Source organism: Pseudomonas sp. FP198 (assembly GCF_030687895.1).
Taxonomy (GTDB): domain Bacteria; phylum Pseudomonadota; class Gammaproteobacteria; order Pseudomonadales; family Pseudomonadaceae; genus Aquipseudomonas.
The window spans coordinates 2,697,963-2,928,648 of the sequence record NZ_CP117452.1 but is presented as its reverse complement, the minus strand read 5'-3'; the positions used below and the strand labels follow the sequence as shown (position 1 = coordinate 2,928,648).

The 230,686-nt window shown below is 62.1% G+C and carries 194 protein-coding genes and 4 pseudogenes (1 of these 198 running past the window's edge); 96 read left to right on the top strand and 102 right to left on the bottom strand.

Features of this window, described 5'->3' with window-relative positions; all coding sequences use genetic code 11:
- The 3 genes from PSH78_RS13415 to PSH78_RS13405 all read right to left on the bottom strand — a co-directional run.
- Window positions 1-99, bottom strand: the beginning of a protein-coding gene (locus PSH78_RS13415; RefSeq protein ID WP_305501154.1) for a cupin domain-containing protein. It extends 609 nt beyond the left edge of the window; the window shows 99 of its 708 coding nt (coding positions 1-99); its start codon is at window positions 97-99; its stop codon lies beyond the left edge, outside the window.
- 49 nt (window positions 100-148) lie between these two features.
- Window positions 149-1,006 carry a GNAT family N-acetyltransferase gene (locus tag PSH78_RS13410; protein WP_305501153.1) on the bottom strand — a complete coding sequence of 286 codons (858 nt, stop codon included), beginning with the start codon at window positions 1,004-1,006 and terminating at the stop codon, window positions 149-151.
- Window positions 1,007-1,231: 225 nt separating this feature from the next.
- A complete protein-coding gene (locus tag PSH78_RS13405) occupies window positions 1,232-2,158 on the bottom strand; it encodes a glyoxylate/hydroxypyruvate reductase A (RefSeq protein ID WP_305501151.1) in 927 nt (308 codons plus the stop codon).
- Between the two features lie 286 nt (window positions 2,159-2,444).
- Here PSH78_RS13405 and gabT point away from each other — a divergent pair, with 286 nt between their 5' ends.
- From gabT to PSH78_RS13390, 3 genes are all read left to right on the top strand, one after another.
- Window positions 2,445-3,737, top strand: coding sequence for a 4-aminobutyrate--2-oxoglutarate transaminase (gene gabT, locus PSH78_RS13400; protein WP_305501149.1), 1,293 nt, complete (start codon window positions 2,445-2,447; stop codon window positions 3,735-3,737).
- Between the two features lie 87 nt (window positions 3,738-3,824).
- Window positions 3,825-4,481, top strand: a complete 657-nt coding sequence (locus PSH78_RS13395) for a 2-haloalkanoic acid dehalogenase (RefSeq protein ID WP_305501148.1) — start codon at window positions 3,825-3,827, stop codon at window positions 4,479-4,481.
- 46 nt (window positions 4,482-4,527) lie between these two features.
- A complete protein-coding gene (locus PSH78_RS13390; RefSeq protein WP_008146530.1) occupies window positions 4,528-5,016 on the top strand; it encodes an Lrp/AsnC family transcriptional regulator in 489 nt (162 codons plus the stop codon).
- Window positions 5,017-5,053: 37 nt separating this feature from the next.
- Here PSH78_RS13390 and PSH78_RS13385 read toward each other — a convergent pair whose 3' ends face one another.
- Complete coding sequence (locus PSH78_RS13385; RefSeq protein ID WP_305501147.1) at window positions 5,054-5,809, bottom strand: SDR family NAD(P)-dependent oxidoreductase; 756 nt, start codon at window positions 5,807-5,809, stop codon at window positions 5,054-5,056.
- Window positions 5,810-6,011: 202 nt separating this feature from the next.
- Between PSH78_RS13385 and PSH78_RS13380 the strand changes: the two genes are divergently transcribed.
- Both PSH78_RS13380 and PSH78_RS13375 read left to right on the top strand, forming a co-directional pair.
- Window positions 6,012-6,926: a LysR family transcriptional regulator gene (locus PSH78_RS13380; protein ID WP_305501146.1), complete on the top strand. Its 915-nt coding sequence runs from the start codon at window positions 6,012-6,014 to the stop codon at window positions 6,924-6,926.
- 48 nt (window positions 6,927-6,974) lie between these two features.
- The gene (locus PSH78_RS13375; RefSeq protein WP_305501145.1) at window positions 6,975-7,406 is read left to right on the top strand and encodes a DUF1810 domain-containing protein; all 432 of its coding nucleotides are present in this window, start codon (window positions 6,975-6,977) and stop codon (window positions 7,404-7,406) included.
- A 38-nt stretch (window positions 7,407-7,444) separates the two neighbouring features.
- Here the strand turns inward: PSH78_RS13375 and PSH78_RS13370 are convergent, their stop codons facing one another.
- From PSH78_RS13370 to PSH78_RS13340, 7 genes are all read right to left on the bottom strand, one after another.
- The gene (locus PSH78_RS13370) at window positions 7,445-8,668 is read right to left on the bottom strand and encodes an MFS transporter (protein WP_305501144.1); all 1,224 of its coding nucleotides are present in this window, start codon (window positions 8,666-8,668) and stop codon (window positions 7,445-7,447) included.
- A gap of 48 nt (window positions 8,669-8,716) precedes the next feature.
- Window positions 8,717-9,103, bottom strand: coding sequence for an ectoine synthase (locus tag PSH78_RS13365; protein ID WP_305501143.1), 387 nt, complete (start codon window positions 9,101-9,103; stop codon window positions 8,717-8,719).
- Window positions 9,104-9,137: 34 nt separating this feature from the next.
- Window positions 9,138-10,319, bottom strand: coding sequence for a hypothetical protein (locus tag PSH78_RS13360; protein ID WP_305501253.1), 1,182 nt, complete (start codon window positions 10,317-10,319; stop codon window positions 9,138-9,140).
- Window positions 10,312-11,340, bottom strand: coding sequence for a class I SAM-dependent methyltransferase (locus PSH78_RS13355; RefSeq protein WP_305501141.1), 1,029 nt, complete (start codon window positions 11,338-11,340; stop codon window positions 10,312-10,314). Before PSH78_RS13355 ends, PSH78_RS13360 begins: the two co-directional genes overlap by 8 nt.
- An 18-nt stretch (window positions 11,341-11,358) precedes the next feature.
- On the bottom strand, window positions 11,359-12,900 hold the full coding sequence (locus PSH78_RS13350; RefSeq protein WP_305501140.1) for a class I adenylate-forming enzyme family protein: 1,542 nt from the start codon (window positions 12,898-12,900) through the stop codon (window positions 11,359-11,361).
- Window positions 12,901-12,935: 35 nt separating this feature from the next.
- Entirely contained in the window at window positions 12,936-13,616 is a 681-nt protein-coding gene (locus PSH78_RS13345) for a bifunctional 2-polyprenyl-6-hydroxyphenol methylase/3-demethylubiquinol 3-O-methyltransferase UbiG (protein WP_305501139.1), read from the bottom strand.
- A 335-nt stretch (window positions 13,617-13,951) separates the two neighbouring features.
- Window positions 13,952-14,566 carry a TetR/AcrR family transcriptional regulator gene (locus PSH78_RS13340; RefSeq protein WP_305501138.1) on the bottom strand — a complete coding sequence of 205 codons (615 nt, stop codon included), beginning with the start codon at window positions 14,564-14,566 and terminating at the stop codon, window positions 13,952-13,954.
- Window positions 14,567-14,677: 111 nt separating this feature from the next.
- Between PSH78_RS13340 and PSH78_RS13335 the strand changes: the two genes are divergently transcribed.
- The gene (locus PSH78_RS13335; protein ID WP_305501137.1) at window positions 14,678-15,685 is read left to right on the top strand and encodes an NAD(P)-dependent oxidoreductase; all 1,008 of its coding nucleotides are present in this window, start codon (window positions 14,678-14,680) and stop codon (window positions 15,683-15,685) included.
- 137 nt (window positions 15,686-15,822) lie between these two features.
- On the opposite strand, the gene PSH78_RS13330 is transcribed toward PSH78_RS13335, so the two are convergent.
- The 9 genes from PSH78_RS13330 to PSH78_RS13290 form a co-directional block, all read right to left on the bottom strand.
- Window positions 15,823-17,070, bottom strand: a complete 1,248-nt coding sequence (locus tag PSH78_RS13330; protein ID WP_305501251.1) for a TIGR02270 family protein — start codon at window positions 17,068-17,070, stop codon at window positions 15,823-15,825.
- Window positions 17,071-17,103: 33 nt separating this feature from the next.
- Window positions 17,104-18,027: a hypothetical protein gene (locus PSH78_RS13325; protein WP_305501136.1), complete on the bottom strand. Its 924-nt coding sequence runs from the start codon at window positions 18,025-18,027 to the stop codon at window positions 17,104-17,106.
- Window positions 18,028-18,049: 22 nt separating this feature from the next.
- The gene (locus PSH78_RS13320) at window positions 18,050-19,240 is read right to left on the bottom strand and encodes a PAAR-like domain-containing protein (RefSeq protein WP_305501134.1); all 1,191 of its coding nucleotides are present in this window, start codon (window positions 19,238-19,240) and stop codon (window positions 18,050-18,052) included.
- Window positions 19,240-20,277, bottom strand: a complete 1,038-nt coding sequence (locus PSH78_RS13315; RefSeq protein WP_370871103.1) for a hypothetical protein — start codon at window positions 20,275-20,277, stop codon at window positions 19,240-19,242. Before PSH78_RS13315 ends, PSH78_RS13320 begins: the two co-directional genes overlap by 1 nt.
- On the bottom strand, window positions 20,277-21,389 hold the full coding sequence (locus PSH78_RS13310; protein ID WP_305501130.1) for a DUF2169 domain-containing protein: 1,113 nt from the start codon (window positions 21,387-21,389) through the stop codon (window positions 20,277-20,279). The genes PSH78_RS13315 and PSH78_RS13310 overlap by 1 nt, the downstream gene beginning before the upstream one ends.
- A 15-nt stretch (window positions 21,390-21,404) precedes the next feature.
- Complete coding sequence (locus tag PSH78_RS13305; protein ID WP_305501128.1) at window positions 21,405-21,863, bottom strand: DUF6484 domain-containing protein; 459 nt, start codon at window positions 21,861-21,863, stop codon at window positions 21,405-21,407.
- A 17-nt stretch (window positions 21,864-21,880) separates the two neighbouring features.
- Window positions 21,881-24,058, bottom strand: coding sequence for a type VI secretion system Vgr family protein (locus tag PSH78_RS13300; RefSeq protein ID WP_305501127.1), 2,178 nt, complete (start codon window positions 24,056-24,058; stop codon window positions 21,881-21,883).
- Between the two features lie 311 nt (window positions 24,059-24,369).
- Window positions 24,370-25,929: a hypothetical protein gene (locus PSH78_RS13295; protein ID WP_305501126.1), complete on the bottom strand. Its 1,560-nt coding sequence runs from the start codon at window positions 25,927-25,929 to the stop codon at window positions 24,370-24,372.
- A gap of 163 nt (window positions 25,930-26,092) precedes the next feature.
- Entirely contained in the window at window positions 26,093-26,434 is a 342-nt protein-coding gene (locus PSH78_RS13290; protein WP_370871102.1) for a hypothetical protein, read from the bottom strand.
- Window positions 26,435-26,638: 204 nt separating this feature from the next.
- Here PSH78_RS13290 and PSH78_RS13285 point away from each other — a divergent pair, with 204 nt between their 5' ends.
- From PSH78_RS13285 to PSH78_RS13275, 3 genes are read left to right on the top strand one after another with little or no spacing between them, the layout of a single operon-like run.
- Window positions 26,639-27,271 carry a TonB C-terminal domain-containing protein gene (locus tag PSH78_RS13285; protein ID WP_305501125.1) on the top strand — a complete coding sequence of 211 codons (633 nt, stop codon included), beginning with the start codon at window positions 26,639-26,641 and terminating at the stop codon, window positions 27,269-27,271.
- Window positions 27,268-27,813, top strand: coding sequence for a sigma-70 family RNA polymerase sigma factor (locus PSH78_RS13280; protein ID WP_305501123.1), 546 nt, complete (start codon window positions 27,268-27,270; stop codon window positions 27,811-27,813). Before PSH78_RS13285 ends, PSH78_RS13280 begins: the two co-directional genes overlap by 4 nt.
- A 37-nt stretch (window positions 27,814-27,850) precedes the next feature.
- A complete protein-coding gene (locus PSH78_RS13275; RefSeq protein WP_305501247.1) occupies window positions 27,851-28,792 on the top strand; it encodes a FecR domain-containing protein in 942 nt (313 codons plus the stop codon).
- 82 nt (window positions 28,793-28,874) lie between these two features.
- Here PSH78_RS13275 and PSH78_RS13270 read toward each other — a convergent pair whose 3' ends face one another.
- The 3 genes from PSH78_RS13270 to gspH form a co-directional block, all read right to left on the bottom strand.
- Window positions 28,875-29,024: a hypothetical protein gene (locus PSH78_RS13270; protein WP_305501121.1), complete on the bottom strand. Its 150-nt coding sequence runs from the start codon at window positions 29,022-29,024 to the stop codon at window positions 28,875-28,877.
- 298 nt (window positions 29,025-29,322) lie between these two features.
- Window positions 29,323-29,934, bottom strand: coding sequence for a prepilin-type N-terminal cleavage/methylation domain-containing protein (locus PSH78_RS13265; RefSeq protein ID WP_305501119.1), 612 nt, complete (start codon window positions 29,932-29,934; stop codon window positions 29,323-29,325).
- Complete coding sequence (gene gspH, locus PSH78_RS13260) at window positions 29,931-30,380, bottom strand: type II secretion system minor pseudopilin GspH (protein ID WP_305501245.1); 450 nt, start codon at window positions 30,378-30,380, stop codon at window positions 29,931-29,933. Before gspH ends, PSH78_RS13265 begins: the two co-directional genes overlap by 4 nt.
- Before the next feature lie 120 nt (window positions 30,381-30,500).
- Here gspH and PSH78_RS13255 point away from each other — a divergent pair, with 120 nt between their 5' ends.
- Window positions 30,501-30,929: a type II secretion system protein N gene (locus tag PSH78_RS13255; RefSeq protein WP_305501117.1), complete on the top strand. Its 429-nt coding sequence runs from the start codon at window positions 30,501-30,503 to the stop codon at window positions 30,927-30,929.
- Window positions 30,930-31,074: 145 nt separating this feature from the next.
- Here the strand turns inward: PSH78_RS13255 and gspI are convergent, their stop codons facing one another.
- Entirely contained in the window at window positions 31,075-31,449 is a 375-nt protein-coding gene (gene gspI, locus PSH78_RS13250; protein ID WP_305501116.1) for a type II secretion system minor pseudopilin GspI, read from the bottom strand.
- A 148-nt stretch (window positions 31,450-31,597) separates the two neighbouring features.
- Between gspI and gspG the strand changes: the two genes are divergently transcribed.
- From gspG to PSH78_RS13150, 20 genes and pseudogenes are all read left to right on the top strand, one after another.
- Window positions 31,598-32,047: a type II secretion system major pseudopilin GspG gene (gene gspG / locus PSH78_RS13245; protein ID WP_305501115.1), complete on the top strand. Its 450-nt coding sequence runs from the start codon at window positions 31,598-31,600 to the stop codon at window positions 32,045-32,047.
- Window positions 32,048-32,055: 8 nt separating this feature from the next.
- Window positions 32,056-33,039, top strand: a complete 984-nt coding sequence (gene gspK, locus PSH78_RS13240) for a type II secretion system minor pseudopilin GspK (RefSeq protein WP_305501113.1) — start codon at window positions 32,056-32,058, stop codon at window positions 33,037-33,039.
- The gene (gspL, locus tag PSH78_RS13235; protein ID WP_305501111.1) at window positions 33,036-34,217 is read left to right on the top strand and encodes a type II secretion system protein GspL; all 1,182 of its coding nucleotides are present in this window, start codon (window positions 33,036-33,038) and stop codon (window positions 34,215-34,217) included. Before gspK ends, gspL begins: the two co-directional genes overlap by 4 nt.
- A complete protein-coding gene (gene gspM / locus PSH78_RS13230) occupies window positions 34,210-34,755 on the top strand; it encodes a type II secretion system protein GspM (RefSeq protein WP_305501109.1) in 546 nt (181 codons plus the stop codon). The genes gspL and gspM overlap by 8 nt, the downstream gene beginning before the upstream one ends.
- Window positions 34,752-37,106, top strand: coding sequence for a type II secretion system secretin GspD (gene gspD / locus PSH78_RS13225; RefSeq protein ID WP_305501107.1), 2,355 nt, complete (start codon window positions 34,752-34,754; stop codon window positions 37,104-37,106). The genes gspM and gspD overlap by 4 nt, the downstream gene beginning before the upstream one ends.
- 187 nt (window positions 37,107-37,293) lie before the next feature.
- On the top strand, window positions 37,294-38,712 hold the full coding sequence (gene gspE / locus PSH78_RS13220) for a type II secretion system ATPase GspE (RefSeq protein WP_305501105.1): 1,419 nt from the start codon (window positions 37,294-37,296) through the stop codon (window positions 38,710-38,712).
- The gene (gene gspF, locus PSH78_RS13215; RefSeq protein WP_305501103.1) at window positions 38,712-39,923 is read left to right on the top strand and encodes a type II secretion system inner membrane protein GspF; all 1,212 of its coding nucleotides are present in this window, start codon (window positions 38,712-38,714) and stop codon (window positions 39,921-39,923) included. The genes gspE and gspF overlap by 1 nt, the downstream gene beginning before the upstream one ends.
- Before the next feature lie 407 nt (window positions 39,924-40,330).
- Window positions 40,331-41,509 (top strand): substrate-binding domain-containing protein, encoded by a 1,179-nt coding sequence (locus PSH78_RS13210; RefSeq protein WP_305501101.1) that lies wholly within the window; start codon window positions 40,331-40,333, stop codon window positions 41,507-41,509.
- Between the two features lie 153 nt (window positions 41,510-41,662).
- The gene (locus PSH78_RS13205; protein WP_305501099.1) at window positions 41,663-42,832 is read left to right on the top strand and encodes a substrate-binding domain-containing protein; all 1,170 of its coding nucleotides are present in this window, start codon (window positions 41,663-41,665) and stop codon (window positions 42,830-42,832) included.
- Between the two features lie 211 nt (window positions 42,833-43,043).
- Complete coding sequence (locus PSH78_RS13200; protein WP_305501097.1) at window positions 43,044-55,625, top strand: filamentous hemagglutinin family protein; 12,582 nt, start codon at window positions 43,044-43,046, stop codon at window positions 55,623-55,625.
- Window positions 55,626-55,978: 353 nt separating this feature from the next.
- The gene (locus tag PSH78_RS26635) at window positions 55,979-56,581 is read left to right on the top strand and encodes a transposase (protein ID WP_370871120.1); all 603 of its coding nucleotides are present in this window, start codon (window positions 55,979-55,981) and stop codon (window positions 56,579-56,581) included.
- A 26-nt stretch (window positions 56,582-56,607) separates the two neighbouring features.
- Complete coding sequence (locus tag PSH78_RS13190; protein WP_305501095.1) at window positions 56,608-58,212, top strand: ShlB/FhaC/HecB family hemolysin secretion/activation protein; 1,605 nt, start codon at window positions 56,608-56,610, stop codon at window positions 58,210-58,212.
- Between the two features lie 17 nt (window positions 58,213-58,229).
- Window positions 58,230-60,029: a DUF2341 domain-containing protein gene (locus PSH78_RS13185; RefSeq protein ID WP_305501093.1), complete on the top strand. Its 1,800-nt coding sequence runs from the start codon at window positions 58,230-58,232 to the stop codon at window positions 60,027-60,029.
- Between the two features lie 11 nt (window positions 60,030-60,040).
- A pseudogene (locus tag PSH78_RS13180) lies at window positions 60,041-60,470 on the top strand (ExbD/TolR family protein).
- A 2-nt stretch (window positions 60,471-60,472) separates the two neighbouring features.
- Window positions 60,473-61,177, top strand: coding sequence for an energy transducer TonB (locus PSH78_RS13175; protein WP_305501091.1), 705 nt, complete (start codon window positions 60,473-60,475; stop codon window positions 61,175-61,177).
- 40 nt (window positions 61,178-61,217) lie between these two features.
- Entirely contained in the window at window positions 61,218-62,909 is a 1,692-nt protein-coding gene (locus PSH78_RS13170) for a putative porin (protein ID WP_305501089.1), read from the top strand.
- Between the two features lie 15 nt (window positions 62,910-62,924).
- Complete coding sequence (locus PSH78_RS13165) at window positions 62,925-63,581, top strand: DNA repair protein (protein WP_305501087.1); 657 nt, start codon at window positions 62,925-62,927, stop codon at window positions 63,579-63,581.
- Between the two features lie 20 nt (window positions 63,582-63,601).
- Window positions 63,602-64,081 (top strand): YbjN domain-containing protein, encoded by a 480-nt coding sequence (locus PSH78_RS13160; protein WP_305501085.1) that lies wholly within the window; start codon window positions 63,602-63,604, stop codon window positions 64,079-64,081.
- Window positions 64,078-65,022: a peptidylprolyl isomerase gene (locus PSH78_RS13155; protein WP_305501083.1), complete on the top strand. Its 945-nt coding sequence runs from the start codon at window positions 64,078-64,080 to the stop codon at window positions 65,020-65,022. The genes PSH78_RS13160 and PSH78_RS13155 overlap by 4 nt, the downstream gene beginning before the upstream one ends.
- A gap of 86 nt (window positions 65,023-65,108) precedes the next feature.
- Window positions 65,109-66,089 (top strand): LysR family transcriptional regulator, encoded by a 981-nt coding sequence (locus PSH78_RS13150; RefSeq protein ID WP_305501081.1) that lies wholly within the window; start codon window positions 65,109-65,111, stop codon window positions 66,087-66,089.
- A gap of 27 nt (window positions 66,090-66,116) precedes the next feature.
- Here PSH78_RS13150 and PSH78_RS13145 read toward each other — a convergent pair whose 3' ends face one another.
- Window positions 66,117-67,808: a thiamine pyrophosphate-binding protein gene (locus tag PSH78_RS13145; RefSeq protein WP_305501079.1), complete on the bottom strand. Its 1,692-nt coding sequence runs from the start codon at window positions 67,806-67,808 to the stop codon at window positions 66,117-66,119.
- 190 nt (window positions 67,809-67,998) lie between these two features.
- Between PSH78_RS13145 and PSH78_RS13140 the strand changes: the two genes are divergently transcribed.
- On the top strand, window positions 67,999-69,699 hold the full coding sequence (locus PSH78_RS13140; RefSeq protein ID WP_305501076.1) for a diguanylate cyclase: 1,701 nt from the start codon (window positions 67,999-68,001) through the stop codon (window positions 69,697-69,699).
- A gap of 28 nt (window positions 69,700-69,727) precedes the next feature.
- Here the strand turns inward: PSH78_RS13140 and PSH78_RS13135 are convergent, their stop codons facing one another.
- A complete protein-coding gene (locus PSH78_RS13135; RefSeq protein ID WP_305501074.1) occupies window positions 69,728-71,287 on the bottom strand; it encodes a GMC family oxidoreductase in 1,560 nt (519 codons plus the stop codon).
- A gap of 57 nt (window positions 71,288-71,344) precedes the next feature.
- Window positions 71,345-72,106 carry an alpha/beta hydrolase gene (locus PSH78_RS13130; protein WP_305501072.1) on the bottom strand — a complete coding sequence of 254 codons (762 nt, stop codon included), beginning with the start codon at window positions 72,104-72,106 and terminating at the stop codon, window positions 71,345-71,347.
- Window positions 72,107-72,217: 111 nt separating this feature from the next.
- Here PSH78_RS13130 and PSH78_RS13125 point away from each other — a divergent pair, with 111 nt between their 5' ends.
- Complete coding sequence (locus PSH78_RS13125) at window positions 72,218-73,651, top strand: HD domain-containing phosphohydrolase (RefSeq protein ID WP_305501071.1); 1,434 nt, start codon at window positions 72,218-72,220, stop codon at window positions 73,649-73,651.
- A gap of 13 nt (window positions 73,652-73,664) precedes the next feature.
- Here the strand turns inward: PSH78_RS13125 and PSH78_RS13120 are convergent, their stop codons facing one another.
- A complete protein-coding gene (locus tag PSH78_RS13120) occupies window positions 73,665-74,423 on the bottom strand; it encodes a molybdopterin-dependent oxidoreductase (protein ID WP_305501070.1) in 759 nt (252 codons plus the stop codon).
- Between the two features lie 308 nt (window positions 74,424-74,731).
- On the bottom strand, window positions 74,732-75,649 hold the full coding sequence (ppk2, locus tag PSH78_RS13115) for a polyphosphate kinase 2 (RefSeq protein WP_305501069.1): 918 nt from the start codon (window positions 75,647-75,649) through the stop codon (window positions 74,732-74,734).
- A gap of 188 nt (window positions 75,650-75,837) precedes the next feature.
- Between ppk2 and pstS the strand changes: the two genes are divergently transcribed.
- From pstS to PSH78_RS13085, 6 genes are all read left to right on the top strand, one after another.
- Entirely contained in the window at window positions 75,838-76,869 is a 1,032-nt protein-coding gene (gene pstS, locus PSH78_RS13110) for a phosphate ABC transporter substrate-binding protein PstS (RefSeq protein ID WP_305501067.1), read from the top strand.
- Window positions 76,870-76,943: 74 nt separating this feature from the next.
- Window positions 76,944-77,909, top strand: a complete 966-nt coding sequence (gene pstC / locus PSH78_RS13105; RefSeq protein ID WP_305501066.1) for a phosphate ABC transporter permease subunit PstC — start codon at window positions 76,944-76,946, stop codon at window positions 77,907-77,909.
- The gene (gene pstA / locus PSH78_RS13100; protein ID WP_305501065.1) at window positions 77,909-78,820 is read left to right on the top strand and encodes a phosphate ABC transporter permease PstA; all 912 of its coding nucleotides are present in this window, start codon (window positions 77,909-77,911) and stop codon (window positions 78,818-78,820) included. Before pstC ends, pstA begins: the two co-directional genes overlap by 1 nt.
- 75 nt (window positions 78,821-78,895) lie before the next feature.
- Window positions 78,896-79,657, top strand: a complete 762-nt coding sequence (gene pstB / locus PSH78_RS13095; protein WP_025214260.1) for a phosphate ABC transporter ATP-binding protein PstB — start codon at window positions 78,896-78,898, stop codon at window positions 79,655-79,657.
- Between the two features lie 95 nt (window positions 79,658-79,752).
- On the top strand, window positions 79,753-80,451 hold the full coding sequence (locus tag PSH78_RS13090; protein ID WP_305501063.1) for a hypothetical protein: 699 nt from the start codon (window positions 79,753-79,755) through the stop codon (window positions 80,449-80,451).
- Window positions 80,451-81,071 (top strand): hypothetical protein, encoded by a 621-nt coding sequence (locus tag PSH78_RS13085; protein WP_305501061.1) that lies wholly within the window; start codon window positions 80,451-80,453, stop codon window positions 81,069-81,071. The genes PSH78_RS13090 and PSH78_RS13085 overlap by 1 nt, the downstream gene beginning before the upstream one ends.
- A gap of 51 nt (window positions 81,072-81,122) precedes the next feature.
- Here the strand turns inward: PSH78_RS13085 and PSH78_RS13080 are convergent, their stop codons facing one another.
- A complete protein-coding gene (locus PSH78_RS13080) occupies window positions 81,123-82,133 on the bottom strand; it encodes an NAD(P)-dependent alcohol dehydrogenase (protein ID WP_305501059.1) in 1,011 nt (336 codons plus the stop codon).
- 151 nt (window positions 82,134-82,284) lie between these two features.
- Here PSH78_RS13080 and PSH78_RS13075 point away from each other — a divergent pair, with 151 nt between their 5' ends.
- Window positions 82,285-83,199, top strand: coding sequence for a LysR family transcriptional regulator (locus PSH78_RS13075; protein ID WP_305501057.1), 915 nt, complete (start codon window positions 82,285-82,287; stop codon window positions 83,197-83,199).
- A gap of 43 nt (window positions 83,200-83,242) precedes the next feature.
- Here PSH78_RS13075 and PSH78_RS13070 read toward each other — a convergent pair whose 3' ends face one another.
- Window positions 83,243-83,977, bottom strand: a complete 735-nt coding sequence (locus tag PSH78_RS13070) for an NADPH-dependent F420 reductase (RefSeq protein WP_305501055.1) — start codon at window positions 83,975-83,977, stop codon at window positions 83,243-83,245.
- A gap of 37 nt (window positions 83,978-84,014) precedes the next feature.
- A complete protein-coding gene (locus PSH78_RS13065) occupies window positions 84,015-84,773 on the bottom strand; it encodes an SDR family oxidoreductase (protein ID WP_305501053.1) in 759 nt (252 codons plus the stop codon).
- A 100-nt stretch (window positions 84,774-84,873) separates the two neighbouring features.
- Between PSH78_RS13065 and PSH78_RS13060 the strand changes: the two genes are divergently transcribed.
- A complete protein-coding gene (locus PSH78_RS13060) occupies window positions 84,874-85,464 on the top strand; it encodes a TetR/AcrR family transcriptional regulator (protein WP_305501051.1) in 591 nt (196 codons plus the stop codon).
- Window positions 85,465-85,600: 136 nt separating this feature from the next.
- Here the strand turns inward: PSH78_RS13060 and PSH78_RS13055 are convergent, their stop codons facing one another.
- The 4 genes from PSH78_RS13055 to PSH78_RS13040 all read right to left on the bottom strand — a co-directional run bounded on the left by PSH78_RS13055 (window position 85,601) and on the right by PSH78_RS13040 (window position 89,121).
- A complete protein-coding gene (locus PSH78_RS13055; RefSeq protein ID WP_305501049.1) occupies window positions 85,601-86,761 on the bottom strand; it encodes an alkene reductase in 1,161 nt (386 codons plus the stop codon).
- 74 nt (window positions 86,762-86,835) lie between these two features.
- Window positions 86,836-87,519, bottom strand: a complete 684-nt coding sequence (locus PSH78_RS13050) for a type 1 glutamine amidotransferase domain-containing protein (protein WP_305501047.1) — start codon at window positions 87,517-87,519, stop codon at window positions 86,836-86,838.
- Between the two features lie 312 nt (window positions 87,520-87,831).
- The gene (locus tag PSH78_RS13045; RefSeq protein WP_305501046.1) at window positions 87,832-88,434 is read right to left on the bottom strand and encodes a TetR/AcrR family transcriptional regulator; all 603 of its coding nucleotides are present in this window, start codon (window positions 88,432-88,434) and stop codon (window positions 87,832-87,834) included.
- Window positions 88,435-88,470: 36 nt separating this feature from the next.
- Window positions 88,471-89,121, bottom strand: coding sequence for a TetR/AcrR family transcriptional regulator (locus PSH78_RS13040; RefSeq protein WP_305501044.1), 651 nt, complete (start codon window positions 89,119-89,121; stop codon window positions 88,471-88,473).
- Window positions 89,122-89,234: 113 nt separating this feature from the next.
- Between PSH78_RS13040 and PSH78_RS13035 the strand changes: the two genes are divergently transcribed.
- Window positions 89,235-90,440 carry an MFS transporter gene (locus tag PSH78_RS13035; RefSeq protein ID WP_305501042.1) on the top strand — a complete coding sequence of 402 codons (1,206 nt, stop codon included), beginning with the start codon at window positions 89,235-89,237 and terminating at the stop codon, window positions 90,438-90,440.
- Window positions 90,441-90,454: 14 nt separating this feature from the next.
- On the opposite strand, the gene PSH78_RS13030 is transcribed toward PSH78_RS13035, so the two are convergent.
- Window positions 90,455-91,627 (bottom strand): zinc-dependent alcohol dehydrogenase, encoded by a 1,173-nt coding sequence (locus PSH78_RS13030; RefSeq protein WP_305501041.1) that lies wholly within the window; start codon window positions 91,625-91,627, stop codon window positions 90,455-90,457.
- A 306-nt stretch (window positions 91,628-91,933) separates the two neighbouring features.
- On the opposite strand from PSH78_RS13030, the gene PSH78_RS13025 reads away from it, so the two are divergent.
- Both PSH78_RS13025 and PSH78_RS13020 read left to right on the top strand, forming a co-directional pair.
- Window positions 91,934-93,940, top strand: coding sequence for a M10 family metallopeptidase C-terminal domain-containing protein (locus PSH78_RS13025; protein ID WP_305501039.1), 2,007 nt, complete (start codon window positions 91,934-91,936; stop codon window positions 93,938-93,940).
- Window positions 93,941-94,188: 248 nt separating this feature from the next.
- Window positions 94,189-96,042, top strand: coding sequence for an ABC transporter ATP-binding protein (locus PSH78_RS13020; protein ID WP_305501037.1), 1,854 nt, complete (start codon window positions 94,189-94,191; stop codon window positions 96,040-96,042).
- Between the two features lie 51 nt (window positions 96,043-96,093).
- Here the strand turns inward: PSH78_RS13020 and PSH78_RS13015 are convergent, their stop codons facing one another.
- Window positions 96,094-97,344 carry an MFS transporter gene (locus PSH78_RS13015; RefSeq protein ID WP_305501035.1) on the bottom strand — a complete coding sequence of 417 codons (1,251 nt, stop codon included), beginning with the start codon at window positions 97,342-97,344 and terminating at the stop codon, window positions 96,094-96,096.
- A 377-nt stretch (window positions 97,345-97,721) separates the two neighbouring features.
- Between PSH78_RS13015 and PSH78_RS13010 the strand changes: the two are divergent.
- From PSH78_RS13010 to arsH, 5 genes and pseudogenes are all read left to right on the top strand, one after another.
- A pseudogene (locus tag PSH78_RS13010) lies at window positions 97,722-97,826 on the top strand (arsenate reductase ArsC); the annotation flags it as partial.
- On the top strand, window positions 97,823-98,179 hold the full coding sequence (locus PSH78_RS13005) for a metalloregulator ArsR/SmtB family transcription factor (protein ID WP_305501033.1): 357 nt from the start codon (window positions 97,823-97,825) through the stop codon (window positions 98,177-98,179). The pseudogene PSH78_RS13010 and the gene PSH78_RS13005, both read left to right, overlap by 4 nt.
- Window positions 98,180-98,204: 25 nt before the next feature.
- On the top strand, window positions 98,205-99,488 hold the full coding sequence (locus PSH78_RS13000) for an arsenic transporter (protein ID WP_305501031.1): 1,284 nt from the start codon (window positions 98,205-98,207) through the stop codon (window positions 99,486-99,488).
- A 16-nt stretch (window positions 99,489-99,504) separates the two neighbouring features.
- Entirely contained in the window at window positions 99,505-99,975 is a 471-nt protein-coding gene (locus tag PSH78_RS12995; protein WP_305501029.1) for an arsenate reductase ArsC, read from the top strand.
- 47 nt (window positions 99,976-100,022) lie between these two features.
- The gene (arsH, locus tag PSH78_RS12990) at window positions 100,023-100,736 is read left to right on the top strand and encodes an arsenical resistance protein ArsH (RefSeq protein WP_305501028.1); all 714 of its coding nucleotides are present in this window, start codon (window positions 100,023-100,025) and stop codon (window positions 100,734-100,736) included.
- A gap of 177 nt (window positions 100,737-100,913) precedes the next feature.
- On the opposite strand, the gene PSH78_RS12985 is transcribed toward arsH, so the two are convergent.
- Window positions 100,914-101,417, bottom strand: a complete 504-nt coding sequence (locus PSH78_RS12985; protein ID WP_305501026.1) for a MarR family winged helix-turn-helix transcriptional regulator — start codon at window positions 101,415-101,417, stop codon at window positions 100,914-100,916.
- A gap of 386 nt (window positions 101,418-101,803) precedes the next feature.
- On the opposite strand from PSH78_RS12985, the gene arsQ reads away from it, so the two are divergent.
- The 4 genes and pseudogenes from arsQ to PSH78_RS12965 all read left to right on the top strand — a co-directional run bounded on the left by arsQ (window position 101,804) and on the right by PSH78_RS12965 (window position 106,090).
- Complete coding sequence (gene arsQ, locus PSH78_RS12980) at window positions 101,804-103,027, top strand: arsinothricin export permease ArsQ (RefSeq protein WP_305501024.1); 1,224 nt, start codon at window positions 101,804-101,806, stop codon at window positions 103,025-103,027.
- 117 nt (window positions 103,028-103,144) lie between these two features.
- Window positions 103,145-103,552 (top strand): annotated as a pseudogene (locus PSH78_RS12975) (radical SAM protein); the annotation flags it as partial.
- Window positions 103,539-105,275 carry an arsenate reductase (azurin) large subunit gene (locus tag PSH78_RS12970; RefSeq protein ID WP_305501244.1) on the top strand — a complete coding sequence of 579 codons (1,737 nt, stop codon included), beginning with the start codon at window positions 103,539-103,541 and terminating at the stop codon, window positions 105,273-105,275. The pseudogene PSH78_RS12975 and the gene PSH78_RS12970, both read left to right, overlap by 14 nt.
- Before the next feature lie 170 nt (window positions 105,276-105,445).
- Complete coding sequence (locus PSH78_RS12965) at window positions 105,446-106,090, top strand: DUF3223 domain-containing protein (RefSeq protein WP_305501022.1); 645 nt, start codon at window positions 105,446-105,448, stop codon at window positions 106,088-106,090.
- Between the two features lie 276 nt (window positions 106,091-106,366).
- On the opposite strand, the gene PSH78_RS12960 is transcribed toward PSH78_RS12965, so the two are convergent.
- Entirely contained in the window at window positions 106,367-106,963 is a 597-nt protein-coding gene (locus tag PSH78_RS12960; RefSeq protein ID WP_305501020.1) for a TetR/AcrR family transcriptional regulator, read from the bottom strand.
- A 444-nt stretch (window positions 106,964-107,407) separates the two neighbouring features.
- On the opposite strand from PSH78_RS12960, the gene PSH78_RS12955 reads away from it, so the two are divergent.
- The 8 genes from PSH78_RS12955 to PSH78_RS12920 all read left to right on the top strand — a co-directional run bounded on the left by PSH78_RS12955 (window position 107,408) and on the right by PSH78_RS12920 (window position 118,113).
- Window positions 107,408-108,424, top strand: a complete 1,017-nt coding sequence (locus tag PSH78_RS12955) for an SDR family oxidoreductase (RefSeq protein ID WP_305501018.1) — start codon at window positions 107,408-107,410, stop codon at window positions 108,422-108,424.
- A 67-nt stretch (window positions 108,425-108,491) separates the two neighbouring features.
- Entirely contained in the window at window positions 108,492-109,997 is a 1,506-nt protein-coding gene (locus tag PSH78_RS12950; protein WP_305501016.1) for a class I adenylate-forming enzyme family protein, read from the top strand.
- A complete protein-coding gene (locus PSH78_RS12945; RefSeq protein ID WP_305501014.1) occupies window positions 109,987-110,598 on the top strand; it encodes an HAD-IB family hydrolase in 612 nt (203 codons plus the stop codon). Before PSH78_RS12950 ends, PSH78_RS12945 begins: the two co-directional genes overlap by 11 nt.
- Window positions 110,599-110,601: 3 nt before the next feature.
- Window positions 110,602-112,383, top strand: a complete 1,782-nt coding sequence (locus tag PSH78_RS12940; RefSeq protein ID WP_305501012.1) for an FAD-dependent monooxygenase — start codon at window positions 110,602-110,604, stop codon at window positions 112,381-112,383.
- Between the two features lie 86 nt (window positions 112,384-112,469).
- The gene (locus tag PSH78_RS12935; RefSeq protein ID WP_305501011.1) at window positions 112,470-113,303 is read left to right on the top strand and encodes an acyl carrier protein; all 834 of its coding nucleotides are present in this window, start codon (window positions 112,470-112,472) and stop codon (window positions 113,301-113,303) included.
- An 88-nt stretch (window positions 113,304-113,391) separates the two neighbouring features.
- Window positions 113,392-116,805 carry a beta-ketoacyl synthase N-terminal-like domain-containing protein gene (locus PSH78_RS12930; protein WP_305501009.1) on the top strand — a complete coding sequence of 1,138 codons (3,414 nt, stop codon included), beginning with the start codon at window positions 113,392-113,394 and terminating at the stop codon, window positions 116,803-116,805.
- Between the two features lie 59 nt (window positions 116,806-116,864).
- Window positions 116,865-117,341: an SRPBCC family protein gene (locus tag PSH78_RS12925; protein ID WP_305501007.1), complete on the top strand. Its 477-nt coding sequence runs from the start codon at window positions 116,865-116,867 to the stop codon at window positions 117,339-117,341.
- A gap of 73 nt (window positions 117,342-117,414) precedes the next feature.
- On the top strand, window positions 117,415-118,113 hold the full coding sequence (locus PSH78_RS12920) for an outer membrane protein (RefSeq protein ID WP_305501005.1): 699 nt from the start codon (window positions 117,415-117,417) through the stop codon (window positions 118,111-118,113).
- 52 nt (window positions 118,114-118,165) lie between these two features.
- Here PSH78_RS12920 and PSH78_RS12915 read toward each other — a convergent pair whose 3' ends face one another.
- The 6 genes from PSH78_RS12915 to PSH78_RS12890 form a co-directional block, all read right to left on the bottom strand.
- Window positions 118,166-119,323 (bottom strand): TIGR03364 family FAD-dependent oxidoreductase, encoded by a 1,158-nt coding sequence (locus PSH78_RS12915; RefSeq protein ID WP_305501003.1) that lies wholly within the window; start codon window positions 119,321-119,323, stop codon window positions 118,166-118,168.
- A gap of 76 nt (window positions 119,324-119,399) precedes the next feature.
- Window positions 119,400-120,419: a putative 2-aminoethylphosphonate ABC transporter substrate-binding protein gene (locus PSH78_RS12910; RefSeq protein ID WP_305501001.1), complete on the bottom strand. Its 1,020-nt coding sequence runs from the start codon at window positions 120,417-120,419 to the stop codon at window positions 119,400-119,402.
- A 31-nt stretch (window positions 120,420-120,450) separates the two neighbouring features.
- The gene (gene phnX / locus PSH78_RS12905) at window positions 120,451-121,278 is read right to left on the bottom strand and encodes a phosphonoacetaldehyde hydrolase (RefSeq protein ID WP_305500999.1); all 828 of its coding nucleotides are present in this window, start codon (window positions 121,276-121,278) and stop codon (window positions 120,451-120,453) included.
- Between the two features lie 21 nt (window positions 121,279-121,299).
- Window positions 121,300-123,003 (bottom strand): putative 2-aminoethylphosphonate ABC transporter permease subunit, encoded by a 1,704-nt coding sequence (locus PSH78_RS12900; protein ID WP_305501243.1) that lies wholly within the window; start codon window positions 123,001-123,003, stop codon window positions 121,300-121,302.
- A 13-nt stretch (window positions 123,004-123,016) separates the two neighbouring features.
- On the bottom strand, window positions 123,017-124,069 hold the full coding sequence (locus PSH78_RS12895; RefSeq protein WP_305500998.1) for a putative 2-aminoethylphosphonate ABC transporter ATP-binding protein: 1,053 nt from the start codon (window positions 124,067-124,069) through the stop codon (window positions 123,017-123,019).
- Window positions 124,070-124,188: 119 nt separating this feature from the next.
- Complete coding sequence (locus tag PSH78_RS12890; protein WP_305500997.1) at window positions 124,189-125,052, bottom strand: LysR substrate-binding domain-containing protein; 864 nt, start codon at window positions 125,050-125,052, stop codon at window positions 124,189-124,191.
- 403 nt (window positions 125,053-125,455) lie between these two features.
- Between PSH78_RS12890 and PSH78_RS12885 the strand changes: the two genes are divergently transcribed.
- The 4 genes from PSH78_RS12885 to phnE are packed head-to-tail and all read left to right on the top strand — an operon-like array spanning window position 125,456 to window position 128,686.
- The gene (locus PSH78_RS12885; RefSeq protein ID WP_305500996.1) at window positions 125,456-126,307 is read left to right on the top strand and encodes a putative selenate ABC transporter substrate-binding protein; all 852 of its coding nucleotides are present in this window, start codon (window positions 125,456-125,458) and stop codon (window positions 126,305-126,307) included.
- The gene (locus PSH78_RS12880; RefSeq protein WP_305500995.1) at window positions 126,304-127,101 is read left to right on the top strand and encodes a phosphonate ABC transporter ATP-binding protein; all 798 of its coding nucleotides are present in this window, start codon (window positions 126,304-126,306) and stop codon (window positions 127,099-127,101) included. Before PSH78_RS12885 ends, PSH78_RS12880 begins: the two co-directional genes overlap by 4 nt.
- Entirely contained in the window at window positions 127,095-127,922 is an 828-nt protein-coding gene (locus PSH78_RS12875) for an ABC transporter permease (protein WP_305500994.1), read from the top strand. Before PSH78_RS12880 ends, PSH78_RS12875 begins: the two co-directional genes overlap by 7 nt.
- The gene (gene phnE / locus PSH78_RS12870) at window positions 127,919-128,686 is read left to right on the top strand and encodes a phosphonate ABC transporter, permease protein PhnE (RefSeq protein WP_305500992.1); all 768 of its coding nucleotides are present in this window, start codon (window positions 127,919-127,921) and stop codon (window positions 128,684-128,686) included. The genes PSH78_RS12875 and phnE overlap by 4 nt, the downstream gene beginning before the upstream one ends.
- A gap of 18 nt (window positions 128,687-128,704) precedes the next feature.
- Here the strand turns inward: phnE and PSH78_RS12865 are convergent, their stop codons facing one another.
- Entirely contained in the window at window positions 128,705-129,946 is a 1,242-nt protein-coding gene (locus PSH78_RS12865; protein WP_305500990.1) for an OprD family porin, read from the bottom strand.
- A 380-nt stretch (window positions 129,947-130,326) separates the two neighbouring features.
- Between PSH78_RS12865 and PSH78_RS12860 the strand changes: the two genes are divergently transcribed.
- The 7 genes from PSH78_RS12860 to PSH78_RS12830 all read left to right on the top strand — a co-directional run bounded on the left by PSH78_RS12860 (window position 130,327) and on the right by PSH78_RS12830 (window position 137,444).
- Window positions 130,327-131,130, top strand: a complete 804-nt coding sequence (locus PSH78_RS12860; protein WP_305500987.1) for a putative hydro-lyase — start codon at window positions 130,327-130,329, stop codon at window positions 131,128-131,130.
- A 24-nt stretch (window positions 131,131-131,154) separates the two neighbouring features.
- Window positions 131,155-131,703 carry a nuclear transport factor 2 family protein gene (locus PSH78_RS12855; protein WP_305500985.1) on the top strand — a complete coding sequence of 183 codons (549 nt, stop codon included), beginning with the start codon at window positions 131,155-131,157 and terminating at the stop codon, window positions 131,701-131,703.
- Between the two features lie 60 nt (window positions 131,704-131,763).
- Window positions 131,764-132,705: a LysR family transcriptional regulator gene (locus PSH78_RS12850; protein WP_305500983.1), complete on the top strand. Its 942-nt coding sequence runs from the start codon at window positions 131,764-131,766 to the stop codon at window positions 132,703-132,705.
- Window positions 132,706-132,792: 87 nt separating this feature from the next.
- Window positions 132,793-134,169, top strand: a complete 1,377-nt coding sequence (locus tag PSH78_RS12845; protein WP_305500982.1) for a UDP-glucose/GDP-mannose dehydrogenase family protein — start codon at window positions 132,793-132,795, stop codon at window positions 134,167-134,169.
- A 172-nt stretch (window positions 134,170-134,341) separates the two neighbouring features.
- Window positions 134,342-135,049, top strand: a complete 708-nt coding sequence (locus PSH78_RS12840; RefSeq protein WP_305500980.1) for an HPP family protein — start codon at window positions 134,342-134,344, stop codon at window positions 135,047-135,049.
- 134 nt (window positions 135,050-135,183) lie between these two features.
- A complete protein-coding gene (locus PSH78_RS12835; RefSeq protein WP_305500978.1) occupies window positions 135,184-136,290 on the top strand; it encodes an enoyl-CoA hydratase/isomerase family protein in 1,107 nt (368 codons plus the stop codon).
- Window positions 136,291-136,292: 2 nt separating this feature from the next.
- Window positions 136,293-137,444 carry an acyl-CoA dehydrogenase family protein gene (locus PSH78_RS12830; protein ID WP_305500977.1) on the top strand — a complete coding sequence of 384 codons (1,152 nt, stop codon included), beginning with the start codon at window positions 136,293-136,295 and terminating at the stop codon, window positions 137,442-137,444.
- A gap of 294 nt (window positions 137,445-137,738) precedes the next feature.
- Here the strand turns inward: PSH78_RS12830 and PSH78_RS12825 are convergent, their stop codons facing one another.
- The 7 genes from PSH78_RS12825 to pssA all read right to left on the bottom strand — a co-directional run bounded on the left by PSH78_RS12825 (window position 137,739) and on the right by pssA (window position 145,935).
- Entirely contained in the window at window positions 137,739-138,512 is a 774-nt protein-coding gene (locus tag PSH78_RS12825) for an enoyl-CoA hydratase (protein WP_305500975.1), read from the bottom strand.
- A gap of 13 nt (window positions 138,513-138,525) precedes the next feature.
- Window positions 138,526-139,653: an acyl-CoA dehydrogenase gene (locus PSH78_RS12820; RefSeq protein WP_305500973.1), complete on the bottom strand. Its 1,128-nt coding sequence runs from the start codon at window positions 139,651-139,653 to the stop codon at window positions 138,526-138,528.
- Between the two features lie 9 nt (window positions 139,654-139,662).
- On the bottom strand, window positions 139,663-140,850 hold the full coding sequence (locus tag PSH78_RS12815) for an acetyl-CoA C-acyltransferase (RefSeq protein ID WP_305500971.1): 1,188 nt from the start codon (window positions 140,848-140,850) through the stop codon (window positions 139,663-139,665).
- 11 nt (window positions 140,851-140,861) lie between these two features.
- Complete coding sequence (locus PSH78_RS12810; RefSeq protein WP_305500969.1) at window positions 140,862-141,623, bottom strand: SDR family NAD(P)-dependent oxidoreductase; 762 nt, start codon at window positions 141,621-141,623, stop codon at window positions 140,862-140,864.
- Between the two features lie 16 nt (window positions 141,624-141,639).
- Complete coding sequence (locus PSH78_RS12805; RefSeq protein ID WP_305500967.1) at window positions 141,640-143,304, bottom strand: AMP-binding protein; 1,665 nt, start codon at window positions 143,302-143,304, stop codon at window positions 141,640-141,642.
- Between the two features lie 259 nt (window positions 143,305-143,563).
- On the bottom strand, window positions 143,564-144,580 hold the full coding sequence (locus PSH78_RS12800) for an AraC family transcriptional regulator (RefSeq protein WP_305500965.1): 1,017 nt from the start codon (window positions 144,578-144,580) through the stop codon (window positions 143,564-143,566).
- A gap of 11 nt (window positions 144,581-144,591) precedes the next feature.
- Complete coding sequence (gene pssA / locus PSH78_RS12795) at window positions 144,592-145,935, bottom strand: CDP-diacylglycerol--serine O-phosphatidyltransferase (RefSeq protein WP_305500963.1); 1,344 nt, start codon at window positions 145,933-145,935, stop codon at window positions 144,592-144,594.
- Window positions 145,936-146,059: 124 nt separating this feature from the next.
- On the opposite strand from pssA, the gene PSH78_RS12790 reads away from it, so the two are divergent.
- Window positions 146,060-146,626 carry a TetR/AcrR family transcriptional regulator gene (locus PSH78_RS12790; RefSeq protein ID WP_305500961.1) on the top strand — a complete coding sequence of 189 codons (567 nt, stop codon included), beginning with the start codon at window positions 146,060-146,062 and terminating at the stop codon, window positions 146,624-146,626.
- 92 nt (window positions 146,627-146,718) lie between these two features.
- On the top strand, window positions 146,719-147,198 hold the full coding sequence (locus tag PSH78_RS12785) for a nuclear transport factor 2 family protein (protein ID WP_305500959.1): 480 nt from the start codon (window positions 146,719-146,721) through the stop codon (window positions 147,196-147,198).
- 114 nt (window positions 147,199-147,312) lie between these two features.
- Here PSH78_RS12785 and PSH78_RS12780 read toward each other — a convergent pair whose 3' ends face one another.
- Window positions 147,313-148,383 (bottom strand): M28 family peptidase, encoded by a 1,071-nt coding sequence (locus PSH78_RS12780; protein WP_305500958.1) that lies wholly within the window; start codon window positions 148,381-148,383, stop codon window positions 147,313-147,315.
- Window positions 148,384-148,632: 249 nt separating this feature from the next.
- Here PSH78_RS12780 and PSH78_RS12775 point away from each other — a divergent pair, with 249 nt between their 5' ends.
- The gene (locus PSH78_RS12775; protein WP_305500956.1) at window positions 148,633-149,034 is read left to right on the top strand and encodes a hypothetical protein; all 402 of its coding nucleotides are present in this window, start codon (window positions 148,633-148,635) and stop codon (window positions 149,032-149,034) included.
- Between the two features lie 100 nt (window positions 149,035-149,134).
- On the opposite strand, the gene PSH78_RS12770 is transcribed toward PSH78_RS12775, so the two are convergent.
- The 4 genes from PSH78_RS12770 to PSH78_RS12755 form a co-directional block, all read right to left on the bottom strand.
- Window positions 149,135-151,558 carry a TonB-dependent receptor gene (locus PSH78_RS12770; protein WP_305500954.1) on the bottom strand — a complete coding sequence of 808 codons (2,424 nt, stop codon included), beginning with the start codon at window positions 151,556-151,558 and terminating at the stop codon, window positions 149,135-149,137.
- 67 nt (window positions 151,559-151,625) lie between these two features.
- Window positions 151,626-152,567, bottom strand: coding sequence for a FecR domain-containing protein (locus PSH78_RS12765; RefSeq protein WP_305500953.1), 942 nt, complete (start codon window positions 152,565-152,567; stop codon window positions 151,626-151,628).
- The gene (locus PSH78_RS12760) at window positions 152,567-153,076 is read right to left on the bottom strand and encodes a sigma-70 family RNA polymerase sigma factor (RefSeq protein WP_305500951.1); all 510 of its coding nucleotides are present in this window, start codon (window positions 153,074-153,076) and stop codon (window positions 152,567-152,569) included. The genes PSH78_RS12765 and PSH78_RS12760 overlap by 1 nt, the downstream gene beginning before the upstream one ends.
- A 150-nt stretch (window positions 153,077-153,226) precedes the next feature.
- Window positions 153,227-153,748 (bottom strand): SgcJ/EcaC family oxidoreductase, encoded by a 522-nt coding sequence (locus PSH78_RS12755; RefSeq protein ID WP_305500949.1) that lies wholly within the window; start codon window positions 153,746-153,748, stop codon window positions 153,227-153,229.
- A 175-nt stretch (window positions 153,749-153,923) separates the two neighbouring features.
- Here PSH78_RS12755 and PSH78_RS12750 point away from each other — a divergent pair, with 175 nt between their 5' ends.
- From PSH78_RS12750 to PSH78_RS12735, 4 genes are read left to right on the top strand one after another with little or no spacing between them, the layout of a single operon-like run.
- Window positions 153,924-155,108 carry a sensor histidine kinase gene (locus tag PSH78_RS12750; RefSeq protein ID WP_305500947.1) on the top strand — a complete coding sequence of 395 codons (1,185 nt, stop codon included), beginning with the start codon at window positions 153,924-153,926 and terminating at the stop codon, window positions 155,106-155,108.
- Window positions 155,105-155,773: a response regulator transcription factor gene (locus PSH78_RS12745; RefSeq protein WP_305500945.1), complete on the top strand. Its 669-nt coding sequence runs from the start codon at window positions 155,105-155,107 to the stop codon at window positions 155,771-155,773. Before PSH78_RS12750 ends, PSH78_RS12745 begins: the two co-directional genes overlap by 4 nt.
- On the top strand, window positions 155,770-158,082 hold the full coding sequence (locus tag PSH78_RS12740) for an ATP-binding protein (protein WP_305500944.1): 2,313 nt from the start codon (window positions 155,770-155,772) through the stop codon (window positions 158,080-158,082). The genes PSH78_RS12745 and PSH78_RS12740 overlap by 4 nt, the downstream gene beginning before the upstream one ends.
- Window positions 158,079-158,561, top strand: a complete 483-nt coding sequence (locus tag PSH78_RS12735; RefSeq protein ID WP_305500942.1) for a response regulator — start codon at window positions 158,079-158,081, stop codon at window positions 158,559-158,561. Before PSH78_RS12740 ends, PSH78_RS12735 begins: the two co-directional genes overlap by 4 nt.
- A gap of 112 nt (window positions 158,562-158,673) precedes the next feature.
- Here PSH78_RS12735 and nirD read toward each other — a convergent pair whose 3' ends face one another.
- Both nirD and nirB read right to left on the bottom strand, forming a co-directional pair.
- Complete coding sequence (gene nirD / locus PSH78_RS12730) at window positions 158,674-159,045, bottom strand: nitrite reductase small subunit NirD (protein ID WP_305500940.1); 372 nt, start codon at window positions 159,043-159,045, stop codon at window positions 158,674-158,676.
- Complete coding sequence (gene nirB, locus PSH78_RS12725; protein ID WP_305500939.1) at window positions 159,045-161,606, bottom strand: nitrite reductase large subunit NirB; 2,562 nt, start codon at window positions 161,604-161,606, stop codon at window positions 159,045-159,047. The genes nirD and nirB overlap by 1 nt, the downstream gene beginning before the upstream one ends.
- 565 nt (window positions 161,607-162,171) lie before the next feature.
- Here nirB and PSH78_RS12720 point away from each other — a divergent pair.
- Window positions 162,172-163,155, top strand: a complete 984-nt coding sequence (locus PSH78_RS12720; protein ID WP_305500938.1) for an SDR family oxidoreductase — start codon at window positions 162,172-162,174, stop codon at window positions 163,153-163,155.
- Here PSH78_RS12720 and PSH78_RS12715 read toward each other — a convergent pair.
- The 3 genes from PSH78_RS12715 to PSH78_RS12705 form a co-directional block, all read right to left on the bottom strand.
- A complete protein-coding gene (locus tag PSH78_RS12715; protein WP_305500936.1) occupies window positions 163,144-164,751 on the bottom strand; it encodes an alpha-amylase family protein in 1,608 nt (535 codons plus the stop codon). The genes PSH78_RS12720 and PSH78_RS12715 overlap by 12 nt on opposite strands.
- A gap of 23 nt (window positions 164,752-164,774) precedes the next feature.
- Window positions 164,775-166,301, bottom strand: a complete 1,527-nt coding sequence (locus PSH78_RS12710; RefSeq protein ID WP_305500935.1) for an alpha-amylase family glycosyl hydrolase — start codon at window positions 166,299-166,301, stop codon at window positions 164,775-164,777.
- 480 nt (window positions 166,302-166,781) lie between these two features.
- Window positions 166,782-167,411 carry a TetR/AcrR family transcriptional regulator gene (locus PSH78_RS12705; RefSeq protein WP_305500934.1) on the bottom strand — a complete coding sequence of 210 codons (630 nt, stop codon included), beginning with the start codon at window positions 167,409-167,411 and terminating at the stop codon, window positions 166,782-166,784.
- Between the two features lie 86 nt (window positions 167,412-167,497).
- Between PSH78_RS12705 and PSH78_RS12700 the strand changes: the two genes are divergently transcribed.
- The gene (locus tag PSH78_RS12700; protein ID WP_305500932.1) at window positions 167,498-168,130 is read left to right on the top strand and encodes an NAD(P)H-dependent oxidoreductase; all 633 of its coding nucleotides are present in this window, start codon (window positions 167,498-167,500) and stop codon (window positions 168,128-168,130) included.
- Here the strand turns inward: PSH78_RS12700 and PSH78_RS12695 are convergent, their stop codons facing one another.
- Window positions 168,131-169,693 (bottom strand): murein L,D-transpeptidase, encoded by a 1,563-nt coding sequence (locus PSH78_RS12695; RefSeq protein WP_305500931.1) that lies wholly within the window; start codon window positions 169,691-169,693, stop codon window positions 168,131-168,133.
- Between the two features lie 176 nt (window positions 169,694-169,869).
- On the opposite strand from PSH78_RS12695, the gene PSH78_RS12690 reads away from it, so the two are divergent.
- Window positions 169,870-170,550, top strand: coding sequence for a murein L,D-transpeptidase catalytic domain family protein (locus PSH78_RS12690; RefSeq protein WP_305501241.1), 681 nt, complete (start codon window positions 169,870-169,872; stop codon window positions 170,548-170,550).
- Between the two features lie 134 nt (window positions 170,551-170,684).
- Complete coding sequence (locus PSH78_RS12685) at window positions 170,685-171,644, top strand: class I SAM-dependent methyltransferase (RefSeq protein ID WP_305500929.1); 960 nt, start codon at window positions 170,685-170,687, stop codon at window positions 171,642-171,644.
- 6 nt (window positions 171,645-171,650) lie between these two features.
- Here PSH78_RS12685 and PSH78_RS12680 read toward each other — a convergent pair whose 3' ends face one another.
- The 8 genes from PSH78_RS12680 to PSH78_RS12645 all read right to left on the bottom strand — a co-directional run bounded on the left by PSH78_RS12680 (window position 171,651) and on the right by PSH78_RS12645 (window position 177,901).
- Window positions 171,651-172,253: a LysE family translocator gene (locus PSH78_RS12680; RefSeq protein WP_305500927.1), complete on the bottom strand. Its 603-nt coding sequence runs from the start codon at window positions 172,251-172,253 to the stop codon at window positions 171,651-171,653.
- A gap of 54 nt (window positions 172,254-172,307) precedes the next feature.
- Window positions 172,308-173,144 (bottom strand): AraC family transcriptional regulator, encoded by an 837-nt coding sequence (locus PSH78_RS12675; RefSeq protein ID WP_305500925.1) that lies wholly within the window; start codon window positions 173,142-173,144, stop codon window positions 172,308-172,310.
- 183 nt (window positions 173,145-173,327) lie between these two features.
- Complete coding sequence (locus PSH78_RS12670) at window positions 173,328-173,753, bottom strand: heme-binding protein (RefSeq protein WP_305500923.1); 426 nt, start codon at window positions 173,751-173,753, stop codon at window positions 173,328-173,330.
- Window positions 173,754-173,820: 67 nt separating this feature from the next.
- Window positions 173,821-174,603, bottom strand: coding sequence for an ABC transporter substrate-binding protein (locus PSH78_RS12665; RefSeq protein WP_305500921.1), 783 nt, complete (start codon window positions 174,601-174,603; stop codon window positions 173,821-173,823).
- Between the two features lie 141 nt (window positions 174,604-174,744).
- Window positions 174,745-175,095, bottom strand: a complete 351-nt coding sequence (locus PSH78_RS12660) for a RidA family protein (RefSeq protein WP_305500920.1) — start codon at window positions 175,093-175,095, stop codon at window positions 174,745-174,747.
- Window positions 175,092-176,465, bottom strand: coding sequence for an FAD/NAD(P)-binding oxidoreductase (locus PSH78_RS12655; RefSeq protein WP_305500918.1), 1,374 nt, complete (start codon window positions 176,463-176,465; stop codon window positions 175,092-175,094). Before PSH78_RS12655 ends, PSH78_RS12660 begins: the two co-directional genes overlap by 4 nt.
- Window positions 176,458-176,787, bottom strand: coding sequence for a (2Fe-2S)-binding protein (locus tag PSH78_RS12650; RefSeq protein WP_305500916.1), 330 nt, complete (start codon window positions 176,785-176,787; stop codon window positions 176,458-176,460). Before PSH78_RS12650 ends, PSH78_RS12655 begins: the two co-directional genes overlap by 8 nt.
- A complete protein-coding gene (locus tag PSH78_RS12645; RefSeq protein WP_305500914.1) occupies window positions 176,777-177,901 on the bottom strand; it encodes an FAD-binding oxidoreductase in 1,125 nt (374 codons plus the stop codon). Before PSH78_RS12645 ends, PSH78_RS12650 begins: the two co-directional genes overlap by 11 nt.
- Window positions 177,902-178,058: 157 nt before the next feature.
- Between PSH78_RS12645 and PSH78_RS12640 the strand changes: the two genes are divergently transcribed.
- The 3 genes from PSH78_RS12640 (at window position 178,059) to PSH78_RS12630 (ending at window position 181,124) form a co-directional block, all read left to right on the top strand.
- Complete coding sequence (locus PSH78_RS12640) at window positions 178,059-178,964, top strand: LysR substrate-binding domain-containing protein (protein WP_305500912.1); 906 nt, start codon at window positions 178,059-178,061, stop codon at window positions 178,962-178,964.
- Between the two features lie 127 nt (window positions 178,965-179,091).
- A complete protein-coding gene (locus PSH78_RS12635) occupies window positions 179,092-180,177 on the top strand; it encodes an aromatic ring-hydroxylating dioxygenase subunit alpha (protein ID WP_305500910.1) in 1,086 nt (361 codons plus the stop codon).
- Complete coding sequence (locus PSH78_RS12630) at window positions 180,174-181,124, top strand: PDR/VanB family oxidoreductase (protein ID WP_305500909.1); 951 nt, start codon at window positions 180,174-180,176, stop codon at window positions 181,122-181,124. Before PSH78_RS12635 ends, PSH78_RS12630 begins: the two co-directional genes overlap by 4 nt.
- 51 nt (window positions 181,125-181,175) lie before the next feature.
- Here PSH78_RS12630 and PSH78_RS12625 read toward each other — a convergent pair whose 3' ends face one another.
- The 4 genes from PSH78_RS12625 to PSH78_RS12610 form a co-directional block, all read right to left on the bottom strand.
- Complete coding sequence (locus tag PSH78_RS12625; RefSeq protein WP_305500907.1) at window positions 181,176-181,889, bottom strand: GntR family transcriptional regulator; 714 nt, start codon at window positions 181,887-181,889, stop codon at window positions 181,176-181,178.
- An 87-nt stretch (window positions 181,890-181,976) separates the two neighbouring features.
- Window positions 181,977-183,854, bottom strand: a complete 1,878-nt coding sequence (locus tag PSH78_RS12620; RefSeq protein WP_305500905.1) for a feruloyl-CoA synthase — start codon at window positions 183,852-183,854, stop codon at window positions 181,977-181,979.
- 144 nt (window positions 183,855-183,998) lie between these two features.
- Window positions 183,999-185,447, bottom strand: coding sequence for an aldehyde dehydrogenase (locus PSH78_RS12615; protein WP_305500904.1), 1,449 nt, complete (start codon window positions 185,445-185,447; stop codon window positions 183,999-184,001).
- Window positions 185,448-185,552: 105 nt separating this feature from the next.
- Entirely contained in the window at window positions 185,553-186,383 is an 831-nt protein-coding gene (locus PSH78_RS12610; RefSeq protein ID WP_305500902.1) for a p-hydroxycinnamoyl CoA hydratase/lyase, read from the bottom strand.
- A 214-nt stretch (window positions 186,384-186,597) separates the two neighbouring features.
- Between PSH78_RS12610 and PSH78_RS12605 the strand changes: the two genes are divergently transcribed.
- Window positions 186,598-187,086: a MarR family winged helix-turn-helix transcriptional regulator gene (locus PSH78_RS12605; RefSeq protein ID WP_305500900.1), complete on the top strand. Its 489-nt coding sequence runs from the start codon at window positions 186,598-186,600 to the stop codon at window positions 187,084-187,086.
- 179 nt (window positions 187,087-187,265) lie between these two features.
- On the opposite strand, the gene PSH78_RS12600 is transcribed toward PSH78_RS12605, so the two are convergent.
- The gene (locus tag PSH78_RS12600) at window positions 187,266-188,573 is read right to left on the bottom strand and encodes an OprD family porin (RefSeq protein WP_305500898.1); all 1,308 of its coding nucleotides are present in this window, start codon (window positions 188,571-188,573) and stop codon (window positions 187,266-187,268) included.
- A 311-nt stretch (window positions 188,574-188,884) separates the two neighbouring features.
- Here PSH78_RS12600 and mhpT point away from each other — a divergent pair, with 311 nt between their 5' ends.
- Window positions 188,885-190,111 carry a 3-(3-hydroxy-phenyl)propionate transporter MhpT gene (mhpT, locus tag PSH78_RS12595; protein WP_305500897.1) on the top strand — a complete coding sequence of 409 codons (1,227 nt, stop codon included), beginning with the start codon at window positions 188,885-188,887 and terminating at the stop codon, window positions 190,109-190,111.
- Window positions 190,112-190,275: 164 nt separating this feature from the next.
- Here the strand turns inward: mhpT and PSH78_RS12590 are convergent, their stop codons facing one another.
- The 6 genes from PSH78_RS12590 to PSH78_RS12565 form a co-directional block, all read right to left on the bottom strand.
- The gene (locus PSH78_RS12590) at window positions 190,276-192,696 is read right to left on the bottom strand and encodes an RND family transporter (RefSeq protein WP_305500895.1); all 2,421 of its coding nucleotides are present in this window, start codon (window positions 192,694-192,696) and stop codon (window positions 190,276-190,278) included.
- Window positions 192,697-192,748: 52 nt separating this feature from the next.
- On the bottom strand, window positions 192,749-193,852 hold the full coding sequence (locus PSH78_RS12585) for a YCF48-related protein (protein WP_305500894.1): 1,104 nt from the start codon (window positions 193,850-193,852) through the stop codon (window positions 192,749-192,751).
- 66 nt (window positions 193,853-193,918) lie between these two features.
- Window positions 193,919-195,280 (bottom strand): DUF1329 domain-containing protein, encoded by a 1,362-nt coding sequence (locus tag PSH78_RS12580; protein ID WP_305500892.1) that lies wholly within the window; start codon window positions 195,278-195,280, stop codon window positions 193,919-193,921.
- Window positions 195,281-195,295: 15 nt separating this feature from the next.
- Window positions 195,296-196,945 carry a DUF1302 domain-containing protein gene (locus PSH78_RS12575; protein WP_305500890.1) on the bottom strand — a complete coding sequence of 550 codons (1,650 nt, stop codon included), beginning with the start codon at window positions 196,943-196,945 and terminating at the stop codon, window positions 195,296-195,298.
- Between the two features lie 70 nt (window positions 196,946-197,015).
- Window positions 197,016-197,783: a coniferyl-alcohol dehydrogenase gene (locus PSH78_RS12570; RefSeq protein WP_305500888.1), complete on the bottom strand. Its 768-nt coding sequence runs from the start codon at window positions 197,781-197,783 to the stop codon at window positions 197,016-197,018.
- Window positions 197,784-197,829: 46 nt separating this feature from the next.
- Entirely contained in the window at window positions 197,830-199,302 is a 1,473-nt protein-coding gene (locus PSH78_RS12565; protein WP_305500886.1) for a benzaldehyde dehydrogenase, read from the bottom strand.
- A 283-nt stretch (window positions 199,303-199,585) separates the two neighbouring features.
- Between PSH78_RS12565 and PSH78_RS12560 the strand changes: the two genes are divergently transcribed.
- Window positions 199,586-201,358, top strand: coding sequence for a sigma-54-dependent Fis family transcriptional regulator (locus PSH78_RS12560; protein ID WP_305500884.1), 1,773 nt, complete (start codon window positions 199,586-199,588; stop codon window positions 201,356-201,358).
- A 214-nt stretch (window positions 201,359-201,572) separates the two neighbouring features.
- On the opposite strand, the gene PSH78_RS12555 is transcribed toward PSH78_RS12560, so the two are convergent.
- The 3 genes from PSH78_RS12555 to PSH78_RS12545 all read right to left on the bottom strand — a co-directional run bounded on the left by PSH78_RS12555 (window position 201,573) and on the right by PSH78_RS12545 (window position 204,462).
- The gene (locus tag PSH78_RS12555; RefSeq protein WP_305500882.1) at window positions 201,573-202,208 is read right to left on the bottom strand and encodes a hypothetical protein; all 636 of its coding nucleotides are present in this window, start codon (window positions 202,206-202,208) and stop codon (window positions 201,573-201,575) included.
- 10 nt (window positions 202,209-202,218) lie between these two features.
- Window positions 202,219-203,445 carry an RtcB family protein gene (locus tag PSH78_RS12550; RefSeq protein WP_305500881.1) on the bottom strand — a complete coding sequence of 409 codons (1,227 nt, stop codon included), beginning with the start codon at window positions 203,443-203,445 and terminating at the stop codon, window positions 202,219-202,221.
- Window positions 203,446-203,520: 75 nt separating this feature from the next.
- Complete coding sequence (locus PSH78_RS12545; protein ID WP_305500879.1) at window positions 203,521-204,462, bottom strand: AraC family transcriptional regulator; 942 nt, start codon at window positions 204,460-204,462, stop codon at window positions 203,521-203,523.
- Window positions 204,463-204,871: 409 nt separating this feature from the next.
- Here PSH78_RS12545 and PSH78_RS12540 point away from each other — a divergent pair, with 409 nt between their 5' ends.
- Window positions 204,872-205,645, top strand: coding sequence for an L-iditol 2-dehydrogenase (locus PSH78_RS12540; protein WP_305500877.1), 774 nt, complete (start codon window positions 204,872-204,874; stop codon window positions 205,643-205,645).
- Window positions 205,646-205,839: 194 nt separating this feature from the next.
- Window positions 205,840-206,691 (top strand): CAP domain-containing protein, encoded by an 852-nt coding sequence (locus tag PSH78_RS12535; RefSeq protein WP_305500875.1) that lies wholly within the window; start codon window positions 205,840-205,842, stop codon window positions 206,689-206,691.
- 131 nt (window positions 206,692-206,822) lie between these two features.
- Here the strand turns inward: PSH78_RS12535 and PSH78_RS12530 are convergent, their stop codons facing one another.
- Window positions 206,823-207,713 carry a LysR family transcriptional regulator gene (locus PSH78_RS12530; protein WP_305500874.1) on the bottom strand — a complete coding sequence of 297 codons (891 nt, stop codon included), beginning with the start codon at window positions 207,711-207,713 and terminating at the stop codon, window positions 206,823-206,825.
- A gap of 101 nt (window positions 207,714-207,814) precedes the next feature.
- Between PSH78_RS12530 and PSH78_RS12525 the strand changes: the two genes are divergently transcribed.
- The 3 genes from PSH78_RS12525 to PSH78_RS12515 are packed head-to-tail and all read left to right on the top strand — an operon-like array spanning window position 207,815 to window position 210,848.
- Window positions 207,815-209,164 (top strand): acyclic terpene utilization AtuA family protein, encoded by a 1,350-nt coding sequence (locus PSH78_RS12525; protein WP_305500872.1) that lies wholly within the window; start codon window positions 207,815-207,817, stop codon window positions 209,162-209,164.
- Window positions 209,164-209,487 carry a hypothetical protein gene (locus PSH78_RS12520; protein WP_305500870.1) on the top strand — a complete coding sequence of 108 codons (324 nt, stop codon included), beginning with the start codon at window positions 209,164-209,166 and terminating at the stop codon, window positions 209,485-209,487. Before PSH78_RS12525 ends, PSH78_RS12520 begins: the two co-directional genes overlap by 1 nt.
- Before the next feature lie 53 nt (window positions 209,488-209,540).
- Window positions 209,541-210,848, top strand: a complete 1,308-nt coding sequence (locus PSH78_RS12515; RefSeq protein ID WP_305500869.1) for a CitMHS family transporter — start codon at window positions 209,541-209,543, stop codon at window positions 210,846-210,848.
- Window positions 210,849-210,851: 3 nt separating this feature from the next.
- Here the strand turns inward: PSH78_RS12515 and PSH78_RS12510 are convergent, their stop codons facing one another.
- Complete coding sequence (locus PSH78_RS12510; protein ID WP_305500867.1) at window positions 210,852-211,751, bottom strand: NAD(P)/FAD-dependent oxidoreductase; 900 nt, start codon at window positions 211,749-211,751, stop codon at window positions 210,852-210,854.
- Between the two features lie 144 nt (window positions 211,752-211,895).
- On the opposite strand from PSH78_RS12510, the gene PSH78_RS12505 reads away from it, so the two are divergent.
- Complete coding sequence (locus tag PSH78_RS12505; RefSeq protein ID WP_305500866.1) at window positions 211,896-212,345, top strand: Rrf2 family transcriptional regulator; 450 nt, start codon at window positions 211,896-211,898, stop codon at window positions 212,343-212,345.
- Between the two features lie 77 nt (window positions 212,346-212,422).
- Here the strand turns inward: PSH78_RS12505 and mqo are convergent, their stop codons facing one another.
- From mqo to pedF, 11 genes and pseudogenes are all read right to left on the bottom strand, one after another.
- A complete protein-coding gene (gene mqo / locus PSH78_RS12500) occupies window positions 212,423-214,066 on the bottom strand; it encodes a malate dehydrogenase (quinone) (RefSeq protein ID WP_305500865.1) in 1,644 nt (547 codons plus the stop codon).
- 378 nt (window positions 214,067-214,444) lie between these two features.
- Window positions 214,445-215,650: a DUF1624 domain-containing protein gene (locus tag PSH78_RS12495; RefSeq protein ID WP_370871100.1), complete on the bottom strand. Its 1,206-nt coding sequence runs from the start codon at window positions 215,648-215,650 to the stop codon at window positions 214,445-214,447.
- Between the two features lie 213 nt (window positions 215,651-215,863).
- The gene (locus tag PSH78_RS12490; protein ID WP_305500863.1) at window positions 215,864-217,234 is read right to left on the bottom strand and encodes a hybrid sensor histidine kinase/response regulator; all 1,371 of its coding nucleotides are present in this window, start codon (window positions 217,232-217,234) and stop codon (window positions 215,864-215,866) included.
- The gene (gene ercA, locus PSH78_RS12485; RefSeq protein WP_305501237.1) at window positions 217,218-218,375 is read right to left on the bottom strand and encodes an alcohol dehydrogenase-like regulatory protein ErcA; all 1,158 of its coding nucleotides are present in this window, start codon (window positions 218,373-218,375) and stop codon (window positions 217,218-217,220) included. The genes PSH78_RS12490 and ercA overlap by 17 nt, the downstream gene beginning before the upstream one ends.
- Window positions 218,376-218,504: 129 nt before the next feature.
- Window positions 218,505-218,576 carry a pyrroloquinoline quinone precursor peptide PqqA gene (pqqA, locus tag PSH78_RS12480; protein WP_003243383.1) on the bottom strand — a complete coding sequence of 24 codons (72 nt, stop codon included), beginning with the start codon at window positions 218,574-218,576 and terminating at the stop codon, window positions 218,505-218,507.
- A 279-nt stretch (window positions 218,577-218,855) separates the two neighbouring features.
- Window positions 218,856-220,376, bottom strand: a complete 1,521-nt coding sequence (locus PSH78_RS12475) for an aldehyde dehydrogenase family protein (protein WP_305500861.1) — start codon at window positions 220,374-220,376, stop codon at window positions 218,856-218,858.
- 280 nt (window positions 220,377-220,656) lie between these two features.
- Window positions 220,657-222,433: pseudogene (locus PSH78_RS12470) on the bottom strand (PQQ-dependent methanol/ethanol family dehydrogenase).
- Window positions 222,434-222,707: 274 nt separating this feature from the next.
- Window positions 222,708-223,643 carry a quinoprotein relay system zinc metallohydrolase 1 gene (locus tag PSH78_RS12465; RefSeq protein WP_305500860.1) on the bottom strand — a complete coding sequence of 312 codons (936 nt, stop codon included), beginning with the start codon at window positions 223,641-223,643 and terminating at the stop codon, window positions 222,708-222,710.
- A 16-nt stretch (window positions 223,644-223,659) separates the two neighbouring features.
- The gene (locus PSH78_RS12460; RefSeq protein WP_305500859.1) at window positions 223,660-224,415 is read right to left on the bottom strand and encodes a quinoprotein dehydrogenase-associated SoxYZ-like carrier; all 756 of its coding nucleotides are present in this window, start codon (window positions 224,413-224,415) and stop codon (window positions 223,660-223,662) included.
- Window positions 224,416-224,425: 10 nt separating this feature from the next.
- Window positions 224,426-225,301, bottom strand: a complete 876-nt coding sequence (locus PSH78_RS12455) for an ABC transporter substrate-binding protein (protein WP_305500857.1) — start codon at window positions 225,299-225,301, stop codon at window positions 224,426-224,428.
- 5 nt (window positions 225,302-225,306) lie between these two features.
- Window positions 225,307-225,768, bottom strand: coding sequence for a cytochrome c-550 PedF (gene pedF, locus PSH78_RS12450; protein ID WP_305500856.1), 462 nt, complete (start codon window positions 225,766-225,768; stop codon window positions 225,307-225,309).
- A 251-nt stretch (window positions 225,769-226,019) separates the two neighbouring features.
- Between pedF and exaA the strand changes: the two genes are divergently transcribed.
- Together exaA and PSH78_RS12440 are read left to right on the top strand one after the other, a co-directional pair.
- Window positions 226,020-227,876: a quinoprotein ethanol dehydrogenase gene (gene exaA / locus PSH78_RS12445; RefSeq protein ID WP_305500855.1), complete on the top strand. Its 1,857-nt coding sequence runs from the start codon at window positions 226,020-226,022 to the stop codon at window positions 227,874-227,876.
- Between the two features lie 146 nt (window positions 227,877-228,022).
- Complete coding sequence (locus PSH78_RS12440) at window positions 228,023-228,661, top strand: pentapeptide repeat-containing protein (RefSeq protein WP_305500854.1); 639 nt, start codon at window positions 228,023-228,025, stop codon at window positions 228,659-228,661.
- Window positions 228,662-228,677: 16 nt separating this feature from the next.
- Here PSH78_RS12440 and PSH78_RS12435 read toward each other — a convergent pair whose 3' ends face one another.
- Complete coding sequence (locus PSH78_RS12435) at window positions 228,678-229,316, bottom strand: response regulator transcription factor (RefSeq protein ID WP_305500853.1); 639 nt, start codon at window positions 229,314-229,316, stop codon at window positions 228,678-228,680.
- On the bottom strand, window positions 229,313-230,569 hold the full coding sequence (locus PSH78_RS12430) for a sensor histidine kinase (protein WP_305500852.1): 1,257 nt from the start codon (window positions 230,567-230,569) through the stop codon (window positions 229,313-229,315). The genes PSH78_RS12435 and PSH78_RS12430 overlap by 4 nt, the downstream gene beginning before the upstream one ends.
- Between the last annotated feature and the right edge of the window lie 117 nt (window positions 230,570-230,686).

Sequence of the window (230,686 nt, the reverse complement as noted above, 5' to 3'; positions counted from 1 at the left end):
GTCGAACGGATCGTTGGCGCCCAATGAGCTGCAGGTGAATGCGGTTGACGCGGGAGTGCCGTTGGCGTGGGCCAACAGTACGGCAGTGGGCTCTGGCATGAGGGTGTTTCTCCGGGAAAGTAGAGGATGTAGCGGTGATGCAGGGGCGTCAGCCGATGGCCTGGGTCACCAGCGCAAACTGCTTTACGCCGCCGCTTGCCTGGGGCGGGGAGCCACGGACCATCTGGGCGACGGTGTCGACCTGCTTCAGCCCGGTTTCTTCCAGCCACGGACCCAGGCCGCTGTCGGACGGTACATCCATGCGTACGAAAGCATCCGGCACTTGAGCCAACAGCACCGCGATCAAGTGCTTGGCCTGTTGTGGATTTTCTGCAACGACCGGGCCGATGTAACGACCACGACCGAATGGACGCAGGATGGCGAACGCGCGCAGTTGACCATCGCGCTCAATGCCTACCGCCTCTTCGACACAATCGAACAAGTCACCAAGCACGGCGCGCCTGTCCAGGCCGCTGCCGGCATTGGCCAGTTCGATCTGGGCGGTTTGATCGGTCTTGGTCAGGTGGCGGCAATGCTCACCGGAGGGCAGGTCCTCGGGGACCGGGGGCAATACGTTCCCCTGATGTTGTTGGATATGACCAAAGTCAACGAATCCCTGGCTGGCATAAAGAGGCGCGCCGGCCAGCGTCGCGTTGAGCATGGCGGTTTGCGTTCCACACGCTTGGAGCGCCAGTTCCATCAGTTTGCGACCGATGCCCTGGCCCTGGTATTCGTCACTGACAATCACCAGGCCGATCGTGGCGTAAACACCCTGCGGGCAGGTGAACGCGGTGCCGATCAGGCGGCCGTGGTCCTCGGCGACAAAACCCTGCGAGACCCGCTGCAGCATGGCCCAGTCCTCCAGGCGATGGGGCCACTTCAACTGCACGGACAAGGCATGGGCCGCTGCCACATCGGCAGCGGTCATGGGGCGATAGGCATACGCCGGGCGTTGCGAACTGGGCATGAACATCTCCGTATTCAAGGGAGTGTGACCGGGCGGATTTCTCCGCCGAAAGGATTGATATCTCACCTGCGGCGAGACCTGACAAGAGGCGCAGCTTGATTCGGTAGATTGCATCAGTTGCGGCTTCACACACCGCAGTTATTGCTCAAATCGACAGCAGGCTCAGCAGCAAATATCAGCGGATTTTTCGCCGGTGCTTTTCGTAGCTGCGTGAGCAAGCACCACTCAATAACAGCGCTGGCGGTCAATCTGGCCGAGCATCGATTCACCGCGCTGATGCCGACGGATGTTGTCCAGCAACACGCCGAAGGCACTTTCGGGTTGGGTCATCGCCGCGATATGCGGCGTCAGCAGTATCTGCGGATGCTGCCAGAACGGGTGATCCGGCGCTGCCGGCTCCTGTTGCAGGACGTCGAGCACCGCCGCACTGAGTTGGCCGCTGGCCAGGGCCTCGAGCAGATCCTCTTCTATCAGGTGGCCACCGCGGCCCATGTTGACCAGGGCAGCACCCTTGGGCAGATGTCCGAATAACTGGCGGTTGAGAATCCCTTGGGTCTGCTCGGTCAATGGCAGGACGCAAATCACGATGTCGCATTGGCCGAGGAAGGCCGGGAGCTGTTCGTCACCGGCAAAGCAATTCACCCCGGCGATGTGATGCTCGCTGCGTGCCCAACCTGACAAGGCGAAGCCAAAAGCCTGCAAGGTCGCCAGAATCTGCCGGGCCTGCATGCCGAGCCCCATGACCCCGACCCGACGCTGGGCCGCCGGTTGCAGCAAGTGCGCCTGCCAGCATCGGGCAATCTGTTGCTGGCGATAACGGAGCATATCCCGGTGCAGGCTGAGCACGGCGAAGCTAGCGTACTCGCACATGCCCCGGGTGATGCCGGGATCGAGGAGACGGACCACCGGCAGGGAGGTGGGCAAGCGATCAAGATCAAGCTGATCGACCCCGGCCGACAAAGCGAACAGCACCTCCAGGTTCGGCAGCAGTGTGTCGAGATCCTCCGGTGCCTGCCAGGCGGCGAGGAAGCGAATGTCCTTCGGGTCGCCGATGTCCGGCCAGGCGCGCCATTCGATGTCCGGAGCGTGCTCGGCGAATAGACGCTTCCATTGTTCACCGCGTACCGGGTCGGCTTTATACAACAGGGCCATGGGTCACTTCTCGTACAAGATAGGGAACATCCAGCATGCCCGAGTGGCAAAGCAGGATGTATCGAAACAGCCTGCGTAATCGCCGGACACTGCTTTGTACAGGGCGTCTGCCGGCAGATTCCATGGGGCTGGAGTCGGCTGAAGGATTCTGCTGTTTGCCGGGGTGAAAACAGTCGATCCGAATTTCCCAGAGGCCAAGTTCGGCTTAGACAATTGTGTCGAACGCTTAACCTGTGGAACACATCGCAGCCGTTTCCCGGTTGCCTGGTTCACTGTGGGAGATGCCATGAACAGTAAAGTCGAAGAAACCCCGAGCCTGCTCCTTCAACGCGATCAATTCGTGCCACGAGGGTTGGTCACCGCGCATCCGCTGGTCATCGACCGGGCCCAGGGGGCAGAGGTGTGGGACGTGGATGGGGCGCGCTATCTGGACTTCGTCGGCGGCATCGGCGTGTTGAACATCGGTCATAATCACCCGAAGGTGATCGCGGCGGTGCAGGCTCAATTACAGAAGGTCAGCCACGCGTGTTTCCAAGTGGTGGCCTACAAACCGTATATCGATCTGGTCAAGCGCCTGTGTGCCTTGGTGGGTGGGCAGCAAGCCTGCAAGGCGGCGCTGTTCACTTCCGGCGCGGAAGCGGTGGAGAACGCGGTGAAGATCGCCCGCGCGCATACCAATCGTCCCGCAATCATTGCCTTCCGGGGCGGTTTTCATGGGCGTACTTTACTGGGTACGACGCTGACGGGCATGAGCCAGCCCTACAAGCAGAACTTCGGACCTCTGGCACCGGAGGTCTTCCATACGCCATACCCGAATGCCTACCGCGGTTTCAGCAGTGCGATGGCGTTGCAGGCACTCAACGAATTGCTGGCGACCCAAGTCTCTCCGGATCGGGTCGCGGCGATTATCATCGAACCGGTGCAGGGCGATGGAGGCTTCCTCAGCGCTCCACCAGAATTTCTCCAGGCGCTACGAGCCTTGACCGAGCAGCACGGCATCGTGCTCATCCTCGATGAAATCCAGACCGGCTTCGGGCGTACCGGCAAATGGTTCGGTTTTCAGCACGCCGGCATCCAGCCGGACCTGGTCACCGTCGCCAAGAGCCTGGCCGGTGGCCTGCCCATCTCGGGCGTGGTGGGGCGCGCGCACATCATGGACGCGCCACTGCCCGGTGGCCTTGGCGGCACCTACGGCGGTAACGCCTTGGCCTGTGCCGCGGCATTGGCGGTGATCGAGGCTTATGAGCAGGAGCATCTGCTCGAGCGTGGCCTGGTCCTGGGGGAGCGACTGCGCCAGGGCCTGCTGCGCTTGCAGGCCCGCCACGCGCGCATCGGTGATGTGCGCGGCACCGGTTTCATGCTGGCAATCGAATTGATCAAAGACGATGAGGCCCGCAGCCCGGATGCCGAACTCACCCAGCGACTGATCGATCAGGCAAGGATTGGCGGGCTGTTGGTGATCAAATGCGGGGTGTACCGAAATGTCCTGCGCTTCCTCGCTCCCCTGGTCACCGAAGAAAGTCAGGTCGACGAAGCACTGGCCATCCTGGATGCCGCATTGCTGCGGGTAATGGATTAGTCTCAGGTCTCGGTCGGCAAGTTGGCGATTTTGTCGACCGAGGCAGCCAGGCATAAGGATTGATAAACGCACCATGGGAGGCGACACATGCACCTGACTGATTATCGTGCGCTGCTGATCGATTGCGACGAAGTCCTGGTCGATCGGGATTCCGGTGTCTGGACGGCCCTGCAACCCTTGCTCGAAAACCGTCCGGGCATGCCGGGCAAGGAGCAGGTATTGGCGGAGTTCGACGAGGCGGTACGCGGGCTCTATCCACGTTTTTCCGATCTCGGCTTCAGCGGCTTGTTGTGTTTTGCCCATCGCCAGTTGGCGGAGCGCCTGGGGCTCAAGGTCAGCTGGGAAGAGGGCATGAGCTTTGCCCGTTCGGCCTGCAACTGGTCGCTGTTCGAGGACGCACCGGGTGCCATGTTGTATCTGCGCAAATTCTACCGGTTATTGGTGTATTGCGATCGTGATGCCGAGGATCGCGACCAGCTCTGCGAGCGCTTGGGAATTCCACCCGAAGACCTGCATTCGCGAGCCTGCAATCCACTGGAGGATGAGGCATGGTTGCGGCAGAACCAACTCGAGCCTGGAACGATCATGCAAGTGTCCAGACCGCCCGCACAACCGCCAAGATCGGTCGGCCTGTGCCTGATCCGCCGTGGCCATGAGGCTGAAAATCAAGAATATTTCGCCGATTTCTACATCACCAGCATGGCCGACCTCGTCGCTCAGCATCAGCTATCTTTGCGCCGTTGAATTTGCTAAAACCACTGTCAGCCTGAAGACAACCGAGGGGTACCCGATGGAAGGTTTAATAAAACTAGACCGAATTGATATCAGTATCCTTGTTGAACTTCAAAAAGACGGTCGGATGACCAATGTCAGCCTCGCCGATGCCGTGGGACTGTCCTCCAGCCCTTGTCTGCAGCGGGTCAAGCGCCTCGAATCAGCCGGTTATATCTCCGGGTACAGGGCGCATCTGAACCTCGCAAAGATCACCGACTCGGTCACGGTATTTACCGAAATCACCCTCAGCGACCATAAACGGGAAGACTTCGCCAAGTTCGAATCGAATATTCGTCTGGTCGACGAAGTCCTTGAGTGCCACTTGATCAGCGGCGGTTACGATTATCTGGTGCGCTTCATGACGTGCAGCATCCAGCATTATCAGGAAGTGATCGAAGGGTTGCTGGACAAGAACATCGGTATCTCCAAATACTTCAGTTACATCGTCATCAAGTCGCCGGTGCTCAAGGATGGAGTGCCGTTGCGCCGACTACTGCGCCATTAATCCCACCGCTGACTCCCACAGTGGACTATCTGCATAATCAGATAGTCTGCCCACCGGAAACTTCGATGCGCTGCCCGGTAACCCAGCGGTTGTCCTCCGCCAGCAGGCTTGCAACCATTGGCCCGATGTCGTCCGGGACGCCCACCCGGCCAAGGGCGGTCATGCCAGCAAATTGCGCATTCAGATCGGGCATGTCGCGCACGGCGCCGCCCAGGAAGTCCGTCGCAATGGCCCCAGGGGCCACCGTATTTACCGTGATCCCACGGCTGCCCAGCTCTCTGGCCATGTAGACCGTGAGGGTTTCAATCGCACCTTTAGCGGCTGAGTACGCCGAGAAACCGGGAAAGGAAACACGCGTCAGCCCGGATGAATAGTTGACGATGCGACCGCCGTCGATGATCAGTGGCAAGAGCGCCTGCGTCAGGAAAAAAACACCTTTGACGTGCACATTGAACAGCTCATCGAACTGCTCTTCGGTGGTCTCGGCAAACGCCGCCATCGCGCCGTGACCCGCGTTGTTGAGGAGGAAGTCGAAGTCGGCTCGACCCCAGCCTTGCTGGAGGGCGCCGGAAAGCGTAGCGACGAATGTGCCGAAGCTGGAAACGTCACTCACATCGAGTTTCAACGCAACGGCTTTGCGCCCGAGCCGTTCGATTTCGCCAACCACGTCACGGGCCTGGGCCTCGCCGTTACGATAAGTGAGAATCACGTCGTTGCCCTTTTCAGCGATGGCAATCGCGGCATTGCGGCCCAGGCCACGGTTGGCGCCGGTAATGAGTGCAATCTTGTTCATTGGAAAGACCTCTGGATGAGTGGAATAACCTGCGATTTCGCGAGTGGCTTTTTTGTCGATAGCCGATAAGCATGGCAAAGCGCGGCGATGAGCTTGGCTGGCGCTACCGGATTCTGTTATCTGTCGGGCAGACTGTAGGCAAACCGCAGATGGTTTAAAAAGACTTTGTCTGCTCGGAACCATGCCTTATAGGTATCGCTTGATGGAACTGCGTCACCTTCGTTACTTCGTTGCCGTTGCCGAAGAGGGCAACCTGACCTCTGCCGCAACCCGACGACTTCATACCGCGCAACCCTCCCTTAGCCGCCAGCTGCGCGATCTGGAGTTGGAGGTTGGCGCGCAGCTGTTTGTCCGCAAGGCCAGGGGCATCGAACTGACGCCGGCCGGAATAGCGTTCCTGGATCAGGCCAGGCTTGCGCTCAGTCATGCCGAAGAAGCGGTGGCGGCGGCTCGGCGAGCCGCAAGGCCGGCGAAGAAGGTGTTTTCGGTGGGTTTTCTGACAGGGCAGGAAGTGGACTGGCTGCCCAGCGTGACGCGCTTGCTTCGGCATGACCTGCCCAACATCGAATTCAAGGTCATCAGCTTGCAGTCGCCCTCGCTGGCCGATGCTATTCAACGCGGCGACGTCGACCTTGGCTTTCTGCGCGTGGAGCCGCGGCCGGATGTCAGTTATGAGGTTGTCGCGAAAGAGCCACTGCTGGTCATCATGCCGAACGACCATCGCTTGGCCTCGGTGGGCGATATCGATCCGGCCGAGTTGGCCAGTGAGACGTTCATCGGCTGTTCCGAGATTCCCCATGTACTACGCGATGTCATCGCGCAGTATTTCGCCAGTTGCAACGTGCAGGTCAACGCCTCCTACTGGCTGGACGACTACGGCACCGGGATCTCCCTGATCAGTTCCACGCGGGGTGTTGCCATCCTGCCAGCCTACGTGGAGCCGCTGCTGCCCTGGACGATCGTCAGCAGGCCGCTCAAGGGAACACGACCTACCATTGATCTGGCGGTGGGTTATCGGACCGACAATCCGTCACCTATTCTTAAAATGTTCCTTGAGAACATCGATCAGATAAAAGACGCAGGGCCGCTGGGCAATCGGCGCAGGACGGACAACTAGCGGCGAAGCCCGGAGCGCCCAGGTGCTTACGGTTGAAGAGAGGGGACCATGCAAGACATCTACCACCTGTCCCGCTTTGTCGAGGCGCAGAACGCGGTGTTCGATCGAGTCATGGACGAGTTACGCGCAGGCCGCAAGACCAGCCACTGGATGTGGTTCATCTTTCCCCAGTTGCAGGGCCTCGGGCGTTCCGAAATGGCCGCGCGCTTCGCCATCTCCGGCATTGCCGAGGCCCGCGCCTATCTCCAGCACGACGTGCTCGGCCGGCGACTGGAGGAATGTGTGGAAACAGTCCTGCGGCATCAGGGCATGAGTGCCGAGCGGATATTCGGCTCACCCGACGACCTCAAGTTTCGTTCCTGCCTGACATTGTTCAGGAGCGTCCAACCGGGATCTTCCCTGTTCCAACAGGCGCTTGACCGGTTTTATTCGGGCGAGCCGGATCGCAAGACACTGCTACTGCTTGAGCAACCGAGGTGACGTGGCGAGACGACCTGCCGCGGGTCGTCCAGCCATTTTCACTTGCCGATTTCCTGCTCCGCCAGAATCGAGGCGGTGAGGGGGCTTCGGGCCTTTGCAAACCACCACCACGCCGCGGCTCCCAGGAGCGTGGCTAGCACGGCCAAAATCAGGATCACCGGTTGCGTGCCCAAGGGCGCCGCCAGCACCGCTACCAACAAGCCGGCCAACGGCTGCGACAGGTTGTTGAGCAACGTGATCACGCCCACCGTCTTGCCGAAATCCTTGGGCGGAATCACCTGTTGCCGGATCGTGCGCATGTAGACGTTGAACATCTTGTCGAAGCCGACGATCAGCAGGAAGCCCACGACGTAGCCGACCAGGTTCGGGCTCAGGGCGCTGATGAAGCCTCCCGCGGCGATCATCGAATAGCCGACGCCTCCCGAGACGCGCAGAGGCAGGGCCACCCGGGCGAGAAAGAACAGGATCACGATCGTTGTCACCGCGCCAGCCGCCTGCAGGCCCGCATAGTCGTCCTTGCCGGCGCTGTACTCGCCAAGCACCATGGCCGCCGAGGTGGCCAAGGTGACACCCACGACCAGGTTGACGCCTACCGCCAGGGTGATGATTTTCTTCAGCTCCGCCAGGTTACGGATATGCCCGAAGGCAATCCGCAGCGGTTGCAACCAGATGTCCTGATGCTGCTCGAAAACCTCAAGGGTGATACGGCTGAGGCGTTGCCAAACCAGCATGCTCAGATCGGCCAGCAGGAACAACCCGGCGATCCACAGCACCACCCAATGCCAGGCCCACACTTCCAGCATCAGGGCCGCCACCAATGGCCCGAGGACCAGGCCGGTCTGGTCGGCGATCTGCGAGTAGGACAAGGTCTTGGTGTAGCTGTAGTGCTGGAAGATGTGCGGCATCAGCACTTCGCGCGCCATGATGCCTTGGGTGGTCAGCACCCCGCACACCGCTGACAGCACCACGACCCAGGCGATACCACCGAAGACCCCATGCAGCGCCATCGCCGCGACACACAGCAGCGCCCGGTAGATCTGGCTGATGTGCAGGATCCTGATGGGCGAATACTTGTCGCACAGGGCGCCACACAACGGAAACGCGAGGAACCGCGGCAGCGACTCGACGAAAAACGCCAGCCCGGCCCAGGCCGCGCTGTTGGTCGTCTGGAACACCACCAGCGGCACGATGAACAGCAGGATCTGATCCGCCAGCCGCGACAGAAACAACGAAATGAAAAAAGCGAGGTAATCCTTACGCATGGAAACCTCCTGCGGACAAGCGACGGGGCGTGGCAGCGCAGAAAATCATCAGTAGGCCGACCCCGAACTGTCGTTGAGATTGTGTCGTTCGTCACCGCGCAGTGGCGGATTGAAGACGCTGACCAGGATCAGGTCCTGGTCCTTACCACCGCGCAGGAAATGCCGGTCATGCTGATCGAGCACGTAGACATCGCCAGGCCGGATCGCAAAGACATTGCCGTGCATGTCTTCGACTTCACCTTCTCCGGCGATGCAATAACAGGCCTCCAGATGATTGCGGTACTGCAAAAGCGACTCTGTACCCGCACGCACGACGGTATGGCACAGCGTAAAGCCCATGGCGTCACGTTCAGTGAGCAAGCGATGACTCGTGCCGGCACCCCACTCGACGAAGTAAGGGGTTTTCTCGACCTCGGATATGTTGCGAATGAACATGGGGACCTCTTTGAAATAGTCGATTGGAAACAGATCAGTTCTTTGCAGTGCCGGCGGCGACGGGCCGCAGCAGCGCATCGCCGCTGGCCAGCATCGCCTCGTTCCAGGCAACGTCTCGATGCGCGGCCATGGCCTGGACGTCACGCCAATGGCGCTGGAGCGGGTTGCCGGCGACGAGGGACGACGCACCGAGCCTTTCCACCAGACGGCGCACGGCCTGCACGCACTGGCCCGCCAGATAGGCGCGGTCGCGCTTGAGTTGCATCAGTTGTCGCGTATCTGGCGGCCGGTCATTCATGCCGGCGTCATGCAGTCGGGTGATCAGCGAGTCATACAACAACCCGGCGCTGTATAGCTGTGCTGCCGAGTGGGCGGCCTGCTCGGCGATCCGCGGATCGCTCACCGCCACCGAACCGTTGAGCCCAGTGACAAACGCGCCAAGAGCACCCTCCGCGCACCCCAGCAGCGGACCGATGATCGATGTGGTGAGGTAAGGCACGAGGGGCATGCGATCGATGTAGTCGGACGCCGGCGCATGCGTGGCCTGCGCGAACACTTCATGCAGCGCGAATACGCGAGCATGCGGCACCAGCAATTGGCGGGTCAGTACGTCATGGGAGCCGGTCGCCGCCATACCACAGCTGTCCCAACTGTCGAGTCTTTCGACTTCGTGGGCGGCGACCAGCACCAGGAACCGTGGGGTGTGAGCCGCGTCCGGGTGGTTGGGGCAGGGGGCGTTGAGCATCAGCCAGGTCGCGTCCTCGATCCCTGAACCGAAGCGCCAGCGCCCGTCGATCCGTACCCCGGCGGATTCAAAGGTCAGCCGGCTATCGGCACTGACGGAGGCTGAGGCGAAGAGCTGTCGTGGGCCATCGGTGTAGAGCTGGTCCGTGCAGGCAGGCGGCAGTCGTCGGGCGATGGCGCCGTGGCCGCCCACCAGCGCGAGCATCCAGCCCGTGGAGGCGCACGCCCGCGCGGCGATCCGCGCGCTTTCCACCAGTGTCGGCCAGTGTCCGCTGCTCGTCGCCGGCGCGCGGGGCGTCAATAGGTCCAGCCAGCCGCCGGCAAACAATTCGTCGAAGGTGCTGTCGCTAAGGCGTCGATTCGCTTCAGCCGCGGCGGCCCGCTCGCGCCAGCCGGGCAAGTGCTCGACGGCCCGCTGACACAGCGAGGGTTGTGCGGCCGGATGGAACGCCTGCTCGGCAAGCTCAAGCATCGTCTGGCCCTCCGGCACCGCGCAGCGTTGCCACGGCGCCCAGGCGCGAGCCCTCGAAACAGAAATCCGCAGGTTGCACCACCGGGCCCAACAGCTGAACCAAGCGCTCGATTTGCTGTGGATCGTCGGAGGCGACGAACTCACAGAAATTGCTGCTGTTCCACAACAGATGGACGCACTTGAACCGGGCGCACAGGGCGCCTGCCAATTCTTCGAAGGTGACCTGGCCATTCTGCATTTGCTCAAGCATCTGCTGGCGTTTCCAGTGGATTTCTTCCTCGCTGAAATAGCGGGTCTTGAATTGCTCATCCTTGACCCGTTCCCTGCGCAGGTATTCCTCCGGGTCCGGGTGGTTGAGCTTTTCAAGGAAAAACACCAGGCCGCCAGGCTTGAGAAATTGCTGGATATGGGCAATCTGGCGGTCACGGTCGCGGCTGTAGAACTGGAACGCGGCCATCTCGTAAATGAAGTCGAAGCCCTGGCTGAAAAGCCTGTACTCGGGTTGCTCCAGCAGGTCCGGTGTCACCTTGAACACCGACTGCGGATAGAACCGCGACAGCGCCGGGTCGGCATACCGGTCGAAGGCAACCTGGTTGGCCCGATTCGGCGATGAGGTGAAACTGCGGATCAGCCCGTTGGAATGGCCAGCAACGGCGCGGCCGTTACTGCCATCAAAGGCGTCCACTTCGAACAGACTGAAGGTCTGGCCTGTTTCTCGGATATTGGCCTCGGCCAGGCGGGTCAGGGCTACGCCAATCCTGGACAATTCCTCGAGAATGTACGGCACGCTGGCGAGAAAGTGGGAGAACAACGGTCCTGCCCCTTCGATCAGGCGATCGTGGTAATCGAGAACCTTTGGATCCTGGATCTCGGCGCGCAAGTGGCTGCCAAGAGACTGCATGGGCACCTGGCTGGCGCCTGTCGCCAGACTGTGGAAATGCCCGGCGAGCTTGAGCATGGCGCTTTTTTGCAGGTCCCGGTCGAGGTCGGTGTCATCCATGGATTGCGGTAAAATTTTCATGACATGGCGCTCCTGCTGTCAGATCAATCCTTTGGTGGTGAACTTGCCCGAATCGGTTTTCGGCAAGGCCTCGAGGAATGTCCACTGGGCCGGGACCATGTGCCAGTCCAGGTGCGCCTTGCAGTGATCGAGCAATGCCTGTTCGCTGGTCTGGCCATGATCGGCATCAAGCACGATGCAAGCCTTGGGCACGTGCCCGGCCGACTCGTCGGCAACCGGCACCACGAGCACCTCGGCGACCGCTGGATGCGCGGCCAGGCACTGCTCGATTTCTCGCGGATTGACGTTCCAGATATTGCGCGCGAAGACGTCGTCCTTGCGGGCGACGTAGTAGAGGTAGCCTTCGGCGTCCTGCTTGAACAGGTCTCCGGTGCGATACAGCCGTGAATGGCCGAAGGCATCATGGACGAAGGCGCTGGCATTCGCTTCGGGCATGTTCCAGTACTCGAGCATCAGGTAGTCGCTGGTCACCAGCAACTCACCGACTTGGCCAGGCTGCTCGATACGCCGGCCCTGTTCGTCTACCAGGTACACGCTGACCCCCGGCAACGGCTTGCCCACCGAGGTCGGGCGTCGGTCGATTTCTTCGGGCGGCAGGTAGCTCACGCGCTTGCACTCGGTGAGCCCGTAGTTGGAAAAAATCCGCACCGCGGGCAGGGCTTCGCGGATCCGCTGGATATGACGACTGTAGAGGGCCTGCCCGCTGCTGGAGATGTAGCGCAAGCCAGGCACGCGCGCCTGCCAGTGCGGGCCCGTATTGGCCAGCAGGAAAAACACCGGGGGGAAGACATGCATCGCCGTGACCCTCTCGCGTTCGACCACCGCGAGCACCTCCTCGGCGCTGCCGGCAGGCCGGCTCTCGATGACACTGGTGGCCCCGACATACAGCGGCATCATCACGTTGTACACGCCGTAGTCGGATGCCAGCGTGGAATAACTGAGGACACGATCATCAGGGCTGTTTTGCAGATACGCAGTCACCCGGCTACAGGCCGCCAACATGATGCGGTGATTGACGAGCACGCCTTTCGGATTGAAGGATGACCCCGAGGTATAGAAGATCGAGGTGGGACGTTCAGGGTCAGCGGGCAACGGAGAGGAGGGCGCGGCGTTCCTTCCTCCGGGCGCAGCGATGGCATCGGCAAGCTGCATGACCTTGGGCACCGCAACCTGGGCTGGAACGGTAAGCAGGACCAGTTCCAGGCCAGCCTCGTCAATCAGGCCAGGCAGGTCATCGGTACAATCGGTGATCAGTACCCTGGCGCCCGAGTGCTTGAGCTGATGGATCAGCTTGGTACGACTCAAGGTGTGATGCGTCGCTGCGCTGATTACCCCAGCCTGCAACAGGCCCAGATAACCTGCAATCAAGTCAACGGAAATGGGCGCGTACAGGCCCACCCGGTCACCGGGCGCGATGCCGAGCAGGGGGAGCACCGAGGCGATGTCATCCGCGCGCTGCTGCAGTTGCTGATAGGAAGTCGCTTGCCCGTCGAGGATGAAGGCTGGCTTGGACGGGTATTTCCTGGCATTGCTGGCGATAACCTGATGGAAAAGTTGCATGGCTCAATATCCTTTTCAAGCTGAATGTCGCAAAGTCATTTACGTTTTCGCGCACACACCGAGACGTAGGTGCCTTGCCAGGTATAGGGCGCTATTGGCAAGTTTGCCGAATCGCTCAATGGCCAACTTTGCTCATCAAAGAAATGCCGGGACGCATAAATGTCGAAGTCACCCAGCCAGGCATCAAATAACCCTTCGCTGTCCTGGACAGACAAGCCCGCTTCCTTGTCCCAGATGAAGGGTTCGCCGGTCGCTTGAAAGTACCGCGACAGGTCCGATAACAGATCAAGGAAAATATATCCGCCAGGCTTTACCGCACCGACAATCTTGGCCATTACCGTTTGAAGTTCATCTTTATTGAAGAAATGCAGAACTTCGGAACAGACAAGTACGTCGTAACCTTCACGCAATGGCTCGTACCTCAGAATATCAACCTGCTGGAAGTTCAGGTCCTTTAGCCAGGGATTGAGCTTGCGACTCTGTACCGTGCTGTCGACCATGTCCACGCCGTGCAGGCTATAGCCCTTGCGCGCCAGGGCGGTAAGGTTGCGACCGTCTCCGCAGCCGAGCTCAAGGGCAGCGCCGGGACCGTCAGGCACGGTGGATAAAAACTGTTTGAACTCTTCGCGTAGTTCACCAAATAAAGCACCGTTATTACAGGCGCTGTATTCGCTGTCGTACCATTCCTTCAGAACCGAACTGTCTACTATTTTCATGGTTATCCCTGCCGACGACGATGGGCATTGCACAACAGTCTCTTCAGCGCCAAGGCGCCAAATAGAGCGATTAGTTGGGAAACAAGGAACTGCAGGAGGGCGACGGGATAACCGATGGAACTGTACTGAGGAAAACCATCATGAACTCCATTTGATTATTGTTATGGCATCCGCGCCAAATGATGATTGAAGCTGAACCGTAGCGGAGGGAAATATTTCATCGGCTCCATTAGCCTGTCAAGGCGATTCCAGGATTTGGATCCAAAAATTTTGTCACCGTCGGGTGACAGAGCTGCGTATCTGTAGGCAATTGCTTATTGCTGGAACCTGAATACTTATTCAGGCGGACTCAACACGCCGCGAATCAACGCGGCGAACGTTTCAATCACTTCATCCTGAGCATGTCGCCCCCGCACCAGGGCGCCGGCAAGTGCTTCCCCCGCACCGACCAAGCCGGTGCAGCAGCGCTCAAGTTCTGCGCTTGCCAACGTCGCGTGAGGCTCAAGTACGCTCACGAACATCCGTACGCAGTTGTCGAGCAGCTCCTGGAAAACCGCCGCCTTCTCTTCACTGCCCGCCAGGGCTGCGCCGACCGCATGGAATTCATCGGTGTTGTCCGCTGCGCACTGAATATAGGCGCTGGCCAGGACCTGAGCGGTTTCCTCCGGGCTCCGCGCAGTCCTGCTCATGGCCTCGCGAAAAGCGCGGACCCGCTCGGTATCAATCCATTTGTACAGCTCGATCAACAGCGCCGAGCGCGTGGCGAAATGATCGTATACCACCGGTTTGGACACGCCCGCGCGGACGGCCAGGCGGCCGAGGGTCAAGCTGTCGGCGTTTTCCTCGCGCACGATCAATAACGCAGTGTCCAACAGCTGCCGGCGCCGTTCGGCTTTCGAGAGTCGGCGGGAAGGGGAATTGCCTGTAGCGGTTTTAATGGGTTTCTGCACGGTGGCGCATCCAGATCAATAAAACCTACCAATGGTAGGTGACAAGGCGTAAGAGCGTGATAGTTTACCTACTAACAGTAGGTTTTAGTCCAGAAACGAGGAGAACTCACGATGTCACTTGATCCTATCTTGTTCATGGGTGGTTCCGGCGCCATTGGTCACCAGACTGCCCGAGCGCTGCGCGCCGCTCATCCCGACGTACCGCTGTTGATCGGCGGTCGTGACCTTGCCAAGGCTCGGCAGGCCGCTGAGGAAATTGGCGGGGCGCAGGGCGTGGTGATCGACTCCACTGCAGACGACCTGGGACTTGGCGCTCGCCCGGTCAGCGGGGTTGTGGTCTTTTATATGGACCACGCGATGGCCGGATTGCGCTATGCACAAAAGCGCGGGGTGCCGCACCTCAGCATTTCTTCCGGCATTTTCGAGATCGCACCGGAAATCGCCACGTACATGCACATGCCCGATGCTTCGCCCATAGTCCTGGGCTACGAATGGATGGCGGGCGCGACGACAGTGGCTACATTGAGCTGCGCCCAGGCGTTCATCCGGGTCCAGGAGATCAGCATCAGCGCGCTGGTCGATGAACAGGACACCGGCGGGCCGACCGTCGCCAGCGACTTTGAACACCTGAACAAAATGTTGCCAGCCGCGTTGACGCGACGCGACGGGGTGTTCGTCTGGCGCGAAGGCGAGGACTCCAAGGCCAGCTTCCACGCCGTGGATGGCACGCAGATCGAGGCCTCAGGCTTTTCGTCGATTGATGTCGTCGGCCTGGCCACCGCCACAGGTGCGTCAGATGTCCAATTCAACATTGGCATCGGGGTCAGCTCAACCCGACGCCAGGGCAGGCCGATGTCCACCGAGATCATCATCGAGCTCGCCGGCGAAGACCTCAACGGCAAACCGCTGCGCACCCGTCATGCCGTCGTCCACCCAACGGGTACCGCACCGCTGACCGGCCTCAGTGTGGCAATGCTCCTGGAGCGTCTGCTCGGTCTGGACGGCCATCCCTCGACGCCGCCAGGGCTTTATTTCCCTTATCAACTGCTGGACGCCACTGTGTATCTGCAGCGTCTGAGGCAGGAGGGTGGTGAGCTTCGCCAACTTCAGCTGCAATGATGCGGCTCGATCAACGCGCCTTTGGTGGCGAGGGAGCTTGCTCCCGCTCGGCCGACCTGGCGCTCCAGTGCGCAGCTGCCCGGAAATCTTGCGGTCGCTGCGCAACCGAGCGGGAGCAAGCTCCCTCGCCACGGGGATCACGGCGTAATCTTCAAGAGTCTTTGTTGCCGCTGGATCGGTGCGCTGGTGGGGAAAAGCGCTTCATCCGGTCGAAAGCGGGCGAGGCCGCAGGCGGCGGCCACGCGTTGGCGTTGCTGGCCCCGGACGAGTGCTTGCTCAAAGCTGCGTTCGCTGTGGGCCAGCCCCAGCATGTAACGAGTCCCCGCCTGGAATTGTCCGCCATTGGCCTGCCACCAGGCTTCGATTGCCGACGGGTCGGGCCAGGGCAGGTTTTCATCGGGGTCCATGGCGACATTCGAGTCCTCAGGGTCATCGTTCGGCCCTGCAGCGAAGTCCGGTGAGCTGCGCAACTCCAGGTCGAGCAGCGCCAGGTCGGCGCCGGTGATCAGGCTGAACGCTTCGCCAGCGACCCGAGCGTAAGGCACGTCGTCCATCTGCTGGATCAACCACGGGATGCTGACCGGATCGCCGAGCAATCCCAGGGCCTGGATGCCCAAGCGCCTGTCCCTGGGATCCTGCACGCACTGGCGTATCCAGGCGATGCTGGGTTCGCGGTCCTGCCAGGCCAGCAATACACAGAGCGCGCGATACTGAAACTCGCCCGGTTGCTCGGCGAATTGACGCAGAGGTTCAAGCGCCTGCTGGTCGCCCATCTGGGCGGTGGCCCAATTGGCCCAGAAGCGTGTGGCCGCATCCTCATGCAGGCGGTGGGCACGAATCTCCGACAGCAGATCACGACGCCGCAGCTCGCCAGCCGTGCGCGCGGCACGCGCCAGCAAGCTTGGGTCCGCCTCGCACAGCCCGGCAAGCAGGGCCGGGCCTGGATCGCGGCGATGCATGCCGCAGGCGGCCAGGCCGAGGCGACGGAACAGCGGCTCCGGAGCGGCGAGCATGCGCTCGATCCAGGGCGATAGCCGCTCCCAGTCCAGCCACCCCAGGGCCATCAGATAACCGCGCTCGGTTTCCATCGCACTGCGCAGATGCTCGCTGAGCCGCCACAGCACCTTCGCATTGGCGGCTTCGAAGGCCAGCACTACGCTGGCGAACATCTCGCCCACGGCGTGGGGGCCGAGCTGGGCCAGCAGAATCTCCAGGCCGGTTGGCCCGGCGATACGCAAGCCATCGAGGTGAGCGCCGATGCGCTCCTCCAGTTTGCCCAGGTCGTCGAGGTCATAGTGGGGGGCGCGTAATGCGTAATCGCGCAGGATGGCAAGGAAGGCGGCTTCCTCGACGTGCAGGTCAAGGACGACGGGCAATGTCTTCATCATGAAGTGCTGCCGATGCGTGGACGGGTCGGGTCAGTCAATTTGCAGGCACCGTTTCCAGCTGGAACCATCGAACTCCATGACGTCCTTGGGCCCGATGGACCACATGATCCCGTCGGCTGCACTCAGGTGATAACAGGTGCCGGGGGCGTCATCGCCGAAATCGACGGGGATGAGCTTGTCCTCTTCCAGGCGATAGACGAAATGGGTGGAGGACACGTACAACTGACCGTCGAAATACTCCATGCCCCAGAGGTCTTCCCGGGTGCTTTCGTGGTCGATCACTTCCCATTGGTCATTGCGCCCGCGCAGCAAGGTCCCGAGTTGGCCGCAGGCATAGGCAAACCCGTCCGGCGCGCAGCGAACCTTGTAGAGGGCCAGGTTGGTCGGGCTGTTCCGTTGGGTGAAAACGGAGCCGTCGTATTCCCAGATTTCGCCTTCCCAACCGACGGTATAGATTTCCTGTTCGCTGAACCCGTCGATGGATTCGAAGCTGGTGTCGGTGATGGGCGTGTCGCCGACCTGGGCGCTCTGGTCGATACAACGCCACTGGTCTTCGCCGTCGCGAACGTAGGCTTGGCGGCAAGTGCCTACGGCGTAGGCGCGGCCTTTGGCAATGCCACGGATTTCGCGCAGAGGGCCGCGCTTTCGCGGATCCACTCCGCAACTGGCAATGTCCTCCTCTGTTCTGATACCGCCGCCACTGGTTTCCACAGATCCATTGGTGCCCAACATCACGTGACGTTCGGCCGGCACATGGCAGACGGTTCCAGAGCATGCAAGCCAGGGCACCGCTCCAGCGTACAAGGTTCCCTGGTACAAAGTGAACAGGATCGAATCCGCGTAACCCTCGCTTACTGCCGCGTCATGAGTAGCGATCAAATAGCCGAGGTCCAGATGGCGCACGACACCAGTGCCGATGCTGAGTCCACTGAGTCGAGGGTCTCGAGGGTCCATTCGTGTCTCCAGGGATAATGAATTAAGGATTGGGGGTATCAGGGAACATGTCTCGAATAGCGTTGGCGCGCTGTTGAGGATCGCTGGTCATGGATACGCTGGCATTGATCGGTTTCTCTTCGCCAGAATCCTTTGCGTTATCGTGGTATTTGTTCAACTGCGCTTCCAGGCATTCCTGAGAACATTCGGAGTCCGGAAAAGTCCTCATGGCTGCCAAGGCCCCTGTTTTTGTGGCCTTCGCTCTTGACCATTCACCTTTGGAGTCTGCCTCGCGCAAAGCCACCACCCCACGGCGCAGGTGCATCTGCCCGTGGGTAGCGGTGGTCTGGTTGGGCCCCTCGACGCACATTACCGGGGCCTTGTCGGTCTTGTAGTTGCTCCAGCCATCTTTCGTCGGGTGCTGGTTTCTGGGCTGGTCAACGGAGTCCGGCCCGTTGGTAAAGGAGGCCGAATCGATAAGGTGGTCGCCGGTCTGTCCCGGACAACACCTGTTGGGCTTGTACGGGGCAAGGAAACAGCGCAACGCCTTTTGGCAATCGTTGGCATTGACCGCTGTCGCCAAGGACGAGTATTCGTTTTTGACTCCCTTGTGTGCCGCCAGATAGGCTGGGTCAGTTTTAAAACCGTCGCCTGCGGATTTTTTCGCATCGCTGCGGGCTTTGATGGCGTTTTTCAGCTTGTCCGTATCCGGGCAGCTCGTTTCCTTGTTGGTGCCCTTGCAAGCCTCGTTTGCTCGCGCTCTTTCGCTTTCGCATTGCCCCAGCTCCTCGGCCAATGCCATTCGGTCAGCATAAGGCCAAGGCACCGTATTCCCAGGCTGAGAAGCATGGTTATGAGTAGTCAGGTCCATGTGCCGAACAACATTCTTGCCTTCATACTTCACATCCATCGACCAGGACGTGAAATACACCTTGCCCTTGTTCCGGCTGGTGACGATGCCTTTTTTCGGCGCATTCCCGGCCTCGTCGCCATAGCTGGTCTTGAAGAAGCTCTTGTCCTTGAGCATCACTTCCTTGCCGCTGATCCTGACCGTTCGACTGCCCTTGGTCGTGTCCTTGGCCATGCCGGTGTTGGGATAGGGGATGGGCACGCCGAGCGGGGTGGGCGGGGCCTGCGGGGGGGTGAAGCAGACATCCGGAAAACAGGCGATCGACTTGCCGTCGGCCGCCTTGCAGGAAACTTCCATGTTGTTGGCAAAGACTTCGTTGGCCATCAGGCAGCCCTCACGATCCGGTAGCTGAGCAGTGCGGCCGCGCGCTCGCCAGCGTCGTTGCCCAGGTGACAGAAAATATTGGGCCCTTCGCCGTAGCCCTTGCGACTGGCAGCCAGGGCCACGGCGAGCATTGCCGGGCCGATGGCCGCACCGACTTCGCCGATGCAATCCGCCGGATGCCAGAGATGGAAGAACTCCTTGCGTACCCGCAGGCTGCGACTCAAGGCCAGGGAAGCCTCCTTGAAGTAGTACTGTTCGCCGGAAATATCCGTCAGGCGATAATCCATCTGCTCCAGGCCGCAGCCCGCTTCGTTCAGCGCTGCGCGTACAGCCTGGGTCAGGCCTTCGGCGCGCAGCGGCAGGTCTTCGGATTCCACCGTGGCCTGTTCCAGGCCGAAACCCAGGCCGATGCAGGTTAACTGCGGCGTTTCGCTGGCGACCGGGGCGGCCAACACCACGGCAGCGGCGCCTTCGCCGGGAATGAAACCGTTGGAGTTCTGGCTGGTGAGCAGGCGCTCGCGCGCTTCGAAGGCGGTCAACGTCGCTCCTGCCAGAAAGGAATCGACGCCGGCAACCAGTACGTGGCGACGACCGCCCTGGTAGATCAGCGTGCGCGCATCGAGCAGGGCCACGGCAGCACTGACCCGTCCTCGGGCAATGACGCTGGAGTCAGGATGAAAGCGCAGCCCCAGCTCCGTTTCGATGGCCTGCAACAGTCGCTTATCCAGGCCGTTCAGGCGTCCGGGACGTTCGGCTTCCGCCACGCACAGCAACAGCGGAGTCTTTTCCGGATCGACCCCTGGGGTGCTCTGCAATGCCTCGGCGATGGCGCGAGCGGCCATCTTGATCAGCTTGGTGTGGCCGCGCCAGGGCTGTTCCAAAGGTACGCTGGCGCCAATGATCCATTCGCCGCCGCGGTCGATGAAGCGGGTTTCCTGGAAGTTGTCGATGGCGCAGCGGATCGCCGCGCAGCTGGCCGGTGCGCTGAGGCCAACAGCGCTGACCATCCCCGAACCGATGACGCACAGAGCACTCATCAATCGGTTTCCTCGGGAGCACGCTTGGCTTTGACCAGGGCGCCCAGCGATGGGTAGTACTCCTTGCCCAATTCACGCGCACGCCACCAAGCCGTGGACATCGTCCCGACCAGCACCTGGGCAATCTCGAAAATGTTGCGCCGTAGCGGACGGGAAATCCGCCAGGTCAGTTGCACCTGGCGGGCGTCAGTGTCGATCAGCAAGGTGTCGATCACCGCCGAGACCGTTTCATGGCCGCCTTTTTTCATAAAAAAAGTCACCGGCACAGCCATTTCGGGAATGCGAAAGCCTGCCCGCTCCTGGGCCGTGAGGTTCAGCAACAACACCTCTTCGCCGCCGCGCAGGTAATCGGTTTGCTGGTCTTCAGGCGCGGCCTGGAAATAGCGGTTGTCGAAATCCCCAGGCAGAAACGGAAAGCAATCGGCCAGCCAGGCATCGTCGTAAGTACCGGCGAAGCGCGCGCGTTGCGGCCAACTGCGCCCAATTGGCCCGAGGGCCATGGGGCGGAAATCGCCAGAAGGGCTGTCGATCGGCTTGCCCGGCTCTTCGCTGTTCGGCATCGGCCGGCCGACGATGTCAGCGTCGTCGCAACTGTCTGGGTACCAGCCACAACCGCTCGGGTTGGGCTGGTAGCAATGACGCATGTCGGGGATGTTCTCCATGGGATGAGAGCCGCCGAAAGCCTGGGCATAGGAGATAGCCTGCGCGGTGAAAGGCTGCGCTGAGCCGGCATGGATACCTGACATTCCCAGCTGCCACTGCCGGGGACCGAACACCGAAAAAGCCTTGCTCACCCGACCGACACGAATACCCGCGGTCAACTGCGTCACCGGCCGACCACCCGGTGCATAAGCTTTGCCCGATACCAGCACGTCGCAGAATGGCTTGAAAGGCGCGAAGTCCATTTCCTCTCGTGGCGCGCTGAGGCCCGGTTCGCCGAAGAAGGTGTCAGCCATCAGCAGCGGTTGCTGGATTTCTGCGAGGGTCGCGGCACGCCCGTCCAGCGGTAGATCGAAGGTGCCCTTGGCCACGACGACCAGGGATTCGCGGCCGTCGCTCGCCATACCCAGCGTATAGGCAGCATGCAGTTTGCTGGCGTTGAGCAGTTCCATGGGGCGACTTACCTGTCAGTTGATTTGCACCGAGCCGCCCTTGATGCGGTTGACCCCGCTGGAGCGGCTGGAGAGGTAGGTGCCCCGGATGATCACCTTGCCCGCGCGGGTCAGGGTGATGCTGGCCTTGCCGCAACGCAGGACGATCTCCTGTTTCGCGCTGAACTCCAGCCGCTCGCCATCGAGGTGGGCGACCGTTGGCGTTGCGCTTGCCGGCAGGCGCTGGATGCGGCCGATCACCAACGGCCGGGCCGGGTCACCGGCCTCGAACATCAGCGCGACCTGGGCGCCGATGTCGTCACGACAGAGCGCGGTGGTGGTGCGCGCGGCGAGGCCGGTTTCGCCGGGGCAGCCGGGGAAGGCCACGACCGGAGCGTCCGGCGTGGGTACGTCAAGCAGTACTCCGATCACGACGCCATCCACGCGCGTCGGCGTGGCGGTGGAAGATACGGGAAGATGATATTCAACGGTCATGACGCCTGCTCCGTGGCTCAGTTCTGCAGAATTTTCTGGCCTTTGACGACCACATTCTTGTTGGCCTTGATGTTGATGGCGCCAGAGCCATCGATGGTGATGTTCTTGCCGCTGATGACGATGCTGCCGTCCTTCTTCATGGTGATGCTGGCGGCGCCGGTAGTCAGGCTGATCGAATCGCCGGCGTCGAGCATGAAATGCTTGCCCACATCCAGGCTGTCGTTCTGTTTGATGCCCGTGCTGCGGTTCTGGGCAACGTCGCGGGATTCGTTCTGGCCGATCCGGGTGCTCTGGTTGCCATTGATCTCGATCCCTTCGTTGCCCTGCACCGTTTCATTACGGTTGCCCGCGATGTCGATGGTCTCGTTGCCACCGACATCCTCGGTGCGGTTGCTGGCGATGCTGATTTTTTCGTTCGCGCCGACCTTTTCCGTGCGGTCCGCGCCGATGGTGATGGTTTCGTTGCTGCCCACCCGTTCGGTGCGATTGGCGCCGATCGTGATCTTTTCATTGCTGCCGACATCCTCTGTGCGGTCGACGCCGATGGAGATGGTTTCGTTATTGCCCACCGTTTCGGTACGGTCGTGTTTGACCTGCACGGTTTCATCGTTGTCGACGGTCTTGCTGCGATCATGGCCGACCCAATGGGTCTCGTCGTTCTCGACCTCGATGTCCTGGTTCTTCTCGGCGTGAATGAACAGCTGCTCCGCGCCTTTTTTGTCTTCCATGCGAATTTCATTGAAGTTGGCTTGCGTGCCGTCCTTGCTCGATCGGCTTTTCACGCCGCTCTGAGTGGCGTTGGCCGGCAGTTGGTAAGGCACGGTCTGTTCAGCGTTGTAGACGCGGCCAGTGATGATCGGCCGGTCCGGGTCGCCTTCGAGGAAGCTGACGATCACTTCCTGGCCGATTCGAGGGATCTGCACCGAGCCCCAGTTCTTGCCGGCCCAGGCCTGTGAGACGCGAATCCAGCAGGAGCTGTTTTCGTTGGACTGATCATGGCGATCCCAATGGAAATGCACCTTGACCCGACCATACTGGTCGGTCCATATCTCCTCGCCACTGGGGCCAACCACCACCGCGGTCTGTGGACCGCGGACAATCGGCATGGGCGTGACGGGGAGGGGGCGAAACGCCTGGCTGGCATCCATGCAGTCCAACTCACTGACGAACTGTTCAGCCTGTTCCTGTTGCCCGCTTTCGTAGGCTTCCTGGCGGATCTGGTAGCGTGCGACGACTATCAGGTATTCGCGGTTCTGGTCCACGCGGTCATAACCGGTCAGCGTGAACAAATGGCCGGAACCCAGCCCGCGAGCGCGGCCACGTAGCTGCACGCGCTCGAACTGGCTATGGATGGCTTCGATGCGGGTTCGCGCATAGTGATCGCCATCGTTGCTCTGGACGTACTCACCGGGGTAGTCGAAGAGCGGGTATTCGCCGTTGCTGTGGTTGCGCGGCACACTGGAGCGCACCTCAAGGCTGGCCCGCGGCCGCAGGAAGTCGTAGTCGTTCAGCGCCAGCGAGCCGGGTTGCACTTCACGGGCCATCTGCCAATCGTAGAAATGGTCGCGCTCGCGCATCTGCCGATCGGGCGGATAGAAGGGCACCGACGCGTAGTCCGCCGCCGTGGAGTGAGCGCCGTAGGCATCGGCCAGCACCAGCACATGGCGGGACTTCTCATGGCGGAAGTAGTAATAGATGCCTTCCTGCTCCATCAGCCGACTGACGAAATCGAAGCTGGTCTCGCGGTACTGCACGCAATATTCCCACTCGCGGTAGCTGCCGCTCAGGCTGTCTTCGAAGTCGGAGAAACCGAGGTCGCGAAATACCTGCTTGATGATGTCCGGCACGGTCTTGTTCTGGAAGATCCGGCAATCCGAGGTGCGGGTGAGTAGCCAGAACCAGGGCCGGAGGCTGACACGGTACCCGGCGAACTGCCCGTGCCCGGTCAGCTGTCGGCAGGTGCTGACAATGCCATGGAAATAACGTTTGCCTCCGTCGTAGAGTTCGAGGGTCAGGCCCATCGGCTTGCCCAGCAACTGGTCGAACTTGATCGCCCGATCTTCGGAGGTGAGGTCCAGCTCGTAATGGAACAACCGCCCCAGCTCTTCGCTGCCGTCCATGCTTTGCAGCAGCAGGACATCGCCGCCGAGGGGACTGTCGACCTGCACCAACCGGTTGTTTTGCGTGATTGCCATTACGGCGTCCCCTGGCTCATGGTCGGACGCCAGGTCGCGGTATATCCGCAGAGGTGATTTCCATATCGGTCTCGAAATCCCATCAGTCAAACGACCCAGCAATCAATCCGTTTTCGCGCATAGATCGTCTTCAGCCTTCACTCGGAAATGGGCGAGTGGGGCCATTTATCCGGTCTCGAAGGTTATAGCAGTCATTCCGGGAAAATGCATATAGGACAAATGCCTTAGGCAGATTGTGCCGTTGAGCGCACACAGCCCCCACGCAGTGAAGCAGCGACGCTGCGTGGCACACGCAGCGCCGTGCAACCCGATCAGGCCAGGTAATCGGTGTGCGGAGCCTGGCCTATCAGCGTCAGCTCCACCTGTCCAGGCGCGGAAAGATCGGCGGGGGGCGCATTGCTGTCGGCGCCGGAGCGGGCGGCGTCCGCGGTCGCGAACGTCAGGTTGCTGCCATCGAGTTGCCCGGCAAAGTTTCCGTCAAGCACCAGCTCGAAGCGTTGGCCGTCGGCATTGGCTTCGAAACTTTTCAAGAAGGTGCGGGTATCGTCCGCGTTGTTACCGATCAACAAGGTGCCGTCGTATCCGTTCCCGATACCGGTGAAACCCAGGGCACTGAGGTCGATATGATCCTCGACGGGATTGAAATCGAGGATGCGATCGCTGCCGCTGCTATCAGCCGTGCGAAAACTGTCTGTGACGCTGGCATAGCGAAACACGTCGTTTCCCGCACCGCCGGAGAGCAGGTCGCGACCGAGATTGCCTTGCAGCACGTCGTCGCCTGCCAGGCCACGCAGAATTTCATCGGTAGCCAGGCCTTTCAACACATCACTGCCGGACGAACCCACCAGGCGCGCGCTGCCGTCCGTGCTGCCGAAGGTGGTGTCCAGACTGCCATCGGCGTTTAGCCGAACCGCGGCAAAATCACTGCCGCCATTGGCGAAAGCGGTGCCTGCGAGCAGAATCCGGCCGTCGTCCTGCAGAGTGACGGCATTGGCTGCGGCGTAACCGCCAGGCAGGTCGATGCTGACCGAGCCTTGGTTGCCGAAACCGAGGTCGGGGCTGCCGTCGGCGTTGAAACGCAACAGGGTAAAGTCATCGTAAGAGGTGGTGTTGGCCAGCAGTATCTTGCCGTCGTCTTGCACCGTAACACCGCCGCCGAAGGCGCCGACATTGTTGACCGCCAAGACGCCATTGATGCTAAAGCCAGTGTCCGGTTCTCCGTCGGCCGTGTATTTGAGCAAGCTGTTATGAAATTCAGGCGCACCTTGGACAAGTATGCCGCCGTCCGCCAGGGAGGTGAGGCCCAGCACGAAGTGAAGCGTCCCGGGGGCTTGAAGCGTCAGGACTCCATTTGTGCCGAAGGACAGGTCTTGCGTACCATCGGCATGCAGCTGCGTCACTCTCAGCATACTGCCCTCGACGGCCCCCACCAGCACGCTGCCGTCGGCATTGGCTTCCACTATCGGTGCGGAGCCGAACCCGCTGGACAGGCTGGCCTGGGCATTGCTGTTGAACACCGCATCGGCTTTGCCGTCGGCGCCCCAACGCTGGATGATGGGGGTGTTGTCGTGGCCTTCGTGGACCGCCACCACCGCGCCGTCGGCCTGGACGCGAAGGGTGTAGGCCTTTTCGATGGGAATCTGCTTGTGGATCACCAGCCGCCCTGCGTTGCCGTAGCTGCTATCCACGCTGCCGTCGATGTTGAGACGAGCCAAGGAAAAGTCGTTGCCGTAGTCAAGGTCGAGCGCGTGATTGGTGAGGCCCGCGACCAAGACTGAGCCGTCGGGTTGTACAACCGTGTCGTAGCCATTATCGGCGTATCCGTTGACGTCGACGACCATGATCCCGGGGGCGCTGTAGGTAGTGGCCATGTAATCCGTCCTCTAAAACATCCAGAAGCGGTTCACTCTAGCCCATGACCGCTGGTGCGTCAGGCGCCCGGATAATCGGTCATGCTGGGGACGCTACGGCGTTATTCGCTTGCGACCTCGCTTGCAACCGAGGGCAAGAAAGCTCTCAGGCCCAACCAGGCGTCTACTTGGGTAACGGCGAATTAGGTACGGGCGCAGGCGGTCGCTGGGGCTTGACCGACGTGCCAAACGTGTTGCCCATGCGCACGCCGGTGGCTGCCGGCGTCGCGAGGCCGACACTGTTCGGTGCGCGTTTGTCGACCGGCACATCCAGCCGGTCCTGCGCGTGTTGCGCAGCGGCCGCGGCCTCGGGGTCGTTGCCCATCTGGCGGCTCAGGCAGTTGTAATCCGGGGTCTTGTAGCCGCCGACAGTCACCTCGATACAGGCCGGGGCCTCTTCGCCCTGGACCCCGGGCAAAGCCATCAGCAAGCCGAGACCGGCTGTCATGCTCATCCACTGTTTCATCGTTGACCTCCTGGCCCGCCACGCTGGTGGCTCATCGTTTCGACACCAGTCTAGTGCCGCGCGCGGGATTTGTGTCGGGTGTCATACGACATTCATAAACACCCATCAGGATGACGTTTTTCAACGGATACGTCAGTCGTGCAGCAGGGCATAACCGGGGGCGGACGCAGGCGTGGATTGGCCAGGGCGCCCTTGGGGTGGCTGATGGTGGCGTGGTGTCTGCTGGCCGGGCCGGCCCAGGCAGTCGGCATGGTGGACCTGGACATTGCGCCCCAGGAACTGGCCCCTGCACTGGAGCTATTCAGCCGGGCCACAGGCATGGCGGTGCTGGTGGACCACGCCTTGTCGAACCGGCGCCATACGATGGGCGTCCAGGGGCTGTTCACGCCTGCCCAAGGGCTGAGTGTGCTGCTCAGTGGTACCGGGCTGGCGGCGCAGTATGCCCGTGCGGATGCATTCACCTTGCAACCGGTACAGGTTCGCGAGGTGCCATTACCGCCGGGCGCCACTGCCGGATTGAGCGACAGCAACTATGCGGCAACGATCCAGGCGGTCATCCAGCGCAACCTGTGCCGTTCGCCATTGACCCGGCCGGGCAGTTTTCGCGCGTTGTTGCAAGTGTGGATCGGACGCGACGGCGTGGTGCAAAACAGCCGGCTGGTCAGTTCCACGGGTGATGTGTTGCGTGACAAAGCCTTGGTCAACAGTTTGCAGAACCTCAGGATCGACCGTCCGGCGCCCAGTTCGCTGCGCCAGCCGGTGACCCTGCTTTTGTTACCCGATTCATCAGGAAAAAGCATGGAATGCACAGCAGGGGAAGAGGTGTTCGGGCAATGAAAGACGCTGGCCGCAGCCCGATGGTCAAGCTGTTCCTCACCTCCTATGAGGATTTCAAGGTGCGCCTGCGCCGGCGCCTGGGGTCCGAGGAACTGGCCAACGATGTGCTGCATGAAACCTACCTGCGGGTCGACCGCATGGGCGACACGCCGGAGATCGTCCAGCCTAACGCCTACCTCTATCGCATGGCCCTGAACATTGCCGCCGATCGCCGGCAGTCCGATGCTCGCCTGCTCACCGGCAGCGAGATCGAAGAGCTGCTGCAAATCTCCGACGAAGCGCTGGATCCGGCTCGGGTGGTGGGTGGCCAAAAAGAGTTGCAGACCCTGCTGAAGGCCTTGTACGAGTTGCCGGCGCGGCGCCGCAGGATTTTCATTGCCGCGCGCCTGGAAGAGGCCCCGCACCTGGAGATCTCCCAGCGTTTCGGTATTTCCACGCGCATGGTGGAGAAGGAAATCAAGGCTGCGCTGGGGCATTGCGCCCTGCGCCTGGAAAGAAAAGTCATTCAGCGGTTCGGTCCCGGCGCGGGAAAACCGTCTTGAGAGTAGAGACCCGACCCCTTCATGAGTGTGTGTGCGCTTGAACATCTTCAGCATCGCGTCCCCTGACGATACGCCCGAGGCCCGACTGGCCGGCGAGGCCCGTGACTGGTTGATCCTGCTGACCTCGGGACGCGCCACCGTCGCCGATGCCCGCGCCTTGCGCCAATGGTGCGGGCAGAGCGCCGAACATGCGCAGGCGTTCGAGCAGGCCAAGGCGCTGTGGCATGGGCTGCGACCGGCCGCCGAAGCGGCGCAGGGACCTCGGCATTTTGGCCGTCGGGCCTTGCTTGGTGGCGCGCTGGCCGCCTCCGTGGGCTTCCTGCTGATCCGCGCCACGGTGCCGGGTGGGGTTTCCGGGCTCGCTGCGGACTACGTCACCGAAGTGGGCGAACAGCGCCGGGTCGAGCTGGGCGATGGCGTGAGCCTGGAACTCAATACCCAGACTCGCCTCAGCCGCCTGGCGCTGGCCGAGGGCGGGCAGGGCCTGGAATTGCTCGCCGGCGAAGTCGAAGTGTCCGGCAGCAGCACCACGACGATCAACGTCCAGGCCGGCGCCGGCTGGATCAGCGCCGCGCGGGCCCGGTTCAATCTTCGCTACATCGACCAGAGCGTCTGCGCAACTTGCCTGGAAGGCGTCGTGCAAGTCCAAGTGCAGGGCCGAGAGTTTCGCCTCGAGCCGGGCATGCAATTGACCTACGACACCCGCCAGGTCGGCAGCCCACAGGCCGCCGATATATCCGCCGCCGTTGCCTGGCGCGAACAGGTGCTGGTGTTCAACGATGCGACCCTGGCCAGCGTCATCGACGAGATCAACCGCTATCGGCCTGGCATGTTGCTGTTGCTCAATCGCGAACTGGGCTTGCGCAAGGTCCAGGCCCGTTTCCGCCTCGATCAACTGGCCGGCGTGGCGCTGCTGATTCGCGATGCCTATGGCGCCAAGTGCACCGAGCTGCCGGGTGGGGTGGTGGTGCTGAGTTAGTTCAGCGGCGCCTGGGCTGGCCTCTTCGCGAGCAGGCTCGCTCCCACAGTCAGATCGGGGTAAAGCTGAAGAGACAGGCCGCCTACCAGACCGCCTCGCTCTTGATCTTGATCTTGATCTTGATCTTGATCCTGATCTTGATCTGAGACGCCCCGTTAACCACGCTGGCCGAACGCAGGCATTGCGCAGTGGGCATCCCGGCATGGATGCCGGGATAGCCGCGCTGGGCCAAGGATGGCCCTTCGCGGCGGGCCCACGGAGCAATGCCGGAGTGAGGGCACACCGAGCCTAAGCGAGGTGCCGAGTGGTGGGGCAGAGCGTTTTTGGTTACTTTTGGCGCTCTTTCCAAAAGTGACCCGCCGTAAGGGCGGAACCCTAAGCAGCCGTTACCGCAATAACGGATATGTACCCAGTGTCAGCCAACTAAACCCTGGCCGACTCTCAGGCCGACTCTCAGGCCGCCATCGCGAGCAAGCTCGCTCCCACAGGGAAACGCGAGCAACCCCGCTCCCACATTCTCGAAGGGCGGGCTACTCCAACGGCCCCAGCACCTGCCGATACTTCTCCGGCCCTTGCGGCGTCTGCCGGGTCAGGCTGATCTCGATGCCCGGCGGATCCTCCTGCCGGTTGCCGCTGAGTTTGCGCCAGCCCTTTTCCCTGTCCCAGAACCGCAGCCCCGCATCGCTGACCTCACTCAACACAGCCACGCCCGCGCCCGGTGCCGGTAGAGGGTAGTGGCTGCGAGCCTGGCCTTGAGCGCGATAGAGTGTGTCGCCCTTGAGCCACCAGCGTACCCGTTGCAAGCCACCGCCCTGATCGGCGGCCTCACGGATAACGTCAAGGCGAAAACCCTGGCCTTCGGTGCTGCGCAGGGTGAGGGCGGGCGGGGCGGTCGAGGGCTCGTTGTCGATCCCTGGCTTGAGCGGTTCGCTCAACTCGACGCCAGCCCGCAGGGCCACATCGCGCTCCAGTTGGTTAAGCACCCGCAGCAAGGCTTCGGTCTGCTCGGTGCTGGCCTGCAAGTGGCTGTCGGCGCGGGTCACGCTATCCAGCCCGCGCCACGCGATCAGGCTGATCACCGCCATCAGCAGGATCGCCACCATGACTTCAAGCAAGGTGAAGCCTGTCTCCCGGCCGCTCATTGAACCAATACCCGACCGGCGGCGCTGCGTTGCACAGTGAAACTGTTCTGGCCGTCGGACAAGCGGATCTGTAGCGGCACGCCGATCCATTCGGCATTGAGCACCACGCGTTGCCGGGGTTCCACACGTACCTCCATGGACGGGCTTTGCCACCGTCGCGGGCGCAGCTGCGGGTCTTCCTTGAAACGATCGAGCCCCACGCCCTGGTCCGGGCGGCGGCTGAAGCCGAAGCCCTTGGCGTCCCAGCGCCAGGTGATCGGGCGCCCGTCGGCGCGGGCTTCCGTCTGGGCCAGTTGCAGCAGCTGGGCCAGCCGTTCGGCATCCTGGCGCAGCAGCTTCGCCGGGTCCGGCTTGATGCTCAGACTCACGGCCGCGCTGGCGATGCCGACGATCACCAGCACCACCATCAATTCGATCAGGGTAAAACCGCGTTGCTTGCCGTGCATCCGGGCGCGCTCCTTTGCGTTGGTGATCATCGTGCACGCTGAAGATGATAAGGATGTGAAATAAAACGGAGAGAATTGACGCGTACGCTGGACGCTGGAATCAAACAAGGAGATCAGGACATGACGTTCACGGAACGAGTCTCCCCGGCGCATATCGTCCAGGCGCTGGGACTGGTGGCAGCGTTGGCCGGAGTGGCGACCTGGTCTTCTCTGCTGCTGACATCCGCCGAGTCGCGCACCCCGGACGTGGCCCCGCAACGCCTGGCCGAGCGTTCCGACAGTCCGGCGTTGCAGTGGTTTTCCAACCAACCGGCGGCGGTGGATATCAAGGTCAGCGGGGTGATGGCCGGCGCCCGCGGCGCGGTGGCGATCCTGAGTCTCAACGACGGACCACCGCGCAGTTTCCTGGCCGGCGAGCGGGTAGCCCAAGGGGTAAGGCTGGTAGCGATCGAGGCACAGGCCGTGGTAATCGAACGCGGCGGCGAACAGACCCGTTTGGCACTGGCGCGGCTACCGGATTCGGTGAGTTTGCCGTCGCTGCTCCGCTGAACTCTGTGGCGAGGGGATTTATCCCTGCTGGGCTGCGCAGCAGCCCCAAAATTGAATATCCACTCGGTTGTCGGCCTGAAAAGGGGCTGCTACGCAGCCCGACGGGGATAAATCCCCTCGCCACAAAAAGATCGTGTGCATCCGGTTATTTTTCCCGACCGAGCAGGGTCTCCAGCCGAGCCAAGGGCGGCGCCTCGCGGCTGCGGTCGGATACGCTTAGCTCGACCCGCAGCATCCGCCCGTTTTCCGCCGGGCGCAGGTTTTGCTCGCAGCGCAGCAGCAAGCGCCCCTGATCGCATTGAAAAACTTTCATCCCCGGCGTCACGTGTCCCTCCAGGCGCAATTGCGCCAATTGGCTGCGAGCCGTCAGCAAGGCGATGGACTTGTCTCGCAGCAAGCCGTTGCTCTGGGTCATCACCGCCGCCACGCGCACCGCGGCCGACATGGCCACGGCAATGATCGCCAGGGCCACCAGCACTTCGATGAGGGTGAAACCGGCTTGTGGGGCTGGGCGTGGCATCGGTCGGCTCGAGGGGGCGAAAGCAATACCCAAGCCTGAGCAATGTTCTTTACAGATTGACGACGCAAGCTCCTGAGCAATTTCAATATCGCTGACATATTTTCTTGCAACACTGCGCCTCGAATCGAATCCAGGAAGGACCGTCGAGATGCACATCGCCCCTTGTTACGCCCGTTCCCGAGGCCCACGCGGGCAGCGGGGCTTCACCCTGATCGAGATCATGGTCGTGGTGGTCATCCTCGGCATTCTCGCGGCGATGGTAGTGCCCAAGGTTCTTGATCGACCTGACCAGGCCCGTGCCACGGCGGCGAAGCAGGACATCGGCGGGTTGATGCAGGCCTTGAAGCTTTATCGCCTCGATAACGGCAGCTACCCCAGCATGAACCAGGGCCTCAAGGTATTGGTGGAACGGCCGGCCGATGCCAAGAACAGCACCTGGCGTTCCTACCTGGACCGCTTGCCCAACGATCCGTGGGGCCGCCCCTACAACTACCTCAATCCTGGCGCGAACGGCGAGGTCGATATCTTTTCCCTCGGTGCCGACGGCCAGCCTGACGGCGACGGTGTGAACGCCGACATCGGCTCCTGGCAGTTATAAGGGCCGTGATGCGCACGAATTCGCCGACAGCGGCGAGGCAGCGCGGCATGGCGGTGATCAGTGCCTTGCTGATTGCTGCCGTGGTGGCCGTCATTGCCGGTGGCATGCTCACCCGCCAGACCCTGTTCACCCGCAGCCTGGAAGCCGAGCAACTGCGCATCCAGGGCGCGGCGCGGTTACAGGGCGGCCTGCAGGTGAGTCGCCAGTTGCTCTGGGAGGTTCGCCAGCGCGATCCCTTGACGCGCTTCGGCCAACCTTGGGCGAAACCTATCCTGATGCCGGGCTCCGGCCAGGTCGACACGCCATTCGAAGGGCAACTGGAGGATGAACAGGGCAAGTTCAACCTGCGCAATCTGGTGGTCGATGACCAGGTGGACCAGGAACAGCTGCGCGCCTTCGAGCGGCTGTGCGAGCAGTTGGGTGTCGCCGCCACGGTACGGGCGCGTATCGTCGAGCGGGTCATTGCTGGCTACCCGCGTCTGTTGAATCCGCCCCGGGCGGGCCAGGCGTCAACGAGCAGCACGTTCGTCAGCGGCCGCAGTACCTCGCCGGACGCCTCCGACACGCTGGCGCCGACCCGCCCGATGCTGCGCACCTTGCAGGACCTGCTCAGCGTCAAGGGCGTCACCCCGGCACTGCTGGAAACACTGGCCCCTTACGTCACGATCCTGCCGGCCAATACCTGGCTCAACGGCAACACCGCCAGCGCCGCGGTGCTCGCCGCCTACGTACCGGGATTGTCGTTGCAACGCGCCCAGGCGCTGATCAATGAACGCGACGGTGGCCACTGGTTCATCAATCGCGGGGATTTCGTCAACCGCCTGCGCATGCCCGAACTGGACGTCAGCACCGTCAAGGTCGGCATCGCCAGCGACTGGTTCCGCCTGCGGGGCCAGGTGCGCAGCGGCCAACGGCGGGTCGAGCTGGATGCCTTGCTCCAATGCAGCCAGGACCGCTTGCCTCAGGTGATCTGGTCGCGGGTGGGTGTATGAGCCGTTTGCGCATCGCCCTGGCGCCGCTGGATCGCCTTGGCCTGGACAGCCCGGTGGCATTTGCCTGGCTGGACCGCCAAGGGCAGGTGCGTGATGCTGGTCTCAGCACACTCCGGGCGCTTGGCGAGGGCACGAAGAAGCAGGCGGTCGAATGTTTCCTGCATCCGCGTGACAGCTTGCTGACGCGCCTGGAGCTGCCGCCATTGTCTGCGGCGAAGACCACCGCCGCCGTGACCTGCGCGGCCCAGGCGCTGATGCTCGGTGCCACTGAACAGATGCAAGTGGCCCACGGCCCGCGGGATGCGGACGGGCAGGTAGCGGTCGCCTGGCTGGACCGTGCGTCGCTGAACATGTTGGGTCAGATCCTGCTGCAGGCCGGCCTCAAGTTGCGCGGCCTGTATCCGGCCGCCTACGCCTTGCCGGTGTTGTCGGAGCCAGTGGCGTGTATCGAAGACGGGCACTTGCTGGTGCGCCATGGCTTGCAGCACGCGGTGGTCCAGCCGTTGCTGGAAGATGCGCTGGACGAGTGGCTTGTGGAAATGGGCAGCGGCCTGCATTGGGTGGGAGAGTCACCGCCGCAAGTGACGACTGACAGTTTGCCCGTCACCCAGCGCTGGAGCGGTGTCGCGCCGGGCTGGGGCCTGCATGCCGGGTTGACGCAGGGGCGTGCCGGGCGCGGCGGCTGGGGGCGGGCGGCGGGCATCTGCGCGCTGGCGGTGGCGGTGTGGGTGGTCGGGCTCAATCTTTATGCAAGCCGTGAAGCGGCCCAGGGGCAGCGGCTCAAGGCGCAGATGAGTCAACGGGTGAAGCAGGCGTTTCCTCAGTTGCCGGTGATTCTCAACCCCTTGCAGCAGGCCCGTCAGCAAATCGCCGCGCGCCAGAGCGGTTCGCTGGCGGAGCCTGGGCAGCGCTTCGCCAGCCTGGTAAGGCAGGCGGGCAGCGCCATGCCGTTCATGAGCGGCAATGTGCAGGAACTGGTGTTCGAAAACGCTGAGTTGCGCCTCAAGCTCGTCGCCGAAGCGCAGAAAGTCGCGGCCGGCGACGACTGGAAAATGCCCCTGGTCCAGGCCGGCATCGAGGTCGCGGCCATTGACCAGGGGTGGACGTTGCGCGTGGCTCCCGCCGGGCAGGAAGCGCAAGACAGCCCCGACGAAAACCAGGAAGCGAACGATGAATAAGCTGACCGCGGCACAGCTGAAGGCGCGTTGGCAAAACCTTCGCACGGCCTGGCAGGGCCTGGCCGCCCGCGAGCAACGTGCCGTGGCCCTGGCGGCGCTGGTGCTCGGTGGCGGCCTGGTCTGGCTGGCCTTGATCGAGCCGGCGTTGAAAACCATCGCTTATTGGCAGGCCGAAACCCCGAAGCTGCGCTCGCAGACCGAGGCCCTCGAAGTGCTGCTGCGCGACGTTGGCGGACCTGCCCGGGGTCAATCCCTTGAAGTCGCCCTGCGCCAGACCCTGGATGCCAGCGGCCTGGGCGAGCGCTACCAGTTACAACCGCTGGGTACCGCGGCGCCTGACGCGTGGCAACTCACGTTCACCGACGCGCCGGCGGACGGGGTGATCGATTGGCTGCTCGGGAGTCCACCACAATTTTCCCTGGAAGTGATCGAGGCCCGCTTGCAGCGCACGGCCCCGGCCAGTTCCGACCCAACCCCCGGCACTCTGTCCGGAACCGTTCGCATGAACCACGCGTCAAGCGCTAAGGAAGCTTCATGAAGGGGTCCAGATACCCGCGACATTGGCGCAAGGCCGCGCCGCTGCTGTTGCTTGCTTTGGGCGCGTGCACCAGCACGCCGCCGGCCTCGCAGCCACCGTTGCTGGTGGACAGCGAACTGGGCATGCCGCTGGGCAGCACCCAGCGCAGCGGTGACGCGTTGCTGGACCGGCAACGGGCCCAGGCATCCAGTGAGCGGAAACCACCGGTGCGCCATCAGGTCGACCTGACCGCCCGCGCTCGCGCACCGCGTAGCGATGCCCCTGCGAGCAATCCGTTGGGTGATCAACCGGTCACGCTGAATTTTGTCGAGGCCGATATCCAGGCGGTGGTGCGCGCCTTGTCGCGTTCCACCGGTCAACAGTTCCTGGTCGACCCGCGAGTCAAAGGCAACCTGACCCTGGTCTCCGAAGGCCAGGTGCCGGCCCGCCAGGCCTATGAGATGCTGCTCGCGGCCTTGCGCATGCAGGGCTTCAGCGTGGTCGATGTCGGCGGTGTCGCTCAAGTGGTGCCGGAAGCCGATGCCAAGTTGCTGGGTGGGCCGATCTACAATGCTGACAAACCCGCCGGCAACGGCATGCTGACGCGCACCTTTCGCCTGCAATACGAGAACGCGGTGAACCTGATCCCGGTGCTGCGCCCGATCGTCTCACCGAACAACCCGATCAACGCGTACCCCGGCAACAACACGATTGTGGTGACCGATTACGCCGAGAACCTCTCTCGCGTCGCGCAGCTGATCGAGGGCATCGACACCCCGAGCGCCATCGACACCGATGTGGTGCCGATCCAGAACGGCATCGCCGTGGACATCGCCCAGATGGTTTCCGATCTGCTGGAGACCCAGGGCGGCGACCAGACGCAGAAGATCAATGTGATCGGCGACCCGCGCTCCAACTCCATCATCATCCGCGCCGGCAGCCCGGAACGGACCGAGCTGGCGCGCAACCTGATCTACAAGCTCGACAACGCGCAGAACAACCCGAGCAACCTGCACGTGGTGTACCTGCGCAACGCCCAGGCCGCCAAACTCGCCCAGGCCCTGCGCGGTTTGCTCACCGGGGAGAGCGAAGGCGAGGGCAACGACAATTCGCGCTCGGTGCTCAGCAGCATGGGCGCCAGCACCAACGGCCAGAGCGGGCAGGGCAACGAAAGCGCAGCCAGCCCCGTGAGTAGCACCACCTCGGGCAGCGGCAGCGGCTATGGCCAAGGCAGCAGCGGGCAAACCTCCAGCACGACGCAGAGCGAGCAGAACACGGCCTTCAGCGCCGGTGGCGTGACCATCCAGGCCGATGCCACCACCAACACCTTGCTGATTTCCGCGCCGGACCCGCTGTATCGCAACCTGCGCGAGGTCATCGACCTGCTCGACCAGCGCCGCGCCCAAGTGGTGATCGAGAGCCTGATCGTCGAAGTCGGCGAGGACGATGCCAGCGAGTTCGGCGTGCAATGGCAGACCGGCAACCTCGGTGGCAGCGGCGTGATCGGCGGGGTCAACCTCGGCGGCACCGGGCTCAACCTCAACGGCAAGACCAGCATCGACGTGTTGCCCCAGGGCCTGAACCTGGGGCTGGTCAACGGCACCGTGGACATCCCCGGCATCGGCAAGATCCTCGACCTCAAGGTGTTGGCCCGGGCCTTGAAAAGCAAGGGCGGCACCAATGTGCTGTCGACGCCGAACCTGCTGACCCTGGACAACGAAGCGGCGAGCATCTTCGTCGGCCAGACCATTCCGTTTGTCAGCGGCAGCTACGTCACCGGTGGCGGCGGCACCAGCAACAACCCGTTCCAGACCGTGACCCGTGAGGAGGTCGGCCTGAAGCTCAACGTCCGGCCGCAGATTTCCGAGGGCGGTACGGTCAAGCTCGACATCTACCAAGAGGTCAGCAGTGTCGACAACCGCGCCTCCAGCACCACCGGGATCGTCACCAACAAGCGAGCGATCGACACCAGCATCCTGCTGGACGACGGGCAGATCATGGTCCTCGGCGGGCTGCTGCAGGACGGTTACAGCCAGAGCAATGATGCGGTGCCGTGGCTGTCGACCATCCCCGGCATTGGCGCGCTGTTTCGCAACGAGCGACGCCAGGTCACCAAGACCAACCTGATGGTTTTCCTGCGGCCCTACATCATCCGCGACACGGCGGCGGGTCGCGGCATCACCCTGAACCGCTACGACTTCATGCGCCGCGCGCAAGGCCTGCTGCAACCGGAGCGCAGCTGGGCGCTGCCGGACGTACAGGCGCCGCAACTGCCGGCCTCGGCCCGGGCGATTCCAGGCGCCACGCCCGCCGGGCTGCAAACGCCGAGGGCGGTGATCAAGGCGGTGCCGGTCGAAGGAGGCGCTCGCTGATGGCCACCAACTCAGAAAACACTGCACCTGTGGCGAGGGGATTTATCCCCGCTGGGCTGCGCAGCAGCCCCAAAAAATTCAACAACATCAACCTGACATACCTTGTTGTCAGGTTGGGGGCCGCTGCGCGCCCCAGCGGGGATAAATCCCCTCGCCACAAGTGTTGTATCGAGCGGAAGGTGTCGGCATGAACACCCTCCCATACGCCTGGGCCAAGGCCCAGCGCCTGGTATTGCGCCAGTCCGGGGACGAGGCGGTGCTGATGGTCTGCCCATCCACGCCGGGCTGGTCGATCAGTGAAGTGCGTCGCCAGTTCGGCGAGGTCCGGCTGGAGCGGGTGCGTGACGAGGAACTCGACGGCCTGCTCAATACCGCCTACGCCGACACCGGCAGCGCCGCCGCCGTGGTCGGCGCGGCGGAAAACGAGGTGGACCTCGACCGGTTGATGCAGGACATTCCCGAGATTACCGACCTGCTGGACACCCAGGACGGCGCGCCGGTGATCCGCATGATCAACGCCTTGCTGACCCAGGCCGCCCGAGACGAGGCCAGCGACATCCACATCGAACCCTACGAGAGCCATTCGGTGGTGCGCTACCGGGTCGACGGTACGCTGCGTGACGTGGTCTCGCCGCGCAAAGCCTTGCACGGTGCGCTGGTGTCGCGGATCAAGATCATGGCCCAGCTCGACATCGCCGAAAAACGTCTGCCCCAGGACGGCCGTATCGCCCTGCGGGTAGCAGGACGGCCGATCGACATCCGGGTTTCCACCGTGCCCACTGGCCATGGCGAACGGGTGGTGATGCGCCTGCTGGACAAACAGGCCGGACGCTTGCAACTGGAGACTTTGGGGATGGACCCAGACGTGCTCGGCAAGCTCGACCACCTGATCCGCCAACCCCACGGCATTGTGTTGGTCACCGGCCCTACGGGCAGCGGCAAGACCACCAGCCTGTATGCCGCCCTGGCGCGGCTGGACGCCAGCGTGCACAACATCCTTACCGTCGAAGACCCGGTGGAATACGACCTGCCGGGCATCAGCCAGATCCAGGTCAATGCGAAAATCGACATGACCTTCGCCCTGGCCCTGCGGGCGATCCTGCGCCAGGACCCGGACATCATCATGATCGGTGAAATCCGCGACCTGGAGACCGCGCAAATTGCCGTGCAGGCCTCGCTCACCGGCCACCTGGTGTTGGCCACGTTGCACACCAACGACGCGGTATCGGCGATCAACCGCCTGATCGACATGGGCGTCGAACCCTTCCTGCTGGCCTCGTCGATGCTCGGCGTGCTGGCCCAGCGGCTGGTGCGCAGGCTTTGTCCGCACTGCAAACAAGCCGATCCGGCCACGCCTGGCACCTGGCGCCCGGTGGGGTGCCCGAGTTGCAACCAGACCGGCTACAGCGGCCGCACCGGCATTCATGAACTGTTCTGCATCGACGACGACATCCGCACGCTGATCCATCAAGGGGCAGGGGAGCAGGCACTGCGCGCCGCCGCCCGCCAGGCCGGCATGTTCAGCATGCGCGAAGACGGCGAACGCTGGGTGCGCAGCGGTGCCACCGCGCCTGAAGAAATCCTCCGCGTAACACGGGACGCCTGATGAACCGCTACCGTTTCGAAGCCGCCGACGCCCAGGGCAAGATCGAATCCGGGCACTTGGACGCCGACAGCCAGGGCGCCGTTTTCAACCTGCTGCGCAGTCGCGGGCTGACGGCGTTGCAGGTGCACCTCGAACGCAACACCGCGCAGGCCAACGGCGGCGGTCTGTTCAGTGCCAAGCTCTCGGACAACGACCTGGCCTGGGCCACCCGGCAACTGGCGAGCCTGCTCGGGGCGAGCCTGCCGCTGGAGGCCGCGCTGAGTGCGACGGTGGAGCAGGCGGAGCGCAAGCACATCGCCCAGACCCTCAGCGCGGTGCGCGCCGATGTGCGCAGCGGCATGCGCCTGGCCGAAGCCTTGGCGGCGCGGCCACGGGACTTTCCGGAGATCTACCGGGCGCTGATTGCCGCCGGTGAAGAGTCCGGCGACCTGGCCCAGGTGATGGAGCGGTTGGCGGACTACATCGAGGAGCGCAACAACCTGCGGGGCAAGATCCTCACGGCATTCATCTATCCCGGCGTGGTGGGGCTGGTGTCGGTCGCCATCGTGATTTTCCTGCTCAGCTACGTGGTCCCCCAGGTGGTCAGCGCGTTCTCCCAGGCCCGCCAGGACTTGCCTGGGCTGACCTTGGCGATGCTCACCGCCAGCGATTTCATTCGGGCCTGGGGCTGGCTGTGTTTTTGCGTGCTGGCCGGGGGCTTCTGGAGTTGGCGCCTGTACCTGCGCCAGCCGGCGGCGCGGTTGAACTGGCATGCGCGGGTACTGCGCCTGCCGCTGATCGGGCGATTTGTGCTGGGCCTCAACACCGCGCGTTTCGCCTCGACCCTGGCGATCCTCGGTGGCGCCGGAGTGCCCTTGTTGCGAGCACTGGAGGCTGCGCGCCAGACCCTCTCCAACGACCGCCTGAGCCTGAGCGTCAGCGATGCCACCGCAAAGGTCCGCGAAGGCGTCAACCTGGCGGCGGCGCTGCGGGTGGAAAAGGTCTTTCCGCCGGTACTGATCCACCTGATCGCCAGCGGCGAAAAGACCGGCTGCCTGCCACCCATGCTCGAACGCGCCGCGCAAACCCTGTCCCGCGACATCGAACGCCGCGCCATGGGCATGACCGCGCTGCTGGAGCCACTGATGATCGTGGTCATGGGCGGGGTGGTGCTGGTGATCGTCATGGCCGTGCTGCTGCCGATCATCGAGATCAATCAGTTGGTGCAGTAGCAAGGCGCGCACTAACCCGTGGCGAGGGAGCTTGCTCCCTCGCCACAACAGCTGCGAATATTTTTGCACTGCCACAACACCTCCCGTGTCATGCCCGCGCCAAACTCGGGTTCCTCGTTCTGTCATGTTTACCCGCCGCACGACCGCCTGCCGCCGACTTCGCTGGCAACCCTTGCCGTATCCCCGCAAAACCAGCCCGGACCCTCAACCCAGAGCCCTCGAACACCCGAGGAAAAAACTCGAAAAACAGCCCTCAGCTCCCGAGGTTTTTTCCTTTATCTGTCACCGGAAGCTGCGAATTTCTAACCCATGGCCTCACCCCATCGCCATCGGCACAGGACCGAGCGCCATGACGGCAAGCACGCGTCACCCAACCTACGTACGAACACGATGAAAGGAGATTCTTCATGTTTAAGCGCAACGTTCTCGCGGTATCCCTGACCCTCGCCGGCCTCTGCGCCGCTCAGGCCGCCATGGCTGATGTCAACGGCGGTGGTGCTACCTTGCCTCAGCCTCTGTACCAGACTTCCGGCGTTCTGACCGCTGGTTTTGCCCCCTACATCGGCGTGGGCAGCGGCAACGGCAAACTGGCTTTCCTGAACAACGACTACACCAAGTTCGTGGCTGGCAACACCAGCAAAAACGTGCACTGGGCTGGCAGCGATTCGAAGCTCAGCACCACTGAGCTGAACAACTACGTCACTGCCCACGGCGCTGCCTGGGGCCCACTGATCCAGGTACCTTCGGTTGCCACCTCGGTAGCCATTCCGTTCAACAAGACTGGCACTGCCAACGTTAACCTCAGCGTCGCTCAGTTGTGCGGCGTGTTCGCCGGCACACTGACTGACTGGAGCCAGATCACCGGTTCGGGCCGTACTGGCACGATCACTGTGGCTTACCGTGCAGAGAGCAGCGGTACCACGGAACTGTTCACCCGTTTCCTGAACGCCAAGTGCGGTACAAGTGTCCCAGGCACTTTCTCCGTCACCACCAACTTCGCTTCCAGCTACAGCGGTGGCCTGCCAGCCGGCGCTGTAGCCGCCACTGGTAGCCAGGCTGTGATGAATGCGGTGAACGCTGCCCAAGGCCGCATCACTTACATGAGCCCAGACTACGCCGCTACCACCCTGGCCGGTCTGGATGACGCCACCAAGGTTGCTCGCGTTGCCGGTGTTTCCCCAGCACCTGCCAACGTGTCGGCCGCCATTGGCTCCGTAGCCGTTCCAGCTGCTGCCAACCGCGCCAACCCGAACGCCTGGGTACCAGTGTTCGCTGCAGCTGCCAACCCTAACGATCCAAGCGTCGTGCCTTACCCTACTACCGGCTACCCGATCCTGGGCTTCACCAACGTGATCTTCAGCCAGTGCTATGCCGATGCTGCACAAACCACGCAGGTTCGTGACTTCTTCACCCGTCACTACAATGCTACTGCGGCCAGTAGCAACGATGCTGCCATCACTGCAAACCGCTTCGTGCCGCTGCCAGCGGCCTGGAAGCAAGCCGTTCGTAGCAGCTTCCTCACCAGCACCAACGCTCTCAGCATTGGTAACACCAACGTTTGCAACGGCATTGGTCGTCCGCTGTAACACCACGCCTGAGCGACACGCAACACCGATCAGCAACGGCGAAAGCCGTTGCTGATTTCTTTGTAGTTAACGGTTGTTGTTTCACACCCTTCAGCTGCGCTTACGGTCGATGCACTCGGGTAAGGCGCCGCTTCTCAAGACAGGAGTCTTGTCATGTTCAATCGTTTATCCAAGGCTGTTGCATTACTGTGCAGCGGTATATGCGCGCCGTTGGCAATGGCGGATGTCAACGGTGGCGGCGCTACCTTGCCCCAGCCGCTTTACCAAACGCCTGGCGTGTTGACGGCCGGTTTCGCTCCCTACATCGGTGTGGGTAGCGGCAATGGCAAACGGGCTTTCCTGAGCAATGACTACACCAGATTCGTGGCAGGCGACACCAGCAAGAACGTTCACTGGGCCGCCAGCGATTCGAAGCTCACGTCGACTGAGTTGAGCTACTACAACTCTACTCACAGTGCCACTTGGGGGCCATTGATCCAGGTGCCCTCGGCAGCGACCTCAGTTGCCATTCCGTTCAATAAGGCCGGCACCGCCAATGTCGATCTGAGCGTTAACCAACTGTGCGGGATCTTCTCCGGGCGCCTGACTGACTGGAGCCAGATCAACGGCTCTGGCCGTACCGGTCCAATCACTGTGGTTTACCGCGCCGAGAGCAGCGGAACCACGGAATTGTTCACCCGCTTCCTGCGCGCAAAGTGCGCGGAAACAGGCAGCTTCTCTGTCACCACCCACTTCGCCTCCAGCTACAGCGGCGGGCCGCCGGCCCGTGCGCTAGCGGCCGTTCATAGTGAAGGCGCCATGTATGCAATGAATGCGACTCAAGGTGCTATCACTTATATGAGCCCGGCGTATGCAGCATCGACCTTGGCTGGCCTGGATGACGCCACCAAGGTGGCCCGGGTTGCCGGTGTGTCTCCTGCGCCAGCGAATATTTCGGCAGCTATAGCCGCAATCGCTGTCCCTGCCACCGGTAATCGCTCGAATCCAAACGCCTGGGTGCCGGTATTCGGCGCAACTACCGACACATTTGACCCAAGCGTGGTGCCTTTCCCAACCACCGGCTACCCCATTCTTGGCTTCACCAACGTGATCTTCAGTCAGTGCTATGCCGATATCGGCCAGAGCGCACAGGTGCGTACCTTCTTTGCCCGTCACTACAACGCTTCCTCTGCCGTCAATCACGACGCGGCTATCAGCGCCAATCGTCTGCTGCCGTTACCGGTTGCCTGGAAAACCGCAATCCGCAACAGCTTCCTGACGGCTGCCGACACCTTGAGCATCGGTAACCCTAACGTATGCAATGGCATAGGTCGTCCGCTGTAAAACCATGCCGGGACCAACCCAGGATATCGATCAGCACGGCGCAGTCGTTGCTGATCCTTGCCCAACACCCGTACCGACACAGCCACATGAAATTTTCATGACAACCGTTCGGTCCCGAGCGGCTGTAACCGCCTATCCCCTATAACCAACGCTGGCAGCTTGACAGCACTGCGTTGCGCCCCCTTAGAGCGAACCCGAAAGGATGAGTAGGATGCTGCGCTGCAAACCCCAGACGAACCTGAATGCCCCACGTCGCGATGGCGAGTTGTCGATGTTGCGACTCAAGCCGCTGGCCCAGGCCATTGCCCTGTTGATGGTGGCCGGCAATGCCCACGCAGCGACGGCGTTCAGTTCGGCCTGGTTTGCTGCCAAGGGCGCGCCTCAGGCCGGCGGTGCGGGGCGACCTGCAACGGCGCAGCCAGGCATGCCGCCACCCTTGGCGCAACAGCAACGGGCCAATGCGCAGTTGCAGCGTTCGCTGACCAACCTCAACAACACCGTGGCCGCCATCGCGGCTCAGCAGGCGGCCCAGGCCGCGGGGCGCCAAGCCGCGTTCGGCCAGGTACAGGTCGTGCCTGACGGCTTGGGCGAGGGCGGGCTCAAGGTCGATAACAGCCTGACCCAGGGCTGGCTCAACGCCAAGGGACCGCAGCAGACCCAGGACGGCGGCAAGACTACCGTGAAGATCGAGCAGACCGCCGACAAGGCGATTCTCAACTGGGAAACCTTTAACGTCGGGCGCAACACCACGGTGGATTTCCAGCAGCAATCGGACTGGGCCGTGCTCAACCGGGTCAATGACCCACAGGCGCGAGCGAGCCAGATCCAGGGCCAGATCAAGGGCAACGGCACGGTGATGCTGGTTAACCGCAACGGCATCATTTTCAGCGGCAGCAGCCAGGTCAACGTGCGCAACCTGGCGGCGGTGGCGGCCAACATCAGCGATGAGCAATTTAGCAAGCGCGGCTTGTACGTCGATGCCACCGGCAGCCAACCGACCTTCACTGACGCGGCGGGCAAGGTCGAAGTGCAGCAGGGCGCACTGATCGAAACCCACCGCGCCGCTACTTCCACTGCGGGGGGCGGCTATGCCTTGCTGCTGGGTAGCGAAGTGGAGAACGCCGGCTCCATCATCACCGCCAAGGGCCAAACCACCCTGGCGGCAGGCGACAGCTTCTACATCCGGCGCGGCCAGGGAACCAGCGGCAACCTGCGTTCCACAACCCGTGGCAATGAGGTTGCGACCTCGCTCAAGCCGGGGAGCAGCGCCGGCACAGTGATCAACAGTGGCCTGATCCAGGCCAGCACCGGCGACATCACCCTCACCGGGCACACTGTGCAGCAAAACGGCGTGGCGGTGGCCAGCAGTTCGGTGGACACCCGCGGCACCGTACATTTGCTCAACGCCATCAGCGACAGCAGCGGCAGTGTGACCCTGGGGCAGGGCAGCGCCACCGCCGTGCTGCTCGATGCCGCGGGCGGCAGCGCGCTGGATAGCCAACGCAACGCCGGGCCGGCCGGCCTGGACGGCACGCCGAACAACCTGATCAGCGGCCAGTTCAACAACCTCAGCAGCGTGGTCGACCGCACCGACCAGTCACGGGTCGAGATCGTCAGTGGCGGCAGCGTCGACTTCCAGAACGGCTCCATCACCCTGGCCACCGGCGGCCAGGTTGCGGTCAGCGCGGCCGGTCGCAGCCTGGTGCGCGATGGCGCGGTGATCGACGTGTCCGGCGCCATCGGCGTCAAGGTGGCGATGGAGTCCAATTCCATCAAGGTCAACGTCCAGGGCAACGAACAACGGGATGCGCCGATCAACCGCGAAGGCGGTAAGTTGACCAACAACGATGTGTGGGTGGACGTGCGCGACCTGGTCTACGTCCCGGCGGGCACCAACGGCTACGCCACTGACCGCTGGTACACGGCGGGAGGTCTGTTGGAGGTTGGCGGTTATCTCGGCACCCGTGGGCACAGCGTCGGGGAGTGGGCGGCCCAGGGCGGTACCCTGACGTTCACTGGCAACGACGTGGTGACCCAGCAGGCGGCTCAGTTGAACCTGTCCGGCGGTACCCTGGATGTACAGAGTGGGTACTTGCGCCAATCCTGGCTCAAGGGCGCCAATGGTCGTCTGTATGAGCTGTCCAAGGCCCCGGGCGACATCCTCTACACCGGCATCTACAAGGGTTACGAAGACCACAGCCAGCGCTGGGGCCAGACCGATTACTACTACAACCCGCTCATTGCCCCTCGCGAACGTTTTGAAGCCGGCTACACCGTCGGCCGCGATGCCGGCAAGCTGGTGGTGTCGACCCGCAACGCCGTGCTGGACGGCCAGATCGTCGGCGAGGTCTACCAGGGCGAACGCCAGACCCTGGCGCCCAACCTCAACCTCGACGGCTACCAGCAATCGCAAAACGCCGTGGCCCGTCGGGCGCAATTATGGGTGGGCAACTACACGCCGATCTATGACAAGGCCAGTGGCGTGATCAACAGCGGCCTGAACCCCACCTTCGATCAGGTCACCCTTGGCAAGGTGAGCGACAAGCTTGCTGCGGGGCTGGACCTGACCTCGGCGGTCGGCACTGACCGGCAAGGCAAGCTGGTGCTGGACAATGCGATGCTCAATGGCTTCCAGCTCGGCGCGGTCAAGGTAGCGGCGGCTGAAGGCATCAAGGTCGACGGTGCACTCAAGGTCGCCGACGGCGGCGATATCACGCTCTATGCCCCGCAGGTCGAGGTGAATGCCGACCTGACGGCCCGCAGCGGTCGCATTGCCTTGGGTAACGTGCTCAAACAGGTCAGGACGGATAATTTCCAGATGGCAGACGTCACACTTTCACCCGCCACGGGACAGCGGGCGACGGTCACCTTGGGCGAAGGCATCAAGCTGAACACCGCCGGGCGCTGGAGCAATCTGCTGCTCGACGGCAACGACCGCCAAGGCCTGCCGTTCATCAACGGCGGCAGCGTGTCCGTGCGCAGCAGTGGCGATATTGATGTGCAGCAGGGCAGCCTGATTGACGTCAGCTCCGGTGCTGCCGTGATGGCCGATGGCAAGACTCGCGGCGGCAAGGGCGGTGACCTGACCTTGACCGCGAGTACCGGTGCATCGTCCGGTAACGGTGACTTGAACCTCGAAGGTGAACTGCGCGGTACCGGCGTGAGCGGCGGCGGGACCTTGAAGTTGGCGGCCAGCAAAGTGCTGATCGGCAACAGCGGCACCCCCCTCGAACCTGGCACTCTGCAACTGGGCGGCGATTTCTTCGACAAGGGTTTCTCCGCCTATGACATCACCGGCAACGAAGGCCTCACTGTGGCCGACGGGACCCGGGTCGATGTGACGATGCCGGTGTACCGTTTTGGTGAGCAGGCGTTGAACACCGGCAGCGACGCGGAGCCGGCCGCTGCCTTGCAGCGCTGGACGCCGGAGCTGTATCAGGAAGATGCGGTCAAAGGTGTCCTGACCCAGCGTCGTGCTGCGAGCCTGAGCCTCACCGCTGGCACCGCGAATTCCAGCGCCGCCGACATGGCGCGCACGGTATTGAGCTTGGGCAAGGGCAGTGTGATTACCGTTGATCCAGGCCAGGGCATCGATGTCCGGAGCAGCGGGCAATTGACCGCCAACGGCACGCTTAACGCCTGGGGCGGGCGGGTCAGCCTTACCGAGTTGAGCGTCGATGATGCGGTTCGCGATCAGGTCAATGCCCAGGGCCACGGTCGTTCCATCTGGCTGGGCGAGCAGGCGCTTATCGATGTATCGAGCCGGGCGATGACCGCTCAGGATATGCGCGGCCAGACCTATGGCCTGGTGCGCGACGGCGGGCAGATTGTCATCGGTGGCCAGATTGATGCCGCGAAAGGATCGACGTCTGCCTCCGAGCTGTTTGTGGTGGTGCGTGACGGTGCCCGTCTGCAAGCGGATGGCAGCCAGGCCGTGCTGGATGTCGCTGGCCAGGGGCGCACGTCAGTGGCGAGCAACGGCGGCAGCATTTCCCTGGCGTCGGCCAATGGCTTGTATCTGGACGGCGCATTAAGCGCCCGTTCGGGAGGTGCCGGGGCGGCGGGGGGCAGCCTGTCGGTGGCGCTGGAAACTCCCTACTACCTGAAAAGCGCAGTCGATGGCCGGGTGTTGAACGTGCGTGAACTGGTGTTGGAACAGGTAGCTCAGGCACATCGGCTTGGCGACACGGCTGAAACATCGGCGGATTCGCTGGTCTACGGACACGGTCGGCTAGGCGTCGATCAAGTCCAGGCTGGTGGTTTCGACAATTTGTCCTTGTTGAGCAACGGACTGATGAGCGTCGATGGCAACCTGTCGATGTCCCTCGGACAAAGCCTGAGCCTGTACGCCCGCAGCTTTGGATTGAGTGCAACCGCGCCAGCCAATACCCGGGTCGAGTTCAATGCACCCCATGTGTTGCTGTCTACTGCGACAGGGCTGGCGACCACTCGACCGAGTTTTGAGCCTTACACCCGGCCAGTGGTCGATGGTGGCGGGGTGTCTCTATTGGCGAACAAGGCAGTGTTTTCAGTCAACGCTGATCTGCTGGATGTGCAAGGCAATGTGATGTTCAGCAGCAAAGGCACAGTGAGGCAGGCCGATGGCAGCACAGTGGGAGTTGAGCGCGCAGGTTTCGATCAGGTCCAACTGAGCAGCCGGGGTGATTTGCGATTCCTGGCCGGGTTCTCGAGCGCCGATATGCCTACGGGTTTTACCACTCAGTTGCTGACCCCTTCGGATATGCTGTTGCAAGCGGCCCAGTTGTATCCGGCGACCGGGGTTGGGGCTCGGGTATTGGCGGGGTATGGGTGGGGCACATCTAACGGCACCTCTCTTTACGATCCGACGCGCAGCCTGGTTATCGGGCGAACCACCAAGGCCATACCACAAGTGCCTTATTCGGCATTCGGTCACTTGCAACTGGGCAGTGCGCAGATCGAGCAGGGTGGGGTCGTTCGGGCGCCGTTGGGATTAATTGAAATCGGCACCAATGACATCACTGGCGTCACTGCCCGGGTGGATTTGCTGCCCAACAGTCTCACTTCAGTCAGTGGCCTCGGTCTGGTGCTGCCTTATGGCGGTACCGTCGATGGTCAGAGTTATGAGTACGCGGGCAAGAAGGTGGTGTTCCTGGGGCAAGGGGCTATGCCGTCTGCCAACGGTGATCTGAACATCGGCGTAATTCTGGGCGGAAAGTCTGTAATGGCCCAGGAAGGCTCGGTACTCGATCTTTCCGGTGGCGGTGATCTGCTCGGCGCCGGTTTCATCTCCGGCCGTGGTGGTTCCACCGATGCGCGCTTCAACCCGCTGGTGCAAATCGGTGCCAACGGCGGCTTTACGTTGCCTGGCCTGTCCAGCAACCCGGTCTATGCCATTGTGCCGGGTAATCAGAGTGCATACGCGCCAGTGGCGCCCGAGGGCGGCGCCGTCGACCCGAGGGTTGGCCAGCAAATCACCATCGGTGCCGGTGTGCCGGGGCTGGCCGCGGGTACCTATACCCTGATGCCGTCCACCTATGCCTTGTTGCCTGGGGCGTTCCGGGTGGAGGTCAACGGCCTCGCGGGCCAGGGTTCCACGACGGGTGCGTTGCAGATGCGCAACGGCTCCTGGACCACCGCCGGGGTGCTGTCGGTGGTCAATACCGAGCAGCGCAACAGTCTGTCCAGCCAGGTCATCCTGACTTCGGGCGATGTGCTGCGTCGCTATTCGCAGTACAACGAAACCAGCTACGCCCAGTTCGCTGTAGCCGACGCCGCACGCCTGGGCGTGCCTCGGGCCCTATTGCCGGTGGACGCCAAGACCTTGAAGTTGAAGCTGGCCCCAGGGGCGGGAGACCAAGCGTTCTCCTTCAAGGGCATTGGTAAGTTCGCGCCTCAGAAAGGTGGCTACGGCGGCACTGTCACGGTAGTGGGTAATGTGGGGGGCGCGCTGGAGGTAGTGGCTGATGGACGCGGGGCTACGGCTGGCTTCGAGGGTGTGACACTCAATGCCGAAAGCCTCAATGCGTTGAACGCATCGCGTCAGGTGATTGGCGGCCAGTTCTATACGCTCTATGGTCAGGGCGGAAATTACATCACGCCGACATTTGCAGCGTCGTCCAGGGTGATCTTGCGTGAAGGCGCGACGCTAGCGGCACCGGAAGTTTTCCTGCTGGCCAACGGCGAGTTGTCGATGGAACAAGGCGCGGCCATCAGCACCATCGGCCGTGGCGCGGCGGCCTACGATGCCCGTGACGGTTTTGTCTATGACCTCAATGTGAACGGCCAGAATTTGAGCTTGCTGGCCGCCTCCAACGGCTTGCTCAACGTGCTGGCACCCTCATCGGGCAGCAACGGCACGATCAACATCGGTGGATGCAGCCTGACGCCCTGCAGTGGCGTCACCCGGATTCATTCCGAAGGCAGCATCGCCGCCGCTACCGGGGGCAGCCTGGAACTGGATGATGGAGTGCGCTATGGCACCCGCCACCTGACGCTGGCCCTGAGTAATATCAACGTCGGTACCTCCCCGGCATTGAGTGACGCAGCGGCGCGTAATGTCTTGCCGGCCGGTCTGACCCTGAGCCAGACGGTACTCGATCGCCTGTTGCGCGGGGACACCGAATACGGTGCCCCGGCCCTGGAAACTCTTGAACTGTCGGCTCGTGAGGCGTTGAACTTCTACGGCACTGTCAGTCTCGACACCTATGACTCGGCGACGGGCAAGTCGCGGTTGGCCAACCTGATGCTCAGCACCCCGGCCATTTATGGCGCAGGCGGTGCCAGCGACGTAGCGACCATCCGCACTGCCAACCTGATCTGGAACGGTGCCGTCGGCGCGCCGGGTTCGGTCATCGCCGGCGGGGCCGGCACCGGCGCCGGTCGCCTGGATATCCAGGCCCAGCGCATCGAGTTTGGCTACGGTGAATTCGCCCAGCCGAGCTCGGTCACTTCCCTGGCCCGTCTGGCCCTGGGCTTTGCCAACGTCAACTTCAGCGCCAGCGCGCGTCTGACCGCCAATCACAAAGGCAGCCTGGCGGTCTATCAGACCCAGGGTGCATACGACCCGAAAACAGGTTTCGCCTACAGCGGCGGCAACCTGAATATCCTCACTCCGTTGTTGACCGGGGAAGCCGGTTCGATCAACCGCATCAGCGCGGGTGGGGCGATCAACGTGGCGGGCGCGGGCGCCAAGCCGGGCGCTGTCTCCGGGCTCGGCGGCGAGCTATCTCTCAAGGGCGCGAGCGTCAATCTGGCCAGTGCGGTGGTGTTGCCGAGCGGCAAGCTCACCCTGAGCGCGACCCGCGACCTGACCCTGGCCGATGAGGCGCTGATCGATGTGGCGGGTCGCACGGTGACCTTCAACGATGTGACGCGCTACAGCGCCGGTGGCGAGGTGATTCTGCAAAGCCAGGACGGCGACATCCGCCAGGCCGATGGCTCGACCATCGACTTCTCGGCCCGCAACAACCAGGCCGGCCGACTCAGCGCCGTGGCGCTGGACGGGGCGGCGGGCGTGGTGGACCTGCAAGGGCGGATTCTCGGCAGCAGCACGGGCGAATACGACGCCGGCGGCACCGCCATGCCGTACCTGGCCGGCAGTGTGGAGATCCAGGCCCAGCGCCTGGACGACAGCGGCAGCCTCAGCGAGCAGTTCGCGGCGCTGAACCAGCGGTTGAACGATGGGCAGGTGTTCGGCGCCCGTGGGTTCCAGCTCAAGCAGGGCGACCTGGTGATCGGCAACGGGCTCAAGGCTTCGTCGATCAATGTGTCGGTGGATAATGGCAGCCTGTTGGTCAACGGTAAGGTGGACGCCAGCGGTGAGCGTGTTGGCAGTATTTATCTGGCCGCCGGCAATGCCCTGACCCTGGGCAGCACGGCGGTGCTTGATGCCCATGGCCGACGCCTGCGGGTGGACAGCTACGGCAAGATCATCGACTCACCGAACCGCGCCATCGTGGACCTGACCGCGCGGCAAGGGCTGCTGACCCTGGGCAATGGTGCCCGTATCGACCTGCGCCATGGCACCGAGGTGGCGCTGGGCAGTAAGCCGGGCATGAATGACGGTCGCGCCCGCGGCACATTGCAACTCAACGCACCACGACTGGGCGGGGTTTCAGGCGGCGACGTGGCAATCGATGCCAGCGGCGCCGTGGATGTCCAAGGCGCCCGTTCGATCGCGCTGGTGGCCATGTGGCAATACGACGATGCACCGCTGGTCAACGTACCGGCAGCCAGCGGCAAGCCTTATCAGGTCATCAATCAAGCGTGGCTGGATGATGTGCATGACGACAACACCGCGTTCATCACTCAGGCCCACGACAACGACGATCTGTTGCAGCGCAAACTCGCCGGACTGAACAACAGCCGCTATCGCGATGTATTCCATCTGCGCCCTGGTGTGGAGGTGGTGAGCGCGACGGCCGATGGCGACCTGGTGGTCCAAGGCGACCTGGACCTGTCGCGCTATCGCTATGAGAGCCTCAATCCGCATAACCAACTGGACAATGTCTATGGCTCCGGCGAATCCGCGAGCCTGACGTTGCGCGCCGGGGGTGATCTGAATATCTATGGCAGCATCACCGACGGTTTCGCCCAGCCGCCGGCCAGCAACGACGACAAGGGCTGGGTGCTGTTGCCGGGTATTGATTTTGCGGCGGGCGATATCGTCGTGCCCGGTACCGGCGTGACCCTGGCGGAGGACACGGCGTTTCCGGCCGGCTCGGTGCTCAACTTCGACGTGCCGCTCAAGGGCGCCACTCTGGCGGCGGGGACGCGGCTGCCGGTAGCCGCGACGCTTGATCAACCTTTAGTACTGCCGGCGGGCACGGTGCTTGCCGCGGCGGTGCATGACGCCTTGGGTAATCTGTTGTTCGCCGCCGGCACTTTGTTGGCTTCGACTCAGACCCTTGATGCGGGCACAGTGCTGGGGGCTGGGAGCCTGCTGGGCAGCAGCGCAACCATTGGCAGCCTGATCTGGCCTAAAGGCGTTGCACTGCCAGGCATTGCGGACGCGACCCATGGCTTGACCAACGTCGTGCGTCTCAGCGGTCCCCTGGCATTGAATGTCGGTTCGAAAATTCCTTCAGGTACCGACATCAAGCTGCCGGCGGGTGTCGAGTCGGTGCAGTTGCGTCCGGAAGTGGCGGGCAGCAACTGGGCTATTGCGCCAATGCTGGCCGAGGGGTCGCAGTCCTGGTCGTTGCGCCTGGTGGCGGGTGCCGACACGCAGGCGGCGGACAGCCGGGTCGTGAAGCCTGTGACGGCTGGCGGGGATCTTCATTTGGCGGATAGTCATTACGGTATGTTTGGTGTGCCTAAGGTTGGCGAGATGTTGTGGACCGAAGCAGGGTCATTGGATTTTTTTGGCGACACCAGCATGGCAGGCCAACCGATTGACTTCGAGGCGATTGGTTACCCAGGGCTATGTACTGATTTACCGGATTTTTGTAAGGCCAGCAGTGGATATATCTGGACTGAAGTAGGGGCTATCGAATGGGGGGACCCGAGTCTCGCCGGCCAACCGATTGATTTTGGTGCCATCGGGTATCCGGAATTGTGTACCGACAATCCCTCTTATTGCCAAGCAGTCGGACAAGCCGATTACAAAGCTGGCAGTCAACGCTGGAGCGTGATTCGTACCGGAGCAGCAGACCTTGAGCTGTTCTCGGCAGGCGATCTGAAAATGGATTCGCTATACGGCGTCTATACCGCCGGTAGCTCGGCGAGCACGACTTTTGCCAATGATCCTTACAACCAGCCCAAGGCGCTGGGGGCAGCGGATAAGGTGCTTAACGATTCACTCGGTGAAAACGAGCAATTTGTCGATGGCGGTAGCAACAGTCTTTACCGCGCCTGGTACCCGGATTTTGGCGGCAACCTGACTCTGAATGTTGGCGGTAGCCTGACCGGCAATACAATGGACGTGGTGACTAGCAGCGGTAATACGCGACCCAATCCCGGCGATTTGGGTTATGACACTGCGAATGTCGGAAACTGGCTGTGGCGCCAAGGCAACGGTTCGGTTTATACCGGTACCCAGGCACAACCCACTGCCTGGTGGATCAATTTCGGGAGTTATACCGCAGCACAGGATGGCAAGGCTGACTTGATGGTTGGATTTACGGGGTTTGGTACCTTGGGCGGCGGTAACCTGAATGTCCAGGTCGCGGGCGATGCCGGGGTGATCGATCAGATGGCAGGGAGTCGTCTTGAGACTCGCGGCAACGGTCGCAGTCAAGGATTGGTGCTTGCCGTAGGCAGTACCGGGCGTGTGGGTGCCGATGGCAGTCTGCAATTGACCGGCGGCGGCGATCTCAATCTGCATGTGGGCGGTGCTTTGAATCCCGGGAGTTTGTTCGTGGACGGGCATCTCAACGGTGCGGTCATCAACCTGCGAGGTCACGCACAGATCGATAGCGGTGCCCTCGGTCGTATTGACCTTCAATACGGTAACGCTACCTCGGCGCAATCCCCAGGAGAAACGCGGGCCTACGATTCCTTCAAGTCCACACGAGGATTCGCTACCGGTGGCCTGACCCTCATGCCGGGCGATGCCACCTTCGATTTGACAACGTCGGGCGACCTTGTCGTGATGGATGTTGCCGACCCGGGCCGGGCGCCGATGATGAGCGCCTCTCGCTTCAAGGAGGGTGACAGTAACGGATCGGGATTGAGCTGGTTCACGCTATGGACGGCCAATACTGCGATCGACTTGTGGTCGTCCGGAGGTAACCTGACGCCGTTCACCTCCAGTACCGCAACGGATCTGGCGGTGGTCTACCCGTCTATCCTCAGAGCGGTGGCGGCCGGTGGCAGCCTTTATTATGGGAAGTCTTCAGCGGTATATGAAGCAGGCTACAGCGGAGATAATCGCCCAGCCCTGCTGCTTGCTCCCGGCATCAATAGCGAATTGCAATTCCTCGCCGGCGATTCCATTTACGGCGGCGACATGTCGGTCAGTCGTTCCGGTGCCGCATCGACCGCTTTGGCGACGCCATTGCGGCCAGCCTATGTCGCTTCTGTCGATAACGGCATCAGTATCAAAGTCAGCAATCTTTCGGCCGACGGTAATCCCGTGCGCCTTAGTTCGAACATGCTGCCGCTGCTTGCCTTCGACACCAGCAGCGCTTCCAGCGAATGGGCCCTCAATGCCGATCCTGCTCGCTTCTATGCACTTGAAGGCGATTTGCTGGCAGTCACTACCGGGCGGTCAATGACCTCGGTTTCCACGGCCAGATGGCCGGGGCGAATTGCCTATGAAGGCGCTGGAGCTGTCCGGATGATGGCTGGGCGAGATATCGTCAGCAGCGGGATACCGCTGACCGGATCGCGCAGTGATAACGCCGAAGCGGGGGACTACACCAGCGCCGGCAACCTCTTCATCCACAACAACCCCACCGACATCTCAATCGTTTCAGCCGGGCGCGACATCCTCTACAGCAGCTTCAACGTCGCCGGCCCCGGCTTGCTGGAGATCACTGCCGGGCGCAACATCCTGATGGACGACAAGGTCAGCATCACCAGCATTGGCGCGGTGGTGCCGGGTGATTCGCGCCCTGGCGCAAGCCTGGTGCTGCAAGCCGGCGCCGGCCTCGACGGTGCGGATTACCAGCGCTTCGTCAAGGCCTACCTGGACCCGGCGAACCAGGCCCTGGCCGGTGTGCCCCTGGCGGACCAGGATGGCAAGGTCGCCAAGACCTACGAAGCGGAGCTGGTGAAGTGGCTCAAGGAACGCTTCGGCTTCAGCGGCGATACCGAGCAGGCCCGCAACTTCTTCGCTGCATTGCCGGCCGAGCAGCAGCGGGTGTTTGCCCGCGACGTGTACTTCGCCGAGCTCAAGGCCGGTGGTCGTGAGTACAACGAAGTCGGCGGCGTGCGCCAGGGCAGCTACCTGCGCGGACGAGAGGCGATCGAGCTGTTGTTCCCGACCAAGGATGTGGCGGGCAATGCGATCACCTACAAGGGCGACATCACCATGTTTGGCGGGGCAGGGGTGCACACCGATTTTGGTGGCGGCATCCAGATGCTCACTCCCGGTGGCGGGCAGACGTTCGGCATCGAAGGCAACGCGCCGCCGTCCACCGCCGGGGTCATCACCCAGGGTGAGGGCGATATCCAGTTGTATGCGAAGAACAGCATCCTGCTGGGGCAGAGCCGGATCATGACCACTTTTGGTGGTTCGATCCTCAGTTGGTCGGCTCAGGGTGATATCAACGCCGGTCGTGGTTCGAAGACCACCGTGGTCTACACGCCGCCCAAGCGCCTGTACGACACCTGGGGCAACGTGACCCTGTCGCCGTCGGTGCCGAGCACCGGCGCCGGCATCGCCACTCTCAACCCGATTCCAGAGGTAGCGCCGGGGGATATCGACCTGATCGCGCCGTTGGGCACCATCGATGCGGGCGAGGCGGGGATCCGCGTGTCAGGTAACGTCAACATTGCCGCGTTGACGGTGGTCAACGCGGCCAACATCCAGACCCAGGGCAAATCCACCGGCGTGCCGTTGGCGGCTTCGGTGAACACCGGGGCGATCACCTCGGCCAGTTCGGCGGCGTCCTCGGCCACGCAAGCGGCGGAAGACGTAGCGCGCCAGCAGCAGAACGCAGCGCGGCAGAACCAGGCCTCGGTGTTTACCGTGCAGGTGGTGAGTTTCGGCTCCGAGCAACTGGCGCCTTCGCGTGATGGCGCCAGCCGTGAGGCGCCACGTACCTATGATCCGGCCAGTCCGGTGCAGGTGCTGGGTGCCGGGCCGTTGGACGAGCAGGCGCGGCAGCGGCTGACCGATGAGGAGCGGGGGCGGTTGAGCTTGTAGTGCCTGGCTTGGAACCGAGTTGCCGCCTTCGCGAGCAGGCTCGCTCCTACAGGGTAGTTGGACACTCAGCTACCCTTGTGGCGAGGGGATTTATCCCCGCTGGGCTGCGTAGCGGCCCCCAACCAGACAACTCGGTGTGCCAGTAAGATCAAGGTCCTTGCTTTGGGGCCGCTGCGCAGCCCAACGGGGATAAATCCCCTCGCCACAGCTGCGGCGCTCTCTCAAATGAAGCTTTCATGACAAAAGTTCGGTAGCACATCGCCATTCCCGTCATGCCTGTGTGACGTGTTCGAGGGGGCCTTTCAGGTCGTTTGGAGCCGGGGCGCGAAGCCGGGAGTGAGGCGATGGGGACTATGGAACGTTATTCGAAAGTGGGCATGCAGGAGCTGGACCAGCGGCTGTCGAAGATCGTCGAGGCGGCGCGCAAGCAGCCGGTCTCGGTGTATCGCTACGGTGCGCCGTGGGTCTGGATCGTTTCCCAGGATGACTGGCAGGGCGCGCTCAAGGAAGTGTCCAGCTACATCCCCCAGGGCCACTCCCTGGTGCTGTTACGGCCACAGATCGACGACTTGCTGGCCGAACACCGCGACGTGCTGCAGGGCCTCAACGCCGATGCCGGCATGCTCATCGCGCCGCAGACGGCCATGCACATCCTGCTGCTGCAACTGCTCTATTCGGTGCCCAGCGAGCAGCAACTCTACGAACAACTCAATTACAACCTGCTGTTCCGCTGGTTCGTCGGCCTGGACCTGAACCAGAAGGTCTGGAGCTTCAACGTGCTGAGCAAGGACCTCGCCACGCTGCTGGGCGATGCGCGGGCGGTGCGGCTTATCCAGAAAATCATCGGTGAAGTGTTCTGTGGCGCCTTGCTGCAAATGCCCGAGTTCTCCTTGAACTTTGCGCTGCTGCACACCTGGCTGGCCCGGCACGCCACGACATCGACCGCAAGCAATTGAGCCGTACTTTGAATTCAGGGGGTTGTGTGGAGCATTTTTTCAAATCGCGGCCGGCGCTGTGGGGCTGGCTGCTGTTGGCGGTCGGGGGGCCGTCGGCATTCGCGGCAGAAGGAGCGCCGGAAGCCGAAGCGGCGCCGGCTCGCCTGGTGGACGTCAACGAGTACTTCGTGCGCGGCAACACTGTGCTGGATGCTCGCGCGATCGAGGAAGCGGTGTATCCGTTCCTTGGCCCGCAAAAGACTCTGAATGACATCGAAGGCGCCCGCGAAGCCCTGCAAAAGGTCTATCAGGCTCGCGGTTACCAATCGGTGTTCGTCGAGTTGCCGGAGCAGAAAGTCGAAGACGGCATCGTCTACCTGCAAGTCAGCGAGACCAAGATCGGCCGCGTGCGGGTGGTCGGTGCCAAGCACTATTCGCCGGTGGAAATCCGCGAAGATGTGCCGGCGCTCAAGGAAGGCGAGGTGCCGGACTTCGCCCAGGTCCAGACCGAGCTGGCGCAGTTGAACAAGACCCCGGGACGCCAGGTCATGCCGCTGGTGCGCGAAGGCCAGCGGCCGGGCACCATGGACGTGGATTTGCAGGTCGAGGACCAGGATCCCTGGCAAGCCAGCCTGGGCCTGAACAACGACTACAGCGCCGATACCGAGAAGCTGCGCACGGTCGCCAGCCTCGGCTACAACAACCTCTGGCAACTGGGCCACAGCATTTCGCTGACCTTCTTCACCGCGCCCCAGGACACCGAAAACGCCAAGGTCTGGTCGGGTTCCTACACCGCGCCGCTGAGCGAGCGCTGGAGCGTGCAGTTCTCCGGCTACCAGTCCGACAGCAACGTGGCGACCGTCGGCGGCAGCAATGTGTTGGGCAAGGGCCATTCCTACGGCGTGTCGGCGATCTACAGCCTGCCGTCCAGTGGCGCATGGGCCAACAGCTTTTCGGTCGGGGTGGATTTCAAGGACTTCGACGAAGAGCTCAACCTGGGCGGCGCCAGCGACAAGGCACCGCTCAAGTACGCGCCGTTCACCTTCGCCTACAACGGTTTCCGCTACACCGAAACCAGTCAGTTGGGCCTGGGCCTGAGCCTGGTGGCAGGCACCCGTAGCCTGCTGGGTTATGGCAGCGACGACGAGGAGTTCGACTACAAGCGCTACCGCGCCAGCCCAAGCTTTGCGGTGCTCAAGGGCGACGGCAATTACACCTTCACGTTTGGCAACGACTGGCAGACCGCCTCGAAGGCCGCCTTCCAGCTGGCCTCCGGGCCGCTGGTCTCCAACGAACAGTTCTCCGCCGGCGGTGCCACGTCGGTTCGCGGCTACCTGGCCGCCGAGCGCACCGCTGACGACGGCTACCTGTTGTCCCAGGAGCTGCGCACGCCGTCGCTGGCCAAGTTTCTCGGCAGCTATGTCCAGGAGTGGCGCTTCTATGCCTTCGCCGAGGGTGCGCAGCTGTACCTGCGCGACGAACTGCCCGACCAGGATCCCGACTACAGCCTCGCCAGCGTCGGCCTCGGCACCCGCGCAAGCCTGAGCAAATGGCTGTCCGGGAGCCTCGATTGGGGCTTTCCGCTGCTCGACGGGCCGAACACCACGAAACAGGAATCGCGCCTGCACTTCAACCTGCAAGCGACGTTTTGAACCCAGGAGTCATGTCCATGCAACGCTTATTCATACCGCTGTTGATCTGCCTGGGGCTGCTGCTTCCGGCGACCGCCAACGCCTGGTGGCAGGACGATTGGCACTACCGCAAACAGATTTCGGTGGACACCACGCCGCAAGGCGCGGCCATCGCCCAGGCCTTGGGCCGCACGGCGTTGCTGGTGCGCCTGCACACCGGCAACTTCACCTTCGACGGGGTCAAGGAGGATGGTTCGGACCTGCGCTTCGTCAGTGCCGACGACAAGACCGTGCTCAATCACCAGATCGAGAGTTTTGATCCGCTGATGGGCATGGCCCTGATCTGGGTCGATGTGCCGAACGTGGAGGGTGGCCAGCGCCAGGATCTGTGGATGTACTACGGCAACCAGAAAGCCCCGGCCACCGCCAGCGGCCAACTGGCCTTCGATCCGGACTACACCGCGCTGTATCACTTCGATGGCGCCACCGGCATACCACCCCGGGACACCACGGCTTACGGCAACAACGCCCAGGGCGCGGCGGGCGTGAGCATCGACGGCGTGATCGGCCGGGCCCTGCAGTTCAACGGCCAGCCACTGTTGCTACCGGCCAGCCCGTCGCTGCAACACACCGCTGGGGCCGCGTTCACCTTCAGCACCTGGCTGCGCCAGGACCAGGCCAGCGGCGAGCAAATCGTCCTGGCCCGTCGCGAAGCTGCCGCCAGTCTGTTGGTTGGGGTCAACCAAGGGGTGCCGTTCGTAGCGATCAATGATCAGCGTGCGGTCTCGACCCAGCCGCTGAACCCCGGCCAATGGCAGCACTTGGCATTGACCGCCTCGGGTGATCGAGTCGTGCTGTACGTCAACGGCCGCGAAACCGCGAGCCTGGCGCTGGCGATGCCGGCGTTCAATTCGCCGATCGCCTTGGGAGCAGACGTTGCCGCCGGCACCTTCGCGCCGTTCAGCGGGGCCATGGACGAGGCGCGCCTGTCCAAGGTCGCCCGGCCCGCGCCGCTGCTCCTGGCCGATGCCAACGCCCAGGGCGCCGAATCGAAACTGGTGGCCTACGGTGTCGATGAAGAACAATCCGGCTTCGGTTTTGGCAGCCTCGGTTTCCTGCTCAACGCCGTGCCGCTGGACGCCTGGGTAATCATCGCCGTGCTGGTGCTGATGATGTTCCAGTCGTGGGTCATCATGATCCGCAAGAACCGCATGGTCAGTCGTCTCAGTGCCGCCAACGAAGCGTTCCGCGAGCAGTTCGCCCGGATCGGCACGCGCCTGGAAATGTTCGCCGACGACCAGGAACTTGCCCAGCGCCTGCAACACTCGTCCCTCTGGCGCCTGTACCTGGTGGCGGTCAAGGAGATCCGTACCCGCCGCGAGCAGGGCGCCGACACCTCGACCGTCTCGGCCGCCACTATCGAGGCGATCCGCTGTTCCATGGACGGCGTGCGCACCCGCGAAAACCAGGCGCTGAGTTCGAAACTTTCGACCCTGTCCAACGCCATCGCCGGCGGCCCGTACATCGGCCTGCTCGGCACCGTGCTGGGGATCATGGTGGTGTTCCTTGGCACGGCCATGGCGGGTGACGTCAACATCAACGCCATCGCCCCAGGCATGGCCGCCGCGTTGCTGGCCACCGCCATGGGCCTGTTCGTCGCGATCCCGGCGCTGTTTGGCTACAACCGCCTGATCACCCGCAACAAGGAAGTCAGCGCCGACATGCGGGTGTTCGTCGACGAGTTCATCACACGCCTGGCGGAGATGCACGGCGAAGGCCAGTCCGGTGAAGCGGCTCATCGCCGAGACCATCACGTCCAATCGTCCGTACCGGCCTGAGGAGCATCGCCATGGCTAGCGTAAATACGTCACACGATGACGACGATGATGCAGCGGTCGACAGCATCAACGTCACGCCGCTGGTGGATGGATGTGCTCATGGTGGTGCTGGTGATGTTCATCCTCACCGCCACGGCGCAGGTTTCGGGCATCCAGATCAACCTGCCCAAGGCCAGCGCCTCGGTGTCGTTGTCGGAGGCCAAGACCAAGGCGATTTCGGTGAATGACGGCGGCCAGGTATTCCTCGATGCCTACCCGGTGACCCTGGCCGAGCTTGAGGAGCGCCTGCGCATCGAGAAGGCCCAGAGCCCGGACTTCCCGGTGATCGTGCGCGGCGACGCCACGGTGCAGTACCAGAAAGTCATCGAAGTGCTGGACCTGTTGCGGCGCCTGGAACTGTCCCAAGTCGGTCTGGTGACCGGCAAACCGAGCCAGGGCTGATCATGACCGCCAGACTTCCCGTCAACCCGCCCCCCGTGAAGCGCTCGCCGCTGCGCCTGCTCAAGTGGGCCGCCGGCCTGGCGCTGGCTGGCCTGGCGGCGTGGCTGCTGTGGCAATGGGCCAACGACATGAGCGGCGTGCGCCGTGAAGCGCCGAAGGTGCCGACGATTATCCCGCTGCCGCCGCCACCGCCGCCGCCCCCGGAAAAACCCAAGGAGCCGGAACCCAAGGTCGAGGAAAAAGTGCCCGAGCCCGAACCGACCCCGGAGCCCGAAGAGGTCAAGCCCGAGGAAGAAGCGCCGCCGTCGCCGGTGGATGACCTGGCCAACCCGATGCAGATGGACGGTGACGCCCAGGCCGGCAATGACGCTTTCAACATTGGTGCGGGCAAGGGCGGCGGCATGGCCGGGGCAGGGGGCGGACGCCTCGGCAACGGCACCTACAGCCAGTTCCTGGCGTTCACCTTTCAGCGCTTGCTGCGGGAGAACCCTGACTTGCGCAGCCTGGCGTTTTCGCTGCAGGCCGATGTCTGGCTCAGCGCGGTGGGGGAGATCACCCGTGTCGAGCTGGTCAAGTCCAGCGGCAACCCGCAGGTGGATGAGCAAGTGATCGCCGCCCTGCGTGCCGCGCCGCATCTGAGTGAACGGCCTCCGGCCTCCCTGACTTTGCCCGTGCGCCTGTCCTTGCAGGGACGGCGTCCGGGTTAACCCGAATTCTTGAAAGTTTGCCAACAGGAGTTGTGTGCAGATGATTGCCAATGTGAATCGATTGTCGTGGGCGGTCGGCCTGGTTGTCTTGAGCCTGGCCGGGCACGCGTCGGCAGCCCCGGCGCCTTCGGAAAACGCCACGATCAATCTGATCCGCCTGCTGGTGCAGCAGGGCGTACTGAAGCAGGACCAGGCCGATGGCCTGATCGCCCAGGCCGAGCGCGAAGCCGTGCAGGCCCGTCAGGCTGCCACTGCCGTTGCCGCCGCACCCGCCGGTGCGCCCGGAGACGTGCGGGTGCAGTACGTGCCGAACATCGTGCGTGAGCAGATCCGCGACCAGGTCAAGGCCGAAGTCATGGCCACCGCCAAGAAGGAAAACTGGGCCCAGCCCAACACTTTCCCGGATTGGGTCTCGCGCATCAGTTTTGATGGCGATATCCGCCTGCGGGACGAGTCGCGCTACTACTCGGGCACCAACAGCAACCAGATCGTCGACTTCGCTCGCCTCAACGACCGCGGCCCCTATGACGTCAACCCCAACAGCAGCTCGAACCTGCCGCCCTTGCTCAATACCCGCGAGGACCGCGAAAACCTCTTCCGCCTGCGGGCGCGCCTGGGCATGAAGGCGGTGATCGCGCCCGAGTGGACCGCGGGCATCCGTATCGGCACCGGCTCGGATAACAATCCGGTGTCCACCACCCAGACCCTCGGTGGCGGCTTCGGCAAGAAAGACATCTGGCTCGACCAGGGTTACCTGACCTGGAAGCCCTCGGATGAGTTGACCCTGACCGGCGGGCGTATCGCCAATCCGTTTTATTCCACCGACCTGCTGTACTCCGGCGACCTGAACTTCGATGGCGTGGCGGCGATTTTCAACCGCAAGCTCAGCCAGGACTTCGGCCTGTTCGGCACCGTCGGCGCGTTCCCGGTTGAGTACACCAACGACACCAGCACCAGCAACGGCACGGACAAGGAAGAGAGCGACAACAAGTGGCTGTACGGCGCGCAACTGGGTGCCAACTGGGCCATCAACGACAGCAACCGCGTCAAGGGTGCGCTGGCCTATTACCGCTTCGACGACATCGAAGGCCAGCGCTCGTCGCCATGCGAGCCGTGGGCCGGTGACCCGGGCTGCGACACCGACGGCTCGCGCGTGGCGTTCATGCAGAAGGGCAACACGGTGTTCCTGCTGCGCGACATCACGCCCAACCCGCTCAATCCGTCTGCCACGCCCCAGCCGCAATACGTCGGCCTGGCCTCGGAGTTCAACCTGCTGGACCTGAACCTGGCGTGGGACACCGATCTGCCGGAAGACTTGAAGCTGCGCAGCCAGGCGCATTACGTGCACAACCTCGGTTATGACGAAGGTGAAATGCGCAAACGTTCGGAAGGGCAGTTCGCCAACAACCTGGATGAGAACGGAGAGGTGGAGAGCGGCGCCAACGCCTGGATGCTCCAGTTCACCCTGGGTAACTCGCTGGAGCTCAAGCGCCAGGGCGACTGGAACATGTTCGCCGGCTACAAGTACATCCAGCCGGACGCCTTGCCGGACGGCTTCAACGATTCCTCGTTCCACTTGGGCGGCACCAACGCCAAGGGCTATTTCCTGGGCGGCAACTACGGCCTGGCGAGCAACGTCTTCGCCACCGGGCGCTGGCTGAGTTCCGAAGCGGTGTACGGCGCGCCGTACGACATCGATGTCTTGCAGCTTGAAATCAACACGCGCTTCTAAGCGCCGGGAGGCCTCATGAAAAGGCGAGCCATCAACCCATGTCCTGCCGCGTTGCTGCTGGGCCTGCTGCTCAGTCCGGTATTGATCGGCAGCGCCTACGGCGAAGGCCTGGAAGAGCGCCTGCGCACGCAACTGCGCAGCACCACCGCCCAGTTGCAGACGTTGCAGAGCGAACAGGCCCAGGCCAGTGTCGCCCGCCAGGCGGCGGAAAACCGCGCCAAGGAAGCGGAGGCGCAGGTCAAGCGCCTGACCGCCGAGCTGGCCAAGGCGCAAGGCCTGGCCGAACAACTGGCCGGGCGCCAGGAAAGCCTGCAAAGCCAGGCCCAGGCCCAAGTCGCGGCCAGCCACGAGCAGATCGGCAAGTTCAAGAAGGCCTACGACGAGCTGCTGGTCATGGCCCGGGGCAAGGAAACCGAACGGGCCCGCCTCGAAGCCCGGTTGCATGAACGTGACACACAAGTGCAGCAATGTTCGGTCAAGAATCAGCAGATGTACGACGTCGCCAAGGAACTGCTGCACGCCTACGAAACCATCGACGTGACCGACATCATGAAGATCCGCCAGCCGTTCGCCGGCAAGGCCCGGGTACGTTTCGAAGAGTTGGCCCAGGGTTTTGGCGATGATCTCTACAAGAACCGTTTCGATGCGCCCCAGGCCTCGATCACCCATTGATAGCGCAAGGAAGAACCAACATGACTTCATTGATTGAACACGTCACCGCCGCGTCCCTCACCGAGGTGTTGCAAGCTGCAGGTTATCGGGTTAACGAAACCGAGCAGAACGGTATCGTGCAACTGCTCAGCGCCAGCCAGGGCATCGGTTATGCCGTGCGCTTCGGCAATCCGACGCCGACGCCGGGCCAATACCTGGACTTCACCTTCAGCTGTGCCTTGCGCGTGCAGGGTGAATTGCCGGCCGGGCTGGCGGAGCTGTGGAACGCCTCGCGACGCTTTGCCCGGTTGTCGGTACAGGGCGAATTCCTGGTGATGGAAATGGATGTGGTTGTGGCGGCCGGTGTCAGCGCCGAGCACCTGCGCAGCAACCTGGAACTGTGGGACCGGTTGCTTCAGGAATTCATCGTCTACCTGCGCGAGTTCAGCCAGAACGCCGCCCGCCTGCACACCGGCGCCGAGCCCGCTGAAGCCGCGCAGGAGGAGGCCGCCGCACTGTGAAAAAGCCAACGTTTGTCATCAGTGCCGCAGCGCTAGGCCTGGTCGCCGTGGCTGTTGCCCTCGGCTTGCGTCCCGGCAACGATCCGGTGGCGGCGGTGCAATCGGTCAGCGTGGCGACAAGCGAGTCGCCGAGCCTGGCGCGGTTGGGCAGCCAGCAGGTCAGCCCGGAAGAACTCAAGGCGTTGCTAGCGGCGCTTGCCCCCGAGGTTCGCCAGCAGATGCGCGGCAACCGCGCCGCACTGGAGGGCTGGATCCGCGCAAGGCTGGCGGAAAAAGCCGTGCTGGAGCAGGCCGATGCCCAAGGCTGGCGTCAGCGCCCGGAGGTCGAACGCCAGATGCGCGCTGCGACCGAGCAGATTGTCTTTCGCGATTATCTGCAGTCGGTCAGCCAGGTGCCGGCCGGGTATCCCAGCGAGGATGAGCTGAAACAGGCCTACGAAGCGGGAAAAGCCAACTGGACCGCGCCGGCGCTGTACCGGGTCAGCCAGATTTTCCTTGCGGCGACCGAGCCACAGACCGTCGAGGCGGTGCGCCGTCAAGCCGTGGAGCTGAGCAAAAAGGCTCAGGCCGCGCCGGCTGAATTCGCCGCGCTGGCCAGCCGTTATTCCCAGGACCGCGCCAGTGCCGAGCGCGGCGGCGACAGCGGCTTCCAGCCGTTGCAACAGCTGGTGCCGACGGTGCGCGAGGCGGTGGCGCGGTTGAAGGTAGGCGCGGTATCGGACCCGGTGCAGAGCGCGGCGGGCTTTCACGTGATCAAGCTCACCGAGCAGCAACCGGCGCGGGAAGCGACTCTGGATGAGGTCCGCGAGCGCCTGACCCAGGCCTTGCGCGCCCAGCGCCAGGAACAGATCGCCAAGGCCTACCTGGACGGCATGCTCGACACCGCGACGTTGAGCATTGATGGCGCGCAGTTGAGCAAGGTGCTGGAGGAGGTTCGGTAGCTGGTTTATCGGGACTGCTGCGCAGTCCAGCGGGAGCAAGCTCCCTCGCCACGCTTAATCGTTTTTCTAATGACAGGGAGTCACTCATGCCTTTCATAGAGCCCGCAGGACGCCAGGCTGTCACCGCATACCGCGCGCCCTTGCGCGCGCCTGAGCCCTGGTTGGCCTTGGCCGCTGGCATCGAGCCCCAGGTAGCGCAGTGTTTTCTGGTCAGCGCCCGTTGCGGCTGTTTCATGCAGGCGTCCCGCAGCCTGAACGTCAAGGCCACCTGGCTGCGCAAACAGTTGGCCCAGCTGGAAGCTCGCTTGCAGCGATCGCTGTTCAGCTTCCAGGGCAGCACCCTGGCGCTTACCCGCGAAGGACGGCAATTGCAGGCGCGCTTGCTCGCCCTGGGCGAGGACGATCCGCCAGCGCTGGCCGATCAACCGCTGATTCGCCTTGCAGTGGCCGAGTCGATCCTGCATGACATTCTGGGTCGTGACCTGATCTCGTTGCTGCGCCGCAACGCCAGCGTGCGCTTGCAAATCATCACCCTGGACAGCGAACTGGCGCTGCAGGCGGTCAGTGCCGACTTGGTGCTGTGGCTGAGTGACGGGCAGGAATCGACGCCGGGGCCGAGCGTTGCGACACAGCCGCCGGAGCGGCTGGCGCGGCTGGACTATCTGCCGCACATCGCCAAGCGTTATTCCCGTCCGGCCAGTCGTCCGCGCCGGTTGGAAGAGCTGAACGACTACATGTTGGTGCAATGGCAGGCCGACAGCCAGGTGGGCAGTTTCACGCCGTGGAATACCCTCGTCGAGCAACGGCGCGCCGGCGTGGTGCAAGTGCAATCCTATGAGTTGATGCTGGAAATGATCCGCTGCTGCGCCTGCATTGGCCTGTTGCCGCAATACATGAGCCATTTCGATCGCGGCCTGCTCGCCTTGCCGGGGTTGTTTGAGCAGCCGATGCAGCGCCACCTGTGGATGGCGGTGAGCACCGAGGCCCGGCCAGTGCCGCAGGTGCAGATGCTCATCGAACTGATCCGCCACACGCTGGATGAGCGCAGGGAATGGTTCCGGGCTTGAAGCACATGGATTCGCGCCAAAGCAGCTTCAAGCCGTGATCGGCAATTCGATGAGATTGGGACGGCCCGAGCGAATACCGTCCTCGACCGCCCCGGCAATGTCGCTGGCTCGCTCGACCCTGCGCGAGGCAATCCCCAGGGCAGAAGCGAGGGCCAGGAAGTCGATGGCCGGGTCGCGGATGTCCATGCCGATGAACTGGTTGGTGCCGGCACTGCGGTAGTGCGCCTGGTTACGCGCGTAGTTTTTCAGGATGTTGTATTCGCCATTGTTCATGACCACGAAAGTCACCGGCAAACGCTCGTGGGCAGCTGTCCACAGCGCTTGGGGTGAATACATCGCCGAGCCATCGCCGACCAGACAGACCACCGGGCTGCGGTCCAGGCCAAGGGAGGTACCGACAGCCGCCGGCATGCCCCAGCCGAGGATGGCGCTACGGGTAAACAGGTACTGGCTGGCCGAATGTGAATCCAGGCAAGCACGCACGTGAGGGATGGTGACCGGCGCTTCGTCGACGATCCAGACGTCAGGGCCGATGGCCCGGACAGCTTCATGGGCCGCCACGAAAGGCGTGGTCACCGGCGTATCGAATTCACGGCGCGCGCGCTCGGCCACTTCGACTCGACGGTTATTGCGCTCGTGCGCAGCGACATTTCGCAGCATCGCGATTGCCTGGCTGTGCGGGGCCAGTTGTTTATCCAGTAATGGCAGCAGCAGCTGCAACGACAGCTTTATGTCGCCTATCAATCCCAGCGCCGTTTCATGGACCCTGCCCAGTTGGTGGCCATCGCCGGTCAACTGAATGAGGTGGCAGTGAGGAGGAATCGCCGGGCCGTCCGAGTATTGGTAGCTGATCAGCGAGTGGCCGCCGAGAAGCAGCACAGCGTCGAATTCAGCGAATGTTTGCCTGATGTCGGCAGCCTTGGGCGCCAGGGCGCCTAGCCATTGCGGATGAGCGGTGGGGAACGGGATATGCCCGGGCCAGGAGGGCCCGAACACCGGCGCGCCGAGTGCTTCGGCGAGCCTCACCGCTTCCCCTTGCGCATTCGACTGGAACACCTCTTCACCGACGATCATCGCCAGCCGGCCCGGGGTAACCGTCGATAAAGCGTCAGCCAATGGCTCGATTGCTGCGGTCACCGCCCCCCGTTCGATTCGCGACGGCTGGCCAGCACCGGTATTCGTGTGCTGCTCCATCACGTTGATCGGCAGCGAAAGGAAAACCGGGCCGGTCGGCCCTGTGCGACAGTCCTGAAGAGCACGGCGCAGCAGCATCGGGATATGTTCCGGATGCTGGATTTCTTCCGCCCACTTGACGCTCGGCCGGGCGAGGCTGACCAGATCACCGTGAAGCAGCGGATCGGTCACCCCATGGCGGGTGTCTTGCTGGCCCGCGGTGATCACCAACGGCGTGTTCGCCATCTTCGCGTTCAGGATGGCGCCCATCGCATTGCCAAGCCCACCGGCCGTGTGCAGATTGACGAAAGCAGGACGCCCGGACGCTTGCGCATAACCGTCGGCCATCGCCACGACGGAGGCTTCCTGGAGGCCGAGCACGTAGTGAATGTCATGGACGCCCGAGAGCGCATCGAGCAACGGCAACTCGGTTGTCCCCGGATTGCCGAAGACATGGCGAACGCCTTCACTGCGTAGCACCTCCACGAACAGGTCCGCGCCGCGTTGCCCACGGATGCTGGACGGGACACAGGGGGTTGAGGGCATGGCGCGAAACCTCAATTGGCTGGAAGAAATAATTTACCCTGCTTTTGTGGCTATCGGTATGCCGGCTAAAACTGGCGATACGACTTGCTTGCCCTATTGCGTAATGCGATAAAGCGTTTTTCGGTTCTGTTTCGGTACATATTTTCTTCATCAGGCCGACATCGTTTGATATCCAAGAGCGCAATCGTCAATGCCTGATCGTAAAGCCAGCCTTCTTTTTGCCGCCGCCACCGCAACGGCCGTCATGGCCGTCACCGCGGCGGTGGGGCCGATCACGTTGTTCTGGACCAATGAGACGCGTCTGGAGCGCAACGTGGTCGAGTCGCAGATCGACCGAATCCGCAACGTCCAGGGGTTGCTGGTCGACGCGGAGACCGGCGAGCGTGGCTACGCCTTGACGGAAAAGGACGACTTTCTACAGCCGTACTATGTCGCCGTGTCTCACTTGCCTCCTGCCATCAAGAGCCTGCGAAGTGCCTATCAAGGGGATCCGGCCGAAGAGGTTGCGCGTGTCGAAGCATTCATCCGGCACGCCGAGCTGAAAATGGTCCACCTGGACAGGGTCGTGAAGCTGGTCAGCCATAGTGGCAATGATGCGGCCGAGGCCGAGATCGCCGCGGGTGGCGGCAAGGAACTGATGGACACCGTGCGCGCCTTGAGTGCGGAGCTCATTGCTGACGAAACCGAGGAGCTTGTGGCGCTCGAACGCCAGCTTTTGAGCAACATTCGCTGGGCGGTCGCGATTTCAATCCTCAGTTTCATCGTTACCCTGGGGTTAGGACGTTTCATCTACCTGTCCATGCGCAGCAGTGTCCGCCGTCAATCGGAGTCTGCCGTGGCGGCTAACCTGGCCAGCGATCAATTGAGCCTGAGCCTGGCGCGTTTGAAACGCCGAAATGGCGAGATTGGGCTTCTCGCGGAAATGGCCAGGTTGATGCAGACGGAGTTGTCCCAGAAGGAAACGCTTCAGTTGGCCAGTACTTACTGCCAAAAGTTGATACCTGCAAGCGAGGGGGAGTTCTTCCTCTATCGCAACTCGGCTGATGTCCTGCAACACGCGGCAGCGTGGGGACAGGCCGAGGAAAAGGGCACCGATGCGATACTCAACCCCAAGGATTGCTGGGCGATCAGGCGGGGACGCTGGCATTTGTCGGTGCACAACCACGATCTTCGCTGCCCTCATTACCCAGCAGCGTCTGGCACTGACCCAGTGACTGATTGCTGTCTTCCGTTGATGGCTTACGGTGAAATCCTCGGCCTGTTGCATATCCGTCAAATCGGCTTGCGCGACCTGTCCGAGGAGGGCCTGCAGATCGCTGAAGCCGTGGCGGAACAAACGGCGCTGGCGTTGGCGAATGGCCGCATGCGCCAAGTGTTGGAAACCCAGTCCATAAAGGACCCGCTGACCGGGCTGTACAACCGCCGTTTCATGGACGAGACGCTCAACCGCGAGCTGGTGCGCGCCGAGCGCAACGGGGCGTGCCTGAGTGTCGTGATGATCGACCTCGATAACTTCAAGCAGTTGAATGACTCTTACGGCCACTCGGCAGGCGACGCCGTGCTGCGTGCGGCTTCCGCCTTGATCGTGCAATCGCTGAGATCCTCCGACATTGCCTGCCGATTTGGCGGGGAAGAGCTGATCATCATCCTTCCGGACTGTCCGCCCGAAGGTGCTGTGGCCCGAGCCGAATCCATACGGGTCGCTCTGGAAGAGATGAGTCTGGTTGACCACGGCCAGACGCTCACTGCGACTGCTTCATTCGGTGTGTCCTCCACACAAACCTGCGGGGCCAATCAGAATGCACTGTTGAAAGCCGCTGACTCGGCGCTTTACGCGGCCAAGCGTTCTGGAAAGAACCGGGTTGAATCCTGGCCCTTGTCAAAAAGGTGAGCCGCAAAGCTTGCGCCAGCGTCGCTGCCTACAGGTCGTAGGTGGCGCGGATAGCTTCCACGGCCCGCTCACCGATCACGACGCAGGGCGCCATCGTGTTACCGCTCGTGACATGGGGCAGGATGGACGCATCGGCAATGCGCAGGCCCCGGACTCCGTAGACGCGCAATTGACTGTCCACCACGGACATCGCGTCCCGGCCCATCTTTGCCGTACCGCACTGGTGCCAGTAGGTCACCGCAGCGTTGCGAGCATAGTCTTCCAACCCTCGGGTGTGCAGTTTTCCAGGCAGGCTTTCACCCTTTACCAAGCCCTTGAACGGCGTCTGGGCACCCAGCTCCTGGACGAAACGAAGGTTTTCCAAGGCGTTGCGCCGATCGGTCGGATGCGACAGGGTGTTGGGTTGAATGATCGGAGCATCGCTCACATCCGGGCCGCTGAGCGTGATCCGCCCGCGACTCTGCGGGTGGGCAAGGCCAGCGAACATCGTCCAGCCATGGGCGGGAACGCCGAGTGAGGCGGTCTCTGCGCTGGGCACTGGAAATTCAACCTGGCAGTGGAACATGTCCGGAAGATGCAAGGCGCTTTCGCTGCTCCAGTAGAGGGTCGCCTCCGAGCCGCCGTAACCCACCGGTTGTGGCCTCGCGTATTCGAAGATAACCGCAAAGGACACGTGGTCCTGATGGTTGGCGCCGACGCCGGGCAGGTGCTGGACGAGCGCAATGCCATGGTGCTGCAATTCATCCTCCGGCCCCACGCCTGACTGCATCAGGACCTTGGGCGTGTTGACCGCGCCCAGCGAAAGAATCACTTCGTGATCGGCGTAGAAGCACTCGGCCTGGCCATTGCTGATGGTCTGCACGCCGATGGCGCGTTGCTCGCTGAAGAGCACCCGGCTGACAAGCGTATCGGTCAGGACGGTGAGGTTGGGCTGGCCACAGCGTGGAGCGACGTAGGCGCGGTAGATCGAATGACGCCGGCCATCCTTGACGATGAGATCGTTCAAGGCCGCACCTCCGCGACCCTCCATCATGGCGCCGTTGGGGTTTTCAAAGGTGGGGATACCCATTGCGGCAGCCGCACTGAGCATGGCGGTCGCAATCGGTTGGGCGTCCCGGACAGGCGCAACATGAACCGGTCCGCCGCTACCGCGACGCAGCGGATCGGCGATGCCCCGATAGTCTTCCACGCGTTGATAGATCTGCAGGACCGAGGCGTAGCCCCAAGCAGGATCGCCGCTGTCGGTGGCGAAGTCTTCCCAGTCGTTCTTATGGCCTCGGGCCCACAGCATGACATTGACGCTGGACCCGCCGCCCAACCCGCGTCCCATGTTCAGCGGCATCTTCCTGCCGTTGAGATGAGGGTTGCTTGCTCCCACAAAGTTCCAATCGCGCTCGCTGCCCAGGTTCAACGGCCAATGCTGCGGTTCCAGCACATGGGGATGCTCATCGCCGCCGCCGGCCTCGATGAGCAATACCTGGACCTCGGGATTCTCGGCCAGCCGTCCTGCCACGACGGAACCGGCAGTCCCCGCCCCGCAGACAATAAAGTCGTAATGGTGCTTCTTCAGGGCGGGATTCACGGGCATGAGCGGGCTTCCTTTGCAGGGTTCCTGTTGTCGAGTTCAGCGCAGCAGCGGCGTGAGTTACTGGCTCTTCTGTACAGCCTGGATGATGACTTTAGCGACGTCTGCCGGGCGTGATTGCTGTGGCACGTGGCTGGCTTCGATTTCGCTGACCTTGGCGCCGATCTTCTTGGCGAAAGCCCTTTGCAGATCCGGCTGGATCATCCGGTCTTCCTTGGCCACGATGTACCAGCTTGGCTTGCCGTTCCAGGCAGCGGCGCTGGTCTTGTCATCGAAGGCCGAGGCGCGGATCGGCCCTTGCGTTGCAGCCATTACCGCGGTTTGTGCGGGGGGAAGATCCTGGGCAAAACCGCGAGCCATGCCCTCGGTGGTCATATAGAGGAAGCCGTTCTTGTCGGCGGCGATGTCTTTCACGCCGGACGGAGCCGGGTACTCCTTGCCCAGGTCCTTGACGGCTTGACCGGCATCCGGAGCAAACGCGGCGACGTACACCAGGCTGCGGACTTTCTTGTCGGTGCCAGCCTCGCTGATGACGGTGCCGCCCCAGGAATGGCCGACCAACACGACGTCGCTCTCCTGGTTGTTCAGTACACGCTGCGTGGCGGCGACATCGTCCGCCAGGGAAGTCAGCGGGTTTTGTACGACGGTGACCTTGATGCCTTCCGCCTGCAACAGCGGGACGACCTTGCCCCAGTCGGAGCCGTCGGCGAAAGCGCCATGGACGATCACGACTGAAGGCTGTTGCGGCGCGGCATGGACGGCGCCGCCGAACAATGAACCGGTCATGGCGAGTGTGAGGGCAAGGGCCTTGGGTTTGAACATGATGCGATCTCCTGTTTGGGGTGAGCGCAGTTTCGGCGATACTCGGCGGCCCGGGTATCGGTCGTTTATCCGAGGCCATCAACATTCAATCGGATACACGGAGAAAACGAGATGACGACAGCTGACTGTATCGGGGTGGAAGACGCCATCCTGGCGTTGTCCATGGTCGGCGACCTGAGCATGGGCCAGCCGTTCGATCAGTCGCGTCGCACCGCCCGCTTGGTGCAGATGCTCGCGCAGGCGTGCAACGGTGCTGGCGAGCACACCGAGACCGGACGCCAGGTGGCCTTGCTGCGCTGGTCAGGCTGCACCGCCAATGCCGAGGGCTTCACCCGGCTGCTGGGCGATGACGTCGAGGGCCGCAACGCGATGCTGACGCATACCCTCAGCGAGGCGGGGCAGCGGGCGATGCGCCGGTCGACGCCGCTGGCGCAGATTCATTGCGAAGTGTCCGGTGATATCGCTCACACATTGGGTTTGAAAGCCGAAGTCGAACTGGGTCTGCGTCATGTGTTCGAGCAATACGACGGCGAGGGAAGGCCGTCCGGCCTGCGTCATCCGCAGGTGCCGGAGGTGGTTTATCAGGTGTTGCTGGCGGGGGACCTGGAGATTCTGTCCCGTACGCATGGGCTGGAAAGCGCATTGCAATGGATTGCCAGCAAGCGCGATCGCCGTTATCCGGCAGCGCTTGCCGCTGAAATGCTGCAAAACGCCGAAGACTGGCTGGATCAACTGCGCACGCCGCAGTCAGTTGATTCGCAGGTAGCCACGGCACAGGTGCCGTTGAGCCTGGTTGCTGATGTGATCGATCTCAAGCTGCCGTGGCTGGCGGGGTACTCGCGACGTGCCTCGGAGCTGGTTCGAGAGGCCGCCAGGCTTTCCGGGCTGTCGGCGCCGGCCATTGACCATCTCGGCCAGGCGGCGCTGATCCATGGCATTGGCCGCGCGGCGGTGCCCAATCGCCTCTGGAATACTCCGCGAGCCTTGCTCGACGGGGATCTTGAGCAAGTGCGGTTGGTGCCTTACTGGACATCGCGAGCCTGTGGCCAGATACCCGCCCTGGCGGTGCCGGGTCAGCTGGCGGCACATGCCTATGAGCGCCTGGATGGCAGCGGTTATTTCCGCAGCCTGGGCGGCGACACATTGCAAACCGAACACCGTTTGCTCGCCGCGGCCCTGGCCTGGCAGGCGATGCTCAGCGAGCGGCCGTGGCGGCCAGCCTTGAGTCACGACGAAGCGAGTGGCCTGTTGTTGGCCGAGGCGGATCAGGGACGCTTCGATCATCGGGCCTGCCAGGCGGTAATGGCGGCGTCACGCGGGGACACCACGATGACAGCCTGCAAGCCGGGCGGTGGGCTGCTCTCCGAGCGTGAAACGGAGATTCTGCGGCGCATCAGTACCGGGGGGAGCAACAAGGAAGTGGCGCGTCAGTTGGGTATCAGCCCGAGCACCGTTCGCACCCATGTCGAAAGCGTGTTCCGCAAGCTTCAATGCACCACCCGGGCGGCGGCGACGCTGAAGGCCCTGACGCTGGGTTTGATTTGAAGCCGGCAATGACTTAGCGTCCGCCCGTTCTTTCGAGCAACCGGCTTCTGAGCGGCAGATCGCTGGTGCGATTGTCCGAAGCTTTGCCGATCGCATCGCACAAGGCCCGGACGACGGGTACGTAGCTCACCTGGCTGGGCTGGCAGGCCTGGACCTCACCCGTGGGGTTGATCAGGTGTACCGCGATGTGCCCTGGCAGCCAGGAGACGAGTGGCCAGCGGGGCCGCTGGGCGATGGTCGGGCACAGATCAGCCGCCGTCGCGCCAAATTCAGCAGAGGCCACGAACGCCACACCCATCAGGCATGCGCCTTCCAGCTGAGCGCGCAGGCGGCCGGGGTTTTCTACAGCGCCCAGGTCCGCGACAAACACCGTGTCATGGACAATCAGGCGACCCTCGTCGCTCAGCTCGACATCGAGTACCGCGGCCATGTAGCTCTGCGCATCGTAGTGAGCGGCGATGCCCTGCGTTCGGCGACCTCCTGAAGGCTCGCCCCAATGGCTTTTCGCGGCCGCTTCGGTGATGACATCACGCATTCGCTGGGCGTCGAAGCCTGAACCTTGCTCAGCGCCACGGTTCAGTGTCGAGGCCGAATCGATCAGTGAAAGCAGGTAGTCCCGTTGATCGCGCCTGCACACAGGGTCCTGTGCGGCCATGAGTCGCTGTTCTGCGCCCAGGCGAAGCAACAGGTCTCTGCGGTCCAGAATGCCACCTGGCGTCAACGGCCAGATGAAGTGGTCAAGTGCGCTGTCGTGCCCGTCAGGGTGGTTCATTGCGTTTCTCCTTCCGGCTGATGACAAGAGCTCCAGCTAAAAGCAACGGCGGATTCAAATCCCTGCTCAAGCCAGGATCGTGTGGGAGCGAGCCTGCTCGCGAAAGCGCTGGTCCTGCTTGCATCAATATGGGATGTGCTGACGTCTTCGCGAGCAGGCTCGCTCTCACAGGGTGGCGCTGGCGCCGCGGGAACAATCCTGGCGTTACTTTAGGCGGGACGATCTGACGTCAGGGTGACGGGAGGCTGACAGGAACATGTCAGGCGATAGAAGGGGGCGCCTGGTGCAGGGCGCCCCATCCGATTATTTCAATAAACCTGAGGAACGATGATTTCCGGCGGCGTGGGACTGCGGAAGTAGTCTTCCTGCCTGACGCGTTCCGGTAGCTCGATCACCGGGAGCTCGACTTCTTCATACGGCATCTGGCCGAGCAGGTGGTGGATACAGTTGAGTCGCGCTTTTTTCTTGTCGTCGGCTTGCACCACCCACCACGGCGCCTCGGCAATATGAGTGCGCTCCAGCATGATCTCCTTGGCCTTTGTGTACGCCTCCCAGCGCCGCCGGGACTCCAGGTCCATGGGGCTGAGTTTCCATTGCTTGAGCGGGTCGTGGATACGGCTGAGGAAACGCAGGTGCTGTTCCTGGTCGGAAATGGAGAACCAGTACTTGATCAGCTGGATGCCTGAGCGGGCCAGCATGCGCTCGAACTCGGGCACGGTCCGGAAGAACTCTTCGTACTGATTGTCGTTGCAGAAACCCATGACCTGTTCGACGCCTGCGCGGTTGTACCAACTGCGGTCGAACAGGACGATTTCACCGGCGGCCGGCAAGTGTGAAACGTAGCGCTGGAAATACCATTGGGTGCGTTCGCGGTCGTTCGGGGCGGGCAGGGCGGCCACCCGGCAGACCCGAGGATTGAGGCGCTGGGTGATACGTTTGATGACTCCACCTTTGCCGGCCGCGTCGCGCCCTTCGAAGAGGATCACGACCTTGTGGCCGGTCTTGACCACCCAGCTTTGCAGCTTCACCAGTTCGCCTTGCAGGCGGAACAGTTCGCTGAAATAGATTCTCCGGGCTTCTTTCTCTGATCCTTCTGGAGCCTGTCCATCGAACAGGGCATCCAGGTCGTGTCCATCTTCGGCCAGCTCCAACTCCAGTTCTTCATCGCTGTGATCGAGCAGTTCCCGGTGGATGCGCTGTATCAAGGTGTCGTCTATCGAGGACATGGGCGTGGGCTCGCGTTGTAGGAGATGGCGAAGTGTTAGTCGCAATTTGTTACGAGGCGATTACAGCAGCCGACGTGCTGTAGGCGTTATCTGACGGACATAAGTGCACTTTGCCACTGCGCATTCATAAAACCGTAACAAGAATGTTGCAGAGTTCCCCGGCCCGTCATCACAAGGAATTTCTTTTAATGAAAAGTTTGATGAAGTCTGCTGCGCTCGCCGTTACGGTTTCTCTTTGTGCCACCTCGGCGTCCTTCGCTGCAGAGAACGTCCGTCTGACGGGGTCTGGGGCGAGTTTTCCAGCTCCGATCTACCTGACCTGGTTCAAGGATTTCAGCAAGAAATCCGACGGTGTCACCGTGGATTACCAATCCAAGGGCAGCGGTGCGGGCGTACAGGACTTCCTGAACAAGACCGTTGATTTCGCCGCCAGTGACTCGGCGATGAAAGAAGAAGACATCGCCAAGGTTGCCGAAGGCGTGCAGCTGTTGCCGATGACCGCCGGTGAAATCGTGCTGGCCTACAACCTGCCGGGCAATCCCAAGGGCCTCAAGCTGCCACGCGATGTGTACTCGAACATCTTCCTGGGCAAGATCACCAAATGGAACGATCCGCAGATCGCTGCCGCCAACCCGGACCTGAAACTCACCGATACGCCGATCACTGTCGTTGTACGTGCGGACTCCAGCGGTACCACCGCGGTATTCACCAAGCACCTGGCAACCATCAATCCAGACTTCAAGCAGGCGCTGGGCGAGGGCAACACTGTCAACTGGCCGGCCAGTGACAAGTTCATCAAGTCGCCGAAAAACGATGGTGTGACCGCTACCGTGCGTCAGACCCCGGGCGCGATTGGCTATATCGAATACGGCTTCGCCAAGCTCGCCAAGGTCGACTTCGCCCAACTGCAGAACAAGGCCGGCAAGTACGTCGTGCCGAACGCCGAGAGCGGTGCAGAGGCCCTGGCGGCGGTGAAGATGCCGGAAAACCTGGTGGCCTGGCTGCCGGATCCGGACGGCGCCAAGTCCTACCCGATCACGTCCTACACCTGGATGATCTTCCGCAAGGACAACGGCAACCCGGCCAAGGCCAAGGCGATGCGTGAAATGGTCGAATACAGCCTGACCGAAGGACAGAAGATCGCCGATTCGATGGGCTACATCCCATTGCCGGCATCGGTCGTCGAGCAGGTTCGCAAAGCATCCGCCAACATTCAGTAACACCGTGAGGTCTCTCTCGGTGTGTGCCTCTGCGCCGCGCCGGGAGAGTTTTCCCCCTGTTCCGGACTTAGCCCATGAACAAACCTTTTGTCGTACCGGTTAATCCGGACTCTGCCTGCCAGCCACCCTCGACGAAGGATTTCCTGGTTGATCGCACTTTCCGTGCGCTAGCGCGCATCGGCGTGGTGCTGATTCTGGCGCTGGTATTTGCGCTGGTGTTCGAGGTGGGCCGAAAGGCAATTCCCGGCATGGAGAAACACGGTTTCGACGTGCTCCTGGGCAGCGTCTGGGACGTCAACCAGGGCAAATACGGCATCCTGCCGGCTATCTGGGGCACGCTCTACAGCGCCTTGATCGCGTTGCTGATCGCCGGCTTTTTTGGTGTCAGCATGGCGATTTTCCTGACCCAGGATTTCCTGCCGCCCAAGCTCGCCGCCATTTTCCGCACCATCGTCGAACTGCTCGCGGCCATCCCCAGCGTGGTTTATGGCCTGTGGGGGATCTACGTGGTGATCCCGGCGATTCGGCCGTTGACAACCTGGCTGAACAGCGAACTCGGCTGGATACCCTTTTTCGGCACGTCCCTGAGCGGGCCCGGGCTGCTACCGGCGGCGCTGGTGCTTGCGATCATGATTCTGCCCACCATCGCCGCCGTTTCGCAGGATGCGCTCACCGGCGTACCCATGAAGACCAAGCAGGCCGCCTACGGCATGGGGACGACTCACTGGGAAGCGATTCTCAAGGTGATGGTGCCTTCTGCCGCCACCGGCATCTTCGGCTCCCTGGTGCTGGGCCTCGGGCGCGCCCTGGGCGAGACGATGGCGCTGGCCATGCTGGTCGGCAACGCCAACAACATTTCCCTCTCGCTGTTTGCTCCGGCCAACACGCTTGCTGCCCTGCTGGCGTTGAACTTCCCCGAGGCCGGGCCGAACGAGATCGAGGTGTTGATGTATGCCGCCCTGGTGCTGATGTTGATTACGCTGATCGTGAACATTTTTGGTTCGATGATCATGATGTATGCCCAACGGGGTAATAAGTGATGACAGACCTCACTGCCGCAACAGACTTGACCGCGCCAGCGGGCGCGATGCCCAGCTTGCAGCGCAAGTTCGAAGGCCGCGCACTGCGCAGCCTGATCCTGACCACGCTGGTCTGGGCCGGTGCGCTGCTCGCCAGCGTGCCGCTGATTTCCGTGCTCTACATGCTGATCACCCGTGGTGGCGCGCGCCTGAACCTGGAAGTCTTTACCGAACTGCCACCGACCGGCTTCGAAATGGGTGGCGGCTTCGGCAACGCCATGGCAGGTACCTTCGTGATGGTCGGTATCGCGGCCGCCATCGCGGTGCCGATCGGCATCATGGCCGCCGTCTTCCTGGCTGAGCTTGGACCGGACAGCAAATTGGGCAACGCCGCACGGTTTGCCGCCAAGATGCTCACCGGCCTGCCGTCGATCCTGGCCGGGGTATTTGCCTACGCCCTGGTGGTGATGACCACCGGTACGTATTCGGCGCCGGCGGGCGGCGTGGCACTGGCCGTGCTGATGCTGCCGATCGTCGTGCTGACGGCGGAAGAGTCGATGCGCATGGTGCCCAAGATCATGAAGGACGCTGCCTATGGCATGGGCTGCACCCGCTCGCAGGTGATCTGGAAAATCGTCTTGCCCACCGGCATGCCGGCCATCCTCACCGGCGTCATGCTGGCCGTGGCACGTGCCGCGGGCGAGACCGCGCCTCTGCTGTTTACCGCGCTGTTCAGCAACTACTGGATTTACCACCAGGGCAACCTCGAGGTCATGAACCCGACGGCCTCGCTGGCGGTGCTGATCTACAACTTCTCCGGGATGCCTTTCGACAACCAGCTCGAGCTCGCATGGGCGGCCTCACTGGTGCTGGTGATGATCGTGCTGTTCGTGAACATCATCAGCCGTATTTTCGGCAAGCCCAAGTATTAAGAACGGGAGCATCTGATCTTGAACGTATCCACTGCGCAAATAGCCGCTCCGTTTGTCACCCAGGCACCTGTAGTCATGGACTGCAAACTGGACAAGATTTTTTATGGCAACTTCATGGCGGTCCGTGACAGCCATGTGCCGATCGAGAAAAACAAGATCACCGGGTTCATCGGTCCTTCCGGCTGTGGCAAGAGCACCGTGTTGCGCAGCCTCAACCGGATGAACGACCTGGTGAAAGGGTTCCGTTTCGAAGGCCACGTGCATTTCCTCGGACAGGACGTCTACGGCAAGGGCGTTGACCCGGTGGTCGTGCGCCGTTACATCGGCATGGTATTCCAGCAGCCGAACCCGTTTTCGATGAGCATTTTCGACAACGTCGCGTTTGGCCTGCGCCTCAACCGCTACAAGGGCGACATCGGTGACCGGGTCAAGCATGCGCTGCAAGGCGCCGCGCTGTGGGACGAAGTCAAGGACAAGCTCAAGGTCAGCGGCCTGTCGCTCTCCGGCGGCCAGCAACAGCGCCTGTGCATTGCCCGCGCCATCGCCACCGAGCCGGAAGTGCTGCTGTTGGATGAACCGTGTTCGGCACTCGACCCGATCGCTACCCGGCGGGTCGAGGAGCTGATGGTCGAGTTGAAGAAGGACTACACCATCGCCCTGGTGACCCACAACATGCAGCAGGCCATCCGCGTGGCTGACACCACGGCGTTTTTCTCGGTGGATATTTCCCAGGGCACGCGCACCGGTTATCTGGTCGAGATGGGCCCGACGACGCAGATTTTCGACAACCCGCGTGAACAGATGACCGGCGATTACATCAGCGGCAAGTTCAGCTAAGCCACACATCAGGTCAAGGCCGCATCCCTGCAGAAGCCAAATGGATTTGGCGGGCATCCGGTAGACATTTACCAAGCGTTTTCCAAGGAGCACCAATGCCTGCTACGCATCGCCTTGATTTGCCAGCGATTGAACGCGCACTACGGGAAGTACAGGATCGCTTCGCCCAGCTCAGCCGGCACTTCACCGAGCCGCGTGACCCGTTGACCGATGAAGTGCTGCAGAATGTGCTTGAAGGTTATGCGTTGGTTGACGAATATGTTGCCCGCGGCGTCGACCTGTTCGATCTGCAGCAACTGAACCTGATGCTGGAGATCAACGCCACGGTGCTCTGTGGCCGAGACCCTGCGCGTCGGTTGGAATACGCCCATCACCTGGCAGCGACCGAGGCGCATTTCTTCAACAATGTTGAAGGAGGCATCAAGGATTTGTACAACTGGTATTGTGCCTATCGCAGCGAGTCGGTGTGGAAGCGCGCGGCAGGCGTCTATGTACGGATTCTCAGCAAGCCGCAGTTGTTCATCGAAGGTAACAACCGCAGTGGGTCGCTTATTGTCAGCTATCTGCTGATGCGCGCGGGCTTGCCGCCTTTTGTATTGACACTGGAAAATGCCGAAGGCTATTTCAACCCGTCCTCGGTGATACGCAACTCTGCCAAGCATGGCGTCAAGGCGTTGTACGAATTGCCCAAGATCAAGAAAAAATACGCAGCGTTTTTAGAAGAACAGGCACCCGATCCAATGAAGTTTTTTCTCAAAGGCGAATCTTTGCCGCTTTCCCAAGGTGGCCATTGATGGACGTCAAATGCAGAACATTCAGCAGCCGGGTAGGGCAGGCCATCCGCGGCGCATTGCCGACGCAGCTGTTCAAGCGCCAGCGCATACGGATTTCCTTTGATATCGATGACACGCTCGCCTGCCAACTCCACCACTGCGAAGTCGAGCAAAGCCGGCTGCCGGCCTGCATTCACCGTTGGTTGGGTGAGCCGCTGCGCCGGGGCACCCGCTCGCTGATCCGGGAACTGCGTCGCCAGGATTGCAGCATCTGGGTCTACACCTCGTCCGGCCGCACGCCGTCCTATATCCGCCGTTGGCTGCTGCTGTACGGCATCCGCGTCGATGGTGTGGTCAACAGCGTCCTGCACAACCGTGCCCTGACGGTGCATGGGCTGGAGAACTCACCCTCCAAGTACCCGCCGGCGTTCGATATCGACTTGCACGTCGATGATTCGGAAGGCGTGCAGCTTGAAGGCGATGACCACGGCTTTCGTGTTGTCGTGGTGCATCCGGAGGACGAGGGCTGGGCGCAGAAGGTGCTGGAGGCGGTAGCTGTTGTCCAGGCGCAGCTTGAGTGGCAGCAGATGTTCAGGCCCAAAGGAGCCGCGCAGCAACGCGCGGAAGCTTCTTTGTCTTGATGCGATGCGGCCTTACCGCAAAAAAAGGCGCCATGTTGGCGCCTCAGTGGTTCAGGCGATCTTGATTACAACCTTTCCAAATGCTCCTTTTGCAAGGTGCTCGTAAGCTTCCCGGGCTTTCTCGAACGGATACACCTGATCGATCACAGGGCGAATCCTGTGTTGGTTGAGAAATGCATTCATCCGCTCGAACGATGAGCGCGGCGCCACCGCAATACCGCGAATGGTTGTCTGGCGGAAGATGAGAGGCATCAGTTCAAGTTCTGCAGTCTGGCCGGTCAAGAAGCCGATCTGCGCAATCCGCCCGGATGCCTTGGTCGCTGCGATCGATTGATTGATGCCGCTGCCTCCAGCCACATCCAGCAGCAGATCCACGCCTTTACCATCGGTCAGCCTCAGCACTTCGTCTGCCCAGTCTGGCGTAGTCCTGTAGTTGACGCCTGCTACGGCTCCCAATCTCTTCACAGCTTGCAGATTTTCGTCGGTACTCGACGTTGCGATCACCTTGGCGCCAAGCGCAGTTGCGATCTGCACGGCAAATATGGACACACCGCCAGTGCCTTGGACCAATACGGTTTGTCCAGGCTCAATCTGCCCGAAGTCCACCAGTGAATACCATGCCGTGAGCGCGGCAATCGGCAGCGTAGCGGCCTCTTCATCGCTCATGTTGTCAGGCGCACCCACGGCGCTTTCCTGATGGATGATCATGTATTCGGCCAAGCCACCGGGCAATGGTGATCCAAAACAGTAATCCGGCTCATTGGGTCCGGGCTCGCCATCCAGCCAACGGGAGTACAGGTGCGAGTTGACCCGATCACCAATTTTGAAGCGCGTCACACCGTCGCCAACAGCGATCACTGTTCCGGCCGCATCACTTACGGGAATGAGGGGCTTGGGCACCTTATGCGGCTCATAAATGCCGTCGACGATGGCCTTGTCGCGAAAGTTGAGCGAGATAGCGCCAACCTTGACCAGCAGTTCGCCGGGCCCAGGGTGGGGGGTAGCCGTCTCTTCCAGTTGCAGATTGTCGAGTCCGAAGTCTTTCAATAGCCAGGCTTTCATTGTGAATCTCCAAAACGAGTCAGTGATGGCAAACCGCAAAGGGTTCGCCTTGTGCACATGGTTCGCTTTTAGAGAGGCGCAATAAATGCGTGAAGAAAGACATGATTGTTATATTCTGCGGCAACAATAGCGTTAGCCAGGGCCTGACCTCATGGAGTTGCTGCAATCAATGCGCCTATTCGCCAGGCTTGCCGACCTTGGCAGTTTCACAAAAACTGCCGAGTCGCTGGACATCGGGCGCCCCCAGGTCACCCGTTCGATTCAGGAGCTGGAGACATCATTGGGTGTGCGCCTTTTCCAGCGCACGACCAGGAAGGTGGCGCTCACCGTCGAGGGCGAACGATTCTATGGGCGGGTACAGGAGATTCTTGCGGACATTTCTGCCGCAACTTCAATGTTCGACCGCACCGGGGCAACGCTTACGGGCCGACTTCGCGTCGATATCCCGACCGCTTTCGCACAAATGGATTTCATCAGAAGCCTGAAAGCGTTCACCAGCACCTTCCCAGGCATCAACGTGATACTGGGCGTGACCGACCGAGCCGTTGACTTGATAGGAGAGGGCATCGACTGTGCGTTGCGCATAGGCGATTTACCGGACTCGACATTAGTCGCTCGCCCGGTTGCATTGGCGACGATGGTGACGTGCGCGGCGCCCGAGTATCTCGCCAGGCACGGCGAACCCGAGACACTCGGCGACCTAGTCTCCCATCGAGGCGTGAACTTCTTGTCCGGTCAGAGCAACAGGCCGTTGTCCTGGCATTTCATCGTAGAAGGTCAGGATCGAGCGTTTGTAAGTAATCCCGCCATCACCGTCACCGAATCGAATGCATACGTGCAGTGCGGTGTGTCGGGCTTCGGAATAATCCAGGCGCCAGGCATCGCTGTGGCCGGGTATCTGGAAAGCGGCGCTTTGGTGGAGATTCTAAGACCCTGCCGACCAGCTCCTCGCCCAGTGTCGTTGCTGTACCCAAGCCGGACGCACCTAGCGCCGCAAGTGCAGGTTCTTCTCGAATGGCTGCAAGCGCACTTTGTTCAGCTTCATCCCGAGTGGCTGGAACGGTAGAGCGTTCAGGAACATCTTGAGCCCGTCAGGACATACCAGATAGTCAGGCTGTCATGGCGCGATTCAACGCAACGATTTGCTCATGTGAAAACTGACTGCCGGGCGCCATGAACCTGGCGATCAACGCGTCGCGATTTTGCGCCGCCCGAGTCTTGTCAGCCGCATCCAGCGCCAATTCCAACGCCGGCAACGTCAACTCGGTGCAGTAAGCCGGTGTGCCTGGCTGCTGACGCCAGGAGTCTTCAAGGCTGCCAGCGACAAAGGCGCTAAAGCCGGTGTCCTCGACAAGATCCTGCGCAATCGCCAAAGCGGCGGGATCGCTCCCTGCCACAGGTAACGCTATGCGTGTCGAGGACCCGGCTGGCTGGCCTTTGTCGGCGAGCGTGGCGGCGAGCAGGGCGTTCCAGGCCTTGATGACCGGGCGGCCAAGCTGTTCGCTGACCCAGATGCTCTCGGGCTTGCCGTCATCGACGTCCTTGATCGCCCCGTCACGGCCTGGATAGTAGTTGGAGGTGTCGATGACGACGGTCTTTTCAGGGACGTTACTGAATGCCTGCCCGAGTTCGGGGTATTTGGCGAACGGGATCGAGAGGATAACCGCGTCCACCCCAGACACAGCCTCTTCCCTGGTCACCGCCTTTACACCGATTTCGTTGGCGAGTTTCTGTAGGCTTTCAGGGCCCTTCGAGTTCGCCAGCTTGATTTCATGGCCGCACGCAGCGAGCTTGCGGGCAAGGGTGGCGCCAATGTTGCCCGCGCCGATAATTCCGATCTTCATTTCGATGGCCTCGCATAAAAAGCTTTCAAAATTTTCATCATTCAGCTGGCGCTTTGTATCCCGCCAGCATTTTCAGAACCTCGTCATGTGTACCATTCGCTTCAGCAAACCGTAATGGCTTGGCGCGCTCGACGACAAGTTCCTGTGGCGTCGGAGTGATGGCGAGGAGTTCGAAGATTTCATCCAGGAACTGCTCCAGGGGCATGGCGTGTTCGTCGTTTTCCTGCCCAAGCAAAGTGGTACGCACACCCGGCGGCGCAAGCTCGATGACTTCGACCGAGGACGCCTCCAGCTGTACTCGAAGACTTTGAGTGAAGGAGTGCACGGCCGCTTTGGTTGCGCTGTAGGTCGGCGTCGCCGGCAGCGGGACGAATGCCAGGGCGGAGCTGACATTCACAAGCGTTGCGCTGGGCTGTTTGATCAGATGCGGGGTAAATGCGTACACCATGCGAATCGTGCCGAGCAGGTTGGTGGTCACGATATCTTCGGCGGTGCTCAGATTGTCCGGCGCAGTCAGGTCCTCCCATTGCATGATGCCTGCGTTGTTGATCAGGACGTTCAGGTTCGGATGGCTGATCGCAAGGGTTTCACTGGCATGCAGGATGGATTGTGGATCGCAGACATCCAGCAATATCGATTCGATACCCGGATGTTCCGACACGACTTTGTCGAGCAGCGCCTTGCGACGTCCCGCGATGATTACCTTGTTTCCCGCCTCGTGAAGCCTGAGCGCAAGGCCAAGGCCTATGCCTGAAGTGCCGCCAGTGACCAGGATCGTGTTGCCAGTGCGGTTCATAGTAAACTCCGGTGATGAAATTCAAGCGGACAGCTGTCCACTTACGCAACGTACCGGACAGCTGTCCGCTTAGCAATGCATTCAAGGAAAATTTTTGCTCATGCCTGACGAACTGGTGATGCGTGCTGACGCCAAGAAAAACCGTGAACGGATACTGGAGGTCGCCGTAACAGAGCTGACCCTCGATCCCGCGGTCCCGCTGAGCACGATCGCGAAGAAAGCCGGGGTAGGCCAGGGCACGTTCTATCGCCACTTCGCCACCCGCGAAAAATTGGTATTCGAGGTCTATCAATTCGAAATGCAGCAGGTGGCTTCGTTGGCGGAACAACTGCTCGCCACGAAACCACCGAAGGAGGCCCTTCGGGAATGGATGGACCGCCTCGCCGAATATGCGATGACCAAGGCTGGACTTGCGAGTGCGATACGCCAGGCCGCTTCTGCCTATGAGTTTCCCGGGAAGTCGGGATACGCGCCGATGCTGGCGGCGGCAGAATTGCTCTTGAGGGCTAACGAAAAGGCTGGAACGATTCGTAGCGGAGTGACGAGCGACGACTTTTTCCTGGCCACTGCCGGAATCTGGCAAATGGATTGCCAGAGCGAATGGCACCCACGTTTCTCCAGATTGATGGACCTGGTCATGGATGGCCTGTGCGCGGGCAGCCCTGAAAGCCTGAAGAGGAATAACGACTAGTTCTCGGATCTCAAGGCATCGGCAAACCCTTGGTGCGGGAGGGGCTGGCGCTCCAAATACGCGGCGCTTACTAAAAGGGCCGCTACGCAGCCCAGCGGGAGCAAGCTCCCTCACCACGGTTCTTGAATCAGGGGAGTCAGAACGCCGGGACTGCTTCCTCGTGCTCAACTGTGGATGGGGAATACCGCGGGTAATCGGTGAATCCTTGTTCATTACCGCCGTACAGTCCGGCGGCATCAAGAGCGTTGAGCGGCCAGCCATTGGCGATACGCTGGGGCAGGTCGGGGTTGGCGATAAACGGCCGGCCGAATGCGACCAGATCGGCCAGGCCCGACTCGATCAGGCGCGCCCCGCGGTCAGCGGTGTACAACCCGGCATAGATGATCCGACCGGTGAAGGTGCTTCGCACCTCGCGCCGAAACGCCTCGGGCAGGTCCGGCGCATTCGGCCAGTCGGCTTCGGCGATCGACAGGTAGGCGATGCCTGCCTGTTCAAGCACCTTGATGGCTTCGATGTAGGTCAGGTGCGGGTCGTCCTCGACGAAGCCGATGTACACGCGGTCTTCTTCGGTGCTGGTGAACAGCGGCGTGAAGCGCACGCCCACGCGGTCGGGCCCGACCACGGCGCTGACGGCCTGGACCACTTCGCGCAGGAAACGCAGGCGGTTATGCAGCGAGCCGCCGTAGTCATCGGTGCGCTGGTTGGCCTGGGCGGAAATGAACTGATTGACCAGATAACCATTGGCCGCGTGGATCTCGATGCCGTCGAAACCGGCCGCCAGGGCGTTGCGTGCGGCCTGGGCGTAGAGTTCGACCAGCGCCTTGATCTCGGCGACGCTCAGCTCGCGCGGAGTGGAGGGTTCCACCAGCGTGCCGGTGCCGGGACCGGTTTCGATAAAGGCTTTGACCTTTTTCGCCTGGATCGCCGACGGTGCGACAGGGGCGGCGTTGTCCGGTTGCAGTGCGCTGTGTGACACGCGACCGACATGCCAGAGCTGGGCAAAAATCACCCCGCCCTCAGCGTGAACCGCTTCGGTGACGGTGCGCCAGCCATCGATCTGCGCCTGGCTGTAGATGCCCGGCGTCCAGGCATAGCCCTTGCCACGGGGTTCGATTTGGGTGCCTTCGCTGATGATCAGGCCGGCACTCGCGCGCTGTTGGTAATAGCGGGCCATGAGCGCGGTGGGCACGTCACCGGGCTGGCCGCTGCGTTGACGGGTCAGGGGCGGCATGACGATGCGATTTTTCAGGGTCAGTGGGCCTAGCGAGGTGTGTTCGAACAGCGAACTGTGTTTCATGAAAATATCCCTTGGTGCCGAACTATCGGCGCGATAAGGGCGGGAGACCTGCGACGTCTCCCGCGGCGACAGGCTCAAGCCTGGTTCAGCAGATCGATGAGAACCTTCGCGGCTTCGCTTGACGAACCCGGGTTCTGACCGGTGATCAGCAGACCGTCACGCACCACGTAGGAGGACCAGTCAGCGCCTTTCGAATACAGGCCGCCGTTGGCCTTGAGCATGTCCTCGACCAGGAACGGCACGACATCGGTCAGGCCTACCGCGGCTTCTTCGGTATTGGTGAAACCGGCAACTTTTTTGCCCTGCACCAGCGGAGTACCGTCAGGCTTTTTCACGTGGCGCAGCACGCCAGGCGCGTGGCACACCAAGGCAACCGGCTTGCCGGCGGCCTGGAAAGACTCGATCAAGCGGATCGAGACCGGGTCTTCGGCCAGGTCCCACAGCGGGCCGTGGCCGCCTGGGTAGAAAACCGCATCGAAATCGTCTGGCGAGACGCTGTCCAGGCGCACGGTGCCGGCAAGCAAGGCGGTCGCTTCGGGGTCGGCTTCGAAACGCCGGGTCAGGTCAGTCTGAAAGGACGGCTCGTTACTCTTCGGATCAAGCGGTGGCTGCCCACCCTCAGGCGAAGCCAGAACGATCTCGGCCTTGGCGTCGAGGAAGGCGTAGTAGGGCGCCGCCAGCTCTTCGAGCCAGAAGCCGGTCTTGCGGCCGGTGTTGCCGAGAGTGTCGTGCGAGGTCAGTACCATGAGAACTTTCATTGCGGTTTTCCTGTTTGAGAGTTGTGCTGCGCTAGTTTGAATAGACCAGTCGTCTAGACGTCGGGCAAAAAAACAAGCTGCAAAAGGCGTCGCCCAAACCTCTGGGAGGGTGGCTTTCTCGAGCTGCTGCTTGGCGATGCGTAGAACGTGTGGCTACCTTAATTTCAAATTAGACCAGTCGTCTAGTAATATTTTTTGTTTTTTCGCATCACGGTTTTTTTGGAGGAGGGTGCAGGCAGGCGAAAGCTGCGTAGGGCAAGCTTCAGGAGAGTAGGGATAGGCAGATTTTGATCCAGGAGGCAGCGGTATCGATCAGGTAAGGCTGAGAATCTGGCGAGTCGTCGCCATCGCCGTCTCGAAAGGCTGGACACTCTTGGTGATCTTGACCATGACACTGGCGCCGACCCACAGCTGATAGAGACTTTGCGCGACCGCATGAGGCTCGGCAACGGACTCCAGCGAGCCTTCGGCGATTCCGGTCTCGATCGCCACGGCCAGGCGGTCGGTGATACCCGCTGTGCCGCGCTTGAGCACCGCGCGCATCGCCTCTGAAAGATCGGCGACTTCCACGCCCAGCTTCACCGCCAGGCATTTGCCCTGGCAATCCTGGAACGATTGAGTCTGTTGCCAGATGTCCCAGTACTTCATCAGACGCTGAGCCATCGTCAGGCCAGGCAGGGCGAGAACCTCGTCCAGCTCCGCCAGATAGCTCGCGAAATAGCTTTCAAGCAATGCCTCGCCGAAGGCATCTTTTGAGCCAAAGTAGTGGTAGAAAGATCCTTTTGGCACACCCGCAGTGGCCAGGATTTCATTCAGGCCCACGGCGGAATAGCCTTTGGCGGCCATGATTCGTTGGCCTACATCAAGGATTTCCTGGCGGACGTCGGAGGTTTCGCGGGTCTTTGGGCTGCTCATGGGGTCGATCTTATTCTCTACTAGACGATCAGTCTACTATTGCTCATCCGCTTGATCGTTTGCCGCCATCGGACTGCCCATGCGTTGCGCGTCCCAGACCGTCATGACCTGCGTAACCGCGGCGTCCAGGGTCTCAAGGGAGGCGCCGTCGCGCGCCAATACCGACAGGCCCAACAGGAAACTGTCGAATACCGCGGCCAGGGCCTCCGAGGCCACTGTTGCCGGCAGTTCTCCGGCGGCGATAGCGCGTTCTATACAGGCCTTGATTCCGGCACGGTTGGCGGTTCTTGCCTCAGCAAGCGGCCGGGAGATGGCTTTGCTTTCTTCCGAGCAGGCACTCAGATAACCCAGTGACACCAGGCAGCCTTTGGGATGGTCTGTCTCGCATTGCATTTTCGCCGAGCGACGCAGCGTGCGTTCGATTGCCTCCCTGGGGGGCAGGGTGGAATCGAACAGGCTCTCCATCACCCTGCCATGGGTAGTCAGGTAGCGTTCCATCACTTCGTTGAACAACGCTTGCTTGGAGCCGAACGCTGCATAAAAGCTCGGTGCGGTGATGCCGCCACCGATGTTGGCCTTGAGCTGGCTGAGCGACGTCGCATCGTAGCCGTGCTCCCAAAACAGATGCAGTGCCTGCGTGATTGCCACGTCACGGTCAAACGTGCGCGGCCGTCCCATCTGAGCCATGAAAATACTCCTCTCGAGTTACATAAATACTAATCGATACAAAAGTGGTTGACCAGCGGAGCAACGCCTCCCTAGTATTTATACCGATCGATATATAACTCAGGGAGCATCGAATGGTTACCAACGAACAACAGGGCGCAAAGCTGCCCTATGGAGCACTGCTGGCGCTGGCAATGACCGGATTCATCTGCATCGTGACGGAGACGCTGCCGGCAGGTCTGCTGCCTGAGATTGGCGATGGCCTGAGCGTATCACCCTCCCTGGCCGGGCAGATGGTGACGGTGTATGCGCTCGGCTCACTACTGGCAGCCATCCCGCTGACCATCGCTACCCAAACCTGGCGCCGCAGGACGGTGCTGCTTCTCACCGTGATCGGTTTCCTGGTTTTCAACTCCATCACCGCGCTGTCTTCCGTTTACTGGCTGACCCTGATCGCACGTTTTTTCGCCGGTGTTTCGGCGGGGTTGGCCTGGAGCCTCATCGCCGGTTACGCACGGCGCATGGTCGTCCCGGCGTTGCAGGGGCGCGCCTTGGCGGTAGCGATGGTCGGCACGCCCATCGCGTTGTCGCTGGGCGTGCCCCTGGGAACCTGGCTTGGCGGGGCGATAGGGTGGCGCATGTCGTTTGGTGTGATGTCCGGATTGACCCTGGTGTTGATCGCTTGGGTGCTGATCAAAGTGCCGGACTATCCAGGTCAATCTTCCTCCCAGCGCCTGGGCTTGCGTCAGGTCTTGTTCACGCCTGGCGTGCGCGCCGTGCTCGGCGTTGTGCTGACCTGGATGCTGGCCCACAACATTCTCTATACGTACATCGCGCCATTTGTCTCCGGCGCAGGGCTGGGCCGGCATGTCGACCTGGTCCTGCTGGTCTTCGGTGTCGCGGCGCTGGCTGGCATCTGGATCTCGGGGCGGCTGGTCGATCGCCATTTGCGCGCGGCGGTGTTGGTCAGCCTTGCCACCTTCGCTGCCGTGGCGGTCTTCCTCGGAATGTTTTCAGCTTCCGCCGCAGCGATCTGTCTCGGCGTTTTTATCTGGGGGCTGACCTTCGGCGGCGCCGCAACGCTGCTGCAAACGGCCTTGGCCGACGCAGCGGGCGAGGGTGCCGACGTTGCGCTGTCGATGAACGTGGTGGTGTGGAACAGCGCAATCGCCGGCGGCGGGTTATTGGGCGGAGTGCTGCTTGGCCAATGGGGCGTCAGCACTTTTCCCTGGATATTGCTGGTGTTGCTGCTCGCCAGTTTGTCGCTTGCGTTTCGAGCGCGGCTGCATGGCTTTCCGCAGGGTGAAAGATATGCCGGTCAGGGCGCAGCCGCGCATTGATTGGCTGAACGGGTTCAAGGCTTCAGCACCACCTTCACGCAGCCGTCTTTTTTGTCCCGGAAGGTCTTGTACATGTCCGGGCCGTCTTGAAGGCCCACGGTGTGAGTGATGACGAAGCTTGGGTCGATCTGCCCCTCCTGGATGCGCTGGAGCAGATCATCGGTCCAGCGGTTCACATGGGTCTGGCCCATCTTGAAGGTCAGGCCCTTGTTCATGGCGGCGCCGAACGGAATCTTGTCGATCAGGCCGCCATAGACGCCGGGGATGGACAAGGTGCCGGCGGGGCGGCAGACGTACATCATTTCCCGCAGCACGTGGGGGCGGTCCGACTCGAGCATTACCGCTTGCTTGACCCGATCATAGATGGAGTCGAACGAGCGAGTTGCGTGGGACTCCATGCCTACCGCGTCGATGCATTTCTCCGGTCCCTTGCCTCCCGTCAGCTCGGCCAGGCGGTCCAGCACGCTTTCATCATCGAAATTGATGGTGATCGCGCCACCGGCCTTGGCCATGGCCAGGCGCTCGGGCACGTTGTCGATGCATACCACCTGTCTGGCCCCGAGGATCACCGCGCTGCGCACCGTGAACTGGCCTACCGGGCCGGCGCCCCAGATGGCCACGGTGTCGGTTGGCTGGATATCGCATTGCACCGCGGCTTGCCAGCCAGTGGGGAAAATGTCGCCAAGAAACAGCACTTGCTCATCGGTCAGGCCGTCCGGAATGACCACCGGGGTGAAGTCCGCATAAGGCACACGCACGTATTCGGCCTGGCCACCGGGGTAGCCCCCGGTCAGGTGGGTGTAGCCAAACAGGCCCGCCGTGGTGTGACCGAAGGCCTTGTCGGCCAGGTCCTTGTTGCGGTTGCTGCGCTCGCACACGGAGAAATTACCCCGCCGGCATTGATCGCACTCACCGCAGCAAATGGTGAAGGGGACCACCACGCGATCGCCGATCTTCAACTTCTTGTTGGCCGAACCGACTTCCACCACTTCGCCCATGAACTCGTGGCCCATGATGTCGCCATGCTTCATACCGGGCATGAAACCGTCATACAAGTGCAGGTCCGAGCCGCAAATGGCGCACGAAGTGACTTTGATAATCGCGTCTCGCGGATGTTCTATCGTCGGGTCGGGGAGATGGTCATCACAGCGGATATCTTTTTTTCCATGCCAGCGTAACGCTTTCATTTGATATACCTCCGGGGGTGAATCGGTACGCTAGCCACCAGGTCATTCCGTCGCGCACCTGTTGATGTTTTCGGTCGAAGGAGAACCCCACAAGTTCAAATCTTGTTTCCATGGATGAACAAGAACGCGATAAACGGCGAGGCGTGCCACGAAGTGAAAGGCGCGAGAACCACGCCCGAGCCAAGGCGTCAGATACGCAGAGACGGCTGTCCGGGTATTGCATTCAGGCTGGCGGATCTGAGGTAAACGGCTACGTTGTAGAAGGCAAAATTCTCGGGGAATCCCATCGACACTGTGAGGCTCAGCATGACCAGCTCAAACATCAGCGTTGGCGCGGCGCTACGTGCCGGTACCGGCAAAACCTTCGTGGACCTGGACGGTTATAACGACACCGCCAAGATAGCCGTGGGGCCGGACGGCAAGATCTGGCTTGCCGGGATGACCTGGGTGGAAACTGGCCAGTGGGAGTACGAAGGCTACAGGACTTCTTTGCTGCGTCTTAACGCCGACGGCACGCTCGACAGCACTTTCAGCGATGATGGTAAAACCCTGCTGCCTCGCGACATCTACCCGGGCGAAGGCTATAGCGCAGCGGTACAGGCCGATGGCAAGTACCTGATCGTCTATCCACATTTTTCGGCGCCGAGCATCGTCATGGTCCGCCTGAACACCGACGGTTCGGTGGATCAAAGCTTCGGCGTCAATGGAACGGCCACCGCTCCGGCAGCTTGGGGTGATTCCGCCAGCGCGACCGTACAGCCTGACGGCAAGATCCTCGTGGCGAATCATGACTCTTATGATCAGATTTTTTCCGTCAATCGCTTCAACCCCGACGGAACGGTCGATTCCAGTTTCAATGGCGGCAGTGCCGTGGAGTTCACTATTCCGGGCATCAGCACATTGGAGGGCTTTGGCCTGACGCTGCAGGCCGATGGAAAAATCCTCGTGCCAGGCTACAACGGCGCGTTTGTGGTCGCGCGGTTGAATCCTGACGGGTCTCTCGACACAGGTTTTGGCACGGACGGCACGGCCGACATTGAAGTAGCTGGCATGGCGAAATCGATTACCGTGCAGGCCGACGGCAAGATACTGGTAGCGGGTTACAACGAGGAGGAGGGAACCGGATTCGACTTCAAGATCATCAGGCTGAACCAGGATGGAACCTTCGACGCAGGCTTTGGCGACAATGGCATCGCTGTACTCGATCTGACCGGTGGCAGGGATACGGCCCGGGACATCACCGTGCTTGCGGACGGTAAAATCCTGGTAGCCGGGCAGAGCAATTATTTTGGTAATGATGACTTCAGCATCATCAGGCTGAATCCTGATGGAACCCTGGACACCACCTTCGGCGCGCTAGCCGGTGTGTTGCCGCAAATTGATGGAAGCGCGGGCGCCGATGTTCTTTATGGCTCCTACGTCCCGGAACTGCTCACTGGACATGACGGCAACGACCTGCTCGACGGAGGAGGGCAGCGTGATGTTCTCCATGGCGGTGCCGGCGCCGATGTGTTCCGAATCAACTCCATCGGTGACAGCTACCGCACCGACTCTCAGGCCGTGAGCGATCGCATCGTTGATTTCGATCCCGGCCAGGACCTTATCGACCTGTCCTCCTTGGGCTTCGGCGGACTGGGCAATGGGCTCGACGGAACCCTGGCGGTCTCTGTCAATGACAGCGGAACCCGCACCTATCTGAAAAGCTATGAAGCGGACGGACAGGGCCATCGTTTCGAACTGACACTCAACGGCGATCTCTCTCAAGTTCTCAACGAAACCAACGTGGTGTTGAGTCGCACGCTGATCCAGGGAACGGAGTCGGCCGATCGGCTGAAGGGCTCGGCGGCGGGCGATGTGCTCATCGCCGGCGGCGGCGACGATGTCGTCTCTGGCGGCTTTGGGCACGATGTTATTGATGGAGGATCGGGGCGCGACGTGCTGACAGGAGGTGAGGGGGCCGATGTGTTCCGCTATGGATCCCTGGGGGACAGCTTCCGTACGGCGGATGGAAATTTCCAGGACCGGATTGTCGACTTCGACCCGGATACCGACAAGATAGACGTCTCTGCGCTAGGCTTCACCGAGTTAGGGAACGGCTACAACGCGACGCTGACGGCCGTGCTGAGTGAGGACGGCCAGCGAACCTTCCTGAAAAGCTACAGCGCCGACGAACAGGGGCGTCGGTTCGAGATCACGCTGCAAGGCGATGTGGTGGCGCAACTTGGAGACGATGATTTTATCTTCGCTTCGGGCGATGAGCCTTTTAACGAGCTGCAGCTTCTGGGGGTCGCTGCGCCTGAGCAGTTTGGGTAATCCTCCCCTCGACAGGCTGAACCACCTCCGTTGAACTTCCCCGAAAACAAACCGGCCCCTGCCACGGGGCCGGAAACGCTCTCGCCGATATCCAGATGAACCAACGCAAGGAACAGCGCTCAATGGATTGCATCATCCGAAAGGCAACGAGTGCCGACGCCACGGCAGATAATCCTGCCCTCATCAAAAAAACCTCAAAGCAATCTTAAATGCCAGAATCTCCTGGTTAGATCGTTCTGGAGATCCCCATGCTTCACGCATTCGAACAACGGCTCGACCCTTTTCCGCCTGACGAAGTCCCACCGCCACCAGATGGCCTGGCGCGGTTTTTGTGGGCCTGCACGCGGGGCGCCCGCGGCTACATCCTCGCTTTCGCGCTGCTCAGTGCCGGCGTGTCGATCTATGAAGCCTGGCTGTTTTCATTTCTCGGACAGGTCGTCGACCTGCTCTCGACCTGGCAGGCCGGCGGCGATGCGGCGGGGCAGGAGAGTCGAGTGCTGTGGGGCATCGGCATCATGCTGGTGACCAGCATCGGCCTGGTCGCGTTGCGCACGATGGTGCAGCACCAGGTACTGGCGATCAACCTGCCGTTGCGGCTGCGCTGGGACTTTCATCGGCTGATGCTGCGGCAGAGCCTTTCGTTCTTCTCGGATGAGTTCTCCGGCCGGGTCACCACCAAGGTGATGCAAACGGCGCTGTCGGTGCGCGAGGTGCTGTTCACCCTCATCGAGATCGTCCCCGGAATCGGCGTGTATTTCATCGCAATCATCGCCCTGGCCGGCGGCTTTGACCTGAAGCTGATGTTGCCTTTTATCGCCTGGGTGGCATTGTTCGGCCTGGCCATGCGCTACTTCGTGCCGCGCCTGGAGAAAGTGGGGCAGGAGCAGGCCAACGCGCGGTCATCAATGACCGGGCGGGTCTCGGACGCCTACACCAACATCACCACCGTGAAGCTGTTCTCCCACTCCAAACGCGAAGCACACTTCGCCCGTGCGGCCATGGAAGACTTCAAGCAAACCGGCTTTCGCCAGATGCGCCTGGTCAGCCAGTTCGAGATCGTCAACCAGGCACTGGTGGTTGCCTTGATCCTCGGGGCCGGCGGTTACGCCCTGTGGTTATGGCACCAAGGCGAAGTAGGCACCGGCGCCGTGGCGGCGATCACCGCCATGGCGTTGCGTATCAACGGGATGTCGCACTGGATCATGTGGCAAATGACCTCGCTGTTCGAAAACATCGGCACTCTGCAGGACGGCATGGAAACCTTGACGCGGGGGCCCAAGGTTCAGGATGCGCCGGACGCCAGCGTGCTGGTTACCACCGGTGGTGCGGTGACCTTCGACAATGTCAGCTTCAATTACAACGGCGAACGCCAGGTGCTCGATGGCCTGAGCCTGAACATCCGGCCGGGCGAAAAAATCGGCCTGGTGGGTCGCTCCGGTGCCGGCAAATCCACTCTGATCAACCTGCTGCTGCGCTTCTATGACGTGGACAGCGGTGAGATTCGAATCGATGGGCAAAACATCGCGCAGGTCACGCAAGACAGCCTGCGCAGCGCCATCGGCATGGTCACCCAGGACACGTCCCTGTTGCACCGGTCCATCCGCGACAACATTGCCTACGGCCGCCCCGACGCCACCGATGAGGAAATACGCAATGCCGCAGCCAGCGCCCAGGCCGATGGGTTCATCAATCAACTGAGCGACAAGCAAGGCCATAGCGGTTACGACACCCTGGTGGGAGAGCGCGGCATCAAGCTTTCGGGTGGCCAGCGTCAACGCATCGCCATTGCCCGGGTCATGCTCAAGAACGCCCCGATCCTGTTACTGGACGAGGCCACCAGCGCACTCGATTCGGAAGTCGAAGTGGCCATCCAGGAAAGCCTCGATGAAATGATGCAGGGCAAGACCGTGATCGCCATCGCCCATCGGCTGTCCACGATCGCGGCGATGGACAGGCTCATCGTCATGGATGAAGGGCGGATCATCGAACAAGGCACCCACGCCGAATTGCTCGGGAAGAACGGCACCTACGCGCGATTGTGGCATCACCAGAGCGGCGGGTTTCTGGGGGAGGACCAGGGAGTGGTCGAGGCCGTGGAGTAGGCGAGGGCGATGGCTGTTCACTGGAACAGCCGACGGCTTCTGTTTGCGGCGCTAGGCGCCAGGACTGATCTCGATTCGATCAGTTTTAGCGCCTTCAGAACGCTGCATGGTTTCCGGAACCCCAATCCATAACAGCAAAAACGCTGCCCCGGCGACGCCAGCAAGCGTCAGGAATGCCGCATCGTATCCCGCCGCTTCAACCACAAATCCCGCCAGACCATTACTCAACGCCGCACCCAGGCCAAACACCGTAGTGAGTGCGCCCAAGCTGATGTTGAAGTGGCCGGAACCGAGCGTGAGATCCTTGACCATGACCGGAAACAACGCGCCGAAAAGACCGGCGCCGACGCCGTCGAGCAGCTGTACCGCCACCAGCCAGTACGGATCATCCGCCAAGGTATAGAGCACACCGCGCAACGGCAGGATCAGAAAACCCGCCAACAGCAGCGGTTTGCGGCCCCACTGATCGGCTCTGGCGCCAGCCAGCAGCGCCATCGGCACCATGACCAGCTGCGCCGCGACGATGCAGGCGGAAGTGAGCGGGGTGGCCATGTGCAGATTGGCTTGCGCAAGTTTTTGGCTCACCAGCGGCAGCATGGCGGCATTCGCCAGGTGGAACAGCGCGCAGCAAACCGCAAACATCAACAACGGTCGGTGGCTGAGCAACACGGCAAACCCGGAAGGCTGAGGGTGATGGGTGCCTCGAGGTTCGAGACCGCGTGCCAGATCATGGTCGATGGCTTCAGCCGAGACGAACGCCACGGCACACACGCTTGCCAGCGCCATGATCGCCATCAGGTAAAACACCGCCACCGGACCGAACAGGTAAGCAGACAAACCGGCCAGCAACGCCGCGCAGGCGTTGCCGGCATGGTTGAAGGTCTCGTTGCGCCCGGTTCGCCGAGTGAAAGCGCGAGGACCGGTGATGCCCAAGGTAATCGCCGAAATGGCCGGAGCAAAGATCGAGGCCGCCACCGCACTCAGGGCCTGCGTAAGCGCCACCAGGCTGAATGACGAGACGAAGGGCAACACCAGGCAACTGGCGGTCACGACCAGCGCGGCAATCACAATCAACGCGCGCTTGCCACGGCTGCTGTCAACCAGCGCTCCAGCGGGCGTCTGCGTGATCAGGGCCGCGACACCAGCAATCGTCATCACCACGCCGATGCTCGCCGGGTCCCAGTGATGCACCGCGAGCAGGTAGATCGCCAGATACGGCCCGAGACCGTCGCGCACGTCGGCGAGAAAGAAGTTGAGGCTGTCGAGCGACAGGTTGTTGCGGCGATCCAGGTGGGTGGTCACGGGGAGTCTTTTCGATGTGAGGTTCGGCGAAATTGACTCAACCTCGGCGAGGGTAGAGACCGGTGCATTTGAGGATTAGTTGCAGGGAGGGCAGATCCAGATCCGGCGAGTGCGGCCGTCCTATAGTAGTGCGAACTGAAAAAAAACGCGGACTGGAAGGTCAATATCTTCTGCTGGATAGTCAGCAGCTTCCAGCGCATCGCGAAAGCGTTGCCATCGATCGCCAGCTATGTCCGGTGCTGGATCGTCATTTCTCTTTCTACCGGTTATCTCTTTTATGACGCCCGCGTGGGCTGTTACGGCGCAAGCCGAAACAAAGAAATCACATTCGCTTTACCGGATATTCGCCAAAGTATATATTCGAATTACCATATGCGTTGAGCAGCGACGATCCTGATGTCTTCTGCCATACGTTCTACGACATCCACGAGCGTATCAAGCTCTTAGTTTTGGTTAAGACCAAACACCTGGAGGATCTATGACAGAACCCATGAACCCCACCACCTTGTTCAAGTGCTTGGCGGATGACACCCGAGCGAAAATTTCTCTACTTGTCGTAAGTGAAGGTGAACTGTGTGTATGCGAGCTGACGGCAGCACTCGACCTGAGCCAGCCGAAGATTTCCCGTCATTTGGCCCTGCTGCGCTCTGCTGGTCTGTTGATGGATCGTCGCCAAGGTCAGTGGGTGTACTACCGCCTGAATCCCGATTTGCCTACATGGGTGACCGCAGTTCTGAAGGAAGTGGTAAACGCTAATAAGCAATGGCTGGAAACCGAGGCTAAACGCCTGTGCAGTATGAACGACCGACCGATCAATCAGGCTGTGCGCAGCTGATTCACGCCCCAAACGGATTAATGAAATGCTGATCGCTGTATTGATATTTATCGCCACCATCGTGCTTGTCATTTGGCAACCCAGGGGGCTCGGGGTAGGTTGGAGCGCGATGTTGGGTGCCATCGTGGCGCTGCTGGCAGGCGTCGTTACCCTTGCCGACATACCAGAGGTTTGGCGCATCGTCTGGAATGCCACCGGGACGTTCATCGCGGTCATCATCATCAGTCTGCTGCTTGATGAAGCGGGCTTTTTCAAGTGGGCTGCGTTGCATGTAGCCCGGTGGGGAGCCGGAAGCACTCGTAAGTTGTTTGCATTTATCGTCTTGCTGGGCGCAGCTGTTTCGGCATTGTTTGCCAATGACGGAGCGGCATTGATCCTCACCCCCATTGTGGTCGCTATGTTGCTGGCGCTGCGTTTTTCTCCCGCTGCTACGTTGGCATTTGTCATGGCAGCTGGATTTATCGCCGACACGGCGAGCTTGCCACTGGTGGTTTCCAACCTGGTCAATATCGTTTCTGCCGACTACTTCAATATCGGCTTCAACGAATATGCTTCGATCATGGTGCCGGTAAACATCGTCAGCGTGGCGGTGACATTGGCGATGTTGTTATGGTTTTTTCGCAAAGATCTCCCCAAAACCTACGACCTCAACCAACTGGATAATCCTGTCGCGGCGATCCACGACCGGGCCACTTTTGTAGCCGGCTGGTGGGTGCTGGTAGTACTCCTGATCAGCTTCTTTGTCCTTGAGCCGCTGGGTGTACCAATCAGCGCCATTGCAGCGGCTTGTGCATTTATCCTCTACGTCATCGCGGCTCGTGGTCACGCCATCAACACAAGCAAGGTGCTCAAAGAGGCCCCATGGCAAGTGGTGATTTTTTCCCTGGGTATGTATCTGGTCGTCTATGGTCTGAAGAACGCCGGTCTGACAGACCATATTGCCCAGGTTCTGAACGTATTCGCCGGCTACGGCGTCTGGGGCGCGTCTCTGGGTACAGGGCTGCTAACGGCATTGCTGTCTTCAATCATGAACAATATGCCTACCGTTCTGGTTGCCGCCTTGTCCATTCATGCCGCCGAAGTTGATGGCGTCGTCCAGCAAGCCATGGTGTACGCCAACATCATTGGCTGCGACTTGGGCCCGAAGATCACTCCGATTGGTAGCCTGGCCACGCTGTTGTGGCTGCATGTGCTGGCCAAGAAGGACATCAAGATCAGCTGGGGGTACTACTTCAAGACCGGGATCGTACTGACCTTGCCCATCCTCGTCGCCACCCTATGCGCCTTGGCACTGCGCCTCAGTTTCTAAATCAAGGAGTCCTATGATGAAAGTCTTGTTCATGTGCACCCACAACAGCTGCCGCAGCATCCTGTCTGAGGCGTTGTTCAATCACTTGGCGCCTGAAGGCGTAGAAGCGGTCAGCTCGGGAAGCTTCCCCAGCGGTCGAGTAAACCAGCGGGCATTGCAGACACTGGAAGCGGCAGGCATCTCCACTGCGGGCTTAAGCAGCAAGGCTTCGGACGCTTTTGAAGGCTCGCCCCCAGATATCGTGATTACCGTCTGCGATCGTGCTGCCGGAGAAGCATGCCCCATCTTTTTCGGCCCAGCCTTGAAGGCACATTGGGGCTTGGCCGATCCGTCCGAAACAACCGGGTCGGAAGCCGAGGTTACCGCAGCGTTCGAAACAACCCTCGCCAAAATCCGGGAGCGCGTAAACGCATTTCTTGCGCTGCCGCTGAAGACTATTAACGCTGAGCAGCTGAAAGCTGAACTGAATCGCATAGGTTCGCTTTAAAGATCAACCGAAGCGGTGCCCAACCTAGCGCCATTGTAGGAGTTCATATGCACGACACATTGCCGAACATACACGCCGACCTGATCGACACTCCTTCGCGGGAGCGACTGGAGCCGCATACGCCGTCAGTCCATAAACCTCGAATTTTGCTCTTGTATGGATCGACGCGAGAGCGCTCTTTCAGCCGGTTGGTGACTCAGGAAGCAGCCTGCTTGCTGGAGGAGTTTGGCGCCGAAACTAAAATCTTCGACCCTTCGGGTTTGCCGCTGCCGGACGATGCTCCGGACACACACCCCAAGGTCGCGGAGTTACGCGAACTCATGCAATGGTCTGAAGGTCAGGTGTGGTGCTCGCCTGAGCGGCACGGATCCATGAGCGCAGTTTTCAAGGCCCAGATCGACTGGGTTCCGCTGGCGATTGGTGCCGTGCGACCTACGCAAGGAAAGACCCTCGCTGTGATGCAGGTCTGCGGCGGCTCGCAATCGTTCAATGTGGTCAATCAGCTGCGTGTGCTTGGTCGGTGGATGCGGATGTTCACTATCCCAAACCAATCTTCCGTAGCCAAGGCATTCACAGAGTTCGATGAGGCCGGTCGAATGAAGCCGTCTTCGTACTACGACCGTCTGGTGGACGTGATGGAAGAGCTGATGAAGTTCACGCTGCTCTTGCGGGATCGCCAGAGCTACCTGGTTGATCGCTACTCCGAGCGCAAAGAGTCTGCCGGAGAATTGTCCAAACGCGTCAACCAGCGTTCTATCTAACGTCAGTACCAGGAAGCGACATGAGCCACATTCCGATCCCCCACAACCTCGAATGCGGCACCTCTCGCAACGCCTGGAGTTGCTACGTCAGCCGTTGCGCCTCTACCCGATACCCACGCCGTCATGCACCAGAACTTCCATCCAATTGGCGCAGCAATCGGGACGAATGTCATGGCTTCATGAGCAGCTGACCTTCGATGGCGTAGGGCAGCAGCTTTTTACGAGACCACAGCGGATTTCCGCCGCTCTGGTGAGCTGTTTGATAAGTGCTACAGAGGCTTTTCTGACCTCCGGTGAGAGATTCGCGATCATAGCGCTCTCTTCGGCTACCAGGTCGACCCGGATTTTCTGATATAGCGCTTCACCCGCTTCCGTGGCTCGAATTTGAATGGCGCGTTTATCTTCCAGGTCAACAGATCGCTCGACGTAACCTTTGCGTTCAAGAGTATCGATGACTCGGCTCGCCGTGCTTTTATCAAGAAACATTTCCTCCGCCAGTGCCTGCATTCGCAACGGCCCCTGCTTGATCAGTGTCTCTAGGGCGTAGCACTGGGTGACGGATACGTCATAGCAACAGATTCGGTCTCTGTCTCTAAACTGATAGACACGTACCAGCTGATTAACTGCCTCAAATAGGTTTTCAGCATCACTGATGAGGTGGGTATCGGTGCAGTGGTCCATAAATTTCTCTTCAGTTGTCACTACCAACAGTAGCTTTCCAGAGGTATAGCTGCAACCACCAATAGGGGGTTGACATTTCCCAAATTGGATCCCTATATTGGTTGCAAGTACCAACGAATAGGCTCAGCCAGGTTGATGGATAGCCAATCGATCCTGGTTTAGAAGGCGAGGTGTAGAGATTTCTACCCGAATCCCTATTCAAACAAATAACAGAACGAATGCTGGACGACCCGTCGTAAATGGGGCCGGTAGAATCGTCGAAAAATCATGTCACTTCCTGCAGTCTGCCGATTTTCGACCTCATGCTGGGTTGTTTTGAATACGCAGAAAACGTGCACCCAGCGTAGATCGCTGGGTAAATTATCGAATCGTGCAAGGAAGCGATCATGTCCGAATTGGAAATCAGCGCCCAGTCCATCCCTACCTCAATTCGTAGCTCGATAGCCAAGGCTTTCTCGCTTCCGTTCCCCATTTTTATGATCGTGTTAACTGTCGCTTTGGGGCTCGTGGGCGGGCTGGGGAACAGCGAAATAATCTCCGTATTGATCACAGGATACGGGAACAACCTCGGTTACTTTTGTATTGTGCTTCTCAGCGCGTTCTACCTAGCTGCCTGGTTAAGTCATGGACAGGATCTTTATCTCGGCAGGGCAGGGGTCGTGATGTCTCCGTTGATGGGGGCAGGGATGGTATGCCCTGACACCGCATATGCGGCGCTATCTCCGTTAGCTGGTCGTTATAGAACCGCGATTGCGGTAGGCAGCTACAGTGGCTTCAAGCTGTTGATACCTGCAGGGCCGCTGATAATCGGCCTCGGTGTGGGGGCAAACGTCGAAGATCACCGATTGATTGTGCTGGGTCTAACCTTGATGGTGACGACTTTTGTGGCTGGCATGATTTGGCTCCGCTTGGTAGGAGACCATTCAGATGCCATAGAAGCCTCCCCGAGCGAGGGCAGGGACTTTCAGTGGGCTAGTTCGTCCAGGCTACTGTTTCCTCTCGCATTACTATTTGCGCTTTTATTCGCTGGGTACTTCGGTAAGCTCTCCGCAGTCCCGGTCATTGGCTTTTTTACGGCTCCAGCCGGTGCGCTTCTGACCGCTGCTATTGTGGCTTACCTTCTGACCAAGCAAGAAAATCGCAAGCCGATGCTTGATTCCACAATTAGAAGAACAGCTAATCTTCTATTTATAATTGGTTGCGCGTCCGCGCTAGGGCATATGCTTGCGCGTGTTGTGCCTGCTGGATATGCCGTTGAGATAGTCACGGGTGTAAAGTCAGCTTCGCTGATGTTGATCGGGCTGTTCTCAGTTGCGGCTATTTTCAAGATCATAAATGGCTCATCCTTGGCAACATTCTCAGCCCTTCCGCCCATACTCGCACCTGTCTTGGCTAACACAGGAATAGACTTGATACCTGTTGTGTATGCGATTTGCCTAGGATCGTTTGTAGCCATTTTGCCTAATGATAGTTTTTACTGGTTGGTGCGAAATGACGCTTTTGCGAATAGCAGCACTATAAACTATGTCAAAACAATAACAGGCGCCTCGATCTTTCAAGCGTTTATAGGCCTTTGTGCCTTATGCGTGATAACTGCCCTATCTTTCTAGAAAAATAATAAATACTGCCTCCTGAATCTTGTTAGGAGGCACGTGCACCTGTGTCGAAAATTACTTGCAGCTTAAGAGCTGTATGGATATTAACCTCAATTGCGTGGGGACATGGAAATGAAAGTAATAGTGGCGACAACATTTGAAGGCGGTTACCAGCCTCTTACCGCGATATCTGCGGCCACAGCACTTATCGATGCAGGATTTGATGCGCAGTTGGTTGATGTCTATGTGGAGGGGCTCGTCGAATCGATGTTTTCCGACGCGGATGTCGTTTGCATTTCCGTTCCGTTATTTGATTCATTGCAAGCAGGTGTACAACTTTCGGCTAAAATCAGCAAGTGGAATAATAAAGCAATAAAGGTATTTTTTGGCCAGTACGCAACCATCAACGCCGAACGTCTTACCGGCAGATATAGTGAATATACCATCGTAGGCGAATGGGAAGTTCCTCTGGTGAATCTGCTAAAAAGGCTCAATGGCCAAGATGCCAGCCTGGCAGGCATAGTGGATATCAAAAAAATTACAGGGGCAGACGGTCGACAAACGTAAACAGCGTTTTCCTGGAGAAACCGTTGCCCCGACCAAAGTGATTTTTGTTGACCCTCGTAGAACACCGACCATTGCCGTAGCCGAACAAGCGGCAGGCAAGGACAACGTGCTTCACCTGGACATCGAACCGGGAACGGATATTGCCCTGTTCAACGGCCTGTTGACCTACGTGGTTGAACAGGAATGGCACGACAAAGAATTTATCTCTGCCTATACCAAAGGGTTCGACCAAGCACTGCAAGCTAACCGATTGTCCCTCGAAGAAACCAGCCGGATCACCGGCGTGTCGGTAGCCAAGCTCAAGCTTGCCGCAGAGTGGGCCTACAAGCCTAAAGCTTCTGGCCACCGACCTCATACCATGCATGCCTATGAAAAGGGGATCATCTGGGGCAATGACAACTATCTCATCCAGTCTGCCTTGGTCGATTTAGTGCTTGCGACCCATAACGTAGGACGGCGGGGCACGGGTGTGGTGCGAATGGGTGGGCATCAGGAGGGGTATACGCGCCCCCCCTACCCAGGTACTACCAAAATCTATGTGGATCAGGAGATCCTCAACGGTAAGGGCATGATGTACACAGCATGGGGGGCCAATCCGTTCCAGACCACTCTCAATGCCCAACAACATCGTGCTGTTATTGTGAAGCGCGCCAATATTGTTAAAGAGGCCATGGCCAATGTTCGCGGCGGCTCAACCGCGCAGATGGTGGATGCCATCTATGATGCGGTGAAGAACAAAGGAGGGCTCTTCCTCGTCAATATTAACCTCTACCCCACCAAGCTAGCAGAAGCCGCCCACGTGATGTTGCCGGCAGCCCACCCTGGTGAGATAAATCTTACCTCCATGAATGGGGAACGCAGGATGCGACTGTCCCAAAAATTCACCGATCCTCCTGGTTCAGCGAAAGCCGACTGCCTCATTGCGGCGGCTATCGCCAACACCCTCCGGAAAATGTATACCGTCGAAGGAAAACAGGACATGGCGACGCGCTTCGCAGGGTTCGACTGGAAAACCGAAGAAGACGCTTTCAACGACGGCTTTCGTATGGCCGGGCAACCCGATGCCGACCCTATTGATAGTCAGGGTGGAAGCACGGGCAACCTTGTGACCTACGAGCGACTGCGAGCCATGGGCAACAATGGAGTTCAGTTACCCGCCAAGGAGTACCGCGACGGCAGATTGATCGGCACCGAAATGTTTTACACCGACTACAAGTTCGACACGCCGGACGGCAAAGCCGAGTTCAAACCAGCGAAGTGGCCAGGCTTTCCGAAGCCGGTGGCAGAACAGAAGGAGAAACACCAGTTTTGGGTCAACAACGGACGCATCAATGAGGTCTGGCAAACTCTCTACCACGACCAATACAACGATTTTGTGAACCGGCGTGTGCCGATGGCTTATCTGGAAATCAACCCTGACGATGCCCAAGCGTTGGCTATCACCTCCGGGGATGTAGTCGAGGTGTTCAACGACTACGGCTCGTCATACGCACTGGCCTACCTGGAGCGGGATATCAAACGGAATCAGACGTTCATGCAGTTCGGCCACTTCAATGGTGTTATGGGTAATTTGAACACTCCATGGACTGACCGAAACGTAGTGCCCTATTACAAAGGAACATGGGCGAGTATTCGTCGTATCGGGAAAGTGGAAGAATTTAAAGAGACGATCAGCTTCAAGTCTAGAAGATTTTAAGGTATCGCGCTTCCACCCCTGCTAGACGTTTTTTCATGGTCTCGATCATGGTATTGGGCGAGCGCAGTCGGGACGTTGTCTTGCTTGATCAGATGTAAGCCATATGTGGACTTACACCATCATCTTGGAGTGGCAACTCTGGATTACAGATGAGGTAGGGAGACTTCTGCGTGTTCTGGTTGGGCCCGTTTCAGTACAAATCAAAAAAAGAGCTTCTGGATCGGCTCAAAAACTACCTGCACAACGCGCCAATAGGCGTAGTCAGTAATGAGCTTGCAGTCAAAAAAATGCGCCTGCTCATAGCAATGCATCCAGAGGCGAGCAGAAAAGTTGGTGTCGGGATCGACCACTTCAAGATCGTGAGAAATGCCGTGGGAGCGGGTAGGGGGATCAAGCTCGTTCGCACCGGTGGCAGTGAAGAAAGTTTTTCCTACAAACGCTGCATTACCGGTGTTGTCCAATCGCCACATGGAAAGGTATGTGAGGCATTGAGATTTGCTGTGCGCTCTCAATTGATCGCGTTTCGTGACGCGCTAGGTATGCCGATAAGTTGCGCGGTTATCACAGACCGTAAAGATTTGCATATCGATCACAAGGAGCCGTTCTGGATTCTGCTGGAGCGATTTTGTCATGATCGCCAGGTCGATCTGACCACTCTTGAAACGTCCGAAAATAGGGAGAATTTGGCGTTGTTCGATCAAAAAGTATCTTCAGAGTTTGAGGAGTATCATCGACTGCACGCTGAGCTTCAGCCACTTTTGAAGGCTGCCAATGTCGCGATAGGAGGGCGGCGGCTGGCAATTCTCAAGCAATAGTTGGCTCGCGACATTTGGTCGGCTTGCGACACGTCCTTTAGGTACGCCAGCCTCGTCGGCTGTAAACATCTCGTTTAACATAATATACATTATGCGTAACAAGATGTTTCGTCTTGGCGGCCATCCCGGGCTCCTTTCAGTACCCACGGCAACTCCGGCTTTCCCCGGAACCTGAACCCGGACCGTTTGGCTCAAGACGCTCCGCAAAAGACGGCCTGCCAACGCTTCGTGCGGTAGCTTCACGCTGATCGCCGACTGCCGGACCAGCTTGCATTCCTACAATGGCTCCGCCGTTTCAATGAGCGAATTGAGCACCAGTTTGATTTCCGCCGCTGGATCTTTATGTCCTTGCAATATCAAACCCTCCGACAGCGCGGTGAACGTTTTCGCGAGTGCTGCGTATGCCAACGGAGGTTTCTTGCCGGCATGGTTGAAAATGATAGTGATCAGCTTGCCCAGCGCCTCGCTGTTTTCTTCATGCAGATCGTAGTAATGCTTTGCGAACGCTTCATCGCGTAACGCGATCAGTTGCATTTCAGCATCGAGGATGGCGCAGTTCGTATTGTTTTTAAGTGTATCGATGTAGGCGTTCAATCCGTGAGCGAGTTGCTCTGCGGTATAACCCGCGGCCAACGTCTCGCCCAAGCGGTCTATTTCAACCCGTTTGAAACGCTGGGTCAGTTGCAGGAGCAGTTCCGACTTGCTTGAGAAGTTGGAAAAGAACGCACCTTTCGAATAACCTGCCTCTTCAGAGATAATATTGACACTGGCGGCGTGAAAGCCTTTTTTGATCATGAGGTCAGTGGCGGTATCAAATAACTTGTCTCGTGTTATTTGTTGGCTTTCCTCGCGACCTAATCTTTTTCTAATCACGCCCTCGGCTCCTTTGGCCCAATATGTTTGTTTGTAACTAGATGAAACAGCTCAGTGAATCAGATATTTGCACCTTACCATCCGTACCCATCCTTTGCATTTAAAGTTTTAAATCTGCCATGTAGTCACCGCCTATTTTTGCCTGGATCGGACGACGGCAAGGTGACGGTTTTCATCGAAATGCAACGAATTCAGAGCGACCACTGCCCTGCCCCCTCAGGGTAAAAAACCGCCCACATGCCGGAAAAATGGCGTCATCAGCCTGGCGAACTCGTTGAGACATCGCGTCTCAGGCCCGTCCCAGACACCTCGGCTTTCACTTGATAGTGAAATACCGCTTGATTTCCAGATACCGAATGGTTTTTACTGGCGCCGTTGGGTCATCCAACGCCTGTTCAGCGACGAAGCTGCACGAGCAGGCTATCTCACAGGAGCTGGATTTTAATGGAATATGCCTTTGTTACAGGTGCTACAGGCCTGCTTGGGAACAATCTTGTCCATGCACTTTTAAAACGAGACATCAAAGTAAGGGCGCTGGTACGTTCCATTGAAAAAGCCAAGAAGCAATTCGACGGCCTGCCCGTCGAACTTGTCCAGGGCGATATGCTTGATGTTGATGCGTTCAGCCATGCCCTTGAAGGCTGTGATGCCTTGTTTCATACAGCGGCCTATTTTCGCGACAGCTATAAAGGCGGAAAGCATTGGCAAAAGCTCTACGATACCAATGTAACCGGCACCGAGCGGTTGTTGCAGGCCGCCTATGCCGCGGGCATTCGCCGTGCGGTCCACACTTCCTCCATCGCGGTCCTGAAGGGAAACCGCGACCAGGTAATCGACGAGACCATGTCGCGCGACGAGTCCGAGGCAGACGATTACTACCTGAGCAAGATCCTCTCTGAACAGAAGGTTCAGGAGTTCTTGTCGCTGCATCCGGACATGTTCGTGGCGATGGTTTTACCCGGTTGGATGTTTGGCCCAGGCGACATCGGTCCTACCTCGTCAGGTCAGTTCCTGCTGGATTTCGTGGGACAAAAATTGCCGGGAGTTCTTCCCGGGAGTTTTTCAGTCGTGGACGCCCGTGACGTGGCGGAACATCAAATCGCGGCGATAACACGTGGCCGATCGGGAGAGCGTTATCTGGCTGCCGGCAATCATATGGACATGAAGACTATCTTTCGGGCATTGGCCAACGTCAGCGGGATAAAGGCACCGGAACGGCCTGTTCCGTTGTTCATGCTGCGTCTTATTGCTTTCGCCTATGAGATTTATTACCGGGTTACTAAAAAGCCGGTGCTTATCAGTACTTCCACGGTCAAGCTCATTGAGCAGGAACAAGGGCGGACCCATTTCAGCCACAGCAAAAGTTCAAGTGAACTGAAATGCGCATTCCGCCCGGTTACTGAAACCCTGACCGATACGCTGGACTGGTATCGGAATAATAACTACATAAAGTTCAACTGAAAAATTAGCCTGCCTCTGCAGTACTTATTTATCTGGCCATGACTTCAAGGATTGAGAGGTTGGTGGAATGAAAAGCCTTACCTGTAAAGAAGGTTTCCTGCATCGTTTTGTCGGTTTTTCGGATTTGCACCCCGACGCCATAGCTATCAGGAACCTCGATGCGGAAGAAACCTTCACGTACCGCGACTTGCTGAACAAGGCCGAAGCGTGCAACGGTTTGCTCCATTCCCTTGGGGTGTCGTCCGCAGAGAAAGTTGCGCTTGTCTTGCCCAATGGGGTGGATTTCATCGCGTATTATTTGGCGATCATTGGCCATGGTGCTATCCCCGTCATCCTTAACCACAAGCTGACGACGTACGAACTGAGCAACGTGCTGGGCCTCGCCGGGCCCGCATTAACCGTCACGACCGACTCGTTGTTCGAGCAACACCGCGAAGTCTTTCAGTCGGTCCGTTGCCTCGTCGTCCGTACTGCCGATGAGCAACCGTTGTCGTTGCCCGAAAACGCAACGGCCGCCTCTGATCTTCCACATCAGCTCTGGCCCTTGTCACTGCCTGAAGGCAACCCGGTCGTTTCGGTACAGTTCACGTATCGGGGCGTTGGCATGCCGCTGGCTGTTTCTCATCGTTATCTGGACCTGACGCAGTCAAGCGATGGCTTGCACGAGCGGTTTCACCCTCAAGGCCTTGGCTCGGTCCACTTGGTGACTCTGCCGCTGTACGCGATCTTCGGCCTGTCCGTGATGATGGTTTTCCCGCTCAGCATCGGCGCTACGCTGCTGATGACCAACAGCCTGCTCAACAGGGACCTGGCGCAAGTCTTGTCCGAGCATCAGGTGTCCTTTGCCTGCCTGGTGCCGGATGTCATCCGCTACTTCAATACCCGACTGGCCAAACGCAAGGGCCCACGGCTGCCGCTGCATCCGCAACTGATGATTTATTCCGGCGGCAGCCATCTACCGGCGGATGAAGCGCAAAAACTCGGCGACCTGCTGGGGTGCGGCCCTGTATTGCAAGGCTACGGACTGACGGAAAGCATGCCGGTGATTGTCCAGAGTTCGGTCGGCGAGGTGCATCGCGGTGCGATGGGCCAACCGATCAGTGGTGTCGAGTTGCGAATTGTCGATGGTCAGGGGCGCGACGTGGCCGTGGGCCGTATCGGCGAACTGCTGGTACGCGGCCCGATGGTTATCCCGGGCTATGACGATGCGCCGCAGATAAATGCGCGGTTTTTCCGTGATGGCTGGTTCCACACCGGCGACCTGGTCTGGCAGGACGACGACGGGCACGTATTTTTCTTCTGCCAGCGCCTGCGTATCTCGAAAATCAAAGCGCAGATGATCGACCTGGAAGAAATCGAGTCCATTGCCCTCAAGCATCCCGGTGCAGTGCGGGCAAAGGCCTACATCGTCCCTGATCATAAAGAGATAAACGTCTTGCACCTGTCTGTGGAAGGTAGCGTAGACCTGAGCCAGAACAGCGTATCCACCCTGCTCGCCCGTTACCTTTCCGCCTTCAAACTCCCCAGAAACATAGAGATTGTCCCTCTCAAGGAAGAGATTCATGCACGCTGATCACACGCGACCGGTGCTGGCCGTTTTCGATTTCGACGGCACATTGACCGACAGGCATACCTTCTGGCGCTACATGCGTTTTATCGTCGGATCCCGGCCCTTCTGGCTCAGGATCATCCCCCTGCTGCCGAAAATGCTCAGCGTGATCCTGGGAATCACACCGCTGATGCAGGCGCGACTTGCATTCATCGCCTGCTACCTGGGAGGCCTGACCGTCGAGCAGGAGCGCGAGCATGCCAGGTATTTCATCAGCGAACAGCTGCCGCTCTGGCTCAGGCCCGAAGCGCTGCGTCGGCTGAAATGGCATCAATCCATGGGACACGTCACGGCACTGGTCAGCAATTCGCCGGAGAACTACCTGATCCCGTGGGGGCAGGCAGTTGGTTTCGACTACGTGTGCGGCACCCGCCTGGCGACGGCTCGGAACAAGCTGACCGGGGGCATATCGGGGGCCAACTGTGTCGATGGGGAGAAAGTCAGGCGCCTCGAAGGCTGCGTCGGCAACCTTGAAGATTTCTACATCTACGCCTATGGCGACTCGTCAGGCGACGAGGCCCTGCTCAGCGTTGCCAACTCTCCCTTCTATAGAAACTGGTACTGACAGATGAAGACTCTGAGCACTTTCGTCCCCGCGCATTACCAACAACCGGGCAAGGCGCCGGCGGTAATGATCGTAGGCGCCGGTCCTATCGGCTTGTCGCTGGCGATCATGTTGCAGAAATGGGGCGTCGCTTTTCGCATCATCGAGAAAAACGCCGGCCCCTCCACCGCGACCAAGGCGATGGCGATCCATTCCAGAACCCTGGAAATCTTCCGCGACCTCGGCGTCGCCGACCAGGCCATCAACGATGGTTTTACCATCAATCAGTTTTCGGTGCAGTCCAACGCCCGGCGGGTACTGAACTACAACTTTTCCTGCCTCGATGCTACCTATCCCCTGCTCCTCAGCCTGCCGCAGCCGCAAACGGAAAAGATCCTGCTGGAACGATTGACTGAGCTGGGCGTGCAAGTCGAATGGAACACCGAGCTGGTGGACATCGAGAACCAGCCCGAGTCCGTACGGGTCACGCTGCGTCATGGCGACGGTCGCGAGGAATCCTGCGCCAGCCGCTGGGCAGTCGCCTGTGACGGTGCTCGCAGCAACATCCGAAAACGTTTGGAGATGACTTTCGAAGGATCGTCCTACGATCGCTTTTTCATGCTCGCCGACGCTGACATCGAGTGGTCCGGCAGCAAGGACGAAGGCGCTTTTTTTCTTGGCGCACAGGATGGGTACGTGGCGGTTGCGCCGATCAGCGCACAATCGCGGTATCGGTTGTTCATCGAGATGCCCTACGACTTGCCACCGGAAGGCGAGCGCCCCTCCCTGAGCCTGGAGAACTTCCAGCGGCTGTGCGAGGGACGTGGGCAGCACATGACCCTGTCGAATATCTCCTCCACCACCATTGCCTCTTTCCAGCATCGCCGGGTGCAGTCATTGCAGCAGGGCTCGGTGTTCCTGGTCGGCGATTCTGCGCATATCGGCAGCCCGATCGGCGGCCAATGGATGAACCTGGGAATTTCCGAGGCCTACAACCTGGCGTGGAAGATCGCCTATGTCGATCAAGGCCTGGCGGATCCGTCACTGCTCGACAGCTACAACGAGGAACGTTATCCGGTGGCCCTGGAAGTGGAGAAGACCGCGCATCGGTTGACCCGGCTGATCACCGTAAGACAACGGGCCCTGGTGTGGCTGCGAGACAATGTCCTGCCCCTGCTGAGCAACAGGCCCAAGGTCCAGCGCAAACTGCCCTCGATGATCTCCGGCCATCAATACCATTACGCCAAAAGTGACTGCATCCAGGAGGCGCTGACGAAAAAGCAGCGCCGCAACTGGTCTAGGAACGGAGCCCGGACGGCGTTCCAGCCGCCGGTGCCTCGCGCGGGGCAACTGGCGCCCGATGTCGAGCTTTGGCAACAGCAAGGGGCGCTGCCGGCGCGCTTGATCGACCTGTTCCACGGGACGTACACGTTGTTGATCTTCACCGCGGCGGATCAATTTTCTCCCGTCTTGCCAGGCCACTATGCACTGGCCGAGTCAGTAGAAAAAGATTATCCGGGCATCAAGGCCTACTGCGTGGTCGACGCCCTCAGCAGCGCGGAACTGCCGGCATGGCACTCGACATTGCTGGACCCCGACTGGAGGCTGCACAAGCGTTATCACGCCAGCGAAGGCACGCTGATGCTGATTCGTCCTGACGCGTACATCGCGTTCCAGGGCGCCGACGCGATGACACTCGTGACGTACCTGAGCGTGAGGTCCGGATTGCTCAAGGCCCCGAGGGAAACCGCCTCCCCGGCAAGCGAGGCAGTGCAAATCCAGCGGCCAGTCGCAACCGCTCATTGACTGATTGCTTGACGGCGCTCTGCCCGGGCCCACGACTTTCGATGCTCGTCTAAAACACCTACCGAATTACGGTTAAGGAGAACCTCATGCGCTTGCAACTCAATGAAGTTGTGCAGGAATTCATCGTGTCCAACGGGAAAATAGCCCATAGCTATTTCTCCCTCTCGGAAAAAATCATCGATTCACTCTGCGAATCCAACATGGCGAAGGAATCGATCCTGATGCGCCTGCTGGAACAGGCTGAATCGGTCACCGCCCATTATTTCAATGCCCACCAGCAGGTGCTGGAAGGCGTCTACGCCCATGGCATCGAGGCGGCTGCTGGTAGAAGCGTCGCAACGCTGGAACCCGTGCCTGCGCACTCGACCGTGTTGGCCGCGGCACCGCCGGTCGAGCAACCTGTCGCCCTCAGCTATGAGCAATGGTTGCGCGCCGAGATCAGTTCGGTCACCGGTTTCAAGAAGGAGCAAATCGACTTCGAAAGAAGTTTCGAAAGCCTGGGCATCGACTCGCTAGGGCTGGTTGATATTTTCGAGTCGTTGGCCCAGCACTTCCCGGACAAGAAAGAACAGACCTCGCAACTCTTCGATGCCCTGACCCCTACGGCCCTGCTGGCCAGGCTTGAAACCGATCCGAAGCCGTCTGCCACACCTTCCGAGGCGCCGTTGCCTGGCTCCGCCGATGCGCAGACGCCGCTCGGCGCGGTGCTTTTCAACGCACTGTCACCGCTGGTTTCGGACGCACCGCAGTCACTGGACGTCAACACGCCTTTTACCGATTTGGGGCTCACCGGTTTTGACCGGCAAGCCCTTTGCCAATCAATGGCGCAAGAGTGCCCCGTCAGCGAGTTTGCTGGTGAGGCATTGATGTCGCGTCGTACCCCGGAAGACGCGCTGGCGCTTCTGGCCAGAATGGGCTGAGGCCCGATGGCACACGCTGCCCGCACATGGAATGGACACCGGGTGACCGTCAGGTCACCCGGCTTTTTGGCAAATCAGGAGACAGGGTATGAGTGGCGCGGTAACGACAGCGGGCGAGTTGTGCTTCAGCGCAATGGCCGGCGAATTTCCAGGGGCGTCGTCCACCGACGCACTTTGGCACTTGCTCTCGCAGGGCGGCATAGCGCCTATCCAGGCAATGCCGGCGCGCTGGGAGTTGCAGAAGGCGTCGATATTTTCGAGCAAGGCCGGCGAGAAGGATCGTGTCTACCTGGACAGCGCATTCTGCCTTTCAGATGACCCATCGACGCCTTCCCGTCATGAAGGCCGGCAGGTCGCGATTGGCAAGAACGTGCTCCGGACGCTTTTTGCCGAACTCGCGGCGCAAGGCACGGAACTGAATACCGAGCGAACCGCATTGGTAGTCGCGACGTCCTGGAGCGATGAAAGTTATTTCGCCACGCCAGTGCCCGGCGGTACCGACACGCCATCCGGTTTTACGCCCGGTGAACAGGTGGCCGGGCTGGCGCGCGCGTTTGCCTTGGGAGGCCCGGCCTTATCGGTGGATACCGCTTGCAGTTCGTTCCCCTATGCCATCGACATGGCCAAGGCTCTGCTCAACAGTGGCCAGGCGGACCAGGCGATCATCATGGCGCTCAACACCGTTCTGCCCCCGGCATTGTTCCTCGGTTTCTCCCAACTGACGGCTTTTTCCGCCCGGGCCAGCATGCAGGCGTTCGGCGAGGATGCCGACGGTATTGTGCCGGGCGAATGCGCCACGGCCTTTCTGGTCGAGCCCGTGGCCGATGCCCTGAACGCCCGACGCCGACCGCTGGGCGTGCTGAGAGGTTTGGGGCTTTCTGCCGATGGCGCCGAAGGGTCGGTGTTTGCGCCGGGCCGGCAGGCCCAGTATCGCGCTTATCAACGGGCTTACATGGACCTTGATCCAGGCCGCGTGGATTACATCGAAACCCACGGCACCGGCACCCCGTTAGGGGATGCGACCGAACTGGCCTCGCTGAACAGTTTCTTCGCTGCCCATCGCAGCGCCGACGAAAAAATTGCCATCGGTTCGATCAAGTCAGTCATCGGCCATCCCCTGGCCGCGGCGGGAGGCGCTTCGCTGGCCAAGGCGTTGATGATCCTGCGCCACAAGGGCATCCCACCCCAGCCGGACTATTGTCCCAGTCTGAAAGTCGACGACACCTGCCTGCGCCTGGCGACACAGCGAGTCCAGCCACTGGAGGATCGTCAATCGCCGATCCGCATAGGCATTTCCAGCTTCGGCTTCGGTGGCGCCAACGCCCATCTGGTGGTGGATGAATACGTGCCCGCTGACCTCCCCGCCCCCGCGCCTGTGGCTTCAGGCGTGCAGATCCTGGACCTGGCGATCGTCGAGGCGGAAGCCGCACTGGGCGGTTGCGATTCACTGCACGCGTTCAAACGGCGGCTTGAGCAACCGGCTAGTCCACCGGTCACTTTCCCTTACGGGCGTTTCGTCGATTGCAAGGGGGCCTCGGCCGGGCCGTTGTCGGGGAGATTCCTGGCCCAGGACCGCGTCATCGATATCGACGGATTTGGCATGGGGCCAAAGCCCCTGGCCCACGTCGATCCCTTCAAACTGTTGATCACCGACCGCGTCAATCACCTGTTGCGGCGCCTGCCGGGCGTTGCCGGATCCGCCGGTACGGCAATGGTCATGTGCTGCAACATGGGCGGGGAGCGGTTCAGCAACGCCTATAGCAGTGCCGAGCAATTCTATTCACGGGCCCAAGGCAGCCCGCCGGGCGTGGAGGTGACCGACGTGGCAACCATGTTGCCGAACATGTTGTCCGGCTACCCGGCGCAGATTTTCGATTTCAAGGGTTTCCATCAGACCCTGGCCGGCTCACCAGGACTGTTCTGGCAAACCCTGCTGGCGTCCCGACAATGGTTCGAGGACGGCATCACGACGCTGCTGCTCGGAGCCGGCCGCTTCATCAGCGGCGAAATCGAGGTCGACCGTGCTCGCCGCAGCGCTACACCGCAAGGCGAAGGGCTCGGGCTGCTTGCGCTGCGTCCTTATCGAGCGGGTTCAACCGACACGCCGCTGCTGGTGATTCGCGCAGCGGTACTCGCCCATGCCGCGGCTTCGCTGGACGAAGCGTGCCGATTGGCCGGCAAGGAGCGCGCCCAGTACCCGGTGGTCGAGGTTTGCGAGTTGCAGCCCGATAGCATCCCTGGTGACGAGTCGTTGCAGGAGATGACCGGTTTCCTGGCTGAAGCCTGCGGCATCGAAACGCTTTTGTCGGTGGTGATGAGCTCGGCGGCTCACACGGTGATCGAGGTGCGTGAGGCCGGCAAGGTTGTGATGTGGCTGTTCACTGAAAAACTGCGCGAATGGAACCTCGCAACGGCGAGCCCCGCCCCTGCGATCAAACACCCGTTCACGTTGCGCTTTGCCCACGAGCCCCTTGAGCTGCAGCAGGTCATCACGCCAGTGCATGCCGGCGAAATCGTCCGCGAGCCGCAACACGACGGTGTCGATGTGTTGCAACTCAGCGACATGCTGACCAGCACGGTTCTCGCCGGGTTGCGGGTGCGAGTCCGGGCCATGGAGGGGCTGTTTGCCCTGCACCAGGGGGCTCGTACGCAGCGCCCGGCGCCCTGGCAGCGTCGAGCGGAACACGTGGTGATTTCCCACATCCAGCGCGAGCCGCGTTCGCTGCGGGCACGGCTGGTGGTGGACGAAGGTCACCGGTATTTCTTCGACCATCCGCTGGATCACATCCCCGGCATCCTGTTGCTTGAGGGGGTGATGCAACTGGTCGAACTGGCCATGCCCCCGCTGAATGGTCGCGTCGCCTACGTGAAGACGCTCAGCATCAAGTTCCAGCAATACGTCCAGAAGGAAGACGTGATCGACCTGCGCCTGGAGCAAGGCCACGATGGCCAGGCATTTCAGGCAACCGTCACGCAGGCTGGAAAAGTCATGTGCACCTGCGTGCTGGGCATGGCCTACAGCTCGGCCTTCGAGACCTCGCCGGCGGCTGAGTTCACGGCCGCGCGCTGTGTCGACAAGGCCCTGCTGCACAAGGCCAGGGAGGAAAATGTCATCGTCAGCGCCATGAGCAGCCTCGCCCAGGGGCTGAGCGTGGATACGGTCAGCCTGCCGGATGGGCATTTTTTCCACGAGGGCGATCCCGAGCATTTCTCGATGGTGTATTTCCTCGAGGTTGCCCGCCAGTGCTACATGCAGATTGCCCACGGTCATCTGCGTATTCCGCTCAACACCCCGATGAATCTGCTGGCCCTGAGTTTCACCCTGGACCGGCCAATTCCCAGGAACAGCCCGTTGTCACTCGCTCCGCAAGCGAGCCTCGGGACGCAGCTTCAATCATTCAAGACCAACCGCATCCATATCGACCTGTTCAACCGGGGCGAAAAGATCGGCCAAGCCAATATCACCGCTCAAGTATTGAGCCAGTCCGCGCCTGCCGCCTGAGGCCGGGCGTTGATCAAACTCAGGGGCACAAGTGTGCCCGCAACAGACAGGGTGTCGCCGTGAACGATGTCAAGGTTCAACTCATAGTCAAATCACCACCGTCGGAAATCTGGAAGATCTGGAGCAATTTCCAGGAAGCCCCGCTCTGGGATAGCGACGTCAGCCAGTGTCAACTCGAGGGCCCGTTCCAGGCGGGAACCGCGGGTCAGTGTGTGCTCAGCAATGGCTTGAAAATGCCATTGAGGCTGCTGGCCGTGGAGCCGCAGGAAAGCTATCGCAACAGCGCGAGACTGCTTTGGATACGGCTCGAATTCGACCATCGGATGCGCAGGCTGTCTCCGGACGAAACCCAGGTCATCCATAGCGCCAGGATCTACGGTCCGTTGAGTTTTTTGTACCGGCGGCTGCTGCGCAAAATGCTGACGACGGCAATGACCACGGCGCTGGGCAACCTCGGAGCCCTTGCCGAACAACGCGCCAACGCTGTCGACGCCACCGAGCTCGACAAAGCGCAAGCACATCTGCACCTCGTATGACCTGTTCGCGACGTCAGCGCCACGCGCACCGGCTCGCGCAATCTTTTGAATAACGGCACACTTCGGACCAAGCATGAACTTACTGAAAAACACTCAATACCTGGTGATGGGCATCATCGGCATGGGCGCGGTCGCCCCGGCGTCCACCTTCGCCGACACGCTGGGCCCCTACGCCAGCTTCATGGGCGGCCTGAACTGGGTATCGGCGCAGGACCTCAACCAGAACAACCTGGATTTCGTCGAGATGGAATTCAACCAACCGCTGCATTCCGGCTACGCCACTGGCCTGGCGTTAGGCTGGCGTTTCCCGGTCGGGCTGCGCCCGGAGGTGGAACTCGGTTATCGCGAAAATACCCTGACCCAATTCAACAACCGGGTCTATGAGGGCGGCGGGAGCATCGATGGCGAAGGCGAAGAGAAAGCCGCCAGCCTGATGGTCAACCTCTGGTACGACGTCTTGAACCTGCCCGCGCCTTTCAACCGCTTCACCCCTTACCTGGGCGGCGGCCTGGGTTACGCCACCCTCACGGTCAGCGGTCTGGAAGCCGGTGGAGTGGAGTTTGGCGGTACTCACCGCGACACCGTCTCGGCCTACCAACTGGGTGCAGGGGTAGGTTACGAGCTGAACGAAAACTGGTCGATGTCCCTGGATTACCGCTGCCTGAAAACGCGCGAGGCGCACTTCGGCGACATCGAACGGCTGCCTCAAGGCGATGTCAGCACCGAATATGAAGCCCAATCGGTGATGCTGGGCCTGCGTTACTGGCTCTGAATCGTCAGCCAGACCGGCGCCTTGCCTCGACGAGGCGCCCTCCTCGGCGACTTCAAGCCGCCGAGCTTTGCCACGGCCCCTCCCCCAGCGCTGCGGCGATCGTCCGTTCGCCCAGCGCCAGTCCCACGCTCATACCCAAGCCGGTATGCATCAGCACTGCCGTGACGCCCTGCGCAGCCGAAATCACGCTGAACGGCCCCGGCCCCCGCGCGCCATACACACCCTGCCAGCGCTCCAGTACATCGACCTCGCCGCCCAGGGTGTGCTGCGCCAGGTCAATCAGGATGCGGTCGACCTGCTCGGCGTTGAACGGTGAAATGTCGCTGCCGTAGACATGGGAATCGCCGATGATCAGGTCACCGTGGGGGGTTGGGCTGATGAGCAGATGGATGCCATGGGCTTCGAGCTCTGGCTGGTGCGTGCGGATCTGCGTGCGGATGGCCTGCGCTTCAGGGAGGTCGGCAAACGCGCCATAGTGCACGCAGCTCAGCCCCGTGAGCAACGCGTGACGTAACGCCAGGGGTTGGCGCGGCCGTACGCGGAGCATTTGCAAGCCGCACACTTGCGGGTTGAGCCCGGCGATTTGTTCGGCCAGCAGCGTCTGATAGTCATGCCCCGAGCACACCACAATGTGCCGCGCGGTAAAGCGTCCGGCGCTGGTGAGCGCACGGTGGGGTTCGACATCGCGGACCAGCGTCGAAAAATGGAATTCGACGCCCAATGCCCGGGCCAGGTAATCGACGATCTGCGGCAGTGCCTCGCGGGAATACAACTGTTGGTCGTCGAGGCCGAGCAATGCCGCGCGGTGATGGGCAAAACGGCCATCGTAAAGCGCCGCCAACGCCTCGCCACGCAACAGCTCGGTGCGATAACCCAATGCCGCGCCCCGCCCGTTCACGAACGCTTCGAGCAGCGCTTCTTCGGCTTCCGTACGGGCGAACAGCAGCGAGCCTTGCTGATGCATGTGCAGCCCGGCAGCCTGGCCCAGTGTTTTCCACAAACCGTTCGCCTGGCGTGCCAGGTCCAGCATGACACCCGGCGCCTGGCCGCCGACCAGGGCCTGGCCAAAGTTGCGTACCGAGGCGCCCAGGGGCGTATGGCTACGCTCGAACACCTTGACCTTGAGGCCGCGCCTGGCGCCGGCCCAGGCGTGGGCCAGGCCGAGGATGCCGGCGCCGACGATCAGCAGGTCACAGTCGTGCTCAGACATGAAAACTCCTTGAAAACCATCAACGGATAAGGCCCGCTCGACACGAGCCGGGCCTGTGAACAGTAGAGAACAGAGCTTATTTGGCGACTGGCTCGGACTTGCCGTCGTAACGCTTGCGCCACTCAGCCAGCACCTTGTCGCGGTTCTCCGACGCCCAGGCGAAATCATTGCGGATCAAGCGTTGTTCGTAGTCCGTCGGCAGCTCCGGCAAGCGTTCGGCGATGCCCGGTTGCGCCAGGACCGCGAAGTTCGCTTTGTATAACTGCATCGCCTCGGGGCTGGCGGAGAAGTCCGCGAGTTTTCTGGCAGCCGCCAGCTTCGGCGTGCCTTTGATGATCGCGGTGGCTTCGATTTCCCAGCCCAGGCCTTCGGCAGGCAGGACGATGTCCAGCGGCGCGCCTTTGCGCTTGAGCTGGATGGCCGGGTATTCGAACGAAATGCCGATGGGGAACTCGCCGGCGGCGGCCAGCTTGCACGGCTTGGAGCCGGAGTGCGTGTACTGGCCGATATTGGCGTGCAGCCTGTCCATATAGGCCCAGCCCTTGGTCTCGCCGAAGGTTTGCAGCCAGGCACTGACGTCCAGGTATCCAGTGCCGGACGACGCCGGATTGGGCATGACGATCTTGCCTTGGTACACCGGGTTGGCAAGGTCTTCCCAGCGAGTCGGCTTGGGCAGGCCGAGCTTTTGCGCCTCCACCGTATTGAAGCAGATGGCGGCGGCCCAGACGTCCATGCCGACCCAGGTGGGCGGCGTGTCGGCGTCGCGGTATTGGGCGGAAATCTGGCCGAGGTTTGCCGGGCTGTAGGCGTCCAGCAGGCCCTGCTGCTTGAGAATCGCCAGGCTCGAGCCTGCCAGGCCCCAGACTGCATCGGCTTGGGGGCGATCCTTTTCCGCCAGCAGCTTGGCGGTGACGATGCCGGTGGAATCGCGCACCCACTTGATCTCGATGTCCGGGGTTTGCTGCTCGAAGGCCTGTTTGTAGGCCTTGAGCTGCTCGACTTCGAGGGCCGTATAGACGGTCAGTTCGGTATTGGCATGGGCCTGCAGAACACAGGCGGCAAGCAGGCCGACGGCCCAGGCAGTGCGTTTGAACATGGTACGGCTCCGTGTCAGTCAGTGAAGTTTTTCAGGAATGGGACGGCAATACGCCGCGGGCCAGTTGTGTGTTGATGTGGTCGATCACGGCGGGCAGTTCGGCAATCGTGTCGATCAGGTAATGCGGACGGCTTGCGGCAAACAGCCCGTCGATGCGCTCGCGTTCGGCCGCCAGCTGCTGCGCCGACAGAGCCTGGAACTGCTCCCAGTCGAGGCCGAGAAAGTTGCCGGAAAACCTCAGCGCCACGGTCCACATCCCTGCCCTGCGGCCTTCGAGGATGCCGGGCTCGGTGTCATCGACTTTCACGCAGGCGGCGACATCGTCCAGGCCCAGGGCGATCACGTTGGCCAAGGCCTGCGCCGGGCTTGGCCGGCCCTTGGGCACGTCGTCGGTGGCGACCACATGGTCGGGGCTGTAGCCCTTGGCGGCGGCCAGTTCGACGACCTTGTCCATGACCTGCCGGGGGTAGCCTGAGCAGCTGCCGATCCTGAGGCCGCGCTGGCGCAGTGCGGCGATGCTCTCCAGTGCGCCGGGGATCAGGTCCGAGTGGTCGGCCACCCTGGCGATCTGCAGCGGCATGAAGCGCTCATAGATAGCAGTCACGTCGTCATCGCTCGGTGCGCGCCCGAACCGGCGCGCAAACCGTTCCGCCACGCCCGGTTGGTTGCACAAGGTGCGGATGTGGTCCCATTTGCCCATGCCCATCGGGCCACGGGCTTCCTCCAGGCTGATCTCGATGTCGAAGCTGGCGAAGGCTTCGACGAAGATCCGCGTCGGCGCGAACGAACCGAAGTCCACCACGGTCCCGGCCCAATCGAGAATCGCTGCCTGCAGGCGAGTTGGCGTTTGGTAGTGCATCAGAATCTCCAAAAAAAATTTTCAAAGACCCGGCGCCGGCTGGCGCCAGGCCTGGGAGCGGCGCAGCAGGCGGCGCGACAGCATCGCCAGCAGCAGCGATACGCTGGCTGAGGTCAGCAGGATCAGAGTGGCCATCGCGGCGGCCCCGCCGACATTGCCTGCGTCGTCCATGTTCAACACGGCCACCGCAGCCAGAACGCTGTCGGGGCTGTAGAGAAAAATCGCCGCTGAGACCGTGGTCATCGCCGACACGAACAGGTAGCGAACGATGTCGAGCAACGCGGGCAGGCAAATGGGCAGCGTCACCCGCAGGAAGTGGCGAACCAGCGGGACTTTCAGCGCCAGGGCGGCGGCCTCGAACTCATCGTCGAGCTGGCGCAAGGCGGTGCTGGCCGTCATATGCGCGGTGGTCAGGAAGTGCGCGACGGTACAGACCACCAGCAAGGCCAGGCTGCCGTAGAGGCTGCCGAGCGGATTGCCCGGCAGATTGAAAAAGAACACGTAGCCCAGGCCCAGCACCAGCCCGGGCACGGCCATCGGGACGAAGCTGAGCAGCCGCAGGGTGCGCGTCAATGCGCTCTGCCGGGTCTTCTCGATCAGGTAGGCACCGGTGAAGATCGCCAGGCTGCCGAACACCGCGCAGCACACGGCCAGCAGCAGGCTGTTGCGATAGGCCAGCCAACCGCCGGGCAGTTCCGAGAAGGCATAGTTGTCCAGGGACAAGGACAGGTCGTACGGCCAGAACTGCACGAGCGATGCGTACACTGCCATGCCGAACACGCCGAGCAGAACGCAGCCGATCAGTGCCGTGACGCTCAGGAATGCTGCATCCCGCCCCCGCGACGGTTGCGGGTGATACACCTGGGCACGGCCGCCCATGGCTTCGCGTTGAGTTCGGCGCAGCCACATGTCCACGGCGAAACTGAGCAATGCGGGTAGCAGCAGAATCATGCCGATCAGCGCGCCGCGTCCAAACTGTTGCTGGCCAACGACTGACTTGTAGGCTTCCAGCGCCAGCACCTGGTAATCGCCGCCGACCGTGACCGGCACGCCGAAGTCGGTGATGCACAAGGTGAACACCAGGCAGAACGCCGCGAACACCCCTTGCCGGCTGCCGGGCCAGGTGATGGTGCGAAATGCCCGCCATGGCGAGGCGCCCATGCTTGAGGCCGCGTCGAACAGCCGCGCATCCGCCAGCGCCAGCGCCGACATCAGCACCATCAGGGCGTGGGGAAAGGTGTAGATCGCCTGGCCCAGGACAATGCCCCAGAAACCATAGATGTTGCCGGCGCTGAAATCGCGCAGCAGCCCCTGGTTACCGAACAGATAGATCAGCGCAATGCCGGGCAGCATCGACGGCGCCAGCAGCGGCAACAGCGAAATGCCCCGCCACAGCGGCTTTGCCACGATGCAGGTGCGCTGCAATGCGTAAGCGAAGGCATAGGCCAGCGGCACGACAATGATTGCGACGGTCATTGAAACCGTCAGGCTGTTGCCCAGCAGCCAGCGGAAATTGGCACTGGCCAGCAGCGTCAGCGCCGCTTGCAGGCCGCCACCCTGGCTGGCATCACCGCTGAAGGCGCGCCACAGCATGGCGAGCAAGGGCAGCAATACCGCCAGCACCAGCAACATCAGGAGCAGCCACTGGCCGCCGCGTATGAACAATCGGTCTGCGAGGTCACCGGGCACCTGAGGTGCCTGCACGACGGCCGGTTTGAGAATCATCGTATTTTGCATATCAATTGAACACCTGCAGGCTGTGGGCCGGCAGCGCGATTTTCAGCCGCGCCTGGGGCAACCCGGGCATGGCCTGCGGCTCCAGCTCCGCCAGCAGGGTGTGGCCGGGCAATGCGTCCAGCTCGAAGCTCAGGCGGCAGCGGTTGCCGAGGTAGGTCAGTTCGCGCAACTGCGCATCAAACAGGTTGCCTTCGGGCGTCGACGGGTTGATCCGTACGGCTTCCGGACGGCAGAAGAGTCGACCGCTGCGACCCACGTCAGCGCCCTCCACGCTCAGGCTGAGCCCGCCGACGCGAACCTGTCCGTCGTGCCCGCGTTCGAAAGGCAGCCAGTTGCCCTGGCCGACGAAATCAGCCACAAAAGGGCTCGCCGGCGCGCGGTAGATCTGTTGCGCACTGGCGAACTGTTCGACGCGGCCCTGATTGATCACCGCGATACGATCGGCCATCAGCATCGCCTCATCCTGGTTGTGGGTGACCATCAACGTGGTGATGCCCAGACGTTTCTGCAGCTGGCGCAACTCGCCGCACAGGTGCTCGCGCACCCGGGCATCGAGTGCCGACATCGGTTCATCGAGCAGCAACAGCGAGGGCGCCGGAGCCAGGGCGCGGGCCAACGCCACCCGCTGCTGCTGGCCGCCGGAGAGCTGGCCGGGGTATTTTTTCTCGCTGCCACGCAGCCCGACCAGTTCCAGCATCTCATTGACCCGGCTGCGGATCGTCTCGCGGTGGTTGCCCGCCAATCCATAGCCGATGTTCTGCTCCACGGTCAGGTTGGGAAACAGCGCATAGGACTGGAACAGAATGCCGTAGTCGCGAGCCTGCGGTGCCAGGGCGGAGACATCCCGCGCGCCGATCATGAGCGTGCCGCGGTCCTGCCGCTCCAGGCCGGCTATGCAGCGCAACAAGGTGGTCTTGCCGCAGCCGGAAGGCCCAAGCAGGCACACCAACTCACCGGCGGCGATTTCCAGCGATACCCCATCCAACGCCTTGAAGGCGCCGAAGCCTTTATGGATGTCGCGTATCTGCAGGTCTACGGAAGGTGTTCTTGTCATGACATAACCTCGATGAGCAGTCAGCTCGACGAGGGTCATGGTAGGCTGGCAGTACGAAGGCTTGATTGCAGTTGGCTAAAAGCTGCCGATAGTGGCATCGGCGGATTTGCGTAGCGAATTCAGGATGCGCTGGTCTCTCGCGCCAGGCCGAGGAATGCCGACGGCAGCCGGGCCTGGCGGCGCTCCTTGAGGCAGTACAGATACTCGGCGATCAGCGGCGCGCCTTCCAGCTCAACCACCTTGAGCTGTGGATTCTCCGGCACCTCGTGACGGGCGATGATGCTGATGCCGATGTTGCGCAGGACCGCTTCGCGAATCGACTCGCGACTGCCGATCTCCAGCAGCGGTCCGGTCGCCACCCCGGCCTCGCGCAGCAGCGTTGTGGTGAGCGCGCGGGTGGTGGAGCCGGTTTCGCGCAGCAGCAGGCAATGCCCGGCCAGGGCGCTCGGCGCGACCCGGTCGTGGCTAGCCAATGGGTGCTCGCGATGTACCGCCAGTACCAGCGGATCGTGCCCCAGCACCAGCCGGGTCAGGCGCGCATCCTCGACCAGTTGCGAGGACGCGGCCAGGTCCACGCGATACTCCTCCAGCGCCTCGATGACCTGCAGTGAGTTGCCGATTTCCAGGGTCACTTCGCACAGCGCAAACTGCTCGCGAAAGGCCTTGATGATATCCAGCACGTAATACGGCGCGGTGGCGCCGATACGCAACGTGCCTTGCACCTGGCCGCTGTTGCGCAGGAAAAACTCGATGTCGGCCTCCTGCTGCAGGAGTTTCTGCACCATCGGCAACAGCTGCGCGCCCTGGTCACTGAGTGTCAGGCGGCGCCCGCCGCGATAGAACAGTTCGACGCCGTACTGGGCTTCCAGGCTGCGGATCTGCGTGGTCACCGTCGGCTGGCTGAGCCCGAGCTTCTTGGCCGCCTGGGTGACGCTAGCCAGGCGAGCGACCATGTGGAAAGACTTCAGCTCGGCGCTGAGCATGTTGTGACGCTCCAGAAAGTTGACGGGACAATCTACTCAAGAAAAATGATCTATTTGTGGCGAGGGAGCTTGCTCCCGCTCGGCTGCGAAGCAGTCGTAAAGCGCCGGGTGCGGTGTGTCTGATACTCCGATCTGGCAGGTTTTGGGTCCGCTTCGCGGCCCAACGGGAGCAAGCTCCCTCGCCACGGGTTTGTCGATCGCCTTGGTTGAACAGCATTACGCTTGCATCGCGGCGTTGACCTTGTAGCATCCCGGCATCGAAACGGGCCAGGATTTACCTGGTCGGCAGAAACGATCAAGATTGCACCTGTTCGTCTACCCTCACAATGCGCCAGGCCAACGCGGCTCCTCAAAGCGTGCCTGGCGCTTGAACACTCACGCCCTACATGCACCGGAGATTTACATGCTCAAGCGTACCCTGGCACTGGCCGTCGGTTTGACCCTGTCCCTGAGCTCCCTTCTGACGCAGGCGGCCGACACCTTGAAGGTCAGCGCGATTCCCGATGAGGCGCCGACCGAACTCCTGCGCAAGTTCAAGCCGCTGGGGGCGTACCTGGAGCAGAAAATCGGCATGAAAGTCGAGTTCGTACCGGTGAGCGATTACCCCGCCGTGGTCGAGGCGCTGGCCACCGACCGGATCGACCTGGCCTGGCTGGGCGGTTTCACCTTCGTGCAGGCCCGCCTGAAGACCGGTAACGCCATTCCGCTGGTGCAGCGCGAACAGGATGCCCAGTTCACCAGTAAATTCATCACCGCCGACCCTGCGGTCAAATCCCTGGCCGACCTCAAGGGCAAAAGCTTTGCCTTCGGTTCGATCTCTTCCACGTCCGGCAGCCTGATGCCGCGTTATTTCATGCTCAAGGACGGCATCAAGCCGGAAACCTATTTCAGCCGCGTCGGCTACTCGGGCGCCCATGATGCGACGGCCGCCTGGGTCCAGGCGGGCAAGGTCGATGCCGGCGTGCTCAACGCCAGCGTCTGGGACAAACTGGTGGCGGCCGGCAAGGTCGACACCAGCAAGGTCAAGGTGTTCGCTACTACCCCGGCCTACTTCGATTACAACTGGACCGTGCGCGGCACGCTTGACCCCGCGCTGGCTGCCAAGATCAAGGCGGCGTTCCTGGAGCTCGATCCGGCGAACCCGAAGGACAAGGAAATCCTTGACCTGCAGGCCGCCAGTCGCTTCATCGAGACCAAGCCCGAGAACTACAAAGGCATCGAAGAAGCCGCACGCGCCGCCGAACTGCTGAAATGACACTGCGTCTGACCCGAGCCAGCGTCATCCATGCCAATGGCGCCCAGGCGCTGCGTGGCGTGGACCTGCACATTGGCGCGGGGGAACAGGTCGCCATCATCGGTCCGTCCGGCGCGGGCAAGTCGAGCCTGCTCAATGTGCTCGCTACGGCACTGCGGCCGGGCACTGGCGAGGTGCAGGTACTGGGCGAGCCCGTCTGGCAATTGTCCGCGCGCCGACGGCAGCGTCTGCGCGCGCGCATCGGCCTGGTCCACCAGGCGCCTCCCCTGCCGCCGCGCCTACGTGTAGTCACGGCGGTGCTGGCCGGCAAGCTCGGCCAGTGGGGCCTGGGCAAGAGCCTGCTGAACCTGCTGCACCCGCTGGACATTCCCGGGGCTCGGGCGGCGTTGGCCCGGCTGGACCTGGGCGACAAGCTGTTCGCGCAATGCCAGCAGTTGTCCGGTGGGCAGCTGCAACGCGTCGGCATTGCCCGCGTGTTGTACCAGGCGCCCGAGGTATTGCTTGCGGACGAGCCGGTATCGGCGATGGACCCGGTGTTGGCCGAGCACACGCTTGCGGTGCTCTGCCAACATGCCCGGGAGCACCGCGTGACCCTGGTCACCAGCCTGCACGCGGTGGAGCTGGCGCTGGCGCATTTTTCCCGGATCATCGGTCTGCGTGACGGGCAGATTCTCTTCGACTTGCCGACCGAAGCGGTCGACCGCCAACTGCTCGACACGCTTTATGCCAACGAGCAGTTGGAATCCATGTCGAGTCCTCCACCGCCTACGAGCGTGCAGATTCCGCGATGCTGAAGCGTGACGCCCGGGACCCCGCCACCCGCCCTCGCCTGCTCCTGACCCTGTTGGCCCTGGCCCTGCTGTGGCCGGGCATTCGTTTCAGCGAGGTCGACCTCGGCGTGCTGCTGGCCAGCGACAGCCAGAGTGAGATGGGTCGGTTCGTCGCGGCGTTCTGGCCACCGGCCCATGACGAAACGTTTGTCGACCTGCTGCTGCAAGCCACCCTGCAGACACTGGCGATTGCCACCGCCGGCATGGCCCTGGCGCTGCTGGTGGCGGTCCCCGCGAGCCTGCTGGCCAGCCGCGCATTGTCCTTGTCGGCCGCCTACCGCTCCGGCAGGCCTGGCAATCTCGGCCAATGGTTGCGTTGGCCGATACGCGGCCTGTTGATCTTCCTGCGCAGCGTGCCGGAAATCGTCTGGGCCTTGCTCTTCGTGCGCGCTGTCGGCCTGGGCCCGACGGCCGGGGTGCTGGCCATCGCCATCACTTACAGCGGGATGCTGGGCAAGGTCTACGCGGAAATCTTCGAATCGGTCGACCAGCGCCCGGCACACGCGTTGATGCAGGCCGGCAGCGGCCGGCTCGCGGCGTTCTGCTACGGGATCCTGCCCAACGTCGCCGCCGAGCTGCTGTCGTACACCGTGTACCGCTGGGAATGCGCCATCCGCGCGTCAGTGGTGATGGGTTTTGTCGGCGCGGGTGGCCTGGGCCAGCAGATGGACCTGTCGTTGCGCATGTTCGCCGGCGGTGAAGTGGCCAGCCTGCTGCTGACCTTCCTGGTGCTGGTGATGTTCGCCGATCAGCTCAGCCGCCTGCTGCGCTGGAGACTGGCATGAATAGGCTGTTCAACGTGCTGTTGCTGCTGGGCATTTGTGCGGCGGTCGTCGCTTCGTTCGGCTATCTGGGCATCGACCTGGGCGCGTTGGGGGACAGTACGAGCCTCAAGCAGATGACCGCTTATGCGCAACGCTTCCTCAGTCCGGACCTGAGCCCGGCGTACCTCAAGGCGATCGGCCACGGCGCGCTGGAAACCATCGCCATGTCCGCCATCGGCACATTGCTCGCGGCGGTGCTGGGGCTGGCACTGGCACTGCCGGCCGCCGGGCGCCTTGGCTGGCCGTTGCAAAGCGCCTCGCGCCTGGTGTTGAACGCGTTGCGCGCGGTTCCGGAACTGGTGTGGGCGGCGCTGATGGTGTTTGCCGCCGGGCTCGGCCCCAATGCCGGCACGCTGGCGCTGACCCTGCATACCATCGGCGTGCTCGGCCGGCTGTTCGCCGAGGCGCTGGAGAACACCCCGACGCAACCCGCCGATGCGATCCGTCTGCAAGGTGGCAGCGCGCTCGCGGCTTTCTGCTACGGCACCCTGCCCAACCTGATGCCGCAGCTGCTGGCCTACACCCTCTACCGCTGGGAGAACAACATCCGCATGGCCAGCGTGCTGGGCTTCGTCGGCGCCGGTGGCCTGGGCCAGATGCTCTATGTCAGCCTCAGCCTGTTCCAGGAAGCCCAAGGCAGCACGGTGATCCTGGCCATGCTGTTGCTGGTGTTCATTGTCGATACCCTGAGCAGCTGGAGCCGCCAGCGCTGGGTCAAGGCCTGACGGCTTCCCGGCGCGCCGTCACCACAGCGCCATCGTGTAACTGACGATCAGGCGATTTTCGTCCAGGTCATTGCCGAAGTTTGAGCGCACCGAGGCATTGCGCCATTTCAGCCCCAGCCCCTTCAACGTGCCGTCCTGGATCACGTAGGCGATATCGCTGTTGCGCTCCCATTCCTTGCCTTCACCCGGCGCGCTGCGTTGTACGTTGTCACCACTGATGTAGCGGGTCATGAACGTCAGCCCCGGCACGCCGAGGCCGGCAAAGTTGTAGTCGTAACGGGCCTGCCAGGAGCGCTCGTCGACATTGGCGAAATCGCCGATCTGGACGAAATTGACCAGGTACGGATCGCTACGCGAGATGTAGGGAAACGGGTCGTCGCCGCTCATGCGTTGGTAACCCAGGCCCAGCGCGTGCCCACCGAGGCTATAGGTGAACATCGCGCCGAACGCCTGGTTGTCGATAGCGCGGAAACTGCCGTCCTCGGTGCTGCGGGAATAACGCACATCGCTTTTCAATGATTGGCCCGCGCCCAGGTCCAGGCTATGGACCACGCCCAGGTAGTTCTGTTGGTAGATGTGCTGCAGATTGCCGTAGCGGTATTGCGCCGTGAGATTCGGCAGGAACTGGTAGTCCGCTCCGGCGAACTGGAAGCGGTCGCTGGTACCACCGATGCGGTTGGCCGTCATGTCCTGATAGTGGGTGGAGTCGACGAAATTGATCTGTGTAAGCTGCCCGGCGGTCAGCTTCACACGGTCGATTTCCTGCACGCTCAACAGCCCGCCCTTGAAGGTTCCCGGCAGCAGGCGCGTATCGTTGGAATTGACCACCGGGTCCTTGATTTGCAGGGTTCCCACTTTCAGAGTGCTGTTGGACAAGCGTGCCTTTGCGGTCAGGCCAAGTTCGCCGTAGCGGTCCTGGGAACCCCCGGACGAGTCCGCCGGCAACAGATTGGTGCCGGCCGTGCCGCCGCCCGAATCCAGTTTGAAACCGGCCATGGCCAACGCATCCAGCCCGAAACCCAAGGTCCCGGCGGTGTAGCCCGACTCCAGGCGCAACAGAAAGCCTTGCGCCCACTCCTCGGCCTTGTCCCGCGCGCCCTCCTGGCGAAAATCGCGGTTGAAGTAGAAGTTGCGGGCCTCCAGGCTGGCCTTGCTGTCGCTGATGAAATCGGCGTGAGCACTCGACGCGCTCATCAGACCGAGGCCGAGCAAGGTGCCCACGGGTTTACGGTTGAGGTGATTCGCGATGAAACGGTGCATGGCGTGCTCCTTTTTTATGGGCGCGAGTGTTCCCGTCGGGGACGGCTGGCGCGCCTCGCTTATTGTTTGGGGCAGTGTCTTGGAACGACGTCCTCTGCTGTTTCTTCAAACTCCCTCGCCACGGGATATCAATCGCTCAAACGAACAACATTGACGTCGGGGCGGATTCTTCCCACCGGCGCCGGACAGCGTCAAACGGGAAAAAAGCCGGCTCGGGCATAAGAAAATCTGATGCATGCCGGGTCGCAGCTGATCTGACTTCGCTCCCTCGATCGTCGGATAACTTTTTGTTGTCAGGGGGTAAAAGTTTTCCTTGTTGGACGCCGTCGTCCGGGCCTTCTACAAAGGGGCTCTAACAAAAAACCCATGGAGATATCACGATGCCGCCGTCCGCCCTGACATTCGAACAACTGCAGCAGTGTTCGCCCCAGGCCCTGCGCCAGAACATCGCGGCCGGTCGCTACCACGGCCACACCAGCGGCCTGGGCCAGGGCCGGGTGCAAGCCAACATCGTGATCCTGCCGGGAGACTGGGCCGACGAATTCCTGCGCTACTGCACCCTCAACCGTCAGGCGTGTCCGGTGCTGGACGTGAGCGAACCTGGGGATCCGTTCCTGCGCAACCTCGGCGCGCCCATCGATATCCGCCACGAAGTACCGCGCTATCGGGTCTTTCGTCACGGCGAGTTGAGCGAAGAGCCGATGGACATCGAACACCTGTGGCAGGACGACATGGTGACCTTCGCCCTCGGCTGCTCGTTCTCGTTCGAGCAACCCCTGCTGGAGGCCGGTATACGCCTGAGGCACATCGACCTGGGGCGCAACGTCGCCATGTTCCGCACCAACATCGACACGCGCCCCACCGCGCGCCTGTCTGGCAAAATGGTCGTGAGCATGCGCCCGATGAAGGCCGCGGCGGCGATCCAGGCGATCCAGATCACCGGACGCATGCCCAGCGTCCATGGCGCCCCGGTCCACATCGGTGATCCGTCGCTGATCGGCATTGATTCCCTGGACACGCCGGACTATGGCGACGCGGTGCCGGTGGAAGCCGACGAGATCCCGGTGTTCTGGGCCTGTGGCGTGACGCCGCAATCGGTGGTGCAGGCTTCGCGACCGCCGCTGTGCATCACTCACGCGCCGGGTTGTATGCTGGTGACCGACGTTTTGAACAGCGCGTTGTGATACCCGACCTGAAATGGAGATCTGATGAACAGCCCGCAGCGATCAATCGAACATTACATCCGCGCCAAGGACGGCAACCGCCCTCACCTGCTGGACCAGGCCTTCATCCCGGACGCAGTCCTGGACATGGTGGTCCGCACCGGCTCCATTGCCTTCCCGGAGCAAGTCGAAGGTCGTGGCGCGATCGGTGAAGTGCTGGTAAGCCGGTTCAACCAGGCGTTCGAAAACGTCTACACGTTTTGCCTGGGCGACCCTCCTCACGCCAACGTCCGCACCTACGACTGCAAATGGTTGGTCGCGATGTCGGACAAACACAGCGGTGAGGTCAGGGTCGGTTGTGGCCGCTACGACTGGCGATTCAGCGCCGGGGCCGGGCTGTCCGAAGGACTCACGATAACCATCGAACACATGAAAACCCTGCCGGCAGCCGAGCTTACGGAAGTCATGGCCTGGGTGTCGGGTCTGGAGTATCCATGGTGCAACGCCGCTGCGGTCCTCGGCGACGTGCCGGATTCAAGGGCGCTTGAAGACGTGGTCCAATATCTCTCGTCCACGGATTGCAGGACCGGTTGATCACCGGTGCTCGCGGACAATCCAACACCTTGCCCCGCCCGTTTCAGGAGCCGCCCCCCCATGAATATCAAGTTTCTGGAAACCTTCGTCTGGGTCGCCCGCCTGAAGAGCTTTCGCCTCACGGCGGAAAAGCTGTTCACCACCCAGGCGTCGATTTCCAGCCGGATCGCGGCCCTGGAAGACGAGTTGGGCGTGCGTCTGTTCGTGCGTGACTCCAAGGGCGTATCGCTGACCTCCGAGGGCCAGCGGGTGCTGGAATATGCCGAGCGCATCATGGACACCATGCACAGCATGAAAGCCGTGATCAAGGACCCGCGCCAGGTACGCGGGCGGATTCGCATCGGCGCGATGGACACGGTGATCCATACCTGGCTCAGCCCGTTGGTCACGCGCCTGATGGAATGCTACCCGGCGCTGGAAATCGAATTGTCGGCCGACACCGCGAGCAACCTGTGCACGCAACTGGAGAAAGGCTACCAGGACATCATTTTCCAGACCGACATCCTGCGCCTCGACAGCGTGCGCAATGCGCTCCTGACGCGTTATCCGATGCACTGGGTGGTGCGCAGCGGTTCATCCTATGACCGCCACTACGCATCGCTGGACGAACTGTCCCAGGAGCGCATCGTGACCTTCTCGCGCAACTCCCGGCCCCATCAGGATCTGCTGAACATGTTGCACTCGGCCAACATCGTCTCGCCACGGATCAATTGCGTGAACTCCGCCTCGGCGATCACCCGACTGGTGCGTGACGGCTTTGGTATCGGCGCCATGCCGGCAGCGCTGGTGGTAGGCGAATTGCACCAGGGCAGCTTGACGCTGGTGGACGGCGTGCCGCTGCCGTCGGTCATGGATATCGTGGCCAGCTGGCGGACCGGCGCGGGCATGGAGCGGGTCGAAGACATCGTCAGCCTGACGCGGGAGGTGGTGGACGACTACGTGGGGCAATTGCCGGCGCCGTACCGGTTGGTGGTAAGCGAGGCCCCGGCGAACTGTCAGTGAACTGCAACATCCCGGACTTATTCTCGGCTGAGCACGCCGCGGCGAACCGCTGCCGGCGCCCGCTCGGGATGGTCCAGGGAGTCCGCCATGAAAATCAGTGTGTTCGGCAGTGGTTACGTTGGATTGGTGCAAGCCGTCGTGTTGGCTGAGGTCGGTCATGACGTGGTGTGCATGGACATCGATGAGCAGAAGATCGAGCTCTTGCGTCAGGGCCAGGTGAGCATTTACGAACCGGGCCTGGCGACGCTGGTGCGCGAGGGCCTGGAAGCCGGGCGTTTGCGCTTTACCTGTGATGAACAGGTTGCGGTGCAGCATGGGCAGGTCCTGTTCATTGCCGTGGGAACCCCCTCCAGGGAGGACGGCTCGGCGGATTTGCGCCAGGTCCTCGCCGTGGGTGACGCGGTCGCCCGCCATCGCGAACAGCCCATTGTTGTCGTGGAGAAATCCACCGTGCCGGTGGGCACCGGCGACATCCTGCGGGCGCACATCGATCGATGCCTGCTCAAGGCCGGTCGCCTGCTGCAGTTCGATATTGTCTCCAATCCGGAATTTCTCAAGGAAGGCTCGGCGGTCGCCGATTGCCGCCGCCCGGATCGCATCGTGATCGGCTGCGAGCGTGAGGAAGTACGCGAAACCATGCGCGACCTGTATGCGCCGTTCAACCGCAACCACGACCGGATCCTGTTCATGGACGTGCGCAGCGCGGAGCTAACCAAATACGCCGCCAACGGCATGCTGGCGACCAAGATCAGCTTCATCAACCAGATCGCCGAACTGGCCGAACACCTGGGCGCAGATATCGAGTCGGTGCGCCAGGGTATCGGCGCCGACTCGCGCATCGGCTATCACTTCATCTACCCAGGCTGCGGCTACGGCGGTTCATGTTTCCCCAAGGACATGCGCGCCTTGATCCACACGGCCGAACAGGCGCGTTGCTCCAGCGATCTGCTGCAAGCGGTGGAAACCATCAACCAGCGGCAAAAACACAAGTTGTTCGAACGCATCCAGGCCTTCTACCAGGGTGACCTGCGGGGCAAGACCTTTGCGCTGTGGGGCCTGGCCTTCAAGCCCAACACCGACGACATGCGCGACGCGCCCAGTCGCACCCTGCTGGAAGCACTGTGGTCCGCCGGGGCCAGCGTCCGGGCGTTTGATCCGGAGGCCATGCAACAGACCCAACTGCTCTATCCCAATGAAGCGAAACTGATGCTCATGGGCACGCCGGAATCGGTGCTGGCCGGGTCCGACGCGTTGATCATCTGCACCGAATGGCAGTCGTTCAAGGCGCCGGATTTCCAGCTGCTCCAGCAACGCCTCAAGGCACCGGTGATTTTTGACGGGCGCAACCTCTATGACCCGGATCGCATGGCCGACAAAGGCTTCAGCTATTTCCCGATGGGCCGGGGGCAATCCTGCGAATTACCCATCGCGCAGCAGTCGTGGCCGCGAGCCAGAAGTGCTTGAAGGCGTAGCTTCAAAATAAATGCACTCAACCAGCATTAATATGAATTTGTAAGCGAGGTTGACGAGCGGCACACTGTGTACTGTTCCTCCCCCAATTGTTGGAACACTTAAAGGGCTTTCAGGGATTCTCCCGTAAGCCCCTTTTTTTGTTCGTTTTTTGGATGTTTGCTTGATGCTTGCTCGCTGGTTCCCCGCTGCTATCAATACCCGCCCCACCGAATGGAGTCGCGCCGCCATCGGCATGGCCCTTGGCACCCTGTTCAGTGTCTGGCTCTGTGGCCAGGTATTCGGTCTTGAAGTGGCACAACACCTGATCGGCCCGCTCGGTGCCTCGGCCGTGCTGTTGTTTGCCGTGTCATCCGGGGCCCTGGCCCAACCCTGGTCGATCTTCGGTGGTTATCTGTGCGCATCGGTCGTGGCGTTGCTGGTCGCCCATGTGCTCGGCCGCACGCTGCGTAGCGCATGCCTGGCGGCCGGCATGGCGTTGGTGCTGATGTGTTGGCTGCGTTGCCTGCATCCACCGGCCGGTGCACTGGCGGCAACGCTGGTGCTGGCGGACGCATCCATCGTCGCCCTCGACTGGCAGGCGCTTGGCGCCGCCATGCTGGCCGGCACCGGCCTGCTCGTCTTCGCATTGGCCTACAACAACCTTACGCGGGTGCGCTATCCCAGGCGTGCCAGCGAGCCGGTAGCGGTGATTCCCGCCGACCATCCCCCCGTCGATCGCCAGGCGATCACCGCCGAAGACTTGAAACTTGCGCTTGAGGAAATGGAAGCATTCTTCGACGTAACTCCCGAGGATCTCGAACAATTGATCCACGCCAGCGAGCGGCATGCCAAGCGTCGCAGCATCACCGAGGTGCTGTCGGGTCGCGGCTGAGCCTGTGGCTGCTATAAATATGCAGACAGGACCTGCACGTATCCCGGTTGTGCAATGCAAATTTGCGCTGTTACGATCCCGACCGGGTACGCGCTTGAAAATTTATAAAGAACAATAAAAGCAGGGAGTTAGCGATGACAGTTCAGGTTTCATCCCAAGCTGCGAGCAGCATCGAAACCGCGCCTTACGAGGTGTTGGTCGACGTTCGCAACCACATCGGTCACCTGACCCTGAACCGCCCCGCCGGCCTGAATGCCCTGACCCTGGGCATGGTGCGCAGCTTGCAGCAGCAACTCGATAGCTGGGCCACCGATTCGCAGATCCGCGCCGTTGTCTTGCGCGGTGCCGGCGACAAGGCGTTTTGTGCGGGCGGCGATATCCGCTCGCTGTACGACAGCCACAAGCAGGGCGACACGCTGCACGAAGACTTCTTCGTCGAGGAATACACCCTCGACCTGACTATCCACCATTACCGCAAACCGATCCTCGCCTTGATGGACGGTTTCGTGCTGGGCGGCGGCATGGGTCTGGTGCAAGGCGCCGACCTGCGGGTGGTGACCGAGCGCAGCCGACTGGGCATGCCCGAGGTCGGCATTGGCTATTTCCCGGATGTCGGCGGCAGCTATTTCCTGCCGCGCATTCCAGGTGAACTGGGTATCTACCTGGGCGTCAGCGGGGTGCAGATCCGCGCTGCCGACGCGCTGTACTGCGGGCTGGCCGACTGGTATCTCGATAGCCAGAAAATCACCCAGCTCGATGAACGTCTCGACCGCCTCGACTGGCGCGATTCACCGCTCAAGGACCTGCAAAGCCTGCTGGCGAAGATGGCGGTCCAACAGTTGCCGGCCCCGCCCCTGGCCGACCTGCGGCCGGCCATCGACCATTTCTTCGCCCTGCCGAATGTACCGAGCATGGTCGAGCAGTTGCGCCAGGTCACGGTCGCCAACAGCCACGAGTGGGCGCTGAAGACCGCCGAGCTGCTGGAAACCCGCTCGCCCCTGGCGATGGCGGTGACCCTCGAAATGCTGCGACGCGGCCGGCACCTGAGCCTGGAAGACTGTTTTGCCCTGGAGCTGCACCTGGACCGGCAATGGTTCGCGCGCGGCGACCTGATCGAGGGCGTACGTGCCCTGCTGATCGATAAAGACAAGAACCCGCGCTGGAACCCACCGACCCTGGAGGCGCTGGACGCCGACCATGTGGCGAGTTTCTTCGACGGCTTCGACTACCACGGGAATTGAACATGCACGACCTTGAGCTGACCGAAGAACAAGTGATGATCCGCGACATGGCCCGTGATTTCGCCCGTGGTGAAATCGCGCCCCACGCCCAGGCCTGGGAAAAAGCCGGCTGGATCGACGATGGGCTGGTGGCGAAGATGGGCGAACTGGGCCTGCTGGGCATGGTGGTGCCCGAGGAATGGGGCGGTACCTATGTCGACTACGTGGCCTATGCCCTGGCGGTAGAGGAAATCTCGGCAGGTGACGGTGCTACCGGAGCACTGATGAGCATCCACAACTCCGTAGGTTGCGGGCCGGTACTGAATTTCGGCAGCGATGAGCAGAAACGGACGTGGCTGGCGGATCTCGCCAGCGGCCAGGCCATCGGCTGCTTCTGCCTGACCGAACCACAGGCCGGCTCCGAGGCGCACAACCTGCGTACGCGGGCGGAACTGAAAGAGGGGCAATGGGTAATCAACGGCGCGAAGCAGTTCGTCAGCAATGGCAAGCGCGCCAAGCTGGCGATCGTGTTTGCCGTGACGGATCCGGAGCTTGGTAAAAAAGGCATTTCGGCGTTCCTGGTGCCCACCGACACGCCCGGTTTCATCGTTGACCGCACCGAGCACAAGATGGGTATTCGTGCGTCGGACACCTGTGCCGTCACGCTGAGCAATTGCGCCATTCCTGAAGCCAATCTGCTGGGCGCACGGGGCAAAGGCCTGGCCATCGCCCTGTCCAACCTCGAAGGCGGGCGGATCGGCATTGCCGCCCAGGCCCTGGGCATCGCCCGTGCGGCATTCGAAGCGGCGCTGGCCTATTCCCGGGATCGGGTGCAGTTCGACAAACCGATCATCGAACACCAGAGCATCGCCAATCTGCTGGCCGACATGCACACCCGCCTGAACGCCGCTCGCCTGCTGATCCTGCATGCCGCGCGGCTGCGCAGCGCCGGCAAGCCATGCCTGTCGGAAGCATCGCAAGCCAAGCTGTTCGCCTCGGAAATGGCCGAGAAGGTCTGCTCCTCGGCGATTCAGATCCATGGCGGCTATGGCTATCTTGAGGATTACCCGGTGGAGCGCTACTACCGCGACGCGCGGATCACCCAGATCTACGAAGGGTCAAGCGAGATTCAGCGGATGGTGATTGCCCGGGAGCTCAGGCACTACCTGGTGTGATGCCAAAAGCTTCGCGAGCAGGCTCGCTCCCACAGGGTTCATATGGGAGCATCAGCCTGGGATCATCCTTGTGGCGAGGGTCGGTTCAGCATCGCAATGCTGTGAGGGCGGGCTTGTGTGGGAGCGAGCTTGCTCGCGAACGCGGTGGGTCTGTCCCGGTGATGCTGGATGTTCTGGCCCCATCGCGAGCAAGCTCGCTCCCACAGTGGATCGGCGGGGTACGCAACATCTGTGTACGCCGCCAAACCCTGTGGGAGCGAGCTTGCTCGCGATGGCGTCAGTGGTGACGCCGCATTACTTGTCCTGAAACTCCGCCGCGCGTTTGGCCACGAACGCCGCCATGCCTTCTTTCTGATCCAGCGTGGCGAACGCCGCGTGGAATACCCGGCGTTCGAAGCGCACGCCTTCGGACAGGCTGACTTCGAAGGCGCGGTTGACGCTCTCCTTGACCATCATGCTGATGGGCACCGATTTGGAGGCGATCAAGGCCGCGGTTTTCAGGGCTTCGTCCAGCAGCTCATCAGCCGGAACGATGCGCGCCACGATGCCGCAACGCTCGGCTTCCACCGCGTCGATGAAGCGCCCGGTCAGGCACATTTCCATGGCCTTGGCCTTGCCCACCGCACGGGTCAGGCGCTGGGTGCCGCCCATGCCCGGCAGCACGCCGAGGTTGATTTCCGGCTGGCCGAACCTGGCGTTGTCACCGGCCAGGATGAAGTCGCACATCAGGGCGAGTTCGCAGCCGCCGCCCAAGGCAAAACCGTTCACCGCCGCGATGATCGGCTTGCGGCGATTGGCAAGCCGGTCGCTGTCGCTGAACAGATCGTCCAGGTAGATCTGCGGATAGGTCAGTTCGGCCATCTCCTTGATATCGGCGCCGGCGGCAAAGGCTTTTTTCGAGCCGGTCAGGACGATGCAACCAATCTTCGGATCCGCCTCCAGGCGGTCCAGCGCCTGGTTCAGCTCGCTGACAATCTGCGCATTCAGGGCGTTCAGCGCCTGGGGACGGTTGAGCGTGATCAGGCCGACACGGTCCTTGATCTCCAATAAAATCGTTTCGTAGCTCATGCGGGACTCCTGTTCAAAGGTTGCGCGAAATGACCATGCGCTGAATGTCGCTGGTGCCTTCGTAGATCTGACAGACCCGCACGTCGCGGTAAATGCGCTCCAGCGGGAAATCGTTGAGGTAACCGTAGCCACCGAGGGTTTGCAAGGCCATGGAGCAGACCTTCTCGGCCATTTCCGAGGCGAACAGCTTGGCCATGGACGCCTCTACGAGCGCCGGCTGGCCGGCATCGCGCAGCGCGGCGGCGTAGTGCACCATCTGCCGCGCCACGGCGATCTGGGTCGCCATGTCGGCCAGGCGGAACGCCACGGCCTGATGCTCGATGATCGGCTTGCCGAAGCTCTGGCGTTCACGGGCATAGTCGCGAGCGGCTTCGAACGCCGCGCGGGCCATGCCCACCGACTGCGCCGCGATGCCGACTCGCCCGCCTTCGAGGTTCGCCAGGGCGATCCTGTAGCCATCGCCCTCCTCCCCGAGACGATTGGCCACCGGCACCTTCACGTCCTCGAAGAGAATCTGGCAGGTGTCGGAAGCATGCTGGCCGAGTTTGTCCTCGACCCGTGCGACGCTGTAGCCCGGCGAATCGGTGGGCACAATGAACGCACTGATGCCACGCTTGCCGGCGCTCGGGTCGGTGACGGCAAACACAATGACCACGCCAGCGTTCTGCCCGGACGTGATGAACTGTTTGCAACCGTTGAGCACGTAATGATCGCCCTCCAGCCGCGCCCGCGTCTTCAGGCTGCTGGCGTCGGAGCCAGCCTGGGGCTCGGTCAGGGCAAAAGCGCCGAGCATCGCGCCACTGGCCAGCGGCGTGAGGAAACGGGCCTTTTGCTCGTCGGTGCCGAACTTGAGGATCGGCACGCAGCCCACCGAGTTGTGCACGCTCATGATCGTCGAGCAGGCACCGTCGCCGGCGGCGATTTCCTCCAGGGTCATCGCATAGGCCAGGTAACCCGTGTCACAGCCGCCCCACTGCTCCGGCACCAACATGCCGAAAAAGCCCAGCTCGGCCATTTCAGCGATGGCCTCCTTGGGGAAGCGGTGCTCACGGTCCCATTCGGCGGCGAACGGCTTCAAGCGTTCCTGGGCGAATTGCCGGGCCATGTCGCGGATCTGGGTCTGTTCATCAGTGGCAAGCATTGTGATTCCTCAGTACAGGCATTCAACGGCCATGGCGGTGGCTTCGCCGCCGCCGATGCAGATCGCCGCGACGCCGCGCTTGAGGCCTTTCTGGCGCAGGGCCGAGAGCAGGGTCACCAGGATTCGCGCGCCGGACGCACCGATTGGATGTCCCAGGGCACAGGCACCACCGTGGACGTTGACCTTGTCGTGGGGAATTTCCAGCTTGTCCATGGTCACCAACCCGACTACGGCGAAAGCTTCGTTGACTTCGAACAGATCGACCTCGTCCAGCGACCAGCCGGTCTTGCTCAGTAGTTTTTTCACCGCACCAATCGGTGCCGTGGGAAACAGGCCCGGGGCGTCGGCGAACGCGGCATGGCCATGGATCACCGCCAGCGGTTTCAGACCGCGCTGCTGCGCCTGGCTCTGGCGCATCAGCACCAGGGCGGCGGCACCATCGGAAATCGAGCTGGCGTTGGCCGCCGTTACCGTACCACCGTCGCGGAACGCCGGCTTGAGCGTGGCGATCTTGTCGATCCGCGCCTTGGGCGGCTGCTCGTCGTGACGGATGGTGACCTGTTCCTTGCCGACCATGACCTGCACCGGCACGATCTCGGCGTCGAAGCTGCCGTCCTTGATCGCTTGCTGGGCACGGGTGGTGGACGCGATGGCGAAGGCATCCTGGGCTTCACGGCTGTAGCCGTTGGTCTCGGCGCAGTCTTCGGCAAATGTGCCCATCAGGCGACCCTTGTCGTAGGCGTCTTCGAGGCCGTCGAGGAACATATGGTCGAGCACCTTGCCATGGCCCATGCGCAAGCCGCTGCGGGCACGATCGAGCAGGTACGGCGCGTTGGACATGCTTTCCATACCGCCAGCCACCACCACTTCGGCGCTGCCGGCGACGAGCATGTCGTGGGCGAGGATCGCCGCTTCCATACCTGAACCGCACATCTTGTTGAGGGTGGTGCAGCGGGTCGATTTGTCGAGCCCGGCGCCCAGCGCCGCCTGGCGTGCCGGTGCCTGGCCCTGCCCTGCGGCGAGCACGCAACCGAACAGCACTTCTTCAACCGCTTGCGGCGAAATGCCGGCCCGCTCCACGGCGGCCTTGATGGCGGCGGAACCCAGCTGCGGCGCGCTGAGGCTTTTCAGCTCGCCCTGGAAGCCGCCCATCGGGGTGCGGACGGCGCTGACAATGACAATCGGATCGTTGTACATGACAAATCCTCCTATTTGGCGGCCATGCGCAAGGCGCCGTCGAGACGGATCACCTCGCCGTTGAGCATGCTGTTTTCAATGATATGCCGGACCAGCGCGGCGTACTCGGCGGGTTTGCCCAGGCGCGGTGGGAATGGCACGCCGGCGGCCAGGGAGTCACGTACTTCCGGCGTCATGCCGGCCATCATCGGGGTTTCGAAGATCCCTGGAGCGATGGTCATTACGCGGATACCGAAGCGCGCCAGTTCACGGGCGGCTGGCAGGGTCAGGCTGGCAATCGCGCCCTTGGACGCCGCGTAGGCGGCCTGGCCGATCTGACCGTCGAAGGCTGCTACCGAGGCGGTATTGATGATCACCCCACGTTCGCCGTCGGCATTGGCCTCGGTTTCGGCAATGGCCGCAGCGGCCAGGCGCAGCAGGTTGAAGCTGCCGATCAGGTTGACGTTGATCACTTGGCTGAAGCTGGCGAGCGCGTGAGGACCGTTCTTGCCGAGGATCTTTTCGCCGCGCACGATGCCTGCGCAATTGACCAGGCCATTCAAGCCACCAAACGCATCCACCGTGGCCTTGACTGCCGCTTCGGCGGCGGCTTCGTTACTGATGTCGGCGACCACGCTCCGGCAACCGAGCTTTTGCGCCTGGGCGGCCACCGCATCGGCGTTGAGGTCCACCAGCATCACCTTGGCGCCGGCCTTGACGAGCATTTCGCCGGTGGCCGCACCGAGGCCGGAAGCACCGCCGCTGACGAGGAAAATCTTGTTGTCGATCTGCATCATGGTTTCCTTGGATTCAAGCTGAAACGTTCTGCGCCAAGGCCTCTTGAGCCTTGGCGATCTCCTGGTTGCGCAAGATAAAGCGCTGCAACTTGCCGCTGGGGGTCTTCGGCAAGTCGCTGACAAATTCGATTTCACGGGGGTATGCATGGGCCGCCAGGCGCTTGCGCACATGCTGGCGCAACTCTTCGGCCAGCTCCGGCGCTGCGCGGTACTGAGCGCTGAGCACCACAAAAGCTTTCACCAGCTCGGTGCGCTCAGGATCGGGTTTGCCGATGACCGCGGCTTCCACCACGGCCGGGTGCTCGATCAGCGCGCTTTCCACGTCGAACGGGCCAACGCGATAGCCGGACGTGGTGATCACGTCATCGCTGCGGCCGACGAAACTGATGCTGCCGTCCGGGTTGAATTCGACGGTATCGCCACTCAGGTAATAATCGCCGACGAACGCCTTGGTCGGGCCGCCTTCGTAACCGGCGAACCAGCACATCGGCGACTGGCTGCGATCGACGGCAAGAATGCCTGGCTGCCCTACCCCCAACTCCCGTTGATTTTCATCCAGCACCACGATGCGGTGGCCCGGCGAGGCAAAACCGGCCGCGCCCAAATGCACCGGGTGGTCGAGTCCATGGTGGTTGCACAGCACCATGCCCAGCTCGGTCTGGCCGTAATGGTCATGGATCACCACGTTCAGGTTCTCGGCAAACCAGCGGATCACTTCCGGGTTCAGCGGCTCGCCGGCGCTGCTGACGATGCGCAGCTTGCCCTTGATCGAGCGGGCGAACTGCTCGCCGCCAGCGATCAGCAAACGGTAGGCCGTTGGTGAGCCCGCCAGGTTGCTGATGCCGTATTTGTTGATCACCCGGCAAGTGCTTTCCAACGTGAAGGGACCATCGTAGAAAGTGATCGGATGCCCCAGCGCCAGAGGCCCGGTCACGCCAAAATAGATGCCGTAGGCCCAGCCCGGGTCAGCGACGTTCCAGAATGCATCTTCGGGACGCAAATCCACGGCGTCGCGCATGTAGCTCTGGAACGCGACGATGGCCTTGAGCGGAACCGACAGCGCCTTGGCCGGCCCGGTGGTACCGGAGGTGAACATCAGCAGGAACGGGTCTTCGCCAGTCAGCATCAGCGGTTCGCACTGGTCGGAATGGTTGGCCAGTTCGGCCCAGAAACTGTAGTCGCCGCGGACGATGCCCTGGCCCTTCGCCCCGCCGACCGTAACGATGGTGGGGCACCCGAGCACTTCGTTGAGCTTGGGCCGGTTGCTGGCGTCGGTGACCACTACGCGCGCGCCGGAGCTGCCGAGGCGGTGCTCGATGGCCTTGGGTCCGAATGCGGTGAAAAGGGGCTGGTAGACCGCGCCGATACGCCAGGTGGCGAGCACCACGATCAGCAGTTCGGCATTGCGCGGCAGCAGGCCGGCGACCTTGTCGCCCTTGCCAACACCTTGGGCGCGCAGGAAGTTGGCGAAACGCGCCGCGTTGTCCTGCAGGTCACGGTAAGTCCAGGTCGCATCGCTGCCGTCACGGCCCTCCCAGAACAAGGCGATGCGCCCCGGCAAGGCATGCCGGTCGCAACACTCCACGCAGGCGTTGAGCGCCTCGAGCGAACCGTGCAAAGCGGCATTGGCAGTGTGCAGGTAATCGAACTGCGACGTGGCGGACGAATAATCGCGCATGACCAGAATCCCTCTGTACTTTTTATTGGTGGGGGAACCGTGAATAGCAGGGAAATACTCGCGCCGAAGGGGCCGCGGGGCAATGGTCAAAGCTTTCAAGTTGCTTGACTGGTTTGGCCATGTTTTTTGTTGAAGGAATCGGTTGTTTGTAAGGCCGCCATCGCGAGCAAGCTCGCTCCCACAGGGGAGTGTCGTTTACAAAACCTGTGGGAGCGAGCTTGCTCGCGATGGCGATAGCCCAGTCAACAACGAACCCGGATCAATCAGCCTCGCTGAGAATCAGGCTGCGATAGTGCCCGGGATTAGACCCGGACCACTTGCGAAACGCCTTGTAGAACGAGCTGGCATCGGCAAACCCCAGCCGCGCGGCGATTTCGACGAAGCTGATGGAGGGCTCGGCCAGCCAGGCGATCGCCAGTTCCTTGCGCACGCTGTCTTTCAGGCCCTGGTAAGTCTGGCCCTCATCCGCCAGGCGGCGGCGCAGGGTCGATGCGGAAACGCAGAGTTGTTGAGCCAGGGCCTCGGTTTCCGGCCACTGCTCGGCGGGCAGCTGGCGCAAATCATGGCGGATACGGCTGGCGAGGCTTTGCGGGTCGCGGTATTTGACCAGGATGTTCGCCGGGGCCTGGGCCAGGAAGCGCTTGAGCTCCTCCGGACTGCGGCGGATGGGCAGGTCCAGGCAGTCGGCGGAAAAAATCATCCGCGTACGCGGCCGGTCGAAGCGCAGGTTCTGCGAGAACATCACGCGATAGTCATCGCAGAAATCCGGCGCCGGGCAACGCAACTCGACGGACAGGATCGGAATGCGCCGCCCGGCGAGCCAGCAGGCCACGCCATGGACGATCATCCAATAGGTGAAATAGGTAAAGGCCCGGCGCGGGTCCTGGTCGTCTTCGAGCAGGACGATTTCCGCCAGGCTTTGCTGGCGAACCCACTGCGCCGGCAGGTGTTCAAGCATCAAGGAGAGGAAACCCAGCCCCGCCGTCAACCCGTTCGCCAACGTCGGCTGGGCCATGGCGCACTGGCACAGGAAGGCCAGGCTGCCGGACTTCAGCTTGCGCGGGTCCATGCCGAAGAACTCGTCATCCAGCCGCCTGGCCAGCAGGCGCCAGAGTCGCGCATAGGCATGGGCCGGCACGCGCGCCTGGGGCTCGTCGAGCCAGGCGGGGTCGATACCGACCTTGTTCAGGACTTCTTCGGTGGCGGCTCCAGGGGCGCAGCTCTGCAGCAGCGCCTCGCGCACCAGCTGGATGGAGATGGTGTCTTTTTCCGACATGGCGCGGTGGTTCACAGGATCCGGTAAAGCAGTCGCTCTATTCGCACCCGGCTGACCCGTTTCAGGAACTTGCTCACCGCGGCGGGATAGTCCGGCAGGGTCTCCAGGTCCAGGTAGCGTTCGATCCGCCGGGTGTGTTGATAGATCCGCTCCAGCTCAGCCTGCCGCGGCCCCAGCAACTCCCCTTTGGGATCGTCGAGCAACAGGGCGTTTTCCAGATCCAGGCGAAACGCCCGCGGGTTGAGGTTGTTGCCGGTAAGCAAGGTGTAGCGCTCGTCGACCCACATGCCCTTGAGGTGGTAGGTATTATCGCCGTCGCGCCACAAATGCAGGTTCAACTGGCCGCTGTCGATGTAGCGCTGATGCCGCTTGGCGAAACGGCGCAGGCTGATCTCGTACAGATAGGGCAATGCCGCAATGATCTTGAACGGCTCGCTGGGCGGAATATAAAAATCGTTGGCGGTCTTGTCGCCGACGATGATGTCGATCCGTACCCCGCGCGCCAGGGCCCGGTTGATATCCCGGGTCACGGCCAGTGGCAGGTTGAAATACGGCGTGCAGATGGTCAGTTGCTGACGGCTGCTGGCGATCAGCTCGCTGATCGCCTTGCTCAGCGGATTATTCTTGCCGACGCCCAGCAGCGGGCTCACCGACAGGCCGTCTTTGTCGAGGCTGCCAGCCGTGGTGTCGTAGGTTGCATATTTGAGGCGGCTGCGCAGGTCGCCGATGTCCTTGCGCAAGCTGCGGGTGCTGGGCAGGTCCGGCAGGTCGAGGCGATGCACCGCCCTGGACGCGATCAGGCCGTGTTGCACCAGGTGATGCATCGAATCGGCCAGTGCGCTGTTCTGCAGCAGGTGATATCGGTCGTAGCGGTATTTGTCGAACTTGTGCAGGTAGACGTTGTTCAGGCTCGCGCCGCTGTAGAGCACACAATCATCGATCACAAAGCCTTTCAAGTGCAGCACGCCGAACAGCTCGCGAGTCTGCACTGGCACGCCGTAGATCGGCACTTCGCTGTCATGGACGCGGGTCTGCTGTTGATACCACGCCGAGTTGCCCGGCTGCTTCTTGGCGCCGATCAGGCCGCGCTGGGCCCGCAGCCAGTCCACCACCACGGCGATGTCCAGCTCGGGGCGCGCGGCTTTGGCGGCATGCAAGGCGTCAAGGATTTCCTGGCCGGCCTCGTCCTCTTGCAAGTAGAGCGCGACGATGTAGATGCGCTGGGTCGCCTGGGCAATTTTTTCCAGCAGGCAACGGCGAAACTCGGCGGCGCCGTCGAGGATGGTCACAGCCTCGGCGGTGAGTGGAAAGCTGCGCAGCTTGGGCAGCAGGGAGCGTTTGAAAAGCGACGGCATAAGGCTCGCAAAAGGTCGAATCCGAAGAACGGATGAGCTTACACCATGACGCGCGGGTTTGGGCCTCCCCTTCGCGACGAAAAAACATTTGACCAAGGAGAACGATCGTTCTACTGTTCGACCCATGAACGAAATCACTAGCAATGAAACACGCGACATCATCCTCGATGTCGCCGAAAAGTTGATCTACAAAAGTGGCATCGCCGCCACCGGCATGGATCTCCTGGTGAAAACCGCCGGCGTCTCGAGGAAAAGCATCTACCGCTACTTCGCCAACAAGGAGGACCTGGTCGTCGCCGCCCTCAAGCGCCGCGATGAACGCTGGATGCGCTGGTTCAGCAGCGAAGTGGACAAGGCGACGACGCCGCTCGCGCGGTTGCTGAACCTGTTTCCGGTGCTCAAGGGCTGGTTCGACAGCGAAGGTTTTCGCGGTTGCGCCTTCATCAATACCAGCGGCGAAACCGGCGACCCGCAGGACCCGGTCCGCCAGGTGGCAAAGATGCACAAACAGAAGCTGCTCGACTATCTAACCCGCCTGTGCAGCGATCAAGGCATCGAGCAACCGCAAGTGCTGGCGGGGAAGCTGCTTATCCTGATCGATGGGGCCATCACCGTTGCACTGGTCATGGGTGATCACAATGCAGCCGATCAGGCGCAGGACGTGCTGAAAACCCTGCTGGCTATCGAATAAGCAACACGCGTATCGCAAGACCGTCGTTGAGACAGACCGCCGTTGAGACAGAAAGTAGTGCAATTCATCATTCATTTATCGGGAGCTTAACCATGTCGTCCTCTGCTGAAGTTCGCCCGCCGCTGCCGCCGTTCACCCGTGAAACAGCGATCGAGAAAGTTCGCCTGGCCGAAGACGGCTGGAACTCTCGCGATCCGCAGAAGGTATCGCTGGCCTACACCCTCGACACCCAGTGGCGTAACCGCGCCGAGTTCGTCCATAGCCGGGAAGAAGCCAAGGCCTTCCTGACCCGCAAATGGGCCAAGGAGCTGGATTACCGGCTGATCAAGGAGCTCTGGGCGTTCACCGACAACCGCATCGCCGTGCGTTATGCCTATGAATGGCACGACGACTCAGGCAACTGGTTCCGCTCCTACGGCAACGAAAACTGGGAGTTCGACGAGAATGGCTTGATGTCCAATCGCTACGCCTGCATCAACGACCTGCCGATCAAGGAAAGCGAGCGTAAATTCCATTGGCCGTTGGGCCGTCGTCCGGATGGTCATCCGGGGCTGTCCGAATTGGGGCTGTAACACAAAACCCTGTGGGAGCGAGCTTGCTCGCGATGGGATGGCACAGTCGATATTTGCGTTGGCTGACCCACCGCTATCGCGAGCAAGCTCGCTCCCACATTGGCAGATGGCGTGTCAGTCGTGGCCGCGATCCAGCAGGAATTCCAGCAACGTTACCGCGCAGGCCTCGATACTGCCTTCCAGGATCAGCTCGTAACCGTGGGTGTTTTCCGTCGGAATGGCAATGCAGCCACCCTGGGCCGACACGCCGCTGCTCATGATTGCGCTGGCGTCACTGGCAAAATCCACCAGCAGCGCGAACTGAGGCGTCAACCCGCGACGTTTGCCGGCCTGGTACAACTGGTCGACGATGTCACGGTTGTAGCAGCCGTTCTGGTCGCCGGTGTTGATGATCGGATCGACGCTCAATCGGGTAGCGTACTCGGAAATGACCGGGCCGACCTCAACCGCCACCGTGGCATCCCCCGGCAGATGGCTGGCGGCATAAAGCGCTCCGGCATTGGACTCTTCCTCTTGCGTGGTGAAGACGAAATAAACGTCGTTCTTCAGTTCTTCGCGGCGCTCAGCCAATAACTTTGCGGCCTGCAATGTCGCGACCATCGGCGCGCGGTCGTCGAGGAAATGCGCCGCGATGGCATCGCCGACCCGGAACGGACGCCGCCAATGCTGGCTCAGCACTACCCGGGTACCTGGCCGCACGCCGTGCGCTTGCAATTGCTCACCGGAGCACCGAGTGATCACATGGACATCGCCCCAATTGACATTCCCCGACAGCACATCGGCGCCCTGATGGGTTTCACCGGTGCTATGCATCGATCCGAACGAGAGTACGCCGGGAATGAAATCCCGGTCGCCGAGAATGTCCACCGGGCACACCCCGAAATTGATCGGATTGGCGCCGCCCAGGGCCACCACGCGCAACGTGCCGTCGGGCTCGATGCGTTTGACCAGCATGGCGATTTCGTCCAGGTGCGCCATGATCCGGATGGGCTGGTTCGCCTTGCCGCTCGGGCGTGTGCCCTTGATCAGGCCGATGACATTACCGGCCGGGTCGACCCAGCTCTCAGCGCAATGCGGTTCCAGTTCCCGCCGGCAGATGTCGCGCACTTCATGCTCCTGCCCGCCGGGCCCACGGGCCATCAGCAGTTCTTCCAGCAGCGGTAAGGTGGACGGATCGGGTTGCATTCGATGGGTTCTCCTTTTTTCCGGGAGCGGCTCAACTGTCGGAGCGAGCCGCGACGTGTTTGTCTTCTTGAGCCCGCCCGGCGCTGAAAAATTTGATCGGATCACGGCAAAACAGACGAGCGGAGCCGATTCGGACGCGGACAAGCGGCCCCCGTGGAGGCTTGACCAGCGCGCTGCCAGGCATCACATTGCCGAGGTCGTCCTTACGCCCAAAGGCGGTTTTGTTGTGTCGCAGAGCTTGTGGAGCCCATGACCGCGTCGATTCCGATCCGTCCCCCCTGCCCGCCCGGTATCTGTGATTGCGGGCGTGATGCGTTGCTGCAAACCCCAGGCAGCGATTTGCGCATCCTTTGCCTGAATCGTCAGGAAGAAAAACGCCTGCTTGAGCGATTGGAAAACATCCAGAGCCTGGACGAGCTTGAACGCTTGCAGCAGCGGCTGTATGAAAACCTCGGCGTACGGGTAACCATCGAGCCGGGTTACAACGAAGTGCGGACCATGCGCGGCATTGCTATCGAATTCCAGGAGCAGCCAGGCCTGTGCCGCAAGATTCGCCAGTCGATTCCGGCGGCGATCCGTCGGGGCTTGGAGAAACGGCCTGAAATCGCCTGGCGGCTGCTTGATGCCCACGACCTGTTTCGCGACGGCTGATATTGTTTTCTAAAATGCCAATGCATCCCCCTGTGGGAGCGAGCCTGCTCGCGATGGCGGCGGGTCAGTCAATGTAGATGTTGGATAAACAGCAACCCGATCAGAAATCGACAGTCGCCGACACCAGGTAAGTGCGCGGCGTCGCCAGGGTCAGCCCCGGCTCGCTGTCGTCCGAAGCCCCGGCCGAGCTCCAATAGCGCTTGTCCGCCACGTTCTCGATATTGGCGCGCAAGGTGATGTGTTTGTCATCGACCTTGAAGGCATACCGCGCACCGACGTCGAACCGCTCCCAGGAATCGATTTCCTTGGTATTGGACGGATCCAGGTACTGCGAGCTGGAATAGATGCCGCGACTGGTCAGGGTCAACCCCTGCACAGTCGGCACATCCCATTCGGCGCCCAGGTTGACGTTGTACTCCGGTGTCGCCGGCGCGCGGTTGCCGTCAAACGCAGGGTTGGTGGTGTCGGTCAGTTCGCTGTCGATGTACATCACGCCACCGAGCAGGCGCAATCCCTTGAACGGTTCACCGAACACGCTGACTTCCGCGCCGGTGTTCTCGCGCTTGCCGTTCGGGCCGAAGACGTTGGTCGTGGCGTCGGTGGCATAGGCCGGTTGCTTGATCCGGAACACGGCGGCGGTAACGGCCAGCGCGCCGGCATCGTACTTGGCGCCAACCTCGACCTGGCGGCTGATGAACGGCGGGAAGATTTCATCGCTGTTGTCCGAGGACGTCGGCGCGATCTTGCCCTGGCTCAAGCCTTCCATGTAGTTGGCGTAGAGGGACAGCTTGTCGGTGGCCTTGAACAGGATGCCGCCCGACGGCGAGACTTTTTCCTCGTCATAGGCGGTGGGCCCCTTGACCCCATCAGACCAGTCGTCGACTTCCACCCGCTGCCAGCGGGCGCCCAGGGTCAGCAGCAGGCGGTCATCGAAGAAACCCAGGGTGTCGGACAGCGCCACGCCGCTGAAGTGGTTCTCGGTGTAGACCTTCGGGTCCGCCCGCGTGGGGGTGTTCGGCGTCGGTGTCGGCACCGGGTCATACAGGTTGCTGCGCCCGTTGGCATAACGGGCGCCGCCGTTTTCGAAGTCCATGTAGAAATAACTGGCCGCCAGGTTCAGCTCATGGCTCACCGGGCCGGTCTGAAACCAGTTGCGCACCCCGGCATTGGCCGTCCGCACATTCTCGTCCCGGGTAAAATCCCGGGGCGACACGGTGAAATCGCCGGCCGCATTAGTGACCGACACGTTGTGCCGCAGAAAGTCGTGGTTGCTTTTACGCGCCCCGACACCGCCGTAAAGCATGACCGAATCGCTGACGTCGAATTCGCCGTTCACCGCGCCGAAGGTGTCCTCGGTGCGCGCCTTGCTCCAATGCTGCGCATAGTTGCGCCGCACATCGCTGGCGTGCGGCACCGGCGCGGCGGCGCCGACCTGGACGCGCTCCTGCGGTGCGTCGGTGTCACGCTCGGTGTGGCCGATATCGGTAGAAAGACGCAGGCGCTCGCCACGAAAATCCAGGCCCAGCACGGCCATCTGGCGATCCACGCGCTGATGATCCCAGTCGGTGTCGCCGGCCTGCTTGACGCCGTTGAAACGCACGCCGAACTGGTTGTCCTCGCCAAAACGGCGGCCGACATCCACGGCAGCGCCGGGCTGGCTATCGGAGGCATAGCTGCCGGTCAGCGATGTGATCGGCTTGTCGGTGGCCCGCTTGGGCACTATGTTGATCCCGCCGCCGACGCTGCCTCGCGGCGAGATCCCGTTGATCAGTTGGGTCGGGCCCTTGAGGATGTCGACGCGATCGGCCATCTCCATGTCGATGGTATAAGTCGGCAGTACGCCATAAAGGCCGTTGTAGGCCACGTCACTGTTGAACAGGCTCAAGCCACGAATGGTGAATTGCTCATAACGCCCGCCCGCCGGGTTGGTGGCGCGCACCGAGGGATCGCTGGCGACCAGGTCACCGAGGGTCCGTGCTTGCAGATTCTTGACCGTCTCCCCCGTGTACGTGGTCATGCTGAACGGTGTTTCCATGAAGTCACGGGAGCCGAGCAAGCCCTGGGATCCACGCCGTGCCACCTGCCCCCCTGCGTAGGGATCGCCTTGCGTCGCGCCGGTGGCACCGAAAATCGAAGTCGGCGCCAGCTGCAGGCTGCTGCCTTGCGCCGCCGGAGTGAGCATGTAGGCCTGTTCGCCCACTGGCTGCAACTGCAGGCCGGAACCCTGCAACAGCCGGGCAAATCCCTCCTCCACGCCAAACTCGCCAGCGAGCCCGGCACTGTTGCGACCGCTCACCAGGGCCGGGTCCACCGAGAGGTTGACGCCAGCCTGCCCGGCGAACCGGGTCAGTGCGGCGCCGAGGCTGCCGGCGGGAACCTGATAGCTGCGCCGGGCGCTTTCCTCGGCCTGGCTGGGCGAGATGAAAAACGCACTGGAGCTCAGGCTCAGCATGAGGCTCAGGTTCAGCAACGGGCGCCAGCCAGCAAGGGCCGGACGAAAACGTAAAGATACTGCTGCGGGCATTGGAGCAACTCTCGTTTTTTGTTCAGTTGCCTTGAATGACAAGCGAGACAAAAAAAGGGGACAGGCTTCAGGCGATATTTTTTCGCGGCGTCAAGGTGACCCAATAGCGGGTACGCATGTGCACCTCAAGCGGCAGGCTGGCCGAGAGCAACGCGAGGATCCGGTCGGTGTTTTCCAGACGGAAGCTGCCGGTGACGCGGAGCGCTTCCAACCCTTCGTCCCAGCGCAACACGCCGGGGCGATAGCGGTCCAGCTCCCGAAGGAAATCCCCCAGCGGCTGGTTCTGCGCCACGAGTACGCCTTCACGCCAGCCCATCTGCCCGGCGTCGAATGTGCTGGCCGCACCCGCGCCAGTGGCACTCAGGTCGACCTGTTGGCCTTCTTCGAGCCTCAGCGCTGGCCCTTGCGCAGGTTGCAGTTGCACCGCGCCGCTGACTACCGAAACCCGGCAGCTGCGTTGATCCAGGCGAATGCAGACTTCGCCTCGGCCGACACTCACAGCACCGTAGGGCAGCTGGACCGCCAAGGGGCCGTCGACGACTTTCAGCGCGATCTCGCCGCGCAGCAGCATCAGGCGGCGCGCCTCAAGGTCAAGGTCCACAGCGCTGTCAGTGTTCAAGTGCAAAACGTTGCCACCGGCCAGCGTCCACCGACGGCGTTCCCCGATGGCGGTGTGCAGGTCGGCGCGCCAGGCCTCCAGCGGCAGTTCGCGTCCCAGCAACCAGGCGGTCGGTACCAGCGCGGCGACACCCAACGCGCGCTTGAGTACGCTGCGACGGGCCAGTGCGGGACGATCCAGGGTGGCCAGGCCCAACGCTGACGGCACCTCGGCAAACCGCTGGCGCAGGCGCTGGGCTTTCTGCCAGGCCGCTTCGTGCTCGGCCTTGCTTTCGCGCCAGCGCTGCAACGCGCCATGATCGAATTCATCGGCGCCTGACTCGATCAGCGCCAGCCACCGAGCCGCCGCCCGGGCGACTTCACGGGCTTCGGCCGACGGAGCCTGGCGCATCAGAAGTCCACCAACAGGCAATGTTCGTAGGCCTGGGCCATATAACGCTTCACGGTGCGTTCGGAGACTTGCAGGCGCTCGGCGATCTCGCGATAGCCGAGGCCTTCGAGCTGGCTCCACAGGAACGCCCGACGCACCATCGGCGGCAGGCCATCAAGCAACTCGTCCAGGGCCTGCAGGGTTTCCAGCAGCAGCCAGCGCTGCTCTGGAGACGGCACGCATTCGGCGGGCAGGCTGGCCAACGCGTCGAGATAAGCCTGTTCCAGATGGCGGCGCGTGTAGAAATTGCTCAACAAGCGCTTGCCCACCGTCAACAGGTAGGCGCGCGGTTCATGCAGGTCGGCCAGCGACTGGGCGCTGGACAGTACGCGCAAGAACGTATCCTGGCGCAGGTCGGCGGCATCCCAGGCATTGCCCATGCGCCGTCGCAACCAGCCTTCCAGCCAACCGCCATGGTCACGGTATAACGCGTCGAGGGCGTGCTCCGCCGGCTTAGCTGCATCAAGCATGTGAAGTGGCCCTGGGCAAGAATGTCTTAAATGAGACTGATTCTAATTAATGTTCCCAGGTGATTCCAAGGCTTTAATTCATCGACGGTCAAAACCTCTGGCGAAGCAGGCGCCCTTGGACACCAAGGGCGCGCCGTATATCGCCCGCCGTCAGTGGCTGGCCTGCAGGGTCTTGGGTACTTCCGGCATGGCCGACGAGTGATGGTTGATGATTTTCCACTGGCCGTCGAGTCGCTCGTAGAGGAAGGTATAGCGCGCCTGCACTTCCCGCTTGGAACCGTCGGCCTGGGTCAGCGTAAAGGTATAGACTCCGCTGTCCATCGCCGCGTCAGGCCCCAGGTGACGGATTTCCCGGTAGTTGATTACCCCGACCGGCTTGGCCGCCAGGAAGTGCACGAAATAGTCCTGGATCTGCGCCGGGGTACTGCGCACCTTGTTGGAGACGGTCGGTTGCAGAATCGCATCCGGGGCGTACAGGCTGGTGACCGCGACAGCACTGCCGGTCTTCAACGCAGCGTTCCAGCGGTCGAACAGCCCGGCGATTTCACGGTCATTGACGTTCTGCGGCTGCTCGGCCACGGTGCTGTAGACAAACGGCGTGGTCTCCAGCGCTTGGGCAAGGGGCGCGCCCAGCAGAAGAAAAGCGGCAATGGCACAGGTTTTCATTTTCATCGTAGCGTTCCTTTGGGTTTCAATGAGCCCACTGTGCCGGCCTTCGCAAGCCTCGCCATCGGCCAACCGGTGCCGATCGCCTATGCCATTCGGCAGATAGGCCGGGTGTCGATCACAGGGTTTAATGAAACCATCACCAACCGCGCCGGTTTCCCCTTCCACGCTGGAGTTCCCCATGCAAAGCCCACCCCATGACCCTGGCAGCGCCTTGGCGATCCGCACCCAGTATCGCCAGTCGCAAAGCCGGGCGGCGCGCCTGGGCCTGTTGTTGGGCACCGGGCACGAACTGACCCGCTTGCCGTTGGCGCAGATGCGCCAACGCGCGGTAGAACGTGCGTGCGCGTTCGTCGCCATGGATCACGGTCTGTTGCTGGAATGGAACGCCGACGGCCAGTTGCAGACCGTCGCCAGCCACGGCAGCGGCGAGCGCCTCGAGCTGCTCGCCGAGCTGGCCCAACCGCCCTCGCCCGCTTCGCAATGGATGGATCGCCCCGGCACGCCGTTGCCGCAGATCCTGCGGATCCCGCTGCGCGGGTCCGACGGCGTTGCGTTCGGCGCGCTGCTATTAGGCAACAGCGTGCCCTTGGGCGCCCCAGACAATGAAGACATCGAATCGCTGCAACTGCTGGCCACGCTGTTGGCGGCGCACCTGGAGAACAGCCGCCTGCTGCAAACGCTCCAGGCCCGCGAGCGGACCATGTCCGAGCTGGTCCATCGGTTGTTCAGCGCCCAGGAGGACGAGCGCAAGCGCGTGGCCTATGACCTGCACGATGGCCTCGCGCAGAACCTCGCCGGCTTGCATCAACGCCTCCAGGGGTTCGCCGGTCGCTGCCCGCCTTTGCCGGCGGCGCTGGCCGATGAACTGCGGAGCATTCTCGAACTGGCTCAGGGCTGCGTCGGCGAAGGTCGGCAACTGATCGGTGGCCTGCGTCCGCATGTGCTCGACGATTTTGGCTTGTACAAAGCCGTCGACAAGGAGGCCGATCGTCTGCGTGACGCTGGGCTGAGGGTCGATTGGGTCGAGCACAGCATCGCGCGCCTGCCGGGTAATACCGAGATTGCGCTGTTTCGCATCGCCCAGGAAGGCATCAACAACATTCTCAAGCACGCCCAGGCCAGTCAGGTTTCCCTCGGGCTGGCGGTGCGAGACGGCCAGGCTTGGCTACGGGTCGAGGACGATGGCTGCGGATTCGCCCTGGAACAACCCATCGAGACCAATGGCAGCTGCCACCTCGGCCTGGCCGCCATGCAGGAGCGCGCGAGCCTGCTGGGCGGCCAACTGGACTGTCGTAGCGCACCCGCCCGCGGCACTCGATTGCTGGCCAGCGTGCCGTTGCCAGCCCACGGAGCACAGCCATGAATCGTCCCCTGCGCCTGCTGTTGGCCGATGATCACGAAGTGACCCGCACCGGGTTCATTTCCATGCTCGCCGGTACCGAAGGGTTCGAAGTCGTCGGCCAGGCCTGCGACGGCCAGGAGGCGCTCGACCTGTGCGAGCGGCTACAGCCGGACATCGCCATCCTCGACATCCGCATGCCGGTGCTCAATGGCCTCGGCGCGGCGCGCATCCTGCAACAACGCCAGCCGCAGATCAAAGTGATGATCTTCACCATGGACGACAGCCCCGACCACCTCGAAGCGGCCATCGCTGCGGGCGCCGTCGGCTATCTGCTCAAGGATGCCAGCCGCGAGGAAATGCTCCAGGCCCTCAGGCGGGTCGCCCAGGGAGAAGAGGCACTGAACAGTTCGGTCAGCGCCCGTCTGTTGCGCCGCATGGCCGAACGCAGTGCCAACGGTGCAACGCCCGTCCAGGCCCTGACCGCGCGCGAACGCCAGGTACTCGGGTTGGTGGCCGGGGGGTTCAGTAATCGCGAGATCGGTGAAAAGCTCGGCATCGCCCCCGGCACGGCCAAAGCGCATGTGGAGCGGGTCATCGGCAAGCTCGGCGCGGCCGACCGGACCCAGGCGGCGGTACGCGGCGTTGCCCTGGGGCTGGTGGCGCAGCCCAGCGGACAATGGCCATGAGGTTTCTGGCAGCCCGGAGATGGGCCGACTTGCCGTTACGGGGCAAGGCGTTGGTGGTGATCTCGCTGCCGTTGGTGGTCCTGCTGCTGTCGCTGGTGCTGATCTACATCACCGAACGCCAGACAGCCCGTGCCGAAGAGGATGTGCGCCGGGTGCTGCTGGTCCAGGGCGACATCCAGGCCGTGCACACGTTGCTGGCCGAGGCCGCGGCCAGCGTGCGCGGTTACCTGCTGACCCGGCGTGAAGATTTCCTGCCCGGCTACGAACAGGCCACCCCGAGGATCCAGGCTGCATTGCAACGCCTGGATCACAATATCCGTGACGCGAGGATGCGCGAGCACCTCAAGACCATTACCCCGCTGATTACCGAAAAGCTTGCCGGGTTGCAGGCGTTGCGCACCGGCAAGGCGGACGACACCGCGGCCATCACCGCGATCCTGATCGAAAACAAACAGGTGCTCGACGTGCTGCGCGAGCAGATCAGCGCCATGCGCATCCGCGAGGATGCCCTGCTCGCCGACCGCAGCGCCGCCGCGTCGGCTACGCGCATGCGCTTGCTGTTCGCGACCCTGCTCGCGGCGGTCTGCGGGCTGTTCGGGGCGATCGTCGCGGTGCTGTTCCTGTCCAAGGGCATCGTCGCCCGGGTCCAGCAGGTGCAAGGCAACGCCCAGCGCCTGGCGCTGGGCCAGCCGTTGTTGCCGCAACCGCCGGAGAAAGACGAAATCGGCCAGTTGGGCACCCGTCTGGTGGAGGCCGGGCAGTTGCTCGCCGAACGCGAGCGCGCCCTGCGCGATAACGAGGAACGCCTGCGGCTGATCATCGATGGCGTCAAGGACTACGGCATTTTTGCCCTCGACGCCAAGGGCCATGTGATCACCTGGAATGCCGGGGCCGAGCGGATCAAGGGCTATACCGAACAGGAGGTACTCGGCCGGCATTTCTCGCTGTTCTACCTGGCCGAAGAGTGCCCGGCCCACCCCGAAATGGCCCTGCGCGAGGCGACCCGCGACGGCCATTACATGGAAGAAGGCTGGCGTTGTCGCAAGGACGGCAGTCGCTTCTGGGCCAGCGTGGTCATCACCACTCAATACGATAGCACCGGCGCGCTGCGTGGCTTCTCCAAGATCACCCGCGACATCACCGACCGGCGCACCGCTGAAATCGCCCTGCGTACCGCCCGTGAGGAAGCGGAAAGCGCGAGCCGGGCCAAGAGCGAGTTTCTTTCGCGCATGAGTCATGAGTTGCGCACGCCGCTGAACGCCATCCTCGGCTTCGCGCAATTGCTGGACATGGACTCGGTCGCCGGCCAGCGCCCGCAGGTCAGCCACATCCTGCGCGCCGGCCAGCATTTGCTCGCGTTGATCAACGAAGTGCTCGACATCGCCCGGATCGAAGCCGGCCGGCTGCCCCTGAACATCGAGCCAATTGCCCTGCCGACCGTGCTGCACGAAGCCTTGACGCTGGTATCGCCGATGGCGGCGGATTCGGGAATTCATCTGGCCGCCCTGCCCGCGCTGCCCGAAGGCAGTGGCGTGCTTGCCGATCGCCAACGCCTGGTCCAGGTGTTGCTCAACCTGCTCTCCAACGCCATCAAGTACAACCGGCCCGGCGGCGAGGTGCGCATCGAAGTGAGCGTCGAGGGCCAACAGGTGGGCATTGCCGTCAGCGACACCGGGCACGGCATCGCCCCCGAACAGTTGGACCAGTTGTTCAAGCCGTTCGAACGCCTGGGCGCCGACCCGCAGGTCGAAGGCACAGGCCTGGGACTGTCCCTGAGCAAAAGCCTGCTGGAGATGATGCAGGGTAGCCTTCAGGTACTCAGCGAACCGGGACAAGGCTGCTGCTTCACCTTGCGCTTGCCCGCTGCCCAGGTGTCCGGCGCCCAGCTGCCGCCCTTGGCGGCGTTGGAAATCACCCGCCCGCGCACCGAGTTCGACGGCAAGGTCCTGTGCATCGAAGACAACCTGTCGAGCCTCGCCTTGATCGAAACCCTGATGCAGCGTCGCCCGGGCATCCAGCTGCTATCGAGCATGCAAGGCCAGTTGGGCCTCGACCTGGCGCGCCAGCACGCGCCGCAGTTGATCCTGCTGGACGTGACATTGCCGGACCTGGAGGGGCTGGAGGTGCTGCGTCGGTTGCGCCAGTCGGCGGCGACCGCGTCCACGCCGGTGCTGATGATCACCGCGGATGCCAGCGACCTCACCCACCGCGCCCTGCGCGAGGCCGGCGCCACGGCGATCCTGACCAAGCCCATTCATATCCAGGCCTTCCTCGGTCACCTTGAACGTTATTTACCGGAGTCCGCATGAATCGCGATCTGCGCATCCTGATTATCGACGATCAGCGCCCCAACCTTGAGCTGATGGAACAACTGCTGGCCCGTGAAGGGCTGCACAACGTGCTGAGCAGCACCGAGCCGTTGCGCACACTCGACCTGTTCAACAGTTTTGAGCCCGACCTGGTGATCCTCGACCTGCACATGCCGGCCTTCGACGGGTTTGCCGTGCTGGAGCAGCTCAACCGGCGCATCCCGGCCAATGACTACCTGCCGATCCTGGTACTGACCGCCGACGCCACCCGCGACACCCGCCTGCGGGCCCTGGCATTAGGCGCCCGGGACTTCATCAGCAAGCCCCTCGACGCCCTGGAAACCATGCTGCGGGTCTGGAATCTGCTGGAAACCCGAGCCCTGTACAAATCGCTGCGTACATTGATTCCCGCCGAGCAGATCGAATTGTTGCGCCAGCATCGAGGAACGGCTGACCAGCGCATCGAGCCGTCAGCATAGTGTGGCGTAATCGCGGCTATTTAATCCGCGTTGGGGTGAAGTTGCGGACCTAGTGTGGCGAGGGAGCTTGCTCCCTCGCCACAAGGGCACCGAAAGACCACAATTGCGGCGGTCAGTCCTCGCCAATCTCCACCACATCCCCGTTCAACCGCACCGGCCAGACTCGCAGGCGCTGTTCGGGGTATTCCAGGCAATGGCCGTCTTCCAGGCGGAAGTGCTGCTTGTACATCGGCGAGGCGATCACCAGTTCGCCCTTGATGCTGCCCAGCAGACCACGGCCGATGACGTTCGCGCCGGACTTGGGGTCGCGGTTGTCGACGGCGTACAGCGGTTTGTCCGTATGCTCCGGCAGGTAAAGCAGCGCCACCTGGCGGCCGTCATGCCAGGCAACCACGCCGGAATTGGGCACCAGGTCCTCGCGGCTGCACAGGGTGCGCCATTGGACGGGTTCTTGAGCGATACGAACGACGTTTGACTGGCTCATCAGAGCACCTCCTCGGTGACGGGAATCAGGTGAAGTTCGCCGGCATGCACCGGCCGGCGCTGGCCGCGTTCGCGGACAAAATGGACGTCCGGATCGTCGCGCTTGTCGTTGACGAAGGTGCGGAAGCGCTTGAGTTTTTCCGGGTCCTTCAAGGCGTTGGCCCATTCGCACTCGTAGCGGTCGACCACCAGTTGCATCTGCGCTTCGAGCTCGGCGCCCAGGCCCAGGCTGTCGTGGATGATCACGTCCTTGAGGTAGTCCAGGCCGCCTTCCAGGCTCTCGCGCCAGACCGAGGTGCGTTGCAACTTGTCGGCGGTGCGGATGTAGAACATCAGGAACCGGTCGATGTAGTGGATCAGCGTGGCGTCATCCAGGTCGGTGGCGAACAGCTCGGCGTGGCGTGGACGCATGCCGCCGTTGCCGGCCACGTAGAGGTTCCAGCCCTTCTCGGTAGCGATCACGCCAACGTCCTTGCTCTGCGCCTCGGCGCATTCGCGGGTGCAACCGGACACCGCGAACTTGAGCTTGTGCGGCGAGCGCAGGCCCTTGTAGCGGTCCTCGATGGTCAGGGCCATCTGCACGCTGTCCTGCACGCCGTAGCGGCACCAGGTGCTGCCGACGCAGGATTTCACCGTACGCGTCGATTTGCCGTAGGCATGGCCGGTCTCGAAACCGGCTTCGATCAGCTCGGCCCAGATGTCCGGCAACTGGTGCAACTGCGCGCCGAACAGGTCGATGCGCTGGCCGCCGGTGATCTTGGTGTAGAGATCGTATTTCTTCGCGACCACGCCAATGGCGATCAGTTTGTCGGCGGTGATCTCACCGCCGGCGATGCGCGGCACCACCGAGTAGGTGCCGTTTTTCTGCATGTTCGCCATGAAGGTGTCGTTGGTGTCCTGCAACGGCACCAGGTGCGGGTCCATGATCGGCTGGTTCCAGCACGACGCCAGGATCGAACCCACCGCCGGCTTGCACAGGTCGCAACCGGTATGGCCGCGACCGTGTTTGGCCAGCAGCTCTTCGAAACTGATAATCCCTTCCACCCGCACCAGTGCGTAGAGCTCCTGGCGGGTATAGGCGAAGTGTTCGCACAGGCTCTTGTCGACGCTGACACCACGGGCGATCAGCTCGTGTTCGAATACCTGCTTGACCAGGGCCGCGCAGCCGCCGCAACCGGTACCGGCCTTGGTGTCGCACTTGAGCTGGCCGAGATCGCTGCAGCCGCCGTCGATAGCCGCGCAGATCGAGCCCTTGGTGACGTTGTGGCACGAGCAGATGGTCGCCGCTTCGGGCAGCGCCGCCGGGCCCAGTGTCGGAGCGCCTTCGGACGATGGCAGGATCAGGCTGGCGGCGTCCTTGGGCAAGGCGATGCCGTTCTGCATGTATTGCAGCAGGGTGTCGTAGTAGCTGTTGTCGCCCACCAGCACCGCGCCGATCACACGCTTGCCGTCCGCGTCCACTACCAGGCGCCGATAGCTGGCGCTGGTTTCGTCGATGAACTGGAAGCTGCGCGCACCCGGCGTGTTGCCATGGGCGTCGCCGATGGAACCGACGTCCACGCCCAACAGCTTGAGTTTGGTGGACATGTCCGCGCCGGTGAACGCCTCGCCAGCCTCGCCGCACAGGCGCGCCGCGACATTGCGGGCCATCTGGTAGCCCGGCGCGACCAGGCCGAAGATGCTGCCATTCCAGGCGGCGCATTCGCCGATGGCATAGATGTCCGGGTCGCTGCTCTGGCAATGATCGTCAATCACCACGCCACCGCGCGGGCCGATCTGCAGGTCGCACTGGCGAGCCAGGGCATCCTGGGCGCGGATACCGGCGGAAAACACGATCAGGTCGGTTTCCAGGAAGTCGTCGGTGGCGAAGTTCATCCGGTAACGGTATTGCTCACCGGCGCTGATGGACTGGGTGCCCTTGGACAGGTGCACGCCGACACCGAGTTTTTCGATGCGCGCCTTGAGGGCGAGGCCGCCCTGCTCGTCCAGTTGCACCGGCATCAACCGTGGGGCGAATTCCACCACGTGAGCTTCCAGGCCAAGGGTCTTGAGGGCATTGGCCGCTTCCAGGCCCAGCAGGCCGCCACCGACGACCACGCCACGCCGGGCATTGTTCGCAGCGGCGCGGATGGCGTCGAGGTCTTCAAGGGTGCGGTAGACCAGGCACGAATCACCTTCGGCGCCCTGGATCGGCGGCACGAAGGGGTACGAACCGGTGGCGAGCACCAGCTTGTCGTAGCCGAGGCGCTCGGTGGCGGTGACAACCTCGCGCGCCTGGCGATCGATTTCCAGCACCGGCACGCCCAGGTGCAGCGTGACGCCGGGCGTCTGGTACAACGAGGCTTCGCCCAGGGCCAGCGACTCGGCATCGCGGCCCGAGAAATACTCGGACAAATGCACACGGTCGTAGGCACGCATCGGCTCTTCGCTGAACACATGCACGCGGTAATGATTGAGGGCACCGCGCTCGATCAGTTGCTCGACGCAGTGATGGCCGACCATGCCATTGCCGATCACGATCAGCGTTTGCAGCTTGTTCAGGGAAGCAACGTTGGAATTCATAGAAAGCACCCGACAAAAGCCCATCACGGTTTTTTGAAAGCAAAAAAAAGACGCCTGAAACCTTGCGGTTCCAGGCGTCTTTGCCTGTTCTGTGCGGTATCGATCCGGCGACTGCGCCCTGACCTACCGTAATATCCCCGGCCTGCTGGCGCTCGATCTTCGTTGACCGACGGGGCTGCCCACTCGATTGTGTTCGCGGTGGGCCTGCCAAGCCTCTTGCAGCGAGCGTGCCAGACTTCATTTTTGCCCGCCCTCCACCCCTTCGCATGCGCCCAGAATCCCCTGTGGGAGCGGGCCTGCCCGCGAAGAGGCCAGATCAATCCCTTGAAGCTGACCGGCCCCCGTCCCACCTCAACAGCGCCACTCATTGCCTTGCGATGGTGCGATCCCCCGCCACGGGCTTCATAAAAGTGCAGGTCTTGACGCCCACCGGCAAAAATCCTGAACCATCGCCGACGCGGATTTTCACAATTAATGGAAACCGGGCCAGACGCCAGACCCTGCCCCTGGCCATCCAGCGAAACCACAAGCGCCCCAGGCGCAGGCTATTGATCGGATGAACGCAATGGATGAGCGAAACCCACCTGTCGTTGTGATCTGCGGCGCCACCGCCGGCGTCGGCCGCGCGAGCGCCCAGCGGTTTGCCGCGTCCGGCTACCGCGTCGGGCTGTTGGCCCGGGGCGAACAAGCGTTGGCAGCGACGCAAGAAGAACTCAAGCAACTGGGCGCGACGAGCCTGGCGATCAGCGTCGATGTCGCGGACGCCGATGCGGTATTCGCGGCGGCGCAACGGATGGAGCGCGAGCTGGGCCCGGTCGACGTCTGGATCAATTGCGCGATGGTCACGGTGTTGTCGCCAATCCGCCAGTTGACCGCCGAAGAAATCCACCGGGTCACCCAGGTCACGTACCTGGGCACGGTGCATGGCACGCTCGCGGCCCTGGACCTGATGGGGCGGCGCAATCGCGGGGTGATCATCCAGGTCGGCTCGGCGTTGGCCTACCGGGCCATTCCACTGCAGGCGGCCTATTGCGCGGCCAAGTTCGCGGTGCGTGGTTTCACCGATTCCTTGCGCTGCGAACTGCTCCACGAACACAGCGACATCAAGGTCTGCATGGTGCAACTGCCGGCGATCAACACGCCACAGTTCGATTGGGCCCGCAACAAGCTCGCCAAGCGCCCGCAACCAGTGCCACCGATCCACGACCCGGACGTTGCCGCCCGGGCGATTTTCAGCGTAGTGAAACGTACTCCCAGGGAATTGTGGCTGGGCGTCGCCTCGCTCAAGGCGATCGTCGGCACTTGCCTGATGCCGGGCCTGCTCGATCGTCTGTTGGCCCGCAGCGCTTACGCCGGGCAAATGACCGACGAAGACGACGACAGCCAGCGCCCGGACAATCTGTTCGAACCGCAGGAGCCCTTGCATCGTACCCGCGGGCGGTTCAATGGCCGCTCGAAGGATTCGGCGCTGGCTTTCAGCTCGACCCAGGTGTCCGCGTTGCTGCTGGCCACCGGTGGGTTGCTGGCTGTGGTGCTGCTACTGTTTTGAGCCGGTGCGCCGGAACCAGCGATAACCGTATCCCTGCAATGTCAGGCTGGATGCGGTCGAGGCTGGATACGGGCGGTCCGAGAGGACTTCCTCGAACCCGTGCAAATCCACTTCCCGTAACTGCACGGTGACTGTCTCGGGGCTGAGGTTCGCCAGCATCACCGAGGTGGCTTGGCACTCATGGGCGATGGCGAAGACTGCACGGTGGTCGACCGTCAGCAGTTGCGCCCTGCCGTCACCAACCTCGCTCAAGCGCCTGCGCGCCAGCAGCAGCCGGCGAGTCCGCGCCAACAGCGAATCGGGATCGTCCTGTTGGCCCTCGACGTTCAACTGCGTGTAGGCAAACGGTCCTTCATCGATCACCGGCGCGGCGAGGCGCTGGGCGGTTGAAAAGCCGGCGTTGGCTTCATCGCTCCACTGCATGGGCGTGCGCACCGACAGGCGTTCGGGCCGGGACAGGTCGTCGCCCATGCCGATTTCTTCGCCGTAGCGCACGATGGGTGTCCCGGGCAGTGACAGCAGCAGCGCCTGGGCCAGCGCCTGGCGATGCACATCACCGTCGAGCATCGGCGCCAGGCGCCGGCGGATACCGCGGCCATACAGGCGCATGTTCTGGTCCGGGGCGAAGGCCTGCATCACCTCCTCACGCTCCTGCTCGGTCAAGCGTTCGAGATCAAGCTCGTCATGGTTGCGCAGCCACACCGCATAGTTGGCGCCGTCGGGCGGTGCCGGGCGGCGGGCAATGGCCCTTTGCAGAGGCTCGGCTTCACCTCGGGCCAAGGCCAGGAACAGATGATTATTGACCCAGAAATCCAGCACCAGGCCCAGGCGTTCGCCGGTGCCGAAGTAATGGCTGTAGCGCTCGGGCTCGACATCCACTTCGCCCATCAGCACGCCTTCCGGGTTGATGCGGGTCATGTGCTTGAACAGCCGTTCCAATAACCACACGCCCTGCTCCTCATCGCCTCGACCGGCCTGCTCCACCAGGTGCGAGGCGGCATCGAGCCGAAAACCGGCAATTCCCAGTTCGAGCCAGTGATCCATGATCCGCTCGATCTCTTCGACCACCCGCGGGTTCGCCAGATTGAGGTCCGGCTCATGGCGATAGAACAGATGTCGAAAGTACTGCCCGGCCTGTTCGTCCCAGTGCCAGATGCTGTCTTCCACCGATGGGAAGATAGGCTGATTGCCGTCGTCCACCGGCGTGTCGGACCACAGGTAATAGTCCCGGTAGACGCTGTTCTTGTCGCGCCGCGCGCGCAGGAACCAGGGATGCTGGTCGCTGGTGTGCTGCACCACCAGTTCGAGGATGACCCGGATGCCACGCTCCCCGGCCTGGACGATCAACTGGCGCAAGTCTTCTTCGCTGCCAAAGCGCGGGTCCAGCGCCATGAAATCACTGACGTCGTAACCGGCGTCCTTGAACGGTGACCGGTACAACGGCATCAGCCAGAGTGCGCCGACGCCGAGCGCTTGCAGATAATCGAGTTGACGAATGATGCCCTTCAGGTCGCCACGGCCATCGCCGTTGCTGTCGTAGAACAGCGAGGGGTCGATCTGGTAGATCAAGGTATTTCGATGCCAGTTGGCTTTCATCGGTCACTCCTTATCGACAAAGGTTATCGACACAGGATCAGGGCCTGTTCGGCAGCCAGACGCCCGCTGAACGGCTGGCCTTCATCCGCGCCATCGCTGGCGATTTCAACTCGCCAGGAGTCGGCCAGCGGAAAGGTGTGCTCGCTGTCGGCAAAATTGATGCAGACCAGGCGCTCGTCGCCCTCGCAATGGCGACGATAAGCCAGCACCTGCGGGTGCGAGGGCAGTTCCTCCCAGCCGCCCAGGCGCAGCGCCAGGCTCTTGCGCCGACACGCCAGCAGCCGTCGGTAAAGCGCCAGCACGGAATCGGCGTCGCGCTCTTGGGTCTCCACCGACAACTGGCCGGCATCCGCAGCGAAAGGCAGCCATGGCGCCTGACCCGACCAACCGTGAGGCGCCTGTTCCGTCCAGGGGATCGGCGCCCGGCTGCCGTCCCGTCCGCCGGGGTCGACGCGGGTCTGGGCGGTCACTTGCGTATCCTCCAGGCCCAGCTCCTCGCCCTGATAGATGAAAGGCGTGCCGCGCAGCGTCAGCAGCATCACCGCCGCAGCCCGTGCCCGGCGCAATGAGCCGCCGTAGCGAGTGCGGTGGCGGCTGTTGTCATGGTTGGACAGCACCCAGGTCGGCCAGGCCTGCAACGGGCCGAGGTCGTTTTCCACCTCGCGTACGCACATGCGGAACACCACCGGGTCCCACGGTGCATCCAGCGGCGGGAAGTTGAACGACATGTGCAGTTCGTCACTGGCGCCATAATAGGCCGCCACCTGGGCCGTGGAACGGATGTTGACCTCGCCGATCAGCACCCGCTCGCCGGGGTAGCTGTCCACCAGGCGCCGCAGCCCGCGCAGCACTTCATGGCTGTAGGGCTGATCGTTGATCTTGACCATGGTTTCACCGGCCATGCAGCGCGGGTCATCGGCAAAGCTCTGGTCCTTGCCGACGCAATGCACCACGTCGACGCGAAACCCGTCCACGCCACGCTCCAGCCAGAAGTGCAGCACTTGATGCATGGCCGCCACGACCTGCGGGTTGTGCCAGTTCAGATCCGGTTGCTCGGGCAGGAAGAAGTGCAGGTAGTACTGCTGGCTGGTTTCGTCCCAGGTCCAGGCGCTGCCGCCGTCGATCGAAGCCCGCCAGTTGTTCGGCTGGTCACGCCAGATGTACCAGTCGCGCTTGGGGTTGTCGCGGCTGGAGCGCGATTCGATGAACCAGGGGTGCTGGTCGGAAGTGTGATTCGGGACAAAGTCGAGCAAGACCTTCAAGCCCCGTTCGTGGGCCTTGGCGATCAACGCATCGAGGTCGGCCAGGTTGCCGAACAGCGGATCGACATCGGTGTAGTCGCAGATGTCGTAGCCTGCGTCGCACATGGGCGAGCGGAACACTGGCGACAGCCACAACGCATCGATGCCAAGGCGTTGCAGATGGTCCAGGCGCGCTGTCAAACCGGGAAGATCGCCGATGCCATCGCCGTTGGCATCGGCAAAGGAGCGAGGGTAAACCTGGTAGATCACGGCGTTCTTCCACCAGGGCGAAGGGAAGGAGTTGGGCATGTCGCCTCCTCTGATCGCAGTGTGTGGTGGGCAAGACCGCAGCCCCGCCTGATGCCCCTTCGTCGAGGGACATCAATTAAGAACCGGAAAAGGCGCCTGGGGTTCGTTTTTTCTTGATGGGGAGTGAATCAGCAGGAGAGATGTTGAATGTGCCGCCGTCATCGCGAGCAAGCTCGCTCCCACATGAGACAGGGTTCACAAAGGTTCATTGTGGGAGCGAGCCTGCTCGCGAAAGCGTCAGCCTGACCAATTCAGAACCCGTGGCCAGGGAGCTTGCTCCCGCTCGGCTGCGCAGCAGTCGCAAACCGGCGGATACAGTCTGCCTGAAAGGTTGCTGGGGCCCGCTTCGCAGGCCAGCGGGAGCAAGCTCCCTCGCCACGCAAATCTGCTCCGGCGCGACAAATATCAAGTCAGATCGATGTCCCTGCCTCAGGATCGGGCCGCCCCATGTGGGAGCGAGCCTGCTCGCGAATCGCCCGATCAGTTGGAGGCGATGCCAGCGGCCCGGTTGACCATCGCCACGATGCTGGCGAACAGCTCCTGCTTGGCCTCGTCCGCGCTGATTTCGCCGTTGGCCGCCGCATCGGACAACGCCTCCGCGGCCCCGAGCATCGCGCGCAGGCTCGCTTGGGTCAGGCCCCGGCTCCCGGCGAACGGCTCCAGCACCGCCCGGCATTTATCCAGGAAAAGCCTTTCATACTCCCTCTTGATGCTTTCCAGTTCAGGTGAACTGGAAAGCGCCGCAACGACGCCCGGAATCTCCCGGCCCTGAAGCAGGACGCATTCGACGAACGCTTCGGCAATCACCCACGAACGACTCTGCAACGTGGGCTCGCTGGCGTCGAGTGCAGCATCCATGAGGGCCGTCTGGCGCGCATCGAAATCCTGGTAGAGCGCCGCCAGCAGCCCTGACCGGGTAATGAAATGGTCGTAGACGATGGGCTTGGTGACGCCTGCCTGGTCGGCCAGCCGGGCCAGGGTCAACGCTTCGCTGCCCTCCTCCCGAACCAGGCGCCAGGCGACATCCAGCAACTGCCGTTGCCGATCGGCGCGGGACAGTCGGCGACGAGGCGCGGCAATGGGCGGTGCATTTTCATCGGTGCTTGACATGCTAACTTTACCAGCCGTAACTTACTAACCGTAACTTAACCAAGCATACTCGCTTGACCTTGTGTGATGCCAGAAGGAGATTCGCCATGCACGCCCTTATCGTGGTTGCTCATCATGACCCCCGCTCCCTGACCCATGCGCTTGCCCAGGCCATTGGCAATGGAATTCTCCAGGCCAATCCCAACGATACGTTCGAAATCGCCGACCTGGCCGCCGAAGGCTTCGATCCACGCTTCGGCTTCGCCGACCATGCCGTCCACCACCGTGAGGCCTTGCCGCCTGCCGACGTGCTGGCCGAGCAGGCCAGGATCGAACGGGCCGACGCCCTGGTGCTGGTCTACCCGATCTACTGGTGGTCGATGCCGGCGTTGCTCAAGGGCTGGATTGATCGGGTGTTCTCCAATGGCTGGGCGTTCGACTTCAAGCTCGACGAGTTCTTTGTGCAGAAACTGCAGCATCTGCGGGTCCATCTGGTCGCCCTCGGTGGAGCCGACGCCGACAGTTTTCAACGCCACGGCTACGACCAGGCGATGGTCACGCAGATCGACCACGGCATCTTCGGCTACTGCGGTGCCCGCGTGGTGAGCTCCGAACGCTTGCTGGATTCGGAAACCCTTGATCCGAACGTACATCTGCAAACGGCCCGAGCCCTTGGGCGGCGGGTGTTCTCGGCCATCGAGCAGACCGCGCCAGCAGAAACCGACGCCGAGTGTGCATGATCAGAGTGCTCGACGGTCAGCGGCAGACAGGGGCACGTCGCGCTGATAGATATCCGGGATATACACCGCCCGCCCCTGGCTGTCCGCTTGCACTGTCCAGTATCCAAGCAGGATCGGCATCGGCTTGGCCAGCCTGAATTCATGGGTCAACTCGCTTGCCAGCAAGGTGTCGGTGCGCGTGCGTTCGGCCGGGGTCACCAGCAGGTCGCGCAGATGCATGACTTGCTCGATGCGTACACAGCCTGAGCTGAACGCCCGCGGGCCTTTGCTGAAAAGTGCCTGGCTGGGCGTGTCGTGCAGGTAGACCGAAAACGGGTTGGGGAACCGCACGACCAGTTTACCCAAGGGGTTTTTCGCGCCGGCGTCCTGGCGCAGCATCAGATTGCCAGGGTGATCCCAGTCGATATTTTCCACCGCCAGGGGCAAGCCATCGCGATCGATCACCTTGAGGTTATGCCGGGTGAGGAACTCCGGGTCGCGGCGGATCTCGGGCAGTTTGTCCTCGCGCATGATCGTCGGCGGAATGGTCCACGTCGGGTTCAGCGTCAGGCGGGTGATACGCGACTTGATCAGCGGTGTCTGGCGTTCGGCGCGACCAACCTGGGTCCGGGTCTGCCATACCGGGGCGCCAGCCTGGTAGACCGTCAGCTGCGCCGCCGCCACGTTGACCAGCACGCTGTCGGGCTCCAGGTCCTGAGCCAGCCAGCGCATGCGCTCCAGGTTGATCCGCAATTGCTCGCGGCGCATGGCCGGGCTGACGTTCAGCTCGGTAACCGTCCACGGCCCCACTACCCCATCGGCTTGCAGTGAATGGTGGAGCTGGAAGCTTTTCATCGCCTCCACAAGGCTCGGGCTGTAGTGTTCATCGGCTTCCAGCGGAGGCACGCTCAGGTAGCCTTCGTTGAACAGGCGCCGGGCCAGTGCGGGCACGCGGGCGTCACGTTTGTCCGGTTGCAACAATGGGCCGGCCGGTACTGACTGCCAGTCAGCCAATGGTAGCTGGCGTTGCCGGGCGTAGAGTTCGCGCAGGTTGCGATACAGATCCAAGGGCGGCCGCGCCTGTGCAAACGCCTCGGCGGGGTCGCGCAAGCCGGCGACGGCGAAGTGCAGCACCATGGCCTGACGGTCCGGCAACTGGGGATTGGCCTTCCAGATCGGCTCCAGGCGGTTCTGCGGCAGGTAGCCGAAACGCAGCTCATGCAGCGCTTGCAGGTAGCGCTGGCTGATGGCGATGTCGGTACAGGCCGCATTGGCATAGGCGCCTTCGCCGGGCAGGCGGTAGCGGTTCGGGTCCAGGCCATCGTCGGCCAGTTGTTGCAATTGGACTTGCAAGGCCTGCAACCGCTCATCGTCCGCCCAGATGGCCTGGCCTGCGTTTTGCTGGTACAAGACCTGCAAGCTCAGCACCGTCGAAAAATCGACGCCCGCGGCCAGTTCCGGGCAGTTGACCGACAGTTGTGCCAAGGTCGATTGCGCGTGTGCGGGGTCGCCCTCCTCGGCTGTCGCGACCAATGGCGCAACGAGCAATAAAAGGCTCAGGTAACATGCGGGCTTTTTGAACAACTGCTTTACTCCAATCCATGGCCGTCTCGTTGACGGTGAATTTTTTGCGACAGGTACGACCCGCCATCATGCAGACAAACAAAACCGGACGGGATGCCGCAAACGAACGCCAGCGTCAGCTTTTTTCGCCCGTATCGCCCTCAGTCGCGCGCCTGCTGGGCCGACTCTGCCTGGTCATGGCCGGCCTGGGCGTCATATCCGGCCCGGCACTGGCGCAAAAGCCCGGTTCCCAGCCGCTTTACAACAGCCTCGCCCACGCGGCGCCGGAACTCAATCCCCAAGCGCTTAAAAGTGCCTTGGGCGCGATGCAATGCGCTGTCGCCAACGGCGCTCGCCCGGCCCGTCACCTGGCGGTGATCGACTATTCGCAGCCCTCCACGGCACGGCGCCTGTGGATCTTCGACCTGCGCCAGAAGAAGCTGGTGTTGCGCGACCTGGTGGCACACGGGCAGAAATCCGGGGAAAACTTCGCCACGCAATTTTCCAATCGCCTGGGCAGCTATCAATCCAGCCTGGGACTGTTCCGCACCCAGGAAAGCTATCAGGGCGCCCATGGTTATTCGCTGCGCATGGACGGCCTGGAGCCCGGTTTCAATGATCTGGCTCGCGACCGCGCGATCGTGATTCACGCCGCCGACTATGTGAATCCGTTGTGGAGCGTGCGCCAGGGCCGCATCGGCCGCAGCCAGGGCTGCCCGGCCGTGCGCCCGCAAGTAGCGCGCCAGGTGATCGACAAGCTCAAGGGCGGGCAGTTCATGTTTTCCTGGTACCCGGATCCGGCGTGGCTCAAGCGTTCGGCCTATCTCAATTGCCAGGCGCAACAGGTGGCGAGCATTCTGTCGACCCGCGGCGGCTAGTAGAGCGGCCGCTGCGCGCCCGAGCGGGAGCAAGCTCCCTCGCCACGGGGATCGTGCAAATCTCCTGGCCAGCGATTGCGTCGGGTGGGTTCGTGGTTAAAATGCCGGCCTTTCGAATTGCTGGCGTTTTTCTGATGAACCCTGAAGCCCTCCAAACCTTGCAGAGCCATTTATCGACGGCGCTGGAGTCGGTGCCTGACGAAACCCGTCGGCTGTTCCACGGGCGCGGACGCTGCTGGGCGGGGCTGGAACAGATTACTGTGGATTGGTTGCAAGGCGTGGTATTGGTCTCGCTGTTCAAGGAACCCGAGCCGGCGCAACTGAACGATCTGCTCGCGATGTTACGCGACCTTGTCGCCTCGCCGGCCTGGCAGCGCAGCGCCGCCCATACGCTGGCCCTGCAGCATCGATACCTGCCCGATAGCCTTACCCAGTGGCTGGAGGGCGAGCCGATCGATGAGTGGACCCTGACCGAAGGCGGCCTGCGCTACCGGATCGACCTCGGCAAAAAGCAGAACAACGGCCTGTTCCTCGATATGCGCTATGGGCGCGACTGGGTGCGCACCCATGCCCGTGGCAAGCGCGTGCTGAACCTGTTCGCCTACACCTGCGGTTTTTCGCTGGCGGCGATCGCCGGCGGCGCGCAACACGTGGTCAACCTGGACATGTCCCGCGCGGCCTTGAGTCGTGGTCGCGACAACCACCGGTTGAACGGCCACGACCTGGGCCAAGTGAGTTTCCTTGGCCACGACCTGTTCAAGTCGTGGGGCAAGGTGATCAACAGCGGCCCCTACGACCTGATCATCATCGACCCGCCGACGTTCCAGAAAGGCAGCTTCCTTTTGACCAAGGATTACCAGCGTGTGCTGCGTCGCCTGCCGGAGCTGCTGACGGCCCATGGCGTGGTACTGGCCTGCAGCAACGACCCGGCGACCGGGCCGGATTTCCTCATCGACGGCGTCATGCGTGAAGCACCGGGCCTGCGGTTCGAACAGCGATTGGCAAATCCGCCGGAATTTCCCGACGCTGACCCGGCCTGCGGCCTCAAGGCCTTGGTGTTCACCCGCGACGATCCGGCCAGCTCACAGGTATAGCCGCAACTACACCACCAACGTCAGCCACGCCGAAACCAAGAGCAACACGGCCATGACGCGATTGAAGCGCCCCATCGCCACGGCGGAACGGCAGAACTTCGCCGCGCCACGCCCCAGGTAGGCCCAGGCGGTCATGCAAGGAATGGAGATGGCAAAGAACGCCAGGGACAGCCAGAGCACCCGCACCGTACGGTCTGCCTCGGCGCCGGCGAATACGCTGACCACCGCCAGGGCCATCATCCAGGTCTTCGGGTTTACCAGTTGCAAGCCGGCGGCGCCCGCCAGCCCGAGCCGTGGGCCTTCGACCGGGCGGTCTGGATCGATGGCCTCGGCCGGTGCGCTGAAAATCTGCCAGGCCATCCAGCTCAGCCAGGCGATGCCGGCCCAGGACAGCGCCGTTTGAATCGTCGCATGTCGCGCCAGCACGTCGCCCAGCCCGGTGCCCACCAACAACACCAGCAACGCGGCAGCCGCGCAGGCGCCGAGGATGATCGGCCAGGTGGTCGCCAGGCCGAAGCGCGAGCTATGGCTCAGCACCAGGATATTGGTCGGACCCGGGGTGATGGAGGCGACAAACGCAAACAAGGCAAACGGCAACAACTGATCCATGGCGCAACTTCTCGATGAATGATCGTGGACTTGATCATCCCGTTGCAGCCGGGCTCAGTCTGGAACAATTGAGCAGCGCTTGCGGTAATCCGCCGGACTCATTCGATAGGCGCGCTGGAACCAACGGCCGAGGTGACTCTGGTCGGCAAAACCGAGCATGGCGGCCACCGCCACGGCGCTTTCGCCACGGGCCAGCAGACGCCGCGCCCGGGCCAGGCGCAGCTGGATCAGATACGCGTGGGGCGCCAGGCCGAAGGCCGCCTTGAACGCACGACTCAGGCGAAAACGATCCACGCCGGTGACGCGCGCCAGGTCGTCCAGGCTGATGTCCTCGCTCAAGTGGCCGTGCAAATAATCCCGGGCCTGCTGGGCGACCAGTGGCAGCCGCGGGTCGGGATTGATCCGTGTTCGCCAGTGCAAATGTTGAGTGAGGTTCGACAGCAGCGTGTCGAGGGCGGTCTGGCGGACGATCAGGATGTCCTGTTCGTGCAGACTCTGGAAAGCCGCGGCGGTAGCCCTTGCCAGTCGCGCGTCATCGTTCAGCGTGACGGCAAAGCCCAGTTGCGCGTTGTCTGGCGCATCCTCGAACAACGAGCGCAGTTCGCGCTCCAGCCATTGCGGCTCCAGGTACAAGGTGCGATAGGTAAACCCGTTTTCGTGCGGCGCGTTACCGTCATGCAACTCCCCCGGTTCAAGCAGGAACACCTTGCCCGGCGTGCTGTTGTGCTGCTGCTGACGGCAATGGAACTGCTGCACGCCCTGCTCCGTCACACCCACCAGATAGGCATCGTGCCAGTGCGGATCGTAGGCGTGCCCCTCGAAATGCGCGCGCACGGTCTCGATGCCGGACGTGGCGTCCTGCTTGAGATCGATCCAGTTGCGCGCTGTCATGGGCTGCCTCGTTGATGTATCCGCCAAGGAAGATTAAACAATGCCGATGCACCGGTCTGGAAGATTTGTGCAGCTTTTTGTGGGAGCGAGCTTGCTCGCGATGCGGTGGATCAGCTTGCATTGATGTCGAGGGTGCCGACGCCATCGCGAGCAAGCTCGCTCCCACAGGGTTCGCGCCAGCCCTCAGGCATCCGGCGTGATCACTGGCAACACCGTCTCCACCGCCAATCGCGCCAGTTCCGCATCTTCCTCGGCCTTGACCCCGGACACGCCGATGGCGCCGATGCACTGACCGTCGTGACGGATCGCCACGCCGCCCTCGAGCATGCCTTGCAAGTGCGGCGCACTGAGGAAGGCGATGCGGCCACCATTGATCATGTCTTCAAAAACCTTGCTGTCCCGCCGGCCCATGGCGGCGGTGCGGGCTTTTTCGGTGGCGATGTAGGTCGACAATGGCGAGGCCCCGTCCAGGCGCAACAGCCCCAAGGGATGCCCGCCATCGTCGACCACACAGACCGATACGGCCCATTGACGCTGGTGGGCCAGCTCTTTGGCTGCTACCAGCAACTGGGCAACGTCCTGTTCGGTGAGTACCGCTTTGGTTTTCATGAATCACTCCATGCTGTGCAGCGTGAGGCCCGTCAGCCGACGCTGCGGGCGATGGACACGGCGACGGTCATTCGCCATAGATATCAAAATCGAAGTACTTCTGGCGAATCCGCTCGTAGGTGCCGTTGGCGCGAAGGGTCGCCAGCGCCTGGTTGAAACGGCCCGCCAGCGGATCACTCTTGCGCACGGCGATTCCAATGCCCGTGCCGAAGTATTGTTCTTCGACGAAGTTTGGGCCAACAAATTCGAAATCCTTGCCTTCCGGACGCTTGAGCAGGCTTTCATCGATGGCCACTGAACTGGCCATCGTCGCGTCCAGGCGTCCGCCCAGCAGGTCGAGGAAGACTTCGTTTTGCGAGCCATAACGGATCACCTCGGCCCCGGCCGGGGCAAATTTGTCGGTGACGTAACGATCGAAGTTGGTCGCCCGTTGCACGCCGATTCGCTTGCCTTTGAGCTGCGCGGGGATATCGTTGACGCCACTGCCCTTGCGAAACACCAGCCGCGCCGGAATCCGATAATAACGGTCGGTGAAGTCCACCGACTTCATCCGCTCCGGGGTGATCGACATGGAGGAAATCACCGCGTCGACTTTTTTCACTTTCAGCGCCGGGATCAACCCGTCGAACTCCTGCTCCTGCCAGACGCAACGAACCTTCATCTCGGCGCAAAGCGCCTGGCCGATGTCATAGTCGAAGCCGACGATGGCGTTGTCCGGGGTTTTCGAGGCGAAGGGTGGGTATGCCGCCTCGATGCCGATGCGCAGCGAGGTTTCAGCGGCGTGCAGATTGGCGCCGAATGCCAGCAGCGAGACGAAGCCCAGCTTGAGTGCAATGCGTTTAACGTTCATTCATTAGCTCCGGATGCGATGTTATTGATTTCGAACGCTCCACGGGAAGTCGTCCGTTATGGCAGCAGCAATCTGAACAAGCGCGGGCGACCACTCTGGGGGTGGTCTTGCCCGATAGCGGCACAGCAGTGTCCGGCGGCCCTACACCGCCGCGGTCACGATCAGTTCCAGGAGGATCTGCGGGTCATCGAACGCCACCTGTGCGGTGGCTCGCGCCGGGGTATGCGCGGCGTCGACCCAGTCGCTCCAGATCGCGTTCATCGCAGCGAAATCGCGGCCCATGTCTTTCATCCAGATCTGCACGCTGAGCAGGCGGCGCTTGTCGCTGTCCGACGCGGCGAGCAATTCGTCGATCCGCTGCAGCACCTGGCGGGTCTGGCCCTGGATGTCCTGGCTGCAATCGGCGGCGACAATGCCGCTGAGCCAGGCCACGCCGTTGTGCACGACGCTGCGGCTCAGGCGCGGGTTGCTTTCGATACGTTGGATGGTCATGACGGTTCCTCGACGCAGTGACGTTCGCCGGCCAGTTGGGCCAGCGTGATGGGTTTGAGGGGGGGACGGATGCGGTAGTAACCGACTTCAGCGGGCGACACGCAGCGCTGGGCGGCGATGATCTGGGTGACGCTCAAGCCGCATTGGCGCCCTTGGCACGGGCCCATGCCGCAACGGCTGAAGGCTTTGGTCTGGTTGGGACCCAGGCAGCCGAGGTCGACGTAGCGGCGGATAGCGCCAGCCGTGACTTCTTCGCAGCGACACACGATGACGTCGTCGGGTGGGACGCAACTTTCTGCCGGGGGGCGATACAACACATCGATCAAGGGCCGCGCGGCACGGGCACGGCGCAGGGCGTTTTCAACGGTGCGCGTTCCACGAGAAACACCGGCAATCGCCATCGCAGCGAGTCGCCCTTCCAGCCGCGCCACCTGCGCGCCGCCAATGGCAGCGCCGTCACCGGCGATGAAAATGCCCGGTGCGCTGGTTTCGCCCAAGTCATTGCGGCGTGGAACCCAGCACAGCTGCGCCTCGCTCCAGTCATGCACCAGCCGTAACGACCAGCTGATTTGCGTGTGCGGCACCACACCCTGGTGCAATAAAATCAATCCGGCGGGCACTCGCAAGTGCTGCCCTCCACTGTCGAAGCTCAGTGCACTGGCGCAGTCCTCACCCTCGACACGCAGGTTGCCAGCACCGCGAAAGTGGCGGATGCCGCCACGCTTCATTTCAGCCAGCAGCCCGACGCCCTTGAGCAGATCGCGCCAGCCGCGCAACGCACCGGGAATCAGTCGCCAGGCCCGCAGCAGCTCGCGACGGTGGCTGGTATCGACCAGCGCCTCTACGGTAATGCCGGCGCGCAGGTACTGCGCCGCCAGCAGGTACAACAGCGGACCGCAACCCGCCAGGACCACCGGCCCCGCCGGTACCAGCGCCGCGCTCTTGAGGAGGATCTGCCCCGCACCGGCAGTCATGACCCCGGGCAAGGTCCAGCCGGGAATCGGCATCGGCCGTTCGAAGGCGCCCGTGGCGATCAGCAGATTGCGCCCGCGCAAAACCTCTGCGCAGCCGTCGATCAGGTAGTGCACCTCACGCTGGGGCGTGACTTGCCAGATCGCCGCGTTGGGCAAGTAACGGGCCCCGCATTGGAGGAAATCCGCCGCCAGTTTCGCCCCGGCGCTGTAGTCTTCGCCCAGCACCGCGCGGCTGCGGGCATCGGCCTGAAGCACCTGACGATAAATCTGCCCGCCAGGACTGGCCTGCTCATCCAGCACCACGACCGACAATCCACGATCCCTGGCCTCGATGGCGGCGCTCATGCCGGCCGGTCCGGCACCGATGATGATCAAGTCGATCACGGCGTTACTCATCGGTCTCCTCCTCGTTCGGCGCCAGGCTGACGGCGCCGCGTTGGCGTTGCACGCGCATGCCCGGGCGCACCGTCACCAGGCACGACTGGACGTTGGCCTGGCCGTCCACTCGCACCAGGCATTCGAAGCACACGCCCATCAGGCAGTACGGCGCAGCGGGCCTGCCGCTGACAGCGCTGTCACGGGTATGCCGAACTCCGCTGGCAAGCAGCGCCGCCGCAAGGCAGACATCACCCGGCACGCTCAAGGGCTTGCCGTCGAACTCGATCAGTACCGGGTTCTGCGAGACGGCCAAAGGCCGGAACAGGCTTTCAGCCGACATGACGCACCTCGGTTGGCGAATTGAAGCGCTGCAGGCCGAATGGCTTGACGGCTGGGTCTTCGAACTCGCCGGCAATCCACGGGGCCAGGCGCAGGGCGTGAACGGCGGCCAAGGTCACGCCGCTGTGGCAACTGACGACCGCCAGGCCCGGGCAGCCCTCGGGCATTTCGTAAATCGGAAACCCGTCGGCGCTCATCACCCGCAACGCGCCCCAGGCCCGCACCAGGCGTACGTCACCCAGCAGCGGGAAACATTGCACGGCGCGTCGGGCGATCGTGGCCATGACCTGGCTGCCGGTGCTGTCGTCGAAGCCGGCCGACTCGTGGGAATCGCCCAGTTGCACGGTGCCCTCGTCGGTCTGGCGCACATACGTCGTGGGGTAATGGAGGAACGGCTTGAGCCGTTCGGTCACCAGGATCTGCCCGCGATTGGGTTGCACGGGCACGTCCAGTCCGACCCTTTCGCCCAATGCCCGATTGCCCAGGCCCGCGGCCAGGACAACCTGCGCGGCAGACCAGCGCTGATCGGCGGCGCGCAGTTGGAAACCCGTGGCGTGTGGTTCGATGGCCTCGACGCGGTGACCATTGATCAACGTCACGCCACGCGCTTTGCAGGCCGCATGCAGCGAACGCAACAGCTTGAGCGGGTTGACGTGACCATCCATGGGTGAGAAACAGCCGCCCACCACGTCGGGGCCGACACCCGGCAGACGGCCGCGCAGTTGTGCTCTGTCCAGCAGCTCATAGGGATAATCACCGTCGAGGGCCTCGCGCAGCCAGGCCAGGTGCGCGGCTTCCTCGGCCATTTCCGCGTCGCTCAGGCACAACTGGAAACCGCCCTGCTGGCGCAGATGGATATCGATCCCCGTGTCGGCTTGCAGCGCTTCGGCGAAGCGCGGCCACAGCGCCACCGAATCACGGGTCCATTGTGCATACGGGCTCATTCCATAGCCCTTGCCTTGGACCCAGAGCAAACCGAAGTTGCCACGGGCGGCGCGAATCGCGTCGTCGCCCTCGTCGAGCACGCTCACTTGGCGCCCGAGCAGGGCCAGGCCATAGGCAATGGACATGCCCACCAAGCCGCCACCTACGATGATCACATCAGTTTTTTGCATGACTGCTTTATCGCTGTTCCAAAGGCCTTTGAAGTACGGCGAAGCGCCGATTCATGGCCGGGCGAGTTCATGCGATCGATCCTAGAACGCTGCCACGCTGATTAAAAATGCTTTATTTTTGATAGCTCATGTCTTTTTGTTATGGGTGAGCATCCTTATGAACCTCCGCCAGCTGGAAGCGTTTCGCGCGGTGATCCTCGGCCAGACCGTGACCCGCGCCGCCGAAATGCTGCACATCTCGCAACCCGCCGCGACCCGGCTGATTGCCAGCCTGGAAGAAGACATCGGCTTCAGCCTGTTCGACCGGATCAAGGGCCGGCTGCAACCGACCGCCGAGGCCATGACGCTGTATCAGGAGGTGCAGCGCTCGCTGCTGGGGGTGGAGCGGATCGCGCGCACGGCCCAGGACATCCGCAACCTCAAGCGCGGTTCGCTGCACATTGCCTGCGCGCCGGCGATGGGTTTGTCGTTCCTGCCGCGGGCGATTGCCGCGTTCATGGCCGAGCATGAGCAGGTGCAGATCTCGCTGGTGGTGCATTCCTCGCGGGAAGTCGTTGACCTGGTGGTAGGCCAGCGCTGTAACCTGGGCCTGATCGTCCTGCCCAATACCTACCCGAGTCCCCGCGCCGAAAAGTTGCTGGCTACGCGCATGCTCTGCGCCCTGCCCGCCGGCCATCGGCTACAGGACCACGAGTCCATCAAGCCGGAAGACCTGCAGGGCGAACGGTTCATTTCCTATCCGCAATCCATCGGCTCCCGGCAACACATCGACGCGATTTTCGCCGCTCACGGCGTCGAGCGTGAGCTGCGCCTGGAAACCCAATTGTCCCAGCCGATGTGCACTTTTGTTGAGCAAGGCCTGGGCGTCGCCTTGGTGGACGCCATCAGTGCCGTTGAATACCGCGGCAACGGCATCGTCTTCCGGGCCTTCGAACCGGCGATCGAAATGGACTTCAGCATGCTGCTGCCAATCCATGGACCGCTGTCGAAACTGCAGGCGCGCTTCCTCGAACACATGCAGCGATTCATCGAGGCGCAGGTACCGGCGGCTTATCGGTTTTAAAGCTGCCAATGGATCCATTGAGAAACACCGATCATCTGCACAACCACCAAAACCGTTGACAAGCAAATTAGTTAAGAGAGTTAATGGATCCACTGATAAAAACAAAACCAGCCTGGAGATCCCTCTCATGTACCCCAAGAACGCCTGGTACGTTGCCTGCACCCCGGACGAGATTGCCGACAAGCCGCTGGGTCGGCAGATCTGTCGCGAGAAAATGGTTTTCTACCGCGGGCTTGCCGGCAAAGTCGCCGCCGTCGAGGACTTCTGTCCCCATCGAGGCGCACCGCTCTCGCTCGGTTATGTCGAGAATGGCAACCTGGTGTGTGGCTACCATGGACTGGTCATGGGGGACGACGGCAAGACTGTCGAGATGCCCGGGCAACGGGTTCGGGGATTTCCTTGCAACAAGACCTTTGCGGTGCAGGAGCGCTACGGGTTTATCTGGGTCTGGCCGGGGGAACAGGCATTGGCCGATCCCTCGCTGATCCATCCTCTGGAATGGGCGGAAAACCAGGAATGGGCGTATGGCGGCGGCCTCTTCCATATCCAGTGCGACTATCGCCTGATGATCGACAACCTGATGGACCTGACGCACGAAACCTACGTGCATGCCTCAAGCATCGGCCAGAAGGAAATCGACGAGGCACCGCCAGTGACCACGGTCGAAGGCGACGAGGTAGTCACCGCCCGCCACATGGAAAACATCATGGCTCCGCCCTTCTGGCGCATGGCGCTGCGCGGCAACAACCTGGCCGACGACGTGCCGGTGGATCGCTGGCAGATCTGCCGGTTCACCCCGCCCAGCCACGTAATGATCGAAGTCGGCGTGGCCCATGCCGGCCACGGTGGCTATCACGCTGCGCCGCAATACAAGGCGTCGAGCATCGTGGTCGATTTCATCACGCCGGAAACCGAGACCTCCATCTGGTACTTCTGGGGCATGGCCCGCCACTTCCAGCCTCAGGACGAAGCGCTGACCGCGAGTATTCGCGAGGGCCAGGGCAAGATCTTCAGCGAAGACCTGGAGATGCTCGAACGCCAGCAGCGCAACCTGCTGGACCATCCGCAACGCAATCTGCTCAAGCTCAACATCGATGCCGGCGGCGTGCAGTCGCGTCGGGTACTGGAACGCTGGATCGCCCGCGAGCGTGAGCAACAGGCCGCCCTGATCGCCAGTACCCGGCAGCCGCAGCACGCGGAGCAACGGCCATGATCGAAGTCCAGGTCGCGGCACGCACTATTGAAACCGCGGACATCTGCAGCTACGAGCTGACCAGCATCGACGGTCAGCCACTGCCGGCCTTTACCGCCGGCGCCCATATCGACGTGCATTTGCCCGATGGGCTGGTTCGCCAGTACTCGCTGTGCAATCACCCGGAGGAACGGCATCGCTACCTCATCGGCGTGCTCAAGGATCCCTCGTCACGAGGTGGCTCACGCAGCCTGCATGAACAGATCCAGCCGGGCGCGCGGCTGCTCATCAGCGAACCGCGCAACCTGTTTGCCCTGGCCCCCACGGCCGGGGGCAGCCTGCTGTTTGCCGGCGGCATCGGCATCACGCCGATCCTGTGCATGGCCGAGCATCTGGCCCAGAGCGGCGCCGCGTTCGCATTGCACTACTGTGCCCGGTCCCGGGACCGCGCCGCTTTTATCGAACGCCTGGAGCAGTCGCCTTACGCCGACCGGGTATTCCTGCATTTCGATGAAGAACCCGTCACCGCACTGGATGCCGTTCGGGTACTGGCTTCGCCCAGCGCCGACCTGCACCTGTATGTCTGTGGTCCCGGCGGGTTCATGCAGCACATCCTCGCCACCGCCAAGGCCCAGGGCTGGCAGGAAGCCAATCTGCACCGGGAATACTTCGCCGCGGCGCCGATCGACACCACAGCCGATGGCCGCTTCTCGGTGAAGCTTGCCAGCAGCGGTCAGGTTTTCGAGGTGCCGGCGGACCGCAGCGTGGTCCAGGTGTTGGAAAGCCATGGCATCGAGGTTCCGATTTCCTGCGAGCAAGGCGTCTGCGGCACCTGCCTGACCCGCGTGCTGGAAGGCGTGCCGGACCATCGGGACATGTTCCTGACCGAAGCCGAGCAAGCCTGCAACGACCAGTTCACGCCGTGCTGTTCGAGGTCGAGGACGCCGTTGTTGGTGCTGGACCTTTAGAACACCACAACACCCTGTGGGAGCGAGCCTGCTCGCTCCCACATTAATAGGTCATTCGGATTTAAGGATCACTTTCATCCGCTCATCCGCCAGCGTCGAGCCAAACACCTCGGCGTAACGCAGGGTCGCGTTGGCGTGCTCGCGCATGATCGCCTCGGCCCGGGCGCCCTGGCGATTGACCAGCGCGTCGAACACCGAATGATGCTGCATGTGGGCATAGTTGAAGCGGCGGTATTCGCCGGCCATGTTCTGGCGATCGACCGCCAGGGCCGTGACCGAGGCGAACGGCAGGTGATCGTTGCGCGCCAGGGCGTCGGCGATGGCCGGGTTGTGGCTGCCCTCGACGATTACCTGGTGAAAACGCATGTTGAGGTCGTGATAGACCTCCAGGTCCTCTTCGGTCACATAACCTTTGGCGAACAGTTCATCGCCATCGACCAGGCACTGCTCAAGCGCCCGGCGAGCCTCCTCGGACAAGCCGCGTTCGGCGGTTTGTCGGGCGGCCAGGCCCTCCAGCACCCCACGCACTTCCACCGCCCCGGCAATCTCCTCGGCGCTGACCGAGCGCACCTGGAAACCCCGCCCGCCAAAACGCACCAGCAGCCCTTCCTGCTCCAGGGTGCGAAACGCCATGCGCACCGGCATCCGCGAGACGCCGAACAACTGCGCCGTGGGAATTTCCATCAGCCGCTCGCCGGCCGCCAGCTCGCCGGAGGCGATCATCCGACGCAACGCAACCAGCACCGTTTGGCCGGGCTTGCTCATCCAAGTGATTTCCAGAAGAGAGAGAGCCGCCATAGTAATTGCAATCAATTGTGGGAGCGAGCTTGCTAGCTCCCACAGGGGCTGGTGTCAGCCGGCAGAACCGGCACGCAGGATCGTCGGGTCCTCGCCTCGATACAGCGCCTCGACCTTCTTCGCGCGCCATTGCAACACGGCGCGCTGGTTGATCGAGCCCTTGTCGGTGATTTCGCCACGGTCGATGGAAGCGGGTTCGTCGAGCAGTGCGATCCACTCCACACGACTGGCGTTGCCGTTGGCTTCGCGGTTCAGGCGCTGCAACCAGTCGGCGAACCACTGGCGCACCGGCGGGCTGGCCAGGACCTCGGCGTCGCTGGCGTCCTGCTCCAGGCCCGAGAGGCGCCGGCAGTCATGCAGGCGCGGAAAGACCAGCGCGCCCAGGTGCGGGCGGTCCGGCGCCGTCACCACCAGGTCCTGGACGTACGGCGTGCCCTCCAGCACCGCGCGGTTGCGCAACGGCCCGACGCTGACGAACACGCCGGAGGACAATTTGAAGTCTTCGGCGATGCGCCCGTCGAACATCAGCCCCAACTGCGGGTTGGCGGGATCGGCCAGCTTGATGGCGTCGCCCGAACAATAAAAACCGGCCTCGTCGAACACCTCGGCGGTCTGCTGCGGCGAACGCCAGTAGCCGGGCATGATGTGCGGCCCGCGAAAGCGCCCTTCGAACTTGCCGTCCACCGGCACCATCCGCACTTCGCAACCTGGCGCCGGCAAGCCGATGTAGCCGGCCATGGACAGCGGCCCGGTGGTGAAGGTGCAGGACGGCGACGCTTCGGTCATGCCCAGGCCGGCCATCATGCGGATGCGCTCGCCGCAATGCTGCTCGGCCACCTTGTCGAGGCGATCCCAGGTGCTTTGCGAAAGCCCCGCCGCGGCGAAGAAGAACAGGCTGATGCGCTTGAAAAAGCGCTCGCGCAACTCGGCGTCCTGTTCCAGCGCGCTGACCAATTCTTCCCAGCCCTTGGGCACGGTCAGGTAGGCGGTTGGGGAAATTTCCTTGAGATTGCGCAAGGTTTCGGCGAAGCCCTGGACGGTGGGCTTGCCATCGTCCAGATAGAAGGTGCCGCCGTTGTACAGCACGATGCCGACGTTATGGCTGCCACCAAACGTATGGTTCCAGGGCAGCCAATCCACCAGCACCGGTGGTTCCTCGCCAAACACCGGGAAGGTCTGCAAGAGCATCTGCTGGTTGGCGCAAAGCATGCGTTGGGTGGTGATCACCGCCTTCGGCAGCTTGGTGGAGCCGGAGGTGAACAGGAACTTGGCGATGCTGTCCGGGCCGGTGGCGGTGAAAGCCCGCTCGGCCTCGCTGCCGCCCGGCTGCGCCAGCAGGCTGGCGAAGCTTGTCCTGGCGCGGCCAGGTATTTCTCCGCGCACGCTGACCAGGGGGATATCCATAGGCAATACCGCGTTGATCGCGCGCTCGAACGGCGCGGCCTCGCTGACAAATACCAGCCCCGGCTGCAACAGGTCGCAGACGTGCCGCAGCTTGGCGAAATCCTGGGACAGCAACGAATAGGCCGGCGACACCGGGCAATAGGGAATCCCGGCGTACATTGCGCCCAAGGCCATTTGCAAGTGCTCGATGTCGTTACCCGAGAGCAGCGCCAGGGGTTTTTCGGCCGACAGGCCATAACGAAGCAGGCCTTGGGCAATGGCCCGCACGCTGTCGAGCATTTCGGCATAGCTGACGTGACGCCAATCGCCCTGGTTTTCGCGAGCGGCAATGAACGTCTGGTCCGGTCGCACCCGGGCCCAGTGCACCAGGCGATCGAGCAGGCGCGACGGCAACGGCGCCAAGGGCTCCAGGGAGCGCATGTGCAGGATACCCTGCTCTTCCTTCACTTCAACGGCTGGATGCCCGATCGACACCTGGCGATAGCGCGCAGGTTCGGGCCGGGAGGATGATCTGAACTCGGAACTCACGGTGCATCTCCTCCATCAAGGCACGCTCGGGTCGCTTGACGCGAGCGGAGCGTGGCAGCGTCTGGCTGCGGCCTTGTGATTGTCATGTCTGGCCTGCATCGGGCGATGGCGCGGGGGGCCCATCGCCGGCGATGCGACGGATTTTCAGATCGGGTAGTGCCGTGGGCCGTTCTGCATCGTCACCCAGCGCAACTGGGTGAAATGCTCGATGGCGGCCTTGCCGCCAAAGCTGCCGTAGCCGCTGGACTTGACCCCGCCAAAAGGCATTTGCGCCTCGTCGTGCACGGTCGGGCCATTGATGTGGCAGATGCCGGATTCGATCCGTTGGGCCAGCGCCAGGGCGCGGCTGGTATCGCGGCTGAAGATCGCCGCCGACAGGCCGAACTCGGAATCGTTGGCCAGGCGCAGCAACGCTTCGTCACCGTCGCCGCGCAGCAACACCGCTACCGGTCCGAAGGATTCTTCGCGGTACAGGCGCATGTCCGGGGTGATGCCGTCGAGCAAGGTCGGCTGAAGGATACTGCCGTCCAGTTGGCCGCCGGCGACTAATCTGGCGCCTTTGGCCAGGGCATCGTCGATCAGGCCTTTGATGCGCAGTCCGGCGCTGGCGTCCACCAGCGAGCCCAGCACCGAATCACCCGCGGCAGGATCGCCGGCGCGCAGGGTCGCGATCTTCGCGGTCAGTCGGGCGACAAAGGCATCGGCCACGCTCGCGTCTACGATCAGGCGCTCGGTGGACATGCAGATCTGGCCCTGGTTGAAGTAGGCCCCAAACGCCGCCGCCTGCACCGCTGCGTCAAGATCGGCGTCATCGAGCACCAGCAGCGGTGCCTTGCCGCCCAGCTCCAGCAATGCCGGCTTGAGATGACGCGCCGACAGTTCGCCGACGATGCGCCCCACATGAGTCGAGCCCGTGAAGTTGACCCGCCGCACCGCCGGGTTGGCGATCAGGCGCTCGACAATGGCCGGCGCATCCGCCGGCGCGTTGCAGATGACATTGACCACCCCATCGCCCAGGCCAGCGTCCTGCAGCACCTGGCCGATCAGGCGGTGCACGGCCGGGCTGACTTCCGAGGCCTTGAGCACCACAGTGTTGCCGCACGCCAGGGGCATGGCGATTGCGCGGGTGGCGAGAATGACCGGGGCGTTCCACGGCGCGATGCCCAACACCACGCCACAGGGCTGACGCAAGGCCATGGCGAAACTGCCGGGCACGTCCGAAGGGATGACTTCGCCATTGATTTGCGTGGTCATGGAGGCGGCTTCGCGCAGCATGTTTGCCGCCAGATGCACATTGAAGCCGTACCAGTTGGCCATGGCGCCGGTTTCGCCAGCGGCGGCAATGAATTCGCCGCTGCGCGCCTGCAACTGCTCGGCCGCGCGCAACAGCCGGGTGCGACGTTCGTTGGGTGCCAGCGCGGCCCAGGCCGGGAAGGCAGCGTGTGCGGCGGCCACGGCGGCGTCGGCATCTTCCAGCGTGGCGGCGGCCACGCGGGACACCACTTCACCGGTCACCGGGTTGCAGCGCTCGAAGGTCCGGCCATCGCGGGCCGGGCACGACTGGCCGCCAATCAACAGGGGCACGTCCAGCATGGTGATTCCTCTTTATTGTCTTTATCGGGAACACGTTCACAGTAGCGCCGAGGGCCTTGGACGAACAACCTGCGGGCCCACGATGGCGCCCGCCGCGCTGTCGTCTCAGCGTTTGTAGGTTTGCAGGCCCGGCTTGATGCTCTTGTCGTCCAGGAACTGCTTCATGCCCTGCTCTCGGCCGCCCTCGGTGTCGAGCAGGCGCGACTGGTCCAGCTTGGCGTAGAGGTAGTCCTCGTTCTGCTCCCAGGTCAGCTCGCGGCAACGCTTGAAACCATGCTTGGCCGCGCGCAGCACCACCGGGTTTTTCTCCAGCAGGTTGCGCGCCAGCTCCACGGTGACTTCACGCAGTTGCGCGAGCGGTACGCTTTCATTGACCAGGCCCATCTCGGCGGCTTTTTTCCCGCCGAAGGTCTTGCCGGTCATGATGTAGTACAGGGATTGACGATGGCCCACGGTATCGGCCATGGCTTTGCTCACCAGGTTGCCGGGCGGGATGCCCCAGTTGATTTCCGAAAGGCCGAAGGTGGCTTCGTCGGCGCAGATCGCCAGGTCGCACGCCACCAGCGGGCTGAAGCCGCCGCCGAAGCACCAGCCGTTGACCATGGCAATGGTCGGCTTGGCGTACATGCGCAGCAGTTTCCATTGCCATTGCGAGGCTTCGCGACGGATTTTTTCCTGGAGGATTTCCGGCCCGGCATCCACTTCGCGGAAATATTCCTTGAGGTCCATGCCGGCGGTCCAGGCCTCCCCCGCACCGGTCAGTACCAGCACGCCAGCGGCGGGATCCTGTTCCAGGGTCTCCAGCACATCGATCATCTCGCGGTTGAGGGTCGGGCTCATGGCGTTGCGTTTTTCCGGGCGATTGAGGGTTACCCAGGCGATGCCTTCCTCGATGTCGACCTTGACCGTTGTCCAGCGACCTTCGTAGTTGCTCATGGCGCGTGCTCTCTTGTTCTTGGCTGAAGATGGAGAAAAACTAACCTCGAATATTAGTTATGTCAATTAACTATTAATCGATTTATCTGTATTTTCCTGGCGGCCTGGATGCAAGGTTGGAGAACAAAAAATACCAGCGACCGTAGCCACCGCGCGGCAACCCCGGCAAACTGGATAGCCTTGTTAATCACTGACCTTGAGGATGCACCTTTCGATGGCCAAGTCTTCCAAGCTTGCCGAAGCCGCCGCCGAGCCCCTGGCCGACGGTACCGACACGCAGGCGCCGCTGGATTCCGCGCTGGATGACCTGATCGGTTACGCCTTGCGTCGCGCGCAGTTGAAACTGTTCCAGAACCTGATCAGCCGTCTTGCTGTCCACGACCTGCGACCGGCCCAGTTCTCGGCCCTGGCGATCATCGACCAGAACCCCGGCCTGATGCAGGCAGACCTTGCCAAGGCGCTGGCCATCGAGCCACCGCAAGTGGTGCCCTTGTTGAACAAACTGGAAAGCCGCGCCCTGGCCGTACGGGTGCGCTGCAAGCCGGACAAGCGCTCCTATGGGATTTTCCTGAGCAAGACCGGCGAAACCCTGCTCAAGGAGCTCAAGCAGATCGCCGCCCAGAGCGACCTCGACTCTACCGCCGCACTCAATGGTGCCGAGCGCGAGGAACTGCTGCGGTTGCTGAAGAAGGTTTACCAGTAAATGAATCTGGCGGTTATCTCTGTGGCGAGGGGATTTATCCCCGCTGGACTGCGCAGCAGTCCCTCCCCTGGACGCCTCGATCGACCAGGCGGATCAAGGCGGCAGATAGAAGGGGGCTGCTGCGCAGCCCAGCGGGGATAAATCCCCTCGCCACAACAGCTGAACATCGCCGCCTTACATCACCAGATCGGCACGCTGTACGTCACCAGGAACCGGGTCTGGTTTTCATCGCGAAACGCCGCCGTTCCCGGAAAATCGTTCCGGTAGATCGACTTTCTCGCCAGCAGCCCGACGTTTTTCAGCGGGCCGCTCTGGATCACATAACCCAACTCCATCTGGAACTCACGCTCCTTGCGATCCTCGGCATTGAGGGCCGCCAGCTCGATATGGTCGCCACGCACGTAACGCAACCGGGTCCGCAGGCCGGGCACGCCGACGGCGGCGAAGTCATAATCGTGGATCGCTTGCCAGGTGCGCTCCTTGGCGTTGAGGAAATCCGAGCTCATGGTCATTTCACTCAAGCCCATCAGCTCAGTGCCGGACACATACGGTGTTGCCGTATCGCCGCTCGAATGCATGTAGCCCAGGCTGACGCGATGCCCGCCCAGGCGATAACCGACCAGCGCCGAGACGTTGCGGTTATCCACCTTGCCAGCCTTGGCGGCGCCCTCCTCGCGGCTGAAAAAACTCCGTAGATCGGTGGTCAGCACGCCATCACCCAATGGCAGGTTGTGCAGCAATGCGAAGGTACTCTGCTGGTACAGATCGGCAACTTCGGCGTGGTAGATGCGCAGGCCGAGGTCCTTGCTGACCTGATAGTCGCCTCCCACGTACGCCATGTGCGACGAGGTCGCCGCGCCGTTGAAACGACGATTGGGCGAGGCGATGCTCATCGGCTGGTAATCGGTGGAATCGCGCCGGGCGATGCGATCGATGTAACCGGTGTTCAGCGTCAATCCGTCGATGTCCTTGGAGCTCAGGGTTGTCCCGCGAAAGGTCTGCGGCAATAGCCGCGACGGGCTGGCGAAGGCAAACGGCAGGAAAATCGAGACATCGCCGGTCTTTACCGTGGTTTGCCCGAAACGCAGCTTGCCGGTCACGCCCAGCCGCGAATAGTCATCCGCCGCGCGCTTGTCGCTGCTCGACACCGGCAGCAGTTCAGTGCCGCTGCGGTCCGGCGAGGAATCGAGCTTGATGCCCAGCAGCCCCCGTACATCCAGGCCAAATCCGAGCGTACCGGGGGTAAAGCCCGACTCGACGTTCATGAACACGCCTTGGGCCCACTCCCGGGCCGCAGTCTTGGCGCCGTCGTCCTTGTAATCGCGATCCATGTAGTAATTTCGCAGGGTCAACGTGCCGTGGCTGTCGTCGATGAAGCCTTCTGCCAGCGCCACGCTGCAAAGAAGACTCAGCCCGGTTCCGGCCAACCAGTGAACGAGCGGTGAAACAGGGATCGCCGCCTGGGCGTCCCGGATGATATCTGGCATGTTCGATGTCCGCTTTTTGTTGTTGTTTTCTATCGAGGCAGCCCCGAGTGGAGGGCTGTGCGGACAGAGAATGGAAACGGCCCGGTACTTCGTCAATCGGCAATGTCCGATAATCGAACGTTAATATAATTAACCAATATCGCGACTGTTTCTCCTATGGGTATCAAGCTGCTGAATTTCCAAGAGAAACCGAAAATTTTTCGGGTTTGCTCCTCGCGATTCATTTTTTAGTTAGCTTTGTTAATCTTAATCCCACGCTGCAGGGTTCCCTCCGAGCCGCAGTCCCGACAAAAACAATAAGAGGATTCGCCATGAACCATCCGCCGCGTCGTGCGACGTTGACCATTGCCCTGTGTTTCATCGTCGCGCTGATCGAAGGCTTTGATCTTCAATCGGCCGGCACCGCCGCCGCCGGCTTGCGACAGACCTTCGCTCTGGACCCGAAGATGATGGGCTGGGTCTTCAGCGCGGGGATCATCGGCCTGCTGCCAGGGGCGTTTTTCGGCGGCTGGATTGCCGATCGCATCGGCCGCAAGAAAATCCTGATTGCCGCTGTCCTGCTGTTCGGCGTGTTTTCCCTCGGCACCGCGTATGTCGAGCAGTTCTCCAGCCTGCTGCTGGTGCGCTTCATGACCGGCCTGGGACTGGGCGCCGCCCTGCCCAACCTCATCGCGCTGTGCGCTGAAGCCGTGGGCGAACAGCGCCGTGGTACCGCCATCAGTGTCATGTACGCCGGGGTTCCGCTGGGTGGCGCGCTGGCGGCAGTGGTCGCCATGACCTTTGGCGAGCACTGGCAGATGACGTTCTTCATCGGTGGCCTGGCGCCCTTGCTGGTGGTGCCGTTGATGCTGCTGTGGCTGCCGGAGTCCAGCGCTTTCAAGCAGATACGACACGTCGCAGGCGAGGTCCGTGGTTCGACCGGTCAGGCGCTGTTCGGCGAAGGCCGGGGGCTGACAACGCTGGGCCTCTGGTTGAGTTATTTCTTCACCCTGACGGTGATGTACATGCTGCTCAACTGGCTGCCTTCTTTGCTGGTGGAACAAGGTTTCAGCAAACCCCAGGCCGGCCTGGTGCAGATGCTGTTCAACATCGGCGGGGCCCTGGGGTCGTTGATCGGTGGTTTGTTGCTTGACCGTTTCAACGCCGTCAAGGTAGTGCTGTTTGTCTATGCCGGCCTGCTGAGCGCCCTGGCCGGGGTCGGTTTGTCGGTGGGCATCATGCCGATGGGCATCGCCGGGTTTGCCGCCGGGTTGTTTGTCATGGCGGCACAACTGGTGCTTTATGCCTCGGCGCCGCCCTCCTACCATACGGCGGTACGTGCTACCGGCGTCGGCGCAGCCGTTGCCATCGGGCGCCTGGGCTCGGTGGCCGGGCCTTTGGCCGCCGGCCAGATCCTCGCGGCCGGCGGCGGGACCACCGCGGTGTTGCTGGCGACTTCCCCTGGATTGGTGGTGGCGACGTTGGCCATCCTCAGCGTGATCCGCCGCTCGGCCGGGCCACGGTTGGGCACGGCAGAGCCGGTGGCGCAGAAATCCTGACGGAGCTATTGCTCCCACATCGGACTTTCGGCGGTCATGACAAAGGTCTACGCCAAGTTCCTTTGTGGGAGCGAGCCTGCTCGCGAAGGGGCCTGCACGCTCAGCCTATTCACCGACTGACGCTCCGCTTTCGCGCGCAGGCTCGCTCCCACAGGATGACCGCTTCAGCCCCTCACCCAGCGCTCGCGCCGGCTCAGTTCAGGCTTCTTTTCAAACACCTTCCGCGGCAACAGCCACCATGCCAGGGCCGGCAGCAGGATCAGGGCGCCAAGCATGTTCACCAGGAACATGAAGGCCAGCAAAATCCCCATGTCGGCCTGGAACTTGATCGGCGAAAAAGCCCAGGTCGACACCGCCACCGCCAATGTCATGCCTGTCAGCAACACCACCTTGCCGGTGAATAACAGCGCCTGGTAGTACGCCTGCGCCAGGGTGTCGCCGGCACGCATACGGGCCAGGATCACGCTGAGCACATAGAGCGCGTAATCGACGCCGATGCCCACGCCCAGGGCGATGACCGGCAGCGTCGCGACTTTGACGCCCATGCCCAGCCCCACCATCAGCGCCTCGCACAGAATCGAAGTGAGCATAAGCGGCAGCATCGCGCAAAGGGTGGCGCGCCAGCTGCGGAACGTCAGCAGGCATAACAGGCTGACCGCGCCGTAGACCCAGAAGAGCATCTCGCGCATGGATTTCTTCACGACGATATTGGTCGCCGCTTCAATCCCCGCACTGCCGGCCGCCAGCATGAACTTGACCTCTGGCAACTGATGCCCGGCGATGAACTGCTCGCTGGCCTCCACCACGCGGTTCAAGGTGTCAGCCTTGTGATCGGCCAGGTAGACGTACAGCGACAGCATCGAGCAGCCCTGGTTGAACAGCTCTCGCGGCGCGCGGGTTTGCACGGCGCCCAGCGCGCCGTCGTTGGGGATCAGCTCATACCATTTGAAATTGCCCTCGTTATACCCGGCCGTGGCGATCTTGCTCAGCGCCGCCATCGAGGTGGTCGATTCCACGCCGGGCAATTGCTCCAGTTGCCAGGCCAGCGCGTCGACCGCTGACAGGCTGGCGTAACGGGTGCACTGATCCTCCGGGGTCTTGATCATGACCACAAAGATGTCCGAGCTGGCCGCATAGTTTTGCGTCATGAACAGCGCATCGAGGTTGTAGCGCGAGTCGGCACGCAGCTCCGGAGCGCCGGGGTCCAGGTCGCCGATCTTCAGGTGCAGGCTCACGGCAAAACCAGACGCGGCCAACAGCAAGCCAGCCAGCATGGCGCCAATGGCCCAGCGCCGCTGGGTGAACAGATCGAGCACGCGCCACAGCGGATGTTTGATCTGCGCTTGCTGTTCGGTGGTTTCCGCACTCAGGCTGCGTTGCGCCGCTGCCGGGCTGACGCCGATGTAGCTGAGCAGGATCGGCAAGAGGATCAGGTTGGTGAAGATCAGCACCGCCACCCCGAGGCTGGCGGTGACCGCCAGGTCCTGGATCACCCGGATGTTGATCAGCAGCAACACCGCAAAGCCCACCGCATCACAGAGCAAGGCAGTGATGCCAGCGGCGAACAGCCGGCGGAAGGTATAGCGCGCGGCAACCACCCGGTGGGTGCCCCGGCCGATGTCCTGCATGATGCCGTTCATCTTCTGCGCGCCGTGGCTCATGCCGATGGCGAACACCAGGAACGGCACCAGTGCCGAGTAGGGGTCCAGCTCGTAACCGAGCAATGCCAGCAGCCCCAGTTGCCAAAGCACGGCGGCCAGCGAACAGGTCACCACCACCAGGGTGCTGCGCGCACAACGGGTGTAGCCGAACAGCACCATCACCGTCACCAGTACCGCCACCACGAAAAACAGCAGGACCTGGGTCATTCCCTCGATCAGGTCGCCGACGATCTTGGTAAAACCAGTGATATGGATCCGCAGGTCGTCGGTCTGGTACTTGTCTCGCAACGCCTCCAGTTGCCGGGAAAACTCACCATAGTCCAGCGCCTTGCCCGTCTGCGGGTTGATCTCCAGCAGCGGCACGAAGATCACACTGGACTTGTAGTTGCCGGCGACCAACTGGCCGACTTCACCGGAACGGCCTACGTTGGTGCGCACCTGTTCGATGCTGCTGGCCGAACCATCATAGTCGTCAGGGATCACCGTGCCGCCATCGAGCCCCTCCTCCGTCACGGCGGTCCAGCGCGTGGTCGGGGTCCATAACGATTTCATGTAGGGGCGGTCGACGCCCGGTAGCAGATAGAGCTCATCATTGAGCCTGGCCAGAGTATCGAGATAGTCCTTGGTGAAAATACTGCCCTGCCTGACCTCCACGGCGATACGCAGCGAATTGCCCAGGCCGCTCAACTCACTGCGATTCTCCAGGAAGTTGGCGACGTAGGGATGCCCGGTGGGAATGGTCTTCTCGTAACTGGCATTGATACCGATGCGCGTGGCTTGCCAGCCCAGCACCAGGGTCACCAGCAGGCACAGCAGGATTACCAGCGGTCGATGGTTGAAAATCGCCCGCTCGGCGAAATTGCCCGACGCCCGGTCGAAGTCTTCCTGGCGGCCGATCACGGTTTGGATTCTGTCGTCTTTCAAGTTTGACTCCTGTTGCACGAGCCGCGGCCCGATAGCGCTACACCGTGAAGTTTCAAGGTTTACTGGAGCCTCGCGGATCCTGGTCGGCGGCCACGCCGCTCAAACCGACGCTGGCGAGGCTGCCATCGACCGCCTGTTGCACGGCGGCGACCGTGCCACCGCTGCGGCTCTGACGCTTGTCAAAGCTGCGGCCCTGGTCATGGCTGAATAAAAACTCACCACCCTGGCTGGCCAACAACAGGCTGCCGTCGCGCAGCTCAAGCGCTGCCGCCAGCGTCGACTCGATAGCGGTCTCAAGGCGTCGCCAACTGTTGCCTCGATCATCCGACCACCAGGCATTGCCACGCAGACCATAGGCAATCAAGGCCCCGTCGCGGGTGCCGAGCAGGCCGAAAAAACTGCCTTCATACGGTGACTTCAAGGCGTGGAACGACTGTCCGCCGTCGCTCGAACGCAACAGCAGGCCGCGCTCTCCCGTCAGCAGCAGGTCCTTGCCCACGCCGCGGACGCCATACAGGTTCAAGCCCTGCGGATTGTCGACATGGCGCATCCACGGCTGCCAGCTGCGTCCGCCGTCGTCGGTGCGGTAAATCTGGTTGTAGGCCCCCACCACGTAGCCGTGCAATCGATCAATGAAGTACAGGTCAAGGAACGGTTTATCCGGTCCGTCGGCGAGCATATGCCGAGCCTGCGTCAACTGGCTGGCACCGCCGGGCTGATCGGCATCGCGCTCTGCAACCTGCATCGCCAGGGCGATCGCACGCTCGCCGTCGAGTTGTTTTTCCCAGGTTTCGCCGCCGTCCCGGCTGTGCAGTACCACGCCCAGATGACCGACCGCCCAGCCCTGTTCGGCATCGACAAATTGCACCGCCGTCAGGCTGACGCTGACCGGCACCTTGGCCTGGCGCCAATTCATTCCGGCATCGTCGGAAAGCAGCACGATCCCGCGCTCACCGACCGCCACCAGGCGCTCACCGGCCCGGGCCAGCCCGAGCAATACCGCGCGCGGCGCCTTGGCCGTTGGCAGCGCCGGTTGCTGCAGTACGGCCAATGTCGTGGCCTGCGCGACCCAAGGCACGCTCGCCCACAGGCAGCACACCAGGGCACAAACCGTCCATAGCGGACCGCGGCTCGCGAAGATTTTTTCAACGTTCATATCGTCATCCCGCCTGGAAAATCGTCAGTGGCCGCGCCGAACTCCCTCGTCACGGCCACCACTGGTTCAACGCATGTTTTCGTTGGCCATGGCATCCGGCGTGAAATAGGACGCTGAAGGCTTCGCGACCTTCTGGTATTGGACTGTCAGGTCGTTGCTCGACGAATTGAGGAAGTAGGCCCCGGTGTCGAGGTTGTAGCTGCCCCACATGACCTGTGCGGTCAGGGCCGGCAGGTCCGGTGCCAGCAGCGTCAGCGAATACATCTGCCGGCCGAGCTTGCCCTGGGCGTCATAACCGTCGGCCATCAGGATCTGCCAGGAGTCTTCGTCGACGTAGTAGGTGCGACGCGGCACGACATGGCGCTTGCCGGATTTGAGCGTGGCCTCGACGACCCAGACCCGATGTTTCTCCCAGCGCACCAGGTCAGGATTGAGGAAGCCGACCTTGACCAGCTCGTCGCTCTTGGCCAGCGCGGCGCGGTTATTGTTGTAGGGGACGATCAGTTCTTTTTTGCCCACCAGCTTGAGGTCGTAACGATCGGTGGGCCCGAACAGCATGAACGCCTCGTCGAACAGGCCGACGCCGGAGGTCACGAAGTCCGGTGTGTCGTAGGCAATGTTCGGTGCACGACGAACCCGGCGTTGACCGACCAGGTACTGCCAGGCCGCACGATTGGCCGGGTCCAGGTCCCAATGGGTCATCAGGCCCTCGCCGGCCTTGGACGAGGGCAATTCGGTGAACAGCTTGCCCAGCAGGTACTTGCCCGAATAGTTTTCCAGGCTGCCGCCTTCGACGTAATAGGGAAACTGATAGGTGTACTGGGCCCGGGTCGCCTGGACTTTCTTGCCACCGGCGGTCATCAGCCAGGTATCGAACGGCGAGCTGATGGTGTCGCCGCCCTGCCAGGACAACCGATAGTTCCACAGCACCTGCGCACCGTTCTCAGGGATCGGGAACGGGATGCCGCCATAGGCGTTGGAGACTTTTTCGCTGTCCACGTCGAGTGCGGCGCGCGTGGCATTCTTGCTGGTGTTGTCGTACACCCATTGCGGCGCGGCGGCCGAGCGATGGGTCGGGTACACATCCAGGCGATAGTCCGGATATTTCTTCAGCAGCAGCTGGGTGCCCTCGGCCAGTTGGCCGGCGTACTGCGTCATGTTCGAGGCCTTGATCGAGTACAGCGGTTTCTCGCCGGCGAATGGATCGGGGCGCTTGTCACCCGGTTTGTAGCCGGGCGCGACCTGGGTATAACCGCCCTGCCAGGCCGGGATGCTGCCATCGGCGTTGCCGGCGCGCTCACCACCGAAGGGGGTCAGATCGGTTTTCAAGCGCGCGGCCTGCTCAGGCGATACCGCCGCCTGCGCCAGGCTCATGCCGGCCAGGGCAAGGGCGAGGACGCAGGTGTTCAGGAATGCTGGGTTCTGCATGGCGAATCCACCTTGTTAGAATGAGGTTTTTAGGTAGAGCGAGACGAAGTCGCGGTCGGCCAACGACTGGCCGTAACTGAAATTGCCGTCCTCGCGCAGCCCGGCCTTGGGTGCGCCGAAGAAGTTCACGTAATTGAGGCCGACATCCCAGCGCTGCAGGTAGGTGGCTTTGAGGCCGACGCTCCAGTCACCGGAATGGGTATTGCCGAAGCCGGATTTATTAACCGCCGATGAACGTCCATCAAGCACGATCCCCATGCCGATCGGCACGGTGAGGTCGATCCCGTCGACGATCTGGAAGTACGCCGGCTCCATCAATACTCGCAACGCGGTGGCATCCCGGGTGGTATTGGAATCCAGCGCCGCTGCGTTCTCGGTCACGCTCAGGGTGCGGTTCCAGGCCAGCTCGGCCAGGGCCGAGCCGCCGTCCCAGAAAGCGCTGGGCGACAGCAGGTAGATCGCCGACAGGTTGACGTGCGCGGTCTTGCCTCGCGCGAACAGCGCATCGTCGCCACCATCGGCCTGCATGCCGGGCGTCACTACCTGCAGGTTGCTCACCAGCGGCGCGTTCCAGCGCACCGACGATTCACCGGCAAAGTTGAACGGACCGTAAGCGGTAGAAAAGCTGACGCCGGCGGTCTTGATGTCTTCGGCGTAGACCTGGCGATAGGAGCCGAGGATCGGCAGTCCGCTGGCCGCAGCCGCCGGACCGTCCAGGTAGGCATACAACCCGATCGGCGCCTTGTCGTGATACTGGGCCGCGTAGAAACCCAGCTCCAGCTCGGTGCCGGCCGGCTTGAAGCGGATCTGCATACCGCCCTGCCCCGAATTGCGCGGTTTCAGGTCGCCGCCATTCACCGTGTCGTTGCCGAATACCTCACGCAGCGGACCGCTGCCGTAACCGATAGCGTCGGCATCGCTCAGGTAGCTGCCGGCGCCGGGCAGGTTGGAACGTTCCCACTCGAACTGATAGTAGGCGCCCACCGACAGCTGCGGGTTGATCTGCAACTGCCCGGAAATCTGATTGACCGGACGCAGGATCTCCTTGAACTGTGTGCCCGGCACGCTGAGCAATTTGACCACATCGGTCGGCCCCTGGGCATTGGCAATGCCGTTGCCGCCGTAGAACAGGCTTTCGCCGTAGATCAGGCTGTGGCGTCCAAGACGCGCCACGCCTTGGGAGTCATCCCCGAGGTCTCCGCGCAGGAACACGAAGGCATCGAGAATCTCTGCGTCGCGTCCATGCAGCTCACGGGTTTCGCTGAGAAAATGTGGCTGCTCGCTGCTGTCGGTGTCCTGGTTGTAGATATCGTCGTACCAGGCCGCGCCGCTGACCCGCAGCCCGTAGTTTTGCCGGCTGAGGTCCATTTCGGAAAACAGGTCGAGACGGTTGGAGACCAGCCCGCGGCTGAAGTTCTTGTCGCCCTGGCTCTGGATCGAGGGGTACAGGCCATTGGCGGTCGGCGCGTTGACCAGACGGCTGTCCTGTCCGTGCAGGCGCCAGGCCTGACTGTACTTGATGGTGTTGTCCCAGCGCAGTTTCCAGTCGGAGTCGCCCAGGTCCATTTGCATGGCCTCGGCCCTCTCGCCCATCACACCGCTGCTGCAAAGCGCCAGGAATAGCGCGCAATGCTTGAAACCAAAGCTGTCTTTGAGGTTGTCCATGGGGTGCTCTCATTATTGTTATTGTTTGGCATGGCTTTGCTGCGACCCGCGCGGGTGGCGGCTTGGGTTCTCAGACGTAGGTGGAGGCCAATCCACCATCGACGGGCAGGTTGACGCCGTTGATCCAGCGCGACTCGTCGGCACACAGGAAGGCGATCACCGCCGCTACCTCATCGGCGTAGGCGGGACGTTTCATGCGATGGGCATCGGCCTGGGTCCGGGCCTCGCCGAGCATGCTCACGAAGTCGTCGAGGATGGGCGTGAAGACCGGCCCCGGCGCGACACTGTTCATGCGCACCGAATGCTCCAGGAACCAGGGTTGGGCCTGCAGGTAGGTCCAGACGATCAAGGCTTCCTTGAAATACTGGTAGCAGGTCTGGTCCGGCACCGGGTGGTCAGCCAGCCAGGCTTGCCCGGCGGCAAACCCTTCGCTGCGCGCCAGCGCCTTGTGCTGCTCTACGCGTAGCGGCCATTCGGCGCCAAGGATCGAGGCGACATTGACGATGCTGCCGCCCGCATTGATGCGCGGCAGCAACGCCTGGCTGAAGTGGCGCAACCCGAGGTAGTTGACCCGCGCCAGCAGTTGCGGATTGGCGGTGCCCGGCACCCCGGCAATATTGCACAGGCTATCGAACCGTGCGGGTAGCTGCGGCAGCAGGCGGTCGATGTTCTCGGCGCTGCTCAGGTCGCCCTGTACAAAACCGTCCAGGGTCTGGTGCGGCGCCTTGAGGTCCACGCCGATCACCTGGGCGCCGTGGGCACGCAGCAGGCTCGCCGTGGCGGCACCGATGCCCGACGAGACGCCGGTCACCAGCACAATCTTGTTGTCGAGTTTCATGTTGAGTCCTCTTGTTATTTTTATCTGCCCCGTTGAAACCGACCGGTCAGAACGGATAGACAGGCGCCTTGTCCTTGACCGTGACCCACTGCCACTGGGTGTATTCGTCCCAGTCCGCCGGGCCGCCGACACTGCCGCCATTGCCCGAAGCGCCGCGCCCACCGAACGGGTTGATGCACTCGTCGGCGACAGTCTGGTCGTTGATGTGCAGCATGCCGCAGTGCAACCGCTCGCCAATGGCCATGGCCCGGCCCACCGACGGTGAAATGACCGCCGCCGACAGGCCGTACTCGCTGCGATTGGCCAGCTCGATGGCTTCCTCGTCGCTGGCGAAACTGACCACGCTCGCCACCGGACCGAAGACTTCATCCTCGAAGGCACGCATGCCCGGCTTCACGCCGCTGAGCACGGTCGGTTGATAAAACAAACGGTCGTAGTTACCGCCGGTTTCCAGCCTCGCCCCGGCGCGCACGCTGTCACTGACAATGTCGTGCACGCGTTGCAACTGGCGTTGGTTGATCAACGGTCCGAGCGCGGCTTCCTCGCGGGCGGCGTTGCCGACGGTCAACGCCTGGGCCTTATCCACCAGTTTCTGAATGAGCGCCTGAGCAATCGACTCATGGGCGAGGATCAACCCGGTGGCCATGCAGATCTGCCCCTGATGCAACCAGGCGCCCCACGCGGCATTGCGGGCGGCGAGGTCCAGGTCGGCGTCTTCGAGGACGATCAATGGGTTTTTGCCGCCCAGCTCCAGCGCGACTTTCTTGAGGTTGCGCCCGGCCACTTCGGCCACCTTGCGACCGGCGCCGGTGGAACCGGTGAAGGCGATCATCTTGACGTTGGGATCACGGCACAGCGCTTCCCCGGCGTCGGCCGCACCGGGCAATACCTGCAGCAAGCCCCTGGGCAGGCCCGCGGCTTCGAAGAGACGGGCAATCAGAAAACCGCCACTGACCGGTGTTTGCGGATCCGGCTTGAGCACCACCGCATTGCCCGCCGCCAGGGCCGGTGCCACGGAGCGCATCGACAATACCAGCGGGAAGTTGAACGGTGAGATCACGCCGATCACCCCATGGGGCAAGCGCCGCGCATAAGACAGGCGCCCGGCCTCGCTGGGCAGCACCACGCCATGGGCTTGAGACAGCATGCCGGCGGCCTGATGCAACAGCACGATCGCCTCGCGCACCTCGTGTTGGCCCTTGAACAATGCCGCGCCGGTTTCCCGTGCGACATACAGCGCCAGTTCCGCGAAGGAGCGTTCGGCGACGTCAGCCGCCTTGCGAAAGATCGCCGCCCGTTCCCGTGGACCGAGGGCAGCCCAGGCCGGTTGCGCCAGGGCCGCATCGCGACTGGCCTTGGCGATATCGGCCGCATCGGCCGAAGCACTGCGCATCAGCGCCTCACCGGTGGCCGGCTCGATGATAGTCAGCAACGGGCCCGAGGCAGGCACCCAGTTCCCGTTGAAGACACATTCGGACGCGATCACCTGGGCTAGCAAGTGGTTTTCGGATGCAGACATTTAAAGCTCCCGGCTCTTTGTTGTTGTCATCGTTTGCCACGCCTTGCCGACGCTGGCGCAAACGCCGTAGGTGTGGCTGAGCAAGCCGTGTGCCGAATTCACCCGCGGTCCTGCACAAACTTGTCGCAAGGCTCTGGATCAAGGCTCCCCGACTGGCAAAGGGCAACGTCGCTGGCGTCGAACCAGCCGCTGGCCGATCGCCACTTGTTCATTTGATAAAGTTATGCTTAATAACTATCTGGCCAGGTGTTCATTTCGACTACCACCATCAGGGGCAATAACAATGAATAATCCCCACTGTCCGCTGCCGGAGCGGATCGCTGCCGAGCCTTTTCGTCCACGCGGCGATAGCAAGGAACTGAGCGACAGCAGCTCGCCAACTCCGGCAGAACTGACCAACTGCCTGTTTTTCTCCCCCGATGACGGGCGTATCTGGCTCAACGACCAACGCATGTTGTTGCTGCACAGTTCGTCCTTCGGCGCGTTGCGTCGGGAAATCATCGAGCGCCAGGGACTGGAGCAGGCCCGGGGCATGCTCACCCGCACCGGCTATTGCTCCGGCGCCCGGGACGCCCGGCTGATTCGTGAACGCTGGCCCCACGCCGACGCTGCCGCGGTGTTTCGCGCAGGCACCCACCTGCATACCCTCGAAGGCATGACCAAGGTCGAGCCGCTGCATTTCAAGTTCGATGCGGAATCGGGGTTTTATGAGGGGGAATTTCTCTGGCACCACTCCTGCGAAGCCGACGAACATATCGCCGCCTATGGCACCGGGCAGGATCCGGTGTGCTGGACCGAGCTGGGTTACGCGATCGGCTTCGTCAGCGGGTTGTTCGGGCAACTGGTGGTCTTTCGCGAAGTGGAATGCCGGGGCATGGGGCATGAGCGCTGTCGTGTCGTCGGCAAGACCGCCGAGCAATGGGGCGATATCGAGCGCGACCTGAGCTACCTGAATGCCTCACAACCGGCGACACCTTTGCCGTCCGGCGCCAGGCCCGACCCAATGGCTGCCAGTGATCCGCTGCCTGACAGCGAACAACCGCTGATTGGCGCCAGTGCGGCGTTCAACGCGGCGACGCTGGCTCTGCAGCGGGTCGCCTTGACACCGGCCACCGTGCTGGTCACCGGCGAGTCTGGCGTGGGCAAGGAAATGTTCGCCCGTCAGTTGCACCAACTGAGCCGTCGCCGCCAGGGGCCGTTCATCGCCCTCAACTGCGCGGCGATACCCGACAACCTGATCGAAGCCGAACTGTTCGGCGTCGAGCGCGGTGCCTATACCGGCGCCACTCATTCACGCCCCGGCCGTTTCGAGCGGGCCGATGGCGGTACGTTGTTCCTTGATGAAATCACCTGCCTGAGCCTGGCCGGCCAAGGCAAGCTTTTGCGCGCGTTGCAGGAGCGGGAAATCGAACGGGTCGGTGGCGGCCATGCCATCAAGGTCGACGTGCGCGTGGTCGCGGCGACCAACCTCGATCTGCGCAAAGCCGTGGCCCAAGGCGAGTTTCGCGAAGACCTGTTCTACCGGCTCAATGTCTACCCCATCGCCCTCCCGCCCTTGCGCGATCGCCGCGATGACATACCGTTGCTGATCAATGCCTTTCTCAAGCGCTTCTGCCGGGAATACGGCCGTACACCGGTGGGCCTGACCATGCGCGCCCTGAAGATGCTGCTGCGCTACGACTTCCCTGGCAACGTGCGAGAACTGCAGAACCTCATCGAACGCGGCTTGATTGCCAGCGAAGAAGGCCAGGCCATTGACCTGGTGCATCTGTTTCGCGACGAGCAATTGCCGGCGGATGCGTATTCGGTGGACGGCAATGGCGGGCTCACGTCATTGGCGCCGGCCGCGAGCGACGCTGCGGCGAAGGCGCCGCTGTTGCCGTCGCTCAGTCAATGGGACGCGGACTTCTCCATCGACGGCCTGGAGTCGCGCCTGATCAACGAAGCCCTGCAACTGAACAGCGGCAACCTGGCGGCGGCAGCCAGGTCGCTAGGCTTGAGCCGGGCGCAGTTCGCCTATCGATTGAAGAAACACCAACGCAATATCGACGAATAAACACAGACTCAGTGGGAGCGAGCCTGCTCGCGAAGACATCGGCCACAAACTCCGTGGCGAGGGAGCTTGCTCCCGCTGGCCTGCGCAGCAGGCCCCTGCATTTCTTCAGGCAGACCACAGTAGCCTCTTTGCGACTGCTGCGCAGCCGAGCGGGAGCAAGCTCCCTCGCCACGGTTTTTTTTGTCAGTCCAATACTGCCCGGTGCTGGAAGCGCTCAATCCGTCGTGCTCGCCGTCAGCACACCCAGGGTCCGGCGCCCGGGATTCCAGATGCTCAGGCACCACACGCCCCACCACTCCAGGCCATCAGCGAAATAGTCGCTCCAGGGATCCCGGGCGGGATCGGGCTCGTCGCTGGCCAATCCGTTGAAGTTGAAGTTGTCGACCCAGTCCAGCACCACCACGCCGCTATCCGGCACAAGTCCGAGCAGTTCAAGCCACTCTTTGAACAGCGCCTGGGGTGTGTCGTTGATAAAGCGGGTGCTGTAGGGCGGCTCGCAGAACGCGTCGTACAAGGCATAGGATTGCGGGTTGCGTTCAGTTTTTCCCGTACGCATGAGCCGGATGATCTGGTCCTGACCCAGCGCCTTGGGAATGGCCTTGCCCAGGTCCCAATGCATGCTCGGTGGGGCGATATCGGCATAACGCGGATCAAGGCGCAGTTGGCGATCTCGTTCAAACCATTGCGCCTCAATGTACTGGAACAGCCGGTCCACGGCCTGGCAGTGCAACGACTGATCGACGATCTCATCCGCCTCGGGAGCAAGCACCAGGAATTCGAAGGCGCAACCGGCCGCCTCCATTCGCTGGCGCAACGCTTCACTGGCTGCCTGCTCGACAATGCTCAACATGCTCGCTCCGCTAACCCTTCACACAGACGACCTGACGCAGCGTATGCAGCACTTCGACAAGTTCACGTTGTGCATGCATTACCTTGTCTATGTCTTTGTATGCCATCGGAATTTCATCAATCACCGCAGCGTCTTTCCGGCATTCCACATGGGCGGTCGCGCGGACCTGATCCTCGACGCTGAAACGCTTTTTCGCCTCGGTCCGGCTCATGACCCGGCCGGCACCGTGGCTGCACGAACAAAACGATTGCTCGTTACCCAGGCCGCGCACGATAAAACTCCTGGCGCCCATTGAACCGGGGATGATACCCAACTCGCCTTTTCTGGCCGATACCGCGCCCTTGCGCGTCACCAGTACGTCGTGTCCGAAGTGTCGCTCTTTCTGCACATAGTTGTGATGACAATTCACCGCTTCCAATGCCACTTCGAACGGTTTGCCGATGACCTGCCGGGCGGCGCGTATCACCGCGTCCATCATCAGCGCCCGATTCTGCCGGGCGAAATCCTGGGCCCAGCCCACCGCTTCGACATAATCGTCGAAATGCCGGCTGCCCTCCTCGAAGTAGGCCAGGTCACGGTCCGGCAGATTGGCGAGGTGCTGGCGCATGTCGGCCTGGGCCAACTGGATGAACAGATTGCCGATGGCATTGCCCACGCCCCGGGAGCCGCTGTGCAACATGAACCAGACCCGGTTGGCCTCATCCAGGCACACTTCAATGAAATGATTACCGCTGCCCAGCGTACCCAGATGCTGACGGTTGTTGGTCCGGGCCAGCTTCGGGTATTTGTCGGTAATCGCCTTGAAGCGCGCGGCCAGCGCGACCCACGCCTGGTCAGCCTCGCGTGGGACATTGCTCCAGGCGCCCTTGTCGCGTCCTCCATGGCTGAGGCTGCGCCCATGGGGCACGGCTTTTTCGATGGCGCTGCGCAGGGCCTGGACGCTGTCCGGCAAATCGGCGGCATCGAGCGAAGTGCGCGCGGCGATCATGCCGCAACCAATATCCACCCCCACCGCCGCCGGAATGATCGCGCCCACGGTGGGGATCACGCTGCCGATGGTCGAACCCTTGCCCAGGTGCACATCGGGCATCACCGCCAGGTGTTTGAAAATGAATGGCATTTTCGCCGTGTTCATTAACTGCTGGCGGGCTTCGGCCTCCACCGGCACGCCCTCGGTCCAGAGCTTGATGGGCTTGCCGTTGGCGACTTCCAGCAATTCGTAGGTTTTCTCGTGCATGGTCGCGGTTCTGTTCAATGACGAGCCGCGCTTGATTGCCGGCTCAGAATTTCGACACTGGGCATGAACGCAGATTCAGCGAGGATTTGTCGAACGCGGTTGCGTGTCTGGATGTAGCGAGCAGGAAACAACGCCCCGGCGATAGTCGCTGGGCGTCTGGTTCATTTCGATGCGGAAATGCCGATTGAAGTTGGACAGGTTGTTGTAGCCCACTTCAAAACAGATGTCGGTCACCGCCATTTCGCTCTGCGACAGCAGCCGGCAGGCGCGCTGGACCCGGAGCTTGCGCATCAGGTCGATGAATCCATGGCCGGTGATGCGTTTGAAGAAGCGCGAGAAACCGGGTTCGCTCATGCCCAGTTGCCGGGCGATCACCGACAGGCGCAGGTCGCCGGTCAGTTCGGCTTGCAGGTATTCGAAGGCTTTCTGGATGCGCGCCGAACTGCGTTCATCGAGCGACGGCGCGTAGCAAGGGCTGGCCAGGCACAGGACATCGCTCTCGCGGGCGCGACCAAGGGTGTCGAGCAGTTCGAAAAACAGTGCCAGCCGCGCCACGCCCCGGGCCGGTCCGATCGCTTCGAGCAACTGCGCGGCGCGCCGCGCGGTGCCGCCATTGAAGGCCAGGCCACGGCGTGCCCGTTCGAACAGGCGTTGCAGGTTTCCCAGTTCCGGCAGTGTCTGGCGCAGGGCCATGAAGGCAGCACCGTCGAACTGCAACACCACATCGCGCCCGGCCAGATGCTCGCCGGGCGCCAGGTCGCCCATCCAGTCGTGGGGCAGGTCCGGACCGATCATCGCCACATGGCCGGGCCCGAACGGGCCGATGTAGTCACCCGCCAGCAGCCTGCCGCTGCCCCGACGGATCAAGTGGATTTCAAACTCCGGATGGTGATTCCAGCGCGCCATTGGATAAGGATAGTCATGCTCGTACCAGCGAAAGCTGTGCTCGGGCTCAGGCAGGATGACCTCCAGCTCGGGCGGGCGCTGGTCGTAAAGCAGCGTTCGGTGATCAGGCATGTCGCGCCTCTCTTATCGTTATGGACCGCACCATACGCTGGCTGCCCAGCGGTCGCCAGCTTCGCCCTGACGCGCCACCGATACTTTTTTAACCGACAGGCTGGAAGGTTAAAAAAGTATCACGCAACGATCCTCTGCGTGTTTGTCGACCTTCGGTGGCACTGCTGTAATCCCCATCGACAACGACGGATCCGTCCTGCTGCCCAAGCAATGACGGTTCATCCAATACCCGTGGCGAGGGAGCTTGCTCCCGCTCCGCTGCGCAGCAGTCGTAAAACCGGTGAATGCGGTTGACCTGACGAAACGCATTGGCCGTTTTTGGGGTTGCTGCGCAACCCAGCGGGAGCAAGCTCCCTCGCCACAAGAGCCACCGACCTTCATTTTTGTTATCAGAACAGGACCATCCCCCATGAAACGACTGCAAGGAAAAAGCGCACTGATCACCGGTGCTGCCCGCGGCATCGGCAAGACATTCGCCCAGGCCTATATCGATGAAGGCGCGACGGTGGCGATTGCCGATATCGATCTGGACCGGGCCCAGGCCACCGCCAGCGAACTGGGCGGCAACGCCTATGCGATAAGAATGGATGTGACGGACCAGGTCTCGATCGATCAGGCGATCGAGGCAGTCGTCGCCCGGGCGGGCAAGCTGGACATCCTGATCAACAACGCGGCGCTGTTCGATCTGGCGCCCATCGTCGAAATCACCCGGCAAAGCTACGAACGGCTGTTCTCCATCAACGTGGCCGGCGCCCTGTTCACGCTGCAGGCCGCTGCCCGACAGATGATCCACCAGGGCCATGGCGGCAGGATCATCAACATGGCGAGTCAGGCCGGCCGGCGTGGCGAGGCCCTGGTGGCGGTCTATTGCGCCTCCAAGGCGGCGCTGATCAGCCTGACCCAGTCCGCCGGGTTGGATTTGATCAAGCATCGCATCAACGTCAACGCCATCGCTCCTGGCGTGGTGGATGGCGAGCACTGGGACGGCGTCGACGCGCTGTTCGCGCGCTACGAGAACCTGCCGCTGGGGGAAAAGAAGCGTCAGGTCGCTCGGCAGGTTCCCTATGGCCGCATGGGCACCGCCCAGGATCTTGCCGGCATGGCGGTTTTCCTGGCCTCGGCTGACAGCGAATACGTGGTGGCACAGACCTATAACGTCGACGGCGGTAACTGGATGAGCTGACGCATCGCAGGTTTTACGGCCTTGAGACGATGAAAATGGACCTATTCGCCTGAAAATTGATCCCACTACTTGAGGAGCGTCCCGAACGGTACCAAACGGTGCCGTCCAAGGGATTTCAAGAGAGCGTGAATACCGTTGCCCCAGCGGGGCAAAAATTGCGCATCATAGGCGCCGTCCGCTCAAGGGAGATTTACATGCGTGCCATTTTTTCCGTCATGCGTCTTGCCGCGCTGTCGCTGGGGCTGACGTTCGCCGTCAGTGCGGTAGCCACCGAAGAGACGAAACTGGTCGAGTCCATCAATCTCTACCGCAGCCAGTCCCAGAGCTGCGCCGGCCAGGCGTCCCTGGAGCTGCCGCCGCTGGCGATGGATTCGCGGTTGATCCTGTCGGCCAATGGCATCGGCGATCTGCAACAGGCGTTGGCCCGGGCGGCCTATCCGATGGTCAACGTGCAAGCGATCAGCCTGTCCGGGCCGCGCGACGCGCAAGCGGCGATGAAGGCCGTGCAGGAAAGTTTCTGCCAGGTCGTGCTGGACCCGCAGTTCATTGACGTCGGTGTCAGCCGACTGGACCGCGAATGGCGCATCGTCCTGGCTCGCCCGCTGTTGTCGGCGCGCCTGGGCGATTGGCAAGCCGAGGGCCAGAAACTGCTCAAACTCATCAACAGCGCCCGCGCGCAACCGCGCCGCTGCGGCACCGAAGCCTACACCGCGACCACTCCACTGGCCTGGAACGCCACCCTGGCCCTGGCGGCGGTGAATCACACCCGAGCCATGGCCAACAACAACTTCTTCGACCACAAGGACCGCGATGGCCGCACGCCCGGCGACCGCGCCGAACTGGCCGGCTACCTGGGCCAGGCCATCGGCGAAAACATCGCCGCCGGGCAAGACACGGCTTTGAAGGTGGTGGACGGCTGGCTGGCCAGCCCCGGGCATTGCGCCAACCTGATGAACCCGCAATTTCGCGAACTGGGAGCCGGGTACGCGGTGGACCCGAAAAGTGATGCGGGGATCTACTGGACGGCGATGTTTGGTACTCAATGACCGGTGCTGGCCGGGCTTGCGCCTTCGAGAGCAGGCTCGCTCCCACAGAAGAGCCCCTGAGGAGTCATTCGGGGTATGCCGCGTTCAATGTGGGAGCGAGCCTGCTCGCGAAGGCGGCCGACCACCCCTCATCAAGCGCCCGCCTCACCCTCCCGCAAAACTCGCCGCACATGTCCCATGAACTGGCTCAACGACGGCGATTGGGCCACCGGCTTGCGCTGCAACAGCCCGATCGAGCGCTTGGCCGGCTGATCGATTGGGGTGACAGCGCACTGTTCGCCGATGTTGAACACCGCCGTGCAACTGGCCGGCAATAAAGAGAATCCCAGCCCTTCACGGACCAGCGCCGTGGCCGTGCTCATATGCGCCACCTCCCAGGCGGGGATTGCATCCACGTTCAGATAGCGCAGCGCCGCGTCAGCCAAAGGCCGGATGCTCGTGTCCGGCGTCAGGGCAATGTAGGGCTGGTGCGTCCACTCCTCCTGGTCGTCACCCCGCGAGTGTTTGTGGCTCAGCAGTACCAGATTGTCATCCAACAGGCGCTCGAAGCTCAGTCCGGACAGGTCCTCAGGCAGCGAACTGATGCCGGCGTCTACCTCGCCGCGCTGCACCCAGCCGAGGATTTCTCCGGCGCGGCCATCCAGCAGGCTCACCGTCACACCCGGGTTTTCACGCTGGAAAGCAGCCATGGCGATCGGCAGAAACGACGCGGCAGCCGTGGGCAAGGCCGCGAGTCGAAGCGTGCCGCGACTCAGGCTCAAGGTGTCGCGAGCATCGCGCACGGCATCGTCCATGTCCCGCAGCATGCGCCTGGCCTGGGGCAGGAAATGCTCGCCGGCAGGCGTCAGCTCGACGCTGCGGGTATTACGCGCAAGCAGCTGCAAGCCCATGCTTTCTTCCAGTTTGCGGATGCTGTAGCTCAGCGCCGGTTGTGACAGGTGCAGCTGTTCCGCGGTGCGGGTGAAGCTGGAAGTCTCGGCGATGAGGATGAAGGCTCGAAGCTGTCGGAAAGAAACGTTCATGACCGGCTCATAAAATTACTGGATCAATTGATTCTATCTTTAAAATTCACAGAATAATTCTGTCTCTCCACTATGGGGCCACCCTTCAGTGGAACACGAACATGACAAAAACAATTCTCGTCGGGTGCGGCGCAGGTTTTGCCAATGATCGACCCGACGCCGCGCTGCGCCTGGCCCAGGACTTGGCGCAACGCAGCGGACAGCGTTACATCATGCTGGAGCTGCTGGCTGAACGGACCCTCGCCGAGGCGCAATTGCGCAAGCGCCTCGATCCACGGTCGGGCTACTCCGCGCGTCTGTTCGACTTCCTCGAACCCATGCTGGAGATTTGCATCGAAGCCGGCATTGCGATCATCACCAACGGCGGCGCAGCCAACCCCAGGGCCGCCGCGCAACGGTTACGCGACGAATTGGCCGGGCGTTTCCCGGCGCTGAAAATCGCCTGCGTACTGGGCGACGACCTGCTCGAAGAAACGCCTCCACGCTATGAACAATGGCTGTCGCCGAGTGCCGATGAACAGCCGGTTTCGGTGAACGTCTACACCGGAGCCGACGGTATCGTCCAGGCACTGGCCGAGGGCGCTGGCATCGTGCTGTGTGGCCGGGTTGCGGATCCGTCCCTGGCGGTAGGCGCGATCCGCCATGGGTTGGGTTGGAAGGCCGACGATTGGCAAAAAATGGCCGTCGCGACCGCCGCCGGACATCTGCTGGAATGCTGCGCCCAGGTCACTGGCGGCTATTTCGCCCACCCCGGGATGAAGGATATCCCGGACCCGGCCAACCTCGGCTGCCCGATCGCCGAAATTCACCAGGACGGCCGCTTGATCATCGGCAAGACGCGCAACAGTGGCGGACGGGTCAGCGAGCAGACCGTCAAGGAGCAATTGCTTTATGAAGTCCATGATCCGCGACGTTATCTGACGCCGGACGTCGTGCTGGATCTGGGCGTGGCCCACGTACAGGACCTGGGGAACGACCGCGTGGAAGTCACTGGCGTGATCGGCCATCCGCGCCCCGACACCCTCAAGGGCCTGGCGGGGATGCGCGGACTCTGGTTCGGCGAGGCCGAGATTTCCTATGCAGGCCCCGGTGCCGTGGCGCGCGCCGCCCTGGCGCGCGACATCCTGCTGCAGCGTTTCGATCGTCTGGCGCCAGGTGTACAGCCGTGGATCGACCTGTCGGGAGTCGCCAGCCTGTTCAACGACCAGGGTGGCCGTTATCTGCAAAAACAACTGGCCCAGGCGCCTTTGCTGGAGGACGTGCGGGTGCGTATCGGCCTGACCCACACCGACCGATCGCTGCTCGAAACCCTCCTGGCGGAGGTCGAGTCGCTCTACACCAACGGACCGGCTGGCGGCGGTGGCGTCCGGCGCCATCTCGCAGAAGCCGTTACCACCCGCAGCTTCCTGCTGCCGCGTGATGAAATCCATACAGCCCTGGAGTGGTACTGATGAGCCTGGTCACCCTCGCCGACTTCGCCCACGCCCGTGCCGGCGACAAAGGCAACATCCTCAGCATCGCGGTATTTCCCCACGACCCGGCCCATTATTCCTGGCTCCTCCGGGAGCTGAGCTGCGAGCTCGTCGCCGAGCAGTTCGCGACGCGCCAGCCCTCCAGGGTGCATCGCTATGAACTGCCGAACCTGAAGGCGTTGAACTTTGTGCTCGAGGACGCCCTGGAAGGCGGCGTGAATCGAAGCTGCGGTCTCGACCGCCATGGAAAAAGCCTCAGCTACCTGCTCCTGGCCGTGCGCCTGCCGGGACCGGAAGACTGAGCAACTCGCCGCCCGCAACACCATCCGACAACAATAAAAAGAGAGGCTGCAACATGATTACAACCCTGGGTTTCCTGATGATGCTTGCCATTATCGGGCTGATATTGCTGCGCCGGATCAGTCCGGTGGTGGCGTTCACCACCCTTCCCGTGGTCGTCTGCCTGCTTGCCGGCTTCAATCTCGCGCAGATCGGCGAGTTCATCAAGGCCGGCCTGATCACTGTCGCGCCGACCGCCGCGCTGTTTCTGTTTGCCATCCTGTTCTTCGGCATCATGCGCGACCGTGGGTTGTTCGATCCGCTGGTCAACCTGTTGATCCGCAGCACGGGCGGCAAGCCCCTGGCGGTGGCGCTGGTTACCGTTCTGGTGACTTCGGTGGTGCATCTGGATGGCGTCGGCGCCGCGACGTTTCTGCTGACGATCCCGGCACTGCTGCCCTTGTACAAGCGCCTGAACATGAGCCCGACGATGCTGTTGTGCCTGGTGGGAACCACGGCCGGGGTCATCAATATGGTGCCCTGGGGCGGCACGACTGCGCGGGCCGCTGCCGTGTCGGGGCTCGATGCCACCGAGCTGTGGCTGGGGTTGCTGCCGGTGCAGCTGGTGGGCCTGGTGTGCATGCTCGGGGTGGCGACGATACTGGGGTCGCGCGCGCAGCGGCGCCAACCGATGTCGCTGGGTGCGGCCGCGACGCGTGACATGGACGACCTGCAAATGCAAAGCCGCGAATTCAGTCTGTCTCCCCGGCAGCTGCGCTACTGGCTGAATGTGGCCCTTACCGGCGGCATTCTGCTGTGCCTGTTCACCGGTATCTTTCCGCTGTACGCCTGTTTCATGGTGGGATTGGGCATCGCCCTGCCCTTGAACTTCCCGTCCCTCGACGCCCAGGCCGAACGCCTCAAGGCCCATGCGTCCGATGCGTTGCAGATGGTTCTGGTGATGATGGCCGCTGCCGTGCTGCTGGGCGTGCTCTCCGGGGCGAAGATGTCAGACGGCATGGCCTTGGCGCTGATCGACATCCTGCCCGCCGGTGCTGCCCAATACCTGCATGTAATTGTCGGGTTCTTCGGCGTCCCCCTTGGGATGATCTTCTCACCGGACGCCTACTATTTCGCCCTGCTGCCGGTGATCAAGGACGTCGCCATCGCCGCTGGCGTTCCTCTCGAAGCGGTGGCGCGGGCCATGCTGATCGGTGAGAACACCGGCTTCTCCATCAGCCCGGTGGTACCCAGCGTGTATCTGGCCCTGGCACTGTCCGGCGTAGAGTTGCGCAAGCACATGGCCTATACGTTTTTCTGGGCCTGGGGCGTCAGCCTGGTAATGCTCGCCTTTGCCGTGGCAACCGGGGCTGTACAAGTCTGAAACTCAAGGGTGGGTTTGGAAGATCAGCGACCGATGTACCCCCGAGCCCGCCCTCACCCCATCGCCAACGGCCAGCGCGACCGAGCCGAACGGCATGGCCGCATCGCCGCAGGCAAATATGCCCGGCACGCTGGTTTCGCGGGTCATCGGGTCACTCTGGATGAATGCGCCAAGCGGACCCTCTTCGAACACGCAGCCCAGGGCGGCCGCGAGTGGACTGGCAACCCGCGTACGCGGCAAGACGAACAGGCCGTCGATGGCAACCACCCGACCGTTGGCCAGTACCACGTCGGCCCGTTCGCCTTCGATACGCGCCACTCGCTCGGTCACAACCGTAGCGCCACGCTGATCGAGGCTCGCCTGTTGCTCCGCATCAAGCGCCAGCACGCCATTGGTGAAGAACGTCGTCGGCCCCCAGTCGGGCAGCATCAAGGCGTGGTGCAGCGACATCGGCGAGGTTGCGAGAACGCCGATCGGCCCTTGGTCCAACTCGTAGCCGTGGCAATACGGGCAATGGAAGACGCTTTTGCCCCAGCGCTCGGTCAGCCCGTGCACGTCGGGCAAGTCATCAATCACGCCTGTGGCCAGCAACAGCCGGCGGGAACGGTAACGCATGCCGGCTGCGGTCTCGACAATAAAAGCCTCGGCATCCCTGCTGGCTTGGGTCGCGGTGTCGCATACCCAATCAACCGTCGGGTACGCCATGAGCTGAACACGGGCGTCGCCGGCTATATCGTCTGGGGCACGACCGTCCTGCCCGAGAAAGCCATGGGAAGTCGCGGCGAAGCGATTGCGACGCTCACCCGCGTCGATCACCAGCACCTTGCGCCGGGCGCGGGCCAGTTGCAGACCCGCGGACATACCGGCATAGCTGCCGCCTGTAATGATGACGTCGTATTCCATGGGCGATCTCCAAGAGTGGTTTTTATGGCGCGGCAAGTCTCGACACATCGTAAGTTTCTTGAAAAGCCACTGTCAACCGTCTCGTAACTTTTGCGATTACAAGTAATACTCACCCTCGCCCCAGTCATGGAATCTGTCAGCCCGATGAGAAACGACACACGCCTGTCCCGCATGCTCCATGTATTGATCCACATGGATCGCCACCAGCAATCCGCCACCTCCGACACCCTCGCGCAGATGCTCGGCACCAACCCGGTGGTCGTGCGCCGGACCATGGCATTGCTCAAGGAACAGGGTTACGTCACGTCGGAGAAAGGCCATCGCGGTGGTTGGGCCCTGGCCAAGCCGCTCTCGGAGATGACGCTGCTGGATATTCATCAAGCGTTGGGCAGCACATCGATCTTTGCGCTTGGCCTGTCGACCGACCACCCGCAATGCCTGGTGGAACAAGCGGTGAATGCGGCGCTGACGGACGCCTTCGACGAGGCCCAGGCGTTGCTGCTCAAGCGTCTGGGCAGCATTACCCTGGCGCAGTTGGCCGAGGATTTTGATGCGCGGTTTCGGGGCGCCCCCGAGGGCGAGCCTCACCACTGATCCCTGTGGGCCGAGCCTGCAAATGAAAACGCCGCTCAATGAGCGGCGTTTTTGTACCTCACCAGACAGCGTCCGGTTTACAGCGCCATGTCGGCCGCTGGGTTGGCCTCGCGAGGAGCAGCCGGTTGGGCCGGCGCTACCACGGTGCCTGGCTTGCCGATAGCCGGTGGCGGGTCCAGTTGCAGGACTTCGCTGGTGTAGGCCCATTCCTGTGCGACGCGCTCAGGATTGTCGTTCAGCTTGGTGCCGTAGCTCGGTACGATCTGGCGCAGTTTTTCCTGCCAGGCCGGGGTGGCTACCTTGTCCTTGAAGACCTTCTCAAGCACGGTCAGCATGATCGGTGCAGCGGTCGAGGCGCCTGGCGAGGCGCCCAGCAGACCGGCGATGCTGCCGTCCTGGGAAGCGACGACTTCGGTACCGAGTTTCAGCACGCCGCCCTTCTCTTCGTCACGCTTGATGATCTGCACGCGCTGGCCGGCTTGCCACAGGCGCCAGTCTTCCTGCTTGGCGTCCGGGAAGTATTCCTTCAGCGCGTTGAAGCGGTCCTCATCCGACAGCATCAGCTGGCCGGCAAGGTATTCAACCAGTGGGTACTGTTCGATACCGACCTTGGTCATCGGCCACACGTTGTGGGTCGTGGTGCTGGTCAGCAGGTCGAAGTACGAACCGTTTTTCAGGAACTTGGTAGAGAACGTGGCGAATGGGCCAAACAGGATCACGCGCTTGCCGTCGAGCACGCGGGTGTCCAGGTGCGGAACCGACATCGGTGGCGCGCCAACCGAAGCCTTGCCGTACGCCTTCGCCAGGTGCATCTGGGCGACGGTCGGGTTTTCGGTGACCAGGAACGAGCCGCCCACCGGGAAACCGGCGTATTCACGGGCTTCTGGAATGTCCGACATCTGCAGCAGGTGCAGCGCGCCGCCACCGGCACCGATGAACACGAACTTGGCGTCGGTCTCGGTTTCGGTACCGTCTTTCAGGTTCTTGTACGAAACGCGCCAGGAGCCATCCTCGTTGCGAGTGATGTTTTCCACTTCGCTGGACAGCTTGAGCGAGAAGTTCGGCCTGGTTTGCAGGTGGGCAGCGAACTGGCGGGTGATTTCGCCGAAGTTCACGTCAGTACCCAGTGGGCTCCAGGTGGCCGCGACTTTCTGGCTCGGATCACGCCCTTGCATCATCAGCGGAACCCACTTGCTGATCTGCGCAGGGTCTTCGGAATACTGCATGCCGGCGAACAACGGGCTGGCCTGGAGGGCGTCGTAGCGCTTCTTCAGGAAGGCGATGTTCTCGTCACCCCACAGGAAACTCATGTGCGGGGTGGAGTTGATGAACGAGCGCGGGTTCTTCAGCACGCCGTTCTTGACCTGCCAGGACCAGAACTGACGGGAAATCTGGAAGGCTTCGTTGATTTCGATAGCCTTGGAGATGTCGACCTTGCCGTTCTTGTCTTCCGGCGTGTAGTTCAGCTCGGCCAGGGCGGAGTGCCCGGTGCCGGCGTTGTTCCAGCCATTGGAGCTCTCTTCGGCAACCCCGTCCAGGCGCTCGACCATTTCCATGGTCCAGCCCGGCTCCAGCTCATTGAGCCAGACGCCAAGGGTCGAACTCATGATGCCGCCGCCAATGAGCAAGACATCCACTTTTTTCGGCTCGGCGGCGTGCGTGGTCGCAAGACCCATCGCCATCGCCAGGCCCAGCAGCGCCGTATGTGTTTTCTTCAACATGTGTGTATCCCTAGGGTGGAACGCCATTCCGTCCCCCAATCCTGTTCAAGCAGGGTCCGCACCCATGCCGGCATGGCCAGCGGGCGGGGATTGATGGACTGGAGGAAGGACCTACAGGGGCCGAGCAATATCGGCCTCACATTTATGTCTCTCCGGCGCTGACTTCTTGTAGGTCTTGGCTTCAGCTGGGTGAGGGACACTGCAAAACGGTCTGGATCGGGCCTGCCAAGGCCGTGCCCGATTGTCGCAGCGGGGGGAGTTTACAGAAGGAAATAAGCAGACCGAAGCGCATTTTTGCATTCGAGGTAAAAACGCCGACCAAATGACGGCGTTTTAATGGCTCGATTGCGCGCCGTGAATACGCGCTCCGCCCCGAAATCAGAGGTACTTGAGGATCGCGATGTCGCGCCGACGTTGTTTCAACGCGGCGAACCAACGCGTTGGAAAAAACAGGGCGACACTCAACAACACGCTCCACAACCAGACCATCGGCAAGTGGTCGAAGCCGAAATAAGCGCCCTGATTGGTGCCCCAGATAAACACCGCCAGCAGGTACATGGCCTTCAGCACGTACAGGTGCAGCAGGTAGAAAAACATCGGAGCGCCGCCATAGATGGCCAGGATCGCGATGCTGCCCTTCGCCTGGGCTTTTTCGAAAAGCGCCAGCAGGATCAGGCCCACCGCCAGCGTCGGCATCAGGAACATCAGCGACGGCGGGTACTTGGTCGCGCTCATGAAACTCATGAAGGTACGCAGTGCATCCCCGGTCTGGAGCCAGGGTTTGTCACCGTAGACGTTGAGATAACGGATAAACACGAACGCCACCAGCAAGCCGATGCCAACCTTGAGCAGGCGCCGCACTCGCATGGCCGCTTCGATGTCCTTGCCGAACCATGGCCCGATCGCCCAACCCAGCAGGATCACGCCGATCCATGGCAACACCGGGTAGGTGGTGCGTGCCCGGGTGAACTCGGTGATCTCGATGAACGACCGCTGGTGAAGAATCGACCACGGCACGAAAAACGGCGAGTCCGGCCCCAGCACCACACCATCCAACAGGTTATGCCCGGCAACGATGGCAACGCCCAGCACGATCAGCCAGCTGCGTTTGAAGTGCAGCAACGCCGCCAGGGCGATCATGCAGATGCCGATGCACCAGATGACCTGCAGCCACAAAGTCTTCGGCGGAAACTCGGCGTTCCAGGCAAAACAGACGAAGGTGAGCTCCAGAAACACCAGGAACAGGCCACGCTTGAGCAGGAACACCGAAGTCTCGCTGGCGGTGTGTTTCTGGCTGTAGAGCCAGGCCGACAAACCGGTAAGGAAGATGAACACCGGCGCACAAAGCGTGCTGAGCAAACGAGTGAAAAAAAGGTCCGGGGTCACGCTCAATGCGTCGATCGGGTCCGTGACCTGGCGGTGCAGCAGGAAGGTTTCGCGGACGTGGTCGACCAGCATCAGCAACATGACAAAACCCCGCAGCGCATCGATGGCGAGCAGGCGCGTCGCGGTTGTTGCGGTACTGGAGGCGAGGGTTGGAGCGATGACAGCGGACGGGCTTGTCGCGCTTGGGGATAGGCTCATGGCGATACTCAGGAGTCGTGGGGCTTTGCAGGATCAGGAATGAGAATTCCTGGCAAAAGAAAGAGGATAACATAACACAAAGTATTGTTATCCATTCCGATGCCTTTGTGGGAGCGAGCTTGCTCGCGATGGCGGTGGGTCAGCCTGAACATGTTTGCCTGACACTCCGCTATCGCGAGCAAGCTCGCTCCCACAGGTTTAATTGAAGGCTGACTACCCCAACAACTGGCTCAACACCGCCCGCAACTTGCCCGGCTTGACCGGTTTGTTGAGCAGCGGCGCATTCAGCTTGCGCAAGGCACGGCGGCACTGGTCGCTGCGGTCGGCGGTGATGATCACAGCGGGGATCGTTTGCTGGAAATGTTCGCGTAGGTGCTTCACCACCTCGCAGCCGACCACCCCATGGTCGAGGTGAAAATCCGCCAGGATCAGCTCCGGTGCGCGGCCTTGCAGCACCTCGAAGGCGCCCGCTTCGTCGGTGGCGGTCAGCACTTCGCACCCCCACTGCCCGAGCAGTGCCGCCATGCTCTGCAAAATGCTCAGCTCATTGTCGATGACCAGTAACCGGCGCCCGGGCAACGGGTTCCCGGCGACAGCCTGCGCAGGCGCCTGAGTCAGGGGCAGTGGCTTTTCGGCAGACAATGGCACGTCGATGCTGAACACCGAGCCGCGTCCGGGTCGCGAACGCACCCGCACCCGGTAGCCGAGGATATGAGCGATACGCTCGACGATCGCCAGCCCCAGGCCGACGCCCTTGCGGTCCGCCGCACGGCCGACGTCCAGTTGGTTGAACTCGAGGAAAATCGATTCCAGGCAATCGGCGGCAATGCCCCTGCCCGTGTCCCAGACCTCCAGGCTCAAGCGCCCTCCCCGGCGCCGCGCCGCCAGGAGGATGCCACCCTGGTCGGTGTAGCGACAGGCGTTGCTGAGCAGATTGCGCAGGATGCGGGTCATCAAGCGCAGGTCGGTCAGCACCGCCTCATCGACGAATCGCACGCGCAATTCCAGGCCCGCGGCGCCGGCCACCGATTGGAACTCCGACACCAGCGGCGCGAGCAGCTCATCCAGCCGATACGGCGCCGGGTCGGATTTGACGGCGGCCTGGTCGAGCCGGGAAATATCCAGCAGGTCGGTAAGCAGGTCCTCAGCACCTTCGAGCGCCTGGTGCGTGCGTTCCACCAGCAAATGCTCGGCGGCAGGCATCTGACGTTCACGCAATGTAGCAATCAGCAACCGCGCGGCGTTGAGCGGTTGCAGCAGATCGTGGCTGGCGGCGGCCAGGTATTTGTCCTTGCTGCGATTGGCGGCCTGGGCGGCGTCCCGGGCATCGCGCAGCTGTTGCTCGACCAACTCGCGCTGGGCGATCTGCTGTTGCAGGTTGTGGTTGGCCTCCAGCAACGCATCGGTGCGCTCCGCCACCCGTTGCTCCAGTTGGTCGTTGAGTTGCTGCAGATGCTGGCGGGCCTGTTCCAGTTCGGCGAGACGCGCCGCCAGCTCCGGGTAATGGCTCTTGCGCGTCGAATGATTGCCCAGTCCCAGCAGCCCGGCGAGGGCCTTTTGCTGTTCGTCAGAGGGCTTCGCCATAGACAACCTCGACATCCCGCTGGCTCGACTCCCGTGGATTGGTAAGGATGCACGGGTCATGCATGGCGTGTTGCGACAGGAACGGGATATCCGAGGTACTCACCCCATGCAAGCCGAGGGTTTCGTGGAAACCGATGGTGTGCTTGAGGGCAATCAGGTGTTCCACCAGCCGCGTGCGGATCTGTCGATGGTTGAGCCCGCGACAATCGATGCCCAGGGTTTCGGCAATCACCTTGAAACGCTCCGGCGCCGAGTTGTAGTTGAACGCCACCACATGCTCCACCAGCACCGCGTTGCACAAGCCATGGGGCAGGTCGAGGAAGCCACCGAGACTGTGGGACATGGCATGCACCGCGCCGAGGATCGCGTTGGAAAACGCCAGCCCGGCCTGCATGCTGCCGAGCATGATCTTCTCGCGCAAGGCGACGTCGGCCGGGTTGGCGATCATCTGCACCAGATGGGTGTTGATCAGGCGCATCGCCTCCAGCGCGTGAGGATCGGTCAACGGCCCGTGGCCGGTGGAGACGAACGCCTCGATGGCATGCACCAGCGCGTCGATACCGGTACAGGCCGAGAGGAACGGGTCCATGCTCAGGGTCGTCTCCGGGTCGATCAACGACACATCCGGCACCGCCGCCTTGCTGACGATGGAAAACTTCATGCGCTCCTGCTGGTTCGAGATGATCACGAACTGCGATACATCGGCCGAGGTGCCGGCCGTGGTCGGGATAAGGATCAGCGGCGGGCTGGGTACCTGCAGGGTGTCGACGCCTTCGAATTCGAGGATGCTGCGACCGTGGGCGACGACGATGCCGATCGCCTTGCCACAGTCCATCGGGCTGCCACCACCGACCGCGACGATCACGTCGCAGTGGTTTTCACGGTACGTCTCGGCGCCGAGCATGACTTCCTCGACCCGTGGGTTGGGCGAAACGTCGCTGTAGATGCAGTAATCGATGCCCAGGGCTTGCAGGCTGGCTTCGACATCACCGACCCAACCGGCGGCGATAACCCCGGGGTCAGTGACCACCAGCACCTTGCGGGCACCGAAGGTCTTGGCGTAGTTGCCGACATTGTGCCGGCAGCCGGCACCGAACATGATTTCAGGAGAAACGAACTTGCGCAGCGGGCTGAGGCTCATTTTTTCAGGGGGGCTCATCGGTAAGCCTGTTGTTATTGTCGTGGGATACCTTGAGCCTAAAGCATCGCGCCGTGAATGCAATCCGACCAATGGGTAGCCCGGCCCGAACGTGTCAGGCCGGGCCGGCACTCATCGGTTGGCGAAGTACATCGTCACTTCAAAGCCGATACGCAGGTCGGTGTACGCGGGTTTAGTCCACATGGGTCTTTCCTCTTCTTGTACCGGGCGATTCCGGCAGGTTCATTAATGCACGGGGGCGGCCTGGGGCCGAATGCTACTTTCGAAGGAGTGCACGGGGTGCGTTGGTATTAGCAATAGCGATTACCGTGGCGAGGGAGCTTGCTCCCGCTGGGCTGCGCAGCAGCCCCAAAAATAGCCGCTACACAGTCAATGCATTGCCTTGAAGAATGGGGCCGCTTCCGCGGCCCAGCGGGAGCAAGCTCCCTCGCCACAGGGCTCAGTCAATGGACGCGGCGAGGATCAGAAGAACCCCAACGGATTGACGTCATAGCTCACCAGCAGGTTCTTGGTCTGCTGATAATGGTCGAGCATCATCTTGTGCGTCTCACGCCCGACGCCGGACTTCTTGTAGCCGCCAAACGCGGCATGCGCCGGGTACAGGTGGTAGCAGTTGGTCCAGACGCGCCCGGCCTTGATTGCCCGGCCCATGCGGTAGGCGCGGTTGATGTCGCGGGTCCAGAGGCCGGCGCCGAGGCCGAACTCGGTGTCGTTGGCGATCGCCAGGGCTTCGGCTTCGTCCTTGAAGGTGGTCACGCCCACCACCGGCCCGAAGATTTCTTCCTGGAACACGCGCATCCTGTTGTGGCCCTTGAGCAGGGTCGGCTGGATGTAATAGCCGCTCGACAAGTCGCCTTCAAGGCGTTCCGCCGCGCCACCGGTGAGCAATTCGGCGCCCTCTTCCCGGGCAATGTCCAGGTACGAAAGAATCTTGTCGTACTGCTGCTCGGACGCCTGGGCGCCGACCATGGTCTCGGTGTCCAGCGGGTTACCGCGCTTGATCTGCTGGATCTTCTTCAGCACCACTTGCATGAATTCGTCGTAGATCGACTCTTGCACCAGCGCCCGGGATGGGCAGGTGCAGACTTCACCCTGGTTGAAGAACGCCAGCACCAGGCCTTCGGCGGCTTTCTCGATGAACGCCGGCTCGGCCTGCATGATGTCTTCGAAGAAGATGTTCGGCGACTTGCCGCCCAGTTCCACGGTGGACGGGATGATGTTTTCGGCGGCGCATTTCATGATGTGCGAGCCGACCGGTGTCGAGCCGGTAAAGGCGATCTTGGCGATGCGCTTGCTGGTAGCCAGGGCTTCACCGGCTTCGCGGCCGAAGCCGTGGACGATGTTCAGGACGCCGGCTGGCAGCAGGTCGGCGATCAGTTCGGCGAACACGGTGATCGACAGCGGCGTCTGCTCCGCCGGCTTGAGCACGATGCAGTTGCCGGCGGCCAGGGCCGGGGCGAGTTTCCAGGCGGCCATCAACAACGGGAAGTTCCACGGGATGATCTGCCCGATCACGCCCAGCGGTTCATGGAAATGGTAGGCCGTGGTCAATTCGTTGATTTCGGCGGCCCCACCCTCCTGGGCGCGGATGCAGCCGGCGAAATAACGGAAATGGTCAGCCGAGAGCGGTACGTCGGCATTGAGGGTTTCGCGCACGGCCTTGCCGTTGTCCCAGGTCTCGCTCACGGCGAGGAGCTCCAGGTTCTGCTCGATACGGTCGGCGATTTTCAACAGCACCAGGGAGCGATCCTGGACCGAGGTTTTGCCCCAGGCGTCGGCAGCGGCATGGGCGGCGTCCAGGGCCTTGTCGATGTCGGCGGCGCTGGAGCGCGGAAACTCGCCGATGACTTCGCCGTTGACCGGCGACGTGTTGGTGAAGTACTCAGCGTGGACCGGCGGAACGAATTCACCGCCGATGAAATTGCCATAGCGCGGCTTGAAGGAAACGACGGCGCCTGGGGTTCCGGGTTGTGCGTAGATCATGATGGGCCTCTGCCTGGTCGATGCCTGTCGCGGGACAGGCGATAGGCCGATGGTAGAGAGCCCCGCGCGATGGACGAATGCGTCATTGGCAGGGGGCGCTCTCGTTATTTGGTCGTAGGTTTGTGGACTTTCCGAAAGAACGGGAACGAGCGCTGCTCTTGTGGCGAGGGGATTTATCCCCGCTCGAGTGCGCAGCACTCGCAGAAGTTTTGGGGCCGCTTCGCAGCCCAGCGGGGATAAATCCCCTCGCCACAAAGGCAGCACTTTACTCAATGACAACTCAGCGCTTGGCCACCAGCTCTTTCGGCAACTTGAACGTCCAGAGCATGCCGCCCTGGTTGAAGTCCTTCACGCGCTTGGCCACTTCGCCGCCCCACAGCGGTACCGCGCCGCCCCAGCCGGAGACCACCGAGACGTACTGCTCGCCGTCCATCTCCCAGGTAATCGGCGAGCCGAGCACGCCGGAACCGGTCTGGAACTCCCAGACTTTTTCCCCGGTCTTCGCGTTGAAGGCTTGCAGGAAACCTTCAGGCGTACCGGTGAATACCAGGTTGCCCTTGGTGGTCAGCACCCCGCCCCACAGCGGCGCGAAGTTCTTGTGGCGCCAGACTTCCTTGCCGGTCTTCGGGTCGATGGCCCGCAGCACGCCGATGTAATCCTCGTTCAGTGGCTTGATGGTGAACCCGGCGCCGAGGAACGCCGCGCCTTTCTTGTAGGCGATGCCCTCGTTCCAGATGTCCATGCCCCACTCGTTGGACGGCACGTAGAACAGACCGGTGTCCTGGTTATAGGCCATCGGCATCCAGTTTTTCGCGCCGAGGAATGCCGGGGCAACAAACACCGAACTGCCCTTGGCTTCGCTGCCCGGTGCGCCCGGGCGGCTGGTGTCTACGTAGATCGGGCGCCCGTCCTTGTCCAGGCCGGAGGCCCAGGTGATCTTGTCGACGAATGGGAAACCACGGATGAACTTGCCATTGGTGCGGTCGAGCACGTAGAAGAAACCGTTACGGTCGGCCGTCGCCGCCGCCTTGATGTCCTTGCCACCGTCCTTGTAGTTGAACGAGATCAACTCATTGACGCCGTCGTAGTCCCAACCGTCGTGTGGCGTGCTCTGGAAGTGCCACTTGATGGTGCCGTCGTCCGGGTTCAGCGCCAGGCGCGACGAGGAATAGAGGTTGTCGCCAGGGCGCAGGTGGGAGTTCCACGGTGCCGGGTTGCCGGTACCGAACAATAGGAGATTGGTTTCCGGATCGTAGTAACCGCCCAGCCAAGGCGCCGCCCCGCCGGTTTTCCACAGATCGCCGGGCCAGGTCTTGCCGGCCTCGCCGCCGGAGATACCATTCTCCACAGCCTTGCCGTCCTTGTAGACGTAGCCCATGTGGCCTTCCACGGTCGGCCGCGTCCAGAGCAGTTCGCCGTTTTTCGGGTCGAAAGCGCTGATCTGCCCAACCACGCCGAACTCGCCGCCCGCCACGCCGGTGATGAGCTTGCCATTGACGACCATGGGCGCGGCGCTGATGGAATAACCTTCCTTGTGATCAGCGACTTTTTTGCTCCACACCACCTTGCCGGTGTCCTTGTTCAAGGCCACCAGCTTCGCGTCCAGGGTGCCGAAGAACACCAGGTCGCCATACAGCGCTACGCCACGGTTGATCACGTCGCAGCAGGGGCGTATGTCATCGGGCAGGCGCGCATCGTATTGCCAGAGTTTCTTGCCGGTGCGTGCGTCCACCGCGAACACCCGCGAATAGGAGCCCGGTGAGGTACATCACCCCGTCCTTGATCATCGGCTGGGCCTGCTGGCCGCGCTGCTTTTCGCCGCCGAAGGAAAACGCCCAGACCGGCCGCAGATCCTTGACGTTATTCACGTTGAGGGTGTCGAGCGGGCTATAGCGTTGGCCCTGCACCCCCAGGCCGTTGGTCACGACTTGCTGCGGATTTTTCGGGTCCTGGAGAATTTCCTGGTCGGTCACGGCGGCCAAGGCCGAGCCGGACAGCAGCATGGCACTGAGCAGCAGGCTCACGGCGAAGGATTGGCGACGTGCGGGATGAGTCATGACGGCTACCTCTGCGGTTATTGTTATACCCGGGAAATTTTCCCGGTCTGCCACAGATTCTTGGGCTCGGGGCCGTCGCCAACAATTGCCCGCAGTGTTGAGTTTTCTAGTTCCTTGGTACAGGCCGCCACCCCTGTGGCGAGGGGATTTATCCCCGCTGGGCTGCGAAGCGGCCCCAAGACCTAAAACTCCATATGCCAGACAGATCCAGGGGGCCGCTTCGCGCCCCAGCGGGGATAAATCCCCTCACCACAGAAGCCTCTCACCGCCGCAGTTACTGGGGCTTTGTGTCCACCCGCCTCATCCCCGCCCGCTCATAACGCGGGTAAAGATGGCTGACACTGCGAATCAGCTCATAACGGCTCAGGCTGATCGCGGCGAAGCGCTCGGGGATGGGGCTGCGGATCATCTCGGCCATGTCGTCGCCCCGGGCCGCGCCGTCGCGCATCAGTTGGTCGAGCCAGCCGAGGTAGTCGCGCATCTGCGCGAATGGCCGAGCATCGGCCGCCAGCGGACCATGACCTGGCACGACCTGCTTCCATGGCAGGCCCTGCAAGGTGTCCAGATCCTTGAGCCATATCTCCAGGCCAGGGCTGTTCGGCGTGGTCAGCGCTCGCTCATAAAACACCAGGTCGCCGGCGAACAGCACGCCCGTGGTTTCATCAAGGATCGCCAGATCCGCCCCGGTATGCCCGGCCAGCGCCAGCAAGCGCAACGAATGCTCACCCACCTGCAGCGTGCCGGGGCTCAACGCCTGCGTCGGCAGTACCACTTCGGTGCCACGCATCCAGTCGCCCACCAGCCGGTACATGTTTTCCGCCATTGCGTCGCCCTGTTGTCGCAGCAGATCGCTGGTGCCGGGCAGCGCCCCGATGGGCACATCGCTGAAGGCCTGGTTGCCCAACACATGGTCCGGGTGATGATGGGTCAGCAGCGCCTGGATCACCGGCTTGTCAGTCGTCGCGGCGATGGCCTGGCGCAGAGCCTCGCCGTAGCGCTTCGACGGTCCGGTGTCGATGACCACCACGCCGGCCTCGGTGACGATGAATGCGGTATTGACGATATTGCCGCCGTTGGCCTTGGCGAAATTATCCGTGCTGCCTTCCAGCAGCCACGTGCCCTCGGCGATCTGCCGTGGCTTGAGCGAATACTCGGTGGCGGACCAGGCCGGCAGGCACAGCCCAAGACAGATCAGCATCAACCAGCGCATGGCGTGCTCCTTGTGGTCAGGGAATGGCTGCGTCGAACTCGTTGCCGCTGTTGTCGCGCAGCAACAGGCGGGTCTGTCCCGGGCCCTGGATGTCGAAGCCCAGGGAGGGGTTTTCGCTGACCGCCGGAAACAGCTCCAGGCGCGCCAACAGCTTGCCGTCGGCATCCAGCAGCCGGGCCTGGTTGATGAAAAACTCCGGGATGCCGCTGACCAGGCCGTTGTCCATGGGGTGGGCAACCTGCAGACGCAGGCGACTCGAATCGCCCCGCGGGTAGCGACCGCCCAGCACTTCGCCCAAGTGCTCCTCCCAACCCGGTTGGGTGCGCACGACGCTGGGCGCGGTGCAGCCGCCACCCGCCGCGTCGATCAGCGTCGAACCGACGTGCCACAGTCCGTCGCGGGTCTGCACCGCCGCACGCAATGGCGTGGCTTGCTCGATGCGAATACGGATCGACAGCCAAGGCAGCACCCGTTCCGAGGGCTGGAAGTCGACAATTTTCGGCAGCGGGTTCAGTTCGGCCCAGGCCAATATACGCACGACGTCGCCGGCAAAGGCGCGGGCATCGATTTCCAGCGGCACCTGGCGCGCGTCTTCGGCAAACGGTGGCGCCAGCAGCCGGACTCGCTGGTCGAACACAAACGGCGCGTCCGCCAGCAGTTGCTTGTGATAGAAAGCCCACATCACCGAAGGCACCGGGTCCTTTCCCGGCTCGATCGCGCTCGCCATCAACGGCAGGCAACACCACAGCAGGCCCCACGCTCGCCAGTTCATCGCTGCGCTCCTATTGATACATTTCCGGCACTTCGTAGCGCAGGCCATAGCGGGCATACACAGCCTTGAGGCTGCCGTCGCGGATCAAGGCTTCCAAGGCTTCCTCCACCGCATAGGCCAGTTGCCGATTGCTTTCGTGCACGGCCATGCCGATTTCCCAGCGCTGCTTGCCCATGTTCGGATAGGCGTTCTCTGCCAGGGCCAATTGCGGATCAGCCACCCGGTGCACCTGCCAGTCGATTTCCCCGCGCATCGCCATGACGGCATCGACCTCCCCGGCCTGCATGGCCCCGAAGGCCTTGGCAACGCTGGGGTAATGGCGGGTCTTGGCACTGAGCATGCCGTTGAACACAGACGTCAGGTAGAACGACGGCACGCTGTCGACTTCAACGCCAATGGGGTGTTGCTGGAACACCGCAACGCTGCCCACCGAGTCCAGTCGACGCCGGTCGTACGCCACTTGCCAGCATTCCTGCTGATACGGACCGAACATCACGACCTGGGCGTTCTCCAGCTCGCCAACGTCGTTGCGCCTTTGCACATAGTCATGGTCATAAGGCACTCGCATCATCAGATCGGCCAGTTGCCGATCGTGCAGCGGACTGCTGCGCCAGATGTAGTCGCGCAAGTCGTCGTCGAGCTTTTCGCCGGGCGGTGCCCAGAGCAATTTCAGCCGTACCCCCAGGGCGTTGGCCAGGGCCTGTGCCAGCTCGACGTCAACACCCCGCGGCTGGCCCTGGTCTTCAAAGCTATAGGGAGCGAAATCCTTGTAGACCGCGACCTTCAATTCACCGGTGGCAATCATCTGGTCATAGCTGCGCACCTGCGCCTGCACCGCCTGGCCACACAGCAGCAGGCTGCACATCACCCACGCGAACAGGCGCATGGCAATTACTCCTCGACGTGCACGCTGTCCAGGTAGGTACGCACCGCCCACAAGGCTTCCTGGCTCAGGTAGTCGGCCATTTTCGGCATATACACCCGGCCATCGCGTACCGCGCCATGGCGCACGCGTTCGACAAACCATTCATCGCCAGCCTCGGCGGCGTCGAGCATGCGCAAGTCCGGGGCGATACCGCCGGACTTGGCCTCCAGGCCATGACAGGCCGCGCAGTTCTGGTTATAGGCCGAGGCGCCGATCTCCACGGCTTTTTCGCGTTCGGGAGAATTGCGATACGGGTTCTGTGCCGCCCAGCCGTCGGCATCCAATGGCAGGTTGGTGTCCTTGATCGGCGTCAGCCCTTGGGTTTCCACTGCCTGGGGCACTACGTTGCCATGGGCCCATGCCGAGCCTGCGCCAGTCAGCCCTATCAGCAATGCGGTAGCGATGATGGCGTTGCGTTTTGTTGTCATTGTTATGCCCTCGAAATTGCACGCAAGACCTCCTCGCAGAGGCCGTGCCGTCATCTTAGGAAGCGCCCGCCGCCGGCCGAATGCTGCTTTGGTGGCCGGGGTCTAGTTCCTTGGTAGCGGGCCATCCGACGCAAGTCGCAAAGACAGGCGCCTTGGGAAGTCTTCCCGGCCAAGGCGGGACTTTTTCCGTATCGGACAACGCTTGCGAGACCGACCCTAGTCAGGCCAAAACCTCACTGGGAAATCCCACCATGACAATAAAAACGCTACCTGCCCTCTCCTCCCTGAGCGCTGCCTTGCTGCTCGCCGGCGGCCTGTCCCTGGGGCCGCAGGCGCACGCCGCCGTCACCTGGGAAGACATCGCCAACGACCACCTGACCACCCAGGATGTGCTGCAGTACGGCATGGGCACCAATGCCCAACGCTGGAGTCCGCTGGCCCAGGTCAACGACAAGAACGTGTTCAAGCTCACCCCGGCCTGGTCCTACTCGTTCGGTGACGAAAAACAGCGCGGCCAGGAATCCCAGGCGATCGTCAGCGACGGCGTGGTGTACGTCACCGGCTCCTACTCTCGGGTATTCGCCCTCGACGCCAGGACGGGCAAGCGCCTGTGGACCTACAACCACCGCCTGCCGGACAACATCCGGCCGTGCTGCGATGTGGTGAACCGTGGCGCGGCCATTTATGGCGACAAGATCTACTTCGGGACCCTGGACGCACGAGTGGTCGCCCTGGACAAGAACACCGGCAAGGTAGTCTGGAACAAGAAGTTCGGCGACCACGCCGGCGGCTACACCATGACCGGCGCCCCGGTGCTGATCAAGGACAAGACCAGCGGCAAGGTCCTGCTGATCCACGGCAGCTCCGGCGACGAGTTCGGTGTCGTCGGGCAACTGTTCGCCCGCGACCCGGACACCGGTGAAGAAGTCTGGATGCGGCCGTTTGTCGAAGGCCACATGGGCCGTCTCAACGGCAAGGACAGCACGCCGACCGGCGACGTCAAGGCGCCCTCCTGGCCTGACGACAAAACCACCGAGACCGGCAAGGTCGAGGCCTGGAGCCACGGTGGCGGCGCGCCTTGGCAGAGCGCCAGTTTCGACCCCGAGACCAACACCATCATCGTCGGCGCGGGCAACCCCGGTCCCTGGAACACCTGGGCGCGCACGGCCAAGGACGGCAACCCGCATGACTACGACAGTCTCTACACTTCGGGCCAGGTGGGAGTCGATCCAAGCACTGGCGAAGTAAAGTGGTTCTACCAGCACACGCCCAACGATGCCTGGGATTTCTCCGGCAACAACGAGCTGGTGCTGTTCGACTACAAGGACAAGGACGGCAAACAGGTGAAAGCCACCGCCCATGCCGACCGCAACGGCTTTTTCTACGTGGTGGACCGCAACAACGGCAAGCTCCAGAACGCTTTCCCCTTCGTCGACAACATCACCTGGGCCAGCCACATCGACCTGAAGACCGGCCGCCCCGTGGAAAACCCCGGCCAGCGTCCGGCCAAGCCGTTGCCAGGCGAAACCAAGGGTAAACCGGTGGAGGTTTCTCCGCCGTTCCTGGGTGGGAAAAACTGGAACCCCATGGCGTACAGCCAGGACACCGGGCTGTTCTATGTGCCAGGCAACCAGTGGAAGGAGGAGTACTGGACCGAGGAGGTCAGCTACAAAAAAGGCTCGGCCTACCTGGGCATGGGTTTTCGCATCAAGCGCATGTATGACGATCACGTCGGCAGTTTGCGGGCGATGAACCCCACCACCGGCAAGGTGGTATGGGAGCACAAGGAGCCGCTGCCGTTGTGGGCCGGTGTGCTCGCGACCAAGGGCAACCTGGTGTTCACCGGCACCGGTGACGGTTTCTTCAAGGCCTTCGATGCCAGATCCGGCAAGGAGCTGTGGAAGTTCCAGACCGGCAGCGGCATCGTCTCCCCGCCCATCACCTGGGAACAGGACGGCGAGCAGTACATCGGCGTGACCGTCGGTTATGGCGGCGCCGTGCCGTTGTGGGGCGGCGACATGGCCGAGCTGACCAAACCGGTGGCCCAGGGCGGGTCGTTCTGGGTGTTCAAGATTCCGAGTTGGGATAAGGCGACGGCGCAGAAATAACCCTGACCCAACCTAAGCCCTGCCCCCACCACAACCCCTGTGGGAGCGAGCTTGCTCGCGATGGCGGTCGCTCAGTCGATATTTATGTTGACTGACACTGCGCTATCGCGAGCAAGCTCGCTCCCACACTTGCCCGAGTGTAGGCCATGAAATCACTGCCCTTGCTGCTTCTGCTCCTTGCCACCGGAGCCAACGCCGACGACACCCCCCTGACCATCAACGGCTGCCTCATCGCCGAATCCAGTCAATGCCCCGGCGCCAACCTGCGGGGCGTCAACCTGGCGAACCAGGACCTGCGCAAGATGAACCTCGCTGGCGCCGACTTGCGCGATGCCGACCTACGTCATGCGCGGCTGGACCTGGCCAACCTTGAAAAGGCGCAGCTCCAGGGCGCCAACCTGAACCGTGCCAGCCTGCAACAGAGCAACCTGCGCCTGGCGGATTTCAGCGGCGCCACGCTCAAGGCAATCCAGGGCTGGGGGCTGTTCGCCCAGGGCGCACAGTTGCAGCGGGCCGACCTCAGCGGTGCCTACCTTCAATTCGCCCGTTTGTCCGGGGCTCGCTTGCACGAGGCCAACCTGCAAGCCGCTGACCTGGAGATGGCCTGGCTGAGCAAGGCCGACCTCAAGGGCGCCGACCTGCGCGATGCCAACCTGCAAGAGGTCAAGCTCGCTGAAAGCAACCTGGAACAGGCCAACCTGAGTGGCTCGCGCCAGCACTACGGGAATTTCCAGGATGCGAATATGCAGGGTTGCATCGGTTGCCCTACAAGTTGGGATCACTGAGCACCGTGGCAGCTTTTCACCCAGCCACCCGGACCACGCCCATATCGATTCCCAGGTGGACCAGTTCGGCATGGGAGCTGACCTGCAGCTTGCTCTTGAGCAGCGTCAGATGGTTGGACACGGTCTTGGCGCTGATGCACAGCTGTTCGGCGATGGTCCGCGCCGGGGTGCCCCTGGCGAGCATGACGAAGATCTCCAGTTCGCGCTGGGTCATCGATTGCAGGCGCGGGTCCGCATCGTGCCGGGTGCTGGCGCAGGCCAGTTGGGTCGCCAGCGCCTGCTCGATATAGGCATGGCCGGCCAGCACCCGGCGCACCGCCTCCACTAATACTTGCGGTGCCGAATTCTTGGTCAGGTAGCCGGACGCGCCGGCGTCCAGCGCCTGGCGCACCAACGGCAGCTCGTCGTGCATGCTGAAAAACAGCACCCGCAGTTGCGGCAAGCGTTGCCGCAGGCGGCGGGTAGTTTCCAGGCCGCTGATGCCCGGCAGGCCGAAGTCCATGATCACCAGGTTCGGCAGCTGTTCCTGCACCTGGCTCAACGCTTCTTCGCCCGAGGCCGCTTCGCGCACCAGCAGCTCCGGCATCAACGCTCGCAACAGGCTGGCGTAACCTTGCCGAACCACAGCGTGATCGTCCACCAACAAGATGTTCATGAAGTCTCCAAGGGGATGTTCAAGGCCAGCGCCCACCCGGCGCCGGGCTGGCTGATGATGCGCAGCTCACCACCAAGGCTGCGGGCCCGTTCGGCCATCGAATGCAGGCCTACACCCGCCCGGGCCGGTTGCCGCGCGCCACGTCCGTTGTCGCGCACCAGCAGGCGCAGGCGGCCGCTGCGGTGCTGCAAGCGAATCCGTACCTGACTGGCGTTGGCGTGCCGGGCGATGTTGGTCAGTGCTTCCTGCAACAGGCGATAGAGGTGGGCCTTGCCAGACGCGGATATCGACGGCGACGCTCCATCGACTCGCAACTGACAGGCGATTCCGTGTCGGTCCTGCCACTGCCTCGCGAGCAGCCCGATGGCCTCGCCCAACGGCAGGTGCTGCAACACCACCGGATACAAGTCGTGCACCAACGCGCGAAAGCCTCTTTGCAGGTGATCACAGTGTTCTTCCAGTTCGTGTGCCGTCTGCTCCAGGGCTGGCGGCTGATGGATAACCAGGCGCAGCAGACAGGCCCGTGCGCGAATACCGGCCACATATTGGCCAAGGTCATCGTGCAGCGTCTGCGCCAGGCGCGTGCGCTCCTGCTCCTGCACGGCCAGCAGTGCCTGAGTCAGCCGGGCGTTGTCCGCGCGGGTCTGGGCCAGGGCGGCGGTCATCCGATTGAAGTGCTCCGCCAACTGCTGGGCTTCCGAAACGCCTGCGGTGCGCAGACTGACCTGCAAGTCCCCGGCGGATACCTGGCGCATTGCGTGGAGCAATTCATCCAGCAAACGCACGCCCCGGCGCACCGCCCAGCGAATCACCAGCAAACTGACGAGGAGTGCCATCAGGCAGACGCCGAACAGTTGCGCCAGGGAATCGAGGATCTCGTCGATTTCATCCCGTGGATCGACAGCGATCCAGGCCCGACGTCCATCCTGCAGGACCGCCATCTGCGCAGCCGGGCCGTCGGCCAACAGTTGGCGACCCAGCCAGGCCTGCAACCCGGGATCCTTCGCCGGGGCACTCTCCCCAGGCGCCAGCCAATGCACCCGCACGTGACGCAGGCTGCCGGTGAGCCGCGATTGAAGGCTGGTCGGGTCTCGCTCGGCGGTTTCGCGCAGGTAATGCACCACCGACTCGGCCGATTGCAGTTCGCGCTGCACATCGGCGGTGGCCTGGTGCAACAGCAGCGTTGCGCAGGCCACGGCGACCAGGGCAAAGAACACCGTGACCCAGAGGTTGATTCGCCACAGGGCGGACATGACTAGCGCCCCGATCCCTGGTCTATACCGCCGCCCTGTGGGAGCGAGCTTGCTCGCGATGACGGCGGCACATCCAACATCAAGGTCGGCTGAACCACCGCTATCGCGAGCAAGCTC

Coding starts and splice junctions, on each gene's coding strand:
- PSH78_RS13005 (WP_305501033.1), top strand. CDS start 97,823: ATGACAGAACCCATGAACCCCACCACCTTGTTCAAGTGCTTGGCGGAT.
- PSH78_RS12875 (WP_305500994.1), top strand. CDS start 127,095: ATGCTGAAGCGTGACGCCCGGGACCCCGCCACCCGCCCTCGCCTGCTC.
- PSH78_RS12995 (WP_305501029.1), top strand. CDS start 99,505: ATGAAAGTCTTGTTCATGTGCACCCACAACAGCTGCCGCAGCATCCTG.
- PSH78_RS12665 (WP_305500921.1), bottom strand. CDS start 174,603: ATGAACGTTAAACGCATTGCACTCAAGCTGGGCTTCGTCTCGCTGCTG.
- PSH78_RS12920 (WP_305501005.1), top strand. CDS start 117,415: ATGAACTTACTGAAAAACACTCAATACCTGGTGATGGGCATCATCGGC.
- gspG (WP_305501115.1), top strand. CDS start 31,598: ATGCACATCGCCCCTTGTTACGCCCGTTCCCGAGGCCCACGCGGGCAG.
- PSH78_RS12720 (WP_305500938.1), top strand. CDS start 162,172: ATGGATGAGCGAAACCCACCTGTCGTTGTGATCTGCGGCGCCACCGCC.
- PSH78_RS12600 (WP_305500898.1), bottom strand. CDS start 188,573: ATGCCAGATATCATCCGGGACGCCCAGGCGGCGATCCCTGTTTCACCG.
- PSH78_RS12780 (WP_305500958.1), bottom strand. CDS start 148,383: ATGCAACCCGATCCGTCCACCTTACCGCTGCTGGAAGAACTGCTGATG.
- PSH78_RS13315 (WP_370871103.1), bottom strand. CDS start 20,277: ATGAGTGCTCTGTGCGTCATCGGTTCGGGGATGGTCAGCGCTGTTGGC.
- PSH78_RS13120 (WP_305501070.1), bottom strand. CDS start 74,423: ATGAACCACCCTGACGGGCACGACAGCGCACTTGACCACTTCATCTGG.
- PSH78_RS13380 (WP_305501146.1), top strand. CDS start 6,012: ATGGAACTGCGTCACCTTCGTTACTTCGTTGCCGTTGCCGAAGAGGGC.
- PSH78_RS12910 (WP_305501001.1), bottom strand. CDS start 120,419: ATGTTCAAACGCACTGCCTGGGCCGTCGGCCTGCTTGCCGCCTGTGTT.
- PSH78_RS12545 (WP_305500879.1), bottom strand. CDS start 204,462: ATGCCTGATCACCGAACGCTGCTTTACGACCAGCGCCCGCCCGAGCTG.
- PSH78_RS13065 (WP_305501053.1), bottom strand. CDS start 84,773: ATGAACCGCACTGGCAACACGATCCTGGTCACTGGCGGCACTTCAGGC.
- gspE (WP_305501105.1), top strand. CDS start 37,294: ATGAACACCCTCCCATACGCCTGGGCCAAGGCCCAGCGCCTGGTATTG.
- PSH78_RS13040 (WP_305501044.1), bottom strand. CDS start 89,121: ATGGCTCAGATGGGACGGCCGCGCACGTTTGACCGTGACGTGGCAATC.
- PSH78_RS12690 (WP_305501241.1), top strand. CDS start 169,870: ATGGCCGGCCTGGGCGTCATATCCGGCCCGGCACTGGCGCAAAAGCCC.
- PSH78_RS13035 (WP_305501042.1), top strand. CDS start 89,235: ATGGTTACCAACGAACAACAGGGCGCAAAGCTGCCCTATGGAGCACTG.
- PSH78_RS12890 (WP_305500997.1), bottom strand. CDS start 125,052: ATGCTCAGCGCCGAGCTGAAGTCTTTCCACATGGTCGCTCGCCTGGCT.
- arsQ (WP_305501024.1), top strand. CDS start 101,804: ATGTCCGAATTGGAAATCAGCGCCCAGTCCATCCCTACCTCAATTCGT.
- PSH78_RS13210 (WP_305501101.1), top strand. CDS start 40,331: ATGTTTAAGCGCAACGTTCTCGCGGTATCCCTGACCCTCGCCGGCCTC.
- PSH78_RS12755 (WP_305500949.1), bottom strand. CDS start 153,748: ATGAAAATGAAAACCTGTGCCATTGCCGCTTTTCTTCTGCTGGGCGCG.
- PSH78_RS12855 (WP_305500985.1), top strand. CDS start 131,155: ATGAACAGCCCGCAGCGATCAATCGAACATTACATCCGCGCCAAGGAC.
- PSH78_RS13145 (WP_305501079.1), bottom strand. CDS start 67,808: ATGCCCTCAACCCCCTGTGTCCCGTCCAGCATCCGTGGGCAACGCGGC.
- PSH78_RS12540 (WP_305500877.1), top strand. CDS start 204,872: ATGAAACGACTGCAAGGAAAAAGCGCACTGATCACCGGTGCTGCCCGC.
- PSH78_RS13320 (WP_305501134.1), bottom strand. CDS start 19,240: ATGGCCAACGAAGTCTTTGCCAACAACATGGAAGTTTCCTGCAAGGCG.
- PSH78_RS13160 (WP_305501085.1), top strand. CDS start 63,602: ATGACTTCATTGATTGAACACGTCACCGCCGCGTCCCTCACCGAGGTG.
- pssA (WP_305500963.1), bottom strand. CDS start 145,935: ATGCCGTCGCTTTTCAAACGCTCCCTGCTGCCCAAGCTGCGCAGCTTT.
- pstC (WP_305501066.1), top strand. CDS start 76,944: ATGAACAAACCTTTTGTCGTACCGGTTAATCCGGACTCTGCCTGCCAG.
- PSH78_RS12570 (WP_305500888.1), bottom strand. CDS start 197,783: ATGAAACTCGACAACAAGATTGTGCTGGTGACCGGCGTCTCGTCGGGC.
- PSH78_RS13085 (WP_305501061.1), top strand. CDS start 80,451: ATGGACGTCAAATGCAGAACATTCAGCAGCCGGGTAGGGCAGGCCATC.
- PSH78_RS13175 (WP_305501091.1), top strand. CDS start 60,473: ATGACCGCCAGACTTCCCGTCAACCCGCCCCCCGTGAAGCGCTCGCCG.
- PSH78_RS12610 (WP_305500902.1), bottom strand. CDS start 186,383: ATGAGCAACTACGAAGGTCGCTGGACAACGGTCAAGGTCGACATCGAG.
- ercA (WP_305501237.1), bottom strand. CDS start 218,375: ATGAGCCTCAGCCCGCTGCGCAAGTTCGTTTCTCCTGAAATCATGTTC.
- PSH78_RS12430 (WP_305500852.1), bottom strand. CDS start 230,569: ATGTCCGCCCTGTGGCGAATCAACCTCTGGGTCACGGTGTTCTTTGCC.
- PSH78_RS13125 (WP_305501071.1), top strand. CDS start 72,218: ATGACGACAGCTGACTGTATCGGGGTGGAAGACGCCATCCTGGCGTTG.
- PSH78_RS12865 (WP_305500990.1), bottom strand. CDS start 129,946: ATGCACCGTTTCATCGCGAATCACCTCAACCGTAAACCCGTGGGCACC.
- PSH78_RS12525 (WP_305500872.1), top strand. CDS start 207,815: ATGACAAAAACAATTCTCGTCGGGTGCGGCGCAGGTTTTGCCAATGAT.
- PSH78_RS13150 (WP_305501081.1), top strand. CDS start 65,109: ATGCCTTTCATAGAGCCCGCAGGACGCCAGGCTGTCACCGCATACCGC.
- gspK (WP_305501113.1), top strand. CDS start 32,056: ATGCGCACGAATTCGCCGACAGCGGCGAGGCAGCGCGGCATGGCGGTG.
- mhpT (WP_305500897.1), top strand. CDS start 188,885: ATGAACCATCCGCCGCGTCGTGCGACGTTGACCATTGCCCTGTGTTTC.
- PSH78_RS13080 (WP_305501059.1), bottom strand. CDS start 82,133: ATGAAAGCCTGGCTATTGAAAGACTTCGGACTCGACAATCTGCAACTG.
- PSH78_RS12575 (WP_305500890.1), bottom strand. CDS start 196,945: ATGGACAACCTCAAAGACAGCTTTGGTTTCAAGCATTGCGCGCTATTC.
- PSH78_RS12625 (WP_305500907.1), bottom strand. CDS start 181,889: ATGAGCAAGCCCGGCCAAACGGTGCTGGTTGCGTTGCGTCGGATGATC.
- PSH78_RS12835 (WP_305500978.1), top strand. CDS start 135,184: ATGACAGTTCAGGTTTCATCCCAAGCTGCGAGCAGCATCGAAACCGCG.
- PSH78_RS13060 (WP_305501051.1), top strand. CDS start 84,874: ATGCCTGACGAACTGGTGATGCGTGCTGACGCCAAGAAAAACCGTGAA.
- PSH78_RS12585 (WP_305500894.1), bottom strand. CDS start 193,852: ATGAACGTTGAAAAAATCTTCGCGAGCCGCGGTCCGCTATGGACGGTT.
- PSH78_RS12645 (WP_305500914.1), bottom strand. CDS start 177,901: ATGCAAAAAACTGATGTGATCATCGTAGGTGGCGGCTTGGTGGGCATG.
- PSH78_RS13205 (WP_305501099.1), top strand. CDS start 41,663: ATGTTCAATCGTTTATCCAAGGCTGTTGCATTACTGTGCAGCGGTATA.
- PSH78_RS12895 (WP_305500998.1), bottom strand. CDS start 124,069: ATGACAAGAACACCTTCCGTAGACCTGCAGATACGCGACATCCATAAA.
- PSH78_RS13185 (WP_305501093.1), top strand. CDS start 58,230: ATGCAACGCTTATTCATACCGCTGTTGATCTGCCTGGGGCTGCTGCTT.
- PSH78_RS13290 (WP_370871102.1), bottom strand. CDS start 26,434: ATGAAACAGTGGATGAGCATGACAGCCGGTCTCGGCTTGCTGATGGCT.
- phnX (WP_305500999.1), bottom strand. CDS start 121,278: ATGCACTACCAAACGCCAACTCGCCTGCAGGCAGCGATTCTCGATTGG.
- PSH78_RS12955 (WP_305501018.1), top strand. CDS start 107,408: ATGGAATATGCCTTTGTTACAGGTGCTACAGGCCTGCTTGGGAACAAT.
- pstS (WP_305501067.1), top strand. CDS start 75,838: ATGAAAAGTTTGATGAAGTCTGCTGCGCTCGCCGTTACGGTTTCTCTT.
- PSH78_RS12810 (WP_305500969.1), bottom strand. CDS start 141,623: ATGCAGATCGACAACAAGATTTTCCTCGTCAGCGGCGGTGCTTCCGGC.
- PSH78_RS12845 (WP_305500982.1), top strand. CDS start 132,793: ATGAAAATCAGTGTGTTCGGCAGTGGTTACGTTGGATTGGTGCAAGCC.
- PSH78_RS12940 (WP_305501012.1), top strand. CDS start 110,602: ATGAAGACTCTGAGCACTTTCGTCCCCGCGCATTACCAACAACCGGGC.
- pstA (WP_305501065.1), top strand. CDS start 77,909: ATGACAGACCTCACTGCCGCAACAGACTTGACCGCGCCAGCGGGCGCG.
- PSH78_RS12825 (WP_305500975.1), bottom strand. CDS start 138,512: ATGAGCTACGAAACGATTTTATTGGAGATCAAGGACCGTGTCGGCCTG.
- PSH78_RS12815 (WP_305500971.1), bottom strand. CDS start 140,850: ATGTACAACGATCCGATTGTCATTGTCAGCGCCGTCCGCACCCCGATG.
- PSH78_RS13285 (WP_305501125.1), top strand. CDS start 26,639: ATGGTGGCGTGGTGTCTGCTGGCCGGGCCGGCCCAGGCAGTCGGCATG.
- PSH78_RS12985 (WP_305501026.1), bottom strand. CDS start 101,417: ATGGACCACTGCACCGATACCCACCTCATCAGTGATGCTGAAAACCTA.
- PSH78_RS13140 (WP_305501076.1), top strand. CDS start 67,999: ATGCCTGATCGTAAAGCCAGCCTTCTTTTTGCCGCCGCCACCGCAACG.
- PSH78_RS12830 (WP_305500977.1), top strand. CDS start 136,293: ATGCACGACCTTGAGCTGACCGAAGAACAAGTGATGATCCGCGACATG.
- PSH78_RS12535 (WP_305500875.1), top strand. CDS start 205,840: ATGCGTGCCATTTTTTCCGTCATGCGTCTTGCCGCGCTGTCGCTGGGG.
- gspF (WP_305501103.1), top strand. CDS start 38,712: ATGAACCGCTACCGTTTCGAAGCCGCCGACGCCCAGGGCAAGATCGAA.
- PSH78_RS13265 (WP_305501119.1), bottom strand. CDS start 29,934: ATGAGCGGCCGGGAGACAGGCTTCACCTTGCTTGAAGTCATGGTGGCG.
- PSH78_RS12580 (WP_305500892.1), bottom strand. CDS start 195,280: ATGCAGAACCCAGCATTCCTGAACACCTGCGTCCTCGCCCTTGCCCTG.
- PSH78_RS12930 (WP_305501009.1), top strand. CDS start 113,392: ATGAGTGGCGCGGTAACGACAGCGGGCGAGTTGTGCTTCAGCGCAATG.
- PSH78_RS13365 (WP_305501143.1), bottom strand. CDS start 9,103: ATGTTCATTCGCAACATATCCGAGGTCGAGAAAACCCCTTACTTCGTC.
- PSH78_RS13355 (WP_305501141.1), bottom strand. CDS start 11,340: ATGAAAATTTTACCGCAATCCATGGATGACACCGACCTCGACCGGGAC.
- PSH78_RS13070 (WP_305501055.1), bottom strand. CDS start 83,977: ATGAAGATCGGAATTATCGGCGCGGGCAACATTGGCGCCACCCTTGCC.
- arsH (WP_305501028.1), top strand. CDS start 100,023: ATGCACGACACATTGCCGAACATACACGCCGACCTGATCGACACTCCT.
- PSH78_RS13390 (WP_008146530.1), top strand. CDS start 4,528: ATGGAAGGTTTAATAAAACTAGACCGAATTGATATCAGTATCCTTGTT.
- PSH78_RS12770 (WP_305500954.1), bottom strand. CDS start 151,558: ATGCCCGCAGCAGTATCTTTACGTTTTCGTCCGGCCCTTGCTGGCTGG.
- nirB (WP_305500939.1), bottom strand. CDS start 161,606: ATGAATTCCAACGTTGCTTCCCTGAACAAGCTGCAAACGCTGATCGTG.
- PSH78_RS13375 (WP_305501145.1), top strand. CDS start 6,975: ATGCAAGACATCTACCACCTGTCCCGCTTTGTCGAGGCGCAGAACGCG.
- PSH78_RS12735 (WP_305500942.1), top strand. CDS start 158,079: ATGAATCGCGATCTGCGCATCCTGATTATCGACGATCAGCGCCCCAAC.
- PSH78_RS12800 (WP_305500965.1), bottom strand. CDS start 144,580: ATGTCGGAAAAAGACACCATCTCCATCCAGCTGGTGCGCGAGGCGCTG.
- PSH78_RS13385 (WP_305501147.1), bottom strand. CDS start 5,809: ATGAACAAGATTGCACTCATTACCGGCGCCAACCGTGGCCTGGGCCGC.
- PSH78_RS13280 (WP_305501123.1), top strand. CDS start 27,268: ATGAAAGACGCTGGCCGCAGCCCGATGGTCAAGCTGTTCCTCACCTCC.
- mqo (WP_305500865.1), bottom strand. CDS start 214,066: ATGTTGAAGAAAACACATACGGCGCTGCTGGGCCTGGCGATGGCGATG.
- PSH78_RS12520 (WP_305500870.1), top strand. CDS start 209,164: ATGAGCCTGGTCACCCTCGCCGACTTCGCCCACGCCCGTGCCGGCGAC.
- PSH78_RS13350 (WP_305501140.1), bottom strand. CDS start 12,900: ATGCAACTTTTCCATCAGGTTATCGCCAGCAATGCCAGGAAATACCCG.
- PSH78_RS13075 (WP_305501057.1), top strand. CDS start 82,285: ATGGAGTTGCTGCAATCAATGCGCCTATTCGCCAGGCTTGCCGACCTT.
- PSH78_RS13345 (WP_305501139.1), bottom strand. CDS start 13,616: ATGAAAATAGTAGACAGTTCGGTTCTGAAGGAATGGTACGACAGCGAA.
- PSH78_RS12705 (WP_305500934.1), bottom strand. CDS start 167,411: ATGTCAAGCACCGATGAAAATGCACCGCCCATTGCCGCGCCTCGTCGC.
- gspM (WP_305501109.1), top strand. CDS start 34,210: ATGAATAAGCTGACCGCGGCACAGCTGAAGGCGCGTTGGCAAAACCTT.
- PSH78_RS12505 (WP_305500866.1), top strand. CDS start 211,896: ATGAGAAACGACACACGCCTGTCCCGCATGCTCCATGTATTGATCCAC.
- PSH78_RS12510 (WP_305500867.1), bottom strand. CDS start 211,751: ATGGAATACGACGTCATCATTACAGGCGGCAGCTATGCCGGTATGTCC.
- PSH78_RS12440 (WP_305500854.1), top strand. CDS start 228,023: ATGAAATCACTGCCCTTGCTGCTTCTGCTCCTTGCCACCGGAGCCAAC.
- PSH78_RS12515 (WP_305500869.1), top strand. CDS start 209,541: ATGATTACAACCCTGGGTTTCCTGATGATGCTTGCCATTATCGGGCTG.
- PSH78_RS12560 (WP_305500884.1), top strand. CDS start 199,586: ATGAATAATCCCCACTGTCCGCTGCCGGAGCGGATCGCTGCCGAGCCT.
- PSH78_RS12680 (WP_305500927.1), bottom strand. CDS start 172,253: ATGGATCAGTTGTTGCCGTTTGCCTTGTTTGCGTTTGTCGCCTCCATC.
- PSH78_RS12850 (WP_305500983.1), top strand. CDS start 131,764: ATGAATATCAAGTTTCTGGAAACCTTCGTCTGGGTCGCCCGCCTGAAG.
- PSH78_RS12760 (WP_305500951.1), bottom strand. CDS start 153,076: ATGCTTGATGCAGCTAAGCCGGCGGAGCACGCCCTCGACGCGTTATAC.
- PSH78_RS12685 (WP_305500929.1), top strand. CDS start 170,685: ATGAACCCTGAAGCCCTCCAAACCTTGCAGAGCCATTTATCGACGGCG.
- PSH78_RS12660 (WP_305500920.1), bottom strand. CDS start 175,095: ATGACCATCCAACGTATCGAAAGCAACCCGCGCCTGAGCCGCAGCGTC.
- PSH78_RS12885 (WP_305500996.1), top strand. CDS start 125,456: ATGCTCAAGCGTACCCTGGCACTGGCCGTCGGTTTGACCCTGTCCCTG.
- PSH78_RS12640 (WP_305500912.1), top strand. CDS start 178,059: ATGAACCTCCGCCAGCTGGAAGCGTTTCGCGCGGTGATCCTCGGCCAG.
- PSH78_RS13305 (WP_305501128.1), bottom strand. CDS start 21,863: ATGACCGTTGAATATCATCTTCCCGTATCTTCCACCGCCACGCCGACG.
- gspH (WP_305501245.1), bottom strand. CDS start 30,380: ATGCACGGCAAGCAACGCGGTTTTACCCTGATCGAATTGATGGTGGTG.
- PSH78_RS13295 (WP_305501126.1), bottom strand. CDS start 25,929: ATGGCCACTACCTACAGCGCCCCCGGGATCATGGTCGTCGACGTCAAC.
- PSH78_RS12880 (WP_305500995.1), top strand. CDS start 126,304: ATGACACTGCGTCTGACCCGAGCCAGCGTCATCCATGCCAATGGCGCC.
- PSH78_RS12675 (WP_305500925.1), bottom strand. CDS start 173,144: ATGACAGCGCGCAACTGGATCGATCTCAAGCAGGACGCCACGTCCGGC.
- PSH78_RS12785 (WP_305500959.1), top strand. CDS start 146,719: ATGTCGTCCTCTGCTGAAGTTCGCCCGCCGCTGCCGCCGTTCACCCGT.
- PSH78_RS12455 (WP_305500857.1), bottom strand. CDS start 225,301: ATGCGCCTGTTCGCGTGGGTGATGTGCAGCCTGCTGCTGTGTGGCCAG.
- PSH78_RS13370 (WP_305501144.1), bottom strand. CDS start 8,668: ATGCGTAAGGATTACCTCGCTTTTTTCATTTCGTTGTTTCTGTCGCGG.
- PSH78_RS12495 (WP_370871100.1), bottom strand. CDS start 215,650: ATGAGCCTATCCCCAAGCGCGACAAGCCCGTCCGCTGTCATCGCTCCA.
- pstB (WP_025214260.1), top strand. CDS start 78,896: ATGGACTGCAAACTGGACAAGATTTTTTATGGCAACTTCATGGCGGTC.
- PSH78_RS12655 (WP_305500918.1), bottom strand. CDS start 176,465: ATGAGTAACGCCGTGATCGACTTGATCATCATCGGTGCCGGACCGGCC.
- PSH78_RS13410 (WP_305501153.1), bottom strand. CDS start 1,006: ATGCCCAGTTCGCAACGCCCGGCGTATGCCTATCGCCCCATGACCGCT.
- gspD (WP_305501107.1), top strand. CDS start 34,752: ATGAAGGGGTCCAGATACCCGCGACATTGGCGCAAGGCCGCGCCGCTG.
- PSH78_RS12710 (WP_305500935.1), bottom strand. CDS start 166,301: ATGCCCAACTCCTTCCCTTCGCCCTGGTGGAAGAACGCCGTGATCTAC.
- PSH78_RS12945 (WP_305501014.1), top strand. CDS start 109,987: ATGCACGCTGATCACACGCGACCGGTGCTGGCCGTTTTCGATTTCGAC.
- pedF (WP_305500856.1), bottom strand. CDS start 225,768: ATGACAACAAAACGCAACGCCATCATCGCTACCGCATTGCTGATAGGG.
- PSH78_RS13335 (WP_305501137.1), top strand. CDS start 14,678: ATGTCACTTGATCCTATCTTGTTCATGGGTGGTTCCGGCGCCATTGGT.
- PSH78_RS12605 (WP_305500900.1), top strand. CDS start 186,598: ATGGCCAAGTCTTCCAAGCTTGCCGAAGCCGCCGCCGAGCCCCTGGCC.
- PSH78_RS12475 (WP_305500861.1), bottom strand. CDS start 220,376: ATGATCTACGCACAACCCGGAACCCCAGGCGCCGTCGTTTCCTTCAAG.
- phnE (WP_305500992.1), top strand. CDS start 127,919: ATGAATAGGCTGTTCAACGTGCTGTTGCTGCTGGGCATTTGTGCGGCG.
- PSH78_RS13405 (WP_305501151.1), bottom strand. CDS start 2,158: ATGGCCCTGTTGTATAAAGCCGACCCGGTACGCGGTGAACAATGGAAG.
- PSH78_RS12715 (WP_305500936.1), bottom strand. CDS start 164,751: ATGAAAGCCAACTGGCATCGAAATACCTTGATCTACCAGATCGACCCC.
- PSH78_RS12670 (WP_305500923.1), bottom strand. CDS start 173,753: ATGAAAACCAAAGCGGTACTCACCGAACAGGACGTTGCCCAGTTGCTG.
- PSH78_RS13090 (WP_305501063.1), top strand. CDS start 79,753: ATGCCTGCTACGCATCGCCTTGATTTGCCAGCGATTGAACGCGCACTA.
- PSH78_RS13050 (WP_305501047.1), bottom strand. CDS start 87,519: ATGAAAGTTCTCATGGTACTGACCTCGCACGACACTCTCGGCAACACC.
- exaA (WP_305500855.1), top strand. CDS start 226,020: ATGACAATAAAAACGCTACCTGCCCTCTCCTCCCTGAGCGCTGCCTTG.
- gabT (WP_305501149.1), top strand. CDS start 2,445: ATGAACAGTAAAGTCGAAGAAACCCCGAGCCTGCTCCTTCAACGCGAT.
- PSH78_RS13360 (WP_305501253.1), bottom strand. CDS start 10,319: ATGCTTGAGCTTGCCGAGCAGGCGTTCCATCCGGCCGCACAACCCTCG.
- PSH78_RS13045 (WP_305501046.1), bottom strand. CDS start 88,434: ATGAGCAGCCCAAAGACCCGCGAAACCTCCGACGTCCGCCAGGAAATC.
- PSH78_RS12630 (WP_305500909.1), top strand. CDS start 180,174: ATGATCGAAGTCCAGGTCGCGGCACGCACTATTGAAACCGCGGACATC.
- PSH78_RS13330 (WP_305501251.1), bottom strand. CDS start 17,070: ATGAAGACATTGCCCGTCGTCCTTGACCTGCACGTCGAGGAAGCCGCC.
- PSH78_RS13165 (WP_305501087.1), top strand. CDS start 62,925: ATGAAAAGGCGAGCCATCAACCCATGTCCTGCCGCGTTGCTGCTGGGC.
- nirD (WP_305500940.1), bottom strand. CDS start 159,045: ATGAGCCAGTCAAACGTCGTTCGTATCGCTCAAGAACCCGTCCAATGG.
- PSH78_RS12435 (WP_305500853.1), bottom strand. CDS start 229,316: ATGAACATCTTGTTGGTGGACGATCACGCTGTGGTTCGGCAAGGTTAC.
- PSH78_RS13020 (WP_305501037.1), top strand. CDS start 94,189: ATGCTTCACGCATTCGAACAACGGCTCGACCCTTTTCCGCCTGACGAA.
- PSH78_RS13395 (WP_305501148.1), top strand. CDS start 3,825: ATGCACCTGACTGATTATCGTGCGCTGCTGATCGATTGCGACGAAGTC.
- PSH78_RS12915 (WP_305501003.1), bottom strand. CDS start 119,323: ATGTCTGAGCACGACTGTGACCTGCTGATCGTCGGCGCCGGCATCCTC.
- PSH78_RS12555 (WP_305500882.1), bottom strand. CDS start 202,208: ATGTTGAGCATTGTCGAGCAGGCAGCCAGTGAAGCGTTGCGCCAGCGA.
- PSH78_RS13135 (WP_305501074.1), bottom strand. CDS start 71,287: ATGCCCGTGAATCCCGCCCTGAAGAAGCACCATTACGACTTTATTGTC.
- PSH78_RS13200 (WP_305501097.1), top strand. CDS start 43,044: ATGCTGCGCTGCAAACCCCAGACGAACCTGAATGCCCCACGTCGCGAT.
- PSH78_RS12740 (WP_305500944.1), top strand. CDS start 155,770: ATGAGGTTTCTGGCAGCCCGGAGATGGGCCGACTTGCCGTTACGGGGC.
- PSH78_RS12615 (WP_305500904.1), bottom strand. CDS start 185,447: ATGCTGGACGTGCCCCTGTTGATTGGCGGCCAGTCGTGCCCGGCCCGC.
- PSH78_RS12820 (WP_305500973.1), bottom strand. CDS start 139,653: ATGCTTGCCACTGATGAACAGACCCAGATCCGCGACATGGCCCGGCAA.
- PSH78_RS12635 (WP_305500910.1), top strand. CDS start 179,092: ATGTACCCCAAGAACGCCTGGTACGTTGCCTGCACCCCGGACGAGATT.
- PSH78_RS13055 (WP_305501049.1), bottom strand. CDS start 86,761: ATGAAACACAGTTCGCTGTTCGAACACACCTCGCTAGGCCCACTGACC.
- PSH78_RS13255 (WP_305501117.1), top strand. CDS start 30,501: ATGACGTTCACGGAACGAGTCTCCCCGGCGCATATCGTCCAGGCGCTG.
- PSH78_RS12750 (WP_305500947.1), top strand. CDS start 153,924: ATGCAAAGCCCACCCCATGACCCTGGCAGCGCCTTGGCGATCCGCACC.
- PSH78_RS12650 (WP_305500916.1), bottom strand. CDS start 176,787: ATGTCGGCTGAAAGCCTGTTCCGGCCTTTGGCCGTCTCGCAGAACCCG.
- gspL (WP_305501111.1), top strand. CDS start 33,036: ATGAGCCGTTTGCGCATCGCCCTGGCGCCGCTGGATCGCCTTGGCCTG.
- ppk2 (WP_305501069.1), bottom strand. CDS start 75,649: ATGTCCTCGATAGACGACACCTTGATACAGCGCATCCACCGGGAACTG.
- PSH78_RS13300 (WP_305501127.1), bottom strand. CDS start 24,058: ATGGCAATCACGCAAAACAACCGGTTGGTGCAGGTCGACAGTCCCCTC.
- gspI (WP_305501116.1), bottom strand. CDS start 31,449: ATGCCACGCCCAGCCCCACAAGCCGGTTTCACCCTCATCGAAGTGCTG.
- PSH78_RS12775 (WP_305500956.1), top strand. CDS start 148,633: ATGACCGCGTCGATTCCGATCCGTCCCCCCTGCCCGCCCGGTATCTGT.
- PSH78_RS12565 (WP_305500886.1), bottom strand. CDS start 199,302: ATGTCTGCATCCGAAAACCACTTGCTAGCCCAGGTGATCGCGTCCGAA.
- PSH78_RS12790 (WP_305500961.1), top strand. CDS start 146,060: ATGAACGAAATCACTAGCAATGAAACACGCGACATCATCCTCGATGTC.
- PSH78_RS13025 (WP_305501039.1), top strand. CDS start 91,934: ATGACCAGCTCAAACATCAGCGTTGGCGCGGCGCTACGTGCCGGTACC.
- PSH78_RS12840 (WP_305500980.1), top strand. CDS start 134,342: ATGCTTGCTCGCTGGTTCCCCGCTGCTATCAATACCCGCCCCACCGAA.
- PSH78_RS12550 (WP_305500881.1), bottom strand. CDS start 203,445: ATGCACGAGAAAACCTACGAATTGCTGGAAGTCGCCAACGGCAAGCCC.
- PSH78_RS12860 (WP_305500987.1), top strand. CDS start 130,327: ATGCCGCCGTCCGCCCTGACATTCGAACAACTGCAGCAGTGTTCGCCC.
- PSH78_RS12460 (WP_305500859.1), bottom strand. CDS start 224,415: ATGAACTGGCGAGCGTGGGGCCTGCTGTGGTGTTGCCTGCCGTTGATG.
- PSH78_RS12950 (WP_305501016.1), top strand. CDS start 108,492: ATGAAAAGCCTTACCTGTAAAGAAGGTTTCCTGCATCGTTTTGTCGGT.
- PSH78_RS13130 (WP_305501072.1), bottom strand. CDS start 72,106: ATGTTCAAACCCAAGGCCCTTGCCCTCACACTCGCCATGACCGGTTCA.
- PSH78_RS12530 (WP_305500874.1), bottom strand. CDS start 207,713: ATGAACGTTTCTTTCCGACAGCTTCGAGCCTTCATCCTCATCGCCGAG.
- PSH78_RS12935 (WP_305501011.1), top strand. CDS start 112,470: ATGCGCTTGCAACTCAATGAAGTTGTGCAGGAATTCATCGTGTCCAAC.
- PSH78_RS12490 (WP_305500863.1), bottom strand. CDS start 217,234: ATGGCGAAGCCCTCTGACGAACAGCAAAAGGCCCTCGCCGGGCTGCTG.
- PSH78_RS12765 (WP_305500953.1), bottom strand. CDS start 152,567: ATGCGCCAGGCTCCGTCGGCCGAAGCCCGTGAAGTCGCCCGGGCGGCG.
- PSH78_RS13170 (WP_305501089.1), top strand. CDS start 61,218: ATGATTGCCAATGTGAATCGATTGTCGTGGGCGGTCGGCCTGGTTGTC.
- PSH78_RS13030 (WP_305501041.1), bottom strand. CDS start 91,627: ATGAAAGCGTTACGCTGGCATGGAAAAAAAGATATCCGCTGTGATGAC.
- PSH78_RS13325 (WP_305501136.1), bottom strand. CDS start 18,027: ATGGACCCTCGAGACCCTCGACTCAGTGGACTCAGCATCGGCACTGGT.
- PSH78_RS12745 (WP_305500945.1), top strand. CDS start 155,105: ATGAATCGTCCCCTGCGCCTGCTGTTGGCCGATGATCACGAAGTGACC.
- PSH78_RS12805 (WP_305500967.1), bottom strand. CDS start 143,304: ATGCGCGATTATTCGTCCGCCACGTCGCAGTTCGATTACCTGCACACT.
- PSH78_RS12900 (WP_305501243.1), bottom strand. CDS start 123,003: ATGATTCTCAAACCGGCCGTCGTGCAGGCACCTCAGGTGCCCGGTGAC.
- PSH78_RS12465 (WP_305500860.1), bottom strand. CDS start 223,643: ATGCGCTGGTTGATGCTGATCTGTCTTGGGCTGTGCCTGCCGGCCTGG.
- PSH78_RS13310 (WP_305501130.1), bottom strand. CDS start 21,389: ATGGAACTGCTCAACGCCAGCAAACTGCATGCTGCCTATACGCTGGGT.
- PSH78_RS26635 (WP_370871120.1), top strand. CDS start 55,979: ATGGAACGTTATTCGAAAGTGGGCATGCAGGAGCTGGACCAGCGGCTG.
- PSH78_RS13000 (WP_305501031.1), top strand. CDS start 98,205: ATGCTGATCGCTGTATTGATATTTATCGCCACCATCGTGCTTGTCATT.
- PSH78_RS12700 (WP_305500932.1), top strand. CDS start 167,498: ATGCACGCCCTTATCGTGGTTGCTCATCATGACCCCCGCTCCCTGACC.